This window comes from Vibrio splendidus (assembly GCF_024347615.1).
GTDB lineage: Bacteria > Pseudomonadota > Gammaproteobacteria > Enterobacterales > Vibrionaceae > Vibrio > Vibrio splendidus.
The window spans coordinates 2,014,538-2,245,223 of the sequence record NZ_AP025508.1; the positions used below are offsets into that span (position 1 = coordinate 2,014,538).

Here is a 230,686-nt window from a genome sequence, read left to right on the forward strand (position 1 = left end):
ACGTGGGTAGTTTTCAAGAATGTTGTGCAGAGCTTTGTAAGAGTATGAACCCTGACGGTAACCACTTGCATCTAAGATACGCTCAACTTTCTCGCGAACTAGAGGAATGGTTTCAACGGTCTGGTTATAAACAGCAGAAGTGTAAAGACCCGTAAAGCGATGCTCACCAATAACCTTGCCGTTTATATCAAACTTCTTGATACCGATGTAATCATTGTAAGCTGGGCGGTGAATGCGTGAAGCCGTGTTGCCCTTGGTTACGATCAATACATACGGTTTTTTCGCTTCTAAGCGTGCCGAGTCAGAAAACTCAGACAGCTTAACGTTGCGTACACGATCTGAATTTGCGAACAAACCAAGGCCTTGCTCCTTGGTAGGTTGTAGTTCCGTGTCGCCATTTACAGAAACAAGGTCATATTCCTTGTAGCCCATAAACGTAAAGTTGTGCTCGCCTAACCAACGAAGGAAAGCCAGAGTTTCATCAAAGCGCTGGCCATCGACTGGAATCGTCTCTTTTTGCTGTTCAACTTGATTGGTGACTTCTTCAAGTCTTTCTACCATTTGTAGCCAGTCATTAACCACAAGGCCAGTATCGGTAAAAATATCCAGCAGCTCGGTTTTAAGCGCTGTCATTTCAGCTTTGCTGCTAAGACGGTCAACCTCAATATGGAAAAGCGATTGGAAAGCACCTTCATTGTTGCTGACACCAACAACGCTTCCCTTATCAGAACGTGAGATTTGTGTTGGGTTGTGAAGCATAAGGTGAGAAGAGAGGTCGAGGCGAGTTAATGCCATTTTTACAGAATCAACGAGGAATGGGCTATCTGGTACCACTATCTCAACGATAGTGTGAGTCGATTGCCAGCCTTGGCGACTTACTGTCGGGTTAAAAACACGAACAGAGATTTCGTCGGCTTTCTTTTCATTGATGTGATGCCATAAGCTAACTACAGCACCGTATAAATCGGATTCGTTTCTCTGAGTCAGGTCGTCGTGAGAAACGTTACTAAACAAGTGTTGAGCAAGTTGAGTTACGAGAGGTCGATGAGCAAGGTCAAGTTTGTCTTGAATCAGTTTGTACACTTTTTCAAGTAAAACTGGAACCACAGTTTCACGTGCGGTCATAGTCACACTCCACAATTAGAATTATATTTTATTATTAGGGGGCTTACTTAAGCTGGTGTTTGAATTGAGCCGTTGAGCTCTTTTCTACTAACGAGTTAAGCAAAGGTAATGCATTCATTTATTGTAAAAGCATTATTGAGAAATAGTTAATTGTTTTGGAGGTGGTAAGAGGTGAAATGTTTGATTATGTGATTAAGATTCCTTTTAACTCACTAGGCACGCCAAGGTTTACAGAGCTTCCAACTTAATAAACTTATTTTTTTGGTCAGTTGTCAGTCTAAACTGCCCTCTAACCCCTATTTGTGTAAGAAAAGGTCTGAACCGAGTTGCAGGTAGCTGTAGACGTAATCCAGTGGTCGTTATCACTTGGACTTTACTTGCCGCACCAGAATAGCTGGCCAAAAACTGCTGATATGAGATGTTAAGTTGGAAAATATAGCGATTCATACGATACCTGTGTAAATATACAGTACCAGTATTTTTTGGCACTTAACGATGTCTGACTGTACAACTGAGCTTGAAAACTTGTCTAGCTTATCGAAAATTCGATGACCCAGAAACAAAAAAATCAGTGGCAGATATTCTCTACCACTGATGACTTTTTGTTATTAGTAAACCGTTTGTTAGCAAGCCGCTTATTAGCAAACCGCTTATTAACAAACAGTTACCTTAATGAGCGCGAACTTAAGCCTCTAGTGCTTTCGTCACTTTCTCAAACAAGTCTTTTGCTAGGTTGTCCATGTTCTTTAGCGTCTCAAGTTCTTTTCTGATCAGAGCTTGGCGGGCATCGTCGTACTTACGGAACTTAAGCAGCGGGTCAATCAAGCGCGAAGCCACTTGCGGGTTGCTGCTGTTCAGCTCACGTAGGATCTCGCCAGCAAACGCATAACCTTGACCTGACTTGTCATGGAATTGAACCGGGTTCATATTTAAGAACGAACCAACCAAGTTACGAGTGCGGTTCGGGTTTTTCAAACTAAACGCTTGGTGTGACATAGACGCCTTGATCACTTCAAGTGCGTTTGAACTTGGGTTCGTTCCTTGAAGAGCAAACCACTTGTCCATGACAAGACCATCGTGTTTCCACTTGTCGCTGTAATCCGCCATTAAAGTTTCACGACATGGGAGTTGTGCACTGTTCGCCGCGCCCATTGCTGCCATTGTGTCTGTCATGTTGTTTGCTTGCTGGTACATAGCGACAACCAAGTCATTACCCTTTTCAGTATGAGCCAAGTAACTTAGACAAACTTTACGCAGAGTTCGCTTACCAATTGAATCATGGTCAATCGTGTATTCTGTTAATGCGTGACTGTGGTAAACCGCAGCAAGTTCATCTTCGAGCTCTTTCGCTAGCGTCACTTTCATCGCTTTCAATACAGATGCAACAGCATCGATATCGACACGCTCATACCAACCAGACACTTCATTATGACTTGGTAGAGAAAGCATCTCTGCAATAAACGCAGGCTCTAAAGAATCACTAAGCAGTACGCCACGGAATGCATCAACAACAGAAGCTGAAAGCTCAAACTCTTGACCTTGTTGAACCTTCTCAACGTTACTGCGGATGTACTTAGCCAATAGCATTTGACCCGCATCCCAACGAGAGAACTCGTTACGAGCATTCACCATCAGGAAGATCAGCTCTTCATCTGAATAATCGTATTCCAATTTCACTGGCGCAGAGAATTCACGAAGTAGCGATGGGACCGGTTGCTCTGAAACGTTTTCAAACACAAACGTTTGTTCCGCTTCTTTAACGTCTAATACATTGTGAACTGGCTGACCGTTACATTGTAACTCAATCACATCACCCGACGCTGTGTAGAGCTCGATGTCTAGAGGAATATGCAGAGCCTGCTTTTCGGTTTGCTCATGAGTTGGCGCGGTTACTTGGCGAGTCGTTAACGTGTACTCTTTTTTCTCTGCATCGTAGTGGCTTTTAACAGACAGCGTCGGCGTACCAGACTGGCTGTACCATAAACGGAACTGAGACAGATCAACGCCCGACGCATCTTCCATTGCCGCGACGAAGTCTTCACACGTTGCCGCCGTGCCATCGTGACGTTCAAAGTACAGCTTCATGCCTTTTTGGAAACCTTCCTCACCTAACAATGTGTGGATCATTCGGATCACTTCACTGCCCTTTTCGTATACTGTCAATGTGTAGAAGTTATTCATTTCTATCACTTTTTCAGGACGAATTGGATGAGACATAGGGCTCGCATCTTCAGCGAATTGTGGGCCGCGAATAATACGAACGTTATTGATGCGGTTTACTGCACGAGAACCAAGATCAGAAGAGAACTCTTGGTCACGAAATACCGTTAAACCTTCTTTCAAGCTTAACTGGAACCAATCGCGACAAGTGACTCGGTTACCAGTCCAGTTATGGAAATATTCATGGCCAATGACGGCTTCAATACCTAGGTAATCTGTATCAGTTGCTGTTTGGTCATTTGCTAAAACAAACTTAGAGTTGAATACGTTCAGGCCTTTGTTTTCCATCGCGCCCATGTTGAAGAAATCAACGGCCACGATCATGTAGATGTCTAAGTCATACTCTAGATTGAAACGCTCTTCATCCCACTTCATTGAGTTAATCAAAGAAACCATCGCGTGGTTTGCGCGGTCGAGGTTGCCTTTGTCGACAAATATTTCTAGATCAACATTGCGACCAGATTGCGTGGTGTATGCGTCACGAAGTACATCGAAGTCACCCGCAACTAAAGCAAACAGGTACGCCGGTTTTGGATGTGGGTCTTGCCACTTCACCCAGTGACGACCGTTTTCAGCTTCGCCTTCATCTACACGGTTACCATTACTTAATAAGAATGGGTTTTCGGCTTTGTCTGCGATGACCGTTGTCGTGAATTTCGCCAACACATCTGGGCGATCCATATAATAAGTAATACGACGGAAACCTTCCGCTTCACATTGAGTACAGAATGCACCACCTGATTTGTACAGGCCTTCAAGCGCGCTGTTCCCTTCAGGGTCGACTTCAGTCACGATCGTTAGCGTAAATTCTTTCGGAAGGTCATTCAGAGTAAGTAGAGTTTCAGACTGCTCATACTGCGTCCACTCCGTGCCTTCTACCAAAACAGACACCAACTTCAAGCCTTCACCATCAAGTACTAATGTCGAGCTTTCTTTCTCCTGCTTAACACTAGAAACAGCGGTAATGATGGATGCCGAATCGTACAAATCGAAAGTAAGATCGATTTCAGAAATAGTGTGAGATGGTGATTGATAATCTTTACGATACTTGGCTTGAGGTGTATGTGCCATGACGGGTTCCTTTTGATCGTTATACGTAATTATTTTTTAACTGTATATATCTAAAGGTTGAGCGCCAAGAACACAAGAGGATTATTGAAAAAAGGAGGCATTGTAAGAAAATGCCTCCATGTTTTGCTATTTTATCAATCAAATCAGACACGAACGGCTAAGAAATGAACTGTGAACCATATTATCAACGAGCCCGACTTTACGGCGAGATATAGTGCTTAACGAATGCGATTGAGCACCGCAAACATGTCTCCTTCTTCACCTTGAAGCGTCAACACATCACTGTTCAATGTGTAACGAGTACCGTGTTCGCCATTTTCATACAGCAATACTAATTGGTCGCCTTCGGTGTAATACACTCCGCGACGAATGACTTCTCCCCCTTCTTCATCGGACACTCGGAACATGAAGATAAAGTCAGGCTGAAGCACTAAATCCATTTTTTGAATGTTACTGGCACGCAAATCGCTCCCGGAAAGTTCTGCGCTTGACCATATTCCTGCCAGGGCGTTGGGCAAGGCTTTGGTGAACATAACGCCGTTAAGGTTCAGCATATTGTGATTACTGCTGTAAGCGTAAACCTGAGGCTCAGAAGTATTCAAACCCAAAATAATGGTGTCTTCATTGGCGTTATACAAACCTTCCCAATGGTCGACACTGTAGTCTTTCTTCTGAATATCAATGGAGAAAGAGTAGTTTGAGTCGAGAGTCAGCTTAATTGCTCTAAAATTTTCAGTGCCTTGTTCAGGATCTGGGTTCATTAAATACCAATCACCAAGCAACAGAGGAAGGTCAAAATGAGATAGGTTGCTATCACTTTTTGATTGTTGATCGCTCGAAGCGACCTCACTTCCAAAAGCAACAAAACTTAAACAAGATAAAAATAGTAGAATCCATTTCATACGCGCCCCCTCGTTTTCTTTAAGCTTAGGCACGTAATGAATAGAAAGCGAAAAAATATGATCCAAGTCACTAAATTTTAAGTGCAAAGTAACTTAAATGTCATTATTCGACACAAAATAGAGCTAAATGACCCTGAGTATTGAGTGTTCTTTGCGACAATCTCAACGGTTACAATCAGGTATTCCTGTCAAATCATAGACAAAAAAAAGCGAGCCTAGGCTCGCTTTTTAAATTGTGCATCTTTAAACAATCACCTTTTAACAGGTATTTGCTCTATTTCTTGATCATATCCAGCATGATAGCAACAGACTCATCAAGATAAGCATCCGGGGCTTCATAGTCTTTAGGAATATCATCTAACGTTTTAAATGCCTCTAATTTAGCGGCTTTTTGACGTTGGTTGATACGATCTAGACGAAGCGTATCCGCATCATCGCTCTCTTGCTGACGTACCTTTTCATTCAAAGAAAGGTCGTTATCGTCTTTATCTGCCTTATATTTTTCAATATCTTGCGCGATAAAGCCGAATTCCATGTCAGTAGCAATGCGAGCTTGATGTTGGGCAGTCAAAGCAATTATTTCTTCATCGTTACGCTGTAACACTGAATAATTTGCTTTATCAATACTGTCCCAAGGCAGAGCATTATCTTCAACACTTTCACCAGTATCAGCAGGATCAATTGGCGTTGGGTAAGCAATATCAGGTACTACACCTTTGTTTTGCGTACTGCCACCATTGATTCGATAGAATTTCTGGATTGTGTATTGAACGTAGCCCAACTCTTTATCGAATAAATCATAGATATGATTCAAAGAGCGATGTTGTTGCACCGTTCCTTTACCGAAAGAGTTTTCTCCAAGAATGATTGCACGACCGTAATCTTGCATCGCTGCCGCAAAGATCTCAGAGGCTGAAGCACTGTAGCGATTGACCAATACCGTTAGTGGGCCTTGGTAACTAATTTCGCCATCAGTATCACTGTTCACTTTGACACGACCGTAGCTATCACGCACCTGAACAACCGGTCCCTCTTTGATAAACAAACCAGAGAGTTCAGTTGCTTCAGTGAGTGCACCACCACCGTTGTTTCTCAGATCAACAATAATGCCTTCAACACCTTGCCCTTTAAGCTCAGTGATCAGTTTGTCTGTATCTTTAGAAAGACCAACATAGAAGCTTGGTACTTCTAGTACACCAATCTTCTTGCCATCTTTCTCGATAACTTCTGACTTAACAGCGCGGTCTTCTAAACGAATCTTATCGCGTACAATTGTGACAACGTGACTTTTTGCATCTTTACCATCTGGCAGGATCTGTAGCTTAACTTTGGTCCCTTTCGGTCCTTTGATTAATTGCACTACATCGTCTAAACGCCAGCCGATAACATCAACAATCTCTTCGCCATATTGACCGACACCAACAATACGATCGCCGTCGCTCAATTGTTTGCTGTTTGACGCAGGGCCACCAGCAACGAGAGATCGAATAACGGTGTAGTCGTCAGTCATCTGAAGTACAGCACCAATACCTTCTAGAGATAGATTCATCTCTGATTGGAATTGCTCTGCATTTCTTGGAGAGAGGTAGCTGGTGTGAGGATCAACTTCACGCGCAAATGCGTTCATGTAGATTTGGAAAGCATCTTCATTATGCGATTGCGTGATACGCTTCATCGCATTGTTGTAACGCTTTTCCAAAACTTCTTGAATCTCTGGCCATTCTTTACCAGTAAGTTTTAGATTCAACGCATCGTATTTAACACGCTTCCTCCAAAGCTCATTCACTTCGGCGATATCTTTCGGCCATTCCGCTTCATTGCGATTGAGCTCAATACTTTCATCGGTATCAAACTTAATCTCAGTGTCTAGCAAAGACAGCGCATACTGAAAACGTTCAAAACGCTTCTGCATAGAAAGATTATAAACATCGAAAGCAATCTGGTTATTACCCGCTTTCAGCTGATCATCAATTTGAACAGATGATGAGGAGAAAGAGTCAATATCAGCTTGAGTGAAGATATTACGATTATAATCCAGCATCTCTAAATAACGATTAAAGATAGCTTGAGAGAAATCATCGTTGAGATTGAAGTGTTTATAGTGAGAACGAGTAAATCGAGAAGTAACACGTTTACTAGCAGTTTCGTGTTGGGCCTCAGGAACGAGTAAAGGTAAATCGTCCTGATCTAATTTGGCTTCAAGAGCCTGAGCTGAAGCTGCTAGACAAAAGCTAGCAGCAATCAGTGTCAATTTTGAACGGCATTTCATGCGTAGGAGTATCTCCTTTAAGCGCGCAAGTGCTCCGCTTTAACAACCATTTGTAGGCCGTTTGCTAACTGAACACGCACATCTTCCTTATTGATTTCAACAATGGTCGCAGCCATGTTTCCTGTACCCATGTTCACATTTACTTCTTTGCCAGCGATGAATTCGTCAGCGTTCAAAGCGCGTGTTTCTACAGGCTTTTCTACTTTCGGTGCTTTAGGCGCTTGACGACGAGGCTGTTGAGCTTTCTTCGCCTTAGCTTTCGCTTTGCCTTCTTCACGAGCTTTCTGTGCTTGTTCTTTACGACGAGCCTGAACTTTCGCTTTGCTTTCTGCAAGTGTAGCTTTAGCGTGCTCAACGTGCTCTTCTTCTAACGTGCCACACGTGTTGCCGTCTAGGTCAACACGATCTGCGCCAGCTTTTACGCCGTGCAGGTAACGCCATGATGATGTGTACTGTCTTAACGCTGCACGAAGCTGAGTCTTACTTACTTTTTCGTCTTCATTTAGACGTTCAGCAAGATCTTGAAAAATACCAATTTTAAGTGGTTTTGCTTCACCTTCTAGAGTAAAGCATTTAGGGAAACATTCAGCAATATATGCGATAACTTCTTTGCTGTTTTTTAACTTTTCAGTGTTTTCCATGTGGGTTCCTGGTTTTTGCGGTTTTCCGCGAGCATTAAGAAAATATTTTTACGTATTATAGAGAGATGCTTGGGAAAAACCACAGTAAGAGAATAATTTATGCCTTGTTCGCGTGCGAATTAAGCACCTTTTCCACTTCAGCCATAAAAAATGTCAATCCGTCTTCATCAATTTGAGAAAAACGACCAATATTTGGACTATCGATATCAAGAACACCCACAACTTTGCCATCGATAGAGAATGGAATAACGATTTCTGAGTTACTTGCAGCGTCACAAGCGATGTGACCTTCGAACTCATGCACATCATGAATACGCTGAACTGTGTTTGTCGCAACCGCAGTTCCACACACACCGCGCCCTACCGGAATTCGAACGCAAGCAGGTTGACCTTGGAATGGACCCAGTACTAGTTCGTCTTTTTCCTTAGCTAGGTCTTGCTTGATTAAATAGAAACCCGCCCAATTCAGTTCATCCAATTCCATGAATAATAATGAACTAATATTTGCAAGATTTGCAATTAGATCGGTTTCAGATTCAATTAATGCAACGGCTTGTTTGGTTAAGCGTTGGTAATGTTCTATTTTCATATTAACTTCCAATTAAATTGAGACTTCCATTATCAAGAGAACGCAGTAAAATGCGGCCATCAAACTAAATAGGACTTATTCTCATTAGAATGAACAATTCAGAAGACACTATTAGCCGTTCTTGGTTGATAACTCAAGTAAAAAAACACAAGTCCAAATTACTGTTTGCTAACTTTGTTGCCATTATTGCAACCTTAATTAGTGTCCCTATCCCTCTGCTTATGCCACTCATGGTCGACGAAGTTTTGCTTGATAAGCCAGCTTCAGGGTTAGAGATGATGAATCACCTACTTCCAGTCTCGCTGCAAACCCCAACTGGCTATATTGCTCTTACTCTCTTGTTGGTTATCCTGATGCGCTCTGCTAGCCAAGCGTTGAATATTCTACAAGGTCGTCAATTTACTTTGGTTTCCAAAACGATCACCTACCAAATGCGTAGCAAGATGATCGATAAACTTGGCCGCATTAGCATCCGACAATACGAGACCAAAGGCAGCGGCGGGATTAATGCTCACCTTATTACAGACATAGAGACTATTGATAAGTTCATTGGCTCGACTCTTTCTAAATTTATCATCAGCTTCTTAACGGTGCTGGGTACCGCTATCGTCTTACTATGGTTAGAGTGGCGTTTAGGGCTGTTCATTCTACTGGTCAATCCTGTTGTTATTTATTTTTCTCGTAAACTCGGTAGCCGTGTTAAACACCTCAAGAAATACGAGAATCAGTCTTTTGAGCGTTTTCAGAATCGCCTAGTTGAGACTTTAGATGGCATCTATCAACTTCGTGCCGCTAACAAAGAGCGTATCTTTCTCGATGAACTGAAAGTTCAAGCAAACCAAGTAAGAATCGATGCCGATAAATACGCGTGGCAATCTGAAGCCGCAGGTCGAGTGTCCTTTTTATTGTTTCTATTAGGTTTTGAACTGTTCCGTGCTGTGGCAATGCTGATGGTATTATTTAGTGATTTAACCATTGGCCAAATTTTCGCAGTATTCGGCTATTTGTGGTTCATGCTAGGCCCTGTTCAAGAGTTGTTAGGGATTCAGTTTTCGTGGTATAGCGCGAAGGCAGCGCTTCAACGTATTAACGACCTACTGCTACTTGAAGAAGAGCATCGTCCGGTGAGTAAAGTAAACCCGTTCAATGAACATCAAGAAGTGACCGTCGATATTGAAGATGTTACATTCTCTTACACATTAGAAAACACTGTTTTAAATAGGCTATCCTTACACATACCTGCGGGTAAAAAGGTCGCTCTAGTCGGTGCCAGTGGCGGAGGTAAATCGACATTAATACAGTTACTGATTGGGGTTTATCAAGCCGACTCTGGTTGTATTCGTTATAACGGTGAAACAACGGACGACATCAGCTTTGATGTAATTCGTAATCAAATTGCCGTTGTTTTACAGCAACCTATACTTTTTAATGACACATTGAGGCATAATCTGACCCTCGGCGCCGAATACGATGAAATGTCGCTATGGCGTGCGCTTGAAGTGTCTCAGATGCAAGATGTGATTAAGCAGCTAAGTAACGGTTTGGATACTCAAATTGGTAGGAATGGCGTTCGACTGTCTGGTGGTCAACGACAACGCTTAGCGATCGCCCGCATGGTGCTGAGTAATCCTAAGTTTGTTATTCTTGACGAAGCGACATCTGCACTGGATACAGCAACAGAGTCAGCACTGCATAAAGCACTAAGCGAGTTTTTGAAAGATCGCACAACTTTGATAGTGGCTCATCGATTATCAGCGGTGAAACAGGCCGATCTAATCTATGTTTTAGAAGATGGGCAAGTCACACAGACGGGAACGCATGGTGAATTGGTTGAACAACAAGGACTATATCAAACACTCTATGGCAGTGTGCAATCGCACGCCTGATATTTATTGTTCTAGGGACTTAAATCAGTGTAGTTCTAGGCATTTAAATCAGCTTAAAAGTCTGATTAGTGTTTCAACTTGGGAGGTCGCGTGACCTCCCCATCCGAAACCAACTCTTTATCGACTCAGCACCAGTTGTCAACTGAGTCTCCGTTGACAACTAAGTCTACGTTAGCAACTAAGTCTCCGTTAAGAACCGAGCACCAGTGCGACAGCAGCTCTGTACGTCTGTGTCAAGGCTGCGAACTCCCCGTTGATAAAATGGAGATCCCTCTGGGGAAATCCGCATATTGTCCAAGGTGTGGCACCCAGCTTTACCGAGGCGGTACACCTAGCCTGTCTGGAAACCTAGCAATCGCGATTACCTGCTTATTGCTATTTATCCCCTCACACTTTTTTGAATTTATCAGTATTCGTCTTATTGGCGTCATGATACCTGCGACGTTACCATCAGGTGTCTTTACTTTAATGGGTGAAGGCTTCCCTCTACTAGGCCTACTCATCCTATTCTGTAGTTCGATCGCCCCGTTACTCGTTTGTACCTCTGTACTCGTCACTCATGCAGCACTGCGCTTTAAGATTTTCACGCCATTTAGGTATGCGTTATCCATCATCCAGACATTAAAGCATTGGATGATGTTGGATGTATTTCTGGTAAGTTTGGCTGTCTCATGCTTCAAACTGCAGGATTACTCCGATATTTTTGTCGGCCCTGGTTTAGTTGGATTGATTTTACTGCAGCTTTTCAGTGTATTACTGGTAAGCCGTATCAGTGTGCGTCGCTATTGGGAAGCTTGGGCTCAAGAGTCTGATTACTCTTTTGTAGAAAGTAAGAACGTACACTGCCACAACTGCCATCTTTCTCAACCTGAAGGTCATACTTGCGTACGTTGTCACCATGACTTATATCACCGTAAGCCCTACTCTATACAGAAGACATGGGCTCTATTGTTTGCTGCGTCAGTGGCTATCGTACCAGCCAACGTTATTCCTATTTCTATCCTTATTACAAACGGACAAAGGTTAGAAGACACGATAATTTCTGGTGTCGCTTCGCTAATCAATAGCGACATGTATGGCATCGCAGCGATCATTTTTATTGCCAGTATCGTCGTGCCTGTTGCGAAAATACTTGGCCTAACGTACATCTTAATTTGTATCAAGATGAAGCGCGCGGTTTACCACAGGCAGCGCATGACCATCTATTTCATTGTGAAGTGGGTGGGAAAATGGTCGGTGATGGATCTGTTCGTTATTTCGATCATGATGACCTTGGTCGACCGTGGACAGATTTTAAACTTTACACCAGGTTATGGTGCAGTCGCTTTTGGTGTCGTTGTTGTTCTCACGATGCTGGCAGCGGAAAGCTTAGATCCTAGGCTAATTTGGGATAACTACACCTCTAAAGATGAGTCAGTGAATGAACAACGATAACCAATCACAAACATCATATTCACCAGAAGTAAGAAAAAACAAAGGCATCTCACCTTTGTGGATTCTGCCGATATTAACCGTCGCCTTAGCCGGTTGGTTGGTCATGAAATCGATACACGATGCAGGGCAACGTGTGCAGATATACTTCTCAGATGCCGCAGGTTTAGTCGCAGGTCGAACAACGATTCGTTACCAAGGATTAGAGGTGGGTATGGTACGCGACATCACCTTGTCAAAAGATTTATCGAGTATCTATGTCGATGCTGACATCTACCCAGAAGCGAAAAAGTTACTTTCAAAGGGCACACGTTTCTGGCTCGTAAAACCAACGGCGAGTTTGTCTGGTATCTCAGGGTTAGACGCGCTTGTTTCGGGTAACTACATTGCTATTCATCCTAGCGAAACCAAAGAAGAACCAGAAACCGTTTTCCAAGCCCTAGAATCGTCCCCTTCTGATTTACTCGCTTCTGAAGGTTTGAACATTTCACTGACGACCAAAGATCTGGGCGGTGTGTCTGTTGGCTCTCAAATCGTTTATCGTAAAATTCCAATTGGTGAGGTTTACAACTACCAGTTAAACGACAACGCGAAGTCCGTTACGATCCAAGCGTCGATTAAAGATGAATACAGCCATATCATTACCGACCAAAGTCGTTTTTGGAATGTCAGTGGTTTAGGTGCAAGTATTGGTTTTTCTGGTGTTGATGTTCGTTTAGAGAGCCTAAGTGCATTGCTTGGTGGTTCAATTGCAGTTGACTCTCCCGGAGAAGGTCAGCCCGTCGAGATGAACACCAAGTTCAAGCTCTACCCAGATTTGAAAACCGCCGGTCGTGGCATCTCTATCAAGATCGCCGTGCCAGATGACAACAAGATCAGCGCAACAGGCGCTCCAATCATGTATCGAGGCATCGAAATAGGTCAGATCACTGATTTATCTTTAAGCGAAGGTCGCGAAAACGTGGTTGCATCTGCCGCTATCCAACCGGCATTCAGCGACTTTTTAAATAGCGGGAGTAAATTCGTTTTAGAAGAAGCTGAATTGTCACTCACTGGTATGAAAAACATTGCCAACTTAGTGACAGGTAACTTTTTAACCTTGGTACCGGGCGAAGGTGAAAAAGCGCGTCGATTTACTGCGATTCGTAAAAACGAGTTCAGTCAGGAACAAGAAAAGTCAGTCGCGATTCGCTTAACATCGAACAATTCATTCGGATTAGATGTCGGTACACAACTGCTCTACAAAGGCATTGCCGTTGGCTCTATCATTCAAGTTGGCTTAGTTGATGGTGTTGGCACTGGCTCTGACAAGCACGAAGTGTTTATGGATGCGCTTATCGATAACGAATATGCGCACCTAATCAAAAGCCACAACCGTTTCTTTGTGACAGGCAGTGCGACCGCAGAGCTGACCGAATCAGGTCTAAGTGTTACGGTTCCACCGGCAAAGCAGCTTCTTACTGGCTCGATCAGCTTTGTGAGTGAAGGTAAACCTGAAGCTCGAACTGACTACCAACTTTTCCAAAGCAAATCGTTAGCAGAAATCGCTAAGTTTAATCAGTCAGGATCAAAGACGCTTTCGTTATTTGCTAGTGAGTTACCTTCAATTTCTAAAGGCAGCCCACTGCTCTACCGTAACCTACAAGTGGGTAGTATTTCGGATTTTCAGCTTGCAGATGGTGGTGTAAGAATCAAAGTCACGATCGAAAATCGTTACACGCACTTACTCAATAAACATACCGTTTTCTGGAACCGCTCAGGCGTTGAGATTGATGCTTCGCTATCGGGTATTAGTATTAAAGCAGCACCCGTTAAAACGCTAATTCAAGGTGGCATTGCTTTTGATTCGCTTCCCGGTATAGACAATAAGCTTGGCGATGTGTGGAAGCTGTACAAAGATTCTAAATCCGCTCGAAAATTTGGCCGCGCGATTACGATTACCTCTTCTGGCGATCAAGAAGTCAGCAAGGGTATGGCGATCAAATACCAAGGTGTCACTGTTGGTGAGGTTACTTTGGTGATTCCTAACTTCAACAAAGGCGGCATTGAAATTACCGCGCGAATCTTACCGGAGTACGTTGACAAAATTGCCGTGGCGAACAGTCACTTCTGGTTGGCAGAACCTGAGATCGGCCTTAATGGCATCAAAAACGTCTCTGCGCTTCTCTCTAAGCACATCAACGTAGATCCGGGCAATGGTGACAGAAGTACGAAATTTAAGCTTAGCAAAGGACCAGTGCAGCCTGAAGGCAAGATATTCCAGCTACAAAGCGAAACGCGAGGCTCGGTGTCTGAAGGCACGCCTATCCTATTCCGTGAGCTAGAAATCGGTAGTGTTATCGATGTTCAACTAGGCGAGTTTGCTGACCGCATCATCTCTACGATTCAAATAGAACCTGACTACGCGTATCTGATCCGCGCAAACACTGTGTTCTGGAACGTGTCGGGTGTCGATGTTTCTATCGGTCTCTCTGGTGCAAACATCAAAGCAGGAACGGTAGACAGTTTATTAAGAGGCGGAATTACCTTCTCAACACCACCGACGAGTGAACTTCAGCCTGTGGCAAGCGAAGATCAGTCTTTCTATCTATACCCTCAAGCAGAAGATGAGTGGAAGTCATGGAGAACCGCGATTCCTCGCCCATAGAGTGAATCCTCAGAAGCTCCATGCAAATTAATACAGCTTAACGAAGATTAATTCTTCATCAAAATGCAGCCATTCGGCTGCATTTTTGTTGTTTGCCGTAAATATGGTTTAGGACGACCTCATTTTGCTTTAAACTCCCCGCATTAATGCAATAATTCGAGATACTCTTTTGCACGCTAACGTATATATTCCTGAAGAATTCCTAACGCACATCGAAGCGATCATGCCTAGTAACCTAGATATGGCTTCTTTTGTTGCCTCATGCCAAAAACCACTTCGTAAAAGTATTCGAGTCAACACACTGAAAATTAGTGTTGAAGACTTCCTAATACGAGCAAAAGAGAAAGGCTGGGAACTGGAACCTGTACCTTGGTGTGAAACGGGTTTTTGGATTACAGCCGATGAAAGTGAAGCGCCTCTAGGTAATACGGCAGAACACATGTCTGGTCTTTTCTACATCCAAGAAGCCAGTTCTATGATGCCACCTTCGGCACTTTTCCAAGGCGAAGCTGATTACCAAGCCGTGCTAGATACTGCTGCTGCACCCGGATCTAAAACAACGCAAATCGCTGCGCTAATGAATAATCGCGGCGTGTTGGTTGCCAATGAATACGCTGCAAGCCGTGTGAAAGTACTTCACGCCAACATCGAACGTTGTGGCGTTCGTAATGCCGCACTCAGTAACTTCGATGGTCGAGTTTTCGGTGGTTGGTTGCCAGAACAGTTTGATGCTGTCTTACTGGATGCACCCTGCTCTGGCGAAGGTACCATTCGTAAAGACGCTGATGCGATGAAGAACTGGACGTATCAATCTGTAGTCGATATTGCCGACACGCAAAAAGACCTAATTGAAAGTGCATTCCATGCTCTTAAACCTAATGGTGTTTTGGTTTACTCAACATGTACGTTAAGCACTGAAGAGAACCAACAAGTGTGCCATCACCTAAAAGAAACCTTTGGTGATGCGGTTGAGTTTGAATCTCTTGAATCACTGTTCGACAACGCAAAAGCAACGACTACTGAAGAAGGCTTTCTTCACATCTTCCCTCAGGTGTATGACTCTGAAGGTTTCTTTGTTGCACGTATCCGTAAACTAGCGTCTGTGACTCCACCAGAAGTTAAAAAACGCATGGGGAAATTCCCATTTGAAAAAGCGTCAAAGAAAGCTCAACAAGAAGTCGCTGAACAACTGCTGGGCGCACTCGATATCGAACTACCAAGTGATACTCAAGTTTGGATCCGAGATAAAGACGTTTGGCTGTTCCCTGAGGCGCTAGAGCCTATGATCGGTGCATTCCGTTTCTCTCGTATGGGCATCAAGATCGCAGAGACCCATAAAAAAGGTTACCGATGGCAACACCAAGTCGCGACAACACTCGCGACAGGTAATGAAGTTAACATCGTAGATCTCAACATCGAAGATGCTCGAGAATGGTTCATGGGCCGAGACGTTCGCCCAGAAGGCTTGTCAGGCAAAGGCGAAGTGCTAATAAAATACAACGGCGCAATCATCGGCCTTGGTAAATGGGTAGGTAACCGAGTGAAGAATGGCTTACCAAGAGAACTAGTACGCGACAAAAACCTTTTCTAGTCGTTCGATTAAAGCTCTCACTGTACTGAGAAAAACAAAAAGCCCAAACAATCTTCATTGTTTGGGCTTTTTCTATTCTTGTCGGCTAGTTCATTTCAAGGGAAGCACTGTAAAATCAACACTTAATTACATAAATATCAATTCAAGTCGCTATTTCCAATAACAAAAATCGCTTATTAGGAAATTTAAACTAGACTTCAGTCTAACAGTCAAAGAATTAGAACGATTAGCGTAGGCTCTTCGGAGCCCTTTCCCCTAAGCCCAAACAGGAAGGTTTGGGCTTTTTTTTTGCCGACAAGCTCGCTTATTTAACTAGGCTGATGCCTTCTTTGTCGATAGTGATCTTGCCAGACTTGTACAAACCACCAATTGTCTTCTTGAACGTACCTTTGCTGGTTCTGAATGCAGAGAAAATAACTTCCGGAGAAGATTTATCATTCAAAGGTAAGTAACCACCTTTCTTCTCAAGCAGATCGAGAACCTTAGTGCTTAGGTCATCCATTTTAGCCACACCAATTTTCTGAAGAGACAAGTCAATCTTACCGTCTTCTTCACGAACGTTTTTAATGTAGCCTTTTAGCGCTTTACCTATGAACAGCTTACCGATGATGTCTGATGGGAAAATCATGCCCCAATGCTCACCGTTCACGATCGCTTTGTAACCTAACTGGCTGCGCTCAGCGATAATGAGATCCACTTGCTCGTTTTGCTTATAAGTCGCAGGCGTGTTGTCTAACCACTTGTTGAACTTTGTTGTACCTACAATGCGGCTAGATGCTTTATCGATATACACATATACTAAGATTGACTGACCTTCGTTTAAACGGCCACGTTGCTCGCTGAAAGGAACAAGAAGGTCTTTACCTTTCACGCCCCAGCTCATGAATGCACCGGTGCTGTTTACGCCTTCAACCGTCATCAAGCCAAACTGCCCCACTTGAGCAATTGGTTTTTCAGTCGTTGCAGCAATCTGGTTGTCAGAATCAATGTATAAGAAAACATCCAGTTTTTGACCAATTTCAACACCTTCAGGAGTAAATCGTTTTGGCAGCAACACGGTTCCATAGTCGCTAGCGTCAAGGAATACACCGAAGTCGGCTTGCTTTACTACTTCTAAGTTGTTTATTTGACCAATATTAATCATCAAGATTTTCTCTACTTTAAATTTGGCGGTGATTATACGTGATCTCTGATATGCTTTCGCTAGTTTCATTCATATTTTTACATTCTAGGAGACATCGTTGATCACCGTTGATAAACAAGATGCGATAACACTCAAAATTAACCATGCAATGGCGAAGACCAAAAAGCTCGACATGGACGTTTATCTATTCATTCCCGGTGAACTCGGACTCACTCCCGAAGTACTTTCTGAAAGTGCCTTTTTCTACAGCTCAATTACTCAAAAGCGCGCCTACTACAGTGACAAGACACTGTTACCTTTGGTACACAGTCGCTTGGCAAAACGTGGACGCTTATCAACGACACAGTATCGTGTGAGTTTGAGTTTGTTCGCGTATCAATATGTTATTGCTTTAGATAAAGCCGTGAGCAGTTTAAATAAGACTGATAGTGACGACGTAACAGCGGATGAGGTTGATGAAGTTATTGAGCTCGCGTTAGACATCTTGAAGAAGCTTCGCCGAAGTATTCCTTATGAAGAAAACCTCAAACGCTACTACGCAAACATTGATAACTATCTTTCTTGGTACACAGAGCAAAAGTTCTTATCTCTGGTCTCTCATATGCCGCGTGGCAGCGAATACTCGACGATAAAAGAGCGACTCTTGACTTTGTGTGACAAAGAGACTGCCCATCGTAAACTTAATCGCTATAACTCAGCCAAGGTTCGTGAAGACGTAACGCGCCTGAGTAACAAGATGCGACTGCTGCGACGCTTGATAGAGCACCCTATCGTACTCAAGGAGAAGACCACCTCCATGGGTAAAAACGTTAAGCGTGCCGTTAAAGGTATTGCGACAGGCTTAGTCATGGTGGTCGTGACGACAACCGTCATATTGGCTCGTGATTTTCTGGGAGAGATTACCGCTTCTTTCATCGTGTCGATGTCATTTATCTACGCACTGCGTGAAATATTTAAAGATGACTTGAGAGACATCCTTTGGCGTTGGCTTCGTAAAGGCAAACCCAAGTGGAAGCGTCGCTACTTTGACCCAACAACCAATAAATCTGTCGGCCACAAGCTTGAATGGTTGGACTATGCGAACTTTTCCAAGTTAGCTGACCGTATTCAATCAATACGCAAGAAACGTGTCGTCCAGCGTGAAGAGCAAGTCTTGCACTATCGTTCACATACCGAGATGTCGACGTCAACATTCATGAGTGGTTACGAAGAGACTCGTGAAACGTTATCGATCAGCCTGAGAGCGCTGACACGCTTGATGGACAAGGGGTCAAATAACGTATATCGCCTGAATGAAGGGCAAGTAAGCCGTGAGTCTGTCGAAAAGCGTCACCTGCTCAACCTGATCATTAAAGAGAACAATCACGATACTGAACCGACCTATTACCGTTGGAAAATCGTAATGAACCGTTCAAAGATCGTTGATATCGAGCAAATCACCCAAGAGTCATAGCGTTGTTACGGTATGTGGATATTCAATTCACATACCGCTCTTCCACTTGTTCTACGAATGCCTTCAGTTGAACTATGACCTTCAGATCTAGATTCAGATTCAGATTCCGACCAACCTTATACTTCCGAGCTATTTTCTAGAAGGAACTTTCTTAATCGAAAGCGTTAGCGTGAACTCCGCCATTGGTTCATCGCCATGCAAAGACGGACAAGTCGCGATTATGGTCACGGGTTGATTCACACGCTCGCCAGTAGACATAGTTTCAGCCAGCATAGTGTTGATCAGCTCACCATCGTTACAAGTGAAATGGACGTCACCTTCTGGGCGCTTCAAGAAGTTACCTGTCACCTCTTTAAATGCCAGCGAGATCTTTTCGCCTTGCTGCTGAGATTTACTCATTGCAAGAAAGCCCCCCGCCACATCAGCACCTACTGCTAACACACCAAAGTACATGCTATTGAGGTGGTTCTTAGTTCGTCTTTTGAGAGGAATTTTCACTTCAACATGTTGATTATCCAGTGCGAGCAGTTTTGGTCGGCATAGCCAGATCAGAGGCACTTTGAAAAAGCCAAACATGCTCAAGTAGAAATTTGCTTTTTGTAGAGGGGTCAACATTCGAGTTACCTAGTCAAATAAGTCATCAGACCAGTTAATCGATTAGCGCTCGAGATGTCAAAAAAATGTTACAAAAAAGAGATATCATCGCATAATGATATCTCTTTCATTCTCAACGCTTTATTGCTTTAAATAAACTCATACAGCAAGTTGATTTATTTAGACAATAAGCTGGTCTATGCAGTAACGACTGTCTCAACACCGTCAAGATCAGCGATAAAGCCTTGTAGACGCGGGTAGTCCACCAAGCCTTGAGTCACAAGCAGGACGGGCTTCTTCGCGTTCAGCGTTGCTTTAACAATCATACTCAACAAGGTAATAACCGCCTCGTTTTGTGGATCAAAAGCATGTTGCTGAGCTTCATTGTGCTTGTCTACGCCTAAAGTGAAAGACGCTAAGCTATCAACGTTCACTACAACACCATCAAAGTAATGCAGCAATCTTTCGCTCAGTAGCACTGCAGACGGCACATCGCACGAGAACAGTACTTTCAAACCATTAAGGCCTCGCGGTAAGCCTTGCTCTGCAAGCAAATCAATAATCTTAGCGGCATCGCTTAGTGCTCGTACATACGGTACAACCACTTCAACGTTAATACCCTGCTCTCGCAATGTTTTAATTACCTGACACTCTAAAGCGAATGCTTTGCTGTACTCTGATGTTGCATAACGAGCAACCCCACGAACACCTAGTGCCGGGTTTATCTCTTCGGCTTCACAGTTACCACCAAGTAGTGAACGGAAGCCATAGCTGTCAGCACTACTTAACGCGATACGAACAGAAGTATGATTTGGCTGAACGGCAGCTTGGATGGCAATCACTAAGGTCGAAACAAAATGCTCATCGACTGTTTTATCGCCAAGGATCGCATCTAAAGAGGTTTTTTCGATATCAGTCAGTGTATCTAAGTGACTTTCAATACTTGGGTGATAGAAGATACGATCCATAACCAATTCAGATAATGAAACGTATAAGTGGTTAGAATTATTATTATCGTTGTAAGAAGGCAGCACATCACCTAAGACCAGTTCTGGGTGCAAAGTGCTTTGATTTTCTTGAGTCATTGCTGCTCCAGCATTTTTATGTTGTGTTCAAACGAAAATACCGATAGCTGCCTGTTAATACAAGTGAAAATCCCTTATTTGGCGCTGGCCTGCTGATAAAAATAAGAATATTAGCAATAACAGAGATAACTTTGACTTAAGAGAGTTTATTCCTCTGTTCAATTCCGTTATCTTAACCACTTCGCAATAGAATAAAAAAGCCATCACATGCCATTAAAAACTGATGAGTTGAGAACCCAAGCTCTGGGTCCTATGCCAACTCCTGCCGAACTAGGCAATGCACATCCTATTACTGACGACGTTGCTGAGCGCATTAAAAATTCTCGCCGCCAAATCGAAGATATTCTAACGGGTCGTGATAACCGCCTATTAGTTATCGTAGGCCCTTGCTCTGTTCACGATACAGAAGCGGCACTTGATTACGCCGAGCGTCTAAGTCAGATTCAAGACCAGTACAAAGATGAACTGTTCGTTGTAATGAGAACCTACTTCGAGAAACCTCGTACTGTTGTAGGTTGGAAGGGTTTGATTACCGATCCTAACCTTGATGGGTCATACGCACTTGAAACAGGCTTGAACAAAGCTCGTAAGCTTCTACTAGATATCAACAAGCTTGGCCTAGCTACCGCGACTGAATTCCTTGATATGATCACCGGTCAGTACATTGCAGACCTTATCACTTGGGGCGCAATTGGCGCTCGTACGACTGAATCTCAGATTCACCGTGAAATGGCTTCTGCACTGTCTTGCCCAGTTGGTTTCAAGAACGCAACTAACGGCAACATCAAAATTGCTATTGATGCGATTCGTGCTGCGCATGCTTCACACTACTTCTACTCGCCAGATAAGAACGGCCGTATGACGGTTTACCGTACTTCTGGCAACCCATACGGTCACGTAATTCTACGTGGTGGTGATAAAGGCCCTAACTTTGATGCTGAATCTGTAGATAACGCATGTAAGCAACTGGCTGAATTCGATCTACCTCAACGTTTGGTTGTAGACTTTAGCCACGCTAACTGTCAGAAACAGCACCGTAAACAGTTAGAAGTGGCACAAGACATTTGTGAGCAAATCAAATCTAACAAGAATCAAATTGCAGGCATCATGGCGGAAAGCTTCATTGTAGAAGGTAACCAGCCAATGACAGATATCAACAACCTAGAATACGGCAAGTCGATTACTGACCCATGCCTAAGCTGGGAAGATACTGCAACAATGCTAGATATGCTTGCAACAGCAATTAAAGATAGAAACTTAGCTTAAGGAAACAACACAATGCCATCATTTGACATTATCTCTGAAGTAGAAGCAGTAGAACTGCGTAACGCGGTAGACAACGCAAACCGTGAACTATCGACTCGTTTCGATTTTCGCGGCGTTGAAGCAAGCTTTGATTACAAAGATGAATCAGTAAAATTGACTGCTCAAGACGATTTTCAACTGAAGCAAATGCGCGATATCCTTCGTAGCAACCTAACAAAGCGTAATGTTGATCCTAACGCGATGGAAGCGAAAGCGGCAGACCAAACAGGTCGCACTTGGCACCAAACGGTTATCTTTAAGCAAGGCATCGAAACGGATGTCGCTAAGAAAATCGTTAAGCTAATCAAAGACAACAAAGTTAAGGTTCAAGCTTCTATCCAAGGCGACAAAGTTCGTGTAACCGGTAAGAAGCGTGATGACCTACAAGCTGTTATGGCTCTAGTTCGCAGCGGTGAACTTGGTCAACCTTTCCAGTTTGACAACTTCCGCGACTAATTTTTGAGTTTGAGCGACCGCTTATTTGGGTTGCTCATTCATCAGCACAATGTCGTGTTCGAAATAGCAAAAAGCCACTTCTTTGGGAAGTGGCTTTTTATTTATCGGGTCAATGTTATTCAGCGTCTCTAGTCGATTTCAAACAACTAGAAAGCGCTCACTTCAACTAAAATCTATCAACTCAACTGAGCACTTTGGCAACAGACAGTTTAAGGTCTTTGCCGGCCAGTAAATTGAACTCAACACTCGCTGGTGGAATAAAGACACACACTCGCAATTTCTCGGCCCTCGCTTGCTCAAGCTTGGTCGACAGCTCTCCACTGTCAGCATAACCTTCTCTTTCTGCGTCTCGGCGGCACAGGTCAACAAATTCAAATGGACAATCGCTCGGTGAAAGCACTAACTCTGCTTCTTGCATCAAACGTAGGGCCTTCATAGGCAATAACTCAACGTCTTGCTCAAATTCAATCCAAGTTACCTGACCTTCACTATCAACTTGCTCAGTCAGCGACTGTTGATAATACGATTCAAGTTGCTCCCTATCCGTCACTTGATTGATAAAACTGGATGACAAAAAGCGTTCCCAAAATTTGCGGCGTTCATCAACAGTAGGAAAGGACTCCTTAATCGAATTGCGTTTTGATGCACCAAAGTCCGCAATCAAACCTATGTTTTGTGGCAATACCGTTTCGAGTTTTTCTCTAATATTTCTCACCAAAACAGGTGATGCGCCCCCACTTGAGATCGCAATTTGGATTCTTCCGCGATTTATCATTGAGGGAGTGATGAAGTCACAATAGGGTAAGTCATCGACCACATTGACAAGAATACCCATTTTTTTTGCATCATTATGTACTTGATGATTTAGGTTTGGATTGTCTGTTGTTGCCCACACTTGTAAGTAGTTTTTCGAGATAAGTTGTGAAGAGTAAAAATTTTGAATCCAATGTAATTTATTCTCATCGACAAGCTGCTTTAAGTAAGGCTCTACCTTTGGGGACACTAACGTGACATCCGCCCCAGCTCTTAACAAGCTATCGACTTTTCGGCAAGCAACCTCACCCCCACCCACCACTAAGATCGGCTTATTTTCTACATCTAAAAACATTGGGAAATAACGCATGTTCTTCCTTGAGGTGACTTCAATAACTATTCAGCCATGCTACCAAATTTGGAGCATATTAATAACTATCCAAGTGCAATAAAAATATTTATTCACCAAATTTCAATCTTTCTGAAGTTTAATGTTTCATCATTGTGACATTGATTCAGAATATTAACCTAGTCAATTGTCAATATAAAAATCTAAATCTCGTTGCACCAACAGTGTGAAGCGCTGCACTATTTACATTAAGTTAACATTTGGTCATTCTAATTGTGTTCGGATTTGTGATTTCATTCAAAATTCTTTTTAAATTATACATTTGTGAAAGTACGGATCCTTTCCTAACCTTATAAATAGTTGTTTAAATCGCACACAGTTTCATTTGCAAAATGCAACCAGTTTGATTTGAGTAACAAGGTCATAGAAAACGCAACACATATAGAAAAACTCAAATGAGCACGAGTATCAGGTGTCACCTGGTTAACAAGGAAGGATACAAATGACAAATAAACTAACACTTCTTGCTTCAGTAGTAGCTGCATCAACTGCGATGATGGCAACATCAGCATCAGCGGCAGAAAGCACTCTGGACAAAGTCACATCTCAAGGTTTTCTAACTTGTGGTGTAAGTACCGGTCTTCCAGGGTTCTCTAACCCTAACTCAAAAGGTGAATGGGAAGGAATTGATGTTGAGTATTGTCAAGCTCTTGCAGCGGCTGTACTCGGTGACAAAACTAAAGTTAAGTATGTACCTCTTACTGCTAAAGAACGTTTTACCGCGCTTCAATCTGGCGAAATCGACGTACTATCTCGTAACACAACATGGACACTACATCGTGACACTGCTCTAGGTCTGAACTTCGTAGGCGTTAACTACTACGATGGTCAAGGCTTCATGGTTAAGAAAGAACTCGGTCTAACAAGTGCTCAAGAGCTTGATGGCGCTTCTGTATGTGTTCAATCAGGTACAACAACTGAACTTAACCTAGCCGATTACTTCCGTAACAGTGGCATGTCTTACAAGCCAGTGGTATTCGATACGGCAGCACAAACATCTAAAGGCTTCGACGCGGGTCGTTGTGATGTGCTAACGACTGACCAATCTGGTCTATACGCACTTCGCCTAAACTTAGCTGATCCTAAATCTGCACAAGTACTTCCTGAAATCATCTCTAAAGAGCCACTAGGCCCTGTTGTTCGTCAAGATGATGACAAGTGGTTCAACGTTGCTAAATGGACACTTTCAGCAATGATTAACGCGGAAGAGTACGGTATCTCTTCTAAGAATGCTGACGAAATGCTTAAGTCAAAAGATCCAAACATCAAACGTATTCTTGGTGTAGACGGTCCTAAAGGTAAAGGCCTTGGTATTCGTGACGATTGGGGTTACCAAGTCATTAAACAAGTTGGTAACTACGGTGAGAGCTTCGAACGTACTGTTGGTACAGGTTCACCACTACAGATCTCTCGTGGCGTAAACGCACTATGGAATGCGGGCGGCTTTATGTACGCTCCACCAATCCGTTAATAAATTTACAAGCATCAATTAGGGCGGACTTTTCCGCCCTATTTATTAAATGGATTTGAGGTTATAGCAGTATGAAACCTAATGAAACTATTTCTCCAGCTCAGGCAAAGCCACAGCCCAAAAGTGCCAACCTTTTTTACAACCCCACTTTTCGCTCAATTGTTTTCCAAATTCTCGCCGTCGGGGCGCTTTGTGCTTTCTTCTACACGATTGTAAACAATGCACTCACTAACTTAGATTCCCGTGGTATCGCCACTGGTTTTGATTTTTTATCTCAAGAAGCTGGTTTTGGTATCGGCTTAACACTGATTGAATACGACGAAACATTCTCATACGGTCGAACCTTCTTTATCGGTCTTCTCAATACCGCTTTGGTTTCTGTACTCGGCATCATGTTAGCCACGGTACTGGGCTTTAGTATGGGTATTGCAAGGCTCTCTTCAAATTGGTTAGTTAGCCGATTTGCAGCTATCTATATTGAGATATTCCGAAACATCCCTCTTCTGTTGCAAATCTTTTTCTGGTATTTCGCCGTTCTACAAGCTTTACCTTCTGCTCGTCAAAGTATGAGCCTTGGTGAAGCCATTTTCTTGAACGTACGTGGTTTGTACTTCCCTGCACCAGTGTTAGAGCAAGGCAGTAGCATTGTGATCGCATCATTGATTACTGGTGTCATCGCTACTTTTGTTATCAACATCTGGGCTAATAACAAGCAAAAGCTAACCGGCCAACAAACACCAATGTTGCGAATTGCTGCGGCACTGATTGTGGGCTTACCGTTGGTAACTTACTTTGTTATGGGTATGCCTATCTCTGCGGAGTACCCAGTTTTGAAAGGGTTTAACTTCAAAGGCGGTATTAGCATCATCCCTGAACTAGCAGCGTTGATGCTTGCTTTAAGTATCTACACAGCAGCGTTCATCGCCGAGATTGTGCGTTCAGGTATTAACGCGGTAAACCATGGGCAAACAGAGGCTGCGATGTCTCTAGGTCTCCCTAGAACACGAACCCTCAAGTTGGTGATTATTCCACAAGCATTAAGAATTATCATTCCACCATTAACCAGTCAGTATTTGAATCTGACCAAAAACTCATCACTTGCGATGGCCATTGGTTATCCCGATCTTGTGTCTGTATTTGCAGGAACAACATTGAACCAAACTGGACAAGCTATCGAAGTAATCGCGATGACAATGGGCGTCTACCTGACTCTAAGCCTATTAACATCCGCTCTAATGAACATATACAACCGCAAAGTAGCGTTGGTGGAGAGATAAGATGAGTACACATCAATTTCAACCTGATCTTCCGCCTCCAGCGAATACTGTTGGACCTGTCGGTTGGTTAAGAAAAAATCTATTTAATGGACCAATTAACAGTGTCGTCACTGTGATCCTTGGTTATTTTGCTTTCACTTTATTGTGGGCAATAGCAGATTGGGCATTCATTAATGCTGATTGGATTGGAACAACACGTGATGCCTGTACTAGCGACGGTGCTTGTTGGGTTTTCATTAGTGTTCGTTGGGACCAATTCATGTACGGCTTTTATCCAGAAGCTGAACTGTGGCGCCCTCGCCTTTTCTACGCAACGTTAGCTATTTTTGTCGTTTTGTTAGCTTACGAAAAAACACCTAAGCGCACGTGGATTTGGTTGTTCTTCGTAAACATCTACCCGTTTATCATTGCTGGCTTACTATACGGTGGTGTATTTGGACTAGAGGTTGTTGATACCCATAAATGGGGCGGTCTACTAGTTACGCTGATCATCGCACTTGTTGGTATTGTAGTGTCACTTCCTATTGGCGTTGCATTGGCACTTGGGCGTCGTTCAGAGATGCCGATCATCCGCAGTATGTGTACTGTTTACATCGAAATTTGGCGTGGTGTACCGCTGATTACGGTTCTATTTATGGCATCGGTAATGCTTCCGCTCTTTTTATCAGAAGGGATGGAAACCGATAAACTGATCAGAGCGTTGGTTGGGGTAGTACTATTTAGTGCGGCTTATATAGCAGAGGTAATCCGCGGTGGTTTGCAAGCAATACCAAAAGGTCAATACGAAGCCGCTGATGCTTTAGGGTTGAGCTACTGGAAAAAAACAGGGCTTATCATTCTACCTCAAGCTCTTAAAATCACGATTCCTTCAATTGTGAATACCTTTATTGGTTTGTTCAAAGATACCAGTCTGGTTTTAATTATCGGTATGTTTGATGTATTGGGAATTGGCCAAGCCGCGAATACCGATCCTGAATGGCTTGGGTTTTCAACAGAAAGTTATGTATTTGTCGCGTTAGTGTTCTGGGTGTTTTGTTTTGGCATGTCGAGATACTCGATTTGGCTAGAAAACAAACTTCACACCGGTCACAAACGATAATTAACAAGATCAAGGACGTATTATGACGCAGCAAACAGAAAACAACTCTCAAGGTCTTATGATCGAGTTAAAAGACATGAACAAGTGGTACGGTGAGTTCCACGTTCTTAAAAACATCAATTTGGAAGTTAGAAAAGGCGAGAAAATTGTAATTTGTGGCCCTTCCGGTTCAGGTAAATCCACGATGATTCGCTGTATCAACCGATTAGAAGAGCACCAAAAAGGTCATATCTTCGTTTCAGGTAATGAACTTACAGAAGACCTGAAGAACATTGAAGCCGTACGCAGAGATGTAGGTATGTGTTTCCAACACTTCAACCTATTCCCTCACTTAACGGTTTTAGAAAACTGTACTCTGGCCCCTATTTGGGTGAAGAAGATGCCGAAAGAGGAAGCTGAAGCCATCGCTATGAAATTCCTTGAGCGTGTAAAAATCCCTGAGCAAGCGGATAAATTCCCAGGACAGCTTTCAGGTGGCCAACAACAACGTGTAGCAATCGCTCGTTCTTTATGTATGAACCCTCAAGTCATGTTGTTTGATGAACCAACATCGGCACTCGACCCGGAAATGGTTCGTGAAGTACTAGACGTTATGGTTGAGCTTGCAGAAGAAGGCATGACGATGTTGTGTGTAACGCACGAGATGGGTTTTGCTAAAGAAGTTGCCGACCGCGTTATCTTTATGGATGCAGGTGAAATCATAGAAGAGAACAACCCTGTCGACTTCTTTGAAAACCCACAATCGGACAGAACGCAGAACTTCTTGAGCCAAATCTTGCACCATTAATGTGTTATGATGCATAAACTATAGAGGCGGCTTAGGTCGCCTCTTTATTTTTCAAGGTTATAGATAGTTTTTCAAAGGTTATAAATCATTAGCCAGTAACTATAAAAGTTTGAACATCGAGTATTAGCGACACTTTATACGTCATTAGAAACACTTTGTTACACCTTAAGAAACACTTAACCGACTATTTTGATTATTATTTTAGGTATACAAAAGGAATGAAAGACTTGATTTTTCGAACTTTCAGCCCCATAAATGTACTAATAACTATTGAAGTCACCTTACGAGGAAGATTATGAACAGCCCTATGTTTTCACGCACAGCAACTCAAGAGAATGCTCTGCAAACCAATAAAGTGTTGCGTAACACGTACGCACTACTGTCTATGACACTACTTTGGTCTGCTGTAGTAGCAGGCGTATCTATGGCGATGAACCTTCCTCGCCCTGGTCTTATCATTATGCTAGTTGGTTTCTACGGCCTACTGTTCCTAACAGAAAAGAACCGTGACAACAGCATGGGTCTAGTGTTCACATTCCTATTTACAGGTTTCTTAGGCTACACCATTGGTCCAATCTTAAACATGTACGTTGGCGCAGGCATGGGTGATGTCATCCTTACTGCACTTGGTGGTACAGCATTAGCATTTATGGGTGCATCAGCTTACGCACTGACGACTAAACGTGACCTTTCATTCCTTAACGGTATGCTAATGGCTGGTTTTGTTGTTCTGCTAGTAGGGATGGTTGCAAACATCTTCCTACAAATGCCTCTACTGTCTTTAGCAATGAGCGGTATGTTCATCCTATTCTCGACTGGTGTTATTTTGCTAACAACGCAAAGCATCATCCGCGGCGGTGAAACAAACTACATCTCAGCAACGATTAGCTTGTATGTTTCGATCTACAACATCTTCATCAGCCTACTAAGCATCTTAGGTATTATGAACAGCAACGACTAATCATAGTTCGTCCAAAATTGAGCCCAAGAGCCTGTCTCTTGGGCTTTTTTGTATCTATAGTTGCAATATTCCTAGAGATAACGACGATATTTCTTGAGAAAGGCAAACGTGGTCATGTACCCTATTTACTGAGTTAAACTGATTCTGGACTAAACATGTTTGAATATAATGGCAAACAAATTGAAACCGACGCTCAAGGCTACCTATTGGACTACACACAATGGGAAGAAGGTATGATTGAAATCCTGGCTGAAGACGAAGCGATTGAATTGACTGAAGCACACTTGGAAGTGGTCCATTTTGTAAGAAGCTTTTACGAAGAGTTCAAAACCTCTCCGGCTGTTCGTATGCTCGTTAAAGCGATGGAGAAAGCGCACGGCCCAGAGAAAGGTAACAGCAAGTACCTATTCAAATTGTTCAAGAAAGGCCCCGCTAAACAAGCAACCAAGCTCGCGGGTTTACCTAAACCAGCAAAATGCTTGTAAAGCTTAAACAGCTTTAGGTTGCTCTCAAGGTAAAAAGGTAAATACTGTAGTGCGCTAGCTACAGTATTTTAAATTCCCCTATACGCACATCCTGCCGCTCACTTTCTTTAACTCGATGCATCACTACTTGGTCTACCGTCGCACTCGAAGGGCCAATATTGAGCCAAGCGTGGAACTTCTCTATTTCCTTACCCTTTCCGACAGCTAACACTTCAACTCGGCCATCATTTAGGTTCTTTGCATAGCCTGAAATGCCCAGAGCTTGTGCCTGCCTACTGGTGTGATAGCGAAAGCCAACACACTGAACTACGCCTGATACGACAAAAATATATTGTGAATTTTCCATAACGTTGCCTCATAAATTGTATGAATGATATAGTTGCGACTCTATTCATTCACCGCTTATTGGTGGACTTACTTCGAGTATAACGATTATGAAAGAAATATCATTTATCGCGCCCGCTTATTGATTTATTGTTCCTTTTCATATAGTTAAGACCACCAGCAAACCACCCTAAAAAACCATTATGCACAGTTATATGCACACTAAACTTTGCTTAAAAGCAATTACCATTCCGCAAAGTATGACTTTAATTCATCAATAAGCACTCTCACCTTTTTAGGCATGTTGGCGCGGCCATGGTATAGAGCATAGACTTCCCTTTTTGGTAGATCATATTCTGGAAATAACTCGATAAGTCGGCCGCTATCTATTTCATCTTGAGCCAGTAACTTAGGAATCATAGCCAGACCAAAATTATCGAGTAGTGCGTACCGAACCGCTTGAACGCTGTTAACCGTCATTGCCGGATTAATGGGTATATTTTTCACTTCATTACCTTTGGTAAACATCCACATTTGATCAAGCTTTAGGTTGGGATCTTCAATTATCCTATGCGATAAAATATCTATTGGTTCATTAATCTCCCCATGCTCACTTATGTACTTAGGTGATGCGCAGATTACATTCCTATGCTCGACCAATTTAGTCGCTATCAAATCAAAATCTTGGCGAACTAAGCTACCTGACCTGATCGCTACGTCATAACCAATTTGGTCCAAGCTATCCAAATCATCATGCAGCCGTAAGTTTACTTTTAACGATGGGTATTTATTGGCGAACTTACAGATAAACGGCATTAGCAATATTTCACTAAAACCTTTAGGTGCTAATACGTTTAAAGCGCCTGTAATAGACTCACCATCAAACCTAACCGCGTTGTTTAACGATTCGAACCTAGACACCAATACATTAGCCTCTTGGTAGTACAGCTTTCCGGCGTCAGTCAGTGCGAATGTTTTAGTAGACCTATTCATTAAACTGGCACTTAGATAAGTCTCAAGATCTTTTACATTCCGGCTAACCAACGACTTTGACACGCCTAGCTTTTTTGCTGCCGATGTAAAGCTTCCTTCCTCTACAGTACAAATGAATGACTTCACTAGAGTTAAAACGTTCATGTGACCCCCTATTGTCAACATATTGTGAACAGGCTATCGATCTTTTGTACCCTATTCAACCGCTCAATAAAAGCTAGAATACTCATTAGTTCCATAAAAGAAGCACAAGGTAATTACATGACCAGTAAAAACGTACAGACCATAAAAGACTATTTCAAACATTGCGTAGACGGGAAAGCAACAGAGTTAGTTAGTCAATATTTTGATGAAAACGCACTGATTCACCGACCAGATTGTGGTCAGACTTTAGTAGGTTTAGTTGATTTTGAAGCTAAATTGAAATCTTGCGTGACAGAACGTTATGAATCACTCGAGACAACGTTTCAACGTATCGTTGAATCTGGAAATGAAGTTGTAGTCGCGTTAACTCACAAGGCTAAAAATGCTAACACTTGGCTTGGCTTTGACGTTTCCGGTAAGGATGTAACGTGGACAAGTCTTACTTACTTTAAATTCAATGAAGAAGGGAAAATAATTGAAGAGATCGTTGAGCGAAATGAATTGAGCATGGCTAGACAGCTAGGTGTTACGGCAATCTAACAATACCAATATCCAAGTAAAAAGGGCTAACCTACGTGGTTAGCCCTTTTTTCTTACCAATAAGATTTAACGTATAGCAAGTAGAGAGCGGTATGACGCTCTCTACTTTATTTCGTTGTTACTCTATCTCTTGTTTCTGCTCATCAGAGCAAAATAAAGTATCAAGTGCTTTTGCTGCTTTAGACACTGTAACAATCATAAATTCTTTAGATTCGCTACTAAGTGGCTGATCAGATTCAGCTAGTTGCGAAACGACAAGTAGATCTCTTTTTAGTGCCTTCATACTTCCGGTATTCCTCTTATTGGTTTGTTATATTATTTCTTGCTGTGTTTACATAAGACGCATTACATAATGTGAATAAGAATATATTACACTTTTATACCAATTCGACAATAGGATCTGATAGAAACACTTATATCAATAAATACTTTCATTCCGGTTCTTTATTCCTGTAAGAATTTGTTTCTAACTAACTGCTCAAATTTAGGGTTGTAATGCAAACCGTTAACGGCCTTTTGCTGCATTCTCAAGTGACCTTGTAGTGAAGTTTTCACGGCATCACTCGTTATAGGATTCACCTTGCCCCAATCACTGCGGTTGTACTCTTTGATGCTCTTCCAAATATTGCGGATCTCTTCTTGGTCCTTCTTCATGTAAGACACCCACATTTGATTCATTAGAATTTTGCGGTGCATCTTGATTTTGTTCTCGTACTTCTTGATCCGGCTGTTGGTGTCATATTGCTCAGATAGTCGAGTCGGCGTAAAACCAAGTAGCTGGCCCGCGTATTCAACACCTGTTAGATCACCAACCATAACCTCACCGTTCCTATTGGTGACGTTCCCACCTTCAGCGCTATATCTGGCAGTTTTAACAATGTCTTTAATCCATTTAGGCATAAACATTTCAGTACCGCGATACAAACGCCCTTGCCCCATGTAATCAAAGCCTCTCGCGCCGTTCGTAATGATGCCGCCAATAGGACCAAAGAATTGCTCACCAATATCTGCTACGGTCCCGCTTGCGTTCTCAGCGTCAGATTGACGTACCCACATACCCATAAAATCAATGTTTATGCGGCTACCGATTGAAGGTAAACCAACTTCAGGCGGCAAACCGTTATAAAGCGTCTTAGCCCATTCAGCACCAAACCACTCGGTTAAGATACCGTTTAGCTCGGTTTCAGCATCCCAAGGATCATATTCATCACTAATTGCAGAATGAACCATGTTCGCAATAGCGGCCAACGTTGCTAATGGCATTGCTGACAAGCCGCCCATTGCAAACGTTAAGGCCATGGTTCCCATGATCTGCTTACGTGCTTCCGCTTTCTGCTCCGGCGTTGGATTACCTTTACCCAATGCTTTAAGCGTGTTGTGAATTAGGTAGTAACTCATATTCTGTGAGTACTGCTTAAACTGCATTGCTACGGTAGCCACATCACCCTGCATAAAGCGGGCGCGGTTCAATGAACCATAATCAAAATGACTATCCCACGTTGCCTTAGTCGCGTAGTGGTAAGCCGCCTCGTTTCCAAGACCATCACGTTTAGCTAAACGGTAGGCTGTCATAAACGTAACTTCTCGGTTTAAAACCTCCGCATTGTGGAACGACCAGCCAAGAGTTCGGTTAACTCGGTCTTTCCAATCACCGATTTGCGCGTCCGGTTCTTCTGCTAGCCCTAAAGCATCACTGGTTTGTGTTACGTCAATCGTTCCCTGTTCTACGGCTCTACGCATAGCCTCGCGTTCGTCACCCTCAAGGATTGAACCAAGTACACCAAATCGGTTCTTGGTCTTTTGGTCCTTGCTGGCCGCGTAGCGATTAGTAACCCATAGCTTTGTTAATTTGCCCATTTCTGAAGCTGTAGCCGCATAGCCATACTTAGAACCGATAACCGGGATAGCCACCTGAATATTTTGAGTGATGTTCATTAATGCTGAAGCTGGTGAAGCACCGATAAGCATAAAGAAACCAATACCCGTTAACTTTTGCGCCCACTTAGCGCGTTTAGGGTTCATTACCCACTCATGGCGCTTATTCATTTCATCAGCGATACGTTGAGCCGAAACGTTATTAGTTTCAGACTTAGCCATATCATTAACACCAGTAAGGATCGCTTGTAAGTCGTCTTCAGTCTCGAGGCGGGCTTGTTGGCGTGATTGCTTGAAACCCTGATCAGCTAAGGCGCGCAAGGCATTATCTGAATAACCTTTTGTGCCTTTACGGTGAATAAACGATTTACGAATTGAACGATCGGGCAATGCTTGTAAGAACATTTGATACAAGTCGTCTTTGAGTTGGTCTTTAACTTCGTTCTGGGCCTTGGCCTCGTTAATCTTGTCCATAACGTCAGTAACGAAACTCATGGTCGCACCTGAAACCATACCCGACTCTTCGATATTCTTACCAAACTTAGGCTTAAACCCTGCCGCCGTTAGTTGTTTAACTCGAGCGTTCATTTCCTCTTCGCTCTCAAACATTTCAAATTGAGAATCAAGCTCTACTTCGCCGTTTGGTTTCTTGCTGCCCGCTTCCCACTTTGTTGATACCCAATACTTACCAAAACGCGCTAATGGTACGTAGTAACCTTTCTTAGCAATGGCAAGCTCTAGAGCTATCTCACTACTTCCAAGCTTTCCAAGTTCAGCGGCGTGAGTCTTACCAAATTCTTTGATTAGTCGAGCATGGATATTTAAAGCCTGTTTACTAGATGATGAACCCGTACCAGTTAGCGATAACTTAGCCGCACGATCCACCAGCGCGGTAAACATATCGTCTTGTTGCTTTTCATAGTGGTCACGAACGCGGCCAAACAAGTCTTTTTGTTCATCAGTCATTCGATCATAAATGACCTTCATCTTGGCGTGAGCCTTACGGCGGTACATCTCACCTTTCAGATCTTTCTTGTACTGTTTCAACTCATCGAAAAGTTGCTTATTCGATTCACCTGAACGGCCTTTTATCTGCTGCTCTTTGATGCCAATCATATCGGTAAGCAAGTCGGTTAAGTCTTGGTACTCTCTAGATGGGTCCACGTTCTCTAATGTCGATTCGTGCATAAAGGTAAACAGCTCATCGGCTTTGTCTTTATTGCCCTTTCTAATCCATTGGCGAATGTCTTCACTAAGATCCGTTACGTCTTCCAATAAGGCATTTTGACGGGCCATTTTTGTATTTACTGTCGTTACGTACTGATCAAGTAAATTGCTGTAGTTTGGAGAGACTTTGGCTTTTGCCACTTCTGCTAGCTGGCGAAGAGTTAACAAACCCCAACCGTTGCCCTTCATTGCGTCATAAAGTGCTGTGCTTTTTAGCTTTGAAGGTACTTTACCTAAGATCTGTTTAAGGAATGTATCGGCCTGTATCTCTACAGCTTCCGCATAACTCATCTTAGGATCGCCGTAATCGACTTGTTCAGCGTCTTCTTTAGCAATTGTTTGAGAGAATCTAATCACTCCTGGGGAACGTAATTGACCTTTGTTGTCACGTAGGTAGTTGTCAGTGTTGTTAATCATGGTGCGAATTTCGGCTAGCGTAGCTTTATCTTGAGATAGCACACCAGAACGACGCAAGGCACCCATGACAAATGCCAATACACGATCCGCAATCTGTTTAAGTTTGCCGCTTTCTTTCTCAGCAAGGCGGGCGATCACTTCCTCGGCTTTTACTTCATCCGGTGCGCCTTTGTATGCTTTATCAACTTCATCGAACAACGGCTTAACTTTGGCGTTACCTCGTAACGCGTTAATTTTCTTGGTTAGAGTCTCTATTTCTTTTGGAGATAAATTGGCGTACAAACCGTTATGTGCAATTAGTTCATGTCGTAAAACACTACGCACCTCTTGAGCGTTCGCTAAGTTTTCGGCCACCAGCACAACACGGTTATCACCGGACAACCAAACACCTTTAACTTTCGTATTTGGTTCAGTGGCCGTGAAGTCACTTAACTGATCTTGAGTCTCAACTACAGTGACGTTAATCCCTTTCATGCCTTCATAGCCTGAAATGAACTTATCGGCCTCGTTCATTACCTTGCGAACCGTAACACCCGCGCTTTTTGTATCTGCACCAACTGAAGTCTGACTAAAACGAATATCATCAGGCGGCGGTAAGTCTGCGCTGTTCTCCGGCTTATCGATAACAATGGTCTTGGTTTCTACACCAGTAGAGTTAAGCGAGTTCTTAAAGCTTCCGCTTGGGTTGTTCTCTTCCACCGCTCCTACTGCGTCTAGGTACTCTCTGAAGTTCTTATTCTTGCTGTTACCTTTGTCTCCGGTATTAATTGGAGTGATAGCCACCAAGCGACCACCATCTTTAAGCATTGATAGAGCGTGATTGATATGAGTGATCGCTGAATCGTTGTGAAATGGTGGGTTCATAACTATGCGGTCATAAATTGGTGCGCTTTCCATTTCAAGGAAGTTATCACCAATGACGTTATGGCCCTTGGCCTCGAGCAATTCACGCATATCACTAGAAATATCACCCACATCAAGATCCGCACCTTTCGCCGCGATTCTATCGGCAAGATCACCCATGCCCGCGCTTGGCTCTAATACCTTCATGCCCTCTTGAATGTCGGCACTATCAATCACATTTTCTGCAAGTTCGTTATTGTCTGTAGGGAAGAAATCAATATAGGCTTTATTGCTAGCCCTTACCTTTTGCTCAATAGCATCAGTCAAACGGGATACTGGTGTCTCTTTCGGCTTGCTGGTGGTGATCTCTTTGCTTACTGCGTCTAGCTCTCGCAGTGCTTCACGTAAAGTAGCGTTATCAACGATACCCATACGATTTAATCGACCTTCTGTTTTGAATAGCTCGTTTGCTAGGTCTGCAGCACCATAATTTTTGATCTTCGCAAAAGCTCGGATCTTAGCAATGTGCTTATTCCAAACTGGACCGGTCATTGTGATTAGGTTGTCGCCACTATGGTTTTCCACTTGCTTGGCAATGAACTTGCCGGTGTTCAAGTAACCTTTGACCACTGCCATATCACGCGCAAGGCCGTTCAGGTTGTTAACGTGCATTTCTGGATCTGGGAATCGAGCAAAACGCACAATCTGATCAATCGTAACGTCACTGTTTAAGAACCATCGGCCCATGCTGTCGCGCTTGGCAAACTTGTCACGGTCTGACTCGCTCATGTTCCATAAAAGACGGCGGGTTAAGTATTCAAGCGTTTCTAATTGCGTTAGGTCTTGTAGGTTACCAAGTACGCTAATATCACCACTCTCAACACCTTCGGCAATCTTGCCAAGGATTCTAGCGTTTTCCTGCTGACCATAAGCGCGTTCAAGAACTCTAGCTGCATCACCGGCGCGCTTGGCCGTGTTAGTTTTACGGTCTTGGTTGATAACCTCTTCAGCTTTTGCGTCTTGGCTTTCGGATAGAGACTTAAGCTTGTTTACTTGCTTCTCTTTCGCGCTGTTCGCTTTCTTCTCGGCTTGAGCCGTTAGGTTCTCCGTTGCGTTAACCTCTTCACCACGAAGCAAGGCAACAAACTGGTTTTGTGCCTCTGGGCTAGTGAAGTGCCAACCTTCGGGTTTACCCACTGACTTGGCATATCGAGCATTAGCAACTTTAACGCCTGAATCAATTTTACGTGCGGCCTGTGCTAGCTCCTTCCACTTCTCTTTACCAATACGATCAGTAAGACGAACCACATAAGACGGCGAACCACTATCAAACGTGCTCATTTCGGTTTCATGACCTACTGAGTCGGTGCCTTCCACCGCTTGAATGGTCCCGCGTCTTTCAAGCTCTCGCTGAAACTGGTTTTCTTGCTTCTCTGCGAATGCTTGAGCGGCTAGCGTGTCAAACTGTGCTAGCTGCTCATCATCTAGGATAGTGGCGATATTGTTGAGAGAAACATCCTTTGAACTAGCCAAGCGCATAAAGTCGGCGCGTGTCTCTGGGTTCTCGATACCAGCTTTACGTGCCTTTTCGTCTGACTCACTCTTAGCGCGCTGTTCTTTGCGGTTCGCTACGTTGGTGTTATAGGTTTCTTCCGTTAGTGCACTAACACGATCCTCAAGCTGTTCAAGTGTCGAACGCTTGCTAAATACGTCTAAACCTTCATAGCTGCCATAGTTCGGGCTAATCGCTTGCAACATGCCATAAACAAGACGGTTAAAATTCTGCTTAACCAGTGAATCCTTAACGTCCTCCTTACGCTTGCGCTTAACAACCGGCGAATCATAGAGAGCGGCTTTGATATCTGACTCACTAGCCACCAGCGAAGCAAGGACCGCTTTATATTCATCAAAAGACAATTCACCTTTGACGGCGGGATTAACCGCCGCCACTGCGCCAGAAAAGTCGCTTAACCCTTTTGCTTTGGTTTCGGCTTTCTTCGTTGGTGCTTTTTTCTTTGGTGGTGTTGGCTCTGGACCTTCACCAAGCAATTCCGCAACTTTCTTAAGTGCCACTTGGCGGCTAGAAATATGCTTGCTATTAAGGCCTTTAATAATCTCATCAACGTCAGTTGGCGATACTTCCATGTTGATTAGGTTTGCACGTAGATCGTTCATTGCTACTAGATACTTAGCGTCATCGGTGCCATTAGGAACGCCAACCATATCTACCATTTTTTGATAGTTGGTTTTAGCCAAGTGCTTAAGCACTGAGGCTCTTTGCAGTCCTGCCAATCCTTCAGCCTTCATTCGAAGAATACGGCCATTATCAATCTCGTTGTGTCGCGCTTCTGTGATCGTTCCTGCTTTCAATGCGGCTTGGTTATCCGCATAGACTTCATCAAATTCAATCTCTGTCTTAGCTTTACCTAAATCATCACGGATCTGGTCATAGCTTTTGGTTGGCTCGGATTCATCCTTTTGTGGGCGATAGTCTTCATCCATCATCTGAGTGTCGAACTCTTCCAAGTGGCCTTTTTCGGCCTCAATAAGCTGGTCCCACTCTTTTTTATTACCGCTTTGGTCGTCTAAGAAACGATTGTAGAGATCGCCGAGCTCCCCAATTGCATCGTCAACTGACTTTTGAGCGGTAGCTACACGGTTGTTGGCTGCTTTTACCTTTGGATTACTCTTATCTGCACCAGAACGATCAGTCGAATGTAAGGCCTCAACTTTGCTCTGATTTTCTTCAGCTTTGGATAACTTTTCCTCTGCCTTAGAAATTTTGCCAAGCTTACGCTTAACCGCATTGCTCATAATTTTGGTCATTGGCTTATCAATTACCGAATTACGCTTTACCAAGCGCGCCTTTAGTTTTGATATATCAGATTTATTTCTTGCTATAACTCCATTCATACCTCTAGGGTCTTCGCCATTAGCGATTCTGGCTTCATAGTTATCAATTGTTGATTGCTTCCAATTGATTAGATCATTTAACTCTGTTTTTGTTGGGTTTGAATTGTCATTTACCGTTGGCTTTTCAATAACTGCAGGAACAGAATTGCTTTTATCTGATAGCGTTTTCTTATTTGGCCCGCGCTGTTCGGCCACTCGATCTGAAAGGTTACTATCAGCATAAGAACGAATGTACTTATCAAAATCAGCACTATCATTCGTTGGTGATTTGCCAGTTTCACTTGAAAAATCAGTGTGAAGCTTACCAATCCAAGCCATGTAATCAGCATTATCATTGATCTGATCTAGTTCGCTTTGGTCTAGAGTGTCTAACCATGCTTGCATGCGCGGGTTAGCAGACTTACCGGTTTTAGCGTCCTTGAATCTCTCTTTGGCTATTGGCTTTTGAACTTCAGCTTTTTCAGGTGTGGTTACACCTTTCGCGGCCTCGGCAAGTTCTGAACGTAACCATTTAAGATCGCCTGTAGTGCCTTTGCCGTCTTGAATCTTGTTCAAACGTTTAAGGCGGGCTGTTGAACGGTCCATACCTAACTGGTTGTTATCGTCTGCTGCTGCTTTAAAACCTTTCTTAGCGTCTGCTTGTTCGTCCTTGATACCTTGTAGCTCGGCGTCACTTACCTGTGGGCTTTGTTCTTCAGTATCTTGAAGCTTTCCAATTTCAGTATCCAAACTTGCTAGACGTAGCTTTAACGGACGACCGGCACGAAATAAACCGTCCATGCCGCCATAAGCTTTAGACGCTGCACCAAACGTATCGACACCCGCTAGAATCGCTTTCTTTTGGGCTAGCGTAGGATCTTTATCTTCAACCGCGTCCCGTTCTTCCATATCTTCGTGGGCTTTAACTGCTGCCGCGATTACTTCACGTTCTTCCTGTAATTCAGCAAGACGGCCACCAGCCGCTTTATCTCGACTAGTCGCTTTAACTTCGGCTAGTGTTTCCTCAGACTTGGCTTGAGCCGTTGCGTTGGTGTCTAACTGTTGGTTGATCGCTTTGTTCGCTAGCTTCTTAGCATTGTCAAAGCTACCCGCTTGGATCTCATTGTTGATTAATGACTCGCTGCTAACTCCTTTATCCGCGCCCTTCTTACCGTAGTAAAAACGCTTGCGAACACCACCACTAATCAATTCAACAAAACCGCGATCAGATTGGACCGTAACCGATACCTGAGTACGAACGCCTTCGCGACTATAGCGCCATGCTTTGCCGTCTTTGGTTTCTGTACCGTCTACACCATCACCAATCTTGGTTTGAGTAGTCTTGGCTTTCGGCGCTTTCGATTCAGGTTTTACTTCTGGCTCTGGCTCCGGTTGTGGCTCTGGTTGCTTGGCACTTTCAAAGGCATCAGCAAGAGCGTTATTAGGCTGGTACTCGGTTGAATGGTCTTGTGGTGCGTTAGCTTCTTGCTGTGCATTAAGACGGGCCGCAATAGCTCGCTTACCTTCGGCTACCTTTTTTCCCTGCTTCTTCTGAGAACGTTGGTTTGCCTTGGGATTTACACCGGACAAATTACCTTGAAGAACACCAGCACTTTGGCCGCGAAACTGATCAACTTGGTCCTGTGTCGTTGGCTCTGGGCTAGGTTGTCGCTCTGCCGTTTCGCGTGGCTGGTGGATCGTGTCTTGCTCCATAACCTGCGCTTCGCGGTAATCACCAAACGGGCTATTGTAGTCACGCTGATCAATGTCTTGGTCACCGGAAACAACATCAGACCAACGATCAAATTCAACTCGCGGCGCATTGTCTACGCGTTGGTTTTCAATGCCTGTGTTAACGGGCGTAACATCACGCTCACCGTTCGGGCGCTCTTGACCTTGAGCTGAGTTAGTTTGCTGCTGTTCTTGGCGACCTTGCAATAAACGAGCTTGGATCTCTTGTCGGCGCTGTTCGTCCGGCATGTTTTCAAAGTCTTGTTGTGCACGTTGCTGGTTTGAGCGCGTTCTTAGGTCCAACTCTTCCGGTGTTGCGTCTAGTGAATCATCAAAGTTATTCACTGAGTTAATCACACGCTGTAACGCACTAAGCGCTTGGTTCTCGTTCATTTCACCAGAACGGCGCATTTGAGCTATTTGAAGCACCGCAGACGGTGAAATATCCATAGCAGTACGTAACCCATTAGCAAATTGCTGATCGTTACGTGCGGCGTTATCCACAAAACTAAGATCACCCGCACGTATTGACTCGGCTAACGCGTTTTGGTCCTGTTCTACAGTTTCGGGGTTTTGTTGCTGTTGCCAATTTAGATTTTGTTGAGCTTCTTGATTCCAAGCTTGTTGTGATTGCTCACGTTCTGGGGCGCTGTTGTTGAATACAGCTTTGTGATATTCGCTAGACTCGGCGCGGCCCATCGCAATTTGATAAGCCTGTTTAAGTGCTTTCGGGGCTTTAGGGTTAATAGTGCCTTGTGCACTCAATAACTCCGGTGGTGGGTCAATAATTAATTCAGCGTCTTGCTCTGATAATCCAAACTCTGACGGATCAGGATAACCGTTTTCTTCTGACCATGTGAGCGGCGCACTCTCTTGCGCTTGTGTTGCATTCTGTTGTTGCGGTTGTTCATTTGGTTGTCCTTGTGCTGCTTCATCTTCAACGGCGTGACGCTGATTAGCTGACGGAGTATTACCAAGCGCAAAGTCAATGGCTTGATCGGAAAGTTGTTTTGCTTCGCTTGGCTCAAATCCAAGGCCTAGTGCTTGGTTCGAAACACCTTCACTTAAAACTCGTCTAATGTCGGTGTCGTTATAGCCTTGAGAGCGCATTTTTGTAACGGTTTCAGGATTAACGACACTTTCAATTTTGCTCTCAAAGTTTCTGCGGCGAACCTTGCCAACTTGCGCGCCAATCGGAGCGGGAACACCACCAATTACAGCACCAAGAGCCGCACCAGTAAGCGCGTTAGCTGCTGCACCTTCAGTAAGATCTCGGCCTTCGTTGGTTTGTTCTTCTCGAGCTTGGTTGGTTAAAACGGTTTCGCCATAACCTTGAGCCGCTTCAGTTCCGGCCTCTGAAGCAACACCTTTAGCCAAGGCACCTTTTACTGTCTTACCAAGTGAGCCTTTAATTAGCTTAGAGAAACCCTTATCACCGACACCATCTAAAACACTGTTAAGCGCAAACAGTGAAAAATCACCGCTCAACTCATCACCCGCCGCTATCGCTAGTTCTTCTCGGGCTTTGGTCATTGCTTCTAGTGGTTGATCACCGTTAGAAATATGGGTTTGAGCGATATTTTTAAAACGTGGCGAATCCTTAAGATCATCGAATGACAGGTTATTAATATCATCTTGAACGCCACGCGCTGAAATACCATTGCCAGCCGCACCATTAAGCAAGGCATTAACACCAACACTCACTTTTCCTGAATTGGCAGCAATGCGTGAACCTTGCCCCGCCAAGCTTGCAGCCTTACCAGCCGCACCCGCTGGGAACATGGTCACCGCCATGCCACCTAACACGTTCATCGAGTTCAACCACCAAGTACGCGGGTCTTTTGCTCCTTCACCAATACTAAGGTCATCATTAATAAGCTGCTTGCTCATTGCTGATTTACCTTCCGGCGACAACGTATTAAATTGCTCTTGCGACCAATCATTTAAGCTATCACTTAGGTTCTCGGCTCCTGCAAATTCAGCAACACCCGCGACCGTATCAATTGCACCAGATTGAAGCATATCAATAGAATCACCGAAAATTCCGGTATTAGATTCTTGTTGCTCCGCTTCCCAATCTTCAAAGTTTCCTAATCCCATTTCGCTACCTATTAAAACTATTTAAGCCAAGACGCTCGTTGTAATTAAGCATCTGTTCTGTGCGATCGCTTTGCGGTTGTGGTTGGTTGCCCGCGTTCTGGTTTCTCTGATACTCATCTGCACTAAAGTTATCTTCGTAACCGCTGTTGTTTTGAGCTTGCTTTGTCTGATTCATGATTTCTGTAACGCTTAAACCCTCTGTTTTATTTGGGTTTACATTTCCGCTAGTAGCCGGGTTTCCATTCCATTCATTAGCAATTCGATCAGATTGGCTTTTGGCATCATTCCCGCCTTTTTGTTTAATATCGCCAGAAGTGATTTTTCCATTAACCCACTGCTCAACCTTGGCCGGACTTATGCCTTGATCAATTGCTTGGCGTAACGCGTTTTTGTCATCTTCATCAAAATCATAATTTTTGTAGAGAGAAACCACGTTGTTAACCATCTTATTGGTAGCTTGCGTTCGCTTCCTAGCTGGCGCGTCTGGGTCGTTAACGGTTGTAAACGTGCTCCATGCTTCAGTCTTAGATTTCGTTCTGGCCTCACCTTCTTTTTGAAGGCGTTGGATCTCTTTTTGTTTTTGATCTGGCTCGAGCTGGACGTTATTTTGAATAGAATCAATTTGCTCTTGGGTTTGTTTCTCAATATCTGCAATGTCGGCCATGTATTCTTTGGTGTATTTAGTTCCAACACCAGAATCACCACCAGCACCCAAAGTAGAATAACCACCACCCGAACCTGATCGAGTTCCGGCCTTTTTATTAGAACCAAGCGATCGACCTTCCTGAAGGTATCGCCAATTGTTTAGCTGCGTTTGGCTCAACTCGTTTCTAGTTTTGGCGATCGTGTCCATGCGTGAAGTCAATTCACCAATAGGTACAAGACGCGGGTTATCATCTGGGTGACTGCTTCTATTCATCGTAACGGGAACCTCAATAGACTTACCGTTATCGAGTTCTAACCGCTGCTGAATGTAAAAACCTTGCCCGTCTTCACTAGGTATAATTGAAGAGATATTACGGCTATGAATCTTGTGTGATTTGCCTTTCGCGTCCGTGTAGGTCTTAGGCAAAGTGTCGGCTTTAGTGATTTCAGAAAAAAGCGTGTCTACGGAGTTAAGTAGAGTCGGATCGTTCGCCTCTGGTAAATCTCCATTTGCTGCGTTTCTTAGAATCTGAACACCTTCACCAAGGGCTTGCCCCGTCTTTTCACCAAGGATATTAGCAAGGTCGAATTGCGGGTTATCTTTCATGAACTTGATGTTTTCAGGGGATTCCAACTTTGAAAAATCACCCGAAGCAATGGCAAGGTCTAAAGCTGGCAAGTAAGTATTTTTATAACCCTCTTGGCGATTTCTTAATACTTGCTGGTGGTCATATTCTTCCTGCTTTTGGTCCCAAAGAATATCGTTACGCTTATTGGTTTTAGTGCGGTCTTCTAAACCATGCTGCCATTGCGTATCTTCTCGACCTTCTAGAGTTTTTTGGCGCGAAAGACGGCTCTCACGGTCTTCTAGGCCGTTCTCCCACTGCGTGTCTTGTCTTCCTTCTAGAGTGTCTTGGCGCGCAAGACGGCGCTCTCTGTCTTCTGCTGAGTTGGCTCTATCAATAATCTTATTACCTAACCCAAAGCCTTCCGAAAAGCTTCTAATTACGTCAGCCATTATTCAATCCCCCTTTCATGTCATTGACTCATTATAAACAATTTGACACGAACGGCACATTTAGATTGACGATTGAAACCATTAGGCGCGAAGGGTATTAAGCGGAATTTAATGGGTTGATAGTTGCTTTATGAATTTTTTGAGGAGGATTTAAACGAATTGGTGCAAGAGGATATTTAAGGTACAGGAAAGTTTGAAGCTGGTACTAGCAAAACACAACTTTGAGTTTTGCTATAAAAGAACAAATTAGCCCCAAACCGACTACAAATACACGATTTTATTACCATCTATCTTAAAGAGTTTTTTCTTCTTCAAACCTTCAATGATGATATCGACTTCAGAACTAGATATCCCTCCCTGAAAATTAAACATAGTGCTAATAAAGTTCTTCATAGTGCTGACTTTTGACGGTCGGCTTTTCAATACTCGCCCTTCAACATCAGCAACAACACTAGCCTTTGACTTGGTGATAGGCTGTTGAACTTGAACCTTTGGGTTTTTCTCTTCCATGGCTTGTACTGAAGTTTGAATTAGATACTGAGCCAGCTTCATTCTTTCAAGTTCTGTCAGGTTCCCACACGCCAACTTAACTACTTCGTAACTCATTTGCTCACCTCAATCCAAATTTTTCTATGCGTAACCTTTTATACTATCAAATCATATACATATCTATGTACAGATATGTATAGCTATGTATAGGTATGTATGAGAATGATACTCATCACAGAAATTAACACAAGACGAGCGTATTTTACACGCGTGAACCTATGCTAGTGACTTTATTGTAAATAGAGCACCACCGCGTAGATAAACAACAAGGTAGACCAACCAAAAATGAAAGTAAGGGACCATCATGACCGAAATTATTAAAGATAATTTATTGAGAGCTATTGCCGAAAAAACAATGTCATACCTTTTAGCCTGTCACATCAGAGGGGGAAAGGCCAAGAACAGAGGCCGTAGTTTTGAAGAAGTGCATTTATATACAGGCCAAGACATCATAGATACGGCTAAAATGCTGACCAATTTAATGAACCACCATTTAGTCGAAGAGTTTGATCATTCCGGCGAACTACACTATCGACCTATCAACGTACCCGACCATATAAATATACGATCTGGATTAAACGATATTCTTTCCTACTCAGAATCTGCCATTTCAAACGTTACATTTGGCGAATTAATGTCACAAGGAAATGAATAATGAAAAAATTCCCACCTATTCTACTGCTTACTTATCTGCTATTTGGGTGCTCTATTCACAATTCAAATACAGACGGCCAGAACGAACATCAAGACGAACCGGACGGTTCTGGTGGAGTTGTCTTTTCTGAGACAATAGACGCGAGGCCAGTAGTGGTTTCAAACTTAACCCGTTAATGCATAAGCAGAGAGTAAAAAATGAAAAAACCTATATTTCCCTTAGTGGCTCTTGCATTTTCATTTAGCTTAGTTGGCTGTTCATCTGGTGGCGTTTATGCTTTTTGTTCAGTTGGTAATGTATCTACAGACCTTAAGAGTTATAGAAAAGACCATGATTATAGAAAAGTGCTTGTTGACGAGAACAACGGGCTAGGCACTCTTATTTGTAACCAGTTCAATAAGAACAAAGTGGATTGCTTCACATACGATCAGATCTTCTCGCCTCTTGACGACTTTACCCACGCTCAAATAGCTAAGAAGCTAAAAGACGATGGTTTCGATTCTGTGATAACAGTCAAAGGGAAAGGAAACCAAGTAAACACTTATAATGGTGGATCCTTTTCAACTTTGAACGCTTCAACTCTTGGCAATACAACTAGCGGGACCGTTGTTACAACCAATATATCGAGTCAATCAAGAGACTATGCGCTTGAGTATCTTACTTTCGATGTAAGCACAGAAAAGAAGATATACAGCGCTAGTGCCTACACAAGTGGGTCTGGTTCGGCCTGCATTGGCAATGACTCATATTGGCGTTCTCAAGCCGAATACGTTGTTAAAGATATCCTCTTAACTAAATAGAACAAGGTAGACCAACCATGAATAAACAATCACGCATCTTTAAGAATATATTTAACATCGTAATTTTGTATTTATTACAGATAGGAAACGTTTTTGCTGACAGATTTGAAACTGATGATTGCAAATATACAGATGATTGCGGGTCATACAGTTTTTCAAGTTTTCTAGTTGGCATGGCAGTTTTCGCGGGGCTCGTATATTTAAGAAAAGACCAAATAAAATTCTGGGAGTTTTGTGTTTACATGCTGATTGGTGCTTTTACTATGTTTCTTCTCAAGTAAATGAAAAGGCGCTCAAATAGAGCGCCTTTTTTAGAACAAGCTTGCGGCTAAACCACCGATTACCGCACCAGCTACAGCACCAACCGGACCAAATGACATACCAATCGTTGCACCAGCACCAGCACCAGCCATTACACCTTGTTTCTTTTGTTGCTTAATTTGCTTGTTAGTGGCATCCCGTTGTTGCTCTTGATTCACCATTTTTGACATTGAATTAAGAGACATATTTTTTTGGTTTCGACCTACATCGATTAATCCATAACCCATATTATCAACCCCCACCTAGCTTGTTAATTTGTTGCTTCGCACTTGTCCCGCCTGTCATTAACGACAATTGAAGATCACCAATGGCCTGACGCGAGTTGTTGTTTGCGCTTGCCAAAGACAAAGCGTTTTCGTTTGCCAAGTTAGTCTTGGTTTGCTCCGTTCGCATATCACCGAGGCCAAACCTAGCACTAGAATTTGCTTGTTGCTGATCTGCTTGTCTAAAGTTTCTAACGGCCGTTTCCGTATTTCGAGCAATCTGATTGTTATACAGATCATTCCCCATAGCTAAACCAACTAGATTTTTCTCCGTAGGCTGAAAGCGTTGAATGTAATCATCGTACTGCGCTCTCGTAAGAGCTGCCATTGTATCGGAATAACCTTTATCACCACCTTGATAGTTAACATGACCATTAGTGGCAATTACTGGTGGCGGTGGAACCGGTTGCGGCAAACCTAAAGAGCTATCACCTCTTCGGTTGCTCCAACGCTGCGAACCGCCCATATCTCTATCTCTACCTCCAAAACCTGCCATTGCGTCACCTTATGCGTTTGCTAGGCCGTAGCCTACGTTATTGTCTGCTGGCATAGTAGTTCCACCAGTCGCGTTACTAAGACCACCTTTAACCACGTTATAAGCATTTTTGGTCCATTCAGGATTACTAGCCAATGTTGAAGCACCTAAGCCAACCGCCGCTGCTGGCAAGCTAACCTTATTGGCCTCCGCTATTGCATCACTTGATGCTTTTCGGCCTGAAGCGGCTGAAATGTCCTGTAGTCCTGCGGTTGCTTGTGCCTCTTGACCTTTACCAATGGCTACAACGTTTTTCATGTTTCCAGTGTAACGTTGAGTTGCGTTATGTTGTCCTGCGCTGGTGGTCTGGTTCTCTTTTCCTAACTTGTCTTCGATAAGATTAGTTTGAGCACCAGAAGCTTTACCCGAGGCCGGGTTAACACCCGCTGCCGCTAGCCCACGATCAACTTGTTTGCCCGCTTCATCATAACTAGAGTTAAAAGACGTATTAACATTGCCGGAAACTTTGTCATACTGGCTCTTGTCGCCCATGCTCTTGGTTCTACGAATATATTCGTTTTCCACTGGCACAAAGGTATCTTGATAGTCATTCCATTGATTTGCGGCAACTTTGGCTAACTCCTTTTGATACTTTGTTTCTTTTTGTTCATCGTTTTTCTTACCCATAGTTCAATACCTTCTCGATTTCAAACAGCCCATCACTATCGATTCCTGTTTGCTTAAATCCATGCCGTTCCCACAATCTAACCACACCTTTACGCGCTGTTTTGGTAGTTACTTTTTTTGCGTTAATTTGCTTGGCAAGCTTGTAACAAATCTCTATGTAGTCACTTAGGCCGCTGCCGCTAGTGGACCAAGCGAAAAAGACACACAAGTTAACTTCATCATCGGTGATGATAGGCCGCAATACAGTGGCGCATCGTTCACCCATGAATAAGTGAGCAAGTCCATCATCTAGGTCTTTTAAAATTTCATCTAAAAGTCCTTTTATGTTGTCTCTTTGCTCGACTTCAATAACGCTCTTTGTAAGAACATCGATATACTTCTTGTGGTCTACTTTGCTGTATTTCATTTGCTAAACCTTACGGCCATCTTGATAAACAGGGTTTTCAGGCATGATTTGCATACGTTTAGAATCTACAAACATTTTAATTCTTGGTTGGATAAGACCGACCTCTGCTAGCTGCTTGCAAGAGTGACAATTACCACACCCATCCCATATATGCCCTTCTGCGATCTGAGGAAAGCGACAGGTCCAAAACTCATCGTCACCACATTTAGATACCATTTGGTCTTTGCTTAAACCAACAACCAAAGATTCAAGTCTTATTTGTGGGTGCTTTTCATCTGGGTTATACGCCTTACGCGCCATTAACAGGCACTTGAGCATTTCTTGATACTCTTTAAGGTTCGAACCGTATTCGTCTCGCTCTTCCTTTTCTAGACCGATATACAAAACAACATCATCTTCAGGTTGGTGTACATCAACAACGTAGTTATCAATAAACGCCATGACTACGGCAAGTGCATCACCATAGCCAAAACCTCTGAGCTTAGAGTGAAAGAAGGTAAACTGAGGGTATCTTGATGCCAACTGGCTTACACATTCAAACTCAGCTTGTGCTCTTAACGTATCCATCATTTCATAGTAAATACAAACAAGACCGCCCGAGTTGGTTGGGTCCATACTTAGATATGTTTTAAAGCTTGCTACTGAGTCAGCCCCACCAGAAATAAGCAAATATTTGAATTGGTTGTTCTGTTCCACTTTTTATCTCCTACCTAAGTTCACGGTTAGATTTTGATTTGTTATTGAATAAAATCCGGTAGTACTCACAACTCTAAATGAATTGTTTTTACCGAAACCAGCACCCGGAATGGTTGTTGATATATATACCTGACCTTCTGAATACCAAAATTCGTAATTAATCGACCAATTACCAGAATCACCACCGCCGACCCAAACCCGCCCCGTTTGTCTCGATTGAACGCTTAACTTGAATGAGCTTCCGATATTGGTCCATGGTCCACCATCAACCGAGATCTCAACTTTGATATATGAATTTTCTGGTAGACCACCAGGTCGATATTTAGCGTTATACCTAGAACTTAATCTATGTGGGTTGTAAATCGTCCCTGTGTAGCTAACGATAAGGTTAGTTAGATAATTTGACGCTTTTACAATTCCGTCTAGTTTCAATGTGCCAAGAATGATTTTATTAGTTCCCGCCAACACTGCACCGCCCCTCATCGACTTTGCGGCAGTCAACGTTTGGCCTTTCAATACAAAATCTTCGGCAACAACTTGGTTCGCGGTTAATTTCCCTGTCAGTAATGAAACGGGGAACTCGCCAGAAGTTGCAACTATACGGCCCCTGATGTATGCATTTTGAGCAGTTAAAAAACCACTTTCATCAACAAAGAAATTGGAGTTTTTATCGTTGATTCTCGGCGTTATTAACTTGGGTGATTTAATTTCCGTGTTTGCAACGATCTTATCCGCAATCACATCACCAGCAACTAATTCACGAATGTTCGCAACTTTGATGTAGGTGGTATTGATAGCTAGGATGTATTTAATCGGCTCATCCGGTGCTGTTTTGTTTTGATCAACTAACGCTTTCCATTCGTCCCATGCTGGATTTTTTGTGGTACCGAAAACAGGAACAGCTTCTGTACCCTTGCCAGCGCCATATTCGCGGTCATAAACGACTTGGAAATTGCTATTTTTCACTACAAAATTTGCGTCTCTAACACCCGTCTTTGAGTTCGATTCCGCAACTAAGCCAACACTAGCGATCAAATCACCAGCTTTCGCTTTAACCTCCCATAGAGATTTGACTCCGTTTATATCGGCTACAGTTTGCGACATTGTTGAAACCGAACCTTTGACATTATCGATCTCACTTTTCAGCTCTTGCTTTGCACTGGCTATTGCTTTATTCGTTGTCGTCTTTGTTTGGTAGTTGTTGGTTAAGGTGGCCGCGATACTGGATCCGTTGTCATCTTCTATTTCAGACTTAAGAGTTTGAATTGCGGCTGCAATCGCCTTGTCATTGTCGACAATCGTGTAGTACTTGGTTTCAATAGTCGCTTTAAGGCTTAAGTGCTCAGTTCTGCGGTGAGTATTTTGAACGTCTTCAGTTACCGCGTTCTCTATCACACCTTCAGCGATTAACCTGTCTAATTCATCAACTGTTGCGATATCTGCGAATGCAAACAAATCAGGATTCAATCGATCTTGAATGATATCTAAGAAGTATTGGGGATCGGTTACAGACTTACCATGAAGACCAAACGTAGATTGGATAGGACCAACAGAACCGGAAACATTTACAAATCTAATCCAAAAATAGTAATCACCACTCATTGAAAGCGGTATGCTTCGAATATTGGCCGAAGTGGTATCAATACGAACAGCTTGAGTAAAATCATCCTTAGTTGCTTGAAATATCTCAGTGTAAGCATGACCTTTATATGTTGGTGTATCCCACGTTAAAGTAGTCAGTCCAAAACCGTTATTAATTTGTACATGCTTCGGTAATGTTGGAGTCTCAACCACAGGCTTAACTGGTGTAACAGTGGTCCCACCTCCACCATTACCGCCTGACTTACCAGTAAGGCTAGGATCAATTAATGACTTAATGCGCCCACTTTGGCTAATCGAGGCAAGCTTAAGCTCTTCTAAATCTTCCCATAAAACAGCCTTCTTACCGCCGTGACCACGTTGGCCTGTCAGCATTTCAATATTTTCAGCTATTGCGCTAGCTACCGGATCAGAAGGTTGTTTTGAGGGAATAGCCTGAAACTTGCCCTTCTTTTTATTTCCTTGAAGCGTTTTCGTCGTCATACGCGCCAAACCTCTGAGACGCTTGTAGCAAGACAAGCCTGTTTAACCATTCCGGTCCCGTAAAACTCGATTTGCCAAATTTCGCCACGCTTAGGCGGGATTCGGATCGGCTTATTCTTGAATATTTTTGGCTGATAATCATGAATCACTTTACCGTCCACAATGATTCTAGCGCCCACTAGTGCCGGATCTTCTGCAATCACATAAAGAGTGTTGAAGCTTGGGGATAAGCCAAAGAACTCTTTACTACGCCATGTGTAATCAATATCCGGTCCTTTCTTCCACTCGGCTATGTCATTGCCGTCAGAACTACGCATATAAAACGTATTTGTGCGTAAATTGGTATAACCAAAATTTGTCCCGACATTGAAAAAAGTAAGATCCCCAACTGAAGGATCGAAGATAAACGCTTTGTCTAACTTGGTTCCGTAGAATGCTAAATATTTAGAGTCGTAGTAATAAGCCTCAATACTTTCCGGCTTGATAGAGGTCCAAAAATCCGTTGAAATAATGTCTTTGGTTAGTAGTGCAACGTCTTGTCCTGTAAAACCAACTAGCCCCATTGGAGAGGCATATATCACAAGGTTATCTACGTTTAGCATCGAGCGCTTTGAAACACACGCTTGCATTGAATCAAGCTTTCTACCGCTCATTGAATCTGGTGAAACACCTTGAAATATTTCAGGGTAACCCTTAGTACCGACTACCAGAACGTTAGAAACTGCGGCCATTGCCACAATGTCATGCTCTGTTGTCAATCGATACTCACTAGGCCACGCATGAGGCAAGAACGGTTCACAAAAAGCAACGTTGTTCCCCCAAGAACCCGCTAAAATCCCGTTAGGCATTAACGTTAGATTAATCATTTCTTTGTTTGGCATTTCGTAGTTGTCCGAAAGTAACGATTGTCCTAGCTGACTATCAGTTAATGTATCGGTGAAACTCAATTGTGATGTTTTTATTTCAGCTACTAGATACCAATCAGCTTGATTTCCACCAGAAGCCGATCGATAGATTCTTCTTTTAGTTATGTTGCCAGTTAAGTTAACGGGTGCTGGAATGGTCAACACCACACTCGAACTTGGATACTTGATCTCTAACTGATTACTTGCTGGTGAAGGCGCGCCCTCTTCCCCTTGATCTGTGACAAACGTATAGATATAAAATCTCGTTTCATCATCGTCTTTGTTATCTACGCTAGGTAAAGGAATTGGATCGATTACTTGCCCGACAATTTGTGAACTACCAGCAGGAACGCCAAGCGTATTAGCAGCAAATGGATCTCCTGAATTTGGAATTGTTGTGTTGTTAAGAACTTGAGGCGGTTGTAGTTTACCGACTGTAGTTTCCTCACCAGTAAAATAGACGCGGCCCCATGGGTCACCGTCAATCGGTGATAGCACTACATCAACATCACTATTCCAACGTAACCAAATTTTTTCTTGGTACTGGTATATGGTTCTAACGGTAGGTCCAATAGAAATTGCGGTGCTTTTGGGACTTTGATAAGGCTGCAAGTACCCAATTGGGTATTCGCAATCTTGCGCGATGGTCGCAAATTCAGGGCTTAATAATCTAGGCGCGATTTTGGGGCGTTGACCACGAAATGATAATAGGTTAATTACTGCCATTTGCTTTCACCTTCGAGATCTTAGCCAGCTTCACCTCTATCGCATTAACCTTGTCGTTAAATCTAAGTTCAGCGTTGGTAACACGATCTCTAAACTGACTATCAAGAGCAAAAACGTTCTTTTGCACATCCCCCCTAAGCGAAGCAACGCTAGAGTTTACGTTTCTTTCAAAGTCGCTTACATCACCAGCCAATTGATCTAAGCTTTTCGCAATCGCAATATCATTAGCTTCCATTTTATCCAATCGATATGTGATTAATGTCCCTGTTCCAATGAGCGAAGCGCACAACAACAAAAGGCCTAGCGGGTTATCTCTGAGTAATCGAGCAAACATATCGGCTCCTTAGCATGTTTCATTTAACTCAAGTATAAACCCGTTCGATACTTAATGTCCCTTTCGTATCCAAATCGAAAAACAAAAAGGGAAGCTATTAGCTTCCCTTTTTGGTTATCAATTATCTTTACTTAGCTTTTACGAACCACTGAGGAACGCCAAACAATTTATAAACATCTGAATCATGTGGTGATGCTTGTGTGCCAGCAAAATAAATATTACCTGTTGTGTGATCAACCACAACCCCAGTAGAGTCTAAATTATGGTTCGTATCTTTAATGGCAATAAATTTGCCCTGACCATTCTTTCTAAGATAAAGAACGGACGAGGTATAGAGCATTAGGAATACATCCTTGGTCCGTGGGTTAACGGATATACTAACTTGTGCAGAGTCCTTTTTAAATGTGTCTTCTTGCTCCCATTGACCCACTCCACCACGCTTTATTGATAGTCTTCCTTCCTTCTTATCAATCACGTAAACATCGCCAGTTAATCTGTCTATATTAACCCCTGTAGGTATTATAGTTTTACTAGCGTTTTGCGTAGCATAACCTTCGCTAACCCATGCCGATGCACCGTTAGCAAGTTTGAACACTTCAGCTTTGTTTTGGTCAGTAACCCAAACATCACCATTTTTTTGGTTTACTGCAATGGAATCAGCATGCTTACCACCATCAGTTTTATAGTGCTGAGATTCCCAATTACCACCAGCGCTTTTTTTGAAGATTTCTGATTTTAAAAATGTATCTGCTACCCAGAGATCGCCATTGAACTCATTTACAGCAATAGCTTTGGGGTAAGCAAGACCAACATAACCTTGAGATATCCAAGGACCAACACCACCAGCTTGCTTAAATACATCCAAAGTTTTGGTGTCACTCCCAATCGTCCCAATAACGAAAATGTCTTGGGTTTTTGTATTAATAGCTATGCCTTTGATTCTTTCTCCCTTGTCGTATCCAAGTTGCCTTGGAGCACCGTATGGAGCTACTGGCAAAACCTCTTGAGAAGGTATATTGAAAGTATCTTTACCATCACCAACACCGTACTTAACGCCTATCTTGCTATACAAGTCACTATAAGCATTTCTTGATATTGCTTCTCCACCACAATACAAATAATTTTTTGGGTCGGCGTCAGATCCGTCTATTAGGGTGTATGAACCTACAGGGTTTCCATCACCACCAGAACCGCCACCACTAGACGGCTTAGGCATCGGTATGAAATACATCGAAATTGGCCCGCCTTGCCAATTAGGATTGCCTTCAGTCACAAAAGATAATTGATTAGTCGCGATATCATAGGATATCTCTGAGAGCTTAAACATTTCTACCGGATAAGTATTAACGTCCTGAGAGTAAGCCCATACCCAATCGAACTTATTCAACATTCTCTCTAAGCTATCGAATGACTTAATACCATCATCATTGTATGCGTATGCTCTAAATAGATTGCCGTCACCCTGAGTAAATCCTCCATTGTTTTGTAAGTCACTCCCTGACCACATACCAAGATTCAAAGGGGTTGGAGCTACACTTGGTCGGCTATCTGAAATTGCTCTTTCAAGTTTTTTAATCTTGTCAAGCACATCATCTAGTTGATCGTAGTTAACAGCCTGACCAGTATCATTACCCGCCAATAGGTTTAGTATTTTGTGGCCCTTAAGATCAAGATCACTCTTACCTATTTCCACGCCTGTGCTGGTTCCGGTGCCTGTTCCCGTACCTGTGCTGTTTTTGCCGGGATCACCTTTTATACCCGGATCGCCTTTAGGTATTCCAAGAGTGACGGTGCCAGTACTGCGATCCCAAGTTACTGTTGCTTGCGAACCCGCTTGAAGCGTTGTGGCATTTAGAATCTTAATTTCATTTTTAGAGGCTGCTATTACACTTGCTGCAAGTTTATTAATGTTTGCTTCAACTTGCTTTATCGGCTCTACGCCAATAGTTTGGCCGTTACCAAGATCAAAATTAATAAGCGGAGCGTTCGAGGTATAGAACTCATGAACTTGGTCAAATAAGCTTTGTTTACCATTGACCAACTGAGCAACCATAGCGGCCGTTCTGGTTGTAAGGTTGAGTGATACATTACGAATAACCGCATATTCACCGTTAGGTGGCGGTGTACCTTCGAACGAGTTTATTAAGGTTAAGTGGTTATTGTCGGTGATGTAGTCAATTTCATGAATTTCACCACTAACAATAACAATATCACCAGCTAACGGTTTAACGGCATCGTCTTTCCAATACGTATGAGAACCTACTAACTCCTTAGATCCTTTGGTTGCCGTTATCGTTCCTTTTCTATACCAACGTGTAGCCATGTGTTCGGTCCTATTTATCGTGGTTTGTTTTGCGCTCTTTGGTTGCTGGTGGCTTTTACTGCATCACTTTGGTTTTTATTACCAAGAATCGTGTTAAAAGCTGCCAATGCCAGATTTGCTTTATTGGAGTTTGCGGCGAACTCGTTATCTTGGCTAAACGCTAGATAAACCATGTATTCAATTAGAGCGTTGTCATAGAGAGGACCAAGTAACAAAGGCACATCATTGGTGTATTCGCTTTGGGTTATGTCTTCAGGAATAGCCGCTTCAATGATTTGTATCTTATGTTGGTCTTTTACTGCCGGATAAAGATAGAAGACCTTCGGATCACGTTCTTCATAGAGATAACAATCCGCTTCATCCCCAGGTGTTGAATTTCTCCATTCTGGATAGTAGTTATCAAGCATCAACATATCGTGAGGGCCACGAATGGCCTTGCCTTTGTCATTGCGAACAACATTGATAAGGAAATTGGTACGCTCTGTTAGTTTTTGTTCAGTTCCTTCCACACAAACAAATTCATGATTGAGAACATAAGCGTCTGGACGAACCGCGAGAATGGCTTTAATTGCTGAGTTAACGTAATCCAGCATATCGTCATCTGACCAACGAATTGCATCTTCGTCGATCAAACGTCTCTGAACCTGTCTAACGATTGTTTTTACGGTGGTATTAGCCATAACTACACCTAGTAGAAGTTGCGCTTACGCACTTTGTTGTTAAAAGTATTCCAACCGTCACGGCGATCACGGAAAGCATTTCTCGCGCCTTCGTTAAAATCCCGTCTTAAATCAATAGCTAGATCGGAGTTAGACCAAATCTCACTTGGCATAAGTCGAAGTCTTGCCGCCGCCCCTGCTGCTATAGCTTCGCCATACAATGCAGCTATTCGGTCATCGATTGCTGTGTTGTCTAGGTTTGGGATAACTACGCAAAGAACATTCATATCTGGCAAGTTCTTTTTAGATTCGATCGATTGAGGTGTAGAGACTGTGTAATCATCATCTACATAAAGCTCTTTAGTCCGGCCATTGTCGTGATAGCTTGCGGATTCGACCTTTAACATAGTGAAGTGGCTTGGTGGGAGTAGATCTGTTGGCTTGTTTGCCTCTACGTTCGTCAGCTTTGCAATGTGCGTGATAGCTTCAGAAGTATAAGCAAACTCTTTAAAAGCGTCCTTCAAAGCATCGAGCATCATCATATCGATAACGCTCGGACACTTTCGGCGCACCAACGGAAACAGATCGGCTAGTGCTGCCATTCGTTAAGCCTCTTTCAGTTCAGGGTTACCGTGTTTTTCATGTAGAGATTCACGGATACGGTTTCGAAGCGCTTCAACTGGTGATTCATCGTCTTGAACAATTGGCTTGTTAACGTCAATTGATAAGCCTTCGGACACTACAATCGTGCTCAGTTTCGCCTTAGTGAATTTAGAAATATCGAGTACTTCACCATCAATGATCACTAAGTAAGTATTCGCTGCGTCTTCGTTGTGTTGCTGAAGGCGTTGTTTTTCTGCGGCTAGTCGCTCCGCTTCTTTCAACTCTTCGTTTTGTTTCATGATCTCTTTTGCCTGTTCAGGCGTTGCAAAAGTATCTTTGAACTTTAATAGCTCGTAGCCGTTCTGTTCATCGATTGATACGGCAACACCACGCGGGAAAATGTATTCAGAAAATCCACGAGACATTTTCTTTTCTTCGTTTGGGCCAATGTAAACAATCTTCATTTTGTCGGTCATAGTTAATATCCCTTGCTGGTATAGATAATTACAATTTTGATTTTTTTCGAGTTTTGAGCTGCCATAATAACACCTATGAGTTTTGTTCGTTACTTGATAAATACACGTTCAGATCACTTAGATTCGAAAAGAAAAAGCTCTAGGTAATAGTAAGCTCAAGTTTTGATACTACCGATCCAATCGTACCAATCACTTCAACAGTACCCGCCTTTTTAAAGCTTATGTTTCCGTCAGATTGTGCGGTTGCAATCGTACCGTCCGAAACGGACCAGACAACACCGTTAAGGCTAGCGCCTTTAGGAATAGCGTCTACTGCATATACCGTAGGAATATCGCTAGTAGTCGGTGACATATCGCTTGAAATAACACTGAATGATTGAAGCGTTGGTCTTGCTGATTTTGAGGTATGAGTATCGTGATATAAATCTTGTGCGTGTTTTTGTTCTTGACCGATAGCCGGGTCTATAACGGCAAACAGTAGGAAAGGCCCGCGCTCATCAATATCAAAATTGATACCATCGAGGTAAGTAAATGCTGAACTTGATACATCGATAACTTGAGTAATGGCGTAGTTAACACGATCTCGACTTTGGACGAATAACTGTAGCTTTTTACCCGTTCCAATATCTTCATTGAAGATCTTAAGCTCGTTTAGTGTGATACCTATTGGTAGCTCTGCCAGTTCAATAACATCACCGCTCTGAACCTTTAGCTCATCGATATCAAACTGAAAACATTCACCTGATAAATTGCCGTGAGTACCGTTGTAAACTTTGTCTTTTGCTGTATATGCTTTCTTGGTATTTGCCATTTTATCCACCTAATAAAAAAGCCAACCCGTTACGGTTGGCTTTGGGCTATTAAAGCAAGCTAGTGCTATTAAGAGGCACCAACCGATTGAGTGACGATCTCATAAGCGAGGTTTTTTTTACCTGTCACTGTAGTTTTGGTTACAATCACGACTTTAGTTTCTACCTGTGGATCTGGCATTGTCGGGAAGTAAACGCTCGTATCTGAATCGATAACGCCAGCGGCCTTAATTTCAGTATCAACAATAACAGTGGCGATCACGCTATCGTCTTTAGCATTCAATAGCTTTACTGATACTTCACCAGCCGTAAAAGCATCTTTTACAAAAAGCTTCGCTTGGATTAGTCGAACGCCAATGCCAAGGTGAAAGATTTCAAGCTTATCGTTAGCTGCGGCCGCAAAGCCTTTAGCAATACCTTGCTTGGTTGATAGGTTACCGTGAGTACCGTTGTAAATTCGGTCCTTCACTGTATAGGCTTGTTTCGTTGCCATGGTATTTAGTCCTTATAAAACAGGAATAGCCCACCGAAGCGGGCCAACCTAGTTAGCTCATAGTTACTGCTGTATCTAGAACCGCTACACCGTAGTCATTGATACGGCCGTTTTTCTCTTCAAAACGAACCTTAGCTAGACCGTTCATCCAAGCAATAGACGTTTCACGGCCATTGTCGTGATCGACTTTCTTAGTTGTCATTTTGAACTGTGCTTGGCTTGACGTTTTACCGTAAGCATTCGCTAGAGCTTGACCACCAAGTAACATAGCTCGATCAACAGTTACACCAGTAGGGATAACCGCACCAGTAGTCTGTGCGTTCTTAGTGTTTGTCGATACCGTAACAGTGTCACCAGCATTAAAACGTACTGGCTTGCTGTATTTACGGATAAGGATATTGCGCCACATTAGGCGGTCACCTTGGAACAACGGATGCTTAAAGCCTTGAGAACGGTTTACCGCTGTAGCAATCAGTGAAGCAACTGAAGTTTCACCTTTAGCGCCAACTTTTTGAATATCATTCCATAGGTCATTCCATTGGCGTGGAGTAACGAACAGAACGTAAAACGGAGACTCACCCGCCAATTGGTCAGCTTCAAACTTGATAGGTTTGATTGGGTGCGCCATTTCTTCTAGGAACAGAGCAATTTCATTGATCTTACCTAGCGTTAACGTATCCGCTGCCGAAATAACATTGGAGTCACCAGTGTTAAGACTCTGAGCATCACCACCGTAAAAATGACGGTCGTATGTAGGCGGCGTAACCTTGTTAACCATGATTTCATTAAAATCAGGATCATCCTCTGTAGGGACAATCATATCTGAAGGAGCAAACGAACCACGCGCACCAGCTACATGGTACGTTGCAATTTCATCTTGCAGATCGTTGAAGTAGCTACCTAGCATAGTGCGGGCAACTTGAAGCAAGTTTTGCTTAGTACGTTGTTGCGACATTTTGCCGCCTGAATCAACGTTGTGACGACCTTGGTTGATCGAAAGTTCAAACTCAACTTTATTCAAGTCTTCACCGCGACCTTCGACTTTCTTATCGCCCATGGTCGGCTTTTTAGTTAGGTTGTGGAATAAATCCATTTCAACCGAATCACCAGCCTGTTTTGAAAGGTCGGTAACCATAACAACCGGAGCGCCCGCTTCAGTTTGGTTTTTATTGCGATTTTTATCTGCTGGAACAGACTTAGGTGCTGAACCTGTCAGCATGTTAACGAAAGTGTTTTGACGGCGAGTATGAGTGAATAACGCCGCACCAAACGCTTTAGCTGCTTGTGCTTTAGTGATAGCTGTCATTAAATTAGTCCAAAGCTAGTGCCGCATTCGCTAGGAACGCTTCAACTTCTTCCGGTGACATAGACGCAAGCGAAGTTTCAAGAGCCATAGGATCTTGAGCTGCTAACGCTTCATGCGCTGATTGACTTCCGGTTGAAGGTGAACCGCCTAACGAAGTTGGCGAATTAGGTACTTGCGTCTGTGCTTCTGCTGGTGGCTGTTCTGGTTGTTTGCTTTGTTTAGGTTCTTGCCCTTGCTTCGCTAGTTCTTGGTCAATAGACGCTTGAACCGGGTCACCAAAGGAAGTCTTAACGCGGCGCTGAACCTCAGTAAAGCGTTCTTGCACAGACATTGATTGAAAACTAGGGTCATTCTTCAGCTTGTTGTCGATAATCAAGGCCATTTGCCAGCGATCTGGATCTTCACTCGACCACGAATTAAGTTCTGCATTTTCTGGGGCGTTTAAAGCCTCATCTACCACTTGTGGACCTTGTGATTGCTCACTAGGTTGTTCTGTAGTTGCTGCGCCGTTGTTTCCTTTCGCTTCTGCAAACTTAGAGATTAACGCCGCGATTACTGCACCAGCTTGACCGCCAATTTCGTCTTGAATGTTCTGAATTGCTTCAGGGTCATTCAAAAGTTCTTCAGGTAGCTTATCTGGGGTAATCCCTGCTTCTTCTAGTTGCTTTTCTAGCAATTGGGTACGTTGGGCTGAACTTCGGGTTTGTTCTAGTTCCTGCTCCATATCAGCAAGTTTCGACTTGTATCCACCAGCATCATTACGGGCCGATTCAAGCACCTCATAAGGAATTGTGTGTTTACCGTTCTTGCCAAGAACTTGAGCATTTTTAGGATCTACTGGTACATATAACTGACCATCAATTTCTCGAACTCCATCACTTAACAAGTCAGCCTTTGCATCACCGCTCGGGTCGTCGCTACCCTTACCAGTTTCACCATTGGCAACGTCTGTCTCTGGTTTCGCTTGTGCTTGTCCGGTCGTGTCGATCACTTCTGGATAATCACTAACTTCTGGTGTTTCAACTGTTTGGTTGGTTTGCTGAAGCTCGCCTTCTTCATCTTCTCCACCAAATAACAGATCTCCGTCGAGTTCCATGTTAGATAGTGATTCATCAATGCTATCGGCATCGCCTGTTGATAGTGCTTGGTCAAGTTCTGTAGTCATTATTCCCTCGCTATTTCTCGCCATAGCTGCGTAATTTGTTTTCATTGGATACGAAAAAGCCAACGATATAGATAAAGATCTTTTCGTTGGCTTTCTCTTGCGCGTTACATCGAACGCGCCAATGTGTCTCGAATAAATTATATTTGTTATTCACTAATAACACAATGACACGAACGCGACAGATGGTTATATAAAAAATAGCCGTTATCTTATTGATTAATAAGTGTTTTATTGACGCACCATTCCTTTGCTTGCTCATCGGTGACCATAAACCAATCATTTGCTAACGTATCCGAAGTGCTAGGTGTCCAACATGCAATATCGTTCTGGGCTGTTTTAAGCGCGTAATAAGCTCGATATGGCACTACGTTATTGTTAAACAAATCTTTAATTGCTTCGGTTTGAGCGTGATATTTACCACTTGGCACATAGTAGGCAAACATATTGGCACCGTTCCAACCGTGTCGGGCTACTCGCTTACCAATTTTCATTAATTCAATGGCTTTACCAAAGCTAAAACTGTTCGCGCTCATAGTCGGCACCCTTCTAATTTATCGCCATAGACCAGCTCAATATCACCAAGCTCTAGAGTATTAGCGTGACGCGCAGCTCGAGCGGTAGTTTGCTCAAACCAACGGCTGTCAATTGCCTCTAGCCTTGCCTTATTGAAGTCACCCACGGCTAAAGCTGCGATCATGTTCTTGAACTTGAGCATCTTACGAATACTCATTTGATAAGCCATAGAAATGACAATGGCCTTACGACTTTCATTCAAGTTTTTGTACCAATCGAACTTAACTAAACGGTTGTTGATGTGTTCAACACGGTCCAATAGCATCACCTTGGCGACTGGCTTAGTCACATACATATCGAAGTCTTTAATATCGGCACCTTTTACGCCAATACGCCAACCAATACCAACAGTCGGATAACCTTCACTACAGTAATAAGGGCGCGGCTTATAACCTTCTTCAAAGTGAATTAGTGCCAAATAGAGATCAATTGCCTTCATGGTTCACCTCGTTGCGTTCTTCAATACGGTCAACAATGTCTTGAGGCTTAACCCGGTCACCAGTACAACCTAGTGATTCCATCATTTCTTGAATTTCTGTTTTTGGTTTGAATTGAGTTGGTAATGTCATTACTTGATTCCTTTATTTAGTCTTGTTCGCTTAATACCTTGCATCATGGTGGCACCTAACCAGAACACGATAGCCGTAGAGAACGCGCCCATAACTTGGCCCGTAATAAGAAAAATTAGTTGCTCGTACTTCTCAGGCACCACCCATTTAAACAACGAGTAATACATACCCGCGACCATGGCGCACAAGATTAAGGTCAATAGCGGCGGCATCCAGTGTTCAGAGTTATGATCTCTAGCGTCCTGACTGTCTTCTAGTTGCTTGGTGTATTGGTCCAGTGCTAAGGCTTGCAACTTATTGGAGTGTTGAGCCTGAAACTCGACAATCTTTAATAATGCTTCTGGGTTATGGAGTAGTTCTTTAATGATTTCCTCTGGTGAGTCTTTAACACCAAGAACGCCAGCAAGAAGAGAACCTACAGCGTTACCGCTTGGCCCGCCTAGTAGTGATCCGACTAATGGGGCCGCTTGGCCCACGATACTTTTAACTTGTTCCCACATAATTACACCTGAATACTTTGGATTGATTGAGTGATGTTACTTAGCAGTGCTTCTTTTGCGGCCTCTGCTCCTTGGCTAATCTGTTGCATTTCTTCCAGTAACTTAGCTGTGTCGGCTTCAATCTTCTGATCAGACACATCGGCTGATTCAACATCGCGGTTAAGCTTTTCAACCTTGGCGCGCATTTCGTTGACCTTCTCAATAGCTAAATCAACCTCGGCTTTCATTCCTGCGCGCTGCATTTCTGCCGCTTCAGCTTCTTGCTGTTGCTGCTGTTGCAATGCTGCTAACTCTTCCTCGTTCATATCCTCTTGATCCTTTGGAACGTTCAGAGTAGAGCGGATACGGCTTAAAATTTCCTGCTTGTTCGGGAAGTCCATCAACTCGACAACCATATCGATCATGGTGGCCTGTAGTTCTGGTGGTAGTTGGCTAACCATTTGGCTTAGTTGTTGGGCCATTTGTGCGCGGTAGCTTGCGGTTTGCTGGATCGGTGCCTGTGCAATGTGGCCTTTCCAACGTTTAACATCGTTGTCTACGCTGCCGTCATCGTTCGATACGTTAAGTTGGACCTGTTTTTTCTTGTGTGAGTCTTCTTTATGAATGGTTACAGCAAGGTTTGATTGTCTTGCGAGGTCTTCAATTAGATAGGCCATTAACAGATCGGCTACTCGGGTACGTGAGTAATGATAGTTATCGTTGATCTCGGCTAGTGTTGTTGCGCCCTGTTCCACCAGCGAGTTAATAGCAACGCCTGAAGTTGCTGAAGAGTCTTGACCTAACATAGCGTTATACACACCAGCTACGTCTTGAATCTGCTTAATGGAGTCTTGCATCACGGTGAACTGTTGAGCCGCAATATTGAAGTCTTGTTGAATCTGAAGTGTTTCAGATATCGACTTCTTGTTTCTGCGGTCTGGGTTAAGTTCAATATATCCGTCCGGCCTTTCAACCTCGGCCATTAAGTTATCGCGGCTCATGTTCGTAGCGTCTTTATCTGCAATCACTCGCTTGGCCTGTAGTAACCAAGTAAGTTTCATACGTCTAAAGTTGATCTCATCTTGAGAGCTAATCATTCGACTGATTAGGCCGTATGGTTCGCCAGATTTATCTTTACGATATCCAATGAAAGGAACAACGGGAAAGTAACCAGTTGGGGCAACTGATTCACGATCGACAATACGGTGTGGACCAACAAACCATGCTTCTCGGATAGTTGACCATGTAGCAATGCGGGGCTTGAACGTTCCCATTTTCACACCAACGGCGTGGGCTACGTTTTCAGGGTTATAAGCTAACGTTCGACCGCCTTTAAGGTCGATAACATAGCCACGTTCAAACACTTTGTAATAAATGACCTCGAGCATGACGCGACCACGGCGGCGATCCATCCACTCGGATTCCTTACGGTCCCAACTTTCAAATTCATGGAATGCGGCTAATAATCCGGTATCCACTTCTTCATAGCTTTCAACGCCCGCCCAATCATCCCAACCGTTAATTGATTGCTTGATGATCTCAGCATGTTCAGGGAACCAACTAATACATTCATCTACATCAACCCAACGCTTACGCATGATCCAACGTGCGTCTGACAAGTCGGCCTCTTGAGCGTGCCAATCCCACCACATTTCTTGTCTTCGCACTGCTTTAACGTTGTAAGGTCCACCGTAAAAAGGATCATCATTACGATGTACTTCAACCCAACCAATACCAGCTTTAACTTGGGACGCGTAGGCATCGGCGTTAGCTCGGTCGCCTCGAGCCAAACGCCAAGCATCCTTAAACTTTTCTTGCAGTGCATCTTTAAGCTGTTCGCCGTCTTCATCATCGGCAGTAAGAATTAAATCAGTACGCGTTCTTGCTTCCATACCTAAAACGCCGTCAATCGTTGGCGCGATAAGGTTAGTCACTAAAACAGGTTGCCCGCGTTCCTCAAGCGTTTCTTTAAGGTCAGCACTCACTTGGTGGCCGTCATAGTAATCACAACAGATTTGAGACGGATCTCGCCAATTCGGTTGGTTATCTACATCACTCATCAAGTTCTTTAGCTGAGTTAAGGTAAACCCGCTTTGCTCTGGTGGCGCTGGCATTTCTGTAACTGCCTCGGTGTTCATAAATCTATCCTCTAGTGTTTACGGTAATCGCCACCTAGGGCGCGTGGTTTGTAGTCCTTGCGTGGGAGCCTTGGCATACGAACAACCATTTCAAGGGCAATTGCATAACTCATGACCTGATCATCAAAAGCGCCTTGAATGGCATTGGTCCCGCCTTTCTCGTCATAAACATAAGTGTTCATTTCGCTCACGGTGCCAATCCATTGAATACCGTCTCGTCCGTGTCTTAATTCCTCTTTCATGTTGCTAATGATAATAGGTTTACTCTTACGTGTCGTTAGCCACCCGAGGCGATCCGTTGATTCTTGTTTGTCGTCCTTGTCGTGATGTTCCTCTTCATAGATACGTGCAACCGGGTAAACCTCACGTAGAACATTCAACACTGCATGACCGTGGTTATTACGTTCAGGGCCGATATAAGCCTTGTTATAGAACCTACCAACATGGGCCATTAACTTGGCAAAGAGATCGGTATCTAGGTGACCGTACCAATGGGCCACTTGATTTCCATTTTCATCAAGCACATCGAAGGAAGATCTATCACCATGCTCTAAACCTTCAGCAATATCGCCGCCTATAGCGTAATCGGTGTCTTCATCTGGTAGTTCCCAAATGAGTAGGTAACCCATTAGGCCTTTAATTACATCCTCTTTTGTTCCGTCTCTATTCACATTGTTTCGAGCGTCAATCATTTTCCCTGTTTCTGGGTCCACATCGTAAACAAGCAAAGGTTTAGAGCATCGAGATTCAGCGTTCATGCTGTCTATTGGATTGAATACACGGCGACCGGACGTTAAGAACGCCTCTTGAGGTGTACTTGGGTATTCTTGTTTGGTGTGTTCGCCGTACTTGTTGTAAGTCTCTACGTACCATTGCTTTTGTGTATCTGACAAAGGCTTACCCAAGTGCTGAAGGGCAAAAGGATCTATTGCTTTGAAGTACTCAATAAAATACTTAGATAGTTTCAGGCCTGTACGTGGTACTGGTGCATGGTATTTAGGGTGTGTGAACCAAGGAATGAATCTAAAGTGAAAGTCTTTAGCGCCTAGAGCTATTCCCGCTTGTTGCCGTTCTTCAGCATCCTTACACAAATTAAAGAACAGTCCGGCCGCACCTTCGGCGGTTGATTCAATGAATAGCTTTGAACCTTCGTGAACGGTAGGCATGGAACCGGTTTGAATCTCTTTGGCTCTCATAGGGAAACCAGCACAGATCCGGCCTAACTCCGATATGTGTAAGAATTGAAGCGTACCCGAACGGAAAGAAGTACGAACCGCAATGCTCGAACCGTTAGCAAATTTCATCGTGCCGCCATTGGCACCACCACGGCGTTCCTTTAGTGGTTTACGTGATTTGATGTAACTTGGTAGGTTGTCATAAGGGAACATCACCTTAGTTGCGAAGATGGCGCCGGCGCTTTCCAAGTCCTGGGCGATAATCCCCGCTTTGAAATTTTTAGAAAACAGACAGCAATCCAGACCATAAATATCGATGTAGGTACTAAAACCTAGCTGGCGCGCCTTGAGTATGATCTCGAACGTATGAGAGGTTTCAAATAATTCACGTTGAGCGTCTCGCATTTCAAAGGTAACGACTCTGCCCTGCTCATCTTCAATCTTATAGAGATTGTTCAGCCTCCAACGGCGGTTAGTGGCAACAAAGCGTAAATATCGGCGCTTCTCTGGCCTAGCCAGTGCACGAAACTGAAGGTCACTTAATAGCGGTGTGCTGTCGTTAAGATCAGTCGTCAACATGCAACTGACCTCCGCGCTCTTTAAAGCGCTCTAGAATCTCATCCTCTTGCATTTCCATAGCTTCATCTAACTCCAAGCCAAGATCGTCTTTGTCGCCTAGTCCCTCTCGTTCTTTGGCTGTTAATTCATGCTCGGCTAGTGCTGTTTGGGCTACTGATTGCTTGGTCTTGGCATCTGCTAGGCCAATACCTTTCTCTTTCAGTTTGGTATCGACTGTAATGTGATTGGTGTGAACTCGGGTCTTGGTGGTTGAGGCCTTGGTAAACTCACGGTTAGCCATTTGGCCTTCGATGTATTCAAGCTTGCCAGTGTGATAGGTAACTTGGCTTAAGCTGCCGCTCATTCGTTTCTCTATCCCGGCAAGTTCATCTATCTGGCCCTCTGTCGGTGGCTTACCATCTTTGATTTGTTGCTCTATCGCTTCATTGAGAGCTGTCATTTCATCTTTGTAGCGTCCGAACGCTTCAAGCGCCTGAAGTGAAGCAAGCTTATGGACCTCTAACTTAAATTCATCATCAACTTGGTGCGAGTACTTCACCAGATCCCCAAATGCTCGGGTCATTAGGCCGTGAACGAATGCGTTCTTATTCCCCTCTGGCGCTCCCGCTCCTTTGCGCTTCCCGCCGTGACTACCTTTGCCTTTCTTACTTCTTGATTGATTACGCGGTTTTTTGGTTTCGCTGGTGGAGAGATTGGGTGATGAGTCTTGGCGGTTAGATTTTTCATCAAACTGAACACTTCCGGCTTTGTTCTGTTCTGTTAGCCTGTTCTGTGCGCTTGTTCCGTTGTTCTGTTCTATTTCTATTCCGTTCTCTTCTAACAGTTTGTTATTCAAGTACTTTCTAGCTGTAGAATAGTTCAGACCATTGCGAACACAAAAAGACTTAAGATCAACGCCAGTATCTTTAACTTCCGTAACGTATTGTTTCTTAATGTTTTTCCAATTTGTTTTAGCCACTGGTCAAAACCTCATAAGTCTTTAAATGTGAACATTATATCTTGTTCTGTTTATTTTTCCCTGTTCGCTTGTTCTTTTCGAATTTTTATGGCTCGTTCAAGCCACTCTCTAAGCTGCGGAATATTATCGGTTGTAACCTCGAGAACGATCCAACCAAGTAGCTGGGCTTCATTCATCTTCTCTCTGTCTTGAGCGAACCCGACACCTCGAACATGACGACCGTTCGAGTGGTGACCGCCGTGAACCTCTAACCCAATCTTTAGGTCAGGCCATGCGTAGTCTAGCCTCCACTTTCTAGTGGGGTGAAAAATATGTTCAGCAGTGTAAGAAGGTAGTGCTATTAGATTGCGCTGTATGCGCGCCTGAAGCTTGATAAAGGCGGCTTTAGCCTTAGCTTTGGCCTGTTCCTTTTCTATTGACTTGGTGGCTTTGCCTTGCAATGTACCGAGATATCGAGCGGGGATATAAATTGTCATGGTCGAATCCTTGTGTTTTGAACGAACCATAACAAAAAAGCCAGCATAATGCTGGCTCTTGGGTGTTGGGGATATTAGTTATTAATTAAGCAATCCTGTAGTGAAATTACCTTTCACATATGATTCAAGAATATCGACTTTTAGGTCGCTATCGCCTAACTCGAAGTCTGGAATAGAAACATGAAACTTCATTTTTCTAGATTCATCAATGCAGTTAAATGTAACTAAAATACCTTCACGCTTTGATTCTGTGCATTCAATTACTTGATAAAAATCGTACTTACGGCCTGTTTCGATTGAGAATGTTTTGTTCATTGGTCATTACCTTTTAATACTGGGTGGATTACCAGCCCGGCAAGGTTATCATTTAATAATTTACTAACAACCCATTTATTTGTATGTAACACACTTACAATCTTGTACATTGTCATTACAAACAAATGCAGGGTGGTAAAAATTTAGTAAAATCAATTAACAACACGGCCCACAATCTGGACACTTACCGCCACCTTGTTTTTCACAGCTCTTACACACAAGAAAATAATTCATTACTCCCATGTTAAAACCGTCCTTGCCTATCGTTACTAAGCCGGGACTTCCTTCTTTAAAAGGCGTGTTGTCTCTTATCAGCTCACCAGACTCTAATAATATTTGGTAAATAGAGCTGTTGAGTTCTTCACGGTCGTTAAACCAAAGAAGTGCACTAGCCCATTTTTGAATTGATTCGGTATCCAACTCTAGAACCAACTTACCTTTGTACTTATTAGCGCTTGGCAACTCGGTTACAGGTTCAGGTAATACGCCAAGGTAGCGCCTATTGATTTCAGCTAATTTTGTCTTGTAGAACTCCAAGCTAGCAAATCGTTCACGGCTACGTTCTAACTTGTTTTGTTTCTTCAGGGATATAGCTCTAATCTCTGATTCCGGTCCCGCCGTTTCAGTCTGTTTGTAAGCACCCATTTTTATGGTTACGTTTCTTAACTGAGCAATCCAAACCCTTGAATGCTTGCTTTCGTCTGTATGTTGCTTGGCTGTCTCGGCTGCTCTATTCACTATGTATGTGGTGTTTCTTCCTGATAATGTAGGCAACCACTTGATAAATCCGTCCGTTGCTCTGATTGTTTGAGACAAGTCATTCATCAGATCGTTAAGAGGCTTAAGTACTGAGCCACCAGCCAAAACATCTAAAAACTCTACAGCGTGTTTCGCGTGGTAAGTTCCCTCGTTTAGCTGGCACAAAAAGTAATCTTGCCAATCAAAGCTATCACCGCTAATCGTGGCCCAACTTTCTTTAGCTCGAATATTGGCGTAAATAGCTTTCGCCCCATCAGTACCAGTTGTGCACTTGTTTGGGATCTCAAAGTCTGCAAACCAGAACTTAAGAAAGTCCTCAATAAATACCTTTTCTTGCTGCTCTGGTGTTGGCGTTAATTTTTCTGTTTGGTCGGTCATGGTCTTACCTTGTTTCGGTTTCATTAGTCTACGTATGTGATCATATTTAATCGTTGGGCTATGCGAATCATGTTGCTTGAACGCTGCTCGAAGAACGCACGACAAACAATGTCCTCGTTCTTCATGGTCCCTTCGTGGCAAACAAAATGAGAGTCGTTCTTAGCACAATCGCTTAATATGTTTTTCTTTCTATCGTCACTAACAATCTTGTTAGAGCCAAACAGACACTTACCGCAACACTTCTTTTTTACTTTCATCATGGTTATAGCCTTTTTAAATCATAGTGCTGCGGTTCAATTCAGAAACCCTCATGGTTCCCGTTAGTTCTTCAATCTTTGCGAGAAGCTTGGGCGTTGTTTCTGATTTAAAAGCATCGAGATATATTGAAAGAATTACATCCCTAACGGTAACGCTCTCATCTTGAATCACGTACCCGCCATTAGGACCACGCTTTGATTTAACAATCTCCCCTTTATTGAGAAGTGCTATAACTTGCTCAACATAGGACATAGATAGGTTTAAGTGCTTTGAAATAGACTCCACACTCATAATCCCTTCGTGGACAACCAGCGTACTTACGATTGATAAAGCTACGTTTACCTTAGAGCTGAATATATTTTGGCTTTTTTGTACTTGTTTGGTCATTGGTCATTACCTTGTTTAAAATTGGTGTCGCTTAAAGGCTATGGTCATTCATAGCGAATGTGATGTGATACTTAACGCCTGTTGTACCCTCTATTAACTTGGTTCGCTTGATAGTGCGGCGTATGGCCTTATCACTATCAGGTAATCCGGCAATCTCTTCTTGAACCTGTTTGAGAGTGTCAGGGTCCATAATTGCGTTACTTGGGTACACTCCGTAATCCTTTACGAATTTATTAATTCCGTTAACCAGTGCCGTTAGACGTTGCGCTTTCAATTCATTTTCTCCACTTTGAAACCAAGCTCATGCAAAGCTGCGGTAATGATTTCTTTCTGAGTTGTCCAATCAATCGTAACGTTCTTGATGTAATTGATATCGCCTTGGCACACTTCGCAATCTTCGTCCGGCCCTTCAAAGTCACAAGCACTGCAAGAACACTCAACATCAATAGAATGCTCACCTATTAGCGGTGCCTTTAATTGGCCTAGAAAGTCTTTCTCTTCCACCAGCGTTACAAGTTCATGTTGACGCTTTAATTGTGGGCTGAAGTCTAAAACGTCTTGGTCTGGGTCAATCACTCCGTTCGTTGGTGACATCAATGTTTGAGCGCAACCAATAACGCGCCAAAGAGAAGGTGAATGACGTTCGAAACGATTAGCCAGTGCATTGATCTGGCGCTTTTCTGAGTCGGTCAGATCAACGTAGTTATCATCCCATCCATAGCTGAACACGTTGTTTTGCTCTAGCGTTTGAGCGGCGTGGATGATCTTGTATGTATTATCAAAATCTTCGGGTGTGGCGATTGCCATTTTTAATTGAACAGTTTGTGTGGTCATTGGTCGTTACCTTGTTTTAATGCTTGGCTAGCGGTTGTTACCGCCAGCCCTCTAACTGCTTTAAATTATTCCGTTACACCGTAGCGAAATTAAATACATGATCCGAGTTAATCACTTCAAAAATCTTACCGTCAATTTCCGCACCTACTACAGTACGAGGAACACCGTTAACCTCAATTTCAATGAGATCACCCTTTGGCAGTTCTTTTTCATTTTCGTATCCTATGGTGTTGTTACGGTTCCAAGTAAGCACTTCAATTTGGTGGCGAGTGATAACCATGTATTCGCAAGTCCATACAGAATCAAATAGGCGTTTAACGAAATAAAAACGTTCTGGATTCTTAGGTGTTAGTTCTTCAATCATGATTACAACCTCTTCTTTGATAGTGCTTAACATTGGCGTTTCATCCATGTGAGCTTTTTGGTGGATACGGCGGGCTAACTCTTTGAATAATTCAATTTTTCGCTCACTTCTAGGTAGCATTCCTTCAACGTCAGCAAGGTATTGCATTGCGCTAGTAGCTCGCTTTATTAGCTGCTTACTTGTCTGCTTGTCTTTGGTTGAAGTGAACTCTAGAAAGTTTTTAAGCGAAATTAGAGTGAGTTCTGGTTTTTGGTCTTGTTTGGTCATTACCTTGTTCCTTATATCGCTCGGGGCAGAATCACCCTGAACAAGTCAAATATATTTTATATATACGTAATTTACAACGATTTTATTTACGTTCGTGTCACTAAGCGGCAAATTTAAGGGTTCTCTGGTATTGAGTATTGATCTCCTGCATGGTTTCTATATCCCCACCTTTGTCTGGGTGATATATACTGCTTAGTCGCTTAAACCTGTCTTTCACTTCTCGTTTTGTTGGCTGGTGGGCGAAAACAAAGAAGTCATTTAACCTCATGCTTTCATCTATTGGTTCACGACCGCCCATACTATTGGCTTGTGACTGCTTCCTTGCTTCTGTCTCGTAAAGATCCTTGTAACTATCACGCTCCATCAAGGCTTGCTCTAACCTTGACGCGCAATAGGTGGCGTTATCAGATAACACCCTATTCTCACTAACCAGCTTATTTATCGATATTTTTGCTTGGCCTAGCGCTTGGGCCAACGTATCGGACTCACGTTTGCGAACATCAATTAAGTGTTCCCATTTTTTCTTTTCCCTCTCTGCTATCTTTCCAGCTTTGAAGTACTTAATAGCAACCTCCACCAGCGCTAATCCAACTAATATCGCTGATACTATCCAAACAATGTCTTTAGTAATCATATGTAAATCCCGTTTATTTATGATGCGAACGAATCATTTAAAGCCGATAAAAAAGCCCGAAGGCTTTTTTTTAATCTTGGTGGCTAATAATGCTCATTCTTTCCATGAACCTTCTCGCTAATGTCGCCGTGACTAACGATTTGATTAATTGCGGGTCTTTATTAAACCACTGATTAAGTGTATCTCGACCTCGACCAGATTCCTTGACTAGATCGTCAATTTTGAGGTCAAACTGTTTTAAGTATTTGGCAAAGGTTTGTTTGGTTGTTTCTTCTTTCTTACTCATGATGGGCCTGTTTTTCTATTGGTCGGTTAATTTTGGTCATTACCTTGAACGGTTATCAGTCAAATGCTGCTAACTGTTCGGCTGCTAAGTTATCACTTATGGCCGCTTCCTTAAACAATTGGGTCACATCGGACCGGATTTGCTCGGGTACGTCGTCACCTTCTGCAATGATGTATGCCATTGCATCACCAAAGCGCGGCGTAGCGGGACCATAGGCCAAAATAGCCGCCGCTAGGCCGTAGTTATCAAGCTCAACTTTAGAACGAGACAAACGACTATTGATAAAGTCACGCGGCACAATGAAATTACGCGCACAAATTGACTTCACATCCAGGGGCGTGTGTATCGATGCCCTTACCACTTCATGACTAACGCCTAACGTATCCGCTAAGATTGCCGCCAGCGTGGTTTTCATCACTTCAGGGTCAAACGTGTTATTCAGTGGTGCCAGTTCTTCAGGACTTGCAAAAGCCACCAGCATAAACGCCGTGTAGTAATCATCAGACTTAACGCCAACTAGATCGGCCGTGATTGTTTCTATTGCTTCTGACAATTCCATTATTCTGCTACCTCTGCTAGTTCTGCCAGTTCTTCGATCTCTGAAGTGTCTTCAGGTACGGGAAGGAATATCGGGCCTTCTTTTGCTTCTTCTGGTGCTGTTAGCTGTTCCAACAAAGTGGCGTACTTTTCATTAACTTCACTTAGCTCTGTTTCAAGCTCTGTGTTGCGTTGTGATATCTGATTAGCAATTGCTACGTTCACGCTCACCGCCGCCGCTGAATCCACCAGCGAATTAGTGATGTTGTTTGCTGCTTGGTTGTCGCTTATTTGTGTTAATGCTTTTGACGCTGCGCCAATAATGTGAGGAATAGGGTTAACGATTTCGTTTTTCCCTTCCGTAACTATTTTTGTTGCCGCCGCTTCTACTCGGCTGGTGATTGCTTCTGATAGCAACATTTCTTGAGTGACTGTTGTTGAGTTCATAACTTGCTGTCTCTTTTTCATGTTCGTAAATGGTTACTGATTGGAATCGGCCTACCACTCGAGCAAGTCGAACCATAAAATCAAACAAGCCAAGGCGTTTGGCCTCGGCTGATACTTTTTCACGCAGTTCCTCAATGGAGGGTGCTTGCTCCTGTTCCTGTGTCATTGGCCTCTGTTCGTTTCTTGCTGCAATCAGGGCAACCACATTCGCGCCCTTTTATATCAATAACGTCAGTGTCTATGAGGTGGCGGTAAATACTCTTAACCATTTCGGGCATTAACTGACGAATCACCGTAGTAAACTCATAAGACACAGCGTTAAGCTCTGCATTACCTTCTACTGGTGCATAAGAGACATCTACACCAATCGCTGTGCCTCCTTTTATTGGGCTAGTGAACTTAAGCAATACCGCCGCACCTTCACCGTTCAGTGCTTTGGTCAGTCTTTCAATGTGTTCATTTTTAATCTGGTCGGCCTTATCGCTCATTTTCTTCACTCCATTTGTGTATCGCTAAGATTTCTTTAGTTGGTCTAAGTTGATGCTTTGCAAACACAACGTCATAGGATCTTAAGAACGCTACGTATCGGTCAATAAGTCGAGGCTGCAAACCAATCTTTAAGTAATGTTCAAACTGGATAGCATCACGTTCAAAATATGCTGCGATTCGTTCAAGTGCTTCGCGTTCTGTGCACTTCAAGCTGTAAGAGAGCAAGCGAACCGATACCGAAAAGCCATTAGCGGCTATTTTTGTTCCTTCGGGGCTTAACATGCTGGCACCGCCTTTTTAGCGCCGTAATTGGCTAAAAATGTAGTGCGGATTTGTTTGTGATTAGCTCCCCAACGTAATAATTGGAGGTACATTCTGTCTTGTTTGGTCTTCATGGTCTGGTCTACCTTGTTTCGCTCAACTCGAACTGATCCGTTCGAGTCGCATTAGATTAAAAAAAAGATCGATTTGATGCAATCGAAATCTTAACCATTTTTGTTTTTTGCGTCCTGTGTTAGTAATTCGTCAAAGTTCCAAATGCCTGTTATCTCCCCTATCTGATCCTGTGCATCCAGCGGTAAGCGGTCCCATACATATTTAACTAAATCTAATTCGACTCCTACCTTGTCTTTGAATGCGGCGTAATGGCTACCAAGTGGTGAGTGTCTAATAGGTTCTCCCTTTGGTAACTTAGTACCGTTTACAGATCCACGGTGATGTGCCGGACAAAGGCCGTATGTAAAAAAGTGCGCTAACGGTTTAATGCTCCCATTGGTATGGTGCACTTCAACGTATTCGGCTGGCTCGGGATAATCATTGTCATATCCAAGCTTGGCACAAGCTACGCAAGCACTAGAATTAAGCATGGCCGCGATATAGATTTGTTCCGACTTGTTAGGTTTACGTCCTTTCATCGTTGTTTATCCCTTAGTGTTGCGATTTGCTTTTCAACACGATTCTTTTTTATTTGAATCTCTTTCAATCGGCGCGTTCTGCGCTCTTCGGCCATTATGGTTTCACCAAGACCACGCTTAGATAGAATGCGAATATCACTGTTGATAGTGGTTAACTGTCGATTGAGTTTGGCGATATCTCGACTAGCTGGTGACTGCTTCTTGGTTAATGTGGCTTTAGGGTCATTCTTGTACTCACGGTTTCTAAGCCATGTCAGTGGATGAACCTCGCCAGTAACATGGCCCGCATTAGTGCGGATAAAGCTCAACCGCTCTCGAGCACATTTGATCAAGTGATCAGTAAAAGCCTCGAGGTCAAAATTACCTTTGCTTTCATCGTGGCAAATCTTAGAAAACTCATTAGCGCACTGCGCTTTACTGATCTTTTTGAATCCAGATTCACGCCAAAATGACTCGAACGAAACACCAATAGTCATTAAAAAAGCTCCTCAGTGTCGTCTTCTTGTTGAGCTTTAACTTCGCTGACCGCTAGATTGGTACACGCGTTACGAATTAGTTTTTGGGTGTCTTTACTTTGAGCTTCATACAATGAGTCACGCTTACACTCTTCATAAATCACCTTCAGCTTATTCATTTCAATCGCCGTAGTTGCCTTAGCTCGGTTCGCCTTCATTCGCGTGGCAATGTTGGCGCTAATTTGAAATGATGAAAGCGAAAGCAGCAATACAGCTATTAGCCCAATCAGTAATTTTTGAAACATGGTTTAACCCTTCTTTCTAGTTAAAAACAGATACACGCCTACAACGGCCACCAGCAAATAAGCAACAAAACAAAACACCAGCATAAGAACCCCGAAAACATCATGCTCAAATTGAACATGTAAGGCCCACGCCATTTTTGAAAAATCGAACATTGATTTGATAAACATAACCAAGCCCAAAACATAAAGCAGAATAAAAGCTACGTTCTTAACCATCGTGACACTCACTTTTGAATTTAAGGTACTTATCTAACAAGCGGCCCTTTGCTTGAAACCGACCTAAACGGCCACCAGTGAACCATTGCTTATTCTCTGATAGCTCTGAACTTTTAAGCTCTTGGCCTAGAGCGAACTTAAACGAATCGATTTCAACCATATCGGATAGAGAACGATAATCGCCAACACTCACTTTCTTAGTTTGTAGATCATAGCCAGCGCACAGATCTTTGCCTTTCTGCTTACTCATGCCGAAGTGCGTAGCCAAACGACTGACTAAACCCCAACCTTCCGGCGTTCCTTCCGTTACTTGCTTGATAGTGTTCTCTAGTCGTTCCAATCTTTGGCCCTGATCTGTTTGCGTTCGCTCCATATCCACCAGCACTTGACCTTGCTCTACTAAAAATTGACCTTGAGCCGCTAGCAATTCCGTTTTTGTCAATGGCCTCGGGTCCATCTGATAAGAACCGCTCTTTCGAATGCTTGGTAATACTTCATGAGTTACCCATTTCTGGAATGGGCGCGCTTTTCTTAAATCTGTTCTCATAACAAGATCATAAAAACCAGCCTCATTAATTACTCTGAGGGATTGATTCAAACTAGCCGTTGCTTCACAGCACGTTGAAAAATCCAAAACAATGTCTTTTAACAGTTTTTTATCCTGCTCATCTACATGATTACGAACAGAGGATCGAGTTGATACCAATCCGATTTTTTCACCGACTTCGTTGGCTATGAACCAAACATTACCTTCATCATCAAGGATTGCCGTGAGATCGCCAAAAAGTGGCTTTTTAAATATTTGTACTTTACTCATTGGTCATTACCTTTTGTTAAGCCCGCTATACGGTCACTAAACTTGTGTTTCTTCCCGCTTCTTTTGAACTCTTCCCTTTGCTGATCCGCAAGACTTACGGCGCTATGCACTGGCAAAGCCTTTAACACCTCTCCCTCTTCTCGTAACTCACCCTTCAGCTCAAGCTCGTCAGCTACGCGTAAATACTTAGCGAACTCACCAAACTGTTTGCTTGCTGTGGCCCTCTTCAAATTCCAACCTGTTGAAGCAACAACGTGCTTTTCCGCTCGGCCTTCTGGTTGGTTTGCTTCAAATCGAACAAACGCCCTTTCGAGTTCTTTTTTCGTTCTTAGGTCCACCAGCGCGGCGAACTCTCCAAGTGTCGGCGGGAATCTATCTCCTTCGGATAAACGCTCACGACAAATGTTGATCATTCGACTAGCTTGTTTGTCCGTCAGTGAAATTAGGAAGTTCACCCACTCGTCGCTCGGCTGTTCCCCATTCATTGAACTCCAAAGGTTCCCGTACATCATGGTTAACCGTTCCCATTGACTCGCCACCTTGGGATGAAATATCAGATCCGTAACGCTCGATGTATGATCGTTGTGTAGCTGTTCGTGACTTCTTGATTGCTGGCATGTCATTTGATGCGATTCTGAGGTGGACGGGAAAGATTGATTGATCCGCGTGTTCTCCATAAGCGATTCCATTGAGTTCTGGTGCGTGGCTTGCTTGTCCATGGCGTTGGTGTCCTTGGGTTTGGTTGTGCGGGTTACTTGCAGAGTTCAAGGCGTTTTGCATCCAACTAAAATCAAACTTCGCCCAACCGCGATCAGACCAAAAATCTAAAATCTGTTCATTGCTGTAACCAAACTGGCGCGCCTTCTCAAGTTCTGGGGCTAGGTTCTTGATCACTCGGTCTGTAATTACTTTGTTTCCGCGCAATTTGATGTATTCAACGATTTGTTCGTCTGTGAGCTTTAGCGGTGAAAAGTCTAAGGTTTGATACTTCTTAGGAATGGGACTTTTTTTACTAATATCTTTAGGATTACTGGTAGTAGGATCTATGGTAGTAGGATCTGTGTGATTTATTTCACACCCGGCTGTGATATTTTTCACACCAACCCTGTGATTTATTTCACACCCAGATGTGATTTTTTCCACACCAACCAACTCCGATTTTTGAGTGCTAGTTAATCGCCATTCTTTCCCTTTTTGAGTGATTTTAACGAGCGATCTTTGATTGGTAGAATTGCGCTTTACCAACCCCTTTTTCTCTAAAGCAAGTAGGTTAATTTGAACGGTGTTAGGCCTAGTGAAAAACAGAGGCAATTCATCAATAACTTTCTGTTTGCTAATCCACTTGTACGCTTGGTTATCACTAACCATATCGTCACCCCAAGACTCTAGATCGTAAACGAACGCCATTAACGCCGCTTGTGCGCCATTAAGCTCCCATTCAACTGACTTCACTTGATTGATATTTACGGAGTACTGCATTATCATTTCCTAGTTCGTATTTTGTTGGTAAGCCTTGTCAGGGAACTTATCAATTACTCAAACCGCCTCCTTTGGCGGTTTTTGTTTATTCAATGTCTGCAATTTCTTGGCGAATCTTCGCTAAGTTCTCTTCATGGTCCTTTTCGTTAAACTCTTCGGTGATTGGTGAGCTTGTAATTAGCTTGGCGTTAACCAATTCAATCTTTACGCTGAACCACACAGACAATTCCATATTGAGCTTTTCAGCAATGTCATGATCGTTGTGTACATCCAGGTCATATCGAGCACACAAACAGGTATAAACCCCCAAAGCGGCCATACTTAGGTCTTTCTCAAGAGCGTAAACAGGCACAATTATTTGCCCGTTGATTTCATTGAATTGCATTTTGGTGGGACTCCTTTAATGACTTTTGGCTAAGAGAACGGCGGGAACGAGCAATAACAGGCGTTGCATAGGGGCAACTGGTGAGCGTATCGCTCCCGTTCTCTTACCAAAAATCATTAATTTGAAACTAACAAGGTTCCCGCCTTGCTCACTTCGAGAATAAGATTCTTGATCGAAACACTCATGCAAATCAACCACTTTATTATTTATAAGTGGCAAATAATTACGTCAGTGAACTTTTTGTATTCTTTTTATTGCTGAAGTGTGCCGTTAAGTTCATACTTATGACACGTAATGAACAAGAGAGAGATTCTATGAAAAGCAAGCTAGCGTTAAATATCGAACAGAGGAAACGTGATCTAGGAATCGCGACCAATTTACAGCTATCACAACTTTCTGGTGTTAGTCGTGCTGTAATAACCAACGTTCAACTTCAACCACATAAAAGCATCATGCTAGAAAGTGGCTTGATGTTAGCTAAGGCGCTAGATTGCCGTATGGAATGGCTGGCTACTGGTGAAGGCCCGGTAAATCTTGATGATGTAGAACGCCACCAAAGGATTGCGTTTGGCTGTCCTGTCCTAACTCTTGGTGATATAGCCAAGTCTCCTATAGGAAGCCTTATAGAGCAGTCAGTAGAGGATGTTAGTAGAGAACGCATACCTTGCCCGATGGGTAGTAACGAGCACCGCTTCGTTATACGAATTAATGATGCTATCGGTAAGTATTGGGCTGGTGGCTTGATGTACTTTGAAATTAACAGCACGCCGACTAATGGCAAGCCTGTTTTAGTTTCTATGGGTGATGGAATTGAGATCATGGAATACGCTCGAGCGCATGGCCGCGTATTCTTCAAATCACTAAGCGAAGATATCCCACAAGAATTAAAATTCATTGAAAAGACGGATGAAATGACCGTTCTAGCCAGCTATGTGGCTTACGCAGCAAGCTAAAAAAATAGACTAAATTCCTGTTCAGAACTTCTAAACGCCCCATTCGGGGCGTTTTTTTTTGCCTCAAATTCAGAGCTTACAATAATTCTTTTTGATTTTTTTATCGCCAATCACTTCACATTTGAGAATACGATTGTTAATCTATGTCTCGTTCGGAACACTACGGGCAAAATTAAACCCCGCACGAAGGCGGGGCTTAACACAAGGTAATGACCAACCAGACTAACCAAAAGGTAAGGAAGGTTGTTCATGTTCGCTAGCCGACCAAAGCAGCGAACGTGTTTATATTAACACAGGATTAAGGTAGTTCAACCATGACCGATACAACAAGCGCCAATAAACCAGATGTAGATAGCCGTATAACAGACTTTCCTGAGCTAATGCAGCAACTAGATGCGGGCGTTATTTCTACAGTTCTAGGGCTGGCACTCTCTAACGTTGCTCGCGCTGTAGCAAACTCAAATAAGCAAGGCGCTGTCACTCTCAAACTAACTGTTAAGCCTAATTCGACTACAGACAATTCAATCGTTGATGTAATCAGCGATATCAAAGTTCTTGAGCCTAAGCCTAATCACGGCGCCAAGGTTGAAGACTTCCGCTATGGCTCTGTAGCCTTTGTTGGATACGGCGGCAAGCTCTCTTATGACCGCCCTAAGCTCGATGTAAACCACCAACGTCAGTTAGATATTCATGCTGGCATCACTTCTCTTTCAATCGGTAAATAGGTAATAAAATGTCTGTAACCCCAGAAGCAATTAAACATATCGCTAAAATCTCTCACGTTCCTGAGTTCCTTAAGCAACTTGAAGACGCGAATACACAAAGTCAGTTAGTGATGATCCCTGAAGGTTTCAAAGTTCAAGACCTTGAATCACACCAAGCACACCGTAATAGCTTGCGTGGTGAATTTAAAACTCCGGTGATCGCTGAGTTCGTTAACTACGCTGAAAAGTTCCCAACTGAGTCAGCTAAGACCTTCATCGATGTTGAAACAATGTCAGCATGTACCGTGTTTGACTTAGGTGACACTGAGCAAGCGGGCCACCAACGTCACAAAGCAACATTGAAACTTCGTAAAACAGCACCTTTCAAAGTTCTGTTACAACGTAATGGTCGTCAAGCAGAACAGCGTGAAATGGCTGAATGGCTTGAAGATAACACCGACTTCCTGAAGGCATTCGATGGTAACGGCGAAGTAATTGAAATGTCGAAAGCGATCGCTGCTGTTCGTGAACTGTCGTTTGAGCATAAGCGCGGGCGTGAAAGCAAAGTTAATAACTTCTCTGAACATCAAAGTGAATATGAATCAATCGCTACTAAGACGCGTGAAGATCTTGTACTTCCTGCGGCGTTTGTATTCGAGTGCATCCCGTATCAAGGCCTTGAATCTTTCCGCTTTGAGCTTCGAGTATCAATTAAAGGTGCTGACTTAATTAACCTACGCATTAAGAACCTAGAAGCGAAAGAAGAAGAGATCGCGCAATCGTTCTTGGATCTTCTGAAAGAAACGTTTGAAGAAAAAGAACTGACTCAACCGCTATTCATTGGCGAGTGGGACTAATCACTTAACTGGCCCGCTCCTATGAGTGGGCTAACCAAAGCAAGGAATTATAATGGCCGACCAAACCCAATCCCTAGACGTTACCGTTAATCACCTTCTTACAATGGTTCGCAACCAATTAAGTAACCTTGGTTCGCTGGTGGATACTCACGCCACGAACGTAGGCGAATCACTTGATGCTGAATTATCTGATTACAACAACATGGTTCAAGCGCTAGAGGACGCAGACAAAGCGAAAGTTCAGCTTGAGCTTAAGGTAATCGAGTTAGAGAGCAACCTAGAGAATCGAGAGCTTGAACATACAAATCAGTTATCAACTCTACGTTCTGAGTTCACCCAATTGAAAATCAAGCTGGAAACGTGGAGCGCAATGAAAGCCGAACGTGACGAACTCAAGGCCATGGACCCGAAGGCACTTAAGAAAAAGCTTAAGGAAAAATCGAACCTAGCGGCCGAACGTCTTACCGGGCTACAAAAATCAAAACGTGAGAACGGTGAATATCGCCGTGAGAACTCTCAACTTAAAAAGCGTGTAGCTGTACTTGAAGAAACGGCACTAGAGGCTGGTAAAGAAGTTGAACGACTTCACAACCAAGTCGTTCGCCAAGATGGTGATGTACTAAACAAGGTATTCAAAGGCAAAGACGGCCTTGAGTGCTTTATCTATCTATACCATTGGGGTTTATCTTTCAGACCGGATAATGGTGCGATTAAAACGATTAACGATTCTGATTTCCATATCGTGATGAGAACTAACCGAGGGATCAACCTTTGTGTTTCTTGTTCTGATTACTTCGTGCCGTTCATGCCAACGTGTACCGACTTGGAAGGTTATCTACCAGAAAGTATCTATGACGCTATGACTGAGGTGTTTGTCGATGAAATGGGTAAGTCTCACCCTTACCTACTAGAACGTATGGAATGGGCGAAAGAAACAGCCCTTGAGGACGTTGACGCACTTACTAGCAAGCAACTTAAGCTACTAGCTGAAGCTGACTTTTACAGCGTGTACAGCGTGATTCACTTACCAGACGCAACTTTGGCACAGCGTGTTAGAGGCCTTTCTATTAAGTCGGCTACTGAACTACGAAAAACAGTACATGAGAAAATAGTTAAGCCTTGGTGCTTAGAGAACTGGACCAAAGAACAAGTTAAAGCTTACGGATAAAGGTTAAGAACATGACGACACTAGACGAAAAATACAGCGTAATTTTTGCAGATCCACCGTGGCTTTACCGTGACAAGGCAGATAGTGGCAAGCGTGGTGCTAAACACCAGTACAAAGTCATGACAGCAAGAGATATTAGCCGCTTGCCAGTAGATAAGATCGCGGCTGAACAATGTGTTTTGTTTATGTGGCATGTTCCAACCCAACCGCGTGAAGCTTTAATGGTCCTTGAGGCTTGGGGCTTTAGGTTCATGACTATGAAAGGGTTTACTTGGGGTAAGCATTACAAGAAAGCGACTCACAAGTTTTGTATTGGTATGGGCCATATGACACGCGCCAACTCTGAAGATTGCTTGATCGCAGTTAAAGGGAAACTACCGGAACGTTTAAACGCTGGTATCTGCCAGTTAGTCATGGGACCAAGACACGAAAACAGTAAAAAACCTGAAGTATTCAGAAAGCTGATCACCGACTTGGTTGGAGATCTTCCTAGAATTGAATTGTTTGCCCGAAGTGATACCACTATTGAAGGTTGGGATTGCTTTGGGAACGAATATTTTGGCGACAATAAAGTTATTTATGATGGATCTAATTTTGTATTAAGTGAGGAAAAAAACAAATGAATGAAGCAAACGGCGTAGAAGTTCCAAAGCTTATCTCTCAAGAGAAGTTATTAGATCGATACAAACCATTTTCAAAGACAGACGGCAAGCCAATGTCTAAGCGCGCTCTTCACAAATGGCGCAAAGATCGCGGATTTCCAAACCCAATTATTAATTCTCCGCGCTCTCACTGGAAATTTACGGATGTACTAGATTGGGAAAAACAGAACGGATATGAAGGTTTACTATAAATAGTTTTTATTCTCATTGAATTAACGCGATTATTTAGATCAATTCATGGTCGAGTAAGTATTGAGATGACTAAGCAAGTGGCGGCGAAGAAAATTGATCTGCAATTCTAGCCGCTATGGCTTCAACAAGTGTTGCTACTAACTTAACTACCACCTCAAAAGTGCCCCAAACCGATTTAGAGCAAAAATGTTATCTACCGATCCTTATAGCGACTTTCCATACCAAAACTAATTGTTAGGTAAAAGGCATACCATGTACCTATAGTTGTCTGTTTATGGGACACCTACTTCTATCCATTTAATGTATTTCCAATTGCGCAATACGATCTATTTACGCATGAAAGTGTTGTTTTATGCGTAAATAGATCATATTGTAAGGCTGTGTCGTTAAACAATGAAGAGGTGCATTAAAATGGCGTTTAGAGCAGATGAAGAAAAAAAAAGGGGTTATGAGAAAGCCCTAAACTACTTAGTCCCAAGAGATGGTAGTCCAGAACTTAGGGAGCAAGCTAGACAGCTAATTATAGACCTAATCGACAAATATGGTCCTGTAATTGACTCATACCCATCTTGGCACCCTATGGTGTCTAATCATGATGATAGATACCCTGTTACAACTCCTAGCTATGAATGTGGCTATAAGGGCTTGGATCATACAATATTCCTTGCTCATGGCTTTATTACTTGCCCTTACCATGGCGCGGACGAGGTGATAGATGCTGTGAATAGGCTGCCTAATAACCATGTAGCTGAAATCGTAGCAGAACGCCTAGAGATTCCTTTATACAACTCAGCAACCGAATCAGTATTAGTTAAATGTGAGTGGCATGATGCTCTACCTTTAGATCGTATGATCCCTAAACACATAGCAATTCCACTAATGCTAGAAAAAGAAATTCCTTGTTGGAGATGGTCAACGTTTGGGGAAACTTGGGAAACGATGAGACCTTATTTTTTAGGTGATCCATATGGTAGTAGATCGTCTCTTTTTGTTAGCCAAGAGACTGGTCATGCAATGAAAACAATTTGGAATGCGATTATCAATACAGGAATGTATGGCCCAATTCGAGTATAAGTAAGGGAAATAGTGAATCAGCACATAAGTAATTGTTATTAAATGCTTTATAGTAGAATCGCACTGAAATTTTCTGATTTAGTATGCAGATTTCCACGTATCACTTTTGCAGTAGACCTTTCAAGGAGTCTGTAGCCAAATGTCAAATAAAGAACCAAACAAAGTTCTGCAATGTTTATCAGTAACAGTAATGCTGGGAGTATCCTTGTATTTTGGTTCGATGAGTAAGCCAACAGAAATGGCATTGGCTATAACAGCTGGCTTCTTAGGGCTAATATTTGCCAATCTAGATAAATTCAAGAGCTTTAGAGCCGGAAATCTTGAAGCTCAATTGAGAGAAGAACAAATAGAAGCTGTTTTAGAAAAAGAAACTGAAACTTCGATTGAAGGAATAGACGAAGTCAATGCTCAAGTACCGAATGTTAATCTAGTTTCCGAAAGCTCGAAGAATGTCCTGACGGCCTTACAAGACCATAAATATACATGGCGCTATGTATCAGGCTTGTCTAAAGAAACAAACCTAACTCGAATTCAAGTTAAAGAGTCACTTCAATGGCTTTCAGAACATGGTTATGTTAAGAAATCACTTGGTAAAAATGGGGAAATTTGGGCGTCTACCCCAGAGGGACGCTATCTATTTGCATTAATTCGTTTTAACAGTATGGTCGATGCATAGGCACTAAAACGATGCCGTTAGCTTTATTTCGTACTAACTAATTTCTACTCATATGCCAGTTTGGCAACTTAGAGGGTTTTATGGATTTGTTTGAAAAATATCAGACATTCGTTGCAGGCTTGATTGGTTTTTTAGGAGTGATGGCTACTATAAAAGCAAACAGTGAGCAAAATAGAGCACAATTACGTGAAGAAAGAAAACAAGAAAGTAGTGCTCTTAGGTGTACATTAATAGAAGAACTTCGGCTAATTTCGGGCTCGAATACCTTGAACATAGAGGGTCTAAGTAATCGTAAGGTCTATCCCATTGCGTACATCCCTTCAACCCCGCATATTCAAGCGTTTAAACAATTAGTACCCAAGTTTGGACTACTGAATGCTAACGAAATTAAGAAAACAATGTTGGCTTATCAGTTGATTCAAGAGCTACCTGATAGGCTTCGCTTCTTACAAACAATGGATCAATCGGTGCATATCGAAAATTTTATCGCTATAGATGAATCACAGTGTAACAACGCAGTAGAAGTTTTTGATTCGATGCTTAGTCCCGTACTACAAGCTATTGAAATATTAGAGTGTTACGATAAACCTTAGTAATCATTTACGGCTAGTTTAAAATATAATCCAGTAAAAAGCTGAACCCACTCGATATTTAGATAGTTATCGGTGTTCCTTCAAGAGGTCTATCGTTGTTTAGTTGTGTATCAGTAAATTAACCACTAAGCGAGAGGTTTTACTGTACCTCAGGTAATCCGTGAAACCCTAATTTAGGACAGTATATAACTCGAAAATGTCCAAAACCATCACAGGCTGAACTTTTACCTGTGGCACGTTGTGATTACCGAGGGAGGTTGACGGTCTAAATACCGAAGGATTCTGTCGCTGCTCTATTCATAGTAGTCCACTATTGCAGATTAGTTTCTATTCGATAATTGATTCCTCGGCACGTGCCTCCCGTAACTCTCTTGTATTCAGCTTTTCTTCAAGCCAGATGTTCCTTACTGTTGAGTGACTAATCGAGATGTTAAAACGCTTTCTCATCTCACCACTTATCCTAATAGAGGTTAGGTGAGGCGATTTGAGTGTTAATGAGATGACGATATTTCGAGTCTTTTCATCGATGCGATTATTGTTGTGTGATTGACCATACAGACGTTTCAAAGCAAGTGGGCCATGGGCTTCAAGCAATTGACGGTTGTTGTGAATGCTTTTGACAGAACAACCGCTTTGTCGGGCCGCTTCTCTAACATTCCCTAACTCATTGGCAAGCTCTATAGCCTCGATCTTTTTCTGAACCTCTTCTCCGTATTCTTTCCTAGAGCTAGGCTCAGTAAGCTCTTTAATCGATAACTCTCGGTCAGCAAAGTAAGCCGTAAAACCACCATCAAGTTGCTTACGTAATTCGACTTGTTGACTCACGATAGAGTGCCGTAATGGGGAGGTGATTTGATACATTGCGTTGGCGTAACTGAAGGTATGATCTCGACGGATTTTTCGATATTCTTTTTGAATACATATCGCGTCAATGTTGAGGTACTTCGGAACGGGTGTATGCTCAGAGCGCATTAATTTGGCGTTGACTGTGAGGGTCGTTGCCCAATACTCAGGGATGAAGGTATTTTGTAGGTAGTTATTTGCACTGATCATATCAGTAACCCCAGCCAGCCTTAACTCAGGGACTAGACGATCTTGGAACGTATCAAAGGCACGTTCGATGCGACCCTTGCCTTGAGGCGAATTGGCAAAAATAATTTCTATACCCAGCTCTTCACAGGCTCGTTGCATCTGGGAGAAGTGGCAACGTTTTGGTCCACCGAAGATGCCAGCTCTATCGACATACAGAGTCTTAAAAAGACCTTTTTTCTTGATATAAGTTTTCATTACTTTGAGGCATCCTTCGGTGGTTTCTGAAGGAAAAAACTCCGCATGAACCTCACTGGTTGCATCATCAATCATGGCGATAAGACAGGATTTTTTATCACCGAACCAAAGGTGCGGACTGCCGTCCATTTGCAGCATTAAGCCTTCGGCTTCCATACGCTCACGTCGTCTTCTTACCTTAGAACGTCGATGTTTGGCTCGTTTTACATGATGGATTTCATGTGCCCAGGTACGAAGCGTCTCCCGTTTTACTTTGATACCTTCAAATACCTCTAACATATCGGCGAGATGAAGCATGTTAAAGTCGTAATACTTGGTCTTTATAAGAGCTTGAACTTGTTGCTTTAAGGTAATGGGGATTTTATTAGCGGGTGCCCTTCCTGTGTTGCCATGAACCACAAATCGGATACCATCAGAGCGATATCGCCTGAGATAACGTTCGATGGTTCTGCGAGACTTCTTGAGGAGCTTAGAGGCATTAGTAATTGAGATTTTACCGAGAGCAACTTTTGCGATGATATCCACGGTAAGCTGAGATTGAGTATCCATAACGATCATCCTATACACCCCTGACTAATTCGTAGCACTAGTCAAAGGATTACGTAAAAATAGAGACCGTCAATTTCCCTCGGTAATTAAGCGAATGACAAAGTCGCTTGGTAGTTACGATACGACAGAATCGCTTGGTGATCACATTTTACCTGTGGCACGTTCTACCTCAGAAATGCCCCATTCGGTGTTAGTACTTTTACTCATTCACATCCTGTTCATGGGCTTTTGCCCTACTAAAAGTTATCTATTCTTAAATTGCTGTTAGTTGTGAACCCTCGTGATGTATCTCGGGGTAAATTCGACATGTCTATCAACGATCTGGCACTTTTATTTTGTGGATGAATGTCAACTCCGCATGGAGCTGTAACAGTAAGTACATCGTGCATGCACGGGAGTATCTATTTTAAATTTTCAGGCTTGAACTCATTCGTTTGACGCGTTCTTAAGCAACATAACGATAAAAAAGTGCTAGATTACATATGGTTACTCCACTGCTTTATTTTAAATAAAAGAGGTTTTCTATATGTCGATTGATTATGAGTATATTCAAAAGTTTCTAGTAGCCGCAGAAGACTGTGTGCCTGATTTCAAGCTTAATCAACCTGAGTTTTCTGAGTTCTTTGACCCTACATCTCAAGATAAGTTAAAAACTCTTCTTTTTTATTTAGAGTTGTTAAATGACTTAAATCTTATCGAACCACTGTCTGGGCCAAAGAATTTGGGTGTTCAACGTTTTGGAGAAACATATAAACCTCATTATGTACCCATTCGTTTAACGGCCCAGGGACATCAGTTTTCAGCAGACTTAAAGAAGACTGGTATGGTTGACAAATTTAAAGAAACTCTAGTAGAGCAAGGCCCACTAGCTGCCGTTAAGCTAGTCACTTCACTTTGCTCGAAGTTAATTGATAAAAAGGCTTCAGATTTAGAATTGATATAGTTAAGAGCGAGCGACTTGTTAAAATTGCATGTATACGATGTATCTGCTCTGAGGATCTCAGATCAGACAGGTTGCTGAAGAATGCTGCACAGGCTTTTCGTTGGGACTGAAAAGCCTAGATCCTCGTGAAATGTATAATTGTCCAGTATGTGGTTTATTGAACGCAACAGTACTTAATGCACACCCTTGCAACAAAGCTTCAAGAAACCAGTGAGTTAAAGTCTGTATAGCAGAAAACGGTAGATTTTAAATTATGGTATAAATTCATTTCATTTGAATTTAATGGGAGTTTTAGGTGGAAATACAATCAAAACATAATGATGATGCAATTCAGTTGCTTGAGCGTCGATTGCAGGATGACATGATAGCTTTTAGTGAGGAGTATTCATGCTTTACAAAGGGAATTGTTGATATGTATATCTACGCTCGTGATTTTCTAAGAATGAACTTAGGGGATGAAGTCCTGCGCGGATATGCCGATTCAGTTTTCTATTCATGCGTTCGGTTTGTTCGAAGTCTTTACTTAGATGAAAGCGCAAGAAAGATTCAATTTTCAGATCAACAGTACCCCCAAACTTTGTTCCCTGATGAGCAGTACAACGCTGCAAAGAGGAACTATGAATTACTAATAGAAAAATACGAAGAGTTTACGGGCTAACACTTTCTAATCGTATTATTTAACGTTACGTCACTTAATGCGCACAACAATAATCAGTCCTTCGATCTAGCGCGAGTTCACTGCTCGCGCTAGCTACCCACAACTTGATTTGCAATACCTGTAGTTATTGATGGTTTGCTAAATTAGCAAAAGCACTAGCTAATAAGTGTCCAGAAACGTGTGACAAAAGATGGTCAAGAAAAATCATAAATGCCTAGTGAACTGTGTTAGTTGTGGCTTTATAATTTCACTTAACCATCTTCAACTAAATGCCCTTTAGCAGCGATAAAAAAGCATACACATTAGAAGCATGCTCAATAAAACTCTTGTACTCACACGCGAATGAACATGAATTTTACTCTATACTCCACTGCGGGCTTTCTTTAGCTTGTTCATTAAAAATACTAACGATCGCGCATAGCGGCTATTTTTATTACGACTGTTTTGCTGACAAAGCTAATCTAATGTTGTTCACCGCTTCGTGCCAGATGTGCATAGCCTTTTCCTGTTGTTTTAAATACAGGCCTTTGTTATACACGCCCATGGTTCCACCCATGATATGACCTAGCATTTTCTCAGCCACATACGGCTCTATTTCCAAGTCTGAAAAGTGAGTACTCAACGTATGTCGCAGAACGTGAGGCGACCACTTAGGAACGCCACAAGGTTTAAATGCCTTACGGATACGCTCATAAAACGCAGACTCTCTTAATACCTCGTTAGGATACCACCCAGAAAAGCACCATCCCGCGCCGGTGGCATTCTCCATCAAGTAACGAAAATGCTCTCTAACATACTCCGGTATTGGTCTAACTATCGGTACATCCGTTTTGCTTTTCTCTTCCGGTACAGTCCAAATGGTAAAGTCTTCGTTCACATCACCCACGGCCATGGTCCTAACTTCACCAGAACGCGCCCCCATGAACATCATGATCATCATTCCGGCCGCTGTCGAAGGATCTACTTCAGCACATCGACTATAAAGCGTTCCGAGTTCTTGCATAGTCAAAACGCGCTGTCGTGGTCTGGACTTCTCACCCACATAATTGGACTGAACAACCGCGACTGTATTTGATTTAACGAGACCTAGCGTTAACAAGTACTTGCTGCATTGTTTGCTATAGGCCAATAGCATTGTGCTAGTCACCTTTAGCTCTATCTTACAAACGTTAACCCAATCTTGTGGTGTCATATCATCAAAGATCCGGTTACCAATCTTAGGAAGTATGTGTTTGCTAATGATTTGCCAAACGTCACCCGCGCTTTTGTTGCGCTGCTTTAAATAGTTTTCATACCAATATTCAAAGCCTAGCTGGATTGTAAGCCGTTCGGTGTTTTGGGTTATTGCGTTTTCTCTTTCTGTTCTTGGATCCTTACCTTCTTCTAATTGCTTTCGGGCCTCCGTATGCTTTTCTCGAGCCTCTTTTAATGAGGTTTCGGGATAGCTACCGATCTTCATAATTGCGGATTTCCTCGCAAATCTAAAACGATAATAAAAGGCCACGTTCCCACTTTTAGAGAAACGTGCGAGTAATCCCCCGCTATCTGCAATATCCTTGTGTGGTCGGTCTTTTGGAAAGTTGGTCTTTGATCTTAATACCTTGTCATTTAGTGCCATGGTCTACCTTTTATATGCACACTCCGGTTTGTGATTATATGCACAGCTATATACACACTTTGCTTTACTGTGCACACTGAACTGGTAATATCAAAGACTCAACAAGACCGAACAGTGCACGCCAGATGCATTGATAAATATACTATACACGGCTATTTGATGCCTTTCTACGAACCATCTATTCAAGGTTAATTATTTTTATGAAAGAAATCCCATTTCGTTGGATTGACAAATATCTCATTCACCTAAAAATCCAAGAAAAGTTCTATCTACTCTTCTTATTACCTCTTCTCGCCCTGGTTATATTAACTCTTGTTTTAGATAGCGCCGCAGACTCTTTACTTGCTCATCTTTATCAAGAAGAAATGCTCTTGATGAAAGGACTTATCGAAGCGGGTCAACTGACGAAAGATCAAGTTGCTCAACTTGTCAGTAATTCTGAAACCATCTCTTTAGGCTATGGTGTTGGTTCCGTCTCAGTTATGAACGGTGCATTCAGCTTGGTTGCGAACCATGACCAAAACTTATGGTCAGCTCTATCTACGACTCAGGTTTCAATTATCGCAGTAACCCTAACGCTGATCGCGCTAGGTGTTTACTACATCATGACTTTCATCGGCGGCGCAATGTTCTCTATGAACAAAGCGTTAAGCACGCTAGCGAGTGGTGATCTCACCTGCCGTATGAACTACTTCCTCGTTCGCGATGAGTTCAGTGAAATCGCAATTACTATTGATAAAGTAGCAGAGCGCGAACAAAACATGGTTCTATCAATCCAAGAGTCTGTCGCACTCATGCAGCAGATCAGTTCTGACTTAAACCAGTCGACACAACAGAGCTCAGACATCTCGGGTAACCAACAAGAACATCTGAATAGTTTGGCAAGTGCAACGGAACAAATGGCGGCAACGATTCGTGAAGTCGCAACCCTTGCTCATGAGTCTAGCTCTCAAACTATGGACGCTCGCGGTGTTGCACAGAGTGGCCAAGTAAAAGTTTCAAATACATTGGAATCTATCTCAAGCCTATCTAAAGAAATTCAATCAGCTTCGCAAGCGGTAGAAGAGCTTGATGCTAATGCAGCGCAAATTGATGAAGTGGTCGCAACCATCAATGGCATCTCAGAACAAACTAACCTATTAGCCCTGAATGCTGCCATTGAGGCTGCACGTGCTGGCGAGCAAGGTCGTGGATTCGCTGTTGTTGCCGATGAAGTCCGTGCCCTTGCCGGCCGTACTCAACAAGCGACTGTTGAAATCCAAAGTATGATTGAATCATTACAACGTAACAGCCAATCACTGACAAAATTGATGGAAGTGACTGTTAGCAATGCTAACGAAGGTCAAACATTGATGTCGGAAGTAAACGTTGAGATCGGCTCGTTAGCTGAAAAGAACCAATCTATTTCTGATAGCAGCACTCAAATTGCTACTGCTGCTGAAGAGCAAGGTGTTGTTGCTGACAACATTGCACAAAGTGTTGAAGAGATTCGTCATCAATCAGACAGCATCTGTGAAATGATCAGTAAGAGTAATGTAAATGTTGACCAACTTCGTAAGCAAAGCGATACGATGGAAGGTTTGCTGACAGGTCTCAAAGCTTAATACTGATATCTAACCACTATGTGTTAATTAATCATTGCTAGGGCTGCTTCTGCAGCCCTTTCTTATTTGCTTTTCCCTTGTACTTCCCCGACAATACCCCTCCTTCAAATTCAACAAACAGAGTAAATTATGACTCCTTCAATTCATCTAGCTAAAGGCCGAGATAAATCACTACGCCGTAAACACCCTTGGGTATTTTCACGCGGTATCGATAAGGTCGAAGGCGAACCACAACAAGGTGAAACTGTAGACGTATATGCTCAAAATGGTCAGTGGCTCGCAAAAGCAGCTTACTCACCAGAATCTCAAATTCGCGCTCGTGTTTGGACATTTGAAAAGGAAGAAATCAATAAAGCGTTTTTCATCAAAAGATTTAAAGACGCACAATCACTACGTGAAGATATCATCGAACGTGACGGCCTAACGGGATACCGATTAACGGCGGCTGAATCTGACGGCCTGCCAGGTATTACTATCGATAAGTACCAAGATTTCTTAGTTTGCCAACTACTGAGTGCTGGCGCGGAATTCAACAAAAGCGTTATCGTTGAAGCTTTAGTTGAATGCTTCCCTGAATGTAATATTTACGAACGCTCTGACGTAGCGGTTCGTAAAAAAGAAGGTTTAGAGCAAACCGTCGGCGTACTGCATGGCGAAGAGCCACCTAAGTCAGTAGTGATTGAAGAAAACGGTGTGAAGATCAGCGTGAACATTATGGAAGGCCACAAAACGGGCTTCTACATGGACCAACGTGATAGTCGCAAAGAATCTATGAAGTACGTTAAAGGCAAAGATGTCCTTAACTGTTTCTCATACACCGGTGGTTTTGGCCTTTACGCACTTAAAGGCGACGCAAAGCGTGTGATCAACGCAGATGTATCTCAACTTGCTCTTGATACAGCTAAGTTCAACGCTGAACTTAACGAGTTTGATATCTCGAAAAAGCGTGCTGTATTCCTAAACGCTGACGTATTCAAACTACTTCGCGAATACCGTGACCAGGGCACTAAGTTTGACGTAGTGATCATGGATCCACCAAAGTTTGTTTCAAGCAAGAACAACCTAACTTCAGGCGCTAACGGCTACAAAGACGTTAACATGCTAGCGATGCAAATCCTGAAGCCAGGTGGAACACTACTCACCTATTCTTGCTCAGGTTTGATGGGTGCTGACCTATTCCAAAAAATCATTGCTGATGCAGCTCTAGATGCAGGCAGAACAGTGAAGTTTGTTGAACGCTTCGAGCAAGCAGCCGATCACTTGATCGATACAGCTTACCCAGAAGGTTTCTACCTAAAAGGCTTCGCTTGTAGGGTGCTTTAATTTTAGTACTTTAGAATCTAGCTTTGATAGCAAAACTGACGTATTAAAAAAGGGCCTTGCGGCCCTTTTTTGTTATTGGTCTGGTAACTGTTTAAATAACTGGCTCATCAAGTCGTCCAACTGCTGCCCTGTAACTTCTCCAGATCCTAACCCAGAGATTTGGTTTGCAGCTCCATCAAGTACTATGGTTTGAGTATCTCCAGCATGCCCCGCAGATTCAGAAATTGTTATCACCAAATCATTACCGGAAGCTTTTTCAATAACTATATGATCTAGCAAATCACTCATAGTATTCTCATTAGGTAGTAGCTGAGATACATCTAAATGATCCTCATCGATAGTAAAGTCCGTAATTGTGTCAACATCATTCTGGAATGGTTGGTCAACCCATTGGAATAAATCATCACCATCGTCCCCGCTTAAAATATCATCTCCAAGGCCACCAATAAGGATGTCATTACCATCCTCACCTCTCAAATGATCATCTCCCGAGCCACCGATAACAATATCATTACCACTACCTGCTCGAATGTAGTCACTTTCCGAACCACCATCTAAGTAATCGTTACCAGAGCCACCGGAGATTAAATCGATACCAGATTCTCCCAGAATAACATCATCTCCTGCACCGCCTTGACCTACATCAGCCCAGCTTGGCGCTACGTACGGAGATTCAAGAGTACCGTCCTCATTGTTACCTTGGTAAATATCGTCGACATCTAGTTCAACGAACTCTGTAGCATCCTGCAAATCAAATGCCGCATTGCTGCCACTATCGCCAAGATGGATAATGTCATCAAAATCACCACCTTCTACATGGTCATTATCACCACCGGTAACAATCAAATCCGCGGCATCAGTCAGTGAAGGGCTTTGCTGGCCGCGTTCAACTTTAATACCGTTAACGGTTATAGATGGTTCTGGCTGACTTTGCCAATCATCGCCATGGTTACTTGAAACGGTCCCTTGAGGCATATAAACCGCATTGATACCTACTCCATCAGATATGATGTTTCCGCTGTGCCCTGTCATCGTAACTGACATAGTAGCTGTATCACTATTACCATTCTTATCGGTAGCTGTGTACGAAATTTCCACTATGTCACCAGCACTAGCGCTATCGTTTGGCACAAATAAAACTTTACCATCGACAATTGATACTTGGCCTAAAGCTGGATTGACCAAAGCCACACTGGATAAAATCAAAGCTGAAGTCAATGCATGTGGGTTGTAATCATTCGCTAGCACATCAATCAAAACAGGAACCAACTCAATAGTTGATGTCGCGTCATCATTAGCATCGAGCACTGGAGCTTGGATGTTAAAGGTCATACTGCTATTGCTCGTATCGCCATCTAAGTCCGATAGTTCATAATCAAAATCTAACGAAATATCGCTATCAACAACAGCAGCAAAGAATTGGTAAGACCCTGTAGCCATGTCTAAAACTAACGTGTGACTATTGTCGATAAAAATCGATATTTCGCTACCGTCTATCGCAGTGCTAACCCCTGATTCCAAACCTGAAACAGATACTGTACTACCATCATAAGAAACTGTTGTTCCTCCGTATTTCACTTCAGAGACGTAACCACCATCAGCTCCAAAACCGCTAATAGAACCGTTGCTGCCGTCGTTCACAACCTCACCTGAAATAGGATCAACAACCGATTGAAGAATGATTGGTGGAAGCTGAGTAATATCAGGAACAACAACGGCTCCTATTTCACTGTCTGTTACACCGTTATAAGCAATGTCTTCAAGGTAGCTTATTGGTACGGCTTCGCCCATTCCGTAAGCAAGCGCAGTGATATCCTTAGCATCAACAAAATCTTCCCACTCAGTTTTCTCTGAAGCACTCAAAGTTCCTCCCGAATTCGGAGAGCCATCCGACAAGAAATACGTGATATTAGAAGGATTACCATCGACTTTGCCCGAGTCGTCCCAATGACCCATCGCAGCATCTAGTGCAGTGTCGTAATAAGTGCCCCCGCCTGCAGACAAATTATCGATAACGTCAATAGCCTCAGAAACAGACATCCAGCTACTGCCATTTGCGCCGTTCTGAGCATCTGAACTACTTGAGAAGGTAACGACTTGGACTTGTGTAATACCTAAGCTTTGATACTCAGTGAGCAACTGTTTAGCTGCGTCTTGCATAATCGACAATCTAGACTCGTTCGTAATAGTGCTTTGACCCGTAACTGAATCCCACGCCATAGAGCCGGATACATCCAAGATAAGCTGGACGTTTGCACCAGCTTTTGCTGAGGGTTGTAAGTCATTAATAATCGGCTGAGCGACAGGAACATCATCATCGATAGTTAGAGAAATAGATCCGGTTTGAGTACCGGCTTCATTACTTGCGACGATCCCAATAGCAATGGACATTTCGTCTAATGGAACATTGGCGTCCAAATGATCGACCGGCCCATTGAGAGTAACTGAGTAATTCCCAACATCATCGATAATTGCAGTAATCACTGCTAGGCCATTCGCACTACCAATTAAGGTTTGGCCACCGTTTGATGAAGACCAAGTGATATTTTGTCCCGCTGATGTATAACTCTCCGAAGGCTCTTCTAAAACTATGCTATCCGCGTATAAAACCTCTATATTGCCAGAAACAGTTTGTACTGAATCAGAATCTTCAGAAACATCTCGAGAAACACTAGTAACCTCTGGTGACGGTTTTACTATTGAACCCGTGACGATCGTTACCTGTGCTGACGCACTCTCTAAATCGGTAGAGTCTTCCGCTTTATAATCAATAGTCTCTGTTACTTTGGCGTCCACTACGTCTACGCCTTTAAAAGTAATATTTGAATTTCTATTTGGATTAGCGGAGCCATCTTGGGTAGTAAAGACTCTTAACTCTGTAAATGGTACAAATCCGCCGTTGCCATCTGGAATAGATACATTAACTATAGAGTTGCCATTCCCGTCTATAGAAAGCGTATATTCATTACCAGAATTTGAAGTGTTTTCAGTATTAAAGTTAAATGTCCCAACGACATTGCCAGATGCGTCTAGTGCAACGACATTAATTTCACCATCTGCACTACTGTTAGCGTTGTAGTTACCAAAAACGCTTCCAAATTCTAAATTAGCAGACAAAATTTCGGCGTCACTATTTCCAAAATCAACAGAAATAAATTCTTTTGATGTAACGTCTAACTCACTGTTTCCATTCTTGCTCGTTGAAACTCCAAATCCATCTTCCGAACCGTAACCATCATAATTAAGATACACACTTGGATTATTTACAACGTCATTACCTACTGGGGAACTACCAGTGTAAGTTCCGGCTGAAATTGAAACCAGATCGTTGAAGTAACCGATCGTTGTGCTTCCACTAGAAGTGTCAATTAATGATGAAAGATCTGAAGCACTAAAACTAAGCTGATCGGCAATATTTGAATCGACAACATATTCAAAGTTGTCTGAATCGCCATACTCTTGACCGATAACAACTTCGGTTTTAGTACCGTCGTCTGCAACTTGATACAACGTACCAAAGATCGGGTCACTTTCAACGATGACCGAAGTCTCAATTCCAGCCGCGTCGTCTTCCTCATCGCTAGTATGGGGAGCAAAGTCGACCGAAGTTGCACAGTCAATTGTGGTTTCGGTGAAGTCTTCTGCTTCCGGCGCGTCGTTGATTTCGGTGACGCCGATGCTCACGCTGCCCGTTTGGACACTGTTCGCTTCGCCTTGTCCGTCATCCACGCTGTACGTGAAGCTGCCCACCGCATCGGTGCCGTTGTAGTCCGCTGGCGCGTCGTATTCCAGACCTTCTAACTCGGTCGTGGTCAACGTCATTCCGTTGGTCAACGCTGTGCCATCGGCCAGCGTCACGGTGCCTAAGCTTGGCAGACCCGTCACGGTGATCGTCAGGCTGTCGCCATCCGCATCCGTCGGCGCACTCAAGCCAAGGCTCGTATTTGTGCTCTCTTCCGCTACCGTAATGCTGTTGCTGTCCACATCCGGCGCGTCGTTGATTTCGGTGACGCCGATGCTCACGCTGCCCGTTTGGACACTGTTCGCTTCGCCTTGTCCGTCATCCACGCTGTACGTGAAGCTGCCCACCGCATCGGTGCCGTTGTAGTCCGCTGGCGCGTCGTATTCCAGACCTTCTAACTCGGTCGTGGTCAACGTCATTCCGTTGGTCAACGCTGTGCCATCGGCCAGCGTCACGGTGCCTAAGCTTGGCAGACCCGTCACGGTGATCGTCAGGCTGTCGCCATCCGCATCCGTCGGCGCACTCAAGCCAAGGCTCGTATTTGTGCTCTCTTCCGCTACCGTAATGCTGTTGCTGTCCACATCCGGCGCGTCGTTGATTTCGGTGACGCCGATGCTCACGCTGCCCGTTTGGACACTGTTCGCTTCGCCTTGTCCGTCATCCACGCTGTACGTGAAGCTGCCCACCGCATCGGTGCCGTTGTAGTCCGCTGGCGCGTCGTATTCCAGACCTTCTAACTCGGTCGTGGTCAACGTCATTCCGTTGGTCAACGCTGTGCCATCGGCCAGCGTCACGGTGCCTAAGCTTGGCAGACCCGTCACGGTGATCGTCAGGCTGTCGCCATCCGCATCCGTCGGCGCACTCAAGCCAAGGCTCGTATTTGTGCTCTCTTCCGCTACCGTAATGCTGTTGCTGTCCACATCCGGCGCGTCGTTGATTTCGGTGACGCCGATGCTCACGCTGCCCGTTTGGACACTGTTCGCTTCGCCTTGTCCGTCATCCACGCTGTACGTGAAGCTGCCCACCGCATCGGTGCCGTTGTAGTCCGCTGGCGCGTCGTATTCCAGACCTTCTAACTCGGTCGTGGTCAACGTCATTCCGTTGGTCAACGCTGTGCCATCGGCCAGCGTCACGGTGCCTAAGCTTGGCAGACCCGTCACGGTGATCGTCAGGCTGTCGCCATCCGCATCCGTCGGCGCACTCAAGCCAAGGCTCGTATTTGTGCTCTCTTCCGCTACCGTAATGCTGTTGCTGTCCACATCCGGCGCGTCGTTGATTTCGGTGACGCCGATGCTCACGCTGCCCGTTTGGACACTGTTCGCTTCGCCTTGTCCGTCATCCACGCTGTACGTGAAGCTGCCCACCGCATCGGTGCCGTTGTAGTCCGCTGGCGCGTCGTATTCCAGACCTTCTAACTCGGTCGTGGTCAACGTCATTCCGTTGGTCAACGCTGTGCCATCGGCCAGCGTCACGGTGCCTAAGCTTGGCAGACCCGTCACGGTGATCGTCAGGCTGTCGCCATCCGCATCCGTCGGCGCACTCAAGCCAAGGCTCGTATTTGTGCTCTCTTCCGCTACCGTAATGCTGTTGCTGTCCACATCCGGCGCGTCGTTGATTTCGGTGACGCCGATGCTCACGCTGCCCGTTTGGACACTGTTCGCTTCGCCTTGTCCGTCATCCACGCTGTACGTGAAGCTGCCCACCGCATCGGTGCCGTTGTAGTCCGCTGGCGCGTCGTATTCCAGACCTTCTAACTCGGTCGTGGTCAACGTCATTCCGTTGGTCAACGCTGTGCCATCGGCCAGCGTCACGGTGCCTAAGCTTGGCAGACCCGTCACGGTGATCGTCAGGCTGTCGCCATCCGCATCCGTCGGCGCACTCAAGCCAAGGCTCGTATTTGTGCTCTCTTCCGCTACCGTAATGCTGTTGCTGTCCACATCCGGCGCGTCGTTGATTTCGGTGACGCCGATGCTCACGCTGCCCGTTTGGACACTGTTCGCTTCGCCTTGTCCGTCATCCACGCTGTACGTGAAGCTGCCCACCGCATCGGTGCCGTTGTAGTCCGCTGGCGCGTCGTATTCCAGACCTTCTAACTCGGTCGTGGTCAACGTCATTCCGTTGGTCAACGCTGTGCCATCGGCCAGCGTCACGGTGCCTAAGCTTGGCAGACCCGTCACGGTGATCGTCAGGCTGTCGCCATCCGCATCCGTCGGCGCACTCAAGCCAAGGCTCGTATTTGTGCTCTCTTCCGCTACCGTAATGCTGTTGCTGTCCACATCCGGCGCGTCGTTGATTTCGGTGACGCCGATGCTCACGCTGCCCGTTTGGACACTGTTCGCTTCGCCTTGTCCGTCATCCACGCTGTACGTGAAGCTGCCCACCGCATCGGTGCCGTTGTAGTCCGCTGGCGCGTCGTATTCCAGACCTTCTAACTCGGTCGTGGTCAACGTCATTCCGTTGGTCAACGCTGTGCCATCGGCCAGCGTCACGGTGCCTAAGCTTGGCAGACCCGTCACGGTGATCGTCAGGCTGTCGCCATCCGCATCCGTCGGCGCACTCAAGCCAAGGCTCGTATTTGTGCTCTCTTCCGCTACCGTAATGCTGTTGCTGTCCACATCCGGCGCGTCGTTGATTTCGGTGACGCCGATGCTCACGCTGCCCGTTTGGACACTGTTCGCTTCGCCTTGTCCGTCATCCACGCTGTACGTGAAGCTGCCCACCGCATCGGTGCCGTTGTAGTCCGCTGGCGCGTCGTATTCCAGACCTTCTAACTCGGTCGTGGTCAACGTCATTCCGTTGGTCAACGCTGTGCCATCGGCCAGCGTCACGGTGCCTAAGCTTGGCAGACCCGTCACGGTGATCGTCAGGCTGTCGCCATCCGCATCCGTCGGCGCACTCAAGCCAAGGCTCGTATTTGTGCTCTCTTCCGCTACCGTAATGCTGTTGCTGTCCACATCCGGCGCGTCGTTGATTTCGGTGACGCCGATGCTCACGCTGCCCGTTTGGACACTGTTCGCTTCGCCTTGTCCGTCATCCACGCTGTACGTGAAGCTGCCCACCGCATCGGTGCCGTTGTAGTCCGCTGGCGCGTCGTATTCCAGACCTTCTAACTCGGTCGTGGTCAACGTCATTCCGTTGGTCAACGCTGTGCCATCGGCCAGCGTCACGGTGCCTAAGCTTGGCAGACCCGTCACGGTGATCGTCAGGCTGTCGCCATCCGCATCCGTCGGCGCACTCAAGCCAAGGCTCGTATTTGTGCTCTCTTCCGCTACCGTAATGCTGTTGCTGTCCACATCCGGCGCGTCGTTGATTTCGGTGACGCCGATGCTCACGCTGCCCGTTTGGACACTGTTCGCTTCGCCTTGTCCGTCATCCACGCTGTACGTGAAGCTGCCCACCGCATCGGTGCCGTTGTAGTCCGCTGGCGCGTCGTATTCCAGACCTTCTAACTCGGTCGTGGTCAACGTCATTCCGTTGGTCAACGCTGTGCCATCGGCCAGCGTCACGGTGCCTAAGCTTGGCAGACCCGTCACGGTGATCGTCAGGCTGTCGCCATCCGCATCCGTCGGCGCACTCAAGCCAAGGCTCGTATTTGTGCTCTCTTCCGCTACCGTAATGCTGTTGCTGTCCACATCCGGCGCGTCGTTGATTTCGGTGACGCCGATGCTCACGCTGCCCGTTTGGACACTGTTCGCTTCGCCTTGTCCGTCATCCACGCTGTACGTGAAGCTGCCCACCGCATCGGTGCCGTTGTAGTCCGCTGGCGCGTCGTATTCCAGACCTTCTAACTCGGTCGTGGTCAACGTCATTCCGTTGGTCAACGCTGTGCCATCGGCCAGCGTCACGGTGCCTAAGCTTGGCAGACCCGTCACGGTGATCGTCAGGCTGTCGCCATCCGCATCCGTCGGCGCACTCAAGCCAAGGCTCGTATTTGTGCTCTCTTCCGCTACCGTAATGCTGTTGCTGTCCACATCCGGCGCGTCGTTGATTTCGGTGACGCCGATGCTCACGCTGCCCGTTTGGACACTGTTCGCTTCGCCTTGTCCGTCATCCACGCTGTACGTGAAGCTGCCCACCGCATCGGTGCCGTTGTAGTCCGCTGGCGCGTCGTATTCCAGACCTTCTAACTCGGTCGTGGTCAACGTCATTCCGTTGGTCAACGCTGTGCCATCGGCCAGCGTCACGGTGCCTAAGCTTGGCAGACCCGTCACGGTGATCGTCAGGCTGTCGCCATCCGCATCCGTCGGCGCACTCAAGCCAAGGCTCGTATTTGTGCTCTCTTCCGCTACCGTAATGCTGTTGCTGTCCACATCCGGCGCGTCGTTGATTTCGGTGACGCCGATGCTCACGCTGCCCGTTTGGACACTGTTCGCTTCGCCTTGTCCGTCATCCACGCTGTACGTGAAGCTGCCCACCGCATCGGTGCCGTTGTAGTCCGCTGGCGCGTCGTATTCCAGACCTTCTAACTCGGTCGTGGTCAACGTCATTCCGTTGGTCAACGCTGTGCCATCGGCCAGCGTCACGGTGCCTAAGCTTGGCAGACCCGTCACGGTGATCGTCAGGCTGTCGCCATCCGCATCCGTCGGCGCACTCAAGCCAAGGCTCGTATTTGTGCTCTCTTCCGCTACCGTAATGCTGTTGCTGTCCACATCCGGCGCGTCGTTGATTTCGGTGACGCCGATGCTCACGCTGCCCGTTTGGACACTGTTCGCTTCGCCTTGTCCGTCATCCACGCTGTACGTGAAGCTGCCCACCGCATCGGTGCCGTTGTAGTCCGCTGGCGCGTCGTATTCCAGACCTTCTAACTCGGTCGTGGTCAACGTCATTCCGTTGGTCAACGCTGTGCCATCGGCCAGCGTCACGGTGCCTAAGCTTGGCAGACCCGTCACGGTGATCGTCAGGCTGTCGCCATCCGCATCCGTCGGCGCACTCAAGCCAAGGCTCGTATTTGTGCTCTCTTCCGCTACCGTAATGCTGTTGCTGTCCACATCCGGCGCGTCGTTGATTTCGGTGACGCCGATGCTCACGCTGCCCGTTTGGACACTGTTCGCTTCGCCTTGTCCGTCATCCACGCTGTACGTGAAGCTGCCCACCGCATCGGTGCCGTTGTAGTCCGCTGGCGCGTCGTATTCCAGACCTTCTAACTCGGTCGTGGTCAACGTCATTCCGTTGGTCAACGCTGTGCCATCGGCCAGCGTCACGGTGCCTAAGCTTGGCAGACCCGTCACGGTGATCGTCAGGCTGTCGCCATCCGCATCCGTCGGCGCACTCAAGCCAAGGCTCGTATTTGTGCTCTCTTCCGCTACCGTAATGCTGTTGCTGTCCACATCCGGCGCGTCGTTGATTTCGGTGACGCCGATGCTCACGCTGCCCGTTTGGACACTGTTCGCTTCGCCTTGTCCGTCATCCACGCTGTACGTGAAGCTGCCCACCGCATCGGTGCCGTTGTAGTCCGCTGGCGCGTCGTATTCCAGACCTTCTAACTCGGTCGTGGTCAACGTCATTCCGTTGGTCAACGCTGTGCCATCGGCCAGCGTCACGGTGCCTAAGCTTGGCAGACCCGTCACGGTGATCGTCAGGCTGTCGCCATCCGCATCCGTCGGCGCACTCAAGCCAAGGCTCGTATTTGTGCTCTCTTCCGCTACCGTAATGCTGTTGCTGTCCACATCCGGCGCGTCGTTGATTTCGGTGACGCCGATGCTCACGCTGCCCGTTTGGACACTGTTCGCTTCGCCTTGTCCGTCATCCACGCTGTACGTGAAGCTGCCCACCGCATCGGTGCCGTTGTAGTCCGCTGGCGCGTCGTATTCCAGACCTTCTAACTCGGTCGTGGTCAACGTCATTCCGTTGGTCAACGCTGTGCCATCGGCCAGCGTCACGGTGCCTAAGCTTGGCAGACCCGTCACGGTGATCGTCAGGCTGTCGCCATCCGCATCCGTCGGCGCACTCAAGCCAAGGCTCGTATTTGTGCTCTCTTCCGCTACCGTAATGCTGTTGCTGTCCACATCCGGCGCGTCGTTGATTTCGGTGACGCCGATGCTCACGCTGCCCGTTTGGACACTGTTCGCTTCGCCTTGTCCGTCATCCACGCTGTACGTGAAGCTGCCCACCGCATCGGTGCCGTTGTAGTCCGCTGGCGCGTCGTATTCCAGACCTTCTAACTCGGTCGTGGTCAACGTCATTCCGTTGGTCAACGCTGTGCCATCGGCCAGCGTCACGGTGCCTAAGCTTGGCAGACCCGTCACGGTGATCGTCAGGCTGTCGCCATCCGCATCCGTCGGCGCACTCAAGCCAAGGCTCGTATTTGTGCTCTCTTCCGCTACCGTAATGCTGTTGCTGTCCACATCCGGCGCGTCGTTGATTTCGGTGACGCCGATGCTCACGCTGCCCGTTTGGACACTGTTCGCTTCGCCTTGTCCGTCATCCACGCTGTACGTGAAGCTGCCCACCGCATCGGTGCCGTTGTAGTCCGCTGGCGCGTCGTATTCCAGACCTTCTAACTCGGTCGTGGTCAACGTCATTCCGTTGGTCAACGCTGTGCCATCGGCCAGCGTCACGGTGCCTAAGCTTGGCAGACCCGTCACGGTGATCGTCAGGCTGTCGCCATCCGCATCCGTCGGCGCACTCAAGCCAAGGCTCGTATTTGTGCTCTCTTCCGCTACCGTAATGCTGTTGCTGTCCACATCCGGCGCGTCGTTGATTTCGGTGACGCCGATGCTCACGCTGCCCGTTTGGACACTGTTCGCTTCGCCTTGTCCGTCATCCACGCTGTACGTGAAGCTGCCCACCGCATCGGTGCCGTTGTAGTCCGCTGGCGCGTCGTATTCCAGACCTTCTAACTCGGTCGTGGTCAACGTCATTCCGTTGGTCAACGCTGTGCCATCGGCCAGCGTCACGGTGCCTAAGCTTGGCAGACCCGTCACGGTGATCGTCAGGCTGTCGCCATCCGCATCCGTCGGCGCACTCAAGCCAAGGCTCGTATTTGTGCTCTCTTCCGCTACCGTAATGCTGTTGCTGTCCACATCCGGCGCGTCGTTGATTTCGGTGACGCCGATGCTCACGCTGCCCGTTTGGACACTGTTCGCTTCGCCTTGTCCGTCATCCACGCTGTACGTGAAGCTGCCCACCGCATCGGTGCCGTTGTAGTCCGCTGGCGCGTCGTATTCCAGACCTTCTAACTCGGTCGTGGTCAACGTCATTCCGTTGGTCAACGCTGTGCCATCGGCCAGCGTCACGGTGCCTAAGCTTGGCAGACCCGTCACGGTGATCGTCAGGCTGTCGCCATCCGCATCCGTCGGCGCACTCAAGCCAAGGCTCGTATTTGTGCTCTCTTCCGCTACCGTAATGCTGTTGCTGTCCACATCCGGCGCGTCGTTGATTTCGGTGACGCCGATGCTCACGCTGCCCGTTTGGACACTGTTCGCTTCGCCTTGTCCGTCATCCACGCTGTACGTGAAGCTGCCCACCGCATCGGTGCCGTTGTAGTCCGCTGGCGCGTCGTATTCCAGACCTTCTAACTCGGTCGTGGTCAACGTCATTCCGTTGGTCAACGCTGTGCCATCGGCCAGCGTCACGGTGCCTAAGCTTGGCAGACCCGTCACGGTGATCGTCAGGCTGTCGCCATCCGCATCCGTCGGCGCACTCAAGCCAAGGCTCGTATTTGTGCTCTCTTCCGCTACCGTAATGCTGTTGCTGTCCACATCCGGCGCGTCGTTGATTTCGGTGACGCCGATGCTCACGCTGCCCGTTTGGACACTGTTCGCTTCGCCTTGTCCGTCATCCACGCTGTACGTGAAGCTGCCCACCGCATCGGTGCCGTTGTAGTCCGCTGGCGCGTCGTATTCCAGACCTTCTAACTCGGTCGTGGTCAACGTCATTCCGTTGGTCAACGCTGTGCCATCGGCCAGCGTCACGGTGCCTAAGCTTGGCAGACCCGTCACGGTGATCGTCAGGCTGTCGCCATCCGCATCCGTCGGCGCACTCAAGCCAAGGCTCGTATTTGTGCTCTCTTCCGCTACCGTAATGCTGTTGCTGTCCACATCCGGCGCGTCGTTGATTTCGGTGACGCCGATGCTCACGCTGCCCGTTTGGACACTGTTCGCTTCGCCTTGTCCGTCATCCACGCTGTACGTGAAGCTGCCCACCGCATCGGTGCCGTTGTAGTCCGCTGGCGCGTCGTATTCCAGACCTTCTAACTCGGTCGTGGTCAACGTCATTCCGTTGGTCAACGCTGTGCCATCGGCCAGCGTCACGGTGCCTAAGCTTGGCAGACCCGTCACGGTGATCGTCAGGCTGTCGCCATCCGCATCCGTCGGCGCACTCAAGCCAAGGCTCGTATTTGTGCTCTCTTCCGCTACCGTAATGCTGTTGCTGTCCACATCCGGCGCGTCGTTGATTTCGGTGACGCCGATGCTCACGCTGCCCGTTTGGACACTGTTCGCTTCGCCTTGTCCGTCATCCACGCTGTACGTGAAGCTGCCCACCGCATCGGTGCCGTTGTAGTCCGCTGGCGCGTCGTATTCCAGACCTTCTAACTCGGTCGTGGTCAACGTCATTCCGTTGGTCAACGCTGTGCCATCGGCCAGCGTCACGGTGCCTAAGCTTGGCAGACCCGTCACGGTGATCGTCAGGCTGTCGCCATCCGCATCCGTCGGCGCACTCAAGCCAAGGCTCGTATTTGTGCTCTCTTCCGCTACCGTAATGCTGTTGCTGTCCACATCCGGCGCGTCGTTGATTTCGGTGACGCCGATGCTCACGCTGCCCGTTTGGACACTGTTCGCTTCGCCTTGTCCGTCATCCACGCTGTACGTGAAGCTGCCCACCGCATCGGTGCCGTTGTAGTCCGCTGGCGCGTCGTATTCCAGACCTTCTAACTCGGTCGTGGTCAACGTCATTCCGTTGGTCAACGCTGTGCCATCGGCCAGCGTCACGGTGCCTAAGCTTGGCAGACCCGTCACGGTGATCGTCAGGCTGTCGCCATCCGCATCCGTCGGCGCACTCAAGCCAAGGCTCGTATTTGTGCTCTCTTCCGCTACCGTAATGCTGTTGCTGTCCACATCCGGCGCGTCGTTGATTTCGGTGACGCCGATGCTCACGCTGCCCGTTTGGACACTGTTCGCTTCGCCTTGTCCGTCATCCACGCTGTACGTGAAGCTGCCCACCGCATCGGTGCCGTTGTAGTCCGCTGGCGCGTCGTATTCCAGACCTTCTAACTCGGTCGTGGTCAACGTCATTCCGTTGGTCAACGCTGTGCCATCGGCCAGCGTCACGGTGCCTAAGCTTGGCAGACCCGTCACGGTGATCGTCAGGCTGTCGCCATCCGCATCCGTCGGCGCACTCAAGCCAAGGCTCGTATTTGTGCTCTCTTCCGCTACCGTAATGCTGTTGCTGTCCACATCCGGCGCGTCGTTGATTTCGGTGACGCCGATGCTCACGCTGCCCGTTTGGACACTGTTCGCTTCGCCTTGTCCGTCATCCACGCTGTACGTGAAGCTGCCCACCGCATCGGTGCCGTTGTAGTCCGCTGGCGCGTCGTATTCCAGACCTTCTAACTCGGTCGTGGTCAACGTCATTCCGTTGGTCAACGCTGTGCCATCGGCCAGCGTCACGGTGCCTAAGCTTGGCAGACCCGTCACGGTGATCGTCAGGCTGTCGCCATCCGCATCCGTCGGCGCACTCAAGCCAAGGCTCGTATTTGTGCTCTCTTCCGCTACCGTAATGCTGTTGCTGTCCACATCCGGCGCGTCGTTGATTTCGGTGACGCCGATGCTCACGCTGCCCGTTTGGACACTGTTCGCTTCGCCTTGTCCGTCATCCACGCTGTACGTGAAGCTGCCCACCGCATCGGTGCCGTTGTAGTCCGCTGGCGCGTCGTATTCCAGACCTTCTAACTCGGTCGTGGTCAACGTCATTCCGTTGGTCAACGCTGTGCCATCGGCCAGCGTCACGGTGCCTAAGCTTGGCAGACCCGTCACGGTGATCGTCAGGCTGTCGCCATCCGCATCCGTCGGCGCACTCAAGCCAAGGCTCGTATTTGTGCTCTCTTCCGCTACCGTAATGCTGTTGCTGTCCACATCCGGCGCGTCGTTGATTTCGGTGACGCCGATGCTCACGCTGCCCGTTTGGACACTGTTCGCTTCGCCTTGTCCGTCATCCACGCTGTACGTGAAGCTGCCCACCGCATCGGTGCCGTTGTAGTCCGCTGGCGCGTCGTATTCCAGACCTTCTAACTCGGTCGTGGTCAACGTCATTCCGTTGGTCAACGCTGTGCCATCGGCCAGCGTCACGGTGCCTAAGCTTGGCAGACCCGTCACGGTGATCGTCAGGCTGTCGCCATCCGCATCCGTCGGCGCACTCAAGCCAAGGCTCGTATTTGTGCTCTCTTCCGCTACCGTAATGCTGTTGCTGTCCACATCCGGCGCGTCGTTGATTTCGGTGACGCCGATGCTCACGCTGCCCGTTTGGACACTGTTCGCTTCGCCTTGTCCGTCATCCACGCTGTACGTGAAGCTGCCCACCGCATCGGTGCCGTTGTAGTCCGCTGGCGCGTCGTATTCCAGACCTTCTAACTCGGTCGTGGTCAACGTCATTCCGTTGGTCAACGCTGTGCCATCGGCCAGCGTCACGGTGCCTAAGCTTGGCAGACCCGTCACGGTGATCGTCAGGCTGTCGCCATCCGCATCCGTCGGCGCACTCAAGCCAAGGCTCGTATTTGTGCTCTCTTCCGCTACCGTAATGCTGTTGCTGTCCACATCCGGCGCGTCGTTGATTTCGGTGACGCCGATGCTCACGCTGCCCGTTTGGACACTGTTCGCTTCGCCTTGTCCGTCATCCACGCTGTACGTGAAGCTGCCCACCGCATCGGTGCCGTTGTAGTCCGCTGGCGCGTCGTATTCCAGACCTTCTAACTCGGTCGTGGTCAACGTCATTCCGTTGGTCAACGCTGTGCCATCGGCCAGCGTCACGGTGCCTAAGCTTGGCAGACCCGTCACGGTGATCGTCAGGCTGTCGCCATCCGCATCCGTCGGCGCACTCAAGCCAAGGCTCGTATTTGTGCTCTCTTCCGCTACCGTAATGCTGTTGCTGTCCACATCCGGCGCGTCGTTGATTTCGGTGACGCCGATGCTCACGCTGCCCGTTTGGACACTGTTCGCTTCGCCTTGTCCGTCATCCACGCTGTACGTGAAGCTGCCCACCGCATCGGTGCCGTTGTAGTCCGCTGGCGCGTCGTATTCCAGACCTTCTAACTCGGTCGTGGTCAACGTCATTCCGTTGGTCAACGCTGTGCCATCGGCCAGCGTCACGGTGCCTAAGCTTGGCAGACCCGTCACGGTGATCGTCAGGCTGTCGCCATCCGCATCCGTCGGCGCACTCAAGCCAAGGCTCGTATTTGTGCTCTCTTCCGCTACCGTAATGCTGTTGCTGTCCACATCCGGCGCGTCGTTGATTTCGGTGACGCCGATGCTCACGCTGCCCGTTTGGACACTGTTCGCTTCGCCTTGTCCGTCATCCACGCTGTACGTGAAGCTGCCCACCGCATCGGTGCCGTTGTAGTCCGCTGGCGCGTCGTATTCCAGACCTTCTAACTCGGTCGTGGTCAACGTCATTCCGTTGGTCAACGCTGTGCCATCGGCCAGCGTCACGGTGCCTAAGCTTGGCAGACCCGTCACGGTGATCGTCAGGCTGTCGCCATCCGCATCCGTCGGCGCACTCAAGCCAAGGCTCGTATTTGTGCTCTCTTCCGCTACCGTAATGCTGTTGCTGTCCACATCCGGCGCGTCGTTGATTTCGGTGACGCCGATGCTCACGCTGCCCGTTTGGACACTGTTCGCTTCGCCTTGTCCGTCATCCACGCTGTACGTGAAGCTGCCCACCGCATCGGTGCCGTTGTAGTCCGCTGGCGCGTCGTATTCCAGACCTTCTAACTCGGTCGTGGTCAACGTCATTCCGTTGGTCAACGCTGTGCCATCGGCCAGCGTCACGGTGCCTAAGCTTGGCAGACCCGTCACGGTGATCGTCAGGCTGTCGCCATCCGCATCCGTCGGCGCACTCAAGCCAAGGCTCGTATTTGTGCTCTCTTCCGCTACCGTAATGCTGTTGCTGTCCACATCCGGCGCGTCGTTGATTTCGGTGACGCCGATGCTCACGCTGCCCGTTTGGACACTGTTCGCTTCGCCTTGTCCGTCATCCACGCTGTACGTGAAGCTGCCCACCGCATCGGTGCCGTTGTAGTCCGCTGGCGCGTCGTATTCCAGACCTTCTAACTCGGTCGTGGTCAACGTCATTCCGTTGGTCAACGCTGTGCCATCGGCCAGCGTCACGGTGCCTAAGCTTGGCAGACCCGTCACGGTGATCGTCAGGCTGTCGCCATCCGCATCCGTCGGCGCACTCAAGCCAAGGCTCGTATTTGTGCTCTCTTCCGCTACCGTAATGCTGTTGCTGTCCACATCCGGCGCGTCGTTGATTTCGGTGACGCCGATGCTCACGCTGCCCGTTTGGACACTGTTCGCTTCGCCTTGTCCGTCATCCACGCTGTACGTGAAGCTGCCCACCGCATCGGTGCCGTTGTAGTCCGCTGGCGCGTCGTATTCCAGACCTTCTAACTCGGTCGTGGTCAACGTCATTCCGTTGGTCAACGCTGTGCCATCGGCCAGCGTCACGGTGCCTAAGCTTGGCAGACCCGTCACGGTGATCGTCAGGCTGTCGCCATCCGCATCCGTCGGCGCACTCAAGCCAAGGCTCGTATTTGTGCTCTCTTCCGCTACCGTAATGCTGTTGCTGTCCACATCCGGCGCGTCGTTGATTTCGGTGACGCCGATGCTCACGCTGCCCGTTTGGACACTGTTCGCTTCGCCTTGTCCGTCATCCACGCTGTACGTGAAGCTGCCCACCGCATCGGTGCCGTTGTAGTCCGCTGGCGCGTCGTATTCCAGACCTTCTAACTCGGTCGTGGTCAACGTCATTCCGTTGGTCAACGCTGTGCCATCGGCCAGCGTCACGGTGCCTAAGCTTGGCAGACCCGTCACGGTGATCGTCAGGCTGTCGCCATCCGCATCCGTCGGCGCACTCAAGCCAAGGCTCGTATTTGTGCTCTCTTCCGCTACCGTAATGCTGTTGCTGTCCACATCCGGCGCGTCGTTGATTTCGGTGACGCCGATGCTCACGCTGCCCGTTTGGACACTGTTCGCTTCGCCTTGTCCGTCATCCACGCTGTACGTGAAGCTGCCCACCGCATCGGTGCCGTTGTAGTCCGCTGGCGCGTCGTATTCCAGACCTTCTAACTCGGTCGTGGTCAACGTCATTCCGTTGGTCAACGCTGTGCCATCGGCCAGCGTCACGGTGCCTAAGCTTGGCAGACCCGTCACGGTGATCGTCAGGCTGTCGCCATCCGCATCCGTCGGCGCACTCAAGCCAAGGCTCGTATTTGTGCTCTCTTCCGCTACCGTAATGCTGTTGCTGTCCACATCCGGCGCGTCGTTGATTTCGGTGACGCCGATGCTCACGCTGCCCGTTTGGACACTGTTCGCTTCGCCTTGTCCGTCATCCACGCTGTACGTGAAGCTGCCCACCGCATCGGTGCCGTTGTAGTCCGCTGGCGCGTCGTATTCCAGACCTTCTAACTCGGTCGTGGTCAACGTCATTCCGTTGGTCAACGCTGTGCCATCGGCCAGCGTCACGGTGCCTAAGCTTGGCAGACCCGTCACGGTGATCGTCAGGCTGTCGCCATCCGCATCCGTCGGCGCACTCAAGCCAAGGCTCGTATTTGTGCTCTCTTCCGCTACCGTAATGCTGTTGCTGTCCACATCCGGCGCGTCGTTGATTTCGGTGACGCCGATGCTCACGCTGCCCGTTTGGACACTGTTCGCTTCGCCTTGTCCGTCATCCACGCTGTACGTGAAGCTGCCCACCGCATCGGTGCCGTTGTAGTCCGCTGGCGCGTCGTATTCCAGACCTTCTAACTCGGTCGTGGTCAACGTCATTCCGTTGGTCAACGCTGTGCCATCGGCCAGCGTCACGGTGCCTAAGCTTGGCAGACCCGTCACGGTGATCGTCAGGCTGTCGCCATCCGCATCCGTCGGCGCACTCAAGCCAAGGCTCGTATTTGTGCTCTCTTCCGCTACCGTAATGCTGTTGCTGTCCACATCCGGCGCGTCGTTGATTTCGGTGACGCCGATGCTCACGCTGCCCGTTTGGACACTGTTCGCTTCGCCTTGTCCGTCATCCACGCTGTACGTGAAGCTGCCCACCGCATCGGTGCCGTTGTAGTCCGCTGGCGCGTCGTATTCCAGACCTTCTAACTCGGTCGTGGTCAACGTCATTCCGTTGGTCAACGCTGTGCCATCGGCCAGCGTCACGGTGCCTAAGCTTGGCAGACCCGTCACGGTGATCGTCAGGCTGTCGCCATCCGCATCCGTCGGCGCACTCAAGCCAAGGCTCGTATTTGTGCTCTCTTCCGCTACCGTAATGCTGTTGCTGTCCACATCCGGCGCGTCGTTGATTTCGGTGACGCCGATGCTCACGCTGCCCGTTTGGACACTGTTCGCTTCGCCTTGTCCGTCATCCACGCTGTACGTGAAGCTGCCCACCGCATCGGTGCCGTTGTAGTCCGCTGGCGCGTCGTATTCCAGACCTTCTAACTCGGTCGTGGTCAACGTCATTCCGTTGGTCAACGCTGTGCCATCGGCCAGCGTCACGGTGCCTAAGCTTGGCAGACCCGTCACGGTGATCGTCAGGCTGTCGCCATCCGCATCCGTCGGCGCACTCAAGCCAAGGCTCGTATTTGTGCTCTCTTCCGCTACCGTAATGCTGTTGCTGTCCACATCCGGCGCGTCGTTGATTTCGGTGACGCCGATGCTCACGCTGCCCGTTTGGACACTGTTCGCTTCGCCTTGTCCGTCATCCACGCTGTACGTGAAGCTGCCCACCGCATCGGTGCCGTTGTAGTCCGCTGGCGCGTCGTATTCCAGACCTTCTAACTCGGTCGTGGTCAACGTCATTCCGTTGGTCAACGCTGTGCCATCGGCCAGCGTCACGGTGCCTAAGCTTGGCAGACCCGTCACGGTGATCGTCAGGCTGTCGCCATCCGCATCCGTCGGCGCACTCAAGCCAAGGCTCGTATTTGTGCTCTCTTCCGCTACCGTAATGCTGTTGCTGTCCACATCCGGCGCGTCGTTGATTTCGGTGACGCCGATGCTCACGCTGCCCGTTTGGACACTGTTCGCTTCGCCTTGTCCGTCATCCACGCTGTACGTGAAGCTGCCCACCGCATCGGTGCCGTTGTAGTCCGCTGGCGCGTCGTATTCCAGACCTTCTAACTCGGTCGTGGTCAACGTCATTCCGTTGGTCAACGCTGTGCCATCGGCCAGCGTCACGGTGCCTAAGCTTGGCAGACCCGTCACGGTGATCGTCAGGCTGTCGCCATCCGCATCCGTCGGCGCACTCAAGCCAAGGCTCGTATTTGTGCTCTCTTCCGCTACCGTAATGCTGTTGCTGTCCACATCCGGCGCGTCGTTGATTTCGGTGACGCCGATGCTCACGCTGCCCGTTTGGACACTGTTCGCTTCGCCTTGTCCGTCATCCACGCTGTACGTGAAGCTGCCCACCGCATCGGTGCCGTTGTAGTCCGCTGGCGCGTCGTATTCCAGACCTTCTAACTCGGTCGTGGTCAACGTCATTCCGTTGGTCAACGCTGTGCCATCGGCCAGCGTCACGGTGCCTAAGCTTGGCAGACCCGTCACGGTGATCGTCAGGCTGTCGCCATCCGCATCCGTCGGCGCACTCAAGCCAAGGCTCGTATTTGTGCTCTCTTCCGCTACCGTAATGCTGTTGCTGTCCACATCCGGCGCGTCGTTGATTTCGGTGACGCCGATGCTCACGCTGCCCGTTTGGACACTGTTCGCTTCGCCTTGTCCGTCATCCACGCTGTACGTGAAGCTGCCCACCGCATCGGTGCCGTTGTAGTCCGCTGGCGCGTCGTATTCCAGACCTTCTAACTCGGTCGTGGTCAACGTCATTCCGTTGGTCAACGCTGTGCCATCGGCCAGCGTCACGGTGCCTAAGCTTGGCAGACCCGTCACGGTGATCGTCAGGCTGTCGCCATCCGCATCCGTCGGCGCACTCAAGCCAAGGCTCGTATTTGTGCTCTCTTCCGCTACCGTAATGCTGTTGCTGTCCACATCCGGCGCGTCGTTGATTTCGGTGACGCCGATGCTCACGCTGCCCGTTTGGACACTGTTCGCTTCGCCTTGTCCGTCATCCACGCTGTACGTGAAGCTGCCCACCGCATCGGTGCCGTTGTAGTCCGCTGGCGCGTCGTATTCCAGACCTTCTAACTCGGTCGTGGTCAACGTCATTCCGTTGGTCAACGCTGTGCCATCGGCCAGCGTCACGGTGCCTAAGCTTGGCAGACCCGTCACGGTGATCGTCAGGCTGTCGCCATCCGCATCCGTCGGCGCACTCAAGCCAAGGCTCGTATTTGTGCTCTCTTCCGCTACCGTAATGCTGTTGCTGTCCACATCCGGCGCGTCGTTGATTTCGGTGACGCCGATGCTCACGCTGCCCGTTTGGACACTGTTCGCTTCGCCTTGTCCGTCATCCACGCTGTACGTGAAGCTGCCCACCGCATCGGTGCCGTTGTAGTCCGCTGGCGCGTCGTATTCCAGACCTTCTAACTCGGTCGTGGTCAACGTCATTCCGTTGGTCAACGCTGTGCCATCGGCCAGCGTCACGGTGCCTAAGCTTGGCAGACCCGTCACGGTGATCGTCAGGCTGTCGCCATCCGCATCCGTCGGCGCACTCAAGCCAAGGCTCGTATTTGTGCTCTCTTCCGCTACCGTAATGCTGTTGCTGTCCACATCCGGCGCGTCGTTGATTTCGGTGACGCCGATGCTCACGCTGCCCGTTTGGACACTGTTCGCTTCGCCTTGTCCGTCATCCACGCTGTACGTGAAGCTGCCCACCGCATCGGTGCCGTTGTAGTCCGCTGGCGCGTCGTATTCCAGACCTTCTAACTCGGTCGTGGTCAACGTCATTCCGTTGGTCAACGCTGTGCCATCGGCCAGCGTCACGGTGCCTAAGCTTGGCAGACCCGTCACGGTGATCGTCAGGCTGTCGCCATCCGCATCCGTCGGCGCACTCAAGCCAAGGCTCGTATTTGTGCTCTCTTCCGCTACCGTAATGCTGTTGCTGTCCACATCCGGCGCGTCGTTGATTTCGGTGACGCCGATGCTCACGCTGCCCGTTTGGACACTGTTCGCTTCGCCTTGTCCGTCATCCACGCTGTACGTGAAGCTGCCCACCGCATCGGTGCCGTTGTAGTCCGCTGGCGCGTCGTATTCCAGACCTTCTAACTCGGTCGTGGTCAACGTCATTCCGTTGGTCAACGCTGTGCCATCGGCCAGCGTCACGGTGCCTAAGCTTGGCAGACCCGTCACGGTGATCGTCAGGCTGTCGCCATCCGCATCCGTCGGCGCACTCAAGCCAAGGCTCGTATTTGTGCTCTCTTCCGCTACCGTAATGCTGTTGCTGTCCACATCCGGCGCGTCGTTGATTTCGGTGACGCCGATGCTCACGCTGCCCGTTTGGACACTGTTCGCTTCGCCTTGTCCGTCATCCACGCTGTACGTGAAGCTGCCCACCGCATCGGTGCCGTTGTAGTCCGCTGGCGCGTCGTATTCCAGACCTTCTAACTCGGTCGTGGTCAACGTCATTCCGTTGGTCAACGCTGTGCCATCGGCCAGCGTCACGGTGCCTAAGCTTGGCAGACCCGTCACGGTGATCGTCAGGCTGTCGCCATCCGCATCCGTCGGCGCACTCAAGCCAAGGCTCGTATTTGTGCTCTCTTCCGCTACCGTAATGCTGTTGCTGTCCACATCCGGCGCGTCGTTGATTTCGGTGACGCCGATGCTCACGCTGCCCGTTTGGACACTGTTCGCTTCGCCTTGTCCGTCATCCACGCTGTACGTGAAGCTGCCCACCGCATCGGTGCCGTTGTAGTCCGCTGGCGCGTCGTATTCCAGACCTTCTAACTCGGTCGTGGTCAACGTCATTCCGTTGGTCAACGCTGTGCCATCGGCCAGCGTCACGGTGCCTAAGCTTGGCAGACCCGTCACGGTGATCGTCAGGCTGTCGCCATCCGCATCCGTCGGCGCACTCAAGCCAAGGCTCGTATTTGTGCTCTCTTCCGCTACCGTAATGCTGTTGCTGTCCACATCCGGCGCGTCGTTGATTTCGGTGACGCCGATGCTCACGCTGCCCGTTTGGACACTGTTCGCTTCGCCTTGTCCGTCATCCACGCTGTACGTGAAGCTGCCCACCGCATCGGTGCCGTTGTAGTCCGCTGGCGCGTCGTATTCCAGACCTTCTAACTCGGTCGTGGTCAACGTCATTCCGTTGGTCAACGCTGTGCCATCGGCCAGCGTCACGGTGCCTAAGCTTGGCAGACCCGTCACGGTGATCGTCAGGCTGTCGCCATCCGCATCCGTCGGCGCACTCAAGCCAAGGCTCGTATTTGTGCTCTCTTCCGCTACCGTAATGCTGTTGCTGTCCACATCCGGCGCGTCGTTGGATAAAACAACCCCAACATCAACCGTAATGGTATCTGTACCACCTTGGCCATCATCAACCACAACTGTAAAGCTATCGCTACCGTTGTAGTTCTCATCTGGGGTGTATGTCCAGTTGCCATTTTCGTCGACGACTACAGAACCATTCGACGGTTCTGTGCCTTTGCTAAACGTTAACTGATCGTTATCTGCATCGGTTGCAGTCAGTGAGCCACTTACTGGAGTATCTTCATCTGTGGTGACAGAGACATCTTCACCGACAGGTAAGTCATTGACTGGAGTAACGCCGATATTAACGGTTATTGTGTCTGTGCCGCCTTGGCCGTCTGATACAACAACTGTAAAGCTATCGTTACCGTTGTAGTTTTCGTTGGGGGTATAAGTCCAATCACCATTTTCATCGACAACGACAGTACCGTTTGATGGTTCTGTTGCTTTACTGAATGACAGATCATCACCATCTTCGTCTAAAGCCGACAAAGTGCCACTAACAGGTGTATCTTCATCTGTCGTAAAGGTGACGACGTCACTAGCTTCAGCATTGTTTGAGTCAACAAAAGATGGGTTGCTGTTTAAAGGCGTTGCTGCTTCAGTCAATGAACGATAAGCGTCAAGTAGGCTTAGGCTTTGAGTGCGAGATAAGCCCAATGATTCGAAACCCGTAGTAACGAACTCAGTACCAGGAATGGTTTCTTCACCATCACGTTCAATAGTTCCGCTAGAAGCCAAACTTGAACCGTTTTGACCAGCTGCCGTTGCGAACTCTTCACCTAGCTCGGTCGGGTCTTGACCTTCTTCTAATGCGGCAAAGATATTCGCAATATCTTGGTCGAGTTCAACTTCGCCTTCTTCTGATGAGAAGCGTTTTGCCGATACCTGAGGTTCATTGGACCCGTTCTGAGATTCAAGAACGACATCCCCTGCTTGTAGTGGTTGGCCTTCTTTTAAGACTTTAATCGTACCATCTACCGAGATAACAATGCGCTGGCCAAGTGCTAATGCACCACCCAAATTCAATGTTGTCATGTCCATATAAACCCCTAAAAAAGCATTTCTTGTCATTAACGTCAAAATAGTGACATTATATTTATAATATTAGTTAAAATATAACACTTAAAGTCATATAATTCCTAGTTATGAATCTAGTATTTAACAACTTGAGTGACAAGCTAATGACGGTGATCACATCGCATAACAATCTTAGTGCTCACACCAGTAATATAAGTTATTGTGTTTGCGAAAAATAATAGATTTAAAAACGTAAGATTGACGTGTCTAAAAACACCATAAAACGCACGCTGATCGGTTAACATTCTGACAACTATTTGCGAGCGCCAGCTTAGCGATCGTAATTTTTTTGGCGGTTCATCTAAATTTCGTATATAACAGCACGAATTCAAGACTTAGATGCGAGCTAACTTTAGGGAGATGCACATTGAATAGGCTTCAAAAGACAACATTAGGGTTAGCTATAAGTATGAGCTTACCGACGACAGCACAAACCCTAGAGCAAGCCGTTGCGTTCACTTTAGAAAGTAATCCTGAAATCAAAAGTGCTTATAATGAATATGTCAGTAAGCGATATCTTAATGATGCTTCTGGTGGTGCTTATCGTCCAAGTATAGATTTGGATGGAGGTATTGGTTACGAGCATACCGATCTAGCAACTAACTCAAGCACGACCGATCTGACTCGGAAAGAAGCGACAATTACGCTAACTCAGCTTATCTGGGATGGGGCTAATACATCGAATGATATTGACCGTACCGCTGCTGATGCGGAATCAGTGCGTTATCAATTGATATCTAATGCTCAAGATATCGCATTAGAAGTGACCAAAGTTTATCTCGATGCGGTAAAAGCATATGAAGTGCTTTCACTCTCTGAAAACAACCTCGCAACACACAAAAAAATATACAGCGATATTCGCAAGCGTGTTGAGTCAGGTATTGGCTCAACGGCAGATATGTCACAGGTAGAAGCACGTATTGCTAAAGCACACGGTAATTTACTTGCGGCGCAAAACAACCTTTTTGACACTCATACACAATTCAAAAGGCTTGTGGGTCAATCTCCGCTAGGGTTAACCTTCCCTCGCGCAGATGCAGGCGCTATCCCTTACACGGTTGATGGTGCATTAGCAAAAGCGTTTAATCAGCACCCAGTAATTAAGATTGCACAAGCCGATGTAGACTCAGCGAAATTTCAATACAAGCAATCTAAGAGCACCAACTACCCAACGGTTTCTTTTGAAGCCGCTCAAACCTGGCGCGATGATGCCGGTGGCACTCCAGGCAGCAGTGACGAGTTTTCTGCGATGGTTCGTTTAAGATACAACCTTTACAACGGCGGTTCAGACCAAGACCGTGCAGAAAGTGCCGCTTATCAACTAAACAAAGCGAAAGACCTCCGCGAGAGTACTTACCGTAATGTAGAAGAGAGCTTGCGTCTTTCATGGAGCGCACTTGATTTAACCGTTCAACAGAAAGAGTTTTTATCTGACCACGTAGACTCGGCATCAGACACCGTTATCTCTTATGAGAAACAATACCGTATCGGTAAACGTACCCTTCTCGATTTGCTTAACACCGAGAACGAACTATTCGAAGCCCGTAAAGGCTATCTGGATGCCAAGTACGACGAACAATACGCGAAGTACCGAGTAATGAATGCAACAGGAAACCTGTTAACTGGGTTACGCGTCGAAACCCCTCAAGAATGGAATGAAAAGGTAGAATACTAATGAAGCTGATAAAGACTGTATTTCCGCTTTGTCTCATGATTGTCTCTGCCAACGTTTTAGCTGAAACAAGCAATGAAGAATTTGAATATCGAGCTCTTCCAGACATCACGCAAATTTATGATCTCGAAGATGATGATAATGACGGCGTAATTAACGCGCGAGATCTATGTCCCGATACGCAAATTGGTGCAGAGATCGATAACGACGGTTGTGGTTCATATTTTGAATCGTCAGAAAAGAAAGAGCTCCACATACTCTTTGCTAATAACTCTACGGAAATTAACCCTGTTTTCCTAGGGCAGATACGCCAGATGGCTGCGTTTTTGAAGCGTTACGAGGGTACATCGATTGAGTTACAAGGTTATGCCAGCAAAGTCGGCAATGCCAAACACAATTTAAAACTGTCAAAAGAGCGAGCATCCCACGTAAGACGTGCCCTTATCAGTAATGGTATTCAACCATCTCGAGTCAATATCGTGGGTCATGGCGACTCTGAATTCAGCAGTGATGACAGCCAAGTTAATCACGCACTACATCGAAAAGTTGTCGCTTCCGTTGTTGGATTTAAAGGCAACATCAAAGAAGAGTGGCACATCTTCACCAAAATAAAAAAGTAGGCTCTATCCTGCGCTTACCATACTGAAACGTGATCTTTAGTTAACGTTTCAGTATGGTGATAATTCCTTGAATAGCATGTACCTAAGCCGTCTATAATGTTAATCTTGCGTCGTTATCAACATAGAGAATTAATCCATGAGCAAACTAACAGCTGATACTCAAGCAAATCTAGAACTTTTCGTTTCTGAAACACAAGAAACTAAACTGGTATGGGGCCTTCGCAATGAAGAAGGTTGGCTAGCATGTGACTCAAGTGAATTCGAAAGCAGCGAAGTGATGCCTTTTTGGTCTTCAAAAGAAGATGCTCAGACTCACAACGTTGAAGAGTGGGCTGACTTCGAAGTATTAGAAATTCCACTAGATATCTTTGTAGAAGATTGGTTACTGACTCTAGCTGAAGACGGCGTTCTTGTTGGTATTAACTGGAATGCAACATTAGAAGGCAAAGAACTTGAGCCTTCTGACCTAGCGAAATTATACATCTAATTTCCGATATCGGTCGTGCGAACAGTACGACCGATACACCTCTGATAAATATCAACAAATTAGAGACTTACCTCGCATAACCTCCTACCCATACCATTCAAAAATTGAAGCAACATCAAACTAATAATAGAATGTCGTTCTTTATCTGATAGATAGTTTCTTGTGACTCACTCTGTTTTTATTGCCCTTCTACTGTTCATTAGCTTTTATTCTCATGGCCAAGTATCAACACAAGATCGTCACCAAGACTCTCCTTTCAACTCATCCAATTTAAATTCAAACACAACTCCAAATGCTGATTGGAATGCACTCTATCTCTCGACTCTAACTCATTCCCCATCGCGTGCGTTAAACATGCTGCAAACCCGTTACATTGGCTCAACCGTCTATGGAGATAAGCTTTACCTTTCATCTCTGTTATATCAATACATGAGCCACCGAGATCAACCGTTCTATGGAATTGCTTCAAACGACAGTGAGTACCAAGCGATTGAACAAACGTTTATTTATGCTTTAATGAAAGATGGCCAAGGCCAATATGAGGAAGCGCAACAAAGCTTTCTGACACTATTGGCGAAGATGCAATCACGTAGTGATTTGACTGGAAGAGCCCTGCTAAAATACCAGCTATGCCGATCGCTTAACGAGCAAGCTAAATATCATCAAGCGAACTATTACTGTTCTGCGCTTCAATCAGATTTACATAACATCGCTGACCCTGTGTTACCAAAGTTTGGTACTTATCGAGTCATCGCTAACAATCACCATTTCCGCAGTGACTATCAAGCCGCGCTAGATACCTACCTATCACTGATAAACGTGTTCCCACAAGGACATGACATTTCGGGGATCTATAATGATGTGGGTAACTTGCTTAAAGAATTAAAGCAATATGAAAAATCGGCAGAGTACCTCAAAGAAGCACTCACACTAAGAGAAAGTGCTTCTGATTTGATGAAAGCACAAGTGCATCATAGCCTTGCAGATCTCTACCTTAACCAAGAGCAAAGTGACTTAGCAATTAACCACTTTCAAACAGCAAGAACACTGCTGAGCTCATCGTCGCATAGCTACGGTATCGCACTAACAAGTCTTGGCTTAGGAAAAGCTTACACTCAAATTAGAGACTATGATTTGGCAAGAGGTTACTTAGTCAACTCTCTGTCAGCTTCGAATGAATTGAGTAACGACGTCATTCGTATTAACGCTTACTTGGCGATAAGCGATATGTTCGAAGAGCAAAAGCTGACAACCGAGGCGCTCAATTATGCTCAGCAAGCTCTAGAAGTATCCGAGCAAGTCACAAGACACAAGTACATCGCTCAGTCACTCCTGCAACTTTCCGACCTTTATCAAGCGCTCAGCGATTACCAGCAAGCTTTCTATTTCTACCAGCGATACTCATCTATACAAATTGAAACACGCGATATCGATAACAGGTTGGCTTTTGAAGCACTAGACCTGACCCACGCTAAATATGAGCAAGAATTGGAAAATTCTTTCCTGATAAATCAGACAAAGCTCGACCGCGTTCAAATTGAAAAAATGGAACATCAAAGATGGTTGTACAACGTCATTGTTATTCTGTTGCTGTGCGCCGCAAGCTTTACGGTATTAGCAAACCAAACGATTCGCGCAAAAGCTTCCATTGATGCGATGACAAAAGCGTATGGCCGGACCGAAATAATACGAAGAATCAAACGAGTCAGACGCTGTAAAGGAACGGACAAGCAACATGTCCTCGTTCTGCTCGATCTGGATAAATTCAAGACGATCAATGATGAGCATGGACACCCTACCGGTGATAGAGCGCTCGTCCATATTAGTCAACAAATAAGAAAGCACTTAATGAGTGATGAATTGTTTGGCCGCTTAGGCGGTGAAGAGTTTCTTATCATGCTGACCGACACTAAACCTTCTGAAGTACGAGAGCGTGTTGAAGAATTACACTACGCAATATCAAGCACTGTCTTCTTATCAGAAAGCAAAAAGCCACTTAATGTAACCGCGAGTTTTGCTTATCTAGCAACCTCAAACGCATTAAGTGACTTTGATGACTTGTACTCTGTGCTTGACCAAGCACTGTATCAAGCAAAGAGCAACGGCCGAAACTGCATCATTGATGCTTACAACGAACCAATTGATTGACCTGAGGTTATTTATTCTCAGTCTGTTTGCGAACCAACTCAGCCATAATACCTTCACGATCACCTAGGTAATCGTTAAGGCCAACTTTACGCAGTTCACACGCTGGGCAATCGCCACAACCATCACCGATGATGCCATTGTAACAAGTCAGTGTTTTATTGCGAACAAGCTCAAGTGCTGAGTACTGGTCTGCCAACGCCCATGTTTCAGCTTTGTTGAGCCACATTAACGGTGTTTTAATATCAAGTGGCTTGTCCATACCTTGTACAAGCGCAGAGTTCATCGCTTTCACAAAGTCATTACGACAATCAGGGTAGCCTGAGAAATCAGTTTCACACACGCCCGTGATTACGGTATTTGCACCGATTTGGTAAGCGTAAATACCCGCCAAAGTTAAGAACAGAATATTACGACCGGGAACAAAAGAGTTTGGTAGTCCATTCTCTTGTAGCTCATGAGACACAGGAATATCGTCACGAGTCAGAGAGCTGATAGCCAGTTCATTCAACAGAGTCACATCCATCACTTTGTGCGCTTTCACACCAAGCTCTTTCGACAACGACTCCGCAACTTCAATCTCGAGTCTATGGCGCTGACCATAGTCAAACGTAATCGCATGAACTTCATCATACTCTTTTAAAGCTTGAACAAGACACGTTGTTGAGTCTTGACCACCACTGAATACTACGACTGCTTTTTTCATCTTAAATCCTTACGAGAATCTTCTACTAGCGACTTATCTAGGCCAGTAAACAAATGCAACCTATGCGATGCTCAAATATTTGTGAGTTTGAATAGATAAACGCCAGTTACGTTCAATACAGGTATCAATACACAGTTGCGTTGCACGTTCTTTTTGGCTAATAGGTTGAAGTGCAATGACTGTATTTTCAGGAACATCGGCTCTAGCAATAAGAGCATCTAGTTGCTCGATATCTTTACCTGTACCAACAGGGTGCTTGATTTCATTCGCACGAACGAGTGCGCTATCAAGGATATCCAATTTGGCTTTCATTGCGACTTTTGGTGACACCGTAACCCAAGTATCCAGTGTGGCTTTTACTTCTGATGTTCCGCTGGTCTCAATCTGACAGCGACAACCGTGCTGCTCAAATGCTTCAGTAAGAGGGACAAGATCATAGATGCACGGCTCACCACCAGTAATCACAATGTGCTTCGCGGTGTAACCTTGCTTGATATATTCATTCACGATTCCTTGCGCATCAATTGCAGACCAAGTCGGTGAATCCTCTGTCTTAACCATAATATCACCAAGGCTCGTTTCATCTTCCGGCAACGCTTCCCAAGTCTGTTTGGTATCACACCAAGAACAGCCTACAGGGCAAATTTGCAGTCGAACAAAAACAGCAGGAACGCCGGTAAATACGCCCTCGCCCTGGATGGTTTCAAACATTTCATTAATCTTGTACAACTTACCCTCAGCTCAATCATTTGATGAAATTAATCAACCGCAGACCTTAAAGCACTTGCCCCTTTTGGTCAAACAAATGAGTACTGATAAATGAGTTGATCAAAGCCCTAGCCTGAACTTTCAAGTTCCCTTATCCTTTCGCCCATTAGATTTCGTTAGCTTTTAATTTTTTAGTAAGGAACAACATGTACAAACTGATTGCTCTTGATATGGATGGCACACTGCTCAACAGTGATAAAGTAATTTCTCAAGAGAACAAAGACGCGATTGCCAAAGCACGCGCTGCAGGTGTGAAAGTGGTTCTGGCTTCTGGTCGTCCTTTAGAAGGCATGCAGAGTAAGTTAGACGAGCTTTCAATCAACGGCGAAGATGACTTTGTGCTCTTCTACAACGGCTCTATGGTTCAAAACGTCTCTACAAAAGAACTCATTCATAGTGAGATCAGCAATGGTAAAGCCGCGAAAGAGATCGCAGCCCTCGCTGTACAGCTTGGTGGTTATGTTCATGCATTCAGCAAGATTCATGGCTTAATCACACCAGAGAACAATGAGTACACTGGTATTGAAGCGCGTATTAACGGCTTAGAGATTACCGAGTTCGACTTTTCTCAACTAGAAGATGACCACGAAATCATCAAAACTATGATTGTCGCAGAACCAAGCAAGCTGACTGAAATCATCGGCAAGTTGCCACAAGAACTTAAGACTCAATTTACTATCGTGCAAAGTGCACCATTCTTCTTAGAGTTCCTAAACCCAAATTCAAACAAGGGTGTCGGTATTGAGGCGATAGCTAAGCACTTGGGTATTACAGCAGAAGAAGTAATCTGCATGGGTGACGCTGAAAACGATCATCATATGCTTGAATACGCTGGCCTTGGCATTGCAATGGAAAACGCAATGGAAGAAACCAAGAAACTGGCGGATCACATCACAGCGAGCAACGACGACCATGGTGTAGCGGTCGCTATTGAGAAATTTATCTTCAACTCATAAACGCTCAGCAGCTATAGTGAGAATTACTTTTTGCTTGTTGCACAAATGACAAAGGCTGTGCACTGCACAGCCTTTTTTGATTTTATATTAGTCGGTTCGCCTACTCTCTTTTCCATGGCAGACGAAACGCCACTACACCAAATAGAATCAAGATTGGGAAACGTAAGGTCTCAACGATAAATGAAGCGATGCCACTGAATGAGACGAAACTTCCTGCCCAGCTAATCAGCAGATTTCCCGCTAACAACATCGCCATCACTCCAAATACAATCTTGAATGAGAACTGGCCGACCAAAGGCTTCGAATCCGTTAACGTTACTAAGCATGCAATCGTCATCAAAATTGCTACCCAGAAAGAGAATGTTGGCAGTGGCCATATCACCGTGAGAACAATCGACAGTAAGCACAATGCCCACCAGACACCTTTAGAGCTTAATAAGGCACTAATATCAACATCAGGTTTCGCATCTAATCTCACGATGTGCCAAGTCGTTAACGCGCCCAATACGCCTCCCATTAAGACATCACTAAAGAACGCACTGCCTGAATAAGACGTAAATAGCATAATCCACAGTAGGCCCGCGAGCACTATCAAAATCGATTTTTGCTCCAAGAGGCGCTTTAGTTTCCAAAAGACTAACAAGGTTAAACTCACCCACAAGCCAGCCAATAAACTTGGAAAGCTATACCCACTGCTCATCACTAGCTTCAATGTTGGCAAGTAAGCATGTGGACGTGGAAAACCAAACCCTTGATGGGCGATTAAAGTGAGCAATGTCACCGAGATCAAAGTGAAGCCAAACTTCAACGCGAAGTTACGGCCAAAATGCCAAGCAATTAGCGGCAATATCACGATGAAAATCCATGGCTTCGCTAACGAGTCAGTTAAAAGCACAGTATTCGCAAACACGCTTGGCATATTATCGAACGCGTTTTGAAGCGACACAATCCAATTTAATTCAACTTGATGGACTTTCGGTGCCGCGCCCACCAGCTCTGTCACATACGTCACAGGCTGATCTGTCGCGGATAAAAAGAATTCGTTAATCTCAGACCATTGCTCTGGGTAACGGTATTGGTCAGCTTGCAACTCCGTAGGTGGCAATAACATCGCGCGACTGACTTCCACACCGTAATGAGGAGCAAACCAGATTGGTAGCTCAAAGCCACCTAACTCATTTCGAGCTTTGTAACTGATCACTTCAGAGTCAGAGACACAATCATACACAACGGCACTGTCGGTATATCCCAACACATCACCGACCGTCACGGACAAACCCGCCTCTTCCCAAGTTTCTCGTTGCGCCGCGACCGATGGCGGCTCACCAGAAACCACAGTGCCTCCCGGCAGAGACAATTGCCCCGTGATCAATTCATCAACCAACACAAGTTGGTTATCAGCACGTACTACACACAAAGCGCCCGCGATATGATCGGGCAAAGTGTTGCTCGCCCAAGCGGAAGTAGTACTCAAAAGAGATAATATGAAAACTAATAAATATCGAATAACCAACGAGTTTACCTAAAAAATAATAGAAGAAATTTAAGACTGCCCTAGTGTAATCAAACACGCACAAAATCGCTGTCTACGTTTTGTGCAAAGCCTTCCTCATCCATTGAATGTGAGGTGTGAACCCCATTTTTTGATAGAAGTCCTTGGCAGGTGAATTAAAGTCCCAAACCTCTACAAAGACTTGTTCAACCCCATAATCATCAAAAGTCGCTTCAACTTTGCTAAACAACTTTTCAGCAATCGATTCTTTTCGATAATCAGGCAAGACAAACAGTTCATCGACACTCCCCATCGGCACCGGTTTACTCACCGTTGAGATAAGCTCACAAAAATGTCCGGAGATAAAGCCAACAATGAGCTCACCTTTTAATGCCACATAAACCAAGCATTCAGGATCATCCAAGTAACGTGCAATGCTTTTTTCCTGCTCAATCTCTTCTGCCGTTTTAAAGTGCTCTGGGCTAGCAAGGTGGTGATGATGGTGGAGATCGAACATTAACTCGTTAAGTTGTTCCAAATCCGTGTGTTTTGCAGCCCTTAAAGTGACATTCATGACTATTGCGCTTCTCAAACCAAATTAATATCTAAACTGAGTCTAGTTTACTTGCCGTGAGTATCTATACAAGTTATTGAATTGATTCATTGTTTGAAGTGCGTATTTTAGATACAAAAACGGCCACATTACGTGGCCATTCTGTTTGAATGATTTTCAATTAAACGAATGTCGAGGCTTTAGTTGTAGCTTTAGCTTTAGCTTTAGCTTTAGCTTTAGTTGTAGCTTTATGCACCGTTGTCCTCTTTCTCTTCTTTGAGATCAGCAAGCTGTTGTTCTAGTTCAATAAGCTTAATTTCAGCCTCTACTTCAGCAACTCGCTTTTCTGCATCGGTGCGATTGTCTTGCGCTAGACCATCGGCAGTGACTTGGGTTCGTTGTGCGTTTCTTGCATCATCCGTATCTTTCATTGAACCAGCAACACCACCGGTCACACCACCCAATGCAGCCCCCTTCGCGGCTAAGCTCGCATCTCCAGTTAGAGCGCCTGCTGTCGCTCCTAATAAAGCACCACCCACAGCACCACGATTACGTGCAGCATTCTCATTTTCGTTATCCATTGCTGGAGATGCGCAACCAGAAAGAGTCACAATCAGTGTCGCTAAAAGAAAAGGTTTAGTGAATTTCATAGGAGTCTCGCTTAGTTCTTCGTTTGGAGTAGAGCCATCTTAAGCAGAACCGTTAATGAGATAAATAAAGCTACGTTTAGACGATACATCATGTTCAGTTATGTATCATTCAACCATCGCATAAGTGCTTATTGATATATATCTTTGAGCTCGCCTTAGCCTGACAAACAAAAAAGGCGACCAATTAGGTCGCCTCAATCGCTCTTTCTCTATAATTATTATCTTTCAGATGTCGCTCTTAGCCTTTGGACCAAAAGTTTTGCATATTTTCTGCACTAGGTGGTGGCCTAACACCGCAATCTCGATAATGATTTTTATCGCCGAACCCCAGTATCTTGCCATTTTCGTCATCAATCATTGCGGCAACTTTAACACCGTCTCCCACATGACGAGTTAACACAACAATTTCACCGGCTCTTTCAGACCTTACCGCGCCTAAGATTTGATATTCGTAGCGGCCTTTCCTTGAATTAACGATCATCTTCGAGTTAATCGGGTCGGCTTCATACCCCACGCCCATATCAAAAACCGCTTGATAGAGATCGACGCCAGTCTTGGACACACATTTAAATATCTTGGGATGACTCAATGGCTCTAACAACGCCCTACTCGCTTCATCCTTTGAAATACTGGCACTAGCAGCACCACTGACCAGTAAAGCAATCAACCAAAAGTAAGCGCGCATAAAAAAGACCTCAATATGTGGGGTTCATAATGAGGTCATAGTAAACGCAATGGATAAGCGGATGAATAAAGTAGAGTTTAGGTAAACCATCACGCTGGGTTATGCATTAATAAACAAGCCGAAGGTGAGATTACCTAAACTGCGACGTCTATTTGCCGAGCTTTTCAGCTATTTCAGTTAAGCTGGTAGGGTCGTCAATCGTCGAAGGCACCACATATTGCTCGCCTTCTGCGATTTGTCGGATGGTTCTGCGTAAGATCTTACCCGAGCGCGTCTTAGGCAGTCTCTCAACCACCAAGGCTTGCTTAAAGCATGCAACCGCACCAATCTCGTTACGAACCTTACCCACTAACTCAGCTTGCAGTTCAATGCCATCGACTTTCACGCCATCTTTCAGCACAACTAAACCAAGAGGTAGCTGCCCTTTTAAGTCATCGTGAATACCGACTACCGCGCATTCTGCAATGGCTGGGTGACCACCCACGATCTCTTCCATTTCACCCGTCGACAGACGGTGTCCCGCTACGTTTATCACATCGTCGATACGACCCATGATAAATAGATACCCATCTTCATCAAGATAGCCACCGTCCCCAGAAACATAATAGCCCGGGAACTGACTCAAATAGCCGGATTCAAACCGATCATGATTGCGCCATACCGTGGGTAAACAACCAGGCGGCAATGGTCGTTTAAGTGCCACAAACCCTTGTTGATTCGTTTGTGCGATTTCACCCAATTCATTGAGGATCTCCACTTGGTAACCGGGTACTGGCTTGGTTGAAGAACCCGCTTTTACAGGCAAAGATTCAAGCCCTGTTGGATTGGCAGAAATAGCCCAACCCGTTTCGGTTTGCCACCAGTGGTCGATAACCGGTTTATTGGTATGAGATTCGACCCAATCCAATGTTGGCGGGTCCAAGCGCTCGCCAGCCATGAAAATCGACTTGAGCGATGATAAGTCATACTTGGTGAGCAACTCGCCTTCAGGATCTTCTTTCTTAATGGCTCTAAACGCTGTTGGCGCAGAAAACAATACATCGACGTTGTACTCTTCACACACACGCCAGAATGCGCCGGGATCCGGAGTTCTGACTGGCTTGCCTTCAAACAAAATGGTCGTACAGCCATGAATCAATGGCGCATACACAATGTAGGAATGCCCCACTACCCAGCCAACATCAGAAGCTGCCCAAAACACACCATCTTGCGGCATATCGTAAATAGTGCTCATCGAGTATTTCATTGCAACCGCATGACCACCATTATCGCGCACCACGCCTTTTGGCTTACCCGTCGTCCCTGATGTATACAAGATATATAGTGGGTCAGTCGCTAGAACAGGCACACATACGTGAGGCAAAGCATCTTCAACAGCTTGCTGCCAAAATACATCACGTTCGTTGTTCAATTCGGCTAGAGACTGCTCTCTTTGGAATACCACCACTTTCTCAGGCTTCCAACGACTGTCCATGATCGCGCGATCGACCATCGGCTTATATGGCAGGACTTTATTTATCTCGACACCGCAGGAGGCAGTAATCAAGACCTTCGGTTCAGCATCTTCGATACGAACGGCAAGCTCATGAGGAGCAAAACCACCAAACACCACCGAATGCACCGCGCCTAGTCGAGCACAAGCCAGCATTGCCATTGCCGCTTCAGGAATCATTGGCATGTAGATCACCACACGATCGCCTTTGGTAACGCCTTGCGTGGCTAACATACCTGCGACTTTTGCCACTTGGTCACGCAATTGATTGTAAGTGTATGAGGATTGATTTCCTGTTACTGGAGAATCGTAAATCAGCGCGGTATTGCCACCTCGCCCATTTTCACAATGGTAATCAAGCGCGAGCCAGCAGGTGTTCATCACCCCATCAGGAAACCAACGTTCAATACCGTTATCGTCAGTTTGTAATATCGTTTTTGGTGGTTCAAACCAATCTATCGCTTGTGCTTGTGTTTCCCAGAACGAATTGGGGTCTTCCCTAGCCCATTGATACTCGGTGATATAATCGGTTTTTCTTTTCATTCGATTCGTAGCAGACATAGTGCCTCCTCCATGATTTATCCATTAGTCCAAGCGCCTAGCTTTTGGCAGTGTCACTTGGGTGCACTCTTTTCTCAGCGTTGTGTTCGTGAACATTTGACCGTTCACGACAATCGCTTTACTTAGGAAAAGGCACACGGATGGCACCTTCCATGATCACTCGGGCACTACGACTCATAATCGCCCGTTCTATTTGCCAACCGCTTTCCGTCTGAATAGCTTTAGCACCCACTTTTAAGGTTCCTGATGGATGACCAAAGGTCACAAAATCTCGAGACCCCTCACCGGCTGCCAAGTTCACTAACGTGCCCGGCACACTCGCCGCTGAAGCAATGGCGACTGCAGCCGTACCCATCATAGCGTGATGCAGTTGTCCCATAGACAAAGCACGCACAAGAAGGTCAGTATCTTCGGCAGCAACCGATTTACCACTGGAGGCTTGGTACGCTTGAGGCTTAGCAACAAACGCGACTTTAGGTGTGTGTTGGCGTGATTCAGCTTGTTCTAAAGAATCAATAAGACCCATCGCTACTGCACCATGTGCTCGGATGGATTCAAACAGAGCCAAGGCTTTGGTATCACTATTGATATCTGATTGAAGTTCAGTGCCTTGGTAACCAACCGATTCAGCATCAACAAAAATGGTGGGTATTCCGGCATTGATGTATGTCGCTTTAATGCACCCCAGATCTGGAACATCTAAAAAATCGACAACATTCCCTGTTGGGAACATAGAGCCACTCGCGTCGGCGGGGTCTAGAAAATCAACTTGGATCTCAGCAGCGGGGAAAGTGACACCATCGAGCTCAAAGTCACCTAACTCTTGGACTTCCCCATCAGCGATAGGTACATGAACAATAATGGTTTTCTCTATGTTCACTTGCCATACTCGCACCTCGACCACACCGTTTTCTGGAATACGATTCGAATCGACCAGTCCATTATGAATTGCAAATGGGCCTACGGCAGCAGATAGATTGCCGCAGTTACCGCTCCAATCAACGAACGACTTGTCTATTGCTACTTGGCCGAATAGGTAATCAACATCGTGATAGGCTTTACTGCTTTTCGAAACAATAACGGTTTTGCTGGTGCTGGATGTTGCGCCACCCATGCCGTCGGTTTGTTTGCCATAAGGATCTGGACTACCAATCACCCGCAGAAGTAATGCGTCTCGTGCTTCTCCGGCGACTTGCGCAGCTTCAGGTAACTCTTCTAAATTGAAAAAGACACCTTTGCTTGTTCCGCCCCGCATATAAGTTGCAGGCACTTTGATCTGTTTATTTGTCATCATAAGCTCCTACTGGGCGAGAAAGTCTTTGGCAAAACGTTGCAATACGCCACCAGCACTGTACACATTCACTTCGTCTGCGGTGTCTAGTCGGCAGGTCACAGGAACATCAAGCTTTTCACCGTTTTTACGAGTGATCACTAGAGCCAAATCAGAACAGGCTTCAATGTCACCGTACACGTCGTAAAGCTCGGTGCCGTCCAGTTCTAAGGTGTTGCGATTGTTCCCCGCTTTGAATTGCAGAGGCAGCACGCCCATGCCAACCAAGTTGGTTCTGTGAATTCGTTCAAACCCTTCAGCAACAATCACTTCAACACCCGCTAAGCGCACACCTTTGGCAGCCCAATCACGTGATGAACCTTGGCCATAATCGGCACCCGCCACGACAATCAAAGGCTGTTTACGGTTCATGTAGGTTTCTATCGCTTCCCACATTCGCGTAACTTGGCCTTCGGGTTCAACTCTTGCTAATGAACCTTGCACGACTTCTCCAGCGTCTTTCACCATTTCATTAAACAGCTTCGGGTTAGCGAACGTCGCTCGTTGCGCGGTTAAGTGATCACCTCGATGAGTCGCATAAGAGTTAAAGTCTTCTTCTGGCACTTCCATTTTCGCCAAGTACTCACCTGCCGCACTCGAAGCGAGAATCGCGTTTGAAGGCGATAGATGATCGGTGGTGATGTTGTCGCCAAGAATAGCTAACGGTCTCATACCAGAAAGGCTTCGTTCTCCCGCAAGAGCCCCTTCCCAATAAGGTGGTCTGCGAATATAGGTACTTTGAGGTCGCCAGTCATAAAGCGGTTCAGTCGTCACCTGTTCCTCGTCTGGCTGGAACATTTTCACGTAGATTTGTTGGAATTGCTGAGGCTTAACATGTTCACCGACAACAGCATCGATCTCCGCATCACTCGGCCATAAATCACTTAAGTAGATTGGCTTGCCGTTGCTGTCAGTGCCTAAGCTGTCTTTCTCGATATCAAAGCGAATCGTGCCAGCCAAGGCATAAGCAACCACCAATGGCGGTGATGCTAAAAACGCTTGTTTGGCATAGGGATGGATTCGACCATCGAAGTTGCGATTCCCTGACAACACAGCGGTTGAATACAGGTCGCGGTCGATGATCTCTTGTTGGATAGCAGGATCTAGGGCTCCGCTCATACCATTACAGGTAGTACACGCATAACCCACGATACCGAAGCCTAATTGTTCAAGTTCGGGAAGCAAACCTGCCGACTCGAGATAGAGCTTGGCAACTTTAGAACCTGGAGCAAATGACGTTTTCACCCACGGCTTACGAACTAATCCAAGCTGATTGGCTTTCTTAGCCACTAATGCTGCGGCGACCACGTTTCTTGGGTTGCTGGTGTTGGTACAAGAAGTAATTGCCGCAATGATTACGGCACCATCGGGCATCTGATCATCGCTGTACTCCTTAGCATGCTGCTCTTTCCAAGATGCTTGACTGATGCCTTGTTCAGCCAGCTCTCTGGTTGGCAAACGACGATGGGGATTGGATGGCCCTGCAAGATTGCGCTCAACCTTCGATAAATCAAACTCTAATACACGCTCATATTGAGCAGAATCGAGATCGTCAGCCCATAACCCGGTTTGCTTGGCGTAGCGTTCAACTAATTCAACCTGCTCAGGCTCTCGACCGGTGAGCTTCAGGTATTGAATAGTCTGCTCATCGATATAGAACATACCCGCTGTCGCACCGTACTCTGGCGTCATGTTGGAGATGGTTGCGCGGTCACCAATGGTCAGAGCACGAGCCCCTTCACCGAAGAATTCCAAATAGCTTGAGACCACTCTCTCATTGCGAAGAAACTCTGTAATCGCAAGCACAATATCCGTTGCAGTTATCCCTTCTTGTCGTTGACCCGTCAGTTTAACGCCGACAATATCAGGCAATCGCATCATCGACGGACGACCGAGCATCACTGTCTCAGCTTCCAAGCCGCCCACACCAATCGCAATAACGCCCAGAGCATCAACGTGCGGTGTATGGCTATCGGTACCAACACAGGTATCAGGAAACGCGATGCCTTCTTTAGATTGAATAACTGGAGACATTTTCTCCAAGTTAATCTGGTGCATGATCCCGTTACCAGCAGGGATCACACTCACGTTTTTAAACGCGGTTTTACACCATTCAATAAAATGAAAACGGTCTTCGTTTCTGCGCTCTTCAATCGCGCGGTTTTTATCAAAGGCTTCGCTATCAAAGCCTGCGTGTTCCACTGCCAGAGAGTGATCAACAATCAGTTGGGTTTCGACCACTGGGTTTACCTTGGCAGGGTCTCCGCCTTGGTCGGCAATTGCATCGCGTAAACCAGCCAAATCTACTAGGGCTGTTTGACCAAGAATGTCATGACATACAACGCGCGCAGGATACCAAGGAAAATCTAAGTCGCTCTTGCGTTCAATGATCTGTTTTAAGCTGTCTTCAAGCGTTTCAGAATCACAGCGTCTTACCAATTGTTCCGCCAACACTCGCGACGTATAAGGCAAGGTTTTATAAGCGCCCGGGGATATTGCTTCTACCGCTTCGCAAGCATTGAAATATTCTAAGCCCGTTCCCGGTAGAACCTTTCGATACTTGTTTTCATCAAGATCTTGGTTTCTTTCAAGTTTTACATCAGACATACATCCACCATTATCTGTTAAATTCTATTCGTTGGTTCTCGAGGCCTTATCACATGAAGAGAAAAGTCACCTCGAGATATAAGTCGGCTCGATATAGAGGACTAACGTAGATGAATAGGCAGCCAGTCTTGATGCTCTGGGCCGGTATAGTCTGCACTTGGACGAATGATGCGATTATTTTCTCTCTGTTCGAACACGTGCGCCGTCCAACCCGTAAGGCGGCTCATCACGAAGATCGGAGTAAATAATTTGGTTGGAATATCCATGAAGTGGTAGGCCGATGCGTGGAAAAAGTCCGCATTACAAAACAGTCCCTTCTCGCGCTTCATTACCGCTTCAACACGTTCTGAAACGGCGTAAAGCTGTTTATCACCCACCTCTTGAGCTAGCTCTTTTGACCAACACTTGATTAGAGCATTTCGTGGATCGCTCTCACGATAAATGGCATGACCGAAGCCCATGATTTTGTCTTTGTTAGCAAGCATCTGCATGATGTTAGTTTCTGCTTCATCAGCGGTTTGCCAATCTTGGATCATTTCCATCGCCGCTTCATTTGCTCCACCGTGCAATGGGCCTCGCAGTGTGCCAATCGCTGCGGTGACACAAGAGTGGATATCTGACAGTGTGGATGCACACACACGAGCGGCAAAGGTTGAAGCATTAAACTCATGTTCTGCGTAAAGGGTTAGCGAGCAGTGCATCACCTTCTTATGAAGTTCACTAGGTGTTTTATCCGTTAGCATTTTCAAGAAGTAGCCACCCAGACAGGCTTCACTTTGATCTTCAGTATCAATTCGCACGCCATCATGGCTAAAGCGGTACCAATAACAAATAATGGCAGGGAAAAGCGCGAGCATTCGTTCAGTCGCAGGCAGTTGCTCAGAAAAATCAGTCTCTTGCTCTAGATTACCTAGCATTGAACAACCCGTTCTCATCACATCCATCGGATGAGCGTCAGCAGGGATAAGCTCTAATGCTGCTTTCAAAGGTTGAGGCAAGCCGCGCAGACCAACCAACAATATTTTGTAATCATCGAGCTCTTTTTCAGTGGGTAAGTGACCTCTTAGTAGCAGATGCGCCACTTCTTCGAACTGAGCATGATTAGCAAGGTCGGTTATATCATAGCCACGGTAGGTCAAACCCGTTCCTGACTGGCCTACCGTACATAGCGCCGTAGTTCCCGCACTTTGGCCACGTAGACCAGCACCACCGATTGCAGGTGCACTTGCTGTTTTTGCGCTTTGTTGTGGGTTTTCTGTTGAAGCCTTATCGACAGCTGCTTTATCACTCAAAGATACAGACATGGTGAACTCCTTTTCTGTGTTAGCCGCCTGCACTCTTTGGTGCTGCCTGTTTATGTGTCCGGTGATCTTTATCATCGGTACTGGATATGGCGACTAACCATTTCACGTTATTGGATTAAGTTGATTTTTGATTAATTGAAACTGGGTTACCCTTCGCTTGAAAACAACTGATCAAGCTTGTTCTCGTAGTCGTGGTAATTAAGGTGTTCGTAAAGCTCTTTACGGGTTTGCATTGAATCCAACAAAGCTTCTTGATTGCCTTCAACTAACAAGTGCTTGTAAACATTCTCCGCCGCTTTGTTCATCGCGCGGAATGCACTCAGTGGATAAAGCACCATATCGACACTTGATTGGGCCAACTCGTTACAGTTATAGAGCGGTGTTTGGCCAAACTCAGTGATGTTGGCCAAAATAGGCACGTGTTTACCCGTTGCTGATTTCAGCGCTGCCGAGAACTTCACGTATTGATCGAGTTGATTCATCGCCTCAGGGAAAATCATGTCAGCGCCCGCTTCAACACACGCAATCGCTCGTTCAATCGCACTGTCTATTCCTTCAACCGCCAATGCATCCGTACGAGCCATAATCACAAAGCTTTCGTCGGTTCTAGCATCAGTTGCAGCCTTAACTCTATCGACCATCTCTTGCTGACTTACAATCGCTTTATTTGGTCGATGACCACAGCGTTTCTGAGCGACTTGGTCTTCCATGTGGACTGCTGCTGCGCCTGCCTTCTCCATAGCGCGAATCGTACGTGCAATATTGAATGCGCCACCAAATCCCGTATCGATATCTACCAGCAATGGCAGATCACACGCGTTGGTAATACGTTCAACATCCACCAACACATCGTTCAATGTCGTAATACCTAAATCAGGCAAACCATAAGACGCATTGGCGATGCCTCCACCCGACAAATAGATCGCCTGATGCCCCAAGTTCTTTGCCATCATCGCGCAATACGGATTCACCGTACCCACAATCTGCAATGGGTCGTTGTCTTGCACAGCTTGTCGGAACTTTGCTCCTGCTGATAACTTCATAATGACGCTCCCTGTTAATTGTTTATTTCTAGCTAATCTTTAAGATTTACAGCTTTTGGTTATCGCCAGCACTGATCCGCTGACAGATTCCAATGGTCGCTTAATCAAGATCTTTGGATTGAATTTGTTGTTCTATAAGCAATCGACTACCCGAGATGTGTCGTCGCATTAGCATTTCTGCTAGCTCTTCATCGCGATTACGAATCGCTTGTAGGATGTATTTGTGTTCATCGAGCGCCTCTTTTGGTCGAGACTGAGCCCTAGGCGATTGATAGCGGTACATGCGTAATAGGTGATAAAGCTCATCACACAGCAGCGAAATGAGTTTGCTGTTACGACTCGCTTTGATAATGCGGTAATGGAAATCGAAATCCCCATGTTGATGAAAGTAAGAAGAACCTTCGACTTCATCGATGTGCTTTGAGTGTGTCGACAATAATCCTTCAAGCCCGATAAGCTCTTCTTGTGTGATATGTCGCGCTGCTAGGCGAGCCGCCATGCCTTCCAATGCCTCTCGCACCGCGTAAAGCTCTAGCAGTTTGTCTGCAGAAAAAGTAATAACTCGAGCGCCGACATGAGGAATTCGCTCAATAAGCCCTAGCCCTTCCACACGCATTATAGCTTCACGTAATGGACCTCGACTTACCTCGAAGCGTTTAGCCAGTTCAGGCTCCGAGATCTTACTGCCCGGTGGTAATTCACCGTTAACAATCGCCTCAACGAGATACTCAGTCAGATTTTCCGACTTGGTGTTTTCTTTGTCGCTCACACGTATTTTCGTGTTTGCACTTAAGCTGAGATCTTTTATCGCAGTATTCATATTCACGCTGCTCACTTCTGATTGCCGACCCTAACTGTCAACAATTTCATAACATGAACATAAAATACACGATCAAATTGTCGACAATCAAGTAGATTGTCGACAATTTAGACTAAGGTAGTATTTTTTATAGACGATAAAGTTTGTTAGAAAACACGCGAATAATCACTTAACCAACTGTTAATAAATGAATTAACCTAGGAGGGACTCAACAAACCCTTACTTACCCTACAATTATTAGAAATCGATGTGTCGACAACTTGCCATCCACCTTTTAGATATAGTATTAATTTCTACTCATCAGCGATTTAGACCAAAAAAAGAGAAGCAATGATCGCCTCTCTTTATTATTCACAAGGTTAACACTCTCAAAATAGGTTAATCACGAGACATCAACATGGTGCTTGCCAATAACGACATTCCTATTAGCACAACCCCTAAGTTACCAATCTCACCAGCAAGTCCTAGTCCCCCACCAATTAAACAGTAATACAACAATCCTAGAACCGCCCCTGCCGTGCCTGCTTGCTGTTTATAATTGACCAACGCCGTACTAAATATATTAGGACTTGCCATACCAAACCCTACAACCACAGCAGCCATTCCTAAAAGAAACCAAAGGCTGTCTTGGCAAAAGTACACCTGAACAGCCCCAACAAAGCTGATTAACACCGCGATCTGAATGAGTCGTTGGGAACCCCATTCTTTTACCAGCAATCGTTTATTCATCGAGCTTCCTAAAACAGATGCTACCGCTAATATCACGCCACTGTAACCAAATTCAATGGAACTTAAGCCAAACTGGCTGAACATAAATGGCGCTAAGGAATAATAGCTAAACATCATGACATTAAAGCAAGCCACAAGAATCGCACTTTTCCAAATATCCCTATCTTTTAGCATTACCGTGAAAATACCAATAAAGCTGACTGTTTTAGTGTCAGCAGGTTTCGTTTCGGGTAAAGAAAAGGCCGATACGATCAGCAATATAAAAGCCATGACAAGCAGTAAACTGAACACCACTAAGTGTCCAAAATATTCAGCAATAAATCCTCCTGACATTAAACCAACAACAGGGCTGATTGATACTGCAACAATTGCAAGCGAAAACACTTTCCCTAGCTCTTTGCCTTCATAGCTATCTCGTAATATTGTTTGACCAATAACTGAGCCTACCGCCGCCCCAAAAGCTGAAACAACCCGCGCAATCATGACCATATCAAATTGAGTTGCCGTGATGGCTAACAGACAACCAACACCATAAGTAAACAAACCACACAACATCGCTTTTCTGCGGCCAATAAGATCAGAAACTCGTCCCCAAAAAACAACACCCACAGCAAAAGCAATAAAGTAAATCGACAAGGTTTGACTTGCACTTGCCATTGATACACCAAAATAATCAACTAAGTGCGGCAATACTGGGCTGTAGATAGTTTCAACAATTTGGGGGAACATCAGCAGAATGATGATCAGTCCGATATGGGGTTTTTTATTCATATTATTCTCTTCTAAAACTGGAATAAGAGAAGTATATGGATTTCATTTGTGTTCAAATATCAACAGTAGAACAACAAACATCAAAATAAGGACAAATCATGTTGATCGATGACAACACACCTTTTTATGTTGATGGAATGGCCTATCCCTTTGTCGGCATTGCCGCCCAAGTCGGCAAGCACGATTCTGGTATGCATACACACAACCGTGCACAATTGTTATTTGCACCACACGGTTGCATCAGTATTACCCTCGACGGAATGCATTGTGTGTTGCCGCCCACCAAAGTTGCCTGGATACCCGCGGGAATTGAGCATTGTGCAACCATGACCAATGTCGTGGCCTATCGCTCGCTTTATTTTGATCCTCTTCGCATTAAAAACTTGCCTGAAGAGTTAAGTATTCTTAACGTCACACCACTACTAAAGGAGTTGATCGAACGAATGGCTTTTTGGGATTGGGATAAACCTAGTGAAGAGCAACAAAACACATTGGCGTTGTGTTGCGAGGAACTTTCTTACGCAGAAAGGAACGAGCTAACGCTACCTTTACCCAAAGATAAACGATTAGCGTTGTGGTTAGAAAAAGTAAAACTAGGAACACAGTTACCTCAACCACTCAATGAAATGGCCAAGCATATTGGAGCAAGCAGCAAGACCGTTAGCCGATTATTCATCAAAGAAACGGGGATGCCTTACCAAGCTTGGCGTCAACAATGGAGGCTGTTAAGTGCCATTGAGCAATTGTCAGAAAAAAAGAGTGTCTCTGTGGTTGCCCACGAGTTAGAGTTCTCCAGTGACAGTGCGTTTATTCATTTCTTTAAGCAACACACCGGAGAAACCCCCACTCACTACATGAAGTGAGGTCAGCAGTCATTCATGCTTTCTAGCAAAGTTAAGCAGCGACGCCTTCAACTACATATTTTGATAGGTCTACATGATCGATCTGTTCCGGTTTTAAATACGTTTCGGCATAACGGATATGTGTCCCGCTAGTTAGAAACAACCTAAACAGTTCTATATCGAGATGCTCGTCCAACGCCATTTTGTACATGATATCGACAGCAACACTAATCGGCTTCGCTTTCTTGTACGGCCTATCCGCAGCGGTTAGCGCCTCAAAAATATCCGATATCACGAGAATACGTTCTGGAATTGAAAGATCGTCGCCAGTTAACCTCCTTGGATACCCAGTGCCTTTGAGTGTTTCATGGTGCGTCGAAGCATAGCGAGGAACACGGCTTAGTTCTTTAGGGAATGGCAGGTTCTCAAGCATCTTAATCGTGCCAAGCATATGCTCATTTATCTTGAATCGGTCTTCAGCAGTTAACGTGCCACGTGCAATGCTCAGATTGTAGACTTCGCCTAAGTTGTATAGGTGCTCCGGCACATCCATTTTGATTTGATATTTCGGGTCGAACTCTAACGGCCTATCTCTTTTCACTATATGTTCAGGCTTATCACTTAACAGCAGCTCTGTCGCTGGCAAGCTTGAACTCGATTCTCGATTCAAGGCTTCTATCGGCGATAGACCAAGTTGGTCATCAAAATTACGCATCCAAGTCGTCTCAGCGATCGAACGAATACGAGCAACTTTGTCGTCACTCATGAACTCACCACCAACGTTCGACGTAGCGATAAAGGCAAAGTCATCTTGTAGCTGCTGCTTCGTTGCCGTAAGTTCATCGGCTATCAGTTGCGTTGATAGCGTACCATCAAGTTGTTTTCTCAAAGCGGTGATTTCCGCATCACGCCAAAGTACTTCAAATCGAGTTCTCACCTCGTGGATTCGGTTGTAGTTCGCTTCTAACTTCGTACCTTTATCGACGATGTGTTCCGGTGTCGTGATCTTGCCACAATCATGAAGCCAAGCCGCAATTCTAAACTCACGGCGTTCGTCATCATTTTTAAACTCAAAGTCTTTGAAGTGCTCAGACTGCGATTGTTCCGCCGCGTCAGCCAGCATCAAGCCGAGTTCTGGTACACGATTACAATGCCCTGCCGTATAAGCGGACTTATCATCGATCGCTTGAGCGATGAGCTTGATAAACGACTCAACAAACGCCTCTTGCATCTGTTCATGTCGTTTAATCTCCATAGCCATATCTCTTACAGCAACAGATAATTCCCACACTTCTTTGATTCGAGTATCAAGAATTGTCACGTTGTCATAATCACGCAGCTTAACCTTATGAGTCTCTTCCTCTAATTGGCGAATTGGATGCACTATCGGCGCACCAAAAACCCAAGCAATAGGCAACGTCAAACTCATCAGTAACACCGTTACACCAACAGAGGTTGCTAGACGTTTATTGACTGTACTGAAGACTTCAGATTCGGGAATCAATACCGCAAAATACTCAGAGTAGTGTTCGCCCGTGTCTATTTTCTTTAAATAGAGATGCTTGATCTCGCCATTCAACTCTACCCTTACCATACTGCCTTCAACCGTTGCTTCCTTAGTCAAATCATAAAGTTCAGTATAAGGAACCGTCGTATTCGTATTAAAGCCGGTATCATGCAGCCACTTTTTCGCTAAGGCATCAAGTTGTTCACCACTTAACTTACTGATAGCTTGATCAATGATTGGGAGCAATTGTTTATGCTTGCTCTGCAGCACCAAATGGAATTGGTTTGAGTAGTTCTGTTTTAGATCTTCTAGAGTCCCATTGACAACAAGGCCTGGCTGGAAAAGCCTATCTAATGCAAACGAGAGTACGGGTTTTGCTTCTAAGAAAGCAAAGTTCTCTTCGCTTTCAATTGAATTAAATGCAGACTCTAGGTTTTCAAATTCAACTAAATCAATGTTCGGAAAATCCTCTCTCAACTTAGGAATAATTGACCACCCAGATAAAATGGCAACTTTTTTACCCTCAAGCTCGGCATAATTAGTGACAACCTTCGCGCCGACCCTTGTCACAATAGAAAATGGCAATTCATAAATTGGAGTCGTGTATAGACCATCTATGCCATTATTTTTATAATGTTGAACCGATTGCAGGCCATCAATACTTCCTTCTTGAAACTTACTGACAAGCTCGCCCCAAGAGAAACCATTAACAAATTCAAACCTGATCCCTGTCATCTCACCAATCATTTTGAGAAGGTCTATCGCATAGCCGTTTGGTTTTCCCGCCACTGAAAAGTCCATCGGCCCCCAATCATTTTGATTAGACACTAACAGCGGAGGGGTATCGTTAACCAAGGCTTGCTGCTCAGACGATAGCATCAATGTTGATACATCAAACTCCGATTCCTGATTGTTAACCTTGAGGTTAGACGCAATAATATTACCCGATTTCGAATATAAGAAAGACTCAACCTTACTGTCTTCTGCTAAGCCAAGCGCCGTACCTGATAGTTTGCTAGCCAAAGAAGACAACACAATATCAATACCAATCACATGTTGAACTTCAGATTCGATTTTCGAATCAAACGCTAAAGAATAAGTTTGCCCGGTAATTTGTAAATGCTGGAAAAGATATGGCTGAGTTTTTTCGACCGACTGAACATTGGCAGAAACATACCAAGGCCTGGTTGTTGGAAGGTAGTTGCTCTGCTCCGTAGTTGAGTTTCTTAGCGTAAACTCTTGGTCAAAATATTTCGTCGTACGGACGCGCTCCTCCCCTATATTATGAATCTCAACCACAACCCAACGGTCCGTTTGTTGTGCACCGATTTTTTCTCTAACGACAGGGGCAGATTCTAGATTAATAATTTGGAAGAAGTTTTCATTAGATGAGCCAATGTAAATACTATAAAAGAGAGGGTTATCTTTAATTGCTTCTGAAAGAATACTACGCGACTCTTCTTTCGATATTTTGTTACTTATAGAACGTTTCACTGAAGAAAGTAAACGCGCGGTATTGGCTGCGTCAGAATCAACCGCGCCGATATAGTTACTCAGCTCTTGGGACACCATCGTCAACTTTGATAGGGTATTCTCAGTCGCCATTTTTTTACTGAAGTAATATTGCAGTGAAACCGCAACAACAGCGGTAAGAAATGTCGCGAGTAAAAACATTCCTCCAACAGTAAATCGTAACGAAATTTTTTTGTCTGTCATTATTCGATCCTTGAATAACCACTAGCTCAGAAATGTAACGTGCCAGCTATAATCATATTATTACAGTAGCACTGCACACCTAGCAACATATTATTCTATATATTAAAGAGCGCCTCTCCATATCACTCTTTGTGTCGCAATAAGTACCCTCTTTAATGATACACAGCAGTATATAGCGACCAACAGTCAAAAAAATTGTTCACATAAACTCAAGAAAAACCTAGTTATTATTGCTAGAAGAATCCTACAGCCACCTCCCCGTGAACTTTATGAACAATATTAATCCAATGTTCTTTATTCTCAATATCGCCGCATTACAGACATTTCGTTAACACACCGTTAACTTTAACGTCATCTACTAAGCAATACCCTATTCGTGTATTTAGTAGCTGGATATAAAACATAAGTTTCTCTCCATTGAAGAGATCCCCTACATAAGGAACGTGAACCATGTTCAAGGCACTGAAACCTACTCTTGCGGCTTCTATTATCGCAGCAACCTTTTCTTTCAACACTTTTGCTGCTGACGTAGAAAAAATCCACTTCCTAATCCCTGGCGGCGCTGGTGGCGGTTGGGATATGACAGCTCGTGGTACGGGTGATGTATTGGTGAAATCAGACATCGTAGAAAATGTCTCTTTCCAAAACCTTTCTGGTGGTGGCGGCGGTAAAGCGATTGCTCACCTAATCGAGACGGCTCAACGCCAAGAAGACACGCTAATGGTGAACTCAACGCCTATCGTTGTTCGTTCACTAACGGGGATCTTCCCACAATCTTTCCGTGACCTAACACCAGTTGCAGCAACTATTGCCGACTATGGCGCAATCGTTGCGTCTGCTGATTCTAAGTACAACACTTGGGATGATGTAGTAAAAGAGTTCGAAAGCAACCCACGTAAAGTGAAAATCGCAGGCGGCTCGGCTCGTGGCAGCATGGATCACCTTGTTGTAGCGGCAGCGTTCAAAGGCGAAGGTTTTGATGCGAAGAAAGTGCGATACATTGCTTACGATGCAGGTGGTAAAGCAATGGCAGCTCTATTATCTGGCGAAACACAACTGCTTTCGACAGGCCTTGGTGAAGTGCTAGAAATGTCTAAATCAGGCCAAGTAAAAGTATTGGCAGTGACGGCGCCAAAGCGTCTTGACGCTGCACCTAACATCCCAACACTGACTGAGTACGGCAACGAAACCGTATTCGCTAACTGGCGTGGTTTCTTTGCGGCACCTGGCACAAGCCAAGCGAAGATCGACGAGTGGAATGTAGCGCTTGGCAAAATGTACAAAACCGATGAGTGGCAAGTGGTTCGTGACCGTAACGGTTGGATCGACAACTACAAAGCTGACAAAGATTTTTACGCCTTCCTAGAAGATCAAGAAAAACAGATGGGCGACCTAATGCGTGAGCTTGGTTTCTTGAAATAACCAACAACCATAGAGGGCTTATGTGCCCTCTTACTCTTTCCTTGTTTCGCCGTGCATGAGTTAACTTCAAACTCCTTTGTTTATTCGTAGACGTATTACTAACGCTTGCCGATTCGTTGTAAACGCAAGTGGCTGATAAACCAGTACCGTAATTCGCTTACCTTTGGTTAGTGATCCCAGACATTTCATTGACTCGCTCATGTACGGCTTTTTTACTTTTTATACCACCCCAAATGGAGTTGGATATGTCGGACTTACCAACCAAATTTCTGAGTAAGGAATCTTTGCTTTCGAAGGATCGCATCGGAGCCATGCTCTTTATGCTTGCGTGTTTATGCTATGGCTACCAAACCACGCTGATTCCTTTGTTCCCCGGTGACGAGTACGAACCCTTCACAGCAAGAACCTTACCTATCCTGCTAACGTTTATCGGCATTGGCCTTTCGTTGATCCTGCTTATAACCGGACAACCGGATAAAAAAGTCACATGCGACACTACGCCGCTGAACTGGAAACTGCTTATTGGCTTCTTGGTGTTAATGGCTTTATACGGTGTTGGGCTGACTTATCTTGGCTTTGTTTTAGCAACCAGCTTCTTCTTACTTGCAGGCTTTTACCTACTGGGTGAGCGCCGCAAAGCTGTCTTATTTGGCGCGTCGTTTCCTTTCGTTATCGCGTTCTTTCTTTTATTAACTCAAGGCTTAGATATCTACCTAGAGCCTGGTTTAATCTTCACTCTTTGGTAGGGATAACATTATGTTAGACGGAATTTTACAAGGACTTTCGACCGCCGTGATGCCAATGAACATCATGATGGTAATTGTTGGCTGTTTTGTTGGTACCTTTATTGGAATGCTACCGGGACTCGGTCCAATTTCAGCAATCGCGTTGATGATCCCGATTACATACGGCCTAGACCCTTCTTCTGGCCTAATCTTGATGGCAGGTGTGTACTACGGCGCAGTATTTGGTGGCTCGACGTCATCAATATTAATCAACGCTCCGGGTTGTTCTTCAACAGTAGTAACCGCATTCGATGGCTACCCGATGGCACAAAAAGGCCAAGCTGGTAAAGCACTTGCACTCGCAGCTTACTCTTCTTTCACTGGCGGCACGCTTTCGGCAATCATGCTTTTGATTGCAGCTCCGGCTTTAGCCAGCGTGTCATTGAGCTTCCAGTCTTCAGACTACTTCGCATTGATGCTCTTAGGTTTATCGGCAGTAGCAGCGTTTGCGGGTCCAGGTCAGGTAATCAAGGCATGGATGATGACTATTCTTGGTTTGATGCTATCTACTGTTGGTATCGACAAAGGCGTTGGTGTTGAGCGTTTCACGTTTGGTCTAACAGACCTGATGGATGGCTTTAGTTTCCTACTTCTTGCAATGGCAACCTTCGCTTTAGGTGAGACTTTAATGGGTATTTTGAAACCAGAGAAAGATACTAGCGGTGAAGAAAGCCAAAAGATGGCTGATATTGGTAGCATGAAAATTACCAAAGAAGAGTTCAAAGAAGTGGCGCCAGTTTCGATTCGTTCTTCAATTCTCGGCTTCTTTACGGGTGTTTTACCCGGTGCTGGTGCGACTATCGCAGCGTTCTTAAGTTACGGTATGGAACGTAGCCTTGCGCCAAAAGACAAACAGAAAGAGTTTGGTAAAGGCAGTATTCGTGGTCTTGTTGCTCCTGAATCTGCAAACAACGCAGCTTCGAGTGGTTCATTCGTTCCGCTACTGACGCTTGGGATTCCCGGCTCTGGTACTACCGCAATCATGCTTGGCGCCCTAATCGCATACGGTATTCAGCCGGGCCCTCGCTTGTTTGTTGAACACCCAGATGTATTTTGGTCAGTAATTATCTCGATGTACTTTGGTAACATCGTACTGGTTATCTTGAATCTGCCTTTAATCCCTTACATCTCTAAACTGCTCGCGGTACCAAGAACGGTACTACTGCCAATGATTATCTTCTTCTCAATCACAGGCGTGTACTTGGTGTCTTTCAACACGATGGATGTTTTTGTAATGCTCATTGTTGCGATGGTTGCGATTGCGCTGAGGTTAGCTAACTTCCCACTTGCCCCATTACTCCTAGGTTTTATCCTTGGTGGATTAATGGAAGAGAATCTACGACGTGCATTGATGATCAGCGATGGCGAGCTGAGCTTCCTATGGGAACGACCAATCACGATGACGTTCACTATTCTGGCTGTGCTGGTACTATCTAGCCCAATCTTAGTAAAACTATTTAGAAGCTTTAAATCGAAGCCAGTAGAAGTGTAAAACTCTACCAATTCAACGAAACCTCAACGAAAGGAGCCATTGGCTCCTTTTTTCAATTAGGTGCTCAATTTGAACCAAAGGTTAAAGATGGTAGCAAGCTCACAAACCTACCTTTACAACACACATGACACTGATATTCGTAACGAAATCAAGTAAGGTAAACGGTCATTTAACGCATTGGATTCAAAACTATGGATTGGTTGATTCTATTCTTATCGGGAGTGATTGGCGGTGTGCTCAACTCAATTGCGGGTGGCGGTAGCTTCATCACCTTCCCTGCGCTTTTGTTCGCTGGAGTTCCACCAATTGCAGCCAACGCGACCAATACCTTTGCTTCATGCGCTGGCTACATTAGCGGAGCCTACGCGCTACGCCACGAAATTCAATCTGGTACTAAGCAGCTAAAACTGACCATTGGTTTGTGTGTCATTGGCGGCGGCATTGGTGCATTTTTACTGCTGCACACACCAGAAGCCCTATTCACTCAATCCGTACCTTGGTTACTGCTATTTGCCGCTTTGCTTTTCACGTTTGGTGGCACACTCAATAAATGGCTTAAGCAAGCAACAGCAAAACATAAGCACGCCACCAGCGCAGGAGTATTCTTTTCTGCTTTATTGCTTTTGGTCGTGTGTATCTATGGTGGTTACTTTAACGCAGGTTTGGGGATAGTAACGTTGAGTTACTTAGCTCTGGCTGGTTACACCAACATCAACGTAATGAATGGCATCAAACTGCTCGTGTCTGCGTGTGCATCACTCGCGGCAATCGTGTTCTTTGTTGTGAATGGTTCGATTGATTGGCCGTCAGGCATGGCCGTTTTGTTTGGGACATTGGTTGGTGGTTATTATTCAGCAAAAATCTCTCGCCGCATCCCTCAACAATATGTTCGTACCACAGTGATCATCGCGAGCTTTTTGATCACCGCTTACTTTTTCTATGCTAATTAGACGTTCGGTTTAATAAGGCTTGCAACTGGAAAGATAAAGCAAAAAGACTCCACTCTTCTCATACCGATTTCGCTATTTTATTGCTTATAAAATAGCCAAAGCAAAATGTGTGAGGCGAGTCCTTCAATTAGCAAATTTGATAACAATTTAGACTGTTTTTTAGCCTTTATTTTGCCAAAGGTGGGATAATTCTCCTGTCGAAAGTGAGACTTCATTAGGAGGCGTTATGAACATTAAACTCGGTCATGTCATGTCATCAAGTCGACTCATTTGCTTTGTCGCTTTTCTTGCTGCCACATTCGCGTGGATTCTAAAAATGCCCGCTCTGTTTTCTGTGTCAGCGCTATTCTTACTGATCAGCGCCATTGTTTATGTCGTTGACCTTTGGAAGAATCAAAGAAAGAACCGCGAAGCTTAAGACGAACGACTAAGCGACACGCATTAAAAAAGGAGCGCTTAGGCTCCTTTTGTATTTTGCAGTCAAGGCTTTGGCTATCTGACGATGCTCAACTTACGCCTTTACATAGCGACGTTAAAACTAACGACGTCCTTTTACTAGCGACGCATTTCTATTAACGACGCCCTTTTGCTAGCGACGGAAATTACGACCGTTACCGCCGCGACGCTCTTTAAATGCAGACGCTGCTTTAGCTTGTGATGCTAGAATCGATTCAACCGTCAATTCCATTGGCTCACGAGGTTCTAACCCATGGCGGAACGTACGTGAACGCGGAGGCATCTGGTATTCGATATCTGAAGCTTTAGGCATGCGCTTGAAACGGTAAAGGTAGAAGTTCTCAACCTTCTCACGAGCCCACTCTGTTTTCTTCAAGTACTTAACGGCGCTTGCTACTGTCGGCTTAGTGTTAAAGCAGTTCATTCGCATTGCTGCATCCAAAATTTCCCAACCGTAATGATCCACTAATTCAGTGATCATAGTATCTAGCTTTAAGCCGTGCAGTGGGTTGTTTTGTTGCAGTTCGATTCTTTCTTCTTCAGTCATATCTTTACCTTTTCCAAGGCAACTAAAGGCCTTGAATATACTCTAGAACACCGTCATCACTGACCATATCTAGCTCAATCATTTGGGCATATCATCCATTGCCCTTATCTATGCCTTTATGATGGCATAAAGCATGCTCGTTATCCTATTTATCTTTCAATTTAATTTTAAAATGGTCACTTACCATCCTGATGTTGCGTGTAATACAGCCGCACCCTACTCAAAAGGGTCTCTCTAGAGATCCACCAAACTCGCTTAAGTTAACAAAAACCATGATAGAAGAATGAAATATCCCTACTTTACCAATGGAATTTAAACTTATTAGAACGCAGTGTTGCTAATTAACAGTAAGGTGCTATGTTAGAAGTGGTATAGAAACCTACTAATAATGATATTAAACAATGATATAACTATAAATAAAGGTTGGCTTTGACCATGTTTGACTACTCCCAAATCAGCAGAGTAGCTGCCCAAGATAAAGACATTATCGCCATCGTTGATGATCTCTTTCGGCTAGCTCGCGAACATTACCCCATTCTGTCTAGGCTCTCGGTTGTGCTATGCAACGAAAATAGAGCGTCGAATTACTTTGTTTCGGATACTCTGTGCCAAGAAGCCGAACATCGCCATGTCGAGCAAGAACTTACGCCAGAATCGGCTTTGTCGCGCATGTCTGAGTCTTTAGATACCCGGATCATCAACGACCTCACCACCATTAGCTCAACCAAACAAATATCTCACCTACTCGATCTCGGTCATCAAAGCAGTTATACAACACCAATTCATCATCAAGAAAGTAATCTTGGGTTTGTGTTTATCAATGCTTCATCAACAGGATTTTTTGCTAACCAAACTATTCAGTGTGATATCGCCTATCTCACTCAAGTCATCTCTAGCCTTTTCGTTCAGTGGTTTGAGCGCCAGCGTCATTTTCAGTCCTCTTTAGCGATCGCTTTAAATATGGGTCATGCTCGAGACCCAGAAACCAAAGAACACCTAATTCGCATGGGTAAATACAGTGAACAAATTGCTCGCACTCTGTCGTACACCAAAAGGGAAATTACACACCAATTCATTCATCGAATTCGGTTGTATGCGCCCTTCCACGACATAGGTAAATATCGAATTCCAGATAAAGTGTTATTCAGTAGCGCGCGTTTCAATGAAGAAGAAAGAAACATCATGAACAATCACACCTTGTATGGCGAAGAGATGATTGATGACGTGGTTGCCCTTTCCCACCACAGCTCGATGTGCAGTGAAGAGATTCAATTCATTAAGAATATTGTGCGCCACCATCATGAACGGTTTGATGGCTCTGGATTGCCTGATGCTTTGAGTAACACAGCGATACCACTCGAAGCTCGAATAGTGACATTAGCCGATGTATTCGATGCGCTGATGAGCAAAAGAGCTTATAAGCACGCGTGGTCACTCGATGAAGTGATGGAATACATAGAAGCGCAGAACGGTTCAATGTTCGACCCAGAGTGTGTCGTGGCTCTTAAACAGAACCTAGACGGCTTTATGGCAATTCGGGAGCAATACAATGACGATGCTCAGCCGCATTTAATGACAGCTTAAACTATGGCACCTTTGTTATTCAGGCCTAAGTAAGAGAACGCGAACCAACAAAAAAGGATGCCAATTGGCATCCTTTTGTTTTCTAGTTTTCAGCTGAAAGAACGAACGTGTTCTTTACTGATTCTAACTAACGATTATACGTCGTAAGTTGTAGAAGCAGTGTCGCCGCCTGTACCAGTCCAGTTTGTGTGGAAGAATTCACCACGTGGACGGTCAGTACGCTCGTAAGTGTGAGCACCGAAGTAGTCACGTTGAGCTTGTAGAAGGTTCGCTGGAAGACGAGCTGTAGTGTAGCCGTCTAGGAACGTTAGTGCAGAAGTCATACATGGCATTGGGATACCAGATTCCATAGACTTAGCTGCAACTTTACGCCAAGCGCCCATGCAGTTGTCTAGGATGCCTTTGAAGTATGCATCTGAACCTAGGAAAGCGATCTCTGGGTTCGCTTCGTAAGCATCACGAATGTTGCCTAGGAATGCAGAACGGATGATACAACCGCCACGCCACATAAGAGCAACGTTACCGTAGTTTAGATCCCAGCCGTTTTCGTTCGACGCTTCACGCATTAGCATGAAACCTTGAGCGTAAGAGATGATCTTAGAAGCAAGTAGAGCCTGACGGATTGCATCAACCCACTCTTGCTTGTCGCCTTCAACTGGAGCAACAGTCTTGCCGAACAGTTTTTCAGCTTCAACACGTTGGTCTTTAAGTGCAGATAGGCAACGAGAGAATACAGACTCAGTGATTAGAGTCAGTGGGATACCCATGTCTAGTGCGTTGATACCTGTCCATTTGCCTGTACCTTTTTGGCCAGCAGTGTCTAGGATCTTCTCAACTAGCGCTTCACCGTCTTCATCTTTGTAGCCAAGGATGTCAGCAGTGATTTCTACTAGGTAGCTGTCTAGCTCAGTTTTGTTCCAGTCAGCAAATACAGCCTGCATTTCGTCGTGGTTCATACCTAAGCCATCTTTCATGAACTGGTATGCTTCAGTGATAAGCTGCATGTCACCGTATTCGATGCCATTGTGAACCATCTTAACGAAGTGACCAGCACCGTCGTTACCAACCCAATCACAACAAGGCTCACCTGCGTCAGTTTTCGCAGAGATACCTTGGAAAATAGGCTTAACTGCTTCCCAAGCTTCAGGAGAACCGCCTGGCATGATAGAAGGACCGAAACGAGCACCTTCTTCACCACCAGAAACACCCGTACCGATGAAGTGGATGCCTTTCTCGCGAAGAGCAGCAACACGACGGTTTGTGTCTGGGAAGTTAGTGTTACCACCATCAATGATGATGTCGCCTTTGTCTAGAAGTGGTACAAGCTTGTCGATGAACGTATCTACAACATCACCAGCACGAACCATAAGCATCACTTTACGTGGCGCTTCTAGTTTCTCAACTAGCTCTTCTAGAGAGTAAGCACCAACAATGTTAGTACCCTTAGCTGGGCCTTCTAGGAACTCGTCTACCTTAGCAGCAGTACGGTTGTGAGCCACAACTTTGAAGCCGTGGTCGTTCATGTTTAGGATAAGGTTCTGACCCATTACTGCTAGGCCAATTACACCGATATCACCTTTCATTATTTTATCTCCTTGCGGCTATTCGCACTTATGCGATAGCACTTGCTGCATTTGAATCTAGGAACCACTCTGTTTCGCCAGTTTTAGACTGGATTTTCGCTGCCGGGTAAGGCAGTTCTGAAGCAGGAGTTGTATGAATTTCTTTAACGATCTCAACTTTACCTGCACCCAGTACTAGGTAGCTGATTCGTTTTGCTGCTTCTAAAACTCTCGCTGTTTTAGAAACACGGATCTGGCCCGACTCTGGGTGAGAAGCTAATACAGATAGGTTCTCATCTTGGTAGTCAGTTGCACCCGGGAATAGTGAAGCTGTGTGGCCGTCTGCGCCAACACCTAGCAGGATCCAATCGAATACAGGCGTGCCGTTTTCAGTTGGAATCACGTCTGCCATCTCTTTTGCGAAACGCTCTGCTTCTGCTTTAGGCTCATCTTCACCACGGATGCGGTGGATGTTCTCTGCAGGAAGATTGACTTGAGTAAACAGCAGTGCGTTTGCTTCGCCGTAGTTGCTTTCAGCATCATCAGGTGCCACGCAACGTTCGTCGCCCCACCAGAAATGAAGGTTATTCCATTGAATGCCTTCTGCGTATGGTGCTTGAGCTAAAAGCTTAAAAAGCATTTTTGGCGTGCTGCCACCCGACAGTGAAATGTGAACAGGTTTACCCTGCTCGCTGTATGTTTTCATTTCATTTGCTAGGTTTTCAACGACCAGTTCAGGCGTTGCAAAGATCTTGTGATTGATCATAGTTCGCAGTAATCCGTGTCTGTTAAGTTTTTGCATGGGAAACGCCATGCGCGGCCATCACGCTGCAGAAGCTCATCGGCTTCTTGCGGGCCCCAAGTACCACAAGCATAGCCAAACAGTGCTTGAGGGTCTTGTTTGAGATCTAAGATCGGTTGAACGTACTTCCAACATGCTTCTACTGCATCGGTACGTGCAAACAGAGTCGCATCACCGTTCAGCGCATCAAGAAGAAGGCGCTCATAAGCCGTCAGCATTTGAGTTTCAGGCAAGTCAGAGTAAGAGAAGTTCATTTTCACTTCTTTTGCTTTGAAGCCTGCACCCGGCTCTTTCAAACCAAAGCTCATCTGAATACCTTCATCCGGTTGGATACGGATAATCAGCTTGTTCTCTGGTGCATCTTGACCAAATACTGGGTGTGGCGTGTTCTTAAAGTGAATCACGATTTCGGTCACACGTGTTGGTAAGCGTTTACCCGTACGTACGTAGAAAGGAACCCCATTCCAACGCCAGTTGTTGATATGTGCTTTAAGACCAATGTACGTTTCAGTACGAGAGTCGTCTGCGACACCATGCTCTTCGCGGTAACCAGGCAAGTGCTGACCACGAACGTCTGATGCTGTGTATTGACCTAGAACCAAATCTTTACGCAGGTCGTCTTCTTCCAGTGGTTTCAGACACTGAAGTACTTTAACCACTTCGTCACGAATAGAATCCGCATTGATTTGAGCTGGTGGCTCCATACCAACCATTGCTAATACTTGTAGCAAGTGGTTTTGGAACATGTCACGAACTGCGCCAGAACCGTCGTAGTATCCGCCACGCTCTTCAACGCCAAGGAACTCAGCACCTGTGATTTCAACGTATTCAATAAAGTTACGGTTCCACAGTGGTTCAAACATCGCGTTTGAGAAACGAAGCACTAGAAGGTTTTGTACCGTTTCTTTACCAAGGTAATGGTCGATACGGTAGATCTGGTGTTCTTGGAAGTGATGATGGATCTCTTCATCCAGAGCTTGAGCTGATGCTAGATCGTAACCAAATGGTTTCTCGATGATCAGACGACGCCAGCCGTTCTTTTCATCGTTCAGGCCATGCGCAGCAAGGTTTGCTGGGATCACACCGTATAGGCTTGGCGGGGTTGCCAAGTAGAACAATGTGTTATGGTTTTCGAATTGGTAGTCTTGCTCAAGCTTGTCTAGACGTTGTGCTAAACGAGCGTAGTCGTCTACATCTGAAGTGTTGATCGCTTGGTAATGCAGATGTTCAATAAATGCATTCAGCGTCTCTGGCTCAGTTTTTTCCATTTCCTGAAGAGACTTCTTCAGCTTCTCACGGTAAGACTCATCGCTGTACTCAGTACGGCTCACTCCAAGAATCGCAAAGGATTTTGGTAGTTGATTGCTAGCATACAGGTGGTACAAAGCAGGAATTAACTTGCGGTAAGTTAGATCTCCCGATGCACCAAAAATAACGATGCTGCTGTTTTCAGGTATTACCATCATCTTTCCTATAAAAACAAGGTTTTTAGTATTCGCCAAAGGTATCAGCGACATACGAAAATAGATAATAGGTCTTGGCTATTACATCAATAGCGAGTGCCTATTACACTTGAGAATGCGTTTGGTAAACGAGGGTGAAAGCTATCACCTCTATTCGGGACAGTATTGTCTATGAGTATTTGATTTACATCAACCACTGTGAAAGCAATCGATTAAATATTGACTCATTTCGAACAAATTCTAATCGATAGCTCAGTTCGCCGAGCCCGAGAGTGAAGCAAATCGGTATTCTCAAACATTGTAGTCAAGAAAGAACGGTATCTGGTCGGTGGAGTGAGTAATAATAAATGGAGAGAAAGGCAAAACCAGCCTATTCAACTGGCTTTATATTTATTTGACAGCATCGCGTTTGTCTTGGTGACTTGTTGTCGCTAAATCTATCTTCTAGCTTTGTTGTAGCAGCGTTCTGGGCGGCCTACTGACCCGTAATTTAAGTCAGCCACTAACTCGCCAGTCGTGATTAGAAATTCCAAATAGCGTCGAGCGGTGGTTCGACTTGCTCCAATACGTTCACCTGCTTCATCTGCTGTAATATCAGCAATATCGGCTTGTTGAAAAATGGCTCTAATTTTATCAAGCGTTACGCCATCAATTCCTTTGGGTAATGTTGACACTTTTCCTGAGTCCGCTTTCGCGTTGGCTTGCAGCATCTTATCGACCAAACCTTGGTTCAAATCAGACACACTTTCAAACTCTTGCAACTGCGATTGATATTTTTTCAGCGCCGCTTCTAAGCGAGGAAACATCACAGGTTTTAGCAGATAGTCCACGACTCCACCGCGCATTGCCTGTTGCAAGGTGTCGACGTCTCGGGCAGCAGTAATCAAAATCACATCACAACCCTGATTACTACCACGAACGTGGTTCAAAATATCAAGCCCGCATCCATCCGGCAGATACACATCCAATAAAACCAAGTCAGGCTTTAATATGTCTAATTGCATTAACGCTTCAGACTGCGTGGTCGCAATCCCCACCACATCAAAGCCACCCATCTGTTCTAAATAACGATGGTGTAGCTCTGCAATCGCAATATCATCTTCAATGACCATGACTCTCGTGATTGCGCTCATTTATGTTCTTCCTTTAACCATGCTTTTTCCGTCACGATGATCTTCACTCGATCACTTCGCGCTTAATTATTATTGTGCTTCTTTTGGCAGATAAACCGTCATTCGCGTACCAAAATCGTGGTTGTCGACCATTTCAATTTGTCCTTGATATCGGTCTGCCAGTTGCTTTATCAAATACAAACCGACGCCGCGATTCTGTTTCGCTTTGCTTGATACGCCTTTTTCGGTGAGTGCTTTCGTCGCCAAGTCTTTCGGCAAACCACACCCTTTGTCTTCTACTTCTACGATAATTTCATTACCAAAATCACTGATTGAAACTTCAATAACTCGACGCGCTGGAGTAATTTGACCCTCTTGCTTAATAGCCGTCATAGTGGCATCAAAGGCGTTATCAATCAGGTTGCCAAGAATTGTGACAACGTCATCCGCGTTCAGCCAGCTAGGCAATGCTTCAAGCCTTGAGCCTTCTTCGACTTTGAGCTCTAAACCTATTTCTCTTGCACGCTCCGTTTTCCCCAAGAGCATGCCTGCAATGAGCGGGTCTTTAACGGTTTCACGCAAGAACTCGATCAAGCTTTGATAGTGCGCTGTTTCTTGGCCAATCAGCTGTTGTACTGAATCCAACTCGCCCATCTGGATCAAGCCACTAATGGTGTTGAGCTTGTTTTGATGCTCATGGGTTTGTGAACGGAGTAGATCTGCATACTCTTTGGTTTGTGAGAGTTGGTCTGTTAAATCGTTGATTTCATCTCGTAATCGGAAACTGGATACCGCCCCGACCACCTCACCTGCCACTATAATCGGGCTGCGGTTGGCAACGATTCGCTTATTGTTCAGGTACAGCTCGACGTCGTGGTCGGTTTCACCAGTGGATAACAGTTGCTCTAAATCACTGCCGGCCAATACATCTGAAAGGCGCTGTTGGTTGAGTGCAGACTCTCTATCGATAGACAAAATATCGCAGGCACTCTTATTAATAGAACGTAAAATTCCGTGCTTATCGATGCTCAGAATACCTTCTTTCACGGTACTCATAGTCACATCTAGCTCGACATACAGTCGGCCGATCTCTTCGGGTTCAAAGCCTAAAATAGCGCGTTGAAAGCGACGAGACACATAGCTTGAAATCAAAGCGTTGACCGCAACCACCAGCAATGCCATGACGATCAAAAAGGCTAAGTAAGGTTCAATTCTGTCTTGTAACGAGTCCAACAAGTAGCCAACCGACACCACGCCAATGACAGTGCCTTGTGGGTCTTTAACCGCGGATTTCCCACGGACAGAAAAACCAAGTGATCCTTTGGCCGTCGACACATAAGATTCACCCAACACCAATGCTTTTTGGTTATCACCACCGCGCATGGGTTTACCAAGCCGGTCATCATAAGGGTGAATCAGGCGGATACCTTTATCATCTCCCACAACGATAAACGCCGCGCCAATGAGCTGGGTAAGGTTTCGAAATTTAACTTGAGTTTCTTCAGACAGAACGTAGGGAGCGCCATTAGGGTCCATCGTTCCATTTTCTTGAATAATGCTGGTGACAAGTGGCGATTCAGACAGAAATTCAGCAACACCTAACGCTTTCAAACCCATCTCTTGTTCTTGAGATTGTTTGATATAATAAAACCCAGCCGCTGAAAGTATCAAAAGTTCAACAAGACCAGTGACCGTCATGATAATCAGCAGCCTTTTACGGAAGCTGATACTACTCCATTTCATATTCCACCGTCCCTAGTGTTAGACGAGCAATGTTAACACCAAGTTAATTAGATGACCTTTCTACATACGCGAATTTGTGACTGTTACTCAACTAAATAATTGAGCAGATTATTAATTGATAATCCTTTACGTTGTTCACCTCGATTAATCGTTCGCTTTTAGAACGGATTAGCTTAAAAATCAAAATAAACGAATAAATATTGAGCTAGATCACTAAGCTTTTAGGTGTTTTTTAGGTTGTTTAAAATAAATACAATTATAATAGTTGCATATGAAGAAGTTTATTGTTGCCAAGCCATAAGTCATGATTTTCAGACTATGCTTTAAATCGAAATTTCGGTTAACAAAAAGACAACAACTCTTCGCTCACTGGACGTATCTATAACGAAACGTTGCACGCTCGCCGCTAGGATTGTTGAACAAACAGGTTATCAACCTAACCTCATTCATACATCTCTATTTACACTATAGGCCAGCATGACAACTCAGAGGTGCCTGATAAAGCAGCGCCCAATAATAAAACATTGATGAGCAGGAAGTATCGATCAGTGGCAACGTCCAATAGAAACAGGATTAAAAACATAACGTATAAACATTGTTGAAAAGGAAACCAGGCAATGAAACGCGATAATTTTGGAATTTGTCTTACTAAGACCATGCTGTTCAAACACTTGCAATCGACTTTTACTCACGTAAGAGCCTATGAGAAAGACGGTACCTCCCCTCTCGATCTCAAGGTATTGTTAGCGTTCCCGCAAATGTCGGGCAGAGATTTATTACAAACAATGCAAGGTTCAAGACAATTGGTGTGGCGCGCCGATCACCATTGTCCTGGCTTTAAATAAGCCGCTTCATTTTGTAAAAACGCTTCTATACTGAACTTAAAAAGCACGCTTATGCGTGCTTTTTAAGTTTCATTTATCTCTGATATCTTCGTCACTCAATCCTATTTACACTTGGTTAACGAGTTATGAGACTTTCTCTAAGTGTGAGAGAATCTAATCAAGACAAATGACTATTGCCCTGTTAACATTAGAGTTAATACTCTAATTGGTATTTAATGCAGATGACCAAACCAAAATTTCGATACCTTGCGATCGCCAGTATGCTTCTCGGCACCATGACTTCGCCAGGCTATGCTGCCCCGCTCACTTTTTCTGAAGCGTGGCAAATATTACAAGAAAACAACAACTCACTTGCGGCTCAACAAGCCAACGTTGAACGTTATCAACACCTTCAGAACTCAACGAGTAGCCTCAACTTGCCTTCTATCACCTTAGGGGCTAACTACACGCACCTTGATAGTGACGTGACGATTAATGGCGAACAGTTCACTGACAGCTTAAGTGGCGTGCCAAACTTAGGCGCAGTTGGAGGTATTCTTCAGCCTATATTAAGTGGGCTTGGCGGCGTTACCTCAACGATTACAGAACAAGACATCTTTAGCTCTTCTATTCGCGCGGTTTGGCCTATCTTCACAGGCGGGCGAATTACCGCGGCGCAAAATGCAGCTGAAGGTAAAAGCGAAGAAGCGCAAAGCCAGCTGTTGATGGAAAGACAAGCTCGCTACGAAGACTTAAGTAAATATTACTTCTCGGTGATCTTAGCGGAAGACGTCGTGAAAACACGTCAAGCCGTTGAAGCTGGCTTAACTCAGCATCGTGATTTCGCCATCAAGCTTGAACAACAAGGGCAAATCGCACGAGTAGAACGCTTGCAAGCGGATGCGTCACTAGACAAAGCGGTTGTCGAGCGAACTAAAGCTCAAAACGATCTTAAGATTGCTCAATTAGCGCTTACTCAAATCCTTGGTCAGAGCCAAAGTGTAGAACCCTCAGAGCAACTGTTTATCAATAAGAACCTGCCTCATATGGATGTGTTCATTGACCAAACACTCATGACCTATCCCGGCCTTAAGATTCTTGATGCAAAAGAGAAACAAGCAAGCAGCTTAATTAAGGCAGAGAAAGGTAAATACTATCCAGAAGTGTACCTTTACGGTGATTACAGCCTGTATGAAGATGACTCTCTCGCCAGCGAAATGAAACCCGATTGGTTAGTTGGCATTGGTGTGAATGTGCCGCTACTTGATACTTCTGGCCGTTCAGACAAAGTAGCCGCCGCTCACAGTGCTGTCTCACAGGTTCAATTCCTGAAGTCGCAAGCTAAGCAAGACTTAACCGTGTTGGTACAGAAGACTTACCTTGAAGCGAACCAAGCAATTGAGGAGGTTCAAGGCCTGAACTCAAGCTTGGCTTTGGCTCAAGAAAACCTATTACTCCGTAAAAAAGCCTTCACTCAAGGACTTTCGAACTCGCTAGAAGTGGTTGATGCAGAGCTCTACCTTGCGAGCATCAAAACCCAGCAATCTGCTGCGCGATTCAAATACCTAATCTCTCTGAACAAGCTATTAGCGCTAACCAGCGAAATGAATGCTTACTCGAGTTACTTAACCTCTTCTGTTCCGTCTGACTTCGACTCAAAAACAGACACCGATAGCCAGTCAAAAGGATAATTCATGAAACCTATTAAGCCCCTTCTTCTATCTTTAGTTGGTATCGGCGTTATTGGCTGGGTCGGATACAGTTTCTACCAAGCTTACCAACCTCAGCCGGTTAAGCTTCAAGGTCAAATCGATGCGCAGCAATACAGTATCTCATCGAAAGTACCTGGCAGAATTGATGAAATATTCGTGCGTAAAGGCGATTCAGTTGAAAAAGGCGAATTGATCTTTTCTCTTCTTAGCCCTGAGATTGACGCGAAGCTAGAACAAGCAAAAGCAGGTCAAAAAGCGGCTGGCGCATTAGCAAAACAAGCAGAGAATGGTGCACGTACTCAACAGATCCAAGCTGCTAAAGACCAGTGGTTGAAGGCAAAAGCAGCAGCCGATCTCATGGACAAAACTTATCAACGTGTCAACAACCTTTACAACGATGGTGTGGTTGCCGAGCAAAAACGCGATGAAGCCAAAACACAGTGGCAAGCAGCGAAGTACACGGAAAGCGCTGCGTTCCAAATGTATCAATTAGCACGAGAAGGCGCTCGTGACGAAACCAAAGTGGCAGCCGCTCAAAAAGCGTTGATGGCGGCAGGCGCGGTGGCGGAAGTTGAAGCTTACGCAAAAGACACGCAGATCCACAGCTGGTTTAATGGCGAAGTCTCTCAGGTTCTATTGAGCAGCGGTGAACTCGCACCACAAGGCTTCCCTGTTGTGACTGTTATAGACACCAAGGATGCATGGGCAGTACTTAATGTGCGTGAAGATATGCTTAAGCATTTCGAGAAAGGCAGCCAGTTTGAGGCGTACCTACCGGCTCTGGATAAATCATTAACTTTCCAAGTGACTCACATCGCCGTAATGGGTGATTTCGCGACTTGGCGTTCAACAGACGCAGCACAAGGCTTCGACTTACGTACTTTTGAAGTAGAAGCGCACCCTGTTAATACTAGCGAAACACTGCGTATGGGCATGAGCCTTGTGGTTGAGCTTTAGGTGACGTATGTCTGCTAACTTTCGATCTACAGGTTCGCAATCTAAAAGCTCACAATCTAAAGGCTCGCAATCTACAGCCTCGCAATCAACTGAGCATCATAGAGCGAAGAATACCTTGCTTAGGCAGTGGGCGATTGTCCGCAAAGACAAATGGTTGTTGTCTTGCCTAACTTGGATACCTTTGCTTCTTGCTGCCAGTATTTGGCTGATTTTTTCGCAAGGGATCGCTCGTGACTTACCGGTTGCGGTTGTTGACTTGGAACACAGCCAAATTTCGCAGCAGTTCACACGCCTTGTTGATGCGTCACCAACGCTGCGAGTTACTCAGAAATACAGCTCTGCGAGTGAAGCGGCGAAAGCGATGATTGAACGCGATATCTACGGTTATGTTGTGATACCAAGGTATTTTGACCGAGACCTTCTGCTCGGATTGAATCCGCAAGTGTCTGTGTTCTACAACAGCCAATTTATCTTAATCGGTAAGCTAGTGAATTCCGCGTTGTTGCAGGCTCAGGGGACTTTTAACGCGCAACTTGAGGTCGTTAAGCAGTTATCACACGGTGATACCACGGTGCAATCCGCATTAGGCCAAGCAGTAACAGTGCAAAGCCAGATCACGCCACTGTTCAACAAGAACACCAGTTATGCTCAGTTCTTGGTGTCTGCGGTTATTCCTGCACTGTGGCAGATCATGATTGTGGTGGGCACGATATTGGTTTTGACGGCGAACGTTAGAGCTCGTGGTCTTCATGCTTGGTTATCCAACGCCCCGATGAAATCACTAACATCAACACTAGCGCCCTACCTTGTCTTGTTTTTGATGTTTGGTATCGCGTTTAGCTTTTGGTTTTATGTGCTCTTAGACTGGCCATTTAACGGCAGCTTTGTGGCATTGACTGTCGCCCAGCTGCTTACCGTCATCAGCTGTATCATCATGGGTTGTTTGTTTTTCTTCTTAACACTTGATCCCGCAAGGGCGATGAGTTTCGCTGGCGCCTTTACGGCACCAAGTTTTGCATTCATGGGCATTACCTTTCCGGTGACAGACATGAACACGGCAGCGCAAATCTGGAGAAGCTTATTGCCCGTGAGTCACTACATCGAAGTACAAACAGCACAATCAAGTTATGGCGCGAGCGCGGCACAGTCGCTTATCAGCCTCTCCTCGATGTTGTGGTATGCGATTCCTGCTTTCGTGGTGATGTTGTTGATTAAGAAACACTTGGCGCAATCGGCTCTGTCTGCACAAACGGAGCTAACAGCCCAAGCTGCTCTATCTGCAAAAGCGACGCCGTCTACACCTTCAACACCTTCAACACCTTCAACACCTTCAACACCTTCAACACAGCAAGAGAAATCTGAACAATCAGCACCACAAGGAGTAAAACGATGAGCTTTACTCAACTGCTCAAGCAAGAACTCTTAGCGGTATTGCGTAACCCTGTTGTACTTCTTACGGTATTTGGTGGTGTGGTCTTCTATTCATTCTTGTATCCATTGCCTTACGCGCACCAAGTTCCTCAACAGCTTAAAGCTTCGGTAGTAAACTTGGACAAGAGTCAAAGCAGCTACCAATTAGAACGAATGGTGGATGCCACTTCTCAAATCGAGTTGGTACGTCGAGACTCCAGCATCGCTGATGCAAAACAAGCCGTACTTAACCAAGAGATCGGTGGGTTCCTCGTCATCCCAGAGAACTTCTATAAAGACTTGCTCCTAGGTAAGAGCCCGACGCTTTCTTACGCCGGCGATGCTTCTTACTTCTTAGTGTACGGAACCATTGTTGAAGGGCTTGCCAAGGCAGGTGGCACGTTAGCTGCGCAAGTTAAGGTCAGTCACTTGTTAGTCGAAGGAGTGCCTTTAGAATCCGCAGCCAAAGGCTACAGCGCGTTTAGCCTGAACCTAAAACCAACGTTCAATAGCCGCATGGGATACATCGATTACGTAGTTCCAGCCGTCTTTGTGTTGATCCTGCAACAAACCTTAGCCATGGCTTCTGGTTTAGTTGGGGCAACCCAAAACGCTCAATCTACGTTTGGCTATTGGAGTAAGACCTCTCCAGTAAAACTGATGCTTGCTCGCTGTTGTACCTTGGTCGGCATTTATTACTTGTTGTCGATGTACTACTTCGGCGCGAGCTTTTCGATGTATGGAATAAATTTGCTCGCCTCAACGACACAAATTTTGACCTTACTGCTGCCCTTCTTAATGGCCAGTTGTTTGATCGGGATTTTTATTGGTGAGCTAGTGCCAAGAAGAGAGTTAGTCACGGTTGTGGTGTTAATCAGTTCAATGCCGCTGATTTTCTCTTCAGGTTTTATCTGGCCTGTTGAAATGATGCCTGAATGGTTAGTACTGCTGTCACAGTTATTCCCAAGCACACCAGCTATCCAAGGTTTCTTAGCGCTTAATCAGATGGGTGCATCTTGGCAAGAAGTGGCGTCTCAATGGACATTGCTATGGGGACAAGTCGCTTTATGGGGTTCGTTATTAGCACTTAAGCTTTACCACAAGTCGAGTAAACGTATCACTGGCTCGGTTTAACTCTAGTCTCTAAACGCTCAGCCTCATGTTCATGCTCATGCTCATGCTCATGCTCATGCTCATGCTCATCGTAACCCATTAAAAAGGCTCTGATAAAGGGCCTTTTTAATGCCCTCAGGCCTGATTCCATCTTCAGCTATCAATTGTTTAAACACTTCACAAGCACATATCGAATATTCAAACTCGCCGACTTCCCTGTGATCCCGCACTATACTTCACCTTAACCCGTCGCTATAACCGCTACTGCATATGCCTTTTGCAACCTAAAAAGCATCGACTTATTCCAAAACAATGACAAAACCCGAACAATTGTAAATTTATTGTAAAAATTTCTTTGAGGGTATTATTTTTATGTATAGGATTATCAGTAGGGCTTGGTAGGCCGAATACCATAGTCTTATTGGTTCACATACCAAAAGGATATCCATACAAAGCAAGATCAGTACTTATATTTATTTCGTTTTTCGACCTAGCTACAGCCGTTTATGTTGCCGTCGAATGAAGTAGATAAATCACTGAAATGTAAAAAATCAAATAAAAAACAAACACAACAGCAGCAAACATAATTTAATAAAAAGACAGGGAAAACCATGAAAAACTTACGTGAATTATTTTTTGGGTTTATATTATTGTTTAGTTCCAGTGCATTTGCAGAAGAAGGATCATTTAGTCAAAGTATCAGTAACTTGAGCCAAAGTGTTGATGGTTTTTTCAATGACTACACAGGTTGGTTCGTTGGATTAATATTTAAAAGTGTTCCACTTGGTGAAGCAAACTTCCCAATCATTGTTGGCTGGCTATTGCTCGCCGCGATTATCTTTACTGTTTATTTTGGCTTTGTTCAATTTAAACGTGTTGGCATGGCCATAGACATTATCAAAGGAAAGTATACCGACCCTAACTCCAAAGAGGATGGCGAAGTTTCTCACTTTCAAGCGTTAACAACTGCGCTTTCTGGTACTGTCGGACTTGGTAATATTGCCGGGGTTGGTGCTGCACTTGCAATTGGTGGCCCTGGTGCGACATTCTGGATGATCTTGTGTGGTCTTCTGGGTATGGCGTCTAAATTCTGTGAGTGTACTTTAGGTGTAAAATACCGAACTATCTTACCTTCAGGTGTCGTTTCGGGTGGTCCAATGTACTACCTAAGCCAAGGTCTGAGCGAAAGAGGACTAGGTGGACTAGGTAAAGCCCTTGCAATTGGTTTTGCATTAATGTGTATTTTAGGTGCGTTGGGCGGCGGTAACATGTTCCAAGCTAACCAAGCACATGCCATGTTAACTTACGCATTCGATGTACCAAGTGAATACGGTGTCATCACAGGGCTTGTACTCGCTACCTTAGTGTTTTCCGTTATCGTTGGCGGTATGCCTTCTATTGCGTCTGTAACAGAAAAAGTTGTTCCTTGGATGGCTGCTCTGTATATCGGTATGGCTCTGATTGTTATCGGTTCTAATCTTGATCAAGTTGGCCCTGCGTTCAGCGCAATCTTTACAGGTGCATTTACCGGTGAAGGTGTGGTTGGTGGATTCATTGGAGCCCTAATTCAAGGTCTAAAACGTGCAACATTCTCAAACGAAGCAGGTGTAGGTTCAGCAGCAATTGCTCACTCAGCAGTAAAAACAAAAGAACCAATCACTGAAGGTCTTGTATCACTACTAGAACCATTCGTTGATACGGTAATCATTTGTACAATGACGGCATTGGTCATCACTATCGCTGGCTTAAACGTAGGTCCATATGATGGAACAGGTTTAACGGGTGTAACGCTTACTGCTGCATCGTTTACTGAAACGGCAGAAGTATTTAAATACACACTTGCTCTCGCGGTAATCATGTTTGCGTTCTCTACGATGATTTCTTGGTCGTACTACGGTCTTAAGGCTTGGACTTACCTATTTGGTGAAGGCAAAACAACGGAACTGATTTTTAAAGTGATGTTCTGTGTGTTTGTTGTTATTGGTGCGACGATTCAGTTTGGCGCGGTAATCGACTTCTCTGATGCGGCTATCTTTGCGATGTCTATCTTCAACATTCTTGGTCTGTACTTCCTAATGCCTGTTGTGAAGAAAGAACTGCAATCATTTGTTGCTCGTGTGAAATCAGGTGAAATCAAAACTTACGATAAATAACGTTTAGTGGAATGATGTTGATCTAATAACTAATTTAGGTCTCATAACGATACAGTTCTAATAAACGAGACTGTTCTAAAAATTTTTGTAAGACCCTTTGCTTGAGAAAGCGAGAACAGGACTGCAACTTATCCAAATCCCTACTAGCTTTGCTTGTGGGGATTTTTTATGTCTGAATGGTTGGGCTAGTTACTATCCTCAATGCCTTGCTCGCTCTTTTCACTCTTTTCACTCTTTTCACTCTTTTCACTCTTTTCACTCTTTTCATCATCGTGTTCAACGTCGAAACGACGAACTAATTCTTCTACTTCGATCATATCTTTTTGCGCTAATGGCGAACAACAATCATCGAAACAATAAGCTATGGTGCAGTTCTCACAAAGATACTCTGGCATCACTTCATCCCTTGTCCTCAAAGCAGCCAAATGCGAGCTAGCATTCGACTGCGTGTTCATCCTGAACAACACTATTATGCAGCGACTCTGATCTGAAAATATGTATGCAAAGTCATTTAATAGACAACAAGTAACATATCATTATGGATATACGTAACTAGTCACAAATATCTAAGCAAACAATGAAAACACTCAAATAATCAATAATGAGAAAGCACCGGATCTATGCTCCCGAGAAAACGCAAAACGCCCACATCACGTGTGTGATGTGGGCGTTTCAATATTTACTGCAAACTATCTTTGGGTTGATTAAAGCCTGTGGCTTATAGACCCATCTCTTCAGTGAGCGTTTTGATCTGCTTAAGATCCATGGTGTGGACTTCAATCATTTGTCTGATATCACTCAGGCGAGAGTTCGCGTTATCCTGCTTCTCACACGCGTCAGATTTAGCATCCCATGATGTGCCATCTAAGAAAACGTCGCACGCTTTCTTTAGAGAACCAAGGTTCTGTTCAAGTTCATTTTTTTCTTTCTCAAGCTTTTCAAGTTCTTGAGAGATCTGTAATTCTTTTCGGAAAACTTCACGCGAACGCTCAAACAAGGTCGATTGCATGTCAGCCTGACGATTAAGTTTCTGGTTGTCTTGCTGAGTTTGCTCTAACGTTTGCTTCTGTTCGTTTAGCTGCTGCTCTAACGAGTAGTTCGCTTTCTCTAAAACCGAAGACTGCTTCGCTAGATCTTGGAGCTCTTTTTGATGTTCTTCTGTTTGTTTTACTAGAGCGGCTTCTACTTTTGCATCGATTTCGGTATCGACTTTTGCCACTTTAGTTTCAACGGATGTCATCAACTGTGTTTTGCTGTCGTGCAGTTCTTGATAACGAGTTTCGAGTACCTGATAAGTGGACTCCCACTTCGAAGCCGTGATTGTAGAACCGATCAAGCCACCTAACGCCAAACCTATAACCGCAGCAATGCCGATATAAAGCTGACTGCGCTTATCGCGTTCTTCAATAACAACCACTTCATCTTGTTCGCTTTGTCCAGATTGCTGGTTCACTAGCGGGTACTCCCAAAAATTTGTTTAACGTTACACGGTCACTGATACTGATACTGATACTGATACTGATACTGATACTGATACTTTAAGCTCAGTTAAACTTATTGCCCAAGCCAGAAGCACTTGAGCTTTGCTAACACGTTTATCCTATCTGCTCACAGACAGATTTAACGAGTTAACTCCGAAATCATCAGGCTGGCAGTATACAAAAGGAAGCTGCTAACGATAACAATCACTACCCATTTTTGCAGTTTTTCGTTTGTCCGGTAACGAAACAGCACAAATGCCAAAGCCAATAAAAAAACAATCGCTATTAATCGAGTCATAACTCCTCCTTGTTTCTCTATTTTATACCATTTAAATAAGCAAGTTACGTCAGAGACTCGTTGTTTGATCATTTAGTTGAACAACATTTGAGCAAACAGATATTTTGTAGCTGACATCACATTTCATATGATCTAGGATACGCCTACAGATTACCTAATTATTTAGGTAATTGTTCCGATGAAGACTGCAGGAGAGTGGTTTTTAACTAAATATTAACATTTAGTTAGATAAACCCGCCGAAGAAGTAAATCTTTCAGGCGCTTTGTGCTGGAGAAATCCAGAAAAGTGAGGACTGTCGTTGGAGGAACCTCTGGAGAGAACCGTACTACTTTTTTGTAGCAAGCGGTCGCCGAAGGAGCAAGCTTAGTGCCCGTTACTTATCTATAAGTGATTCGCTAAGTGAAACTCTCAGGCAAAAGGACAGAGGAGTGGAAAGCAACAGCCTTAATTAACAAAAGAATTCTATCTAGAAATCCGTATGTATTAAGTAGTGCTATCGATCCCTGTGATCTGCACTGCCTTCCCTCTTCTCCTTAAATTTTTAATTTATTAAGGGGAAACTATGAACCATCTACAAGCTACACTTCAAACCATCAACCAATTCGTTTGGGGACCACCACTGCTTATTCTGCTAGTGGGAACGGGGATCTACTTTACTTTTCGCTTAGGCTTACTCCAGTTTAGACACCTTCCAACTGCACTAAAAATGGTGTTCACCAAAGACAAGTCCGGTACGGGTGACGTATCGAGTTTCGCCGCTTTGTGTACAGCACTTTCCGCAACTATTGGTACAGGTAATATCGTAGGTGTAGCGACCGCAATCAAGATTGGTGGCCCTGGTGCCCTATTCTGGATGTGGCTTGCCGCTGTATTTGGTATGGCGACCAAATACGCAGAATGTCTACTTGCCGTTAAATACCGTAGAACCGATAGCAATGGCGAAATGGTTGGCGGCCCAATGTACTACCTGCAATACGGTGTCGGCTCACGAATCTTAGCGGTAATGTTCGCTGTCTTCGCGTTAGGTGTTGCCTGCTTCGGTATTGGTACCTTCCCACAAGTCAACGCTATCTTAGACGCAACTCAAATTTCGTTTGGTGCTTCTCGTGAGATGTCTGCTGTCGTTCTTACTATATTGGTGGCAGTTGTAACCCTTGGTGGTATTCAATCTATCGCGAAGGTGGCAGGAAAAGTGGTTCCAACCATGGCAATTATGTACATCGTCGCGTGTTTGAGCGTGCTGGTTTCAAATGCCGACCAACTACTGAATGCCATTACCCTTGTGGTTACCTCTGCGTTTACCAACACCGCTGCAACCGGTGGTTTCTTTGGTGCAAGCATCATGCTTGCTATCCAATCAGGTATCGCTCGTGGTGTATTCTCGAACGAATCAGGCCTAGGTAGTGCGCCTATGGCAGCAGCAGCGGCTAAAACGGACTCGTGCGTGAAGCAAGGCCTTATCTCGATGACAGGTACCTTCTTTGACACCATCATCATCTGTACGATGACAGGCTTGGCGCTTATCTTAACGGGTGCTTGGCAAACCGACCTCTCTGGTGCAGCGATGACCACTCATGCATTCGCTGTGGGTTTAAACGCCGATACTCTAGGTCCAATGTTAGTTTCGATTGGCTTAATCTTCTTTGCGTTTACAACGATTTTAGGCTGGAACTACTATGGTGAGCGCTGTGTTGTTTTCTTACTAGGTACCAAAGCCGTACTGCCTTACAAAATCATCTTCATTGCGTTGGTTGCCTCTGGTGCATTCCTAAAGCTCGACATGATCTGGCTGATGGCGGATATCGTGAACGGCCTAATGGCTATTCCTAACCTAATCGGTCTTATCTTGTTACGCCACGTTGTCATCGAAGAAACAAAGCTATTCTTCAAACCTTTAACTTCTTCAAATGATTGTGAAGCCGTTAAAGCATAACTTGAATTGATTGAATACAAAGCCCGCAATAAATGCGGGCTTTTTTATTGATTCAACACTTAAAGTGACTACATTATTACTTGCCCTATATACCCACAAATATAATAAGATATTTATTCGGCGACTGTTCTAATTAAAATAATGCAAAGACTAATAAAAAGGCCACTAATAAAACCAACGCTTAATTAGATGTTACTTATATTTAACAGGTTGTGTCTAAATAGCGTCATTTTTATCATAAACGAATAAGAAACATTTTGTTCCAACCACACAAAAAGACACCATAATAAAATATGTAACTTTAATTCACATATGAGTCAGTTTATAGTCATCTACACTCTTGAGAGAATTATAATAAAAATAAAATGTTGGCTATATGATCAGATTTGACCCAATTAAAAACCGTATTTATAACGACGAACGTTCTATTAAAATAGGATATCGTGAGACTCGCGTTTTAGAGTTATTACTTAAAAAATCTCCCGAAATTGTGCGCAAGCAAGATATTATTAGTTTCGCATGGGGAAGCGAATTCATTGGTGATACGTCACTAGCGAAATGTATCAGCTTGCTTCGCCAAGGATTCGTTAAGCTCGGTATCAAAGAGACGCCAATCGTGACTGTGCCAAAGGTTGGTTACCGCCTTATCGATGGTTGTGTCTTGATCGAATCGCAACCACAAATTGGAGCCACTATACCTCTCACTCCAGTGAGCGACCACATATCACTAAGTCATACCAGTTCACTAGGTAATCGCTGTTCACAAAGTCAAAGCAGTATTGCGCTCTCTCTTGCAAGTAGCCATGAATCTGAATCTAAACAGGCGACACCTGCTTATCATCAAGTCGGCTCATACCGAAATAGACTGTGTTATTTCACTACTGGATGTTTGCTGCTGGCATCTGCGTTGTTGGCTTTCGCTAAAGTTAATGAGAGAAACCTCAGTGATATCAACCCTGTTAATCGACTCAACGAGCAGTGGATTGGTCAAGTACAAGTTTTCCAAGATCCTGAAATGGCGATGACTTCTGAGCTAGAAAGCATCCTCTATCAGTATCAATGTGATTGTGTGGCGTACGTTAGCGAAGAGCCCGGCTATTCAGAACTCTCCGTACTCAACAAAGCAACACGCCAGTCTGTCAATATCTTTTACACGTCAACACAATTGGATCAAGCCAGCACCGAGCTGGCGCTATTCTTAGAGAGAGGCCAGCTATGATGCCATTCGTTGCACTCATTTCCGCATTCGCTTTATTAATTGGTATATGGAATATCCCTTCGCCCCAACCAAAAGAAGAGCATCGCTATCAACATAGCGTGGTGGACTTCATAGTGGATGACAATGTATTACGTACCGATGGATTAACAAAAATAAGTAACAACGAAGTCCTGCACCTTATGTCAGTCCAGGATGACAACATGCCTAACCCGATTATCCTGAGATTCAAAGGAAAAGCTAACCCTTCTCAATCATTTTTCTTTTCTATATCTGGCACCATCGACTTAGTCTCTGTACAAAAAATAAATAAAACAATGAATGACAGCCTATTGTCACCTTATCTTTTAATCAACAATGACCCATTAACGGTAAAGATTGATATCTTAAGTTCAAATGATTTATTTGCCATAATAAAAACGTGTAATACAGGCCGAACACAACTTCTGGCTAAGCGATAATTAGGAACAGTTTGGCCACCAGCAACGGCTACTTTATTATCAAATGACGATCCTTGTCGATATTACACATAGAAAACGGATGGTTATTTTTATTCATCTATCAGTAATACAATGACGACTTGATCCTGACTTAAAGTGTTTCAATGTTAAAAAGGTCGCACATCAAGATATCCAATCTAGATTTAGACTCCTTATGGTTAAATAACCGCCTTAAAGTTACGAACATTGTGAATGGTTATATCTAGCTTTCTACTTAACCATTCACATCAAGCGTAACGAAATAACATCAAAGCGTTTTGACGTTTAAGCCAAAATTATAACACTCTATTTTTCTAAAAACGGTTTGAGCCCCATCAAATAATTTCCTTTAAGTTGCACACACTTTCACCATATAAACACATTCAACAATACAACCCGATGAATTAAAAGGGTAAATTAATTCAAGCCTTTTCAGTATCTATCTATTTATCAACATGAAAAAGTGAACTTGTCTTGTTAACTACACGGCACACAAAACATTATCAAAATAGAAAAATTACAAACGAGGGAATTGTTAATGATTAGTATAAACAGAAGTCTCTTAGCAACCGCAGTGTTGTCTGTTCTATCAACCGGTGTAAACGCAAAGGTGTACCCGGACCAAATAGTGTTTGACCAACTTGGTGAAGATGTATGTCGCTCTGGTTATCGTCCTTTAGACCGCTATGAAGCCGAAGAGCAGAAGAGTGCTTTGGTCGCTCGTATGGGCACTTGGCAGATTACTGGGTTAAAAGGAAACTGGGTAATCATGGGGCCGGGTTATCATGGCGAAATTAAACAATCAAATAGCGGGTCGACGTTCTGTTATCCGAACAATGACCAATCTGAAATACCAAATTACTCTGCTAAAGCCGTCACAGAAGGCAGCGAGATAGACGTTGAATATGACTTAGTGAACAACCGCAATGATTTTGTACGCCCTCTTAGCTATCTAGCTCACAACCTAGGTTATGCATGGGTTGGCGGTAACAACAGTCAGTATGTTGGTGAGGACATGACGATTAAGCGCTCGGGTGACTCTTGGGTAATACAAGGCAACAACAGTGGCTCTTGTGATGGTTATCGCTGTAACGAAAAGACTAAAATCACCGTCGACAACTTCACCTACACCGTTAATGACAATAACTTTTGGCACGGCGATGTCGTCGAGTCCGATCGTGAACTGGTTAAAACGGTTTACGCAACCGCGAGAAACAGAAGCGACATCGCGCAACAAGTCGTTGTCGACCTAAAAGTCGATGAGTCTACAAATTGGTCGAAAACGAATAGCTACGGGTTCTCCGAAAGTGTTCAAACAGAGAATACATTCAAATGGCCTTTGGTTGGCGAGACTAAGCTAACGATTAAATTAGAAGCGAATCAGAGCTTCGCTGAAACCAATGGTAACTCCACGAGCGAGCAAGTCACACTTCAAGCTCGTCCTATGGTTCCAGCGAATTCAGAGCTTCCGATTCGAGTTGAGTTGTATCGTTCAACCATTTCTTATCCGTACCGATTCAACGCCGACATCAGTTACGATGTTGAGTTTAACGGCTTCCTACGTTGGGGTGGTAACGCATGGCACAGCCATCCAGACAACCGCCCTTACAAAGTTCACACCTTCACTATGGGCCGCAGCAGCAATGAATCAGCCGATATTCGCTACCAATGGGATCACCGATACATTCCAGGCGAAACGAAATGGTGGGACTGGGGCTGGGCTATCAAAGAAGCCGGTTTATCAAGCATGCAGTACGCGACTGGAGGAAGCTTACGCCCATTCCACTCCTACGTATCCGGTGATTTCAACGCTGAATCTCAATTTGCAGGCACCATTGAGATTGGCCAAGCGACACCAATTACTAACAGTGTTCGAAGCAAAAGAAGCGTTGATTCAGTCAACGAAACCACTGAGCGTATTGGCGATATCGAAGTTACCACCAACTTTAATGCAGATGAGTTGAGTGACTTAGGTTTTGAAGGTGCTGAGATGAACATTAGCGTTGTTGAATAACGCAGTGGCTCACATCTAACACACGATTTACCAGTAACAAAAAAGCCCACGGCAGTGTTTATATACAAACCTGACGTGGGCTTTCTTCTTTTTAATTCAATTGTGTAAAGCCTTTAGGACGACTCTCAATAACCTATACCCAAAACGATTCAAGTTATACTGGCTCTTCCATCAGAAGCTTAACACCCAGCCCCACCAGCACCATGCCCGTCACACCTTCCATCCATTTCATAAAACTCGCGTTCTTGAGCAAGTTTTTAGCGGAGTTAAGTGCCCCAGCCAAGCCGCATTGCCACACCATCGCAATCATAAAGTGGACCGAAGCCATCAACATAGATTGCAATAAAGGCGAACCTTCAGGGTTTACAAATTGAGGTAAAAAGGCCAAATAGAAAACCGCTGTTTTGGGGTTAAGAACGTTAGACAAGAAGCCTTCACGCAAAGAACGTTTTGCACTGTATGCTTGCTGAGCTTGTTCACCAACCTTCAAACCACCACCGTTTTTCATCAACGCTCGTAAACTGCTTAAGCCAAGCCAGATGAGGTAAACTGCACCTACCATCTTAACGGCTTGAAAGAGTTCAGCAGACTGGGCAAGAATTGCAGAAATACCCACAGCAGAGAAAAAGGCGTGTACATAAAGGCCGCTACAAATACCAAAGCTGGTCATTACACCGTCAGGTAAGCCCGAGCGGCTAGTGTTGCGAATCACCAAAGCCGTATCTAAGCCCGGCGTTAGCGTTAAAATAGTGATGGCAATTAGAAATGCCTCAAAGTTCAAAATATCCATATTATTGTCATTGTTGTTCAGCGATCTATCATCAATACCGCTTATCTGAACAATTCGCAAGCAACAATTGCCATCTGCTATACAAGTCACTGATTTTGTGCACAATGGAACAGTTTGATTTGTTAAGAAATAGTAAATTCTAGGCATCGTACTGCCTCATGCTTTTATCGCTATATCTTCAACTCCGAAGGTCAGCGTCATTAAAAAGCAGAGCCATAATCAAAGTACATGAGAGATGAACCTTAAAGCTGACGCTGTCCTAGGGATCATTTAAAGAAACCAAATTAAGAGTAGTCAAATGAGCGCATTCAAAAAACTAGTCGAGCACTCTCAAAAATGTTCACGCTTTCAACACCTAGCCTCTATTTGTGGTTGGGACCAAGCTTCAATGATGCCTGCTGGTGGTAACCAAGCTCGTAGTGAAGCGATGGCCGAGCTTTCGGTTCATATTCACGGGTTGATGACACAACCACAACTTGGTGATTGGATTGCAGACGCTGAAAACGAAGCGCTAAATGGCGAGCAACAATCGTCTCTGCGTGAAATTAAACGCCAATGGCAACAAGCTAACCTACTTCCAGAAAAACTGGTTGAAGCGAAATCTCTAGCGGGTTCAAAATGTGAACATGCATGGCGAAGCCAACGTGGTAACAACGACTGGGTTGGATTCGAAAAGAACTGGCGTGAAGTGGTTGAGCTATCTCGTGAAGAAGCGCAGATCCGCGCCGACGCAGCGAACCTAACGCCTTATGATGCGATGCTGGATATCTATGAACCGGGCACCAGCTCTGCTTCGCTTGATACCTTGTTTGCAGACGTTAAAACTTGGCTACCAAACCTGATTGACGAAGTGATCGAAAAACAGTCGAGCGAGCAATTTAATGCGCCATCTGGGATCTATTCGACCGAGAAACAGAAAGCACTTGGCTTAGAAGTCATGAAGCTACTTCAGTTCGACTTCGAACACGGCCGATTGGATGAAAGTGTTCACCCATTCTGTGGCGGCGTACCTTCAGACGTGCGCATCACAACCCGATACGACGAAGCGGAATTCGTTCAAAGCTTAATGGGTATTGTGCATGAAACAGGACACGCACGTTACGAACAAGGCTTACCAAAGCACCTAGCAGGCCAACCAGCGGGTGAAGCGCGCTCTATGGGCATCCACGAATCTCAATCTTTGTTCTTCGAGATGCAAGTCGGCCGCAGCGACCCATTCATTGGGCACTTAGCAAACTTGGCGGGTCAGCAATTCTCAGGCTCAGAGTTTGAGAAAGATAACTTCCAGAAGATCTACACTCGCGTGAAGAAAGACTTCATCCGTGTTGACGCTGATGAGCTTACCTACCCTGCACACGTTATCTTGCGCTACGAAATTGAACGTGACTTGATCAACGGTAAGATCAAACACACCGATGTGCCAGAACTATGGAATACCAAGATGCAGTCATACCTTGGTTTAAGCACTCAAGGCAACTTCACTAACGGCTGTATGCAAGATATCCACTGGACCGATAGCAAATGCACGGTGAATAACTACAGAGATGGATGCTTACAAGACATTCACTGGACTCAAGGCGCATTCGGTTACTTCCCGAGTTATACACTAGGGGCAATGTATGCGGCTCAGTTCATGACAGCAATGAAGAAGACTGTTGATGTTGATGGGGCTATTCGCTCCGGTGACTTGTCGCCAATCTTTAACTGGCTATCTGAGAAGATCTGGAGTAAAGGCAGTTTACTAACCACTGATGAATTAGTTAAACAAGCGACTGGTGAAACACTGAACGCGAACTACTTTAAAGAGCATTTAAAAAGTCGTTATCTATAAAATAAACACTTGGTGTACCCTATAACTTCATGGGTTGTGTAAATATGGCATTGCTAAAACAGCAACTCTACAACGTCACTATAACCAATAATAATCAACTCTAAGGCAACACAATGTCAGGCTACCTAACTAAAATTAAAACGAAGATTCCATACGCTAACAAAGAAGTAGATATCGACGTTAATGGTAAAACACTGATCTTGACAGGCGGCAACGGCTGCGGTAAGACTCAATTACTGAAACTTATTTATGAAAAGCTGAAAACCTCTGTTGTTGACCGTCAAAACTTCAACTTAACAGACGTAAAAAATAATTTGAGACACCATCAAAATCAACTTAATAGCATAGGACCTGCTCATCAAAGCTATCAGCACTTCTTAAAACAAGTCGAAATATATACTCAACAGATTGAGAACATATCAAACCCGCCAATAGAAGTTCGTAACCTTGAAGAGTTTGTTGTGAACTACCAAGAACTAAAAGCTCTTTTAGTTGAGTTCGAAGCGATGAGGGAATCTAAAATTATTAAGCCGTCGTCTGTATCAAGCATTAATAGTTTGAGAGAACAAGACAAAAAAATCATTCAACAACACCAACTGAATAAAACCAGTACCTCAACATTGTTTGAACAGTTCCTAGTCACTAACAAAGCCAATCAAGCATTTTCCGAATCTGAGAAAATCAACAACAATCCAGAAGAAGCTGCACGAATTGATAAATGGTTTAATAAGATTGAGAGTGATTTAAGGGACCTTTTTGAAGACCAAGATCTTCAATTAGTTTTCCAATCAGAATCGTTTTCGTTCGAGATCCATCAACCACGCAAAGAGCCTTATACATTTCAAACGTTGTCATCTGGCTTTTCATCCATTATGACAGTTTATGCAGATCTTATTACTAAAGTATCTTTGCGTTCAATAGACCCAGAAGAGTTAACGGGTGTGGTATTGATTGATGAAATTGACGCTCACCTTCATGTGTCTCTTCAAAAGAAAATACTATCGTTTCTAACAACTGCATTCCCTAAAGTTCAGTACATCGTAACAACTCATTCACCGTTCGTTGTTTCATCTGTTAATGATGCTGTAATTTATGACCTTTCCAATCTAGAGCAAGTAGAAGACCTGTCGATGTACTCTTACGAAGCAGTACTTGAAGGTTTATTTGGTGTACTTCCAATTTCTAGTTCACTTAAAAAAAGCATCGATGATCTTGCGAAGCTGTTAGAAAAACGTCCGTTTGACCCTGAAAAAGTTCAATCACTTTTAGATAAACTACCACAAGAAGAATCATTGGATTCTGAATCACTTTACTTTGTTAATTCAGCAAAACTAGCAATCAACAAAGCAAAGAGGTAGTAGCATGTTCAATGTAGTTAGAAATGAACCCAGCCCTGCTTCGTTAACTGTTAAACGAAGATACGATTCAGAAGATGTCTGGAGTGCATTAAATAAGGTATTCCACAAGAAATGCTACATCTGCGAAACTAGTGAACCTCTAGAAATTAATGTTGAACACTTCGTGCCACATAGGGGAGATGAAGACTTAAAATTTGATTGGAGTAACTTGTACTTCTCGTGTGGTCGTTGCAACAACATCAAACTTGCTAAGTATGATGACCTTCTCGACTGTTGTGACCCAGAAATAGATGTTGTTCGGGCAGTGAAGCATTTACCACCATCAACTCCACGTGCTAAACACCTTGAAATTGAAGCTCAACATCAAGATGATACAACTAAGCTAACAGCTGAACTCCTAAATAAAGTCTTTAATAGTGATCACACACCCAACAAAGCGGTTACGGGTGCATCCTTAAGAAAGAGCGTGTTTTCTCAATACAATCTATTGTTACAGCAATTGAACGTTTTCTACGACCCAATAGCATTACCCCAAGAAAAAGATATTGCCGTAGAGCGGATAAAGCTACTTCTTAAAGCGACCTCTCCCTACAGTGCATTTATAAGTTGGTGCATTATGGAAGATGAAGAGCTAGCTCCGATGCTTCATGATTTTATTGGTGTAGCTGAATAGATTCAAAATAAAAGAGCTGGCAATAGGTCAGCTCTCTCCATCATTTGACCTCATTATCGCTAGGTTAAGAACGAATCTTAATTTGTTGATATTTTTTTGATCTGCGCCGTGATCATATCGGGGTTAGATTCATCTTTTTCTTCAAATTTTCGGTTTAAAGATTTGATAATATGACCATATCTCAGCTTATAATCACCTATTATCTGACTCCATTCTTTTACCCAAATTCGCATGTTTCCTGTTTTAAGAACTAATCCTGACTTACCATGGATTTTATTACTATCTAACTCAGTTCTAATGCTGAAATTATTTTGCGAATTTTTTGATATTTGGTTTCCAACTAATACAAAATCCCAGTGGTCATTCTCAGTATCAAAATGCTCCTCAGATCTAATAACATTCATGTAGTTTTTTATCTGCTGAAGTTCTTTATCTGTTAATTTCACAGATGGTCTCTTTAGCTCAATTACAGTATTTTTGAAGTAAGAGTCGCCTTGTAAATACATTGGAGACTTTTGAGATGCAAGTATGTCCATTTCTTTATTTTTGTGTTTATGAACGATTGAGTACTTATCAAAATGTTTAGTAGGGAATATTTCATTATCAATATCATCCTCAATTTCAAGATCTTCATCTTTGAATTTCAGATACTTCCTTAAGGCTTTATCAAATTTCTCTTCTTCAGTAGTTAATACATTAAATTCTTCACCAAAAATCCACATATTTGATTCTACTATTTTCTGAATATGGGCGACCTCGTAGGTGTCATTCTTATTCGTTAATAGCTTTTCAAACATATCTAAGACTTCCAGTCTGCCCTCCAACTGCTTAATGGTTTGCACTATGTTGGTCATCGTGACTTTTTCTAAGGTGTTGGACAACATATTCATGTCACTTTCTGACAAAGATATAACACCATTTAAAACTTCAAATAGACTATCAGGGTCATCAGAATTAACTATTCTATCTATTAATTTCACCAAAATAGCTTTTTGCTTTTTATTTGCTAGCTCAGTAAATACTGAAGAGTCTGCTTGATAAATCACTTTAATAGCATCTTTTAATTGTTGACTTTTAAATTTATTCAATGGGTTAATTGAGTTCGAATTAGATATAATTCCATCTCGTTCATACTCTTCAATCAGCTCATCAATAGCACTTCTTTTTAACTCAAGGTATTTTGAATCAAGACTGTTTTTTGCTATTTTTTTTATTTTAGTGAACTTTTCAGAATTCGTATCAACATTATTAGTTAGTAGTCCATCCTGGTTAGCTACAAATTGAGAAAACCACTCTGATTTGACAATGCAAGAACAGCTAAACGAGTTCCTAGATTTATAACTAGCTTTAGCAACTACGTTATTTTTCAAGTCACAAAAATAGATATGTGGTTTTTCAGTAAGTATCTTACTCTCCCAAACTACAACATTAAAATTAACATTTTCACCTAACACATTCTCGTTAAGTTCTGAATCATCAATCATGGATGGAGAGTTTAAGTTATGACTATTTACCTTAATTTTAACATTTGGTTTTAGCTTAGTTATCCAGCAAACATTCGTCTCCAAATAGCTAACAAAAACGTCATTAAATTCATTGAGAGTCAAGTTCAATTCATTGAACGTTACGTTGGTACCTGTCGGATATACAATGGATTCATCGTCAATTGGTTCGATAATAAACTTATCCAGGGAGCCATCTGTAATTTGTATCTGAATCGTTTCATCATTGTTCTTATGTTTACTAATCCATGAGGCTTGACGGCAAAACTTGAAAAAGCTCAACCGACCACGACCATGCTTACCTCTAATCAATGGATCATCGGAGTGTTTTTTAGAAGAGTTTTCGAATTCATCAAACGGAGATATACCTCTATTCACCTCAATGCCAGAACCATTATCAGAAATAGTTATATCTGTTACTTGCTCAAGCTCATGATTAACTCGAACATTAATCTCTACCTCAGTAGCTCCTGAATCCAACGAATTCCAAACATACTCAGCAAACGCTTTCGCTTTATTCGTTTTCTTAAACTTCCCCCTAACACCATTGTTAGAAGCAGATAATTTTTTTTCTGTCATTTTTAAACTCGTCTGATTGAGCAATGTAACTTGTTGTATTTTCGACTATTAAATTAAATTCGTCAAACTTTCATTCAACACTTTTAAACATACACTCCAAATAAATTTTGCAATTAAAACCTACAACGTAAAACTTAACGGCCTTCGTACTAATTTTATAACCTAGACATGAAGCTATACGCAAAAGCCAACCGTAAATTAGAAGAAGATAAAAAAGCTCTGTAACCAGACAGCAGGCGCTCTCTTTGAAATAGCTAAGAACCCATCATAAAAGCAAAGCTCCACCCAGTCCTATTTATAAATGCTAGGGCTTTTTAGTGCTCAAAAACCTGCTCAAAAACTCTTTATAAATACTTGTATATGAGAAATGCATCTTCTCATGCACCCCTGATTCCTACTAGTAAGCCGTGCTAGTGGTGCAAAAGTCGGCAATTCTAAATTTACAAAAGGCAAGACAATATGAGAAAGCACGCAGGTGGTAGACCGGAGCGATTTGATGAGACAGCCAGTATCGAACTGGCTATCTGGTCGTGCTTAGGTATCAAATCAATTAGTTCATTGGCTCGTGAAAACAATTGTTCACGAAACACAGTAAAGAAACACGTTAATCGATTCAAAGAACGTTTAGGAGTACTTGGTTATGCAAATTAACTTGAATCACGTTCAACGTGATAGCTCAAACAAGTGGTTATTGAGTGCTGTTCTCGATGCCATCCAGTATCAAGATCCACCAGCATTTCAAGCTGCTTGTCGAACTGCTGGTGGACTCAATCAATGGCTAGACGATGATGAGTTAGAAACGCTTCTATCTGCTCATGAGAACGAACTTAAACAAGCTCAGCAACAGATGGACTATGCACAGCTCAAAAAGGCTAGAGAAGCTTCTCAAGTACTCTATGCCTACAGCAAAGCAAACGACGAACTTAAATACTCTGTTGGTCGTACGACCATTGACCGTGAACAAATGACTTTTACTAATTCTCAATTCAAGAGCTGGGTTCAACGTCAGTTAGATCGTAATGACATTACGGTGTCACAAAGAGAAGATCTATTAGCCGCCAACTATTGGCTAGCAAAAGCCGAAACAATAATTATTAGAAACGGGATTTGAATATGTATTTCCAAGAAATGAAAAAAGCAGCTTCAGCATTAGATGGTGCTTTTTTTTACAGCGTAGTTAGTCGTCTAGTAACTTTAGAGCTTAAATCACCTAAGGCAACTAAAGCGTACCAGTCAAAATTTGAAAGTACTTTAGAGCTTAAAACAATCAATCAACTATCAAACACTGAACGTCGAATCGGCAGTAAAAACACAATGCAAGACCTTGCCGACGACATCAAGTACTTACTTCATGGGAAGCATTTAGACCAGTTCATGCGAGAAAACGAACACTACTCAAGCATGCCAAAGCCAGAAGTTAAAACTGACAGTCGTGCCTTTCGAGAGTGGCTTAAATCAAACAAATCAAACTTAGCGGTGTAGTAATGAAGACGAAAGATCAGAAAATTGAAGAACTCGAAACTGCTTTAATAGCGGCTAAACTGAAGATTGAACGACTTACAGAAGAGCAAGACTATCAACCACCAATTGTATCGACTCTAGAAGTTGAACCAGTTGAATTAATCTCATTCAGACAACACTGCCGAGCAGTCGAAGAAGAGATCGAAAGCAGTAACTACTTGTCTAGTGGTGTATCAGATGCGTTAAGCGAGTTACGTTGGATGGTGATCAACTGTCAAAAAATCAGTCAAAGTATAGATTATGAAAAGCAACTAATGAGAACTAAAGCGGTGAATGCTTCAGACAAGTATACGGGTCAACTTGCACGTGATATTGCTAAAAAGTCAGTACTTGGTTCGAAAGTCGCTACCCAACTAGCCGTTTTCAACGCTCTGTTTGAGTTGGACCGAATACAAGTAGAAATGGATATCACTGAGTTTGAAGAATATTTATTGAACCATGATGCAACTTCATTGCTTGCTAACTCAAGTGGTAAATTATCAGATTTAGTCGCTTTGAGAAAAGCGAAGATGAATGGCTCGTTTGATCAAATCGAAGAGATAATCGACAAGGTTCTGGATGGCGGAAGTGCTTGATATTGAGCGAGAAGAGCTACTTGGTTTGATACGAATTCATCAAGCTCTTATTGAAGAGCTAGACAACAACGACAATCTAGTATTGAAGTCTGCCGTCACAAGACGCAAGAAGAAAGTAAATGAACTTACGAAAGAAGTTCACGCTATAGAAATGGCGATAAAAACGACAAAAGCGAGCTAGTAGCTCGCTTTTTTAGGTCTAATATGCATTAGCTCATACTCGTTCTGACAGCTTTGCTGATAAATCACGATAAAATCGTACACACCTTCCGTTGGCATCGTGACTCAAAACTGGACAAAACCTTGTCAGCTTAAATGACTTAGTTGCATCAAGATAAGATATGAAAAAGTATCTTGAAACTCTAGTCTCTTGTTATAGTCGCCCTGTCTTATTCGGGCATTGTTCATTACAAAAATCCCGTGCACCCGTAATTATTTCAACAACTGAAGTGCCATCACTACTTGCTATCTTTTGAGGACAAATCCAGTCATAAAAGCCAAGATAATCATTCGCGACAATCTTGGTTAAGCGCTCGTAACCTTCATTTAGCGACAATGGCTTCTTAGACAGTACTTTCCGACCTTGTCGCTCCTCTTTAAATGCATGTCCAACATATATACTACGAAATTTATAGATGTTTCTTATCTCAACCTCCTTCTTGACCCGCTTCAAGTCTTCATACAAAGGCTTTGGCATAGCTTTAAATTCTTTAGAGTATTCTACGAAAATTTCATCGAATTTACATAATGCAATTATGATATGTGACAAACACATTCTATTAATTGCTAAATATGTTGGATTCTCAGGAACAAATTCAGGGAATTGATCAAATTCTTTAAATACAGCAGAAGGAGCAGTCATATCAACCAACAGGTCAGTTAATAACCACGACATTTCTTCGTATCTTCGACTCATAAATTTTCCTTGTAGGCTATAACGCTTTGTTAAGTTGCAGCTAACTGCCACTACACTCAAGCAAAGCACCGTAATCACTAAACTCAAACCGAACCAAAAATGCCATAGGTTAGCTGTCAGCTTGAACAATTTGTTATGTTGGATTGGAGGCTATCGGAGGGTTTATAAAGAGGAGGATTACAACCCTCCTCTTTAAAGGTCACATAAATAGAACAATAATTAAAGCTGATGCTCTAATTATTGCTGCGATATCAATAGCAACCTGTAAGTTCCGAGTTTTCACAGTAAACATAAGTTTCGCCTGATAGTACTCGAGCCGGCTCAAGATGGAATCCTGAGATTTACGTGGCTGGCCACCACGCACATTAGATGATTTGCGATCAATCAAATGCGATTTTTGCTTTCAGTACGAGTAAAAGCATCAGAGTGTCGTACCACCTAAATCAAAGGTACTAGGCACAGCCCCTCCCAAAAACCGATGCACTCCTAGTGTCAGTCAAAGCCCATGCCTTCAGACACCTAACTCGATTATACCTTTACTGCCTCTGTATGCAACTCCATTAGTAAAACATAACGCCCTGTCAAGGTGTGAGCAACGCAATACTGGAGTTCCCGCAAAACACCTTAAACACAAAACGCAACGCATGGCAAAAATGCCAAGCGTTGCGAATCACTCTTAAACAGATTGTTATGTTGCTTATCGTGTTACCTTCGTTTGCCACACTCTAATAGGTTCACCGGTAGAATGATCAACACTATCTAATGTCGAGTCACCAAACAATTTCTGAGCTACAGCTAAAGAGGCTTCGTTAGAAATATCGACACTAGTTTCAATGTAATATTCCTTGAGTTTTTGACCTTTTTTGAACTCTTCTAGAACTTTCTCAATATATGGAACTGTAACGCCCGTACCGCGGAGTTCTTCTAGTGTTCCATAGTAGAGAGAGAAACACGGTAAACCATTTAGCTCTTCTGTACCGTTGAATACAACAGTCTGGAGAACTTTAAGTTTGGCTAGACGAGCGTATGTATAACGGAAATAGCCGAGCGCTCTATCACGGACAAAGTATATGTCATCAGTAAAAGGAACTCGCTTCATGCGGAAGCCTTGTGAAAACGCCAACTCTAATGTTTTGAACCCTGTCATAGGGTTTTGTAATTCATTCATACAACTCACCGATCAAAACGAGAAGCATATCATATAGTTGCACATTAAGCCTTGTTTTATTTGTGGGAATTGAATTGCTACATAACGAATGACATGGATTCCCCCTACCGAGGATCTGCCACACTTATGTGGTACTTAAATGCATCGGAGGCACCATGTCTGATTATTCTTATTTCTGCGGTATCGACCTAGCTAAAAACCACTTTAGTCTTCATGCCGTAGACCAAAATGGTAAGGTCATACTTCATAAGTCGGTAACTCGCTCTAAACTACTGACTACAATAGCAAATATGCCACTCATGCGTATAGGCGTTGAAGCGTGTGGTGGTGCACATTATTGGGCAAGAACACTCAATAAACTCGGGCACGACGCCCGCATTATGGCTGTTAAATACGTAATTCCTTATCGAACTAAGGGAAAGAACGACCTTAATGATGCTGTTGCTATCTGCGAAGCTGTTCAGCGACCATCTACTCGCTTTGTGCCTGTAAAATCCCCCGAGCAACAAGCCATCTTATCGGTACATAGAATGAGAGAGCATTGGGTTCGTGAGCGCACCGCGCTTATGAATCGCATGCGTGCCCTACTTTCTGAGTTCGGGTTAACCATTCCTGTTGGCCGCTCTTCATTAATGAAACAGGTTCCCTTAATGCTGGAAGACGCAGAAAATGAACTACCACACCTCGCGAGAACAGTGATTGCCGATGCTTATCGCCACCTTGGTGAATTGAATCAACGTATCGCCGATACTGAACAAGTCTTCGATTCTTTTGCTAAGGTCAGCACTAATGTTCAACGAGTGATGAAAGTTCGGGGCATTGGACCGCAAACCGCTACTGCGATACTTGCTTCGATAGGTAACGGCTCTCAATTTGATAAAAGCCGTGATTTCTCTGCTTGGCTAGGACTCGTACCAAAACAATATTCGACGGGAGGAAAGCCACGCTTAGGTCGGATAACCAAACATGGCGATAAATACTTACGAACACTATTAGTTCATGGCGCAAGGACCGTAATTGCCAACCTTGGCGACAAGCAAGATAAGTTAAGTCAGTGGTGTCGAGGCGTTCTAGAACGAAGAGGAATGAACCGAGCGATAGTGGCACTTGCCGCGAAGAACGCACGAATTATATGGTCGCTTTTACACAATCAAACAGAATACGAAAACTATGCTGCTTAAGTAAAAAACTAAGCAGCATAAAGAGTTAAACCCACCGGGTCATTGCAGACGCTAATAATGGAGATAGGTTAAGACCACTTGCGGAGAGCCTGTTAATGCGGCGGACACACTAGATGTCATCTAACGAATAAGGCACCGCAGTCGCGCAAGTCATCAGGGCCACGACGTATGCGAATCGTCGATAAGTAGGCCGAATGTAGAGCGGCAGTCCAAAACCCATCAACATAAGTTTAGCGGATGTTTGACAACCGGGGGAATCCATGTAGCCCTGTTAAGGTGTGAGCAACGCAATACTGATGCCTCCGCATACCACCTTAACCACAAAACCTAACGCATAGTAAAAATGCCACGCGTTGCGAATCATTCTTAAACAGTTTGTTAAATTGCTTCAATCAAATTGTTGTGGAAGGTTGATTAAGCCTGTTTGAATAATAACTGTACTAATAGGTAATGCAGATAATTTAAAGTTCAATAGGCGGGGTTCGTTAATTCTGTTTACTTTCGTCGCATTATAACTCGAGTCATCAAGCAACAGATCCCAGCAAACTTTACACCATTCCGAGTATTTGGGGTGTTTTGTATCATAAAACTGTTGCCCAGTATCACCAGATAAAAAATCTAATAAAGCCTTTGACAATGGGTTATCTATTTTCAGAGAACCACTCGCTTGGGCGATATTGAAAGAAGTATTATTTTTGAAGCCATTAATTTGATGCGTGCCATACTGCTTTAAGTTTCCGTGAAGCAATAGGTATTGTGCACCATCAAACGCCTTTTTAGGTGTAACATCCCGACCCACGATTTTCTGAGGTCTTGCATAATCAAATTTCGGCCATTTTTCATATAAGTGCAACTGGTGCTGATCACCTTTACCAACATTAGTCGTGTCACCTTTTGCGCTCGATACCTTTGCCTGTAACAACAAAGAGTTCATGTAAACAGAGAGATTGTTATCATAATGCATATGCACTACAAACAAATCACCTAATTCAGGGTTCTTTGGAGCGCCGTTCCAAGTAACTATCGGACGTTGATGACAAAAATGCCCTTGAATTTGAGCCGTAACCCCTGTTTGGTTCAAGTAAAAATTTAATACACGCTGTATTTCAGGTAGCGAATATTGAAACAAGCTTGAGACAATCGCTGGCTCATCGAGCTTCTGATAGCTCTTTACTGAGCCATACAGCGTTGAACGGTGCCCTAGCCCAACTCCGTCTATAAGAGCAAATTCAATATCTGGTTGAATAGCTATCCTAGTGTTCTGTAGATTTGATTTTATTGGGCTAGACATTTTTACTCCTATCTAGAAATTTTAGGGCAATTTAACGCCCAATTAAGTAGCTGACAACGCTACCAAGAAACTCAAATTTACCACCTAAATCACTGAAGCTAAGCCGAGTTGAAAATGACAAGCGTTGACAGTCTGCTTAAATTGCTTGTTATGTATCGGTGGTTTTAGCAAAGTGGTTGCTTAATATTGACAGAACCCTAAGAACCGATGCAAAAAGTAACAATTGGCTTGGGTAAGCTAAAATGAACCCAACTTGTTTTATACTCTCGATATGAGAAAGCCAGTAAATAACCCACCCCGCTGATACAAAAATAGACAAGTAAAATGAAGTTTTACTGACTTTTTCAAACTTTACGGAAGGCTCTTTTTCTGATGAAAAAACAAGATAAGATGCAACTACTATCAGTAACATGCTTAATACAGAACTCAACTCAATAAACATAGATAAATGCATTCTTTAGTACTCATATATAGGCGAACTTAAAGAACGACACTAAACGATAATTCAGACATAGAGCAATAAGAAACCAAAGCTATATGTAAGGATTATTTACATAAAATCAATAATTTGTATACTTCCGATAGATACATAACAGCTATATTAGACAGAATAATTCTGTACTTAAATATAGAATTATTCTGTTTAGTATCTTAATTACGTAAACGATACATCTTTTTTACTATAACTAACAATGATTTAAGATCTACATTTCTGTGCCTACATAACTAAACACAGACTTTTTCTGTATAACATGAATTGATATGCCAAACAAATATGTCACAGCCTGCTGTACGAATAAGTGTTGGCAATTTGCCAACAAGCTGTAGCCAAAATAGTTCTTATGATAGCTTCATGCGCTCTCAACACACTTTGGGGGCATAAATGAGGTAGGAGTAATCTGTCAGATCAGATTAAACCTTGAATTGAAAAGTAACAGAGTGTGTCCTGACTAATCCATCGAATACCCTCGTATTACCTTTCTGAACTCAATCGGATCCGAGGCCAGATCAAGTAGTTCTTCATCACTCCAATTTCTGATTACAGACATAAGCTTTTCGAAATAATCAAAGTCTCGATCAGTTAAACCACTAACTCTCTTTCTATCTGTTTCTAGTATTTTAGCCCAGAGTTTGTTGATTAATAGTTCTCGGTCTATTTGTTGGTCGGAAAGATACGTTTCTGGATCGACGTTTTGACTTGATAATAAGCTTGGACAAAGCATTGAAGACACCTCTTGTTAGTTTGATGTATTTATGACTTTTCTATATCAAAAAAAGCAGCCTTTACGGCTGTCAATTAAACTAACAAGAGATGTTATGATTTTAGATAATCATATTTATACAGTTCTACACCATTCAATGACTCTAAAATCGTTTCTAAGCGGTTTAAAAGAACATGCCAGCAAAACATAATACTAGCCAGTTAAAACCATCTTAGAAGCGCATTTAAGAGGAATAGCTTGCGCTATACAAGTCAAATACAACCTAGTAGACAATCAAAAACTAAACTGTCCGGTGGCACGAAGTGCAGTCGAAAGACGGTGACTCACGAAGTGAGTCTCTTAGTCATCTAGTAGAAGCAACGTCAAGACCATCTACTTGTACAAGCGAAGCGATAAAAAACTCGCCTTACAGAAACCGGAGGATTTCTTCTAGCGTTCTACCTTTCTAGCATTCTATCTTTCTAGTATTCAGACATTCGATTATTCGTTTTTTAAATAATTGAAGAAAAACCCTCAATCCCGATTTCTACTCTTATAAATAAAAGTGAGAAATAAAAATAGAGAAGAATTATGAAAACAAGACGCAATAGAAAGCCAAGACGTTCACTTGAAGAGCAACGACGCATTTATGACGAGTTCATGGACGGTGCGACATACCATTCCCTTGTTAACAAGTACATGATCAGTTCAACGACGATCAGCAAGATAATCAAACACTTTGAGGAATCGTAATGAGCAGATATCTAAACGAAACAAACAATACTCGGCAAGTAAGAATAAAACTTAGAAAAGATCTACTTGATGAATTTGACATCATTTCAAATGATTCATTAAACACAACACTTAATCAATTACTACAAGCTCATATAGCGGCTCACAAGGAAAAACAATGCAGACACAAATACTAACTTCTGGCGTTAATGAATTCACAGCTCCATCAACTTCTAACTTTCACAGTGGCAGCTTTACTAACTTAGTTCACACAATCACTCATAACACCAGTGAAGAAAAGATTGATAAGTTTGGCGAGTACGTGTGTGAGATAGACTTTTCGCATCAAGACGTTTCAAAGAAGGTTAAAGACAAAAACAACATCGAACGCACATTAATTGGTGGCATTGACACTCGCCTACGTTCAATCATCAACTTTCAACCAAAAGTAGCTGGTTTGAACCTAATGTACGATGCGTTAAGAAATAAAAAGAAAGACACTTCATTTCTAATCTCAGCCAAGAATCAATTCAAGAAAAGACTAGATGAAATAAAAGAGGAAATGGGACTACGTTCTCGTCCTGTGTGTTTTACTGGTGGCATAAAACATAAAACTTCGGGTGGTCAATATCTTGAAAAAGCTGTTGCTATGGTAGTCGAGTTGGACAATGAAATGTTGTTCATTGCCAAGATTGGTGAATATGAATATGAGTTCAAATTTACAACTGAGGCTAATTCAAAAAGTGGGTTAATGAAAGCACATAAAACAGTTTACCCACAAGCAAGTTCAGAACAATGTTTTGACGGTGACAACTGGGAAGACGATGAAGAAAGCACTAAGATACCGAATCGAGTATCTGTTGAATCAAACCTAGAAGTAGCCTTTCAAGTACGTCAACCCGTTGAAACAAAGTTAGTTATTCTATCTGAAATTAAACAAGGTAATGATAAATGCATCACTGTAGCTCAATTGCCAGATGATCTTAAGACAGTTCTTGCTTCATTAGACGATGAATTTGAACAAATGATGATAGAAGAAGATGCTCGAAAACAACGATTTAATATAAACAGAAACTCATATGCAGGAGCAATTTAATGATTGCAAAGTACAACAAACTTAAAGAACCAAGTTGATGGAGAGACAGAACATGCCGTTCTCAATTACGCCATTTATTTCCCCAAGTGGCGTGGGTTCAATCTGGCTTCGATTAGTACACATAATGGCATTCCTTTACGATAAAGGAATACGTACTGTACCTTGTAAGTTCACTTTAGACGAAGTCACTCTAAACTATCCTAATATGTTCAATGACGATAACTTTCAGCCGAATCATCACTGAGCAAGCGCAACATGAACGTAACTCTTGTGTCAAAAGCAGCTTTGCTGCGGCAACGCCTTAAGTGATTTATTATGCACACTCTTCAGTGTGCACGTTTTTGTGTATAGATTCAGCTACCAGTTACAATTCTCAATACTCTCTGAACAATACTTGTTTTTTAGCTTACCGCGAGTGATAACTGTTTCAATGTCATATTTAAAACTATCGAAGTTGCATTCTTCGCTTTTAGAACTCTTGACGTAGTCTCTCATTTCTTTTGAACTAGAATACGCACTCAAAAGAGTATTATGATAACTTTCTAAAGCAACTTCACTGTCATCAAAGTAGCTGAACCACTTCACGTAGTTTTCTAGAATATCGTCAGCATGCATTTGTGTGAACCAATATATTTTAGAGTTGTAGTCTAAGCCGACGTCATTACAGTTATGTGTTTTCCAAGATTTATACTTCTTTTTTTGTCTTGGATCTGAAGCTAATCGCTTAACATGACGTCGTTTCAAAGCGTTTAGATTTCGCGCTAGCTTTAAAGCTATTTTATCAAACATTATCAGTGTCTCCCTTTGTGTGAGAGTACTTTAATCCGAAAAAAACTCGTTCTAAACACTAATTTCTATTTAATTGTTAATACAACAAGTCATTTATTTTGCTCTTTGTACTGTTGATACGCCAACGCCTAGTCTCTTAGCTGTTTTGCGAATCGATAGCCCACTAGAAAGGCAATCAAGTATTGCTTGCTGATCTACTGTCGCAGCGCGCCCCTTGTACTTCCCTGCTGCTTTAGCTTTCGCTATCCCCTCAGCTTGTCTTTCAAGCAGCATTTGACGCTCAAACTGATATACAGATCCTAGCAAGTTAAGCAACAACTCATTCATTGGGTTACTTTTGTCGGCACTAAAGATCATGTTCTCTTTGATAAATTGAACTGCAACCGATTTAGAGTTAAAGAACTCGACCAATGCAAGCAAGTCTTTCATATCACGAGCAAGGCGAGATATGTCATGAACAACCAAAGTGTCGCCTTCGCGGACATACTCTTTCAATCTACGAAGTTCTTCTCTGTCCGTTGTCGAACCACTGCATTTTTCAACAAACACTTTATCAATTTCAATACCATCAAGCTGTCTAACCGTGTTCTGCTGCACTGTAGAAACTCGAATGTAACCAACTATGCTCATATACCACCTTCTGTATTCATTTAACTCTAGATGAGACTACAATAGGCTGTGTTCATAGCAGATAGCAACCTAATTGAATACAGTTAGCGTATTCATTCAAATGTGTTCTTAAACAGTAGTCAAATGAATACAAAAAAGCCCCCGTATCTCTACGAGGGCTTTCTTTAATCGATAAGTAGCTTTTCAAGTGACTCTATTCGCTCACCGTTTTGTATACTTGTTTGTTTAATTGACTCAATATCTTTCAAGAAAACATCCGTTCTTTCAATCATCAATCCTTGCTGTACAACCAAAGTATCTAAAGTCGAGTTTAACTCACCGTAGTTGCTTGAGAATGATATGTTTGAAATTGCTAACGGCATTAGCATGATAATAAGTCCTGATAATAGCTTATTCATTCGTGCCGCCTAGTTGTTCCAACTCATCCCTACGCTTTTTTTGACTTCTAGACTGCTCAAGCAAAGCTTCTTCTTGTGAAGCAAGACGAGTTTGTTCATGTTGCCTCATGTTTTCTCGAATCTCATTGATTCGTTTATCTGCCTCTTCTTGATATTCTCGGTCTTTAAGCAATTCTCGTTGATGCTCGTCTAAAGAACCAACTTCACGAAGAAGATCAAGATGTGTCAATTCACAATAAGCCGAGTCCGAGCCCGAGCCTTGTTGCACTTTCTTAACTGGCTTAAGCATTATGTGACTCCATGATTCGTTCAAGTTCGTTCCTTGATAATGTCTTCAAGTAAGCAGCCGATACAAGGTCTTCTTCATCGAGTCTCTGTTTTAACAGTCTGTCTTTTTGCTTAAGATGGTATTGAACTAACATCAACAACACTTGTCTCTGTGTTATCGCACCGTAATCACCGTTTAACGCATTCTTTGTTAGTTCTTCATCGTCGAGTGTTGAATCGATGACTAGTTTCTTTGCCGATGTTCTTCTAGACTTTCGACCAGCTTCAGAAGCTGATTGTGAATTGAATAATGTCATTGTTCCGTTATCCCGTTATTTCTATTGTTATTTTCTTTTATTTATGGAGTTAACAGATACAAAAAAGGAGCTATCAGCTCCTTTCAACGTTGTTCAATTAGGTTTTTTATTTGTTCGTTTCTGAGTCAACGACATTACGAAGACTAGCGCACGCGTCAGAAAAACTCAGATAATCATTGTCCCATACACTTCTAACCATAGTAAAAGCTGATTGTCGACGTTGTTGATAAAAGGATTCATCCCAATAATGTTTTCCATCAACTTTCGAATATATGTCATTTCTGGCATACGACTTCCAATCATTGATTACTTTTTTTGCTCGTCGATCTGTTGGTAGAAAGTACGTGCCTTTTTCCATACACACTTCAATGCCAACGATAGCAAAAGCCATATCGCTTAATTCATTTTTATGCCAGTTCGCTAGTTGATCTTGTTTCTCTTTCTCAATAGCTGCCTTCTTAGATGCCTCTTCCGCTTGCTGCTTTAATTTGCCTTGTTCACGTGTCAATTCAATCAACTTCGGTAAAACTGTATCGGAAAACGTTTTCGTTAGTCTAGTTTTAGGCACAAACACATGATACGTTTCCAAATACGGACGACACTCTGAAACATCTAGTTCATCACTACTTACATAGCCAAGTATTCTAGTTTTCCCTTGCCCATACTGTACAAATGATTCGGCTTTAGCTATATGAAGTGTACCTGTCTTCCCTTTAGTCTTTGAGTCAAACAAGCCACATGTTAAAGTGTCGTCAAGTGATACTTCAAACAGTATTGGCTCATCAATCTCGACTGATATCCATCTCCGTCCCCATTCAATGTTCTTAGACTCGGGAAGCAACTCAGTTACCTCCGTTTTAGTAACAGCATTCAATTTTTCTACTGCCTGATTTTGCTCACTTGTTGTTTGACAGCCAGCCAATACGGCCATTGATAATACGCCAAGTACACTTACTGATTTGTTTATGTTTTTACTCATAGCATCCTCAAATAAAATCACACCAGCACCCATATGGGTGCAACCTGCTTTTATCTTATATGCAATCCTATTTGCACCTATAATGGTGCAGATAAAAGCATGAACGAAGTCACAAAACGTAAGAACATTACTGGCTGTAGAATCAAAGAGATAAGATTAAGTAAAGGTTGGGCTCAGGCTGACGTAGAGCGTGAGTGCAGTTTGCTTGGTATTGATATAACTCGCAGCAAACTTGCCAAGATAGAAAGCGGAATGGTTCGTGTCACTGACGAGATGATCAGGGATTTGTGTGTCGTGCTAGGCGCCGATGCTAATTCGTTATTTGAGTAGCCCTATTAAAACTAAAAAGGGAAGATGTTTACTTCCCCTTTAACACTACACTCATCATTCTGTAAGTAACGGCTGTAGTCTTCGATTAACTGCCATATCATTGTCGACAAATCGTACAGCACCGCCCTTTCCGACTTTAAACTCAAACTGCTCATCAGTAACAAATGTCATCGTAATTAATGGCTCAGATTTTAAATCATGCCCCCGTAACTGAATCACAATGCTCTTACAAACGCTGTTAATTAGAGTTCTACACTTCAACCTAGCTTCTTTATTATCAGCTCGTGCTTTGTCAGCTAATTCGATAAGTTTTTCTACCCATTTTTGAACGTCACTTTGATTAACATCTGGCTTTTGTGAGTCACGTTCTTTAATCAGCTTCTGTTTTTCTGAGTTCAGTCTATCGTGAGAGTCTTTAAACAAGTGCCAAGGCGCACCTGCTGTAACCTGCTCGACAATATGTTTAACTTTGTTTTCTACTTCTTCGATTAAAGCAGAGTAGTTAACATTGTTAACTGTAGGCACTAAAGACTGAGGCTCAACTCCGATACAAGCAGCAAACAATACTGCATTCTCTATTGGTTCTAGAAACACAGACGAACAACAAGAGCTTGTTTCTTTGTGTGTTAAACAATGTAATCGTGTAACAGTTTTACTGTATTCGCCAGAACGCTTGTATTGCTTTTGTGTCTGAGCACCTAGACCACCTCCGCAATAGCCGCAAGTCGTAAACCCTTTGCCATGACCAGTAATCAAATGAACAGTTTCACCACGCCCATGCATGGACTTACTTCGTTTAGTTCGATGCTGTTGTAGTGCTAACCACTTTGATTTTGTAATCAACGCGGGATAGAAATCTTCAAGATCGTAGTCAACACCTTGAACGTTGATTCTCTTCATTCCATATAGAGCATGAGACTTAACGATATTTGCAACTGTTGTCTGTCCCCAAGCATTACGCTTGCCTGATAGTGTCGGTATGCTTTCTTCTGTCAGTTGTCTAGCTATCTTTAGAGAGCCAAAACCCTGATTGTATAGACCAAGAATTTGACGAATCACTTCTATACGTTCATTAAACGAGTACGTACCATCATCTTTGTTAAAATCAAGCCAACTAGGATCAGCGCCTAGTCGCCGAACCTTCCCATTTGTTTGATATTGATTTAACGCACTCTTTAAGAAAGCATTCGAGCGACGCTGTTTAGTTTCAGACTCTTCGTTTGCCCGAATCATCACAACTAAAGACATGATTAGCTTAAAAGGGTTTTGTTGAATCTCTTCCCGAGAATAGACTTGATTATCTGCGGCAGTTACAACAGTAATACCAGACAGAATCAAGTCACTTAATGCTGATTGAGCTATTAACGGATCTTCTCGACTAAGACGATCTAGTGATTCAACGACTAATACAGAGCCAGATTTAACCTTGCCTGCTGTTACCGCTGCTAAAAATTGCCCGAAAGCACCTTTTGTTTTATGCACACCATGAAACGCACTGAGCCCCTTATCCATCATGGTTAAGCTTTTATCTAGCTCAAATCCATGCTCAAGCGCGTATTGTTCAGCAAAATGTGACTGACGTTCGATTGATGTGCCCTTAGCCTGTTCTGGGCGGCTAAATCGCATATAACTGTATACTTTTCTCATAGTTACACCATACTACAAAATGTAAGTTAGCACTATACATTAGACAGACGGCGCATTCGGTTACTTCCCATCTTACACACTAGGTGCGATGTACGCGGCTCAGTTCATGGCTTCAATGAAGAAAACAGTGGATGTGAACGCTGTGATTGAAAGTGGCGACCTATCACCTATCTTCACTTGGTTAGAATCGAATATTTGGAGTAAAGGCAGCCTGCTTAACACCGATGACTTGGTGAAAGGCGCAACCGGTGAAACCTTGAATGCGCAATACTTCAAAGATCATTTGAGAAGTCGTTACCTTTAATAAAACATCAAATTAGATATAGAGCAGCACAAGAAAGTGCTGCTCTTTGCTACTTTCGATTAGAACAACCACCTACTAACTTCGTCATAGTTTTCTAGGTACAAAGGCCGTATCGTAGGATCATCTGATTCTGATCGTTCATGCTTATCAATAAGGTGAAATTGTAAGTAGTACTCGGCCATAGCTGCTCGTATACTTACCTCATAGAAGTCCCCTTCTCCCTTATCCATCATAATCACACGTTTCTGTTCAACAGTTAGCGCTGGTTGAGGAGAAATTCTCAAAGTGATTGTCTGCATCCAACAGTCGTCATCCTTGGCAGTCCAAGACGAGTTTCCAGCAATAGCTACATCCTTCATACGACTTACATTGAAATCTCTAAATTCTTTCCTGTACTCATCGTAAGCTCGGCAATGCCACCTGAGTCCACTGTTTGCCATTGCAATTGGATGTAATCTTCTTTTCATTCCTTCTGGATGACTAAGAGAATAGTATGTCACTTGGATAGCGAGATTTTTTGCTATTGCCTGTGTAAGAATGCGACTTACTTGTGGGTCAACATGACTCGAAATCGCAGGCCCAAAATCAATGGTATTTTCACCCCATAGCGTTGAAGAGTAGCTAACGTTATTTAGTCTCAGGAACGCAGTATACTCCCCCCATGAACCGTCAATATACTGGAGATGAAACTCACTAGTTGGTTCGAATCTTTTCTCACTCTTATTGTAAGAAAGTGAGTCTGGATATTCTTTTCGATACTCTGCTAAGCTCTTAGTAATATTGTTTACTGTTACCTGAAACAACACTGCTAGCTTAGAGGCATTAACCATCCCTTCCCAATAAGCGAGTAATTCGATAACTCTAAAACGAGCTTCTTTTGTACTAAGACCTCCTCCAATCATCGCTTAATCTCCAGATTCTCTATCACTTTTAATTGTGCTTTATGTACCACCAGGTGTTCTTGTGTAATTGCCAAACGTTCCAATTTCATTTTCATCAAGTGCTCTCTAACTACCTCTGGTGTGTGAGGATCCTTTAATCGCCTTAATAGCTGAGGCTGCTGCTTGTGGAATTCCTTAAGCTTACTCAACTTTAGTATTTCTGGAGATAAGCTTGTTGGTACTATTAGATCGATGGGTCTTACCTCTGCTACCTTTAGAGCCATATCAATACCTGCAGCATCGTAGTCAAAGAAGATTGCAACTTTTGCTGAATTACCTAAACTATTAATCACTTCCATCACAATTGACTGGTTATCACCATGCCCTTTATAGATCATTACCGCCTCCTTATATTCAGAAGGTATACGGTCGATGACTTCCTCCCAGTAAACCAAGGTTTCTCCGTTTTCTAAGATTATCAACTGCTTTATGCGTTCGACATCCAGATGACCTTTTCTTACAGATACTACAGTACCAACGGGCGTTGATATTTCCTCGTTACCTACCAAGGGAATTGATGATGCGAGGCTAGACATATTTATCATAGATTTAAATACGTCTCCTTTTGCCCATTTTTCATCAGGTACTGTTTTTGATGCATCCATTCGGTTATCAAACTCAAGAGATAGATCTATTACTGATTTACCAAATATTTCATCAAGAAAGTTTTCCAGTTTTCTCAACTCATAAGAGCTTAAATGAATTTTGCCACTTCGATAATCGCCTATACCAACTTCATCACAAATCTGTCTATAAGAAGGTTTGTCTGGAAGCTGTCTTTTTGATGACTTAACTATTTGGAGTGCAAGTTTAAAAACTTTCTTATTCACGATTACTTTTCCTGAAAACCATATCCTTGATATACAAAGTACCGTCAAAAGGCTGAACAATATCTCTGACTTCTTCGACAGTTACATATCTGGAAATTGATTTTTTCTGTGCTTCATAATAGCTCATCACCATGATCATCCAATCTTCAGGCAGAGCTTCAACACCGAGAACTCCATAAGCATTCATTGCTGAAATATCTTCTTTGTGGGATGTGTCGGTAATAGCCTGAAATAGTAGCTCAACATTTTCTGTTAGAGGATCAAGAACATTTTCTAGAGTTCCTCCTCTTGCATCGGAGATTTTCTCTTCAATTTCTTCTGGTTGCTCAATATTCGGCTCTGGTTGAACCTTTTCCAAAGTATCCAGTGCCATATCCATCAGGAGCTCTTCATCCCTTGCACTACTGATATCAGCATATCCCCCCAAACGTTGTCTTTCAGCAAGAGAGGCGCAAGTTGGCAGCTCCATGATTCCTGATATATCGGGTCGATAGCCTGGTTGTTCTTTGAACTTGCTCGAGAAGATATCAATCAGCATGTTAAGCCGACGAACTGCTTTATCTTTTTGCAGTTTTTCTACCATACTGTTTAGCTTGCGATTGGTCGCTGCTAAGTCTTTTAAACAACGATCAATATGAGCTTTAAAGACTTTCATTAGTAAACGTTCAAGCAGTAAATCAGTTCCAACCCACTCTCTTATCTTTACCACACTTAAGTGGCTGATTGTCGTTCGGAGCTTATAGCACTCATCTTTGCAGCGGGTTGTCTGTCTTATACGTTCATCAATATCAGACACAACACTAAATTCATCAGAAACAATATGGTGATACATGCTTAACGCATCTGTAAGCATGTCCATTATTTCCATAACTATCTCTCTGATTTCATCAAAGTATTGCTCGTGAGTAGTATGTGTCCTGACCTTCGATTTCTTGTAGCTCTCTATATTAAATTCTAAATCTTCAATAAGGCTGGAATATGCTCCAACTTTTTCTCTAAACCTATATCTGCTAGTAACATGATCTAACAAATTCCTAACTTTACTGTGAACCTGCACACCAAGGTTGTCATCTACATAGTAAGCTAATCGGTTCTTTTCTAAGGCTGTTATTGCAGATTCATTTTCAGGTGTGTCCTCAATTTGACCAGCAGTGACATAGCAGCTTTCATCAACTACTTCTATATGCTTACTTAGTGCACGAATCGCTGATTTAGAATCTTCTTTACGCCCCATCAGAAGAGCTCCTGCTGAGGTTCTGGTTCATCATCTGGTAATTCGTAACCTTCAAATGAGTGGATAAATTCTAATTGATCAAATAATAAAGACCATTTAGCTGTTGCTTTATACACTGCACCAGAACCACCAATCGATAGTAAATATCCATTTTCAGATAAATAAGTCAGAACAGACCTCAGCTTGGTTTTTGTTTCAACAGACCTTGAAACTTTTCTAAATTTAGAAGCAATCTGGCTCAACAGTTCAGACATAGAGGAAGACTCTTCTATTGCAGATAGTAGCTCTGACTCGGAGATTCTTGTACCTGCTTCTATTGGGCGAGATTCCGCATCTACATTTCTTACTAATCTAAGCCAATCTATCAACGGTTCTAGGTCGGTGAGCATATGAGAGAACTGTTTCGTCGCTTTTTTTCGTCTCTTTGGATCTTCCAATGTCTCATATGAACAATAATAACCTTTACTGTCTTTCGTCTTTCCAACTTGTCTGGAAACTCGATGCAGAAATGCATTAACTTCGGAACGATTTATAGAGTCCTGGAGGAATCGAAAAGCTTCGGGATAAGAAGCTTCACATATCACTTTTTCATCAAGCAGATATTCAACCGTAATTTCAAATCTGGTGCTCATGATTACTTGCCCTCTTTTTCAGGTAATAAAGGATTTTTCTTATCACCTTTTATTGAAACATAACGTTTAATACCTAAGTTTTTGTCTACATAATTCTTGGTGGTAAAGTAGCGGAGTAATACAGGTGATGGGTTAGGCTGAGCACAAAACAGCGAGATGTTATGTTCATCCATCAATTCGAATAGGATAATCACGTTTTCGTCTGAAATTTTACCAAGTTCATCTAATGGCCAATGTATCCTCACATTATTGTCTTTACATAAGTAACGTGTCATTCCGCAGAACACAACAATCACTGCCAAAGTAGATATACCTTCACTACTAAGCCCCTTAAGATCTGCATCGGTTCTTATATTTACAGGTCGACCATTTTCTCTCATCGAGATATCAATATCGACTAAAGACTCTATATCATTACTTATCTGACAACTACGTAAAGAGTCTGTCGTACTTTGGAATATTGTGACAAATTCTTTACTAGGAAGAACATTCCGTTCGTTTTCCACCCAGTTAGACCAGACTTCACTAAACGCCTTTAAATCTTTCCATATATCAAATTCATCGACTTTTGATACCAACTCTATATTAATGTCGCTTAGTGCTTCAAAGTGATTTGTTGTATTTATCTCTTCACCAAGTGTTGAGGAAATTGATCTCACTTTTCTATTTAATGTGTCCAATGAATGGTAGAAACGCACATATCGTTCACCTACAGTTTTGAGTGACTCTAGGGTGACTTCTCTGATGTCGGGGATGGCTACCTCCAACAGACGTTTTACATCATCGACACCCTCAATTAAGAAATTTTCAGTGTAATTGGCGTGAATCGAACGACGACTTCTGTCTTGTTCCATGTTCTCCCACAAAACATAGATTTTATTTTTTGAACCTATACTTGTTAGCACCTCTCCCACTTTCTTTACTGCATCAGCGATGCTTCGACGCAATACTTTAATCCTATTAATGTTCTTTGTTAGTCGTTCAAGTAGCAGCTCTAAAGATAAATTATCTCTTATTTCGGATGATTCATGTGTAGCAGGGACTTTATCAAGTGCATCATTAACATCTGCATAGGCGTTATTTACACTCTTGAACTCCTTCTCTAACCGACCTAGCTTCGTTTTTTGTTCTTTGATCTTGGCCTCTAGTTCTTTCAATCGCTCTTGGTGATTTTTCTTTTTTTCGTCAAGCTGACTAGATAGGCGAGCAACTGATACTGAAAGTTCAGTTGCTTCTTTTTCATGCTTATTTATATGTACCCACAACGATTTTTCCCAGCTACGATAGTCGTTGATTAGCTGTGCGTAGCTTTTTATTAGTTCATATTCACTCTTAGACTTGACCGCCCTTTCTTTAGCTACTTGCTCAGTCAAAGGATCGATATCTTTATTTTTCAATACCGCCTCAAAGATCTTCTCGAGCTCTTTACGTTGATTATCCGCAGTATCTTTAATGCCTGTAATTAATTGATCTTTCAGATCGATTTGCTCTTGAATTGCTGCTTCTACAACCGAAGCGTTGGCTTTCAAAGTTAGTATCCCTTGCCTGGCAGTTTCTTCTAACTTTTCAACATCACTATCCGTTTCATGATCATATGCTTTTAGCTCTAAAATACTCTGCTGAATACGTTTATCAATTTCCCAAACCCTATTGGTTATGGTCTTCTCTATATCAATTTTTTTTGCTTTTATTGATAGACCTATCTCTTTTTTTTCAGTGTTCAATCTGTCTTCTTCTCTTCCCAGTTGAGATAGTTCCTTTTCGGACTGGGAGACCTGCTTGTTAAATTTTCCAAGTTCTGTTTTTATACGAGTTATATCTTCTTCATAATTAAGGATATCTTTTTTTAGAACTTCTCTTTGTTGCTTTAGCTGATTCTCAGACTTAGTAAACTCGTTCGGTTCAACAAGGTTGAGGTTTATTTCGAGTCCATACAGAGCTTGGGAACTTTCCCCACCGACTAATTGAGGGTTTAAATTCTTCTGGCTAAGGAGCTCAGGTCGAATCACTTTCCCTATTGTGTCTCTCCAAGCGTATTTCGTTTCATTCAAAAATTCATGCAAACTATCAGGCTCAGGATTTAACTGCCTAGTTATTTTCTCTCTTTCTTTTTCCGTCTTACCCAGTGCTTTCTTTTTGAGTTCTAGTTCATCTAGTTTGCCGTCCTGAAGCTTTTTATCACTATCAAGTTGTCTTCGTTTCTCCGATATATCTTTAGCTTGCTTTACTAGTTGTTCTTCAATTTCATTAATCTGGTTTTCATATAAATTTATTTCTTTATTCTCGTCTTCAGAATACAACGAAGCCTCTGTTTTATCAGCGTAGAGCGCTTGAACATCATCATTAATACGTTGTTTTTCTGAGGTTCGACTTTTTAAAAATTCACGAATTTGCGCATGCATTTCGTCAGAGCAATCACTTTCCCTTTGCAGAGTAAGCCTCAAATGCTTAGACATTGAGTTATCTAATGAGGATCGCTCTTCCTTTGCCTTGCTTAACTTATTCGTTGTATCTGTTTCCAGTTGACCAATTTTTTTTTGGTGGGCATCAGCCTGCTGTGATACCGCTTCTAATAAACCTGTGTAGTGGTTACTATCACTGCTCATTTTGGCTTCATAGCCAGACAATTCTTCATACTGGGATATCTTGGTTGTAATGTTCTCCTTCCCGTCCCACCGTTCTCTTTCATCATATATCGTCTGAATTAGGCTATTTTTACCCTCTAGGTTATTAGACTCGTTGTTATAACGTTCTCTTAATGCGGCTGTTTTACTTTTATAATCATCTTCCAGATCACCTGTTTGAATTTCCAAGTCTTTTATTAAAGCCTCTGTAGTACTCAGGTTTAATCCCACTTCAGAAGCAGCTTGGTCTAACTGTTTTTTATAGGCTAGCAATAACGACCATTGTTCTTTGAGTTCTACATCTTTATCCAAAGCGCCATGAAACGTAGCGCTATGCTTTTCAATCTCAACCAATACATTAAGGCTGTTGATATATTCTGCATCGTCCTTGTGGAAAGGCGCATCTCCGATATCTATCTGGTCAGATAAAAAGCTGTCTACCACCATCGTTTTAAATTGAGCAAGGAGCTTATCGTGTCTCAACATTACTGCTGTCAAAGAATCGATATGCTGCATCTGGGTGTCGTTTGTACAAAGTGAAAACTGGTAAGCAGTTGAGGATAATGATTGATGAGACTTACGTTTCTTTTGCAGGCGCTTTTTATCGTTTAGTAGAACTGCTCGGTAATCAATTGAACTTCCAATCTGATTACTTACATAAAAGTGTTTAGATACAACGTGTTTCAACCAATCATGCGCATCGTTAGTGCTGGCCAACTGATCCATAAGATGTTGTTGAAACAAGCCACCTTCTGCACTGCAATCAACAAATCGATAAGCTACCGATTTCTTCGACTTATACATTACAACGCACTTGAGTTCATCCAAACGCTTATACTCAAAAATCAACATTGACCGCGCTGATGGTAACAAAAAATCAGCAAATGCTTTTTTCTCTCCAGCTCGATTTACCAGTGAGCTCGGTTCTTTACCATAGAAAAAAGGAATAAGGCTAAGCATGGTCGATTTACCAGCACCGTTTGTACCCATATTGTTTGTATGTCCAACACACTCAACTTCTGTGAATTTTCCTTTGAAGTAACTGTGGTGAAGGTAGATCTTCTGAAGTCCGCTTTCCATGTTTAAACTCAACTCAAATTATACACACCAAATCAATGTACACCAAAACGATGTATATTGTGAGGTGTATTTTTGTACAGCAGTCGTTGACATTACCATTGCTAGCTGGACAGACGGCGCATTCGGTTGCTTCCCATCGTACACACTAGGTGCGATATACGCGGCTCAGTTCATGGCTTCAATGAAGAAAACAGTGGATGTGAACGCTGTGATTGAAAGTGGCGACCTATCACCTATCTTCACTTGGTTAGAATCGAATATTTGGAGTAAAGGCAGCCTGCTTAACACCGATGACTTGGTGAAAGGCGCAACCGGTGAAACCTTGAATGCGCAATACTTCAAAGACCACCTAAGAAGCCGTTACCTTTAATGTTTTATTAAAGAGTTTTCGAACAAAGAAAACTAGGTAATAGACGAATAAAAAAGGCTGAGCAGATTATCTGACTCAGCCTTTTTACTGTTTAAAACTAGCTCATTTATCGCCAGTAAGCATACCGAAGAAGATCTGTCTCGACTCAGGTGTGTTGTCTCTATGAGTTTCGTATCTTACATGCATGTTTGCATCAACAGTTTTTGATAGCTTGATGCTCCATAGTGCTTTCATTTGATTCGGTACAATTGAATATCGGACATCGATAATACGTAGCTCGTCTGTTGGGTCCTGAGCAATATAACCATTTGAAAACCAGCGGAAACGTTCAATGTCTTTGGCTTGTTGAGAATCAGGATCGAGCCAAGGCAAACCCCTGCCAACATTCAGTTTCGTAATCGACTCTCCGGGATATACATTTACCGATGTGCCAACCCGCACTGCGTCTACATAATATTGAGCCTCTGTTTCGTACACCACTTTCCACACCAAGATATTAGCGAAGCTTGGTTTTGCCTCTAATCGGATCGGCGTGTGTTGTCTTTCTTCCGCTAATTGCCAGCCAACCGCCTCTGCCCTGTCTCGCTGAATCATCCCTAATGTTGGATAAATTAACGCCCAAGCAAACGCAACACGCGCTAGCCAAGGTGCTCGTTTCAACGTAGCAAACACAAGCAACACTAAGATGGGCAGCGTATAAACAGGATCGATGATTGATATGGTATTCCAAGCAAAACGTGCGTTGATGAAAGGCCAAAGTAGCTGCGTGCCATAAGTGGTACAAGCGTCTAACAGTGCATGAGTGCCATAACCCAGAGCACAAAACAGCCAACTTTGTTTGAAAGAAAGCCCACGCCTTTTTGCAATCAGGTGGTGTAGAACTAAAGCACAGATCAAACTGCCAATGGGAATAAAGAAGAGTGAATGGGTAAATTGTCGATGAAACTCCAAAGCCAACAAAGGGTCACTTTGAGACTTAATCAGTGCATCCAAATCTGGTGCCAACCCGGAGAGCAGCCCTAATACCCCAGCAACAACCAAATGTTGTTTTTTGCTGGCCGATTGTGACAAAGAAGCGCCTAACACGCCCTGCGTTAAAGGATCCATAAACCACTCATTGATAGCATTCCGTTGAATCAAACAAGATACATTTAGCTATAGCGGTGAACTGTTCATAACTAAACGGTTTTATCAATATACTCATGTACATAGCTGTATAAGCATAGACCGATAAACAAAAAAAGAGCAGTTATGAAACTGCCCTTTTCTAATTATTGGTGGTTGATCAATTTATTCGTTTTTGTTCTATATATTCACACTTGAACGATCTTCAATTAACGAGCAACCATGCTTGCAGCAATAACCACCAGCAGTACTGAGAAGATTTTCTTAATCGTTGGAACCGGTAAATGATTGGTGGCTTTTGCGCCTAAAGGAGCCGTAAACCAAGACGTGCACACAATACCCAGCAGCGCAGGCAGATAAACAAAGCCAGCAAAGCCGTCTGATAGAGCAAAGTGGCTGCTGCCTGAACTGATGTAACCTATCGAGCCAAACAACGCGATGACAATGCCACAAGCTGAGGCACAGCCTATGGCCTTTTTCATATCGACAGAGAAGAACGTTAATAGCGGAACCAGCAATGCACCACCACCAATGCCTATCATGGCAGACAAGCCACCCGTAATGGTTGTCAGCACCGTTAGCACGCCCTTGTTTGGCAGTTTTCGTTCCTTAGGTGCATCATTTTTACTGCTTAAGAACATCTTGATCGCAATAAGAATCACACTCACGGCAAACACAATACGAACGACTTTTTCCGGCAACAGAGCCGCCATAAAGCCACTAACCAGTGCACCCAGAGCAACACCGAGCATGATCCAAGGCGCCAGATCCCAAGGCACGTTTCCATTCTTGTGGTGAGCAAGTGCAGAAGAAGTTGAGGTGAACAGTATCGATGCCAACGAAGTAGCGATAGCCGCAACAACCACTTGATCCGCAGGTAGGATCTCTAAGTGAAGTAAAATGCTGCTTAGAACCGGAACAATGATCAGCCCTCCGCCAATCCCCAAAAGCCCGGCAAGAAAACCAACACCACTGCCTAATAATGCACAGTATAAAATCAACAACAGCAATTCACTCATTTCATCCATCTCTTAATTAAATTAATCGTCTTAAATAACACACTATTAATGTGGTTATATTTCCATCAAGCTAATTAATATAACTGACACCGGCTTAAATATTCAAACAGAATAGATCATGAATATTCCTCATGTTCAATGTGAAGTAATACCATTGTTAATGGTGAACCTATCAACGTATAAAAACTTTAAGCGATTAACTTTATACGACATTAATTCTGCTAAGCATTAATGTCAGACAGCATAGCCTTCGATTCTTAATCCGGTCACAAGCAAAAAATAAAAGCCGTTTTAATACTAAAGACCGAGAGAATCAGAAAACAAATTGGGATACCAAATCAGCATGAATAAAGAATTTAATTTTACGATTAAGAGCATTAGCCTCGACGAAAACTACCAGCCTGCAGACAGCACGCGTATCACAACCAACTTTGCTAACCTGGCTCGCGGTGACAGCCGCCAAGCGAACTTGCGTAATGCGCTACAAATGATCGATAACAGTTTCAACGCGTTAGCACACTGGGACAATCCTAAGGGCGACCGTTACTCTGTTGAGCTTGAAATCATTTCTGTTGATATGGATATTGAAAGCAACGGCGAAGCATTCCCTTCAATTGAAGTACTGAAAACCAATATCCTGGACCGAAAAACGAACGAGCGTATTGAAGGTATTATCGGAAATAACTTCTCTTCTTATGTTCGAGATTATGACTTTAGCGTACGTCTATTGGATCATAATAAAGGCCAAGATAAATTCAGCATTCCAGAAGATTTTGGTGATTTACACGGCAAGCTATTTAAATATTTCGTTAACTCTGACGCTTACAAAAAGAACTTTAATAAGCCACCTGTTATTTGCTTAAGCGTGTCAGATAATAAAACCTATTACCGCACTGAAAACCAACACCCAGTATTAGGTTTTGAATACCAACCGAATGAGTCTTCTTTAACTGAGCAATATTTTAAGAAGATGGGCTTACAGGTTCGTTATTTCATGCCGCCAAACAGTGTTGCACCTTTGGCCTTCTATTTCTTTGGTGATCTGCTGAACGATTACTCTAACCTAGAGCTTATCAGCACCATCAGCACCATGGGTACGTTCCAGAAAATCTACCGACCTGAGATTTACAACGCGAACGCGGTTGCGGGCAACTGTTACCAACCAAACTTGAAAAACTTGGATCACTCGCTAACTCAAATCGTGTACGACCGTGAAGAACGAAGCCAGCTAGCTGTTGAACAAGGTAAATTCGCAGAAGAGAAGTTCATTAAGCCATACCAATCAGTTCTAGAGAACTGGTCGGCAAATTACGCACTTTAATCGTCTATTGCGCTCTCAAACCACCCAAGGATAGGCAGTATTATTATGAAAACACTATTACCGACTTCAACAGCGGGCAGCTTGCCGAAACCGTCTTGGCTTGCACAACCAGAGACGCTTTGGTCGCCATGGAAACTTCAAGGCGCTGAACTCACAGATGGCAAACAAGATGCGCTGCGTGTCTCTCTGCACGAGCAGCAGCAAGCAGGCATTGATATTGTGAGTGACGGTGAGCAAACACGTCAGCATTTTGTAACGACCTTCATTGAACATCTGAATGGCGTTGATTTTGAAAAGCGTGAAACCGTTAAAATCCGCGACCGTTACGATGCAAGTGTGCCTACAGTGGTTGGCCCTGTTTCTCGCCAAAAATCCGTATTTGTAGAAGATGCGAAATTCTTACGTCAACAAACTGATCAACCGATTAAATGGGCTCTGCCGGGGCCTATGACGATGATAGATACACTTTACGATGCGCATTACCAAAGCCGTGAAAAACTGGCGTGGGAATTTGCGAAGATCCTCAACGAAGAAGCGAAAGAGTTAGAGGCTGCAGGCGTTGATATTATTCAGTTCGATGAACCTGCGTTTAACGTGTTTTTTGATGAAGTGAATGATTGGGGCATCGCGTGCTTAGAAAGAGCCATTGAAGGGCTTAAGTGCGAAACAGCAGTGCATATTTGTTATGGCTACGGCATTAAAGCGAATACGGATTGGAAAAAAACGTTAGGCACCGAGTGGCGCCAATACGAAGAAGTGTTTCCTAAGCTGCAGCAATCGAATATCGATATCATCTCTTTAGAGTGTCACAACTCTCATGTACCTCTTGAGCTACTTGAACTGGTACGAGGTAAGAAAGTGATGGTCGGTGCAATCGATGTGGCTACCGATTCCATTGAAACACCAGAAGAAGTGGCTAACACTCTACGAGAAACACTTAAGTACGTTGATGCCGATAAGCTCTACCCTTGCACCAACTGTGGCATGGCTCCCCTGCCTCGCGAAATTGCCTCAGCGAAGCTTAATGCGCTCAGTGCTGGCGCAGAGATCGTTCGTAAAGAGCTTTCAGCGTAACGCTTTCCTAAAGAACAAAAGTTATCCCCTGAAGCCTAAGTATCATATCGATGCTTAGGTTTCCGTACTCTTCTCAACTTCCACTCTCTATTTATCTATTTATCTATTTATCTATTTATCTAAGAAGGTAGCCATCTTCTTCAAAGTGATTAGCGCCTTATCAAGCTCGTCTCTTTCAATGCTTTCAGCGCCACTTTCAGCCCATACTTCCTGTTTTTTATCTAATAGCGAATACGCTTCCTTGCCCTTTTCAGTCATGTTAACCAACTTTGCTTTTTTGTGATTCGGGTTATCAAGCCAAGTTAGCAGGCCATCTTTCACCATGATGTCGGTAACACGCTGAGTCGCTTGTCTGCTTTGCCCCATAATACGAGCAATTTGAGAAACGGTGACCAGATCATCGGACTTCTCGATCGCACCCATCACCTTCCATCTGGCACTGCTTAACCCTAACTCTTCGGTTAATTTGTCACCCTCAGCATTCAATAGACCACTGACCTTAAAGATCTCTAGTGCGATCTTTGTGAAAACTTCTCCATTCGTATCCATAACACTCACTTTGACAACATGCTGTCATTAAATTAGACTTAAACCAAATTGACAACATGTTACCAAATTAAAGGCGCAAATGATATGAAACCAATAATCCACAAAACAGCGGCATTAACAGCAACACTGTGTGTCGCGACATTCTTTACCAGCACATTGCTTGTAGAACTGTTTGGTACTTTGGAATCAGTGAAGCTAGTCAAGTCGATGATCGTTTTTCCGGGCTTGTTTATTCTTGTCCCAGCCATTGCGATCACTGGTGCGACCGGTGCAGCTATGGCAAAACAACGTAAAGGGAAAATAGTTGAGCGTAAGAGTAAACGCATGCCAATTATCGCGTTCAACGGGATCGTTATTTTGATTCCGGCCGCTTACTTTTTAAATCAGTGGGCAAGTTTAGGAGAGTTCGACTCAGTGTTTTATGGCGTTCAGGTTTTAGAACTGATAGCAGGCGCGACCAACCTAACACTGATGTCTTTGAATATCATGGACGGCAGAAAGTTTCGTCCTAAGAAGGCAACACAAGGCTAAGCTCATCGTGTTTAAGCAAACAGATGAGCTTTATACGCGGCTGTTACCAGGTTTTATCTAAGTCTTGAGCATATAAAGAGATCGCTCGTTGGTACTCTTTGATCGCTTCGCTATTCGTCGTGGAAACTAAAAGCTCAAGTAACAGCGATGTCGCCTCTTTATGGCGACCTAAATTGTACAAACACATTGCGTAGAAAGGTTTCACTTCTATCGAGTCAGGATACTCAGCCATAGTCTGTTCGAAATAGCCTAAAGCCTCTGCATAAAGGCCAAGGCTTCGATAAGTACTCGCCAAGCCGAACAGTGCATCAAAACGCTCTACTGAAGAAAGCACGCCAGACAGAGACTGCACATAGTGATCAATCGCCTGTTGCTCTTTGCCTTGGTTGTCGTAAGACCACGCAATCTGCAAATGAGCTTTCGCCGCATAGTTTTCATCAGTGAGTAGCGCTGCCAACAAGTCACGCGACTCTTGATACTTTTCTTCTTTTCGCAACTCGATGGCTTGTTTGATAATGGTGTCCATAACTCTCCCTTACGCTTAAGCGCTGTACTATGCGTTCATTTCTTCGAACATCTGTTTGTAAGACTGAGTTTGCAGTTCCGATTCAGTCAACCCGAATTTATTGGCTAACAACTCAAGCTCACTTTTATACACAGACAACTTAGATTCATCGTCCGTCATGATAGCAAACTCAGCAAAATCGCCGATACCCGCAAGAGAATCGACCGTGATATGGAACTCTCCAACAAAGTAAATACTGCGAGTTTTCTGCGCTTTAAGAATTACTTCGTACCCCAGGTTCTTTAGCATACTCTTAGCATTCGACGCATTGGTGATGTTTGTCGCTTCACATCGATCAGACTCAGGGCCTTTTACGATCCATAGTTTGATGCCCGACGGCTCCATAGTGCGAATACACAAGCTTTTGTTCTGAGCTTGTAAGCTTCTATCAGGGCTATCGAAATACCAATCACATTCTTGATTGTCTTGCAGCATTACTTCATGAGCAATTAGGTTCAACGTTTTCAAGAACTCAGACTTAGAGCTAAGTCGGTACTTCAGCTCAACCTCATATTTGCCTTTGAAATGATCGTTAGTCATAGATTAGCTCAATGCAAAAAAGGCGATACTAGCACACCAACCAAATACGAAATACGAAATACGGACTGGGACACAACACCACTTAAAACAGCCAAACTATGCACGACAAGCTAATACACGCTGCCATTCATCTTGGTTCATGGCTCCTTTCGGAAGGTAAATATTGCGTTTTTGCATCGCACCTTTTGTGTAGGAAAGCTTGATAACTGACCCGATCCCAAAAGGAAGAATATTTCCCTGTAACTTGATATCGCAAGCGTGACCATCGAAACAAACATGGTTGTTCGATATTTCAAAAGAGCGATTGCGGAACTGCCACCATAACGTGACGACTTTTAATACCGCAACAGCACTGAACATCAACCCAATAGTAGGTAGTGATTGAGGGTTATCACCAAATAGCCAATAAATAGACACTAATAAGAACGCAGCAAGTACGAACTCAAGCAGTGTATATTTAACAAAATTTAATCGGATACGGTTATCCATGACACCCTCTCAATGATGTTCCTAAAAGCAGCTCCATTTCAACAAGCCCCTTCACTTCAGACAACTTAGTAAAACCTTTTGATTGATAAAGCTTAATCGCGGGATTCTCACTGAACACGCGCAACACTAACTGAGCCGATGATTGATTGTTCGCATGTTCAATAGCTAAATCGAGACACTTAGAGCCAAAGCCTCTACCTTGATAGTCAGCTAATACCTGCAAGTCCCGAAGAAACGTTGTATCACTGGTGTAACTGAAGCGGATAACACCAATACGGCTATCCCCTACATAAATTTCATAGTTATCCAGTTCATTCCAGCTACGTAAAAACTGACTATGACCCCAAGCGATTCCGCGAGCTTGATAGTAACTCGCCATATTCGTTTTGGTGATCGATTCAGCGAACTTAGGATCGGAACCTTTGACCAACCTTACTTCCATATTGTGTCCTTTGTTTCTAAATCAAACATTGAGCAATACGTAATTTAAGTACCAAGAGTATTGCATCGTGTTTGAACCATCCTAATCAATCTGGTTCCTTGTTTAACGCCTTCTCTAACCACATTGAACTGATGTATTGACCGTTTTTCTTCGCATATTCATTGAACACTCCGACTTCTCGAAATCCAAAACGTTTATGAAGTGCTATTGAAGCCTCATTAGGTAAAGCAACACCTGAGAGTACGCGGTGAACACCATAATCACTAATCGATGCAAATAGCTGAGAATAAAGCTTGGAGCCTAAACCTTTACCTTGAGCTTCTGCCGCAAGATAAATAGTGACCTCTGCGGTATCTTCAAATGCCGACATAACCCGGTATTGCTGAGAACACGCGAAGCCTAATAACGCATCACCTTCTGTCGCAACATACAGTTGATATTTGCTTTGGCTCGAAAATTGAGAAAACCACTGCTGACGATTTTCCAACGACAACTTCTCTTCTTCAAAGCGCGCATTGGTATGTTCAATATAGAAGTTGAAGATATCGGTGATGCCTGCAATATCAGGTAATGTCCCTACTCTGATTTCCATGTAATGTCCTTTTAATTGTCTATTTTGAATGACTAGTAAACAGGCATCAATAGTGACTGCAGAACTGACTCTCGCAAGGAATACCATCACGATCACCATCTATTTTCACATTGGGACAGTTTGCCAAATAAAACTTTGCTTCATCGCAAGATAGCATCTCACTACAATGCGTTTTACCTTGGCAACTAAATCCCATGTTCTCATATGCAGGATTTAACTTAGGCTCCAATACCAAAAGATACAAGCCTGCGCCAATAAGCCCGACGAAAAGTGCAGACAAAATAATTGAAAGAGGGTTAGATTTGGATGTTTCTATACCAACTAGTTTAGCACTCAAAGCGCTGAGTTTAGAGCCACTATTCGATAATTGAAATTCAACTTCATCCCCAACTTGAGGACGACGATAACCGTCCGTAAACTTCGATATATGAACAAAAACATCTCCCTCTAATTCATCTGAATTGATGAAGCCAAAACCTCTCTCATCAACCCAGCGAACAATTTTTCCATTCATAGCTATCCCTTCTTCAAACCGCTTTCAACTCTTGACTCATATCACCAACAATATGCAGATTACATTATGACAGCTTAATGTGGGGGCAAATTACTCGATGGACTCTTAACTTTACTCATTTTAGTCAGAATGTCTTTGCCCTTCTCATAAACAAGAGATAAACCAAAGTAGACTGAAACCCACAAGACAAAATCAAGATCAGCGAACTTGACGTATTCACCATCGCTTTAACAATCGCACCGCATTTTGGTAACTCACCCGTGGGTTGTGTCCCCAGTACGCCAAGGAGTAAACACCTAGTACCTGTGAAGTCCAAAGCAATGCCGATATCAGACAAGTGCTATAAACCTCGGGCAGAATAGCCATTGCCTTGTGATATTTTTCGTCTGGAATTGTCCCTTGCACTTCCATGATGCTCAAGGTGACATTAATCGGGGTATAACCTATCCAAAATAAGATCCATGAGCCAGCAGCAACAGGAGATAAGAACAGAAACGGCTTTAACCATCGGTGGGGAAACAAGAAATATAAAAGCATGAACACATACAATACACCAAGAAACAGAGCCCAAGAGCGCACGTTAATATTGGCAATCCAATAACTTTCCTTTGCATACATAAACAAAACAACTGTTCCCAAAATACTCGCAAACATAAGTTTGCCGATATTAGTCGTCCTCTTTATCCGAAATAGTACATAACTTAGTACGGTAACCAAGACGGCAAACCACGCCATAATGTCCCAGTCCATTGAGAAAAAGCGTGGAGCATAAATGTTGTTAAGTATGACAACGCCCAGCAACACTCCAATTGATAAGTACGCGATGACCAGCCGAACCATGAACCAACCTAGCTTTTTCATTACTTCATTATTCATCAGCACCGATCATCCCCAATTTAAAACGAAAAGAGATAATGCCTCTAAAGTAATCACCTTCTGCAAGTACGCATCGAAAGTACCAAATGTTGGATATCATGAAAATTGTCCTTTACTCATCAACGCCAAAACTATCACCCAGCTTTTCTATAAACCAAGTTCCTTGGCACGGGCCATTGGTTAAGTGCCAACGGCCGTCAAATCTATTGCTACTTCCATGTGCTGAAAAACGATAATCCCATCGGCGATGTTTGGCATATAAACGTAAGTCGCCGCTTTCCGTCACCCAGCCCTCTAAAGGTGTTCCATTGTAGGTAAGCCTTAGGGTAACTTTACCCTCACGAATAGTTCCGTTGATGGTTGTGCGTTCACACATATTATTGCCAGTGATGTTAATGCGACGGCCTAGCCACTCACCGTCGAAATCGGTAGAAGGAACAAATTGGGGACTATCAGGAAGTTTAGGAAACGACTCGGAATTACTGGACCCGAACCACTGAAGTTCACGACCAACGAGAAAGAAGACAACAAAACCGATTGATATCGCTATCAAAAATCCCTTTTTCATGAGCCTCTTCCCTAATCAGCTGACCTTAAGAAAAGAACCCTAACATAATGAAAAGTAATAATTCAGTATCAATTAAATTAACTTTGATATATTCCACAAATTGCATTCAAATGTTGAATATAGAGAAATCGGCATCGTACGAAGTTCTGCTGCATGTTCAGGGAATCGTTCGTGAAGAAAACACAATGCATCCGCTGGCGTTACCTGGAGGCAGGAACGGCACTAATGTGGTGTATAAAGACTATGCATTAACTTCAATTTTGGTTGGCGTTGGCGTTGGCGTAGCGCATGAATTTTAGCTGAAGCCTGCTACCAGTGTGTTAATAACTGAGTACTAAAACCTGAACTACTAAAAGAGATAGGTAATATATGTACCGAAAGATTACATCTCTCAAAGAAAAAATCCCTCAGAAAGCTTCCTTCGGTGCATATAATTTCAAGCGACTGACATAAGTGACTAGCGTAAGTCGCTAACATAAGAGACTAACGCAAGCGTCTCAACACAACTTGCTGGTCGAGCTCATTCTGATAGTCCGTGTAATCAAGCCCTTGATCAAATATGTACTCAGTGACAAGAGTGCGAATGCATTCAACTAACGTGCTTGCTTGCCAAGGCTTTTCAAAGTAACGGTCGATACCTGCTGCATTAATCGCATTGATGGTATCGGTGTGAGTGGCCTGCCCCGTAAGAAGAATTTTCTTTGTATTCGGAAAGCGGCTGTCATGGAACACTTCAGTGAGTAACTCCACGCCCGTTTTCCCTGGCATCACATGATCAGACACGATGACGGTAATGTGTTCGCCTTCTGCGTCAAGTTCATCAATGAGATCAAGCACTTCTTGCGCTGATTCACAATCTTCAATATTCAGCCAACTCGCCAGCGGCTCTAAATCTTGTACCACTGCGCTCAGTACTTCTCTCTGGTCATCGACACAGATTAAATTAAGCTTCTCCATGTTCACCCTCTATTGGTAACTTGATTCTAAATACAGTTTTAGAAGCATCACTTTTCACAATGATACTTCCACCATAACCCGCCACGATCCGCTTAACTATTGATAGACCCAAGCCCAATCCAAACGATAAACCACCTTTTTTAGTGGTGAAGTTGGGCTGAAATACCTTTCTACGAGTCACCTCGTCTATCTCAGGGCCGTTATTAGTGATCGTAACTAATATTCTTTTCTTACTTAATCTGGTTTGAATTTCTATTGCAGCATCGTCTGAATTCGACATTGCATCACAAGCATTCTTTACAATGTTGACCCAAATCTGAACGAGCTCTGTTTTCGATCCTTTAAAAGTCGGCAAATCTGCAGGGCTCAATCGCACAGATACTCTACGTAACTCACTTTGTAACAACGATAAGGCATGGTTAATGGAGTCATTAATATCAACCGCTTCTTCGGTGTCAATATCAACTCTGCCAAGTTGTTTAACCGATTTTACGATGCCAACGGTGTGTCTAGATGCCAAACGTAAATCATGTAAATCACAGCCCATCTGCCAAAAGCGAATCGCTTCTTCTGGGTTTTTCAGCCAATGTTTTGAAATAACGTCTGTTGCATATGAAGTGTCAATTGGAATCGCCTTTGCAAGAGAGCGAGCAATGTTCTTGTCTAAACCATATTTTCTTTCAAATTGTCGCCCACGTGTTCGCGCTTCTGACGACGACGTTTTCTGACCATGCATTAACCCAAAATCGAAAAATTGACTGGCTTCTGGATGCACTTCTTCAAGTAGATCCATGATGACCGTTTCAAGTCGGCCAGATTTACTATTAACTACACCAATAGCGTTGTTAAGCTCATGGGCAATCCCTGCAGCCAATTGACCCAAGGTTGTCATTTGCTCAGCAGTATGTAACTTCTCTAGCGCTTTTTGTTTCGCTATCGCTTCTTGTGTTGCACGGCGTTGACGACGCGACAACTCGTTGACGATCACAGGTGTGAACTGTGCGGTAAGAGGGCCAAAGTTACGTTCATCTTCTGCAGGCGTGTCTTTATCGATCCACGCTAACTCAACATCGGTTTTAGCAACAACCGTTGAAGATGCTGTACAATTACCTGAAAAGAAGCTATGAACGCCTATAAAAGCTCCACTACCCGCGCTAAATACTCGCACTTGCGGTGTATTCGCTTCGGAATAAAACCCTTCCAGTTCTCCACTAAACACATAATATAAACGAGTGTTTAACGCTGATTGTTCAATAATGGTGTTACCGGCACGGCACGTCACCCGACGCTCTGTCTGATTAAAATAACGATCGATAAGTGCTTCTAGCTTTTGTTGATACACGTATCGTTATCCTATGTGACCAATTGAATGTAGCACCCACACCATAACAAAACTCAGTAGCACACCAACCACACCCAAAATAATACCGATTCTGGCCATTTGATTACTTTGCACATGACCAGTGGCATGAGCCAACGCATTCGGTGGCGTACTGATTGGCAGTGACATACCTAATGAAGCGGCAAAAGTCACAACCAGAATTAACGTTAACTCACCGCCTAGTGGCGTGAGTGAAGCCATAGACGAACCTAATGCAGCCATAATTGGCATTAACAAGTTAGCCGTTGCGGTATGAGACATAAAGTTTGCCATTACCAAACACAAGAACGCCGCTCCGAACAACACCACATAGGGTGAGTAGGAATCAAACGGAATGCTGTGTACCACGAGCCTTGCTAAGCCAGTTTTATCGAGAGCTAAACCAAGCGCAATACCACCTGATACAAGCCACAGTACGTCCCAAGAAATCTTTTTCAGGTCTTCTTTATTGATGATCCCTGTGAGTGAGAACACAGCGACAGGAATAAGAGCGACGGTATAAGAGTTCATGCCATGGCTTGAGCCCATTAACCAAAGAATGATGGTCAGCGCAAAAGTGACGTATACCGCAATGGCTTTGGGCGTTTTAAGGAATTTACCTTTGATGCTTAGCTCGATTTTCTTTTGGTCAGCTTTGTACATAAAGCCGATTAAAAACCACGCTAACGCCATCATAATAACGACAAACGGCACACCAAATGCCATCCATTCACCGAACGTAATGAGGTTATCGCCAACTAAATATTTAAGTGCGATAGCGTTCGGCGGGGTACCGATTGGGGTACCAATTCCGCCGATATTTGCGGCAACAGGGATACAAAGCGCAAACGCTATACGACCGGGGTCTTTCGGGCCAAACACAGCCAGTACCGGCGTTAAAATAGATAGCATCATCGCCGTTGTTGCCGTGTTAGACATAAACATCGAAAAGATACCAGTGATCAACATTAAGCCGAGCATCACAAACTTCGGGTCTTGTCCAAATGGCTTCAATAATACACGGGCTAAGTTTACGTCTAATCGATACTTAGTGGCGGCCATCGCTAAGAAAAAACCGCCTAAAAACAGCATGATGATTGGACTGGCGAATGTCGCCATGATGTCGCTGTATTTTAACAACTCACCAAAATGTTCCTGCCCATGCTCAAACCTTAAAAAGATCAGCCCTTTATCCGACAACATCAATAATTGCAGAACGATAATAACAACAGACGTCGCGTAGATCGGGATAGGCTCGAACACCCAGCACAATGCCGCTAATAAAAAGATCGCGATAACGCGTTGTTGAATAATCGTAAGGCCTTCAAATGGAAACGCTGATAGCGGCATTACGAGGATAATGAAAGGAATTAAAATAGGGATAATGTATTTAATATAGGGGCGCATAGCACAAAAACTCTTCCTGAGATAACAACTACTTAGAAATTAGATTTAAAGTTCTAATTTAGTCCGACAACGAATTATCGACCTCTTATCACTATCTCACTATCGGCTAGATCAATGATTCCGTAATCGCGATATCCCCTTTTTCGATTCTGTGCGCTACCTCTACGTTTGTATGTCACTTACTGTTGTAATTAAATTCCGAGAAACAAAAGGCAAACGTTCGCCTTTGCATGGGAGACCCGTAATATGTGAGCCATATTTGACACCGGACTGGTTTTCAGAAGTAAAGAGCATAGCTGCATTATCGAGTAGCTCTTTTTTTCAATTTGAGATCTGATTAACGTGTAAGTTGTACTTCTGCGCTAACTAGACTGATAACGTTGCATAAGTTAAATGCAACGTCCTAATTAAACTCACTGTTCTAACAAACGACACTGATACTCTGCGACACATGTTAGCTCTGCTCCATGTACAGGGAATCGTTCGTGAAGAAAGCACAATGCATCCGCTAGGGTTATCTGATGTAGATTCGACGTATACCCAAAAACCAATCGGTGGACATTGTCATAGAGCTCATCTGAATTATCTGAGCTTTGACACTGCGCTAAGATAGCTTGATCAATCTCATCGTCAGGGTCTTCCAATGGGCTATTGGCCTGACGATAAAGATTAGAAAGCATCGAGTCATATTGCTCTTTCGACAGCTCTTCCTTGCAACGCATTATCCACGCAAGCGTAATTAGGTTGTGCCCAAAGAAACCAAACTGTTTTAAGCATGCTTGTAATACCTTATCGAGATCTACAACTTCACTTGTGTCAGTGCTTCGGTCGCCGTCAGAACGGGTCGATGTGACAAATTCAGTGAAGCGGTTAAGGAATACTGGTACTTGAGACGGCTCTAACTCACGGTAAACACGATTCAGCGCCAATAAAATAGTCACATTGTGGGAAAGGTATTCGCTTGTTTGAGAAGCCTGCGAAACGTAATGCGCGAAGATGTCTTGAAAGCCCTTGTTTTCATGCCACTGCGTTAAAGCAGCATACGCCGCTGGGTATACCCCGTTATCCAATATCCTGTGAATACGAAAATCCGTAAACTTAGGCGCTTGCAGCGTTGCAGAGTACTCGCCTAAAACTTCAATCTCAGTTTTATCTATCAACACACTCGTTTTAAGCCACACATTACCTGATTTAGCGAAATACCCATTTAGATAATTCGCAGCCAAATAAGCTTTTAAAGAATGAGGTTGATGGATGCTGGCACTGCTATAAAGTGCCTTTTCCAATAGTTGGTCGCTTGTCATGTTTCCTCCGTGAAACTGACGTTTGATGAGAGAGTCAAGACAGCTCAACACCGAACGTCCAAATACACATCATATGCTTATCGTAATGCACGGAAAAATACCATGCATTACGATTCAACCTAAAGCTATTATCTAAGTGGCCTATTTGCTCAGGTTGTTCGGAAATACGTTCGTTTTGACTTCCGTAGCAAACTCATTTGCTGCGTCAAAGATAGTTTGGCTGCAATGGGCGTACTGTTTTGAAAACGGAGGCCATCGGTTACCAAGTCCAAGTGCATCATTGATAACTAACACCTGCCCATCACAATCGGCTCCCGCACCAATCCCAATTGTAGGAATGCTTACCTCTTGAGTAATCGATTCGCCAAGTGAAGAAGGTATGTGCTCAAGCACCAACATAAACGCACCGGCCTCTTGAATCGCTTTTGCTTCCTCGCTAACGGTTTGAGCATCTTCAGCAGATTGCCCTACTTTCTTGAAGTTTGTTGCCGTTTGCGGAGTTAACCCCGTGTGGCCAACAACTGGGATATTGTTTGCTACAAGGTGAGCAATCACATCGAGTTTTGCACCTTCCAGCTTTATGCTGTCGGCACCTGCCTGCATCAACCTTTTAGCATTAAATAACGCTACTTCAGGAGAACGATCGGTTAAGTATGGGAGGTCACCAATAATGTGAGTATTTGGAGCACCTCGACGCACTGCCCCTACATGATATTCCATGTGCTCAATGGTCACATCTCGCGTACTGCTAAAGCCCATTTCAACCATGCCAACAGTGTCACCAACGAGAATAATAGGTATCCCAGCAGATTCGATACTTGCAGCCACTGGGAATGTATAAGCGGTCAACATCGGAATACGTTGTTTCCCTTTCATTTCCACAAAAGAACTTGGAGTGTGTTTCATGTTCTTGCTCTCATTAAATCATGTGTTATTAAAGCACTGATACTATCTAGCTTAAATTTTACTAGGGAAAAGTCACCACGTGTTACGAATCGTATATCAATGTTCGACTAAGTGATCTCTAAAGACGTTCTACTAAATTAAACTTCTTTAGAAAATCTGAAAAGTCTAAAGTTGCTAAATCCTTAAATTCGCCTGCGTCATAGAAACGCCCTTTACATGTAGGGCAACTCTCAAACCAGATATGAGGTTGCTTTGGATCAACTAACCGCAGCATTTTATTGTTCGGACAAACTGGGCAACTAATGCGATCAATCACGTTGAACGTTTTACCCACTTCTTCGTCTCCAGAATCGATGACATCCGCTAGAGGCTTCATCGCTTCAACTTCATAGGCATCAATCCACAACCCTTTACATTCAGTACACCTTTCAACATCACCTAATGGAGTCTGAAGCTGTTCAAAATTTGAATTACATTTCGGACATTTCATTTCGTTTCCTTCTGTATATTATTTATTTACTATTTTTAGTAACACCACACTTGCAAGCTAGTCCAATACGCTAGTATTTCGAGATTATCTTTGTTCTCATAAATCAAACATCGTTATAGAAAATTCTAACTAAACGGCACACTCTTATACTCAACTTATACCGGTATGTTCCTCTAAATAATCCAAAAGATCACCCAGCCTTTCAACATGGAGTGAAATGTAAACTTTGCCATATGAGCCAGCTTCAACCACTACAGATTGAAGAGCGTCATTTTTTGCTAGATAGATCTGTTCAATATATTTTATTGGTATGTTTCTTTTTATCATCCATATATTAGGAGCAATTAAACAACCACCTTTAACCTCAACGCCTGACAATCTATAAATAAGAGCAACTAAAAGAGACAAAACTACTGAAATCATGAAAATGCCAAGAAAGAAAAATGGTAGTTGAGCAATAGTTATGTATTCAAAAGTTGCTTCTGCACTCATATCACTTTTAAAAAATCGAATAATAATCAATGAAACAAAAGTCAAAGACAGACTTTTATTCATGATTTTGGATAGTTCTTTCCATATTTTCACCCACAAAATTGGATACTTCACTTCCCCCCCTTGTTTTTATGATAAATAACCCACAAAAAACAATGTCTTATTAGATTGTAACTTACTGTAAATCAAGTAGTATGACACATTATTTAGATCTATTTCCGCCCCATAATACGAACAATTCTTAAGAATAAGTTAATGATGTCCATGTAGAGAGCTGCTGCACTATCAACCGCATTATCTAAGGTTTTGGGTATTCGATTTGCACGCCCCCAATCATAACCTATGTACCCGCAGAATATGATGACGACCGCCCAATCCAACCACTCTTGATGGATACCAAGCACAAATACCTGGAAAAGTTCAACGACAATAACTGCTATTAATGAAATCGCTAGCACTCCAGAAATTCTCTGAAAAAAAACAGGGAATATTGTACCGAGCAACATCATGATACCTGTCACTAAGCCTGTCACCTTAATAGCATCAAGAACCAAAGATGGAGAGTAGTTAGATACGACCATATTTATAATAAGCCCAAAAGGGACAACTACGAAATTGTAACCAACAAAACTAACCAGTGGGTTTGATGACTTGCTAAACAGATAGATTCCGAAGAAGCAACTTGTAAAGTAACCTATAAAAAATATCCAAGGGTTGAACGCAGTTATAGATTCAACCGGTATACTCGATACCATTAGCCAATTGACCCAAAAACCCCAACAAAGAACGGCTCCGATGGTAAGGTTATATAACCTTGAGTTTATTTCTTTTTCACCGGTATTCTTTCGTTCAAAAACATTGGATTCCATCATCTCTAATTATCCTTTCTCAGTTAACAGAACATCTTACCCAAATGGCGCAAACAATTAACGTTATCAAACACACCAAACTCTGTTCTAAAAATGCCAAACGGCATGCATCAATTTAATTGACACCTTGATTACAGTAATAAAGTAAAACCTTCTTTTTCAAATTGCTTCTTCACTTCTTTAATTGCAATAGGCGCTACTCGCTTGCCCCAAGCTTAGCCTATGCTAAAGCTCTCTTGGACAATGTTAGGCATTATTTTTATGCTCTTTTTCCCCAGTGCTGTCTCATAGAAAGCAATAAGCTCTTCGATTTCTTGATTGGTGTAATACTTGTGATAAATGGGAGTCATCATTTTGAAAAATCCATTTTTACCTCTTAGTTGCTCTTCAACCACAGAGTTAACAGTTCTTTCAATTATTTCAAATTTTTCTTTGGGGATATCAGGGTTATTTTTTGATACGATTACAACCAACTGACTAGTCATCGTTTGAGACATCTGTAATCCAAGGTCAATTGAGCCGGTCATCTCCATGAGCTTAATAATATTATTGTACTTTTCTTCAGTAAGGGGCTGCTCACCAGCATAAATAATTGACGAGAAGAACAGTACACAGACGCAAATTACCTTTCTCATTGTGACCCTTTTAATTTTCATTAAACATAACTATATGAATACCAAACTTTGCAAAATGATAACCAAGCCTAAATTAAAAACCCAATACGGTAAGTGAATGTTTTAGGTTGACAAATTGTTCCCTAAAGATAGTCACCAACCAGAAAATTTGCTTTTAGAATAAGGATTCATTCAGTTAATTATCATGTAAATCTTACCTGACCCACCTTATAAATAACAAGAGGTTATATAAATTTATTTATGATTAACTACGAAAATTCAACATCATCCTGCCCAATAAGAGGCTATTTACAAAAAACCAAATAACATATCTAGCAGTACGCATTAAAAACCTCCATATAGATAGAAAGCATAACAAAAACCTAAAACAACCTTTGTTGTCAATTTTGTAATTTATTTAAATTTGGATAACTAGCTCGTTGTATAAGGATATTTGAGGCATGAAACAAAAAATATCGAGTTCAAATAAACCCACTACTCTCATACGTTTACGATAAATAACAAACTTAAATTTTATAAAAACAATTTGGTTAATAAGAACTTTTGTAAACTTTGAATTACATACTCTAAAAATAAATCTCCTTGATAAACTTGTCATAAATCCAAATGCTCTTCCAATCTTGATTCGCAACACATGGCATTATCGTGTTGCATATAGACTTCCTATAAAGCCGTTGGGAAGAAGGAGTTTATATTAAAATCAGGAACGAAAAATGAACCAACAACGTCAACTAAGCTGGAAAATAGCAGCTATTCTAGGTACATCTTTTGGCTTTAATGCACACGCTGCAGAAATGGTCAGAGTCGATAATGATGCATTACTACAACAAAGCCTCGTCGCTCAGTCGAAGAGTGTTGCCCCACTAGAATTAGGTTTTTCTGAAGTAAAACGGGTGGTATTACCCAATGGAAAAACCAAAGTCCGCTATCAACAAACTCACCTAGGCTTACCCGTCTTTGATACCTCCGTTGTCGCCACTCTTTCCAAGAACCAACCCACTCAGGTGTTCGGTTCAATGGCACAAGGGATCAGCGGTGACCTATCCAGCATCGCACCAAAACTGAATCAGGAACAAGCGATTGAAGCCGCACTGTCTGCTCACCGCACGTTTACCGTTGGCAAAAAGTCGATTGAAAACAAAAATGCCAAACTGATGGTGAGACTGGATGAGAACCAAACCGCGCAAGTGGTGTATCTGGTCGATTTCTTTATCGCGTCCTCAATGCCAGAGCGCCCTTTCTACTTTATTGATGCCACGACTGGTGATGTGCTCCAAAAATGGAATGGGCTAAACCACGCTAAAGCATTAGGTACTGGCCCAGGTGGTAATATCAAAACCACTCGATATGAATATGGCAGTGACTTCCCTAGCTTTCCCATCGACAAAACAGGCACGACGTGTAAGTTAGAGAACGATTCGGTTAAGACGGTCAACTTGAATCATGGAACCTCTGGCAGCGCTGCCTACAGCTACAACTGTGCCGACGGAACTAACTACACCGATCATAAATACATCAACGGGGCTTACTCGCCTCTTAACGATGCACACTACTTTGGTAATGTCGTGTTTGATATGTACAAAGAGTGGATGAACACATCGCCTTTAACTTTCCAGCTGACGATGCGAGTTCATTACAGCACCGATTATGAAAATGCTTTCTGGAATGGTACATCAATGACTTTTGGAGATGGCAAAAACACCTTTTACCCATTGGTCGATATCAACGTGAGTGCTCACGAAGTCAGCCACGGCTTCACAGAGCAAAACTCCGGTCTTGTGTACCGAAATATGTCGGGTGGTATGAATGAAGCCTTCTCAGACATTGCAGGCGAAGCGGCTGAATACTACTTGCGTGGCAATGTGGATTGGGTGGTCGGTAGCGATATCTTCAAATCGGAAGGTGGCTTGCGTTACTTTGATCAACCTTCAAAAGATGGCCGCTCGATTGATCATGCCTCTCAATATTACGACGGTTTGAACGTTCACTTATCTAGCGGTGTTTACAACCGCGCCTTTTACCTTTTAGCGAACAAATCGGGTTGGAATGTACGTAAGGGCTTTGAAATATTCACAGTCGCAAACCAACTGTATTGGACGGCAAACAGTACCTTTGATGCCGGTGCGTGTGGCGTAGCGAAAGCCGCAGCCGACATGGGCTATGTGGTTGCCGATGTTGAAGATGCTTTTAATACCGTCGGCGTGAATGCAAGTTGTGGTGTCACGCCTCCAACTGGCAATGTATTAACGAAAGGCACACCGATTTCGAACTTAAGTGGAAACCAATCTTCAGAGAGCTTCTACACGTTCACCGTTGATTCTGCATCCAACGTGACGGTTTCAATGTCTGGTGGTTCAGGTGATGCCGACCTTTATGTGAAATCGGGAAGCAAGCCAACAACATCAAGTTACGACTGTCGCCCTTACCGTCCTGGAAACATTGAGCAGTGCAGTGTGAGCGCTCAGTCGGGTGTGACCTATCATGTGTTACTGCGCGGATACTCGAACTACTCTGGCCTAACGTTACGTTTAGATTGAGTTGGAGCGAGCCTCTCAAACAAGTTGTGAATCGAGAACTAGCGGTTAACCGCGAAATAAAAACCTACTCACTTTGAGTTAATGCCGTTCGGATAAGCATTATTGCTTGAACCTGAACGGATATTTGGCTGGGACAAAGAGGACCGAACGTGGAAACGTTCGGTCCTTTCTTTTATCTGGAAGAATGAAGTGACTCAAACTGTCTCTCATCCTTTTCAGTTTTACAGGGAGAGTTCCGTCTGGACTTAAAGCTAACCAACGTAATTGCGCATCAATAAGGTTAATTGCGGCGGTAAAACTGACCCTAGTCGCTCGAACCCCGGCTTCTGAAGCTATCTTAACCATCTCTAATCGCACTAAGTTATAGGCAAGTAATACGCCCCAAAGCTCTTGCTTCACACCGGCAGAAAAACGACTTCGTAAAGTGACGTGACTTTGCAGTTGAGTCTGTTTAATTTCACCATAACCTTCTTCTATCTCCCAGCGTTGCCAATAAATACGCAGCAGGCTTTCTAGCGAGTATTTACTAGGGTCTGTAAGTGAAGTAATAAAACCTTTTATCTCACCTTTTGGCTCTTGATATAGGACTAATCTGGCTTCCCAACGTGCGGGTAAATTCGGATTCTGCCGTTGAGCTTGAGGAGAGATGGGCATTGAGATGAGCATGTCGTTCTCCGCATATTTCTCCAACACTTCATAGCGTAGCTTACGTTTTGCAGGCATTAACCAATGAGCATTTTCCGCACTATCTTGCCACGACAACAAAAGGTCTGCCGAGAAATAACAACGATCAAATAAGGTCAATGAATGTGCGGGGATATCATTGAATAGACGCTTAGCTAAGGTCGTTTCACCGACATGACAGCCATCAAAAGCCGCACCCATAATCATTCGTGTTTCTGTTGACATCAAAGCGACTAAACGAAGTTGAGGGTAAGGTTTCAATTTTTTAGAGATGAACCCAAATTCTTCAGCGTTCTCTGGAGAATCTTGGCACCTAAATGTTGTTCCATCGACAGCAAGAACATTAAGCTCTAAGTCCTTATCTTGTTGAAGGATATCTCCGTTCCAAGCCTTTACCGTTGTGTGAAACAGAGCCGCTAACGGACTCTCATCTAGACGTCGGCGTGAATCAGTTAGGACACTGGGCGCAACACGAGACCAGCTATCTTCAGGTTTAGGCTGAAGTGCAATGTCTAATGAACTGCATACCTCTTTGATAGACATGTTGCGTTGCAGCCCCATCCAAATAACTAACCAGACAGCTTGCTGAGCGGGAAGTCGGCGTCGTCTTATGCTCGCTTTATTGGTTTCAAGAAGAGCTTGTTCTATCCACTCAATCTGAATGGCGTCGACGACAGATTCATAATTGTCGGCATCTTCAATGGTCTCGTGTGCCATTGCTAATTCTTGTTCAAGCATAAAAAATCCCCATCAACGTTGTTGATGGGGATTATCTGCTAACTGCAAGATCGTTCAAGTCTTCTTAAACGATCGGCATTAACTCACTTTGAGTAGGTTTTTTTATGACACACCGTAGTAGCTAATAATATTGAAAGTTATTTACTGATACGTTTATTAATTTATAAATATCAAGGTTGCTTAGGTATTATTTTATAAAAACAGTTTAAGTTGAGATCCTGTGCTGCACAACGAAACAAAAATAACTGACTAACTTTTGAACACATTCACGTTGCTGATAGGTTAATCCTTATAGGGCAAATGCTCTATTAATGATAAAAATTAAAATAAGGATTATTTATGAGACCATCTTTTCCTATCAGTATGGTGCTTGCAACGACAGTGGTTGGCTTCCAGTCTTTTGCGCAAAATATTGAGACAACTGATTCATTAGGTATTGCAGAAAGTAGCGCAGCGCAAAAGCAATCTCTGGCGTTGCAAATCAGCGAGCGTTATTCCGATCTTGAGCTTTCATTGAAGGCTCAGATCTCAGAAAAGAACTTATCCGCGCCTGTAGATAAATTGAGCTCTACTCAGCCCTACTCTGCATTTTCAAGCCGGATGCAGAAAGCGGATCTGGGTTATCGCAAGATGAAAGGGATCAACGACTTCAGCGACTCTGTGTTAGAGGTTCGCATGGCTGATGAAGCGATGATTGAAGCTTGGAAGAACGGTGAGAGCCCGCTGTTTGCCTTCGAACCATCAGGCGATGATTCAAACTGGCAATACATTGAAGCCTATGATGTGTATGGGCAGGTTCACGAACTAGACGTGTACCAAACGCCAGACGTTCCTGTATTTGTCATTGATAGTAACGGTGCAGAAGAACTCAAAGCTGGCTTAATGGCGATGCAGACTGAGATGAACAAACTGGGTACTGCAACTCAAATCAATGCCAACAGTGATAAAATCAGCGTCCACAAGTCTCAACAACAGCCTTTAATGAACAAAGTTCGTCGCTCTATTTCAGAATCTGAACCTGAAGAATTGAACACCACCCAATTATCTAAGATTCGTTTGGCCATTGATAGAGAACCGTGGATCTCTGGCAAAGCTGAAATCTACGCTATTGTCACTGGGGTTAATGCAAGCCGTATAGAACCACAGATCGACCTCGTTGAGATGCCTTATCTGGATTACGACAAACAAACCTACTACCCAAATCAAACGGTAATCTTCTGGCCTCGCTACCGTTGGGGTGCTGCCGATATGATTTTGATGGAGCACGATGACGGCACCGATTATAAAGCGTTAGCCAAACTGCTAGTTGAAGCCGCAGAAGAGATATTGAAGATGATTCCAGATCCTGAAGTTCAGGGTTATGCGATCATTCCTCAGATCACAGGCAAGATTATCGACGTGATTCCTGAAGGCGTATTAGTGAATGATGATGACTTCGTGGACGTGTATTACACCTTAATGCAAAACACCCCTTATGTTGATCGTCCGGGTGCTGGCGGTAATGCGGTTGCTTCGTTCACCCCTGTTACGATTTCACCGACAGAGTAAACCGTTTCTTATTTAGTTAGGGCTTAGTCACATAAGCCCTAACTCTTCATTATCGAAGGTGAGTAAAACATAAGAGACATACTGAGAAGCTGATTACAGGGAGTAATCGAACACGATGATGTCATCTAACAAAGGACGAAACACATCTTTCAGCGCATCATGCTCTGGGTGCGGAAGATAGTTTTGACGCCCTGCTTCATCTGCGAACGTCATTAAAACGGAATGGGTATAACCTTGGTTCTTGTTTTCAGGACTGTCGTTTAGCCCCCACTCGACTGAAGTTACTCCTTCCACCTTACTGGGCATCGCTTCAAACAGTCCTTTCAGTTTCTCTATTTCAGAAGCTTCAGCCTCTTCTTTAAACTTAATCAGCAAAATATGACGAATCATTCCCGTTTCTTTTCGATTCATTCCTAGTCCTTTCGAGTCTTCGTTTGCTTGTGTGTCATTCTGAGACCACATCGAGTCACGAGTTAAAGTTAATAGAAAGACAAAATGCCACACGTTACACACCATGCCAAGGCTAGACCACTAGAGTTTATAAAATACCCCAAATCCCAAAACGAAAAATGCTGCACCCAAGGGCGCAGCATTTCTCATGACAATAGTAAGCACATCTTTAACGTTAGTCACGACGACCTGTAAGCTGGATCGTTTGGTCTTGATCAACGTTCTTTTGGAATTGGATTCCGCCGTTAGACGCTTCATTTCTTCCTTCCAGTGTTAAGTCAGATTCAACACGCTCAGCCTTTACTTGATTACCTTCGCTTCTTGTCATGTCGATAGTCCCTGTATACGTACCGTCGGCAGCAAAAGCAGTATTCATTGAAAGAGCCATTAAGCCTAGTGCGATTAACTTTTTCATACATCACCTCATATTATTTTTAATTATTTGTTCGTTTGGTATCTGTGTTTCTTTGTTGAGGTAACTTTAGCGCTTGAGTGCAAGCCATTCGAGGAAAAGCAAGATTTACCAAATGGAAAATCAAGGGATTAGCGAAGTTCTGACGCTGTTCTGTCTTATCTGTTTTGTACTACCACTATGATATTAGAGTCACATAATTTCTGTACGCATACCGCACCGAAATTACTGCCTATAAAAGGATTCATTTGGAGAGCCTGTGGACATCAATCTAGACATTCAAAATATCCTCGTCATCAAGCGTATGTATGAACTTCGCAATGTTGGACTGGTTGCGGAGTCGCTAGGCAAAACCTCTGGGGCGATCAGCAAGAACCTCTCGAAGTTAAAGTTGCAGCTCGACGATCCACTGTTCATTCAAACCAAACACGGGTTTGAACCCACGACTTTTATTGAAACCAACATCGAAAATTTTGAGCAGATCTTGAGCAGCGTTGAAGCCATTAAACACCAAGTATTTTCGCCAGAAACTTACCAAGGTGATATCAAAATCTACGCAAATACACTGTTCTGGGAGCGCTTTGGCTCGAAGCTCTACTTTGCTCTGAGTAAAGAAGCCCCGCATGCTCACTACTCATTCGTTCGGTGGGGAAGCAATGTGAGGAACAGGCTCATCGACGGCGAAGAATCCATAGCGGTTCATTACTTTGATGAAACCTTGCCACAATCAATTTCTCAAATGGAATTCGGCAAAGGAAAAGTGGTGTTCTTCGTGAGAGAGGCTCATCCAGCGAAAGACTTTGAGTCGCTCGCCAACTATCCAATCATTCTATTTAAAACCCCGGGATGGAATGACAATAAATACCCGATCCTTGATCGCCTTAGGAATATCGGATTTCACGTCAACCCAAGAGTGGAAGTCGACCACCCTGCGATGATTCACGATGTTGTGTTCAAATCCGACTATTTTGGTATCACCCTCAATGGCAGCGTACCAGAAGGCTGTCGTAGTATTGATTTGCCCGAAAAGCTGACGATCGATGTGGGTTATGTGATGAGCTGCCGTCGTTCACAGAAAGACGCGCCTTTGAATCAGTGGCTATTCCAAATGTTGAAATCCACCCTAAAAAACAAACAAGCGTAGTTCAACATCTAAAGGCCTAAATGATTAACGGGTTAAGAGCTTATAAAGCTTAAAGACTTAGCCGCTTAGCTGCTTGATGACTTAACTCCCTACCATCCAAAAAAGAAAAGGCTCCCGAGGGGGCCTTTGATTAGGGTTCTAGTGACTATTCGCTTATGTTTTTATTTTAAAATGCTTCTTCGAGCGTTTGTTCGTTCTTTTTTTCTGTTTGTTTCTCGCTGGTCTCTACCTCTTTCAAGCGCGCAGTGAAATGTCTTAACACCGGCGGTTCGTAAGTAAAATCGAGCCCTTTCACTTTCCCAGCATTCTCTTTCACTTTTTCGAATGCTTCGATGATGAAGTCCATGTGCGTTTGTGTGTAGGTCGCGCGAGGAATGGTAAGGCGTAACAACTCAGCAGGACATGGGTGTTGTTCACCGGTTACTGGGTCGCGACCTTGCAGCAATGAGCCAATCTCAACCGCTCTGATACCCGCGACTTTATAGAGTTCACACGCCAAAGCATGTGCCGGGAACTGACCTGCTGGAATATGAGGAAGCAGTTTACCCGCATCGACAAACGCAGCGTGACCACCTGCTTGCTGGCACACGATGCCCATCGCTTCTAAGCCATCGACTAAGTATTGAACCTGACCAATACGGTACTCTAACCAATCTTGGCGCATGCCGTCATAAAGGCCAACCGCAAGACGCTCCATCGCGCCACCTTCTAAGCCACCATAGGTTGGGAAGCCTTCTTGCACCACACACAAAGTTCGACACTCTGTGTACACATCCATGAAAGAGTCGTCTTTAAAGCACAACAAGCCGCCCATTTGTACCATGGCATCTTTCTTGGCAGACATGGCTAAGCCATCCGCGTATTTGTAAGACTCACGAGTGATCTGTTCGATTGTCCAATCTTGATAACCCGCTTCTCGTTGTTGAATGAAGTAGGCATTTTCAGCGTAGCGTGCAGAGTCCATGATCACAGGGATGTCGTACTTCTGAGCAACTTGATACACGGCTTTTAGATTGGCGATAGACACTGGCTGCCCACCAGCAGAGTTACAAGTAATGGTGCTCACAATGTAAGGAACATTAGCCGCGCCCGCTTCTAAGATCGCTTCTTCCAGCTTCGCCACATCGAAGTTGCCTTTGAAGTCCGCATTCACTGAGGTATCGAACGCTTCTTTGGTATAAACGTTCTTCGCCACACAGCAATTCACTTGGGTGTGGCCTTGTGTTGTGTCGAAGAAGTAGTTCGACAGAGCGACCATTTTGCTGCGATCGAGTCCCTTTTCCATTTCACGCTTCTTGATAAGAACAGGTATGTAGATCTGCTCTGCGCCGCGCCCTTGGTGTGTTGGAATCGTCAACTCGTAACCGAAGATATCCTTAACCGCATTCGACAATGCGTAGTAACTGCGACTACCACTGTAAGCTTCATCCCCCATTAACATCGCGGCTTGCATACGTTGGGTGATAGATCCGGTTCCGCTGTCTGTCAGTAAGTCGATAAACACATCATCACTATCCAGTAAGAATGGGTTCATGCCCGCTTCAACAATGGCTTGCTCACGATATGCAGAGGTTGTTCTTTTTACTGGTTCTACAACACGAATACGAAACGGTTCTGGTAGATGTTTGAAGTTTTCCATAATAGTACCTTTCTATACATTCCGATCAGGTCGAAATCTATTTTCTTTAGATGTCACGAATCCTCACCATTAATTTAATAGCTCCGCATAAAGATAGACGGAAAATTAACAGTGAAAATAAACAAGTTAAATAATTAGTTATTAATCGAACCTAAACAGAGGCTGAGATAATTAGCGAGAACGACAAAACAACGAATATTCTGCACGAAATAATAAGTGCGACATTCATGCGTTCAAAGGTTATCAAAGCTGCTAATAGGTAAACAAAGCACGCTGCTTTGCTGGCGCGTGACGCCTAGAGGGTACTACTCTGAAGAAAGGCGGAACGAGAGCTGGTGATCTAAGGTATACCAAGCTAACAAGGTTAGCCATGTTGTTGATTGCCATTTCAGATACATGTTCACAATATATCCCTACGTTGAAATCAAGATGATCCGAAATTTAAATATAGTGCAATTGTTTTATAAATACAGCTTAGAAAAGTATAAATGTGATCAACATTTAGAATGATAATTAAATACGATAGCATGTTATATAAACTGTGAATCACAGCCGTTTACATACTATTAAACTAGTTCAGCGAGTTACTTAATAATATCGAATCTCTTTTAAACTCAATACATCTCTAATAAGGGGCAAATATGGCTGTTTTCTGGAAATCTATTGAGCTAAAAAGCCAAGATCTAGAAAAGATAAGCTCTGATGAGTCTCAAGCCTCATCAGAACCGTTTTGCAGCCGCAGTCGTGGATTACTTTTTCTTCACGACTTGCTTGATGGCCATTTCAGCCAGTTTTGGCGTCGCTGCTTTCAATGCACTGGGGGCAACCTTCTTACCCGCCTTGACCGCTTTATTCAGTTGGCCTTTAACCGACGTGCCTCTTTTCATGGCTTCTAAACGTTGGCGGTTTCTCTGCACGTTATTTGCGTCAGCGATACGTTCGAGTAACGTCTGCCTTAAAGTATCTAAACCAAACTGTACCTTTTCTGGCGCAATCGCCAGCGGTAACACGATATCGGTTTGCAGCAATATATGATTGTATTCGAGCGCTTGAGCAATGATCTTTGCTTTGGTTGATGTTGGATTCTCTAAGTCATACGGCGGTTGCCAATCGTCTACAGGCTTTAATCGGTCTACCTGATTCACAACCGACACCACAATCGGTTTCTTGCGTGAGATGTTCTTAGGATCGTCATAGAAAGCATCAAATCTATCTTTCAATTGCTTATCCAAATCACGCGCAGATTGATTGGCTTTAAGCACCCATAACACCACATCGGCTTGGGTCATCTCTTTCAGCATTAAGGCTTCGGTTTTA

Annotated in this window: 200 protein-coding genes, 3 pseudogenes and 1 riboswitch (2 of these 204 cut by a window edge); of the genes and pseudogenes, 73 read left to right on the forward strand and 130 right to left on the reverse strand. The window is 44.0% G+C overall.

Going from position 1 to position 230,686, the window contains the following annotated elements:
* From OCU90_RS09155 to OCU90_RS09185, 7 genes are all read right to left on the reverse strand, one after another.
* A protein-coding gene (locus OCU90_RS09155) for an NAD-glutamate dehydrogenase (RefSeq protein WP_061024221.1) crosses the window boundary here: on the reverse strand, window positions 1–1,125 show its 5' end (the start). Its footprint begins 3,717 nt before the window's first position; the window shows 1,125 of its 4,842 coding nt (coding positions 1–1,125); it begins with the start codon at window positions 1,123–1,125; its stop codon lies off the left edge, out of view.
* Between the two features lie 228 nt (window positions 1,126–1,353).
* On the reverse strand, window positions 1,354–1,572 hold the full coding sequence (locus tag OCU90_RS09160) for a DUF2835 domain-containing protein (RefSeq protein ID WP_004733645.1): 219 nt from the start codon (window positions 1,570–1,572) through the stop codon (window positions 1,354–1,356).
* A gap of 237 nt (window positions 1,573–1,809) precedes the next feature.
* The gene (gene pepN, locus OCU90_RS09165) at window positions 1,810–4,416 is read right to left on the reverse strand and encodes an aminopeptidase N (protein WP_061024223.1); all 2,607 of its coding nucleotides are present in this window, start codon (window positions 4,414–4,416) and stop codon (window positions 1,810–1,812) included.
* A gap of 218 nt (window positions 4,417–4,634) precedes the next feature.
* On the reverse strand, window positions 4,635–5,318 hold the full coding sequence (locus OCU90_RS09170; RefSeq protein WP_004733643.1) for a hypothetical protein: 684 nt from the start codon (window positions 5,316–5,318) through the stop codon (window positions 4,635–4,637).
* 274 nt (window positions 5,319–5,592) lie between these two features.
* Complete coding sequence (gene prc / locus OCU90_RS09175; RefSeq protein WP_061024225.1) at window positions 5,593–7,587, reverse strand: carboxy terminal-processing peptidase; 1,995 nt, start codon at window positions 7,585–7,587, stop codon at window positions 5,593–5,595.
* 17 nt (window positions 7,588–7,604) lie between these two features.
* The gene (gene proQ, locus OCU90_RS09180; RefSeq protein ID WP_004733641.1) at window positions 7,605–8,228 is read right to left on the reverse strand and encodes an RNA chaperone ProQ; all 624 of its coding nucleotides are present in this window, start codon (window positions 8,226–8,228) and stop codon (window positions 7,605–7,607) included.
* 97 nt (window positions 8,229–8,325) lie between these two features.
* Complete coding sequence (locus OCU90_RS09185) at window positions 8,326–8,817, reverse strand: GAF domain-containing protein (RefSeq protein ID WP_017077212.1); 492 nt, start codon at window positions 8,815–8,817, stop codon at window positions 8,326–8,328.
* Between the two features lie 89 nt (window positions 8,818–8,906).
* Here OCU90_RS09185 and OCU90_RS09190 point away from each other — a divergent pair, with 89 nt between their 5' ends.
* The 4 genes from OCU90_RS09190 to rsmF all read left to right on the forward strand — a co-directional run bounded on the left by OCU90_RS09190 (window position 8,907) and on the right by rsmF (window position 16,372).
* On the forward strand, window positions 8,907–10,703 hold the full coding sequence (locus tag OCU90_RS09190) for an ABC transporter ATP-binding protein (protein WP_017106992.1): 1,797 nt from the start codon (window positions 8,907–8,909) through the stop codon (window positions 10,701–10,703).
* Window positions 10,704–10,781: 78 nt separating this feature from the next.
* Window positions 10,782–12,137, forward strand: a complete 1,356-nt coding sequence (locus OCU90_RS09195) for a paraquat-inducible protein A (RefSeq protein ID WP_061024226.1) — start codon at window positions 10,782–10,784, stop codon at window positions 12,135–12,137.
* A complete protein-coding gene (locus OCU90_RS09200) occupies window positions 12,124–14,781 on the forward strand; it encodes an MlaD family protein (RefSeq protein ID WP_017077209.1) in 2,658 nt (885 codons plus the stop codon). The genes OCU90_RS09195 and OCU90_RS09200 overlap by 14 nt, the downstream gene beginning before the upstream one ends.
* 169 nt (window positions 14,782–14,950) lie before the next feature.
* The gene (rsmF, locus tag OCU90_RS09205) at window positions 14,951–16,372 is read left to right on the forward strand and encodes a 16S rRNA (cytosine(1407)-C(5))-methyltransferase RsmF (protein WP_061024227.1); all 1,422 of its coding nucleotides are present in this window, start codon (window positions 14,951–14,953) and stop codon (window positions 16,370–16,372) included.
* Window positions 16,373–16,676: 304 nt separating this feature from the next.
* Here the strand turns inward: rsmF and OCU90_RS09210 are convergent, their stop codons facing one another.
* Complete coding sequence (locus OCU90_RS09210; protein WP_004733627.1) at window positions 16,677–17,585, reverse strand: CvfB family protein; 909 nt, start codon at window positions 17,583–17,585, stop codon at window positions 16,677–16,679.
* Between the two features lie 28 nt (window positions 17,586–17,613).
* Here OCU90_RS09210 and OCU90_RS09215 point away from each other — a divergent pair, with 28 nt between their 5' ends.
* Window positions 17,614–18,969, forward strand: a complete 1,356-nt coding sequence (locus OCU90_RS09215) for a hypothetical protein (RefSeq protein ID WP_004733628.1) — start codon at window positions 17,614–17,616, stop codon at window positions 18,967–18,969.
* A 129-nt stretch (window positions 18,970–19,098) separates the two neighbouring features.
* Here the strand turns inward: OCU90_RS09215 and OCU90_RS09220 are convergent, their stop codons facing one another.
* A complete protein-coding gene (locus tag OCU90_RS09220; RefSeq protein WP_017082222.1) occupies window positions 19,099–19,584 on the reverse strand; it encodes a PaaI family thioesterase in 486 nt (161 codons plus the stop codon).
* 176 nt (window positions 19,585–19,760) lie between these two features.
* On the reverse strand, window positions 19,761–20,648 hold the full coding sequence (locus OCU90_RS09225; protein ID WP_017095590.1) for a putative PEP-binding protein: 888 nt from the start codon (window positions 20,646–20,648) through the stop codon (window positions 19,761–19,763).
* A 207-nt stretch (window positions 20,649–20,855) separates the two neighbouring features.
* On the opposite strand from OCU90_RS09225, the gene OCU90_RS09230 reads away from it, so the two are divergent.
* The gene (locus OCU90_RS09230) at window positions 20,856–21,914 is read left to right on the forward strand and encodes a 3-deoxy-7-phosphoheptulonate synthase (protein ID WP_017077204.1); all 1,059 of its coding nucleotides are present in this window, start codon (window positions 20,856–20,858) and stop codon (window positions 21,912–21,914) included.
* A gap of 12 nt (window positions 21,915–21,926) precedes the next feature.
* On the forward strand, window positions 21,927–22,409 hold the full coding sequence (locus OCU90_RS09235; RefSeq protein WP_004733632.1) for a YajQ family cyclic di-GMP-binding protein: 483 nt from the start codon (window positions 21,927–21,929) through the stop codon (window positions 22,407–22,409).
* A gap of 181 nt (window positions 22,410–22,590) precedes the next feature.
* Here OCU90_RS09235 and OCU90_RS09240 read toward each other — a convergent pair whose 3' ends face one another.
* Complete coding sequence (locus OCU90_RS09240) at window positions 22,591–23,532, reverse strand: precorrin-2 dehydrogenase/sirohydrochlorin ferrochelatase family protein (protein WP_004733633.1); 942 nt, start codon at window positions 23,530–23,532, stop codon at window positions 22,591–22,593.
* A 481-nt stretch (window positions 23,533–24,013) separates the two neighbouring features.
* On the opposite strand from OCU90_RS09240, the gene OCU90_RS09245 reads away from it, so the two are divergent.
* From OCU90_RS09245 to OCU90_RS09270, 6 genes are all read left to right on the forward strand, one after another.
* A complete protein-coding gene (locus tag OCU90_RS09245) occupies window positions 24,014–25,042 on the forward strand; it encodes an amino acid ABC transporter substrate-binding protein (protein ID WP_004733634.1) in 1,029 nt (342 codons plus the stop codon).
* A 71-nt stretch (window positions 25,043–25,113) separates the two neighbouring features.
* The gene (locus OCU90_RS09250) at window positions 25,114–26,319 is read left to right on the forward strand and encodes an amino acid ABC transporter permease (RefSeq protein WP_004733635.1); all 1,206 of its coding nucleotides are present in this window, start codon (window positions 25,114–25,116) and stop codon (window positions 26,317–26,319) included.
* Window position 26,320: 1 nt separating this feature from the next.
* Window positions 26,321–27,418, forward strand: coding sequence for an amino acid ABC transporter permease (locus OCU90_RS09255; RefSeq protein ID WP_061024228.1), 1,098 nt, complete (start codon window positions 26,321–26,323; stop codon window positions 27,416–27,418).
* Window positions 27,419–27,440: 22 nt separating this feature from the next.
* On the forward strand, window positions 27,441–28,205 hold the full coding sequence (locus OCU90_RS09260) for an amino acid ABC transporter ATP-binding protein (RefSeq protein ID WP_004733637.1): 765 nt from the start codon (window positions 27,441–27,443) through the stop codon (window positions 28,203–28,205).
* A 295-nt stretch (window positions 28,206–28,500) separates the two neighbouring features.
* Window positions 28,501–29,166: a Bax inhibitor-1/YccA family protein gene (locus tag OCU90_RS09265; RefSeq protein ID WP_017077199.1), complete on the forward strand. Its 666-nt coding sequence runs from the start codon at window positions 28,501–28,503 to the stop codon at window positions 29,164–29,166.
* Window positions 29,167–29,321: 155 nt separating this feature from the next.
* Window positions 29,322–29,651, forward strand: a complete 330-nt coding sequence (locus OCU90_RS09270) for a TusE/DsrC/DsvC family sulfur relay protein (protein ID WP_017082226.1) — start codon at window positions 29,322–29,324, stop codon at window positions 29,649–29,651.
* 58 nt (window positions 29,652–29,709) lie between these two features.
* Here the strand turns inward: OCU90_RS09270 and yccX are convergent, their stop codons facing one another.
* Both yccX and OCU90_RS09280 read right to left on the reverse strand, forming a co-directional pair.
* On the reverse strand, window positions 29,710–29,997 hold the full coding sequence (gene yccX / locus OCU90_RS09275; RefSeq protein WP_061024229.1) for an acylphosphatase: 288 nt from the start codon (window positions 29,995–29,997) through the stop codon (window positions 29,710–29,712).
* Window positions 29,998–30,218: 221 nt separating this feature from the next.
* Window positions 30,219–31,112, reverse strand: a complete 894-nt coding sequence (locus OCU90_RS09280) for a LysR family transcriptional regulator (RefSeq protein WP_061024230.1) — start codon at window positions 31,110–31,112, stop codon at window positions 30,219–30,221.
* A gap of 117 nt (window positions 31,113–31,229) precedes the next feature.
* Between OCU90_RS09280 and OCU90_RS09285 the strand changes: the two genes are divergently transcribed.
* The gene (locus OCU90_RS09285) at window positions 31,230–31,652 is read left to right on the forward strand and encodes an ester cyclase (RefSeq protein WP_061024231.1); all 423 of its coding nucleotides are present in this window, start codon (window positions 31,230–31,232) and stop codon (window positions 31,650–31,652) included.
* A 118-nt stretch (window positions 31,653–31,770) separates the two neighbouring features.
* On the opposite strand, the gene OCU90_RS09290 is transcribed toward OCU90_RS09285, so the two are convergent.
* The 4 genes from OCU90_RS09290 to OCU90_RS09305 form a co-directional block, all read right to left on the reverse strand.
* Window positions 31,771–31,935, reverse strand: a complete 165-nt coding sequence (locus OCU90_RS09290) for a hypothetical protein (RefSeq protein ID WP_155647280.1) — start codon at window positions 31,933–31,935, stop codon at window positions 31,771–31,773.
* Between the two features lie 161 nt (window positions 31,936–32,096).
* On the reverse strand, window positions 32,097–42,737 hold the full coding sequence (locus tag OCU90_RS09295; protein WP_061024232.1) for a PLxRFG domain-containing protein: 10,641 nt from the start codon (window positions 42,735–42,737) through the stop codon (window positions 32,097–32,099).
* A 4-nt stretch (window positions 42,738–42,741) separates the two neighbouring features.
* Window positions 42,742–44,400 carry a hypothetical protein gene (locus tag OCU90_RS09300; protein ID WP_061024234.1) on the reverse strand — a complete coding sequence of 553 codons (1,659 nt, stop codon included), beginning with the start codon at window positions 44,398–44,400 and terminating at the stop codon, window positions 42,742–42,744.
* Between the two features lie 261 nt (window positions 44,401–44,661).
* On the reverse strand, window positions 44,662–45,006 hold the full coding sequence (locus OCU90_RS09305) for a hypothetical protein (RefSeq protein ID WP_061024239.1): 345 nt from the start codon (window positions 45,004–45,006) through the stop codon (window positions 44,662–44,664).
* Between the two features lie 247 nt (window positions 45,007–45,253).
* On the opposite strand from OCU90_RS09305, the gene OCU90_RS09310 reads away from it, so the two are divergent.
* The 3 genes from OCU90_RS09310 to OCU90_RS09320 are packed head-to-tail and all read left to right on the forward strand — an operon-like array spanning window position 45,254 to window position 46,404.
* Window positions 45,254–45,604 carry a hypothetical protein gene (locus OCU90_RS09310; protein ID WP_061024242.1) on the forward strand — a complete coding sequence of 117 codons (351 nt, stop codon included), beginning with the start codon at window positions 45,254–45,256 and terminating at the stop codon, window positions 45,602–45,604.
* Window positions 45,604–45,780: a hypothetical protein gene (locus OCU90_RS09315; RefSeq protein ID WP_155647281.1), complete on the forward strand. Its 177-nt coding sequence runs from the start codon at window positions 45,604–45,606 to the stop codon at window positions 45,778–45,780. The genes OCU90_RS09310 and OCU90_RS09315 overlap by 1 nt, the downstream gene beginning before the upstream one ends.
* A 21-nt stretch (window positions 45,781–45,801) precedes the next feature.
* The gene (locus OCU90_RS09320; RefSeq protein WP_061024244.1) at window positions 45,802–46,404 is read left to right on the forward strand and encodes a hypothetical protein; all 603 of its coding nucleotides are present in this window, start codon (window positions 45,802–45,804) and stop codon (window positions 46,402–46,404) included.
* 311 nt (window positions 46,405–46,715) lie between these two features.
* Here the strand turns inward: OCU90_RS09320 and OCU90_RS09325 are convergent, their stop codons facing one another.
* The 45 genes from OCU90_RS09325 to OCU90_RS09545 all read right to left on the reverse strand — a co-directional run bounded on the left by OCU90_RS09325 (window position 46,716) and on the right by OCU90_RS09545 (window position 78,606).
* A complete protein-coding gene (locus OCU90_RS09325; protein ID WP_061024249.1) occupies window positions 46,716–46,952 on the reverse strand; it encodes a hypothetical protein in 237 nt (78 codons plus the stop codon).
* 4 nt (window positions 46,953–46,956) lie between these two features.
* Window positions 46,957–47,484: a hypothetical protein gene (locus OCU90_RS09330; protein ID WP_061024251.1), complete on the reverse strand. Its 528-nt coding sequence runs from the start codon at window positions 47,482–47,484 to the stop codon at window positions 46,957–46,959.
* Between the two features lie 9 nt (window positions 47,485–47,493).
* Window positions 47,494–48,150 carry a hypothetical protein gene (locus OCU90_RS09335; RefSeq protein ID WP_061024252.1) on the reverse strand — a complete coding sequence of 219 codons (657 nt, stop codon included), beginning with the start codon at window positions 48,148–48,150 and terminating at the stop codon, window positions 47,494–47,496.
* Window positions 48,143–48,556, reverse strand: a complete 414-nt coding sequence (locus OCU90_RS09340; RefSeq protein WP_061024253.1) for a hypothetical protein — start codon at window positions 48,554–48,556, stop codon at window positions 48,143–48,145. Before OCU90_RS09340 ends, OCU90_RS09335 begins: the two co-directional genes overlap by 8 nt.
* A gap of 3 nt (window positions 48,557–48,559) precedes the next feature.
* On the reverse strand, window positions 48,560–49,252 hold the full coding sequence (locus OCU90_RS09345) for an adenine nucleotide alpha hydrolase family protein (RefSeq protein WP_061024254.1): 693 nt from the start codon (window positions 49,250–49,252) through the stop codon (window positions 48,560–48,562).
* A 3-nt stretch (window positions 49,253–49,255) separates the two neighbouring features.
* Window positions 49,256–51,334, reverse strand: a complete 2,079-nt coding sequence (locus OCU90_RS09350; protein ID WP_061024256.1) for a phage tail protein — start codon at window positions 51,332–51,334, stop codon at window positions 49,256–49,258.
* Window positions 51,331–52,965: a hypothetical protein gene (locus tag OCU90_RS09355; RefSeq protein WP_061024258.1), complete on the reverse strand. Its 1,635-nt coding sequence runs from the start codon at window positions 52,963–52,965 to the stop codon at window positions 51,331–51,333. Before OCU90_RS09355 ends, OCU90_RS09350 begins: the two co-directional genes overlap by 4 nt.
* Complete coding sequence (locus tag OCU90_RS09360; RefSeq protein WP_061024260.1) at window positions 52,952–53,299, reverse strand: hypothetical protein; 348 nt, start codon at window positions 53,297–53,299, stop codon at window positions 52,952–52,954. The genes OCU90_RS09355 and OCU90_RS09360 overlap by 14 nt, the downstream gene beginning before the upstream one ends.
* Before the next feature lie 127 nt (window positions 53,300–53,426).
* On the reverse strand, window positions 53,427–55,622 hold the full coding sequence (locus OCU90_RS09365; protein ID WP_061024262.1) for a tail fiber protein: 2,196 nt from the start codon (window positions 55,620–55,622) through the stop codon (window positions 53,427–53,429).
* A gap of 14 nt (window positions 55,623–55,636) precedes the next feature.
* Window positions 55,637–56,302 carry a phage adaptor protein gene (locus tag OCU90_RS09370; RefSeq protein WP_061024264.1) on the reverse strand — a complete coding sequence of 222 codons (666 nt, stop codon included), beginning with the start codon at window positions 56,300–56,302 and terminating at the stop codon, window positions 55,637–55,639.
* Between the two features lie 8 nt (window positions 56,303–56,310).
* Window positions 56,311–56,883 (reverse strand): hypothetical protein, encoded by a 573-nt coding sequence (locus OCU90_RS09375; protein ID WP_061024266.1) that lies wholly within the window; start codon window positions 56,881–56,883, stop codon window positions 56,311–56,313.
* A 3-nt stretch (window positions 56,884–56,886) separates the two neighbouring features.
* Window positions 56,887–57,360 carry a hypothetical protein gene (locus OCU90_RS09380; protein WP_061024268.1) on the reverse strand — a complete coding sequence of 158 codons (474 nt, stop codon included), beginning with the start codon at window positions 57,358–57,360 and terminating at the stop codon, window positions 56,887–56,889.
* 139 nt (window positions 57,361–57,499) lie between these two features.
* Window positions 57,500–58,171: an Ig-like domain-containing protein gene (locus OCU90_RS09385; RefSeq protein WP_061024270.1), complete on the reverse strand. Its 672-nt coding sequence runs from the start codon at window positions 58,169–58,171 to the stop codon at window positions 57,500–57,502.
* A gap of 68 nt (window positions 58,172–58,239) precedes the next feature.
* Window positions 58,240–58,662 carry a hypothetical protein gene (locus OCU90_RS09390; RefSeq protein WP_061024272.1) on the reverse strand — a complete coding sequence of 141 codons (423 nt, stop codon included), beginning with the start codon at window positions 58,660–58,662 and terminating at the stop codon, window positions 58,240–58,242.
* A 52-nt stretch (window positions 58,663–58,714) separates the two neighbouring features.
* Entirely contained in the window at window positions 58,715–59,968 is a 1,254-nt protein-coding gene (locus tag OCU90_RS09395) for a N4-gp56 family major capsid protein (protein WP_061024274.1), read from the reverse strand.
* A gap of 4 nt (window positions 59,969–59,972) precedes the next feature.
* Window positions 59,973–61,133, reverse strand: coding sequence for a hypothetical protein (locus OCU90_RS09400; RefSeq protein ID WP_061024275.1), 1,161 nt, complete (start codon window positions 61,131–61,133; stop codon window positions 59,973–59,975).
* A 209-nt stretch (window positions 61,134–61,342) separates the two neighbouring features.
* Entirely contained in the window at window positions 61,343–61,666 is a 324-nt protein-coding gene (locus tag OCU90_RS09405; RefSeq protein WP_061024277.1) for a DUF2829 domain-containing protein, read from the reverse strand.
* Entirely contained in the window at window positions 61,663–62,145 is a 483-nt protein-coding gene (locus OCU90_RS09410; RefSeq protein ID WP_061024278.1) for a glycoside hydrolase family protein, read from the reverse strand. The genes OCU90_RS09405 and OCU90_RS09410 overlap by 4 nt, the downstream gene beginning before the upstream one ends.
* Window positions 62,132–62,275, reverse strand: a complete 144-nt coding sequence (locus tag OCU90_RS09415; RefSeq protein ID WP_155647282.1) for a hypothetical protein — start codon at window positions 62,273–62,275, stop codon at window positions 62,132–62,134. Before OCU90_RS09415 ends, OCU90_RS09410 begins: the two co-directional genes overlap by 14 nt.
* A complete protein-coding gene (locus OCU90_RS09420; protein WP_061024280.1) occupies window positions 62,275–62,775 on the reverse strand; it encodes a hypothetical protein in 501 nt (166 codons plus the stop codon). Before OCU90_RS09420 ends, OCU90_RS09415 begins: the two co-directional genes overlap by 1 nt.
* Before the next feature lie 2 nt (window positions 62,776–62,777).
* Window positions 62,778–64,892, reverse strand: a complete 2,115-nt coding sequence (locus OCU90_RS09425; RefSeq protein ID WP_081089998.1) for a portal protein — start codon at window positions 64,890–64,892, stop codon at window positions 62,778–62,780.
* An 11-nt stretch (window positions 64,893–64,903) separates the two neighbouring features.
* A complete protein-coding gene (locus tag OCU90_RS09430; RefSeq protein ID WP_081089999.1) occupies window positions 64,904–66,646 on the reverse strand; it encodes a terminase in 1,743 nt (580 codons plus the stop codon).
* Window positions 66,633–67,604: a hypothetical protein gene (locus OCU90_RS09435; RefSeq protein ID WP_061024282.1), complete on the reverse strand. Its 972-nt coding sequence runs from the start codon at window positions 67,602–67,604 to the stop codon at window positions 66,633–66,635. The genes OCU90_RS09430 and OCU90_RS09435 overlap by 14 nt, the downstream gene beginning before the upstream one ends.
* Before the next feature lie 50 nt (window positions 67,605–67,654).
* Complete coding sequence (locus tag OCU90_RS09440; protein WP_061024284.1) at window positions 67,655–68,080, reverse strand: hypothetical protein; 426 nt, start codon at window positions 68,078–68,080, stop codon at window positions 67,655–67,657.
* A gap of 81 nt (window positions 68,081–68,161) precedes the next feature.
* Complete coding sequence (locus OCU90_RS09445; RefSeq protein ID WP_061024286.1) at window positions 68,162–68,395, reverse strand: hypothetical protein; 234 nt, start codon at window positions 68,393–68,395, stop codon at window positions 68,162–68,164.
* Between the two features lie 156 nt (window positions 68,396–68,551).
* On the reverse strand, window positions 68,552–69,556 hold the full coding sequence (locus tag OCU90_RS09450) for a hypothetical protein (protein WP_061024287.1): 1,005 nt from the start codon (window positions 69,554–69,556) through the stop codon (window positions 68,552–68,554).
* Window positions 69,556–69,792: a hypothetical protein gene (locus OCU90_RS09455; RefSeq protein WP_061024289.1), complete on the reverse strand. Its 237-nt coding sequence runs from the start codon at window positions 69,790–69,792 to the stop codon at window positions 69,556–69,558. The genes OCU90_RS09450 and OCU90_RS09455 overlap by 1 nt, the downstream gene beginning before the upstream one ends.
* 13 nt (window positions 69,793–69,805) lie before the next feature.
* Window positions 69,806–70,177: an RrF2 family transcriptional regulator gene (locus OCU90_RS09460; RefSeq protein WP_061024291.1), complete on the reverse strand. Its 372-nt coding sequence runs from the start codon at window positions 70,175–70,177 to the stop codon at window positions 69,806–69,808.
* A 31-nt stretch (window positions 70,178–70,208) separates the two neighbouring features.
* The gene (locus OCU90_RS09465) at window positions 70,209–70,451 is read right to left on the reverse strand and encodes a hypothetical protein (protein ID WP_061024293.1); all 243 of its coding nucleotides are present in this window, start codon (window positions 70,449–70,451) and stop codon (window positions 70,209–70,211) included.
* The gene (locus OCU90_RS09470; protein WP_061024295.1) at window positions 70,448–71,011 is read right to left on the reverse strand and encodes a hypothetical protein; all 564 of its coding nucleotides are present in this window, start codon (window positions 71,009–71,011) and stop codon (window positions 70,448–70,450) included. Before OCU90_RS09470 ends, OCU90_RS09465 begins: the two co-directional genes overlap by 4 nt.
* A 73-nt stretch (window positions 71,012–71,084) precedes the next feature.
* Window positions 71,085–71,642: a hypothetical protein gene (locus OCU90_RS09475; RefSeq protein ID WP_061024297.1), complete on the reverse strand. Its 558-nt coding sequence runs from the start codon at window positions 71,640–71,642 to the stop codon at window positions 71,085–71,087.
* A gap of 100 nt (window positions 71,643–71,742) precedes the next feature.
* A complete protein-coding gene (locus OCU90_RS09480; RefSeq protein ID WP_061024301.1) occupies window positions 71,743–72,276 on the reverse strand; it encodes a J domain-containing protein in 534 nt (177 codons plus the stop codon).
* Between the two features lie 70 nt (window positions 72,277–72,346).
* Window positions 72,347–72,562, reverse strand: a complete 216-nt coding sequence (locus tag OCU90_RS09485) for a hypothetical protein (protein ID WP_061024303.1) — start codon at window positions 72,560–72,562, stop codon at window positions 72,347–72,349.
* A gap of 55 nt (window positions 72,563–72,617) precedes the next feature.
* Window positions 72,618–73,115, reverse strand: coding sequence for a hypothetical protein (locus OCU90_RS09490; protein ID WP_143700561.1), 498 nt, complete (start codon window positions 73,113–73,115; stop codon window positions 72,618–72,620).
* Window positions 73,116–73,120: 5 nt separating this feature from the next.
* The gene (locus OCU90_RS09495) at window positions 73,121–73,546 is read right to left on the reverse strand and encodes a hypothetical protein (protein ID WP_061024307.1); all 426 of its coding nucleotides are present in this window, start codon (window positions 73,544–73,546) and stop codon (window positions 73,121–73,123) included.
* A gap of 131 nt (window positions 73,547–73,677) precedes the next feature.
* Window positions 73,678–74,034 (reverse strand): hypothetical protein, encoded by a 357-nt coding sequence (locus OCU90_RS09500; RefSeq protein ID WP_061024308.1) that lies wholly within the window; start codon window positions 74,032–74,034, stop codon window positions 73,678–73,680.
* Window positions 74,024–74,317 carry a hypothetical protein gene (locus tag OCU90_RS09505; RefSeq protein WP_061024310.1) on the reverse strand — a complete coding sequence of 98 codons (294 nt, stop codon included), beginning with the start codon at window positions 74,315–74,317 and terminating at the stop codon, window positions 74,024–74,026. The genes OCU90_RS09500 and OCU90_RS09505 overlap by 11 nt, the downstream gene beginning before the upstream one ends.
* A gap of 203 nt (window positions 74,318–74,520) precedes the next feature.
* Window positions 74,521–74,949, reverse strand: coding sequence for a Ref family recombination enhancement nuclease (locus tag OCU90_RS09510; protein WP_061024312.1), 429 nt, complete (start codon window positions 74,947–74,949; stop codon window positions 74,521–74,523).
* On the reverse strand, window positions 74,946–75,425 hold the full coding sequence (locus OCU90_RS09515; protein WP_061024314.1) for a hypothetical protein: 480 nt from the start codon (window positions 75,423–75,425) through the stop codon (window positions 74,946–74,948). Before OCU90_RS09515 ends, OCU90_RS09510 begins: the two co-directional genes overlap by 4 nt.
* Window positions 75,425–75,709, reverse strand: a complete 285-nt coding sequence (locus tag OCU90_RS09520) for a hypothetical protein (protein WP_061024316.1) — start codon at window positions 75,707–75,709, stop codon at window positions 75,425–75,427. The genes OCU90_RS09515 and OCU90_RS09520 overlap by 1 nt, the downstream gene beginning before the upstream one ends.
* A 3-nt stretch (window positions 75,710–75,712) precedes the next feature.
* Complete coding sequence (locus OCU90_RS09525) at window positions 75,713–75,925, reverse strand: hypothetical protein (protein ID WP_061024318.1); 213 nt, start codon at window positions 75,923–75,925, stop codon at window positions 75,713–75,715.
* Window positions 75,918–76,742, reverse strand: a complete 825-nt coding sequence (locus OCU90_RS09530; protein WP_061024320.1) for a BRO-N domain-containing protein — start codon at window positions 76,740–76,742, stop codon at window positions 75,918–75,920. Before OCU90_RS09530 ends, OCU90_RS09525 begins: the two co-directional genes overlap by 8 nt.
* Window positions 76,739–77,254, reverse strand: a complete 516-nt coding sequence (locus OCU90_RS09535; RefSeq protein ID WP_261809207.1) for a hypothetical protein — start codon at window positions 77,252–77,254, stop codon at window positions 76,739–76,741. The genes OCU90_RS09530 and OCU90_RS09535 overlap by 4 nt, the downstream gene beginning before the upstream one ends.
* A complete protein-coding gene (locus OCU90_RS09540) occupies window positions 77,160–78,221 on the reverse strand; it encodes a hypothetical protein (protein WP_061024325.1) in 1,062 nt (353 codons plus the stop codon). The genes OCU90_RS09535 and OCU90_RS09540 overlap by 95 nt, the downstream gene beginning before the upstream one ends.
* Before the next feature lie 85 nt (window positions 78,222–78,306).
* Window positions 78,307–78,606, reverse strand: a complete 300-nt coding sequence (locus OCU90_RS09545) for a hypothetical protein (protein ID WP_061024327.1) — start codon at window positions 78,604–78,606, stop codon at window positions 78,307–78,309.
* A 314-nt stretch (window positions 78,607–78,920) separates the two neighbouring features.
* On the opposite strand from OCU90_RS09545, the gene OCU90_RS09550 reads away from it, so the two are divergent.
* The 9 genes from OCU90_RS09550 to OCU90_RS09590 all read left to right on the forward strand — a co-directional run bounded on the left by OCU90_RS09550 (window position 78,921) and on the right by OCU90_RS09590 (window position 85,485).
* Window positions 78,921–79,559, forward strand: a complete 639-nt coding sequence (locus tag OCU90_RS09550) for a helix-turn-helix domain-containing protein (RefSeq protein WP_061024360.1) — start codon at window positions 78,921–78,923, stop codon at window positions 79,557–79,559.
* 314 nt (window positions 79,560–79,873) lie between these two features.
* On the forward strand, window positions 79,874–80,284 hold the full coding sequence (locus OCU90_RS09555) for a hypothetical protein (RefSeq protein WP_061024329.1): 411 nt from the start codon (window positions 79,874–79,876) through the stop codon (window positions 80,282–80,284).
* An 8-nt stretch (window positions 80,285–80,292) separates the two neighbouring features.
* On the forward strand, window positions 80,293–81,120 hold the full coding sequence (locus OCU90_RS09560; protein ID WP_061024331.1) for a DUF2303 family protein: 828 nt from the start codon (window positions 80,293–80,295) through the stop codon (window positions 81,118–81,120).
* A gap of 52 nt (window positions 81,121–81,172) precedes the next feature.
* Complete coding sequence (locus OCU90_RS09565; protein WP_061024333.1) at window positions 81,173–82,288, forward strand: hypothetical protein; 1,116 nt, start codon at window positions 81,173–81,175, stop codon at window positions 82,286–82,288.
* 11 nt (window positions 82,289–82,299) lie between these two features.
* Entirely contained in the window at window positions 82,300–82,911 is a 612-nt protein-coding gene (locus tag OCU90_RS09570; protein WP_061024336.1) for an MT-A70 family methyltransferase, read from the forward strand.
* The gene (locus OCU90_RS09575; protein WP_061024337.1) at window positions 82,908–83,141 is read left to right on the forward strand and encodes a hypothetical protein; all 234 of its coding nucleotides are present in this window, start codon (window positions 82,908–82,910) and stop codon (window positions 83,139–83,141) included. Before OCU90_RS09570 ends, OCU90_RS09575 begins: the two co-directional genes overlap by 4 nt.
* A gap of 412 nt (window positions 83,142–83,553) precedes the next feature.
* On the forward strand, window positions 83,554–84,216 hold the full coding sequence (locus tag OCU90_RS09580) for a hypothetical protein (RefSeq protein ID WP_061024339.1): 663 nt from the start codon (window positions 83,554–83,556) through the stop codon (window positions 84,214–84,216).
* A gap of 139 nt (window positions 84,217–84,355) precedes the next feature.
* Entirely contained in the window at window positions 84,356–84,892 is a 537-nt protein-coding gene (locus OCU90_RS09585) for a hypothetical protein (protein WP_061024342.1), read from the forward strand.
* Between the two features lie 80 nt (window positions 84,893–84,972).
* The gene (locus tag OCU90_RS09590) at window positions 84,973–85,485 is read left to right on the forward strand and encodes a hypothetical protein (protein WP_061024344.1); all 513 of its coding nucleotides are present in this window, start codon (window positions 84,973–84,975) and stop codon (window positions 85,483–85,485) included.
* Between the two features lie 327 nt (window positions 85,486–85,812).
* Here the strand turns inward: OCU90_RS09590 and OCU90_RS09595 are convergent, their stop codons facing one another.
* The gene (locus OCU90_RS09595; protein ID WP_081090036.1) at window positions 85,813–87,330 is read right to left on the reverse strand and encodes an ISNCY family transposase; all 1,518 of its coding nucleotides are present in this window, start codon (window positions 87,328–87,330) and stop codon (window positions 85,813–85,815) included.
* Window positions 87,331–87,847: 517 nt separating this feature from the next.
* On the opposite strand from OCU90_RS09595, the gene OCU90_RS09600 reads away from it, so the two are divergent.
* Window positions 87,848–88,264 carry a hypothetical protein gene (locus tag OCU90_RS09600; protein ID WP_061025519.1) on the forward strand — a complete coding sequence of 139 codons (417 nt, stop codon included), beginning with the start codon at window positions 87,848–87,850 and terminating at the stop codon, window positions 88,262–88,264.
* Between the two features lie 295 nt (window positions 88,265–88,559).
* Window positions 88,560–88,922: a hypothetical protein gene (locus OCU90_RS09605; RefSeq protein WP_061025518.1), complete on the forward strand. Its 363-nt coding sequence runs from the start codon at window positions 88,560–88,562 to the stop codon at window positions 88,920–88,922.
* Window positions 88,923–89,355: 433 nt separating this feature from the next.
* On the opposite strand, the gene OCU90_RS09610 is transcribed toward OCU90_RS09605, so the two are convergent.
* The gene (locus OCU90_RS09610) at window positions 89,356–90,540 is read right to left on the reverse strand and encodes a tyrosine-type recombinase/integrase (RefSeq protein WP_061025515.1); all 1,185 of its coding nucleotides are present in this window, start codon (window positions 90,538–90,540) and stop codon (window positions 89,356–89,358) included.
* Window positions 90,541–90,740: 200 nt separating this feature from the next.
* On the opposite strand from OCU90_RS09610, the gene OCU90_RS09615 reads away from it, so the two are divergent.
* Both OCU90_RS09615 and OCU90_RS09620 read left to right on the forward strand, forming a co-directional pair.
* Window positions 90,741–92,144 (forward strand): methyl-accepting chemotaxis protein, encoded by a 1,404-nt coding sequence (locus OCU90_RS09615; RefSeq protein WP_061025512.1) that lies wholly within the window; start codon window positions 90,741–90,743, stop codon window positions 92,142–92,144.
* A 129-nt stretch (window positions 92,145–92,273) separates the two neighbouring features.
* Window positions 92,274–93,467 (forward strand): class I SAM-dependent methyltransferase, encoded by a 1,194-nt coding sequence (locus tag OCU90_RS09620; protein ID WP_061025510.1) that lies wholly within the window; start codon window positions 92,274–92,276, stop codon window positions 93,465–93,467.
* A gap of 72 nt (window positions 93,468–93,539) precedes the next feature.
* Here the strand turns inward: OCU90_RS09620 and OCU90_RS09625 are convergent, their stop codons facing one another.
* Window positions 93,540–116,804 carry an Ig-like domain-containing protein gene (locus tag OCU90_RS09625; protein WP_261809208.1) on the reverse strand — a complete coding sequence of 7,755 codons (23,265 nt, stop codon included), beginning with the start codon at window positions 116,802–116,804 and terminating at the stop codon, window positions 93,540–93,542.
* 445 nt (window positions 116,805–117,249) lie between these two features.
* Between OCU90_RS09625 and OCU90_RS09630 the strand changes: the two genes are divergently transcribed.
* The 4 genes from OCU90_RS09630 to OCU90_RS09645 all read left to right on the forward strand — a co-directional run bounded on the left by OCU90_RS09630 (window position 117,250) and on the right by OCU90_RS09645 (window position 121,767).
* The gene (locus tag OCU90_RS09630) at window positions 117,250–118,515 is read left to right on the forward strand and encodes a TolC family outer membrane protein (RefSeq protein ID WP_004733615.1); all 1,266 of its coding nucleotides are present in this window, start codon (window positions 117,250–117,252) and stop codon (window positions 118,513–118,515) included.
* A complete protein-coding gene (locus OCU90_RS09635; protein ID WP_004733614.1) occupies window positions 118,515–119,132 on the forward strand; it encodes an OmpA family protein in 618 nt (205 codons plus the stop codon). The genes OCU90_RS09630 and OCU90_RS09635 overlap by 1 nt, the downstream gene beginning before the upstream one ends.
* A gap of 136 nt (window positions 119,133–119,268) precedes the next feature.
* Entirely contained in the window at window positions 119,269–119,619 is a 351-nt protein-coding gene (locus OCU90_RS09640) for a DUF2750 domain-containing protein (protein ID WP_004733613.1), read from the forward strand.
* Between the two features lie 162 nt (window positions 119,620–119,781).
* Window positions 119,782–121,767, forward strand: coding sequence for a diguanylate cyclase (locus tag OCU90_RS09645; protein WP_061025507.1), 1,986 nt, complete (start codon window positions 119,782–119,784; stop codon window positions 121,765–121,767).
* Window positions 121,768–121,774: 7 nt separating this feature from the next.
* Here the strand turns inward: OCU90_RS09645 and queC are convergent, their stop codons facing one another.
* Window positions 121,775–122,470, reverse strand: coding sequence for a 7-cyano-7-deazaguanine synthase QueC (gene queC / locus OCU90_RS09650; RefSeq protein ID WP_017082670.1), 696 nt, complete (start codon window positions 122,468–122,470; stop codon window positions 121,775–121,777).
* A gap of 60 nt (window positions 122,471–122,530) precedes the next feature.
* The gene (gene queE / locus OCU90_RS09655; RefSeq protein WP_308822249.1) at window positions 122,531–123,199 is read right to left on the reverse strand and encodes a 7-carboxy-7-deazaguanine synthase QueE; all 669 of its coding nucleotides are present in this window, start codon (window positions 123,197–123,199) and stop codon (window positions 122,531–122,533) included.
* A gap of 185 nt (window positions 123,200–123,384) precedes the next feature.
* Here queE and OCU90_RS09660 point away from each other — a divergent pair, with 185 nt between their 5' ends.
* Window positions 123,385–124,194, forward strand: coding sequence for a Cof-type HAD-IIB family hydrolase (locus tag OCU90_RS09660; protein ID WP_061025504.1), 810 nt, complete (start codon window positions 123,385–123,387; stop codon window positions 124,192–124,194).
* Window positions 124,195–124,294: 100 nt separating this feature from the next.
* On the opposite strand, the gene OCU90_RS09665 is transcribed toward OCU90_RS09660, so the two are convergent.
* From OCU90_RS09665 to OCU90_RS09715, 11 genes are all read right to left on the reverse strand, one after another.
* Entirely contained in the window at window positions 124,295–125,707 is a 1,413-nt protein-coding gene (locus tag OCU90_RS09665; RefSeq protein WP_061025501.1) for a bifunctional NUDIX hydrolase/phosphatase PAP2 family protein, read from the reverse strand.
* A 73-nt stretch (window positions 125,708–125,780) separates the two neighbouring features.
* Entirely contained in the window at window positions 125,781–126,260 is a 480-nt protein-coding gene (locus OCU90_RS09670; protein WP_017100229.1) for a GNAT family N-acetyltransferase, read from the reverse strand.
* A gap of 227 nt (window positions 126,261–126,487) precedes the next feature.
* Window positions 126,488–126,889 (reverse strand): glycine zipper domain-containing protein, encoded by a 402-nt coding sequence (locus tag OCU90_RS09675; protein ID WP_004733606.1) that lies wholly within the window; start codon window positions 126,887–126,889, stop codon window positions 126,488–126,490.
* Between the two features lie 238 nt (window positions 126,890–127,127).
* The gene (locus OCU90_RS09680; protein ID WP_061025499.1) at window positions 127,128–127,574 is read right to left on the reverse strand and encodes a hypothetical protein; all 447 of its coding nucleotides are present in this window, start codon (window positions 127,572–127,574) and stop codon (window positions 127,128–127,130) included.
* Between the two features lie 148 nt (window positions 127,575–127,722).
* Window positions 127,723–129,627 (reverse strand): propionyl-CoA synthetase, encoded by a 1,905-nt coding sequence (locus tag OCU90_RS09685; RefSeq protein WP_061025496.1) that lies wholly within the window; start codon window positions 129,625–129,627, stop codon window positions 127,723–127,725.
* A gap of 118 nt (window positions 129,628–129,745) precedes the next feature.
* Complete coding sequence (gene prpF / locus OCU90_RS09690; RefSeq protein ID WP_061025495.1) at window positions 129,746–130,918, reverse strand: 2-methylaconitate cis-trans isomerase PrpF; 1,173 nt, start codon at window positions 130,916–130,918, stop codon at window positions 129,746–129,748.
* 9 nt (window positions 130,919–130,927) lie between these two features.
* On the reverse strand, window positions 130,928–133,564 hold the full coding sequence (gene acnD, locus OCU90_RS09695; protein ID WP_061025492.1) for a Fe/S-dependent 2-methylisocitrate dehydratase AcnD: 2,637 nt from the start codon (window positions 133,562–133,564) through the stop codon (window positions 130,928–130,930).
* 101 nt (window positions 133,565–133,665) lie between these two features.
* Window positions 133,666–134,868: a bifunctional 2-methylcitrate synthase/citrate synthase gene (prpC, locus tag OCU90_RS09700; protein WP_061025491.1), complete on the reverse strand. Its 1,203-nt coding sequence runs from the start codon at window positions 134,866–134,868 to the stop codon at window positions 133,666–133,668.
* 146 nt (window positions 134,869–135,014) lie between these two features.
* Window positions 135,015–135,911 carry a methylisocitrate lyase gene (prpB, locus tag OCU90_RS09705; protein ID WP_061025490.1) on the reverse strand — a complete coding sequence of 299 codons (897 nt, stop codon included), beginning with the start codon at window positions 135,909–135,911 and terminating at the stop codon, window positions 135,015–135,017.
* 100 nt (window positions 135,912–136,011) lie between these two features.
* Complete coding sequence (locus tag OCU90_RS09710; protein WP_061025489.1) at window positions 136,012–136,731, reverse strand: GntR family transcriptional regulator; 720 nt, start codon at window positions 136,729–136,731, stop codon at window positions 136,012–136,014.
* A 378-nt stretch (window positions 136,732–137,109) separates the two neighbouring features.
* Entirely contained in the window at window positions 137,110–138,231 is a 1,122-nt protein-coding gene (locus OCU90_RS09715) for a multidrug effflux MFS transporter (RefSeq protein ID WP_061025488.1), read from the reverse strand.
* 98 nt (window positions 138,232–138,329) lie between these two features.
* Here OCU90_RS09715 and OCU90_RS09720 point away from each other — a divergent pair, with 98 nt between their 5' ends.
* A complete protein-coding gene (locus OCU90_RS09720) occupies window positions 138,330–139,094 on the forward strand; it encodes an AraC family transcriptional regulator (RefSeq protein ID WP_061025487.1) in 765 nt (254 codons plus the stop codon).
* A gap of 31 nt (window positions 139,095–139,125) precedes the next feature.
* Here OCU90_RS09720 and OCU90_RS09725 read toward each other — a convergent pair whose 3' ends face one another.
* Window positions 139,126–142,296, reverse strand: a complete 3,171-nt coding sequence (locus OCU90_RS09725; protein WP_099426172.1) for an HD domain-containing phosphohydrolase — start codon at window positions 142,294–142,296, stop codon at window positions 139,126–139,128.
* Between the two features lie 450 nt (window positions 142,297–142,746).
* Between OCU90_RS09725 and OCU90_RS09730 the strand changes: the two genes are divergently transcribed.
* The 5 genes from OCU90_RS09730 (at window position 142,747) to OCU90_RS09750 (ending at window position 147,363) form a co-directional block, all read left to right on the forward strand.
* Complete coding sequence (locus tag OCU90_RS09730) at window positions 142,747–143,718, forward strand: tripartite tricarboxylate transporter substrate binding protein (protein ID WP_061025484.1); 972 nt, start codon at window positions 142,747–142,749, stop codon at window positions 143,716–143,718.
* A 245-nt stretch (window positions 143,719–143,963) separates the two neighbouring features.
* Entirely contained in the window at window positions 143,964–144,464 is a 501-nt protein-coding gene (locus tag OCU90_RS09735) for a tripartite tricarboxylate transporter TctB family protein (protein ID WP_004733594.1), read from the forward strand.
* 10 nt (window positions 144,465–144,474) lie between these two features.
* Window positions 144,475–145,995, forward strand: coding sequence for a tripartite tricarboxylate transporter permease (locus tag OCU90_RS09740; protein WP_004733593.1), 1,521 nt, complete (start codon window positions 144,475–144,477; stop codon window positions 145,993–145,995).
* 191 nt (window positions 145,996–146,186) lie between these two features.
* Entirely contained in the window at window positions 146,187–146,945 is a 759-nt protein-coding gene (locus OCU90_RS09745) for a sulfite exporter TauE/SafE family protein (protein WP_054547684.1), read from the forward strand.
* A gap of 226 nt (window positions 146,946–147,171) precedes the next feature.
* On the forward strand, window positions 147,172–147,363 hold the full coding sequence (locus OCU90_RS09750; protein ID WP_004733590.1) for a hypothetical protein: 192 nt from the start codon (window positions 147,172–147,174) through the stop codon (window positions 147,361–147,363).
* Between the two features lie 171 nt (window positions 147,364–147,534).
* Here OCU90_RS09750 and OCU90_RS09755 read toward each other — a convergent pair whose 3' ends face one another.
* Complete coding sequence (locus OCU90_RS09755) at window positions 147,535–147,948, reverse strand: VF530 family protein (RefSeq protein ID WP_004733589.1); 414 nt, start codon at window positions 147,946–147,948, stop codon at window positions 147,535–147,537.
* Window positions 147,949–148,371: 423 nt separating this feature from the next.
* Between OCU90_RS09755 and OCU90_RS09760 the strand changes: the two genes are divergently transcribed.
* On the forward strand, window positions 148,372–149,532 hold the full coding sequence (locus OCU90_RS09760; RefSeq protein ID WP_061025482.1) for an HD-GYP domain-containing protein: 1,161 nt from the start codon (window positions 148,372–148,374) through the stop codon (window positions 149,530–149,532).
* A gap of 134 nt (window positions 149,533–149,666) precedes the next feature.
* Here OCU90_RS09760 and gnd read toward each other — a convergent pair whose 3' ends face one another.
* The 5 genes from gnd to OCU90_RS09785 all read right to left on the reverse strand — a co-directional run bounded on the left by gnd (window position 149,667) and on the right by OCU90_RS09785 (window position 156,214).
* Entirely contained in the window at window positions 149,667–151,115 is a 1,449-nt protein-coding gene (gene gnd, locus OCU90_RS09765; RefSeq protein ID WP_004733587.1) for a decarboxylating NADP(+)-dependent phosphogluconate dehydrogenase, read from the reverse strand.
* A gap of 28 nt (window positions 151,116–151,143) precedes the next feature.
* Window positions 151,144–151,860, reverse strand: a complete 717-nt coding sequence (gene pgl / locus OCU90_RS09770; RefSeq protein ID WP_061025480.1) for a 6-phosphogluconolactonase — start codon at window positions 151,858–151,860, stop codon at window positions 151,144–151,146.
* Window positions 151,857–153,359, reverse strand: a complete 1,503-nt coding sequence (zwf, locus tag OCU90_RS09775) for a glucose-6-phosphate dehydrogenase (protein ID WP_004733585.1) — start codon at window positions 153,357–153,359, stop codon at window positions 151,857–151,859. Before zwf ends, pgl begins: the two co-directional genes overlap by 4 nt.
* Window positions 153,360–153,796: 437 nt before the next feature.
* Window positions 153,797–154,492 carry a response regulator gene (locus OCU90_RS09780; protein ID WP_004733584.1) on the reverse strand — a complete coding sequence of 232 codons (696 nt, stop codon included), beginning with the start codon at window positions 154,490–154,492 and terminating at the stop codon, window positions 153,797–153,799.
* A 69-nt stretch (window positions 154,493–154,561) separates the two neighbouring features.
* Entirely contained in the window at window positions 154,562–156,214 is a 1,653-nt protein-coding gene (locus OCU90_RS09785; protein WP_099426173.1) for an ATP-binding protein, read from the reverse strand.
* Window positions 156,215–156,831: 617 nt separating this feature from the next.
* Between OCU90_RS09785 and OCU90_RS09790 the strand changes: the two genes are divergently transcribed.
* The 6 genes from OCU90_RS09790 (at window position 156,832) to OCU90_RS09815 (ending at window position 164,383) form a co-directional block, all read left to right on the forward strand.
* Entirely contained in the window at window positions 156,832–157,059 is a 228-nt protein-coding gene (locus tag OCU90_RS09790) for a hypothetical protein (protein ID WP_004733582.1), read from the forward strand.
* Between the two features lie 215 nt (window positions 157,060–157,274).
* The gene (locus OCU90_RS09795; protein ID WP_017080790.1) at window positions 157,275–158,729 is read left to right on the forward strand and encodes a TolC family protein; all 1,455 of its coding nucleotides are present in this window, start codon (window positions 157,275–157,277) and stop codon (window positions 158,727–158,729) included.
* Between the two features lie 3 nt (window positions 158,730–158,732).
* On the forward strand, window positions 158,733–159,707 hold the full coding sequence (locus OCU90_RS09800) for an HlyD family secretion protein (RefSeq protein ID WP_004733580.1): 975 nt from the start codon (window positions 158,733–158,735) through the stop codon (window positions 159,705–159,707).
* 7 nt (window positions 159,708–159,714) lie between these two features.
* Entirely contained in the window at window positions 159,715–161,100 is a 1,386-nt protein-coding gene (locus tag OCU90_RS09805) for an ABC transporter permease (RefSeq protein ID WP_061025476.1), read from the forward strand.
* A complete protein-coding gene (locus tag OCU90_RS09810) occupies window positions 161,097–162,251 on the forward strand; it encodes an ABC transporter permease (protein WP_061025474.1) in 1,155 nt (384 codons plus the stop codon). The genes OCU90_RS09805 and OCU90_RS09810 overlap by 4 nt, the downstream gene beginning before the upstream one ends.
* 590 nt (window positions 162,252–162,841) lie before the next feature.
* A complete protein-coding gene (locus OCU90_RS09815; protein WP_004733576.1) occupies window positions 162,842–164,383 on the forward strand; it encodes an alanine/glycine:cation symporter family protein in 1,542 nt (513 codons plus the stop codon).
* A gap of 185 nt (window positions 164,384–164,568) precedes the next feature.
* Here OCU90_RS09815 and OCU90_RS09820 read toward each other — a convergent pair whose 3' ends face one another.
* The 3 genes from OCU90_RS09820 to OCU90_RS09830 all read right to left on the reverse strand — a co-directional run bounded on the left by OCU90_RS09820 (window position 164,569) and on the right by OCU90_RS09830 (window position 166,162).
* On the reverse strand, window positions 164,569–164,778 hold the full coding sequence (locus tag OCU90_RS09820) for a hypothetical protein (RefSeq protein WP_061025472.1): 210 nt from the start codon (window positions 164,776–164,778) through the stop codon (window positions 164,569–164,571).
* A 323-nt stretch (window positions 164,779–165,101) separates the two neighbouring features.
* Window positions 165,102–165,836: a chromosome segregation ATPase gene (locus OCU90_RS09825; protein WP_004733574.1), complete on the reverse strand. Its 735-nt coding sequence runs from the start codon at window positions 165,834–165,836 to the stop codon at window positions 165,102–165,104.
* A gap of 167 nt (window positions 165,837–166,003) precedes the next feature.
* Window positions 166,004–166,162, reverse strand: a complete 159-nt coding sequence (locus OCU90_RS09830; protein ID WP_004733573.1) for a hypothetical protein — start codon at window positions 166,160–166,162, stop codon at window positions 166,004–166,006.
* Between the two features lie 301 nt (window positions 166,163–166,463).
* Window positions 166,464–166,597: riboswitch (glycine riboswitch) on the forward strand.
* Between the two features lie 128 nt (window positions 166,598–166,725).
* Between OCU90_RS09830 and OCU90_RS09835 the strand changes: the two genes are divergently transcribed.
* The 4 genes from OCU90_RS09835 to OCU90_RS09850 all read left to right on the forward strand — a co-directional run bounded on the left by OCU90_RS09835 (window position 166,726) and on the right by OCU90_RS09850 (window position 171,805).
* Window positions 166,726–168,096, forward strand: coding sequence for an alanine/glycine:cation symporter family protein (locus tag OCU90_RS09835; protein WP_061025471.1), 1,371 nt, complete (start codon window positions 166,726–166,728; stop codon window positions 168,094–168,096).
* A 376-nt stretch (window positions 168,097–168,472) separates the two neighbouring features.
* Window positions 168,473–169,315 carry a winged helix-turn-helix domain-containing protein gene (locus tag OCU90_RS09840; protein ID WP_061025468.1) on the forward strand — a complete coding sequence of 281 codons (843 nt, stop codon included), beginning with the start codon at window positions 168,473–168,475 and terminating at the stop codon, window positions 169,313–169,315.
* Window positions 169,312–169,773 (forward strand): hypothetical protein, encoded by a 462-nt coding sequence (locus OCU90_RS09845; protein ID WP_061025467.1) that lies wholly within the window; start codon window positions 169,312–169,314, stop codon window positions 169,771–169,773. Before OCU90_RS09840 ends, OCU90_RS09845 begins: the two co-directional genes overlap by 4 nt.
* Before the next feature lie 556 nt (window positions 169,774–170,329).
* Window positions 170,330–171,805 carry an aerolysin family beta-barrel pore-forming toxin gene (locus tag OCU90_RS09850; RefSeq protein ID WP_061025465.1) on the forward strand — a complete coding sequence of 492 codons (1,476 nt, stop codon included), beginning with the start codon at window positions 170,330–170,332 and terminating at the stop codon, window positions 171,803–171,805.
* A 154-nt stretch (window positions 171,806–171,959) separates the two neighbouring features.
* Here OCU90_RS09850 and OCU90_RS09855 read toward each other — a convergent pair whose 3' ends face one another.
* Window positions 171,960–172,595 carry a LysE family translocator gene (locus OCU90_RS09855; protein WP_061025463.1) on the reverse strand — a complete coding sequence of 212 codons (636 nt, stop codon included), beginning with the start codon at window positions 172,593–172,595 and terminating at the stop codon, window positions 171,960–171,962.
* Window positions 172,596–172,893: 298 nt separating this feature from the next.
* On the opposite strand from OCU90_RS09855, the gene OCU90_RS09860 reads away from it, so the two are divergent.
* The 3 genes from OCU90_RS09860 (at window position 172,894) to OCU90_RS09870 (ending at window position 176,457) form a co-directional block, all read left to right on the forward strand.
* The gene (locus OCU90_RS09860; protein WP_061025461.1) at window positions 172,894–174,426 is read left to right on the forward strand and encodes a carboxypeptidase M32; all 1,533 of its coding nucleotides are present in this window, start codon (window positions 172,894–172,896) and stop codon (window positions 174,424–174,426) included.
* Between the two features lie 113 nt (window positions 174,427–174,539).
* On the forward strand, window positions 174,540–175,784 hold the full coding sequence (locus OCU90_RS09865; RefSeq protein ID WP_061025459.1) for an AAA family ATPase: 1,245 nt from the start codon (window positions 174,540–174,542) through the stop codon (window positions 175,782–175,784).
* A 4-nt stretch (window positions 175,785–175,788) separates the two neighbouring features.
* Window positions 175,789–176,457: an HNH endonuclease family protein gene (locus OCU90_RS09870; RefSeq protein WP_061025457.1), complete on the forward strand. Its 669-nt coding sequence runs from the start codon at window positions 175,789–175,791 to the stop codon at window positions 176,455–176,457.
* A 77-nt stretch (window positions 176,458–176,534) separates the two neighbouring features.
* Here the strand turns inward: OCU90_RS09870 and OCU90_RS09875 are convergent, their stop codons facing one another.
* A complete protein-coding gene (locus OCU90_RS09875; protein ID WP_061025455.1) occupies window positions 176,535–178,538 on the reverse strand; it encodes an ATP-binding protein in 2,004 nt (667 codons plus the stop codon).
* Between the two features lie 459 nt (window positions 178,539–178,997).
* Here OCU90_RS09875 and OCU90_RS09880 point away from each other — a divergent pair, with 459 nt between their 5' ends.
* The 5 genes from OCU90_RS09880 to OCU90_RS09900 are packed head-to-tail and all read left to right on the forward strand — an operon-like array spanning window position 178,998 to window position 180,815.
* Entirely contained in the window at window positions 178,998–179,189 is a 192-nt protein-coding gene (locus OCU90_RS09880; protein ID WP_061025453.1) for a hypothetical protein, read from the forward strand.
* Window positions 179,179–179,649: a hypothetical protein gene (locus OCU90_RS09885; RefSeq protein ID WP_061025451.1), complete on the forward strand. Its 471-nt coding sequence runs from the start codon at window positions 179,179–179,181 to the stop codon at window positions 179,647–179,649. The genes OCU90_RS09880 and OCU90_RS09885 overlap by 11 nt, the downstream gene beginning before the upstream one ends.
* 2 nt (window positions 179,650–179,651) lie before the next feature.
* On the forward strand, window positions 179,652–180,020 hold the full coding sequence (locus OCU90_RS09890) for a hypothetical protein (RefSeq protein WP_061025449.1): 369 nt from the start codon (window positions 179,652–179,654) through the stop codon (window positions 180,018–180,020).
* 2 nt (window positions 180,021–180,022) lie between these two features.
* On the forward strand, window positions 180,023–180,634 hold the full coding sequence (locus OCU90_RS09895; RefSeq protein WP_061025447.1) for a hypothetical protein: 612 nt from the start codon (window positions 180,023–180,025) through the stop codon (window positions 180,632–180,634).
* On the forward strand, window positions 180,618–180,815 hold the full coding sequence (locus tag OCU90_RS09900; protein ID WP_061025441.1) for a hypothetical protein: 198 nt from the start codon (window positions 180,618–180,620) through the stop codon (window positions 180,813–180,815). The genes OCU90_RS09895 and OCU90_RS09900 overlap by 17 nt, the downstream gene beginning before the upstream one ends.
* Window positions 180,816–181,007: 192 nt before the next feature.
* Here OCU90_RS09900 and OCU90_RS09905 read toward each other — a convergent pair whose 3' ends face one another.
* Together OCU90_RS09905 and OCU90_RS09915 are read right to left on the reverse strand one after the other, a co-directional pair.
* Window positions 181,008–181,550 (reverse strand): hypothetical protein, encoded by a 543-nt coding sequence (locus OCU90_RS09905; RefSeq protein WP_061025439.1) that lies wholly within the window; start codon window positions 181,548–181,550, stop codon window positions 181,008–181,010.
* A gap of 697 nt (window positions 181,551–182,247) precedes the next feature.
* A complete protein-coding gene (locus OCU90_RS09915; RefSeq protein ID WP_061025437.1) occupies window positions 182,248–182,718 on the reverse strand; it encodes a hypothetical protein in 471 nt (156 codons plus the stop codon).
* Window positions 182,719–182,873: 155 nt separating this feature from the next.
* Here OCU90_RS09915 and OCU90_RS09920 point away from each other — a divergent pair, with 155 nt between their 5' ends.
* Window positions 182,874–183,899, forward strand: a complete 1,026-nt coding sequence (locus tag OCU90_RS09920; RefSeq protein ID WP_061026117.1) for an IS110-like element ISVisp6 family transposase — start codon at window positions 182,874–182,876, stop codon at window positions 183,897–183,899.
* A gap of 388 nt (window positions 183,900–184,287) precedes the next feature.
* Here OCU90_RS09920 and OCU90_RS09930 read toward each other — a convergent pair whose 3' ends face one another.
* Entirely contained in the window at window positions 184,288–185,190 is a 903-nt protein-coding gene (locus OCU90_RS09930) for a hypothetical protein (RefSeq protein WP_061025783.1), read from the reverse strand.
* Window positions 185,191–186,983: 1,793 nt separating this feature from the next.
* On the opposite strand from OCU90_RS09930, the gene OCU90_RS09935 reads away from it, so the two are divergent.
* Both OCU90_RS09935 and OCU90_RS09940 read left to right on the forward strand, forming a co-directional pair.
* Complete coding sequence (locus tag OCU90_RS09935) at window positions 186,984–187,145, forward strand: hypothetical protein (protein ID WP_155647283.1); 162 nt, start codon at window positions 186,984–186,986, stop codon at window positions 187,143–187,145.
* 157 nt (window positions 187,146–187,302) lie between these two features.
* Complete coding sequence (locus tag OCU90_RS09940; RefSeq protein WP_061025790.1) at window positions 187,303–188,220, forward strand: hypothetical protein; 918 nt, start codon at window positions 187,303–187,305, stop codon at window positions 188,218–188,220.
* Window positions 188,221–188,577: 357 nt separating this feature from the next.
* On the opposite strand, the gene OCU90_RS09945 is transcribed toward OCU90_RS09940, so the two are convergent.
* From OCU90_RS09945 to OCU90_RS09970, 6 genes are all read right to left on the reverse strand, one after another.
* Window positions 188,578–189,009, reverse strand: coding sequence for a hypothetical protein (locus tag OCU90_RS09945; protein ID WP_061025792.1), 432 nt, complete (start codon window positions 189,007–189,009; stop codon window positions 188,578–188,580).
* A 93-nt stretch (window positions 189,010–189,102) separates the two neighbouring features.
* Window positions 189,103–189,639, reverse strand: a complete 537-nt coding sequence (locus OCU90_RS09950) for a recombinase family protein (protein ID WP_061025794.1) — start codon at window positions 189,637–189,639, stop codon at window positions 189,103–189,105.
* A gap of 164 nt (window positions 189,640–189,803) precedes the next feature.
* Window positions 189,804–190,037, reverse strand: coding sequence for a hypothetical protein (locus OCU90_RS09955; RefSeq protein ID WP_061025797.1), 234 nt, complete (start codon window positions 190,035–190,037; stop codon window positions 189,804–189,806).
* Complete coding sequence (locus OCU90_RS09960; protein ID WP_061025799.1) at window positions 190,030–190,326, reverse strand: hypothetical protein; 297 nt, start codon at window positions 190,324–190,326, stop codon at window positions 190,030–190,032. The genes OCU90_RS09955 and OCU90_RS09960 overlap by 8 nt, the downstream gene beginning before the upstream one ends.
* Complete coding sequence (locus OCU90_RS09965; protein ID WP_061025801.1) at window positions 190,319–190,621, reverse strand: hypothetical protein; 303 nt, start codon at window positions 190,619–190,621, stop codon at window positions 190,319–190,321. Before OCU90_RS09965 ends, OCU90_RS09960 begins: the two co-directional genes overlap by 8 nt.
* A gap of 106 nt (window positions 190,622–190,727) precedes the next feature.
* Entirely contained in the window at window positions 190,728–191,633 is a 906-nt protein-coding gene (locus tag OCU90_RS09970; protein WP_061025805.1) for a hypothetical protein, read from the reverse strand.
* Between the two features lie 66 nt (window positions 191,634–191,699).
* Here OCU90_RS09970 and OCU90_RS09975 point away from each other — a divergent pair, with 66 nt between their 5' ends.
* Window positions 191,700–191,930 carry a helix-turn-helix domain-containing protein gene (locus OCU90_RS09975; protein WP_061025806.1) on the forward strand — a complete coding sequence of 77 codons (231 nt, stop codon included), beginning with the start codon at window positions 191,700–191,702 and terminating at the stop codon, window positions 191,928–191,930.
* 54 nt (window positions 191,931–191,984) lie between these two features.
* On the opposite strand, the gene OCU90_RS09980 is transcribed toward OCU90_RS09975, so the two are convergent.
* Window positions 191,985–193,577: a recombinase family protein gene (locus OCU90_RS09980; protein ID WP_061025808.1), complete on the reverse strand. Its 1,593-nt coding sequence runs from the start codon at window positions 193,575–193,577 to the stop codon at window positions 191,985–191,987.
* A 43-nt stretch (window positions 193,578–193,620) separates the two neighbouring features.
* On the opposite strand from OCU90_RS09980, the pseudogene OCU90_RS09985 reads away from it, so the two are divergent.
* Window positions 193,621–193,881 (forward strand): annotated as a pseudogene (locus OCU90_RS09985) (carboxypeptidase M32); the annotation flags it as partial.
* A gap of 59 nt (window positions 193,882–193,940) precedes the next feature.
* On the opposite strand, the gene OCU90_RS09990 reads toward OCU90_RS09985, so the two are convergent.
* From OCU90_RS09990 to OCU90_RS10010, 5 genes are read right to left on the reverse strand one after another with little or no spacing between them, the layout of a single operon-like run.
* Entirely contained in the window at window positions 193,941–194,783 is an 843-nt protein-coding gene (locus OCU90_RS09990; RefSeq protein WP_017081041.1) for a helix-turn-helix transcriptional regulator, read from the reverse strand.
* On the reverse strand, window positions 194,780–195,652 hold the full coding sequence (locus OCU90_RS09995; RefSeq protein WP_017081040.1) for a DUF7281 domain-containing protein: 873 nt from the start codon (window positions 195,650–195,652) through the stop codon (window positions 194,780–194,782). The genes OCU90_RS09990 and OCU90_RS09995 overlap by 4 nt, the downstream gene beginning before the upstream one ends.
* Window positions 195,645–196,886, reverse strand: coding sequence for a hypothetical protein (locus OCU90_RS10000; protein ID WP_017081039.1), 1,242 nt, complete (start codon window positions 196,884–196,886; stop codon window positions 195,645–195,647). The genes OCU90_RS09995 and OCU90_RS10000 overlap by 8 nt, the downstream gene beginning before the upstream one ends.
* Window positions 196,886–197,518, reverse strand: a complete 633-nt coding sequence (locus OCU90_RS10005; RefSeq protein ID WP_017081038.1) for a hypothetical protein — start codon at window positions 197,516–197,518, stop codon at window positions 196,886–196,888. The genes OCU90_RS10000 and OCU90_RS10005 overlap by 1 nt, the downstream gene beginning before the upstream one ends.
* A 2-nt stretch (window positions 197,519–197,520) precedes the next feature.
* Window positions 197,521–201,222, reverse strand: coding sequence for an ATP-binding protein (locus OCU90_RS10010; RefSeq protein ID WP_061025812.1), 3,702 nt, complete (start codon window positions 201,220–201,222; stop codon window positions 197,521–197,523).
* 106 nt (window positions 201,223–201,328) lie between these two features.
* Between OCU90_RS10010 and OCU90_RS10015 the strand changes: the two are divergent.
* A pseudogene (locus OCU90_RS10015) lies at window positions 201,329–201,592 on the forward strand (carboxypeptidase M32); the annotation flags it as partial.
* A gap of 102 nt (window positions 201,593–201,694) precedes the next feature.
* Here the strand turns inward: OCU90_RS10015 and OCU90_RS10020 are convergent.
* On the reverse strand, window positions 201,695–202,699 hold the full coding sequence (locus OCU90_RS10020; RefSeq protein WP_061025815.1) for a metal-dependent hydrolase: 1,005 nt from the start codon (window positions 202,697–202,699) through the stop codon (window positions 201,695–201,697).
* 227 nt (window positions 202,700–202,926) lie between these two features.
* Window positions 202,927–203,736, reverse strand: coding sequence for a sulfite exporter TauE/SafE family protein (locus OCU90_RS10025; protein WP_029222349.1), 810 nt, complete (start codon window positions 203,734–203,736; stop codon window positions 202,927–202,929).
* A gap of 343 nt (window positions 203,737–204,079) precedes the next feature.
* Between OCU90_RS10025 and OCU90_RS10030 the strand changes: the two genes are divergently transcribed.
* Both OCU90_RS10030 and OCU90_RS10035 read left to right on the forward strand, forming a co-directional pair.
* The gene (locus tag OCU90_RS10030) at window positions 204,080–205,057 is read left to right on the forward strand and encodes a DUF1852 domain-containing protein (RefSeq protein ID WP_029222390.1); all 978 of its coding nucleotides are present in this window, start codon (window positions 204,080–204,082) and stop codon (window positions 205,055–205,057) included.
* A 45-nt stretch (window positions 205,058–205,102) separates the two neighbouring features.
* Window positions 205,103–206,131 carry a methionine synthase gene (locus tag OCU90_RS10035; RefSeq protein ID WP_017081032.1) on the forward strand — a complete coding sequence of 343 codons (1,029 nt, stop codon included), beginning with the start codon at window positions 205,103–205,105 and terminating at the stop codon, window positions 206,129–206,131.
* A gap of 111 nt (window positions 206,132–206,242) precedes the next feature.
* Here OCU90_RS10035 and OCU90_RS10040 read toward each other — a convergent pair whose 3' ends face one another.
* Complete coding sequence (locus OCU90_RS10040) at window positions 206,243–206,680, reverse strand: MarR family winged helix-turn-helix transcriptional regulator (protein WP_017077136.1); 438 nt, start codon at window positions 206,678–206,680, stop codon at window positions 206,243–206,245.
* An 84-nt stretch (window positions 206,681–206,764) separates the two neighbouring features.
* Between OCU90_RS10040 and OCU90_RS10045 the strand changes: the two genes are divergently transcribed.
* Window positions 206,765–207,211, forward strand: a complete 447-nt coding sequence (locus OCU90_RS10045) for a hypothetical protein (RefSeq protein WP_017087842.1) — start codon at window positions 206,765–206,767, stop codon at window positions 207,209–207,211.
* A 43-nt stretch (window positions 207,212–207,254) separates the two neighbouring features.
* Here the strand turns inward: OCU90_RS10045 and OCU90_RS10050 are convergent, their stop codons facing one another.
* The 8 genes from OCU90_RS10050 to OCU90_RS10085 form a co-directional block, all read right to left on the reverse strand.
* Window positions 207,255–207,737, reverse strand: coding sequence for a tetratricopeptide repeat protein (locus OCU90_RS10050; protein ID WP_061025817.1), 483 nt, complete (start codon window positions 207,735–207,737; stop codon window positions 207,255–207,257).
* A gap of 27 nt (window positions 207,738–207,764) precedes the next feature.
* Window positions 207,765–208,316, reverse strand: a complete 552-nt coding sequence (cyaB, locus tag OCU90_RS10055) for a class IV adenylate cyclase (protein WP_061025818.1) — start codon at window positions 208,314–208,316, stop codon at window positions 207,765–207,767.
* Between the two features lie 96 nt (window positions 208,317–208,412).
* A complete protein-coding gene (locus OCU90_RS10060; RefSeq protein WP_061025820.1) occupies window positions 208,413–208,805 on the reverse strand; it encodes a hypothetical protein in 393 nt (130 codons plus the stop codon).
* Window positions 208,798–209,247, reverse strand: coding sequence for a GNAT family N-acetyltransferase (locus tag OCU90_RS10065; RefSeq protein ID WP_061025821.1), 450 nt, complete (start codon window positions 209,245–209,247; stop codon window positions 208,798–208,800). Before OCU90_RS10065 ends, OCU90_RS10060 begins: the two co-directional genes overlap by 8 nt.
* Window positions 209,248–209,332: 85 nt before the next feature.
* The gene (locus OCU90_RS10070; RefSeq protein ID WP_061025823.1) at window positions 209,333–209,839 is read right to left on the reverse strand and encodes a GNAT family N-acetyltransferase; all 507 of its coding nucleotides are present in this window, start codon (window positions 209,837–209,839) and stop codon (window positions 209,333–209,335) included.
* 46 nt (window positions 209,840–209,885) lie between these two features.
* Complete coding sequence (locus tag OCU90_RS10075; protein ID WP_061025825.1) at window positions 209,886–210,353, reverse strand: cold shock domain-containing protein; 468 nt, start codon at window positions 210,351–210,353, stop codon at window positions 209,886–209,888.
* A gap of 216 nt (window positions 210,354–210,569) precedes the next feature.
* Window positions 210,570–211,229, reverse strand: coding sequence for a hypothetical protein (locus tag OCU90_RS10080; protein WP_240513422.1), 660 nt, complete (start codon window positions 211,227–211,229; stop codon window positions 210,570–210,572).
* Window positions 211,230–211,341: 112 nt separating this feature from the next.
* Window positions 211,342–211,797 (reverse strand): hypothetical protein, encoded by a 456-nt coding sequence (locus OCU90_RS10085; protein WP_061025827.1) that lies wholly within the window; start codon window positions 211,795–211,797, stop codon window positions 211,342–211,344.
* A gap of 47 nt (window positions 211,798–211,844) precedes the next feature.
* On the opposite strand from OCU90_RS10085, the gene OCU90_RS10090 reads away from it, so the two are divergent.
* Window positions 211,845–212,096 (forward strand): hypothetical protein, encoded by a 252-nt coding sequence (locus OCU90_RS10090; protein WP_061025828.1) that lies wholly within the window; start codon window positions 211,845–211,847, stop codon window positions 212,094–212,096.
* 184 nt (window positions 212,097–212,280) lie between these two features.
* On the opposite strand, the gene OCU90_RS10095 is transcribed toward OCU90_RS10090, so the two are convergent.
* The 9 genes and pseudogenes from OCU90_RS10095 to OCU90_RS10135 all read right to left on the reverse strand — a co-directional run bounded on the left by OCU90_RS10095 (window position 212,281) and on the right by OCU90_RS10135 (window position 220,238).
* Entirely contained in the window at window positions 212,281–212,754 is a 474-nt protein-coding gene (locus OCU90_RS10095) for a response regulator (RefSeq protein ID WP_017062404.1), read from the reverse strand.
* Window positions 212,741–214,096: an ATP-binding protein gene (locus tag OCU90_RS10100; protein ID WP_061025830.1), complete on the reverse strand. Its 1,356-nt coding sequence runs from the start codon at window positions 214,094–214,096 to the stop codon at window positions 212,741–212,743. The genes OCU90_RS10095 and OCU90_RS10100 overlap by 14 nt, the downstream gene beginning before the upstream one ends.
* Window positions 214,097–214,102: 6 nt before the next feature.
* Entirely contained in the window at window positions 214,103–215,521 is a 1,419-nt protein-coding gene (locus OCU90_RS10105; RefSeq protein ID WP_017063646.1) for an SLC13 family permease, read from the reverse strand.
* A 413-nt stretch (window positions 215,522–215,934) separates the two neighbouring features.
* The gene (locus OCU90_RS10110) at window positions 215,935–216,825 is read right to left on the reverse strand and encodes a hypothetical protein (RefSeq protein ID WP_061025832.1); all 891 of its coding nucleotides are present in this window, start codon (window positions 216,823–216,825) and stop codon (window positions 215,935–215,937) included.
* Between the two features lie 141 nt (window positions 216,826–216,966).
* On the reverse strand, window positions 216,967–217,731 hold the full coding sequence (panB, locus tag OCU90_RS10115; RefSeq protein ID WP_017104924.1) for a 3-methyl-2-oxobutanoate hydroxymethyltransferase: 765 nt from the start codon (window positions 217,729–217,731) through the stop codon (window positions 216,967–216,969).
* Window positions 217,732–217,849: 118 nt separating this feature from the next.
* Complete coding sequence (locus OCU90_RS10120; RefSeq protein ID WP_008223757.1) at window positions 217,850–218,221, reverse strand: TFIIB-type zinc ribbon-containing protein; 372 nt, start codon at window positions 218,219–218,221, stop codon at window positions 217,850–217,852.
* A gap of 150 nt (window positions 218,222–218,371) precedes the next feature.
* Window positions 218,372–218,827 carry a hypothetical protein gene (locus tag OCU90_RS10125; protein ID WP_061025834.1) on the reverse strand — a complete coding sequence of 152 codons (456 nt, stop codon included), beginning with the start codon at window positions 218,825–218,827 and terminating at the stop codon, window positions 218,372–218,374.
* A 98-nt stretch (window positions 218,828–218,925) separates the two neighbouring features.
* Complete coding sequence (locus tag OCU90_RS10130) at window positions 218,926–219,585, reverse strand: Bax inhibitor-1 family protein (protein ID WP_017104461.1); 660 nt, start codon at window positions 219,583–219,585, stop codon at window positions 218,926–218,928.
* Window positions 219,586–219,713: 128 nt separating this feature from the next.
* A pseudogene (locus OCU90_RS10135) lies at window positions 219,714–220,238 on the reverse strand (DUF2059 domain-containing protein).
* Window positions 220,239–220,930: 692 nt separating this feature from the next.
* Here OCU90_RS10135 and OCU90_RS10140 point away from each other — a divergent pair.
* Window positions 220,931–222,754 carry a M4 family metallopeptidase gene (locus OCU90_RS10140; RefSeq protein WP_061025836.1) on the forward strand — a complete coding sequence of 608 codons (1,824 nt, stop codon included), beginning with the start codon at window positions 220,931–220,933 and terminating at the stop codon, window positions 222,752–222,754.
* A 99-nt stretch (window positions 222,755–222,853) separates the two neighbouring features.
* On the opposite strand, the gene OCU90_RS10145 is transcribed toward OCU90_RS10140, so the two are convergent.
* On the reverse strand, window positions 222,854–224,176 hold the full coding sequence (locus OCU90_RS10145; protein ID WP_243578926.1) for an IS4-like element ISVbsp1 family transposase: 1,323 nt from the start codon (window positions 224,174–224,176) through the stop codon (window positions 222,854–222,856).
* 339 nt (window positions 224,177–224,515) lie between these two features.
* Here OCU90_RS10145 and OCU90_RS10150 point away from each other — a divergent pair, with 339 nt between their 5' ends.
* The gene (locus OCU90_RS10150) at window positions 224,516–225,724 is read left to right on the forward strand and encodes a DUF3103 domain-containing protein (RefSeq protein WP_061021502.1); all 1,209 of its coding nucleotides are present in this window, start codon (window positions 224,516–224,518) and stop codon (window positions 225,722–225,724) included.
* Window positions 225,725–225,817: 93 nt separating this feature from the next.
* On the opposite strand, the gene OCU90_RS10155 is transcribed toward OCU90_RS10150, so the two are convergent.
* Both OCU90_RS10155 and OCU90_RS10160 read right to left on the reverse strand, forming a co-directional pair.
* Window positions 225,818–226,135 carry a Dabb family protein gene (locus tag OCU90_RS10155; RefSeq protein ID WP_170961312.1) on the reverse strand — a complete coding sequence of 106 codons (318 nt, stop codon included), beginning with the start codon at window positions 226,133–226,135 and terminating at the stop codon, window positions 225,818–225,820.
* 214 nt (window positions 226,136–226,349) lie between these two features.
* Window positions 226,350–226,589 (reverse strand): hypothetical protein, encoded by a 240-nt coding sequence (locus tag OCU90_RS10160; RefSeq protein WP_017081013.1) that lies wholly within the window; start codon window positions 226,587–226,589, stop codon window positions 226,350–226,352.
* Between the two features lie 256 nt (window positions 226,590–226,845).
* On the opposite strand from OCU90_RS10160, the gene OCU90_RS10165 reads away from it, so the two are divergent.
* Window positions 226,846–227,730 carry a LysR family transcriptional regulator gene (locus OCU90_RS10165; protein WP_061021503.1) on the forward strand — a complete coding sequence of 295 codons (885 nt, stop codon included), beginning with the start codon at window positions 226,846–226,848 and terminating at the stop codon, window positions 227,728–227,730.
* 166 nt (window positions 227,731–227,896) lie between these two features.
* Here the strand turns inward: OCU90_RS10165 and tnaA are convergent, their stop codons facing one another.
* Both tnaA and OCU90_RS10175 read right to left on the reverse strand, forming a co-directional pair.
* Window positions 227,897–229,369: a tryptophanase gene (tnaA, locus tag OCU90_RS10170; RefSeq protein ID WP_061021505.1), complete on the reverse strand. Its 1,473-nt coding sequence runs from the start codon at window positions 229,367–229,369 to the stop codon at window positions 227,897–227,899.
* A 749-nt stretch (window positions 229,370–230,118) separates the two neighbouring features.
* Window positions 230,119–230,686 carry the end of a GTPase family protein gene (locus OCU90_RS10175; protein ID WP_061021507.1) on the reverse strand. Its footprint extends 1,133 nt past the window's final position, so 568 of the gene's 1,701 nt are visible here — the last part of the coding sequence; the start codon falls outside the window, past its right edge; it ends in the stop codon at window positions 230,119–230,121.

Coding starts and splice junctions, on each gene's coding strand:
- OCU90_RS09160 (WP_004733645.1), bottom strand. CDS start 1,572: ATGAATCGCTATATTTTCCAACTTAACATCTCATATCAGCAGTTTTTG.
- pepN (WP_061024223.1), bottom strand. CDS start 4,416: ATGGCACATACACCTCAAGCCAAGTATCGTAAAGATTATCAATCACCA.
- OCU90_RS09170 (WP_004733643.1), bottom strand. CDS start 5,318: ATGAAATGGATTCTACTATTTTTATCTTGTTTAAGTTTTGTTGCTTTT.
- prc (WP_061024225.1), bottom strand. CDS start 7,587: ATGAAATGCCGTTCAAAATTGACACTGATTGCTGCTAGCTTTTGTCTA.
- proQ (WP_004733641.1), bottom strand. CDS start 8,228: ATGGAAAACACTGAAAAGTTAAAAAACAGCAAAGAAGTTATCGCATAT.
- OCU90_RS09185 (WP_017077212.1), bottom strand. CDS start 8,817: ATGAAAATAGAACATTACCAACGCTTAACCAAACAAGCCGTTGCATTA.
- OCU90_RS09190 (WP_017106992.1), top strand. CDS start 8,907: ATGAACAATTCAGAAGACACTATTAGCCGTTCTTGGTTGATAACTCAA.
- OCU90_RS09200 (WP_017077209.1), top strand. CDS start 12,124: ATGAACAACGATAACCAATCACAAACATCATATTCACCAGAAGTAAGA.
- OCU90_RS09210 (WP_004733627.1), bottom strand. CDS start 17,585: ATGAAACTAGCGAAAGCATATCAGAGATCACGTATAATCACCGCCAAA.
- OCU90_RS09220 (WP_017082222.1), bottom strand. CDS start 19,584: ATGTTGACCCCTCTACAAAAAGCAAATTTCTACTTGAGCATGTTTGGC.
- OCU90_RS09225 (WP_017095590.1), bottom strand. CDS start 20,648: ATGACTCAAGAAAATCAAAGCACTTTGCACCCAGAACTGGTCTTAGGT.
- OCU90_RS09230 (WP_017077204.1), top strand. CDS start 20,856: ATGCCATTAAAAACTGATGAGTTGAGAACCCAAGCTCTGGGTCCTATG.
- OCU90_RS09235 (WP_004733632.1), top strand. CDS start 21,927: ATGCCATCATTTGACATTATCTCTGAAGTAGAAGCAGTAGAACTGCGT.
- OCU90_RS09240 (WP_004733633.1), bottom strand. CDS start 23,532: ATGCGTTATTTCCCAATGTTTTTAGATGTAGAAAATAAGCCGATCTTA.
- OCU90_RS09245 (WP_004733634.1), top strand. CDS start 24,014: ATGACAAATAAACTAACACTTCTTGCTTCAGTAGTAGCTGCATCAACT.
- OCU90_RS09250 (WP_004733635.1), top strand. CDS start 25,114: ATGAAACCTAATGAAACTATTTCTCCAGCTCAGGCAAAGCCACAGCCC.
- OCU90_RS09255 (WP_061024228.1), top strand. CDS start 26,321: ATGAGTACACATCAATTTCAACCTGATCTTCCGCCTCCAGCGAATACT.
- OCU90_RS09260 (WP_004733637.1), top strand. CDS start 27,441: ATGACGCAGCAAACAGAAAACAACTCTCAAGGTCTTATGATCGAGTTA.
- OCU90_RS09265 (WP_017077199.1), top strand. CDS start 28,501: ATGAACAGCCCTATGTTTTCACGCACAGCAACTCAAGAGAATGCTCTG.
- OCU90_RS09270 (WP_017082226.1), top strand. CDS start 29,322: ATGTTTGAATATAATGGCAAACAAATTGAAACCGACGCTCAAGGCTAC.
- yccX (WP_061024229.1), bottom strand. CDS start 29,997: ATGGAAAATTCACAATATATTTTTGTCGTATCAGGCGTAGTTCAGTGT.
- OCU90_RS09280 (WP_061024230.1), bottom strand. CDS start 31,112: ATGAACGTTTTAACTCTAGTGAAGTCATTCATTTGTACTGTAGAGGAA.
- OCU90_RS09285 (WP_061024231.1), top strand. CDS start 31,230: ATGACCAGTAAAAACGTACAGACCATAAAAGACTATTTCAAACATTGC.
- OCU90_RS09290 (WP_155647280.1), bottom strand. CDS start 31,935: ATGAAGGCACTAAAAAGAGATCTACTTGTCGTTTCGCAACTAGCTGAA.
- OCU90_RS09295 (WP_061024232.1), bottom strand. CDS start 42,737: ATGGGATTAGGAAACTTTGAAGATTGGGAAGCGGAGCAACAAGAATCT.
- OCU90_RS09300 (WP_061024234.1), bottom strand. CDS start 44,400: ATGGCTGACGTAATTAGAAGCTTTTCGGAAGGCTTTGGGTTAGGTAAT.
- OCU90_RS09305 (WP_061024239.1), bottom strand. CDS start 45,006: ATGAGTTACGAAGTAGTTAAGTTGGCGTGTGGGAACCTGACAGAACTT.
- OCU90_RS09310 (WP_061024242.1), top strand. CDS start 45,254: ATGACCGAAATTATTAAAGATAATTTATTGAGAGCTATTGCCGAAAAA.
- OCU90_RS09315 (WP_155647281.1), top strand. CDS start 45,604: ATGAAAAAATTCCCACCTATTCTACTGCTTACTTATCTGCTATTTGGG.
- OCU90_RS09320 (WP_061024244.1), top strand. CDS start 45,802: ATGAAAAAACCTATATTTCCCTTAGTGGCTCTTGCATTTTCATTTAGC.
- OCU90_RS09325 (WP_061024249.1), bottom strand. CDS start 46,952: ATGGGTTATGGATTAATCGATGTAGGTCGAAACCAAAAAAATATGTCT.
- OCU90_RS09330 (WP_061024251.1), bottom strand. CDS start 47,484: ATGGCAGGTTTTGGAGGTAGAGATAGAGATATGGGCGGTTCGCAGCGT.
- OCU90_RS09335 (WP_061024252.1), bottom strand. CDS start 48,150: ATGGGTAAGAAAAACGATGAACAAAAAGAAACAAAGTATCAAAAGGAG.
- OCU90_RS09340 (WP_061024253.1), bottom strand. CDS start 48,556: ATGAAATACAGCAAAGTAGACCACAAGAAGTATATCGATGTTCTTACA.
- OCU90_RS09350 (WP_061024256.1), bottom strand. CDS start 51,334: ATGACGACGAAAACGCTTCAAGGAAATAAAAAGAAGGGCAAGTTTCAG.
- OCU90_RS09355 (WP_061024258.1), bottom strand. CDS start 52,965: ATGGCAGTAATTAACCTATTATCATTTCGTGGTCAACGCCCCAAAATC.
- OCU90_RS09360 (WP_061024260.1), bottom strand. CDS start 53,299: ATGTTTGCTCGATTACTCAGAGATAACCCGCTAGGCCTTTTGTTGTTG.
- OCU90_RS09365 (WP_061024262.1), bottom strand. CDS start 55,622: ATGGCTACACGTTGGTATAGAAAAGGAACGATAACGGCAACCAAAGGA.
- OCU90_RS09370 (WP_061024264.1), bottom strand. CDS start 56,302: ATGGCTAATACCACCGTAAAAACAATCGTTAGACAGGTTCAGAGACGT.
- OCU90_RS09375 (WP_061024266.1), bottom strand. CDS start 56,883: ATGGCAGCACTAGCCGATCTGTTTCCGTTGGTGCGCCGAAAGTGTCCG.
- OCU90_RS09380 (WP_061024268.1), bottom strand. CDS start 57,360: ATGACCGACAAAATGAAGATTGTTTACATTGGCCCAAACGAAGAAAAG.
- OCU90_RS09385 (WP_061024270.1), bottom strand. CDS start 58,171: ATGGCAAATACCAAGAAAGCATATACAGCAAAAGACAAAGTTTACAAC.
- OCU90_RS09390 (WP_061024272.1), bottom strand. CDS start 58,662: ATGGCAACGAAACAAGCCTATACAGTGAAGGACCGAATTTACAACGGT.
- OCU90_RS09395 (WP_061024274.1), bottom strand. CDS start 59,968: ATGACAGCTATCACTAAAGCACAAGCAGCTAAAGCGTTTGGTGCGGCG.
- OCU90_RS09400 (WP_061024275.1), bottom strand. CDS start 61,133: ATGACTACAGAACTTGACCAAGCACTATCAACAGGCGATGCCGATAGC.
- OCU90_RS09405 (WP_061024277.1), bottom strand. CDS start 61,666: ATGAGCGCGAACAGTTTTAGCTTTGGTAAAGCCATTGAATTAATGAAA.
- OCU90_RS09410 (WP_061024278.1), bottom strand. CDS start 62,145: ATGAAGGCAATTGATCTCTATTTGGCACTAATTCACTTTGAAGAAGGT.
- OCU90_RS09415 (WP_155647282.1), bottom strand. CDS start 62,275: ATGACATTACCAACTCAATTCAAACCAAAAACAGAAATTCAAGAAATG.
- OCU90_RS09420 (WP_061024280.1), bottom strand. CDS start 62,775: ATGTGGGAACAAGTTAAAAGTATCGTGGGCCAAGCGGCCCCATTAGTC.
- OCU90_RS09425 (WP_081089998.1), bottom strand. CDS start 64,892: ATGAACACCGAGGCAGTTACAGAAATGCCAGCGCCACCAGAGCAAAGC.
- OCU90_RS09430 (WP_081089999.1), bottom strand. CDS start 66,646: ATGTTGACGACTGATCTTAACGACAGCACACCGCTATTAAGTGACCTT.
- OCU90_RS09440 (WP_061024284.1), bottom strand. CDS start 68,080: ATGACAATTTATATCCCCGCTCGATATCTCGGTACATTGCAAGGCAAA.
- OCU90_RS09445 (WP_061024286.1), bottom strand. CDS start 68,395: ATGAACAAAACATTCTCAATCGAAACAGGCCGTAAGTACGATTTTTAT.
- OCU90_RS09450 (WP_061024287.1), bottom strand. CDS start 69,556: ATGAAACCGAAACAAGGTAAGACCATGACCGACCAAACAGAAAAATTA.
- OCU90_RS09455 (WP_061024289.1), bottom strand. CDS start 69,792: ATGATGAAAGTAAAAAAGAAGTGTTGCGGTAAGTGTCTGTTTGGCTCT.
- OCU90_RS09460 (WP_061024291.1), bottom strand. CDS start 70,177: ATGACCAAACAAGTACAAAAAAGCCAAAATATATTCAGCTCTAAGGTA.
- OCU90_RS09470 (WP_061024295.1), bottom strand. CDS start 71,011: ATGACCACACAAACTGTTCAATTAAAAATGGCAATCGCCACACCCGAA.
- OCU90_RS09475 (WP_061024297.1), bottom strand. CDS start 71,642: ATGACCAAACAAGACCAAAAACCAGAACTCACTCTAATTTCGCTTAAA.
- OCU90_RS09480 (WP_061024301.1), bottom strand. CDS start 72,276: ATGATTACTAAAGACATTGTTTGGATAGTATCAGCGATATTAGTTGGA.
- OCU90_RS09485 (WP_061024303.1), bottom strand. CDS start 72,562: ATGAGTAAGAAAGAAGAAACAACCAAACAAACCTTTGCCAAATACTTA.
- OCU90_RS09495 (WP_061024307.1), bottom strand. CDS start 73,546: ATGAACTCAACAACAGTCACTCAAGAAATGTTGCTATCAGAAGCAATC.
- OCU90_RS09500 (WP_061024308.1), bottom strand. CDS start 74,034: ATGAGCGATAAGGCCGACCAGATTAAAAATGAACACATTGAAAGACTG.
- OCU90_RS09505 (WP_061024310.1), bottom strand. CDS start 74,317: ATGTTAAGCCCCGAAGGAACAAAAATAGCCGCTAATGGCTTTTCGGTA.
- OCU90_RS09510 (WP_061024312.1), bottom strand. CDS start 74,949: ATGAAAGGACGTAAACCTAACAAGTCGGAACAAATCTATATCGCGGCC.
- OCU90_RS09515 (WP_061024314.1), bottom strand. CDS start 75,425: ATGACTATTGGTGTTTCGTTCGAGTCATTTTGGCGTGAATCTGGATTC.
- OCU90_RS09520 (WP_061024316.1), bottom strand. CDS start 75,709: ATGTTTCAAAAATTACTGATTGGGCTAATAGCTGTATTGCTGCTTTCG.
- OCU90_RS09525 (WP_061024318.1), bottom strand. CDS start 75,925: ATGGTTAAGAACGTAGCTTTTATTCTGCTTTATGTTTTGGGCTTGGTT.
- OCU90_RS09530 (WP_061024320.1), bottom strand. CDS start 76,742: ATGAGTAAAGTACAAATATTTAAAAAGCCACTTTTTGGCGATCTCACG.
- OCU90_RS09535 (WP_261809207.1), bottom strand. CDS start 77,254: ATGATGTACGGGAACCTTTGGAGTTCAATGAATGGGGAACAGCCGAGC.
- OCU90_RS09540 (WP_061024325.1), bottom strand. CDS start 78,221: ATGCAGTACTCCGTAAATATCAATCAAGTGAAGTCAGTTGAATGGGAG.
- OCU90_RS09545 (WP_061024327.1), bottom strand. CDS start 78,606: ATGCAATTCAATGAAATCAACGGGCAAATAATTGTGCCTGTTTACGCT.
- OCU90_RS09550 (WP_061024360.1), top strand. CDS start 78,921: ATGAAAAGCAAGCTAGCGTTAAATATCGAACAGAGGAAACGTGATCTA.
- OCU90_RS09555 (WP_061024329.1), top strand. CDS start 79,874: ATGACCGATACAACAAGCGCCAATAAACCAGATGTAGATAGCCGTATA.
- OCU90_RS09560 (WP_061024331.1), top strand. CDS start 80,293: ATGTCTGTAACCCCAGAAGCAATTAAACATATCGCTAAAATCTCTCAC.
- OCU90_RS09565 (WP_061024333.1), top strand. CDS start 81,173: ATGGCCGACCAAACCCAATCCCTAGACGTTACCGTTAATCACCTTCTT.
- OCU90_RS09570 (WP_061024336.1), top strand. CDS start 82,300: ATGACGACACTAGACGAAAAATACAGCGTAATTTTTGCAGATCCACCG.
- OCU90_RS09575 (WP_061024337.1), top strand. CDS start 82,908: ATGAATGAAGCAAACGGCGTAGAAGTTCCAAAGCTTATCTCTCAAGAG.
- OCU90_RS09580 (WP_061024339.1), top strand. CDS start 83,554: ATGGCGTTTAGAGCAGATGAAGAAAAAAAAAGGGGTTATGAGAAAGCC.
- OCU90_RS09585 (WP_061024342.1), top strand. CDS start 84,356: ATGTCAAATAAAGAACCAAACAAAGTTCTGCAATGTTTATCAGTAACA.
- OCU90_RS09590 (WP_061024344.1), top strand. CDS start 84,973: ATGGATTTGTTTGAAAAATATCAGACATTCGTTGCAGGCTTGATTGGT.
- OCU90_RS09595 (WP_081090036.1), bottom strand. CDS start 87,330: ATGATCGTTATGGATACTCAATCTCAGCTTACCGTGGATATCATCGCA.
- OCU90_RS09600 (WP_061025519.1), top strand. CDS start 87,848: ATGTCGATTGATTATGAGTATATTCAAAAGTTTCTAGTAGCCGCAGAA.
- OCU90_RS09610 (WP_061025515.1), bottom strand. CDS start 90,540: ATGGCACTAAATGACAAGGTATTAAGATCAAAGACCAACTTTCCAAAA.
- OCU90_RS09615 (WP_061025512.1), top strand. CDS start 90,741: ATGAAAGAAATCCCATTTCGTTGGATTGACAAATATCTCATTCACCTA.
- OCU90_RS09620 (WP_061025510.1), top strand. CDS start 92,274: ATGACTCCTTCAATTCATCTAGCTAAAGGCCGAGATAAATCACTACGC.
- OCU90_RS09625 (WP_261809208.1), bottom strand. CDS start 116,804: ATGGACATGACAACATTGAATTTGGGTGGTGCATTAGCACTTGGCCAG.
- OCU90_RS09630 (WP_004733615.1), top strand. CDS start 117,250: ATGAGCTTACCGACGACAGCACAAACCCTAGAGCAAGCCGTTGCGTTC.
- OCU90_RS09635 (WP_004733614.1), top strand. CDS start 118,515: ATGAAGCTGATAAAGACTGTATTTCCGCTTTGTCTCATGATTGTCTCT.
- OCU90_RS09640 (WP_004733613.1), top strand. CDS start 119,269: ATGAGCAAACTAACAGCTGATACTCAAGCAAATCTAGAACTTTTCGTT.
- queC (WP_017082670.1), bottom strand. CDS start 122,470: ATGAAAAAAGCAGTCGTAGTATTCAGTGGTGGTCAAGACTCAACAACG.
- OCU90_RS09660 (WP_061025504.1), top strand. CDS start 123,385: ATGTACAAACTGATTGCTCTTGATATGGATGGCACACTGCTCAACAGT.
- OCU90_RS09670 (WP_017100229.1), bottom strand. CDS start 126,260: ATGAATGTCACTTTAAGGGCTGCAAAACACACGGATTTGGAACAACTT.
- OCU90_RS09675 (WP_004733606.1), bottom strand. CDS start 126,889: ATGAAATTCACTAAACCTTTTCTTTTAGCGACACTGATTGTGACTCTT.
- OCU90_RS09680 (WP_061025499.1), bottom strand. CDS start 127,574: ATGCGCGCTTACTTTTGGTTGATTGCTTTACTGGTCAGTGGTGCTGCT.
- OCU90_RS09685 (WP_061025496.1), bottom strand. CDS start 129,627: ATGTCTGCTACGAATCGAATGAAAAGAAAAACCGATTATATCACCGAG.
- prpF (WP_061025495.1), bottom strand. CDS start 130,918: ATGACAAATAAACAGATCAAAGTGCCTGCAACTTATATGCGGGGCGGA.
- acnD (WP_061025492.1), bottom strand. CDS start 133,564: ATGTCTGATGTAAAACTTGAAAGAAACCAAGATCTTGATGAAAACAAG.
- prpC (WP_061025491.1), bottom strand. CDS start 134,868: ATGTCTGTATCTTTGAGTGATAAAGCAGCTGTCGATAAGGCTTCAACA.
- prpB (WP_061025490.1), bottom strand. CDS start 135,911: ATGAAGTTATCAGCAGGAGCAAAGTTCCGACAAGCTGTGCAAGACAAC.
- OCU90_RS09710 (WP_061025489.1), bottom strand. CDS start 136,731: ATGAATACTGCGATAAAAGATCTCAGCTTAAGTGCAAACACGAAAATA.
- OCU90_RS09715 (WP_061025488.1), bottom strand. CDS start 138,231: ATGAATAAAAAACCCCATATCGGACTGATCATCATTCTGCTGATGTTC.
- OCU90_RS09720 (WP_061025487.1), top strand. CDS start 138,330: ATGTTGATCGATGACAACACACCTTTTTATGTTGATGGAATGGCCTAT.
- OCU90_RS09725 (WP_099426172.1), bottom strand. CDS start 142,296: ATGACAGACAAAAAAATTTCGTTACGATTTACTGTTGGAGGAATGTTT.
- OCU90_RS09730 (WP_061025484.1), top strand. CDS start 142,747: ATGTTCAAGGCACTGAAACCTACTCTTGCGGCTTCTATTATCGCAGCA.
- OCU90_RS09735 (WP_004733594.1), top strand. CDS start 143,964: ATGTCGGACTTACCAACCAAATTTCTGAGTAAGGAATCTTTGCTTTCG.
- OCU90_RS09740 (WP_004733593.1), top strand. CDS start 144,475: ATGTTAGACGGAATTTTACAAGGACTTTCGACCGCCGTGATGCCAATG.
- OCU90_RS09745 (WP_054547684.1), top strand. CDS start 146,187: ATGGATTGGTTGATTCTATTCTTATCGGGAGTGATTGGCGGTGTGCTC.
- OCU90_RS09750 (WP_004733590.1), top strand. CDS start 147,172: ATGAACATTAAACTCGGTCATGTCATGTCATCAAGTCGACTCATTTGC.
- OCU90_RS09755 (WP_004733589.1), bottom strand. CDS start 147,948: ATGACTGAAGAAGAAAGAATCGAACTGCAACAAAACAACCCACTGCAC.
- gnd (WP_004733587.1), bottom strand. CDS start 151,115: ATGAAAGGTGATATCGGTGTAATTGGCCTAGCAGTAATGGGTCAGAAC.
- pgl (WP_061025480.1), bottom strand. CDS start 151,860: ATGATCAATCACAAGATCTTTGCAACGCCTGAACTGGTCGTTGAAAAC.
- zwf (WP_004733585.1), bottom strand. CDS start 153,359: ATGGTAATACCTGAAAACAGCAGCATCGTTATTTTTGGTGCATCGGGA.
- OCU90_RS09780 (WP_004733584.1), bottom strand. CDS start 154,492: ATGAGCGCAATCACGAGAGTCATGGTCATTGAAGATGATATTGCGATT.
- OCU90_RS09785 (WP_099426173.1), bottom strand. CDS start 156,214: ATGAAATGGAGTAGTATCAGCTTCCGTAAAAGGCTGCTGATTATCATG.
- OCU90_RS09790 (WP_004733582.1), top strand. CDS start 156,832: ATGAAACGCGATAATTTTGGAATTTGTCTTACTAAGACCATGCTGTTC.
- OCU90_RS09795 (WP_017080790.1), top strand. CDS start 157,275: ATGCAGATGACCAAACCAAAATTTCGATACCTTGCGATCGCCAGTATG.
- OCU90_RS09800 (WP_004733580.1), top strand. CDS start 158,733: ATGAAACCTATTAAGCCCCTTCTTCTATCTTTAGTTGGTATCGGCGTT.
- OCU90_RS09805 (WP_061025476.1), top strand. CDS start 159,715: ATGTCTGCTAACTTTCGATCTACAGGTTCGCAATCTAAAAGCTCACAA.
- OCU90_RS09810 (WP_061025474.1), top strand. CDS start 161,097: ATGAGCTTTACTCAACTGCTCAAGCAAGAACTCTTAGCGGTATTGCGT.
- OCU90_RS09815 (WP_004733576.1), top strand. CDS start 162,842: ATGAAAAACTTACGTGAATTATTTTTTGGGTTTATATTATTGTTTAGT.
- OCU90_RS09820 (WP_061025472.1), bottom strand. CDS start 164,778: ATGCCAGAGTATCTTTGTGAGAACTGCACCATAGCTTATTGTTTCGAT.
- OCU90_RS09830 (WP_004733573.1), bottom strand. CDS start 166,162: ATGACTCGATTAATAGCGATTGTTTTTTTATTGGCTTTGGCATTTGTG.
- OCU90_RS09835 (WP_061025471.1), top strand. CDS start 166,726: ATGAACCATCTACAAGCTACACTTCAAACCATCAACCAATTCGTTTGG.
- OCU90_RS09840 (WP_061025468.1), top strand. CDS start 168,473: ATGATCAGATTTGACCCAATTAAAAACCGTATTTATAACGACGAACGT.
- OCU90_RS09845 (WP_061025467.1), top strand. CDS start 169,312: ATGATGCCATTCGTTGCACTCATTTCCGCATTCGCTTTATTAATTGGT.
- OCU90_RS09850 (WP_061025465.1), top strand. CDS start 170,330: ATGATTAGTATAAACAGAAGTCTCTTAGCAACCGCAGTGTTGTCTGTT.
- OCU90_RS09855 (WP_061025463.1), bottom strand. CDS start 172,595: ATGGATATTTTGAACTTTGAGGCATTTCTAATTGCCATCACTATTTTA.
- OCU90_RS09860 (WP_061025461.1), top strand. CDS start 172,894: ATGAGCGCATTCAAAAAACTAGTCGAGCACTCTCAAAAATGTTCACGC.
- OCU90_RS09865 (WP_061025459.1), top strand. CDS start 174,540: ATGTCAGGCTACCTAACTAAAATTAAAACGAAGATTCCATACGCTAAC.
- OCU90_RS09870 (WP_061025457.1), top strand. CDS start 175,789: ATGTTCAATGTAGTTAGAAATGAACCCAGCCCTGCTTCGTTAACTGTT.
- OCU90_RS09875 (WP_061025455.1), bottom strand. CDS start 178,538: ATGACAGAAAAAAAATTATCTGCTTCTAACAATGGTGTTAGGGGGAAG.
- OCU90_RS09880 (WP_061025453.1), top strand. CDS start 178,998: ATGAGAAAGCACGCAGGTGGTAGACCGGAGCGATTTGATGAGACAGCC.
- OCU90_RS09885 (WP_061025451.1), top strand. CDS start 179,179: ATGCAAATTAACTTGAATCACGTTCAACGTGATAGCTCAAACAAGTGG.
- OCU90_RS09890 (WP_061025449.1), top strand. CDS start 179,652: ATGTATTTCCAAGAAATGAAAAAAGCAGCTTCAGCATTAGATGGTGCT.
- OCU90_RS09895 (WP_061025447.1), top strand. CDS start 180,023: ATGAAGACGAAAGATCAGAAAATTGAAGAACTCGAAACTGCTTTAATA.
- OCU90_RS09900 (WP_061025441.1), top strand. CDS start 180,618: ATGGCGGAAGTGCTTGATATTGAGCGAGAAGAGCTACTTGGTTTGATA.
- OCU90_RS09905 (WP_061025439.1), bottom strand. CDS start 181,550: ATGAGTCGAAGATACGAAGAAATGTCGTGGTTATTAACTGACCTGTTG.
- OCU90_RS09915 (WP_061025437.1), bottom strand. CDS start 182,718: ATGAATGAATTACAAAACCCTATGACAGGGTTCAAAACATTAGAGTTG.
- OCU90_RS09920 (WP_061026117.1), top strand. CDS start 182,874: ATGTCTGATTATTCTTATTTCTGCGGTATCGACCTAGCTAAAAACCAC.
- OCU90_RS09930 (WP_061025783.1), bottom strand. CDS start 185,190: ATGTCTAGCCCAATAAAATCAAATCTACAGAACACTAGGATAGCTATT.
- OCU90_RS09935 (WP_155647283.1), top strand. CDS start 186,984: ATGAAAACAAGACGCAATAGAAAGCCAAGACGTTCACTTGAAGAGCAA.
- OCU90_RS09940 (WP_061025790.1), top strand. CDS start 187,303: ATGCAGACACAAATACTAACTTCTGGCGTTAATGAATTCACAGCTCCA.
- OCU90_RS09945 (WP_061025792.1), bottom strand. CDS start 189,009: ATGTTTGATAAAATAGCTTTAAAGCTAGCGCGAAATCTAAACGCTTTG.
- OCU90_RS09950 (WP_061025794.1), bottom strand. CDS start 189,639: ATGAGCATAGTTGGTTACATTCGAGTTTCTACAGTGCAGCAGAACACG.
- OCU90_RS09955 (WP_061025797.1), bottom strand. CDS start 190,037: ATGAATAAGCTATTATCAGGACTTATTATCATGCTAATGCCGTTAGCA.
- OCU90_RS09960 (WP_061025799.1), bottom strand. CDS start 190,326: ATGCTTAAGCCAGTTAAGAAAGTGCAACAAGGCTCGGGCTCGGACTCG.
- OCU90_RS09965 (WP_061025801.1), bottom strand. CDS start 190,621: ATGACATTATTCAATTCACAATCAGCTTCTGAAGCTGGTCGAAAGTCT.
- OCU90_RS09970 (WP_061025805.1), bottom strand. CDS start 191,633: ATGGGTGCTGGTGTGATTTTATTTGAGGATGCTATGAGTAAAAACATA.
- OCU90_RS09975 (WP_061025806.1), top strand. CDS start 191,700: ATGAACGAAGTCACAAAACGTAAGAACATTACTGGCTGTAGAATCAAA.
- OCU90_RS09980 (WP_061025808.1), bottom strand. CDS start 193,577: ATGAGAAAAGTATACAGTTATATGCGATTTAGCCGCCCAGAACAGGCT.
- OCU90_RS09990 (WP_017081041.1), bottom strand. CDS start 194,783: ATGATTGGAGGAGGTCTTAGTACAAAAGAAGCTCGTTTTAGAGTTATC.
- OCU90_RS10000 (WP_017081039.1), bottom strand. CDS start 196,886: ATGGGGCGTAAAGAAGATTCTAAATCAGCGATTCGTGCACTAAGTAAG.
- OCU90_RS10005 (WP_017081038.1), bottom strand. CDS start 197,518: ATGAGCACCAGATTTGAAATTACGGTTGAATATCTGCTTGATGAAAAA.
- OCU90_RS10010 (WP_061025812.1), bottom strand. CDS start 201,222: ATGGAAAGCGGACTTCAGAAGATCTACCTTCACCACAGTTACTTCAAA.
- OCU90_RS10020 (WP_061025815.1), bottom strand. CDS start 202,699: ATGGATCCTTTAACGCAGGGCGTGTTAGGCGCTTCTTTGTCACAATCG.
- OCU90_RS10025 (WP_029222349.1), bottom strand. CDS start 203,736: ATGAGTGAATTGCTGTTGTTGATTTTATACTGTGCATTATTAGGCAGT.
- OCU90_RS10030 (WP_029222390.1), top strand. CDS start 204,080: ATGAATAAAGAATTTAATTTTACGATTAAGAGCATTAGCCTCGACGAA.
- OCU90_RS10035 (WP_017081032.1), top strand. CDS start 205,103: ATGAAAACACTATTACCGACTTCAACAGCGGGCAGCTTGCCGAAACCG.
- OCU90_RS10040 (WP_017077136.1), bottom strand. CDS start 206,680: ATGGATACGAATGGAGAAGTTTTCACAAAGATCGCACTAGAGATCTTT.
- OCU90_RS10045 (WP_017087842.1), top strand. CDS start 206,765: ATGAAACCAATAATCCACAAAACAGCGGCATTAACAGCAACACTGTGT.
- OCU90_RS10050 (WP_061025817.1), bottom strand. CDS start 207,737: ATGGACACCATTATCAAACAAGCCATCGAGTTGCGAAAAGAAGAAAAG.
- cyaB (WP_061025818.1), bottom strand. CDS start 208,316: ATGACTAACGATCATTTCAAAGGCAAATATGAGGTTGAGCTGAAGTAC.
- OCU90_RS10060 (WP_061025820.1), bottom strand. CDS start 208,805: ATGGATAACCGTATCCGATTAAATTTTGTTAAATATACACTGCTTGAG.
- OCU90_RS10065 (WP_061025821.1), bottom strand. CDS start 209,247: ATGGAAGTAAGGTTGGTCAAAGGTTCCGATCCTAAGTTCGCTGAATCG.
- OCU90_RS10070 (WP_061025823.1), bottom strand. CDS start 209,839: ATGGAAATCAGAGTAGGGACATTACCTGATATTGCAGGCATCACCGAT.
- OCU90_RS10075 (WP_061025825.1), bottom strand. CDS start 210,353: ATGAATGGAAAAATTGTTCGCTGGGTTGATGAGAGAGGTTTTGGCTTC.
- OCU90_RS10080 (WP_240513422.1), bottom strand. CDS start 211,229: ATGAATAATGAAGTAATGAAAAAGCTAGGTTGGTTCATGGTTCGGCTG.
- OCU90_RS10085 (WP_061025827.1), bottom strand. CDS start 211,797: ATGAAAAAGGGATTTTTGATAGCGATATCAATCGGTTTTGTTGTCTTC.
- OCU90_RS10090 (WP_061025828.1), top strand. CDS start 211,845: ATGAAAAGTAATAATTCAGTATCAATTAAATTAACTTTGATATATTCC.
- OCU90_RS10095 (WP_017062404.1), bottom strand. CDS start 212,754: ATGGAGAAGCTTAATTTAATCTGTGTCGATGACCAGAGAGAAGTACTG.
- OCU90_RS10105 (WP_017063646.1), bottom strand. CDS start 215,521: ATGCGCCCCTATATTAAATACATTATCCCTATTTTAATTCCTTTCATT.
- OCU90_RS10110 (WP_061025832.1), bottom strand. CDS start 216,825: ATGACAAGCGACCAACTATTGGAAAAGGCACTTTATAGCAGTGCCAGC.
- panB (WP_017104924.1), bottom strand. CDS start 217,731: ATGAAACACACTCCAAGTTCTTTTGTGGAAATGAAAGGGAAACAACGT.
- OCU90_RS10120 (WP_008223757.1), bottom strand. CDS start 218,221: ATGAAATGTCCGAAATGTAATTCAAATTTTGAACAGCTTCAGACTCCA.
- OCU90_RS10130 (WP_017104461.1), bottom strand. CDS start 219,585: ATGATGGAATCCAATGTTTTTGAACGAAAGAATACCGGTGAAAAAGAA.
- OCU90_RS10140 (WP_061025836.1), top strand. CDS start 220,931: ATGAACCAACAACGTCAACTAAGCTGGAAAATAGCAGCTATTCTAGGT.
- OCU90_RS10145 (WP_243578926.1), bottom strand. CDS start 224,176: ATGCTTGAACAAGAATTAGCAATGGCACACGAGACCATTGAAGATGCC.
- OCU90_RS10150 (WP_061021502.1), top strand. CDS start 224,516: ATGAGACCATCTTTTCCTATCAGTATGGTGCTTGCAACGACAGTGGTT.
- OCU90_RS10155 (WP_170961312.1), bottom strand. CDS start 226,135: ATGAATCGAAAAGAAACGGGAATGATTCGTCATATTTTGCTGATTAAG.
- OCU90_RS10160 (WP_017081013.1), bottom strand. CDS start 226,589: ATGAAAAAGTTAATCGCACTAGGCTTAATGGCTCTTTCAATGAATACT.
- tnaA (WP_061021505.1), bottom strand. CDS start 229,369: ATGGAAAACTTCAAACATCTACCAGAACCGTTTCGTATTCGTGTTGTA.